We start from the raw sequence: 230,686 nt of genomic DNA, 5'->3' as shown, positions 1-230,686 counted from the left end.
CACATACGGCCGTACCTCATCCAGCAGCGCCTTGGCCTTTTTGTAGTCGTCCGGCACCTCGCTGTGCGGTGGCAGGCCGAGGTAGTTCAGAGCGATAGGGATCAGCGCCGGTGCGCTGTCCAGAAAAGCGACACCACACTGGGCGAGCTTTTTCATGTTTTCCGGCTTGAGCACCAGATCCCATGAGTCAAGCGGTGTGTCCTTGCCAAGAATGGCCTTGACCTTCGCCATGTCATAGCCGATTCCGGTGCTGCCCCACAGGTAGGGAAACCCATGCTGGTTGCCCGGATCACTGCCCTCCAGTGCCTTGAGCAGAACCGGGTTGAGGTTTTTCCAGTTGGGGAGCTGCCGTTTGTCGAGGGTCTTGAGCAAGCCGTTTTCAATCTGTCGACCCATGAAATGAATGGACGGAAAGACCAGGTCGTACCCGGAATGGCCAGCAATCAGCTTTGTGTTCAGCGTCTCGTTGGTTTCGAAAGTCTCGTAAGAGGTCTTGAAACCGGTGGCCGCTTCAAAATTTTTTAGAGTGTCCGGGGCGATATAATCCGTCCAGTTGTAGATATTGACCGTCTCCGCCGCATGGCTGGTCGAGGCCAGCAACATCAGTGCAGCAAGGGATTTTCTCAGCATTTTCAGCTCCTCGGGTCAATAACGATAGCTTGCCCCAGACCGGGCATGAAAACCACCTTCGTCAAGCAAATTCAGTTCACTACGGGGCCTTCTCCGGGGTGAATGACAAATGCATGGAACGTGCCCATTGATACCTTGCGATGATGACAGCCATATAATTGATTTTTTTGTGCTGCGTCATAAAAAATTTTTCCAGAACGGTGCTGGCGAATGCTATTTTCAGTACTCGTCAGACCGCTCAGCGATCCTGCTGGAAAGCAACCCGACCGACCGATAGTCCGCTGCGCTGATTATCTTCTCGTCATCATGCTTTACCGGACGAATTCTGGCTGTCTGCCTACCCATTGGAGCAAGGGAAATGCTCGATTGATTAAGGTGGGCCATTGTCATGAACAAAGTCACATTCCCCAATGCGTGCCAGCTGATGCGCTGGCACTTCCATCCGGTAGGCTTTGAAGCCTCGATGGATGCTCCCGGCAGCATGATTGCACGACTTTTCGACCGCGCCAGCGGTGAGACAGTCGTCGCCATCGCCGGCCTTCCGTGTTCCACGGTGATGAATGCCGCAGATGTAGAGCGCATCATCGAAGCCATCGAGGATGAGCTGGAATTGTTCGGCACTCATACGCAGCAACAGGTCGCCGGTTTTTCCTGAGATGACAGCCTCAGCCTGTTCGGACTTTACCGCGCAAGTCTTCGAAGAAAGGCTTGTCCTGGGCAATTCTGTCTGAAGCTTTAGGCATCTGGGCACTTTCCCCGCCGCCGGTGCCTTGATCGATATACCAATAGCAATGCCGCGCCGCACGAGTAATGGCGACATAAGCCAGGCGCAAGACTTCATCCTTCTGCGCTGTATCAAAGGGCTGAAGATCGCTCGCATCACCCAGCCCTGCCAAACGGTAAACCTGATTCTTGTAAGGCGAGACAGTCAGATGCTGGCAGTCGCCCAACAAAAACACGGCATCCGCCTGCAAGCCTTTGGAACTGTGGTACGTCAACGTCCTGATGCGACGACCTTGCGCGCCCATCGCCGCATCAGCATCGATCAATGCCTGCAAACGCTCCGAGAACCGGCTTTTCTCGCTGCCTTTGCGGTACAGCAGCAGAATCGAGTCACCGTCGTTGTAGTGCTCGGCTACACGCTCGGCCAGTTCGTCTTCGTCACGATCCAGCACCGTGACCGGCAGCAACTCTTGCGGCATGCCGCTGGCACGAGCCTTCTTGCCCGCAATCGCCGGAGCTGCCCGGACAATATGCTCTGCGGCATCGATAATGTGCTGATGGCTGCGGAAGTTGTCACTGAGCATGACTCTGGTGGTCGCCGGTGACGAAAACTCCCTGGCGAACTCCATGAAATACTTGGGTGAGCTGCCGCGCCAGCCGTAGATCGATTGCCAGTCATCGCCGACACACAGCAGTGATGAATGCTGAGCGATCCGGCCTGTATGCAGAGCAGGACCACGACGCCGGATTTCGCGCAGGCTGGCGCGTATCCATGAGACGATCTGCGGCGACACATCCTGGAACTCGTCGATCATCAAATGCGACAGCGGTCTGAGCATCTGGTCACTGACGTGTTTGAGGTTTTCCGGCGATGTTTCACCGAACAACGCAAACATCCGGTTATAGGTCATGATCGGAGGCGACTGAGCCAGCAGGTGCGTTTCGAAAGCTTTCCAGAACAGACTCAGCGCTTCGAAGAAGAAACGATCCGGGTCGTCGCTGGCAAAGCTCATCTCGGACACGGCATTGGGTACATCCAGTCCCAGGTTCTCGATGAAGCTGGCGGCGGTGACAAAACAGTCCAGTAGCGGCGCAGCACCGAGCTCACCCTTGACCCGATAGTCGAATCCGGGCCCGGCAACCGCGTCGCCCGCCAATGACTGCAATAGCTTGTTGGCAGACTGATAGTTATCCAGCCAGATCAAAGGCTTACTGCAGAAAGCTTGAAACAGAGTGCGCTTTATGACCCCCTCGGCCCACACTGGCAATTTGGCACCCGGCCGCTTGAGTTGCTGGTCTTCACTGGCGTCCAGGCCCAGCACAACCCAGGCATCAAGCTCAGCGATATAGCCGTGAAAACAAAAGGAAAATCCATTTATTTCAACAGCTTGGCGCATAGGCTCAATGCCCTTTATAGGCCATGCTCCTGCGCGAATCCACAAGTCCTCGACGGTGTCACACCACTCTTCATCCCGTTTCGAGGATAGCTCGGTCACCGCGACACGCTTCTGCACGTCAGGATGGTCGCGATCCAGTTCCTTGAGCTGCAAGGCATGGCGATACAGCGGCGCCATGACTTCGCGGAAACGCTCGTTGCCGGCGTACAGATCGCGGTAGCAGAGATTGAGTTGCTGACGCTGCGCATCGTTGATCCGCAGGTCGAAAGGATTGCTGTCCGCCTCTTCCAGGCCGGATGACTGGCTGCTCAGGTTCTCGAACGCCCTGAGCTGCTCAAAACCCGGCAGGCTGCGCACCAGCGGCAGAATACGCGAGTGAAAGGTGCGAACCAGGTCACGAGCCTGTTTCTGCCCCGTCACATGCCCCCACAAGGCCATCACCTCGATCAGCTTGCCGATGAAGTCCTTGCGCGACTCACGGGTGAAGGTCACGACTGTCATCGCATTCAGTTTAAAGCCCAGGTAGTGATGCAACAGCAGAATGCGCAGCACCAGCGATGTGGATTTGCCTGCGCCCGCCCCGGCAATGACGTAGGTAGATGGCGTATCGCTGAAAATCATCTTCCACTGCGCCGTGCTGGGCTGAGCATGCGCAGGGAGCTTTTCGGCGACATCGGCCTTGATACGCTTTTTCAGTTCAGGCGTGAGCGCCAGCCGCCAGTCGTCGAACAGATGGTCGTCAACTCTGGGGCCGCGATGTCGGACAGGCCGGGTATCGTTGATGACCAGCACCTGACGCGCTGCTTCCTCACCATCCAGGTAGCCGTCGGCATAACCCTCGCGCACGCCCTCTATGTGCCCATTCAGATAGCCGTCGGCATGGCCCTGGAACCACGACGGCGTGTGCTGCGAGCCCAACGCTGTAAGGCCGCGGCCCATCAGGCGCGATAACAGACGCCTGAAGAACGGCAGTTGCCGAGGCGGCATGAGATCGACATCCAGGTCATGAGGAAGCGCAGAAGGAAGGTCGTCAGGCACGCAGACTCCGGTGGATGGCTTGCAGGCAAAAAGGTCGCCTATGGTGGCCGGATTTGCGCGCAGGTTCCAGCGAAATGCTTGTCTGTCAGTGCGTTAGCCGATCAACTGCATGTTCCGTCGCAGGTGCCATCAGACTGGCATGACCGATTTTGGTACCAGCGCACCCGGGTGTTGAATCACCACACTGGCCAGACGATGACCTGCTTCGGCAGCCTGTCGCGGGTGTTCCCCCATGAGCCGGGCGGCCAGATAGGCAGCGCTGAACGAGTCCCCTGCTGCCGTGGTATCGACGACACGCTCGACCTTTTGCGACGCAATGTCGAAACGCTCGCCGCCGGCTTCCACAAGACAACTTTGCGCGCCGCGCTTGACGACGATCTCACCGATGCCGCGACCTCGATAGGCCGCCAGTAATTGCTCACTGTCGGCATAACCATAGAGCGCCTGCTCATCGTCTTCTGTGAGCAACGCCAGATCCACATGCTGCAGGCATGCCTGATAGGCCTCGCGAGCCTGCTCCACGCTGGCCCACAGCCGAGGCCGATAGTTATTGTCGAAGGCAACCCTGACCCCACGTTGACGAGCACGGTCCAGTGCTTCCAGCAATCGGGCGCGGCCTTGCTCGCCAAGTACCGCCAGGGTGATACCACTGAAATACAGCACGTCGTAGCTGGCCAGCGCCGCGAGGATCGGCTCGGCCGCAGGCGTCATGAAACAGTCCCGCACGGCGGCTTCGTTGCGCCAGTAGAGGAAACGACGCTCGCCATTGGCATCGGTCTGAATGCAGTAGAGCCCGGGCAAACGCCCCGGCAGGCGTTGCACCTTGCCCAGACCAATGCCCTCATCGGCCCAGATCCGGCACATTGCATCGCTGAAGCTGTCGTCACCCAGCGCCGTGACGTAATCCACCTTGGCCCGCTCACCCAACAATCGGGCAAGGTAAACCGCCGTATTGAGCGTGTCACCGCCGAAGCTCTGACGCAGGCTGCCGTCGGCATGCTGCTGTAACTCGATCATGCATTCGCCGATCAGGGCGACCCGTGGAAGGCTCATGAGACGATTACTCCCGCCAATACCGGAATTAGAAATACGTGCTGAAAGGCTCGATCACTCGCATGTCATTATCCACCAGACAACCTGAACGCCACTTGTCGAAGGTCAGACACGGGTGTGAGGTACCGAAGGAAATGATGTCGCCAACCTTCAACTCGCATCCGGGCGCGACTGTCATGAAAGCGTGCTGATCCATCACAGCGGTCACTTTGCAGGCACTGACGTCGTCGCCTGATGCAGGCTGCACACCCGCCTTGTAACGCAGCAGCGGGTTGGGCAAGCCGGCATCGTAGGCAACGTCGCGCTTGCCCATGGCGATCACCGCAAAACCCGGCTCCGGCATGGACTGCACATGCGCCCAAACCTCCAGCGCAGGGCGCAGCGCTTCGCTCAGCTCGGCACGTCGGTCCAGCACGCAGCACTGCGCGTCCTTGTAGATGCCGTGGTCATGCACCACATAACTGCCGGGGCGCAGCACGCTGAGGAACCGTTCGCGAACGGCCCGGGCATCGAATGCTTCAGCGATCAGGTCGTACCACGCCGAGCCGGATGCAGTGACAATCGGGCGATCCAAAGCGAATGCGCCCTTGTCCTGCAGGTCGACAGCCAGGCGCACCAGCGACGCCGCAAAAGCCTTGATGCCATCGATGGCATGGTCGCCGTGGATGACGCCTTCGTAACCCTCGATACCCGTCAACGCCAGCGCCGGTTGCGCCTGAACAGCATCCGCCAGGGCCAAGACCTGCTCTTCGCTACGACAGCCGCAGCGTCCACCGGGTACGCCATATTCGATCATCACGTTCAGGCGCAGGCCGCGTGCCGCGAAAAACTGGCCCAGTGCAGCGACATTGTCTGGGTGATCGACCATGCAGTGAAACTCGAACATCGGGTCAGCCAACAGATCGGCAATCACCGCCATGTTCGGCGCGCCGACCAGCTGATTGGCCATTAACACCCGCCGTACGCCATGCGCATAAGCGGCCTGGGTCTGGACCGCCGTGGCGAGGGTCATGCCCCATGCGCCCGCGTCCAGCTGTCGCCGAAACAGCGCTGGCACCATGCTGGTCTTGCCATGCGGTGCAAGCTCTGCACCGCTGTCAGTGACAAAACGTTGCATCCAGCGAATATTGTGATCCAGCGCCTGACGATGGATGACCAGTGCAGGCAGGCTGACATCAGTGACCAGGCTGTCGCCCGGCTGTGCAGTGCCCTTGTCCATGACGGCGGTGTCCATGACAGCGATGCTCATCAGTAATCTCCTGCAGTTATTCGTTGATTCGACGAGCCAGGCCGTTGGCGCTGTCGATCAGCACCCGCCGATAGTCGTCGTAATGGGTCTTGGCATCGGCACGCGGCGCGACAATGCACAGGGTTGCGATGCACTGACCGTGCTCGTTTTTCACCGGCGCGGCGAAACAGTGCGTGAAGGTGTCGGCCACGCTATCGAAGGAGAAGAAACCCTCTTCGCCTGCCTTACGGATCTCCCGCAAAAAGGTTTCCAGCGGCAGACGCTCGCCACCCGGGAGGATGAAATCGTCGGGATCAATCAGGTCGATGATCTGCTGATCGCTGAGGTGGCTGAGCAGCAGACGCCCGGAAGCGGTCCACGGGATGGGCGCGTTTTCACCGATGTCCGAGGAAATCCTGAAATGCCGCTCACCCTCTTTCATCAGCGCAACGGTGTATTTCCGGCCATTGAGCAGGCACATCTGCGCGGTTTCTCGCGTCTGGCTGACGATCTCGCCCAGGCAGACTTCCGCCTCGCGAGTGAAATCGAAGTGGCGCAAATGCGCCTGACCGAGAAAGTACAACTGACGGCCAAGGTAGACATGCCCGTCCTTGCTGACCGTCTCCAGAATACGCCGCTCCAGCAGCGACGCCACCAGCTCGTAAACCGTCGATTTGGGGCTGCCGATTCCGCTGGCAATTTCGTTGGGACGCATGGGTCTGGCCTTTTCCTTGAGGAAATCCAGAATATCGAACGCCCGGTCCAGTCCACGTGCCCGGCGCTTGATTGTGTCTTCAGTCATGGCTCATTCCTTAAGTAGAGCTGTAAGCCAGATAACCCGAGGCTTCTGGCTTGAAGCTGCTACTTGCGCCTATAAGCAATACAGTCGATTTCAACCTTGCAGTCGACCATCATGCTGGCCTGCACGCAAGCGCGCGCCGGTGCATGCTCGGGGCTGAAGTATTCACCGAACACCTTGTTGAAACTCCAGAAGTCCCGTGGGTCTTCCAGCCACACACCGACACGTACTACGTCTTCGAGCGCATAACCGGCTTCGTCGAGGATCGCGATCAGGTTACGCATGGTCTGGTGGGTCTGCTCGACGATACCGCCGACGATAATCTCGCCATCCTGCGCAGGCACCTGGCCAGAAACGTGCAACCAGCCGTCGGCCTCGACTGCTCGGGCGAATGGACGTGGCTGGCCGCCCCCTGCGGTGCTGCCTGCGCCATAACGGGTAATAGTCATGAGTTTTTCCTTGTCTTGAAGCATTGGACGTCGTGAAACGTTAAAAACGGATGTTCTTGAGAAACTCGCTCAAGCGCGTCGATTTCGGTTGTTCGAACAGTGTCTTGGGTGGCCCCTGCTCCTCGATGCGCCCCTGATTCATGAATACAATCTGGTCTGAAACCTCATAGGCGAAACGCATTTCGTGAGTCACCAGCAGCATGGTCATGCCGTCTTCGGCCAGGTCCTTGATAACGCTCAGCACTTCGCCGACCAACTCAGGGTCGAGCGCAGAAGTGACTTCATCGAACAACATCAGGCTGGGATTCATGGCAATGGCACGGGCAATTGCGACCCGCTGCTGCTGACCACCGGACAACTGGCCGGGGAAGTGATTGCGGCGCTCCAGCAGCCCGACCCGGTCCAGCCACTTTTCCGCCAGGGCAATGGCCTGATCCTTGGGCATCTTCTTGACCTTGAGCAGGCCCAGGGTCACGTTCTGCAGAGCGCTGAGGTGCGGAAACAGGTTGAATTGCTGAAATGCCATGCCAGTCATTGCCCGGTGCTGTGCAATAACCCGCTCCGGATGACGGGTGCGCTTGCCGTCTACGTCGCTGTAACCGATATCCTGCCCCTCGAGCCGGATATGACCGCCCTGAAACTCTTCCAGCAGATTGACGCAGCGCAGCAAGGTGGTCTTGCCCGAGCCACTGGAACCGATCAGGGTAACAACGTTGCCTTTCTGCATACGCAGATCGACCCCCTTGAGCACTTCCACTGCGCCATAGGACTTGTGCAGGCCTTCGATGCTGAGCAGCGCCGGGCCGGGGGTTGCGGTATGAGTCTGTGTCATGGCAATACCACCCGTTTTTCGATTTGCCGCCCAAGAAGCTCGATGGCGTAATTAATGAGAAAGAACAGAAAACCTGCAAACAGGTAGAACTCCAGGGTCATGAACGTGCGCGCAATCACCTGCTGAGTGCTCAACAACAGTTCAGCCACACCGATGACTGAAAGCAGTGTCGAAGCCTTGACGATCTCGGTCGAGGAATTGACCCACGTCGGCAGGATCTGGCGCATGGCCTGCGGCAACAACACATAGCGCAGCGACTGATTGAAACGCAGCCCGATCGCCTTGCCAGCCTCCAGCTGGCCAGCGGGAATGGCCTGCAGGGCACCGCGCACGATTTCCGATACGTGAGAGCCGCAGAACAACGTCAGGCCTATTGCGCCAGCTTGAAACGCGCTGATTTGCCAGCCCAGTGCTGGCACCATATAAAAGACTGCCAGTACCAGCACGAACACCGGCGTACCGCGTATCAGATCCACATAGAGTCGGATCGGCAACCGTGCGAAGAATCCGCCGTAGGTCAGCACCAGACCGGCCAGCATGCCGATCAACGTGCCCGCAGCAATCGCCAGCGCCGAGCACTGGATACTGGTCAAAAAGCCGGACCAGAGCACTTCTCTCGCGGTCCACAATTCCTGCAACCAGCCAGGGGGTTGATACATGACAGCCTCCTAGCGGCGAATCGCCAGACGTTGTTCGAGGGTGCGCAAGAGCATGGCGATCACATAGCAGGCCACTACGTAGAGTGCAGTGGTCACCAGCCAGGTTTCGATCACACGGTAGCTTTCGACATTGATCTTGCGCGCGTAATAGGTCAGCTCCGGCACCGCAATGGCGGCTGCCAGCGAGGTGTCCTTGAACAGCGAAATGAAATTGTTGGATAGCGCTGGCAACACGTTGCGCAACATCACCGGCACGATGATGTATGCCCTCACCTGCCACTCGCCCAGACCGATGGCCAACCCTGCTTCGCGCTGACCTTTGTGGATGCTCAGCAAACCGGCACGGAAAACTTCGGTCAGATAGGCGCCAGCGTACAGCGACAGCGTGACAATGAACGACGCCAGCTTGTCCAGACGAATGCCCAGCCCGGGCAAGGCGAAGTAGATCAGCAGGATCAACACCAGAATGGGCGTGTTGCGCACCACGGTGACGTAGATCGACGCGACAATGCGCAGTGCCTTGTAACGTGACAGCAGCGCAAATGCATTTGCCAACCCGATCACACAGCCGATGGCGATCGAGATCAGGGCCAGTTCCAGCCCCAGGCCCAAGCCCGCCAGCAAGCTGGGGAAGTCACGCCATACGGCATCAAAATTCAATTGATAATTCATGCTTGCCCGTACCTGGCAGGGAAAGCCCGAAGGCCTGCCCTGCCCTTGAAGGTCAGAGTGGACTTATTTGTATTCCATCGGGAAACCGATTGCAGGCACAGGCAGATCGACACCGAACCATTGCTTGAACGAGGCGGCGTAAGCCGGGAACTCGACACCGGTCATGGCTTCATGCAAGGCGGTGTTGACGAAGTTCAACCAGTCCTGATCGCCACGTTTGACGGCACAAGCGTAGGTTTGCGGGCTCCAGGCAAAAGCCGGCGAGCGGTAGCGGCCAGGGTTCTGAACCATCAGATACTTCACTGAAGACTGGTCGGTGGCGGCCGTGTCGGCGCGGCCCGAGTTGATCGCCTGGTACATCAGGTCGACGCTGTCGTACTGATCGACCTTGGCTTTGGGCAGCGCCTGATGCACCAGCTCTTCGGCATATACGTTCTGCAGCACGGCAACCGTCACTCCGTCGCCCGCGGCTTTAAGGTCATCTATTTCCTTGTATTTGCTGTTGGCAGGCAGCAACAACGCTACGCCTTCGCGGTAGTACGGCAAGGTGAACGCCACCTGCTGTGCACGACTGGCGGTAACGGTGATGAACTGGCAACTGATGTCGACCTTGTCGGTCAGCAGGTTGGGAATTCGCGCATCCGAGGACTGCACCACGAACTCGACCTTGCTCGGGTCATTGAACAGGCCCTTGGCGATGATCCTGCCGATGTCGATATCGAAACCCTGCAACTTGCCGTCCGCTCCCTGAAAATGCCACGGGGCATTGGTACTGCCTGTACCCACCACCAGATTGCCACGTTTCAATACTGCATCCAGCTTGCTGCCTTCGGCGGCCTGAGCCGCGTTGGCCAGCGTGAATGAGGCTGCAAGGACAAATGCACAAGCTTTCACAAAAGAAGGTCCGCGATGCATGACATAGACTCCGCCGAAGTATTTTTATTCCGCTATAGCGGACAATGGTATGTAACAACGGAATAGACAGCAGAAAGTGTGCCATACGAGGCCTGCGAAAAACACCGCATAAAAATGTCGAGGCAAATCAAAAGGCTGGAGATGAAGGAGTTGATGGCTGGGTGATATTACGGCTTGAGGGCATCGCTACCATTTGTCACGTTTGAGTGGTAAGGCCCCACTCTTGTGCGCGCGCGCTGTCGAGTACGCAGTACTGGTGCAGGCGCAATGGTCGCGCCGCAGTGATGATAGGGGGGCAAAGCGCCACGAACTACTTGCCAATGCGGGAGCATTGGCAAGAGATTCAGTCAGAGGCAGGTAGCAATCGCAGCAGATCGCAAGGCGGACTGGGTATCGCCCTGCGGGGCGTAGAACTCGACAGCAGTGGCAGGACCTTTGGCGTGTACGTCTGCGAAATACCTGGATTCGGTAGTGAACACGGTGAAGCCGCCACCGGAAAGATCATGCAGGAACACATCTGAAGATGTGCCAAACATCGCTTCGTTCTGCCAGGTCACCTGAATGCACTGGGCAACGGCGGCATCCTGTTTGGCACTCGACAGGACCTTGAATGGCCCTGCCGCACGTGCTGAGTTTGAAGGCGCTGCGCACCCGGCCAGAACCGTTGCCGCAATCACCGTTGCGCTCGTCAAAAACAGAAGCTTCATGTCGTGCCTTCGCTAATGAAAAAGCCGATTCTAGCACTGCACGGGCCTATTACCCCTCAGCCAATTGCTCTTCGTATTCCTTCACGTATTCGCCAGCCAGGCTCTGTTTCTGCTTTTCATCAAGTAACTTGCCCGCCATCTGAAAGAACTTCTGCTCTTCTTCCTTCAAGTGGTGATGCACTTTTTCCGACAGCTTTTTCGCAGTCGCCAGCCAGGCCGGGCTCGACATCTCGGTTTCATCGAGCTCTTCCATCATCTCGTCCATTTCATGATGCTCGGAAATGGCATGGCGACTGAGGTCCACGCCGTTGTCGTGGGCCATCAGGGGAATGTAGAAAAACCGCTCTTCGGCTGTCTCGTGAGCCTGAAGCTCATCCTTGAGCTGTTTGTAGGCTTTTTCCCGTTCGACACTGTCGCCGCTGGTCTGGATCAGTGCGTCAGCGTAACCGCGCTGACGATCATGGCTTTCACGCAATGCTTCAAAGATATTCAAGGTCTTGTCTCCAGGTCGGCTTCCGGGAGCTGGAAGCATTGTGGACTAGACCCCTGGCGAAGATCAGCAGTTCCGAGAAATGCTGGCAAATGACTACTGCGCAATAACCGCAGGCTCAGGCCAGCTCGAAAACCACATCCTGAGCGCCTTCCCAAAGCGTCTTGACGCCCAGTTTGCGCAGGTTTTCCTTGCCTTGAGTGATGGTCAGAAAGTGATTGCCGGCCAGTTGCCCCATCTTGCTGGCGAAACAGCACGAACCGTACGCCAGGATAATCTCGGTTTCGCTGTAACCACCCGGATAAAACAGAATGTCGCCCACAGAAGGATGACTCGTTGCGTTCTCGAAACCGATCAACGTGTCATTCAGCTTCAGTTGATAATCATCCAGCGGCACCCAGCAGCCTTCGCCACTCCAGCGCACATGGATGAATTTCTGCCGATAAGGCAGCAGCTTGAGAAACGCTTCCACCGTTTGCGGCGCATCCGGATTGGCTTCGGCCAGAAACTCGTATCCGCCCGCGGTAATTTTGATGGTGGTCACTGCAACGACTCCTTGAAGGCAACAATGCTCAGAATGATGCGCAAGGATAAACGCGAGTCTTGTGAGGCGTCACGGAGTTCCGCTGCGCTCACAGGGACACACATCTGCAATCGTTGATCAAACAGAATTCCGCGTCAGATTTGACCCGCCGAGCAGTTTGGCGAATAGCCTATTCTCATGCGTTTCGCCCTGAAACTCATAACGTGGCGAACCTTTCACTTCATAACCCTGCCGCGGGTAAAACCCCAACGCGCGCGGGTTGCCAACCCAGACAGTCGCCCACATCAACGCCGCCTTTCTGGCCGTAGCGCGCTGCTCGGCGGCTTCGAGTAGCAGTCGCCCTGCTCCACATCCAGTGAAACGTTCCTGCACATAGAGGCGTTGCAACTCGGCAGCCGTCGATATGCCAAGCATCGGGTGATCGACGCACAGCGTAACCTGAGCGAAGCCGATCAGATGCCCTAGAGATTCAGCCACGATAATGAGCGTTTCCGGTTTGCCAAGCAGATGCGCAAACGCCTGCGGGGAGAACGCGTCGAGGGCTTCGCGTGCGATGGACTCACGGATGCCCTGCGTTGCGTAGGTGTCGAGAAAGACCTGCATGCCCAGCGCGCTCAGGCATATAGCGTCAGCGGGCACTGCTTCACGCAGGGCAATCGTCGATAAGAGAGGTTTGATTATCAAACAGGCAGGCCCCGGGTCAGGCAAACAGACACGCGAATCATACCCGACACACGGCCTGGCCCGGCAACAAGGCCGGGGCAAGCCGCCAGATCAGTCTCAGCGACCGGTCATGAGCGATTGCAGGCGAGCCTGAGCCTGCTGAGCGTTTTTGCCCTGCTCGTTCAGCTCTTGCAGCAATTTGTTGAGTTCAGCCTGTACGACCGGGTCCTTGACGGTTATCGCCGAACCGGAGATATCGATTTGCGATTTGTGCGCGCCCACATAATCGGCAACCTTGAGGCCGCTCGAAAACGTGCCCTTTATTTGCGGCAAGACTTCACGGAACGTGTTGGCGGGCACGCTCACAGTCCGGTCATAAGCCTTGTCATAAACGACTTTCAAGTCATCGGGCTGCTTGAGTTTGGCATGTGCCGCATCGGCCTTGCCCTGCTCGATGGTCAACTTCTCGCCGACTTCATCCAGACCTGTCTGCACGGCAGCCAGGTCTGCGCGACGTTGAATGACATCGCTTACCGAGCGAAAGGATCCTTTCTGCATCAAGCCAGCGAGAGGCTACACTGCAGTGTCCATGCCCGCGCCGAAGTCGGAAATAACGGCATAGTGCGAGCTGTAGTCACCAAAGTCTTTCTTTTCATCGTCCGTCAGTTTGGGAACGTGCACACCTGGCTTGTCGATAATTCGGGTTTGCAGGAACTGAGTGAACGCAGTGCGTTGTTCGGGCTCCTTATCCCCGCAGCCAGTCAGCAACAGGGGTAAAGCAACAGCCAGCAGCAAGACTGGACGGAAAAGGGACTTCATGTCAGGAACCTCCGGGTGATGAGAATGCGCGCTCATAGACACGGCCCGATGAACGCGAGCGTGCTTATAGTCTCGTCATCACCTCATCTAGTTCCGCGACGGGTGAATTTTGAGAAGTCCCGTCCCCAGACCGGCTCACGGAAAATCCGCTCCTTCTCAGCTATTTGAGTCAACAAACGCGAGTACTTCATAGCTTCGCCGCGACAGCACTAGCCAGGCAAAAGCTCGCCTCGCGGCCCCCGCCAGGAAAGTTCATTAAAATTTCTTCATGAGGTGAAGCGTTTCAGCGGCTAGTCTTCAGCGGACCGACAAAGTGAACAACAGGAGTCAATCACTATGTTTGCACACGAGGGCCTGGGCCTGATCCTTGTCTCCATCGTCTTTCTGCTCGGAGCGATTGCGATGTTCATTCACCCTTTCCACGCGCTGGGGAGCTGGTGCAGGAGGAAGCGGCAGGAACGGAAATCCGATTAGCTATCAATAAATTCGCCACAACAAGGAGGCCCGGTAATAGCCGGGCCTTGCAGCCTCACCCTCTCCCGCCTTCCTTCCCCCGCACAGCGCCAAGACTGTGTGCATACACAGTATTGTTGCGTTAAGTGCATCTAGCGGCAGGAGCATTAACCACTAGTTTGATACTAGCCAATTAACATTAAACAATGCCGCGCGCCATGCCTTACATCCGAGAACATTGTAAAGGAATGGCAAATTCTCAAAAATTAGTCATCAATCTGTGGCGTGATGTTTCCAGTATGATACGCTTTTGAAACTCTTTTATGTTGAACTAATGGCCACCAGCCAGTAGTATTGCGCGCAAAATGTCCCAACTAATTTGCCACTAGTGCTTACAGGGTAGTCATGACTAGTCAATCCATCAATGCGACTGCTTATCTTCGCAAATCGGCTGAAGACCACACTCCGAAGCCTACCCGCGTACTTGATTTCGGCAAATGCAGAGGCACCAGAAAAGGCCCGGTTCTTCTGATTGGCTCAGGTCAATCTGCCCGAAACTTCCCGATTCAAGATTTTTCGGACGTCCCCATGATTACCATGAACGGGGCGTTCTCGATGTTTGCAGAAACGAACATCAAACCATTGTTCTACGTGTGTACTGACCGGGACTTTCCCAATCAGCAGCCCGAGCTGTTCGCTGCGGCAATGCGCGAGAGCGAGAATGTCGGCCTCTGGGAAGACCAGTTCAGCTCCGGCATTCCCAGGCCTTCCGGGCGCGCCTATGCGCTGAAGAAATCACCGAGGTTATCCACGGTTGCGGCGCTCTGCTCACGAGACGACGCACTGGTCAGAAAAGTGTCTTTATGGAGTCATAGAAGCAGGGATATCGGCTTCAGCAAAAACCTGGAATTGGGGTTTTTCGACGCTCGCACGGTCATGTATCTCGCCTTGCAATTGTCTTATCACCTTGGTTTTGATAGCGTCTTTCTCGTGGGCTTCGATATGAATCAGTCTGCAGGCCGGTTCTATGAATCGTCGACAGACGTGTGCTCGCCTTGTGGACTGGACCAGCACTACGAATCAAGAATTCTCCCGTCACTGGAACTTATGTCGAAGCATGTAGTCGGGGATGATTTTCAAGTGTTCAATTTATCCGACAGCTCGCGAGTTCCGGATGAAGTCATTCCCAAGTTGAGCATTGATGAGGCCCGACTTAAAGTGAGCGTTGCCCATTACAACGCCAGCCGAACGTAAACGACCTCCCGATCAGTCAACTTGACGACCCTGTCTATTTCTTCTGCGACTTCCTTTGAAATCGCACCTGCCTCTGCCCTGCGCAAACGCCTTGAGCAATGCTAACCGACAGGCACCTGAGCGAACCGCAACGCAGACAACTCGGCAATCCGGCACTGTCCACCATGTCACTGCCGCCTGACCTATGCGACAATGCGCGCCAATGTCTGGGATGAACCCCCACATTCATATCCCGGCAACGCGGCCATGGCAGGCTGCCGTTGCTGTAGACGTATGCCTGTTGGATCAGCTCATGCTCAGGCGGAGCAGGCTGAACAGCTCCGGTCGTGTCTCGAACACGACACCGCTGACACCAGCGCTCCCCAGTTATTGCCCAAGTTATTGATAGGTAAAGTAATTGATCTCCACAGCTAACATCACGATGCAGTTCGGCCCCAAACCCTTGTTCGAGAATGTCTCGGTCAAGTTTGGCGCCGGTAACCGTTATGGCCTGATTGGCGCGAACGGCTGCGGCAAGTCCACCTTCATGAAAATCCTCGGTGGCGACCTCGAGCCTTCGGGCGGTCAGGTGATGCTGGAGCCGAACGTACGACTGGGTAAGCTGCGCCAGGATCAGTTCGCCTACGAAGAATTCACGGTACTCGACACCGTGATCATGGGCCATGAAGAGCTGTGGAAGGTCAAGGCCGAGCGCGACCGCATCTACTCGCTGCCGGAAATGAGCGAAGACGACGGCATGGCCGTGGCCGAGCTGGAAACCGAGTTTGCGGAAATGGACGGCTACACCGCCGAGTCCCGTGCCGGCGAACTGCTGCTGGGCCTGGGTATCGGCATCGAGCAGCACAACGGCCCGATGAGCGAAGTGTCGCCCGGCTGGAAGCTGCGCGTTCTGCTCGCGCAGGCACTGTTCTCCGATCCGGAAGTGCTGCTGCTCGACGAACCAACCAACCACCTGGACATCAACACCATTCGCTGGCTGGAAAACATCCTCACCCAGCGCAACAGCCTGATGATCATCATCTCCCACGACCGTCACTTCCTGAACAGCGTGTGCACGCACATGGCCGACCTGGATTACGGCGAGTTGCGCCTGTTCCCGGGCAACTATGACGAGTACATGACCGTCGCGACCCAGTCCCGCGAGCAATTGCTGTCCGACAACGCCAAGAAGAAGGCACAGATCTCCGAGCTGCAATCGTTCGTCAGCCGCTTTTCGGCCAACGCATCGAAAGCCAAGCAGGCCACGTCCCGAGCCAAGGCGATCGACAAGATCCAGCTGGCCGAGGTCAAGCCGTCCAGCCGTGTCAGCCCGTTCATTCGTTTCGAACAAACCAAAAAGCTGCACCGTCAGGCGGTCATTGTCGATCGCATGGCCAAAGGCTTCGATGGCAAGACACTGTTCAAGGACTTCAGCTTCCAGGTCGAAGCCGGCGAACGTGTTGCAATCATCGGTCCGAACGGCATCGGCAAGACCACCCTGCTACGCACCCTGGTCAACGAGTTGCAACCCGATGCAGGCACGGTCAAGTGGACCGAAGCAGCGGAAATCGGTTACTACGCTCAGGACCACGCTCACGATTTTGAAGACGAATCTACCCTCTTCGACTGGATGGGCCAGTGGACGCAAGGCGGCGAGCAAATGGTACGTGGCACTCTGGGCCGCATGCTGTTCTCCAATGACGAGATCCTCAAGTCGGTCAAAGTGATTTCCGGTGGTGAACAGGGCCGCATGCTGTTCGGCAAGCTGATCCTGCAAAAACCGAACGTGCTGGTGATGGACGAACCGACCAACCACCTGGACATGGAATCCATCGAAGCGCTGAACCTTGCGCTGGAAAACTACCCGGGCACCCTGATTTTCGTCAGCCACGACCGCGAGTTCGTGTCCTCGCTGGCAACCCGCATCATCGAACTCAGCCCAAGCGGCGTGATCGACTTCAGCGGTACCTACGACGACTACCTGCGCAGCCAGGGCGTTTCGTTCTAAGCCTGTCAGGCTGCCTCAACAAAAAGCCCTGTCTTGTGACAGGGCTTTTTATTTTCAAAACCGCTATTGGCCCGGCTGGCTGAGCATTTCAATCCACAGCGCACCCTTGCCCGAGGGCGCTTCGCTGACCCGCTGCAAGGCACCGTTCGCCGCAATGGCGTAACTGCCGACCTTGTCGCTTTTCTCACCGCTCACCAGCAACCAGCGCCCATTGGGTGACACCGCAATATTGCGTGGCTGTTTTTCCTGCACCAGATAGTTTTCGACAAACGTCACCTTGCCACTGGCAGGCTCGACCTTGAACACCGACAAGCTGCTGGTGGTGCGCTCGCTGATAAACAGCAACCTGCCATTCGGCGCGAGGCGAATGTCTGCCGCCCAGATACGCGGGGTGGGGTCATCCTTGAGATCATTGTTGCGCGCATCGCGGGCCTGCCCCGGCGCCAGATTCAAGCGTTTCGGGATACCGTCCGCCGTGCTTGTCTGCTTCAACGCACCGGTTTTCTGGTTGATCGCGAAGGCAGTGACGGTGCCACTCATTTCGCCAACCACGTACAGAAATTTGCCATCGGAAGAGAATGCCAAGTGGCGCGGGCCGGTACTCTCGGCAACCGCAACGTAGCCCTCGCCAATGGGAACAAGCTTGCCGTCTTTTGGCTCCAGCCGGTATTGCAGAACACGATCAACGCCAAGATTACCGGCGTATACAAAACGGTTGCTCGGGTCGGTGCGCACCGAATGCGCATGCATGCCGGTCTTGTAGGTCTGGATACTGTCGCTGGGGCGGTGTTGCGCATCGATGGGCTGTACGCTGAGCAAATCGGCACCATAGGATGCGCCGAACAGGAAGCGCCCGCTGCGATCGGTAGACAAATAGGCCAGGCTCTCGGCCAATGGTGCCTGGCTCAGCGGCTTGAGATGCCCTGTTGCAGGCTCGATGCTGAAACTCAGCACTTGATAAGGCTTGGAACGCAGCGCTGCAAATAACGCTTTGCCGTCCGGTGAGATGGCCATCGGATTGACCTGGTCTCCGGCTTTGGTCTGCTCGACCAGGCTGAGCGCGCCGCTCTGCTCATCCAGACGGTATTGGGATATAAGGCCGTCAGTGGGACTGGAAATGTAAGCAAACGTGGCTGCCTGGGCAGGCAGGCCAAACGAACAACCGACTGCAGCGGCCAGCAACAGAATATTTCTCATGGTGAACCTTTTTATTATTGTGGTGTGATCAGTCATCCTATGACCATATCTACAGAACAGCAACTGCCTGATAATCAGCCCGCATAAAACCGTTAGCCTGCTTTCTTTTAGTCACAGCGCACGCCATGATGAGGCACTCCCACCGCCTGCCAGCGAAGAGCCCAATGCCTGCCGCACACTCCGGTTCCATGACGATTACCCTGCAGATCGTTTCCATCGTTTTCTACACGTTCATCGCCTTCCTGTGCATCGGCCTGCCTATTGCGGTGCTGCCCGGCTATGTTCACGACCAGCTGGGTTTCAGCCCGTTGATTGCAGGCCTGACCATTGCCTCGCAATACCTGGCAACGCTGCTGAGTCGACCTTTTGCCGGCCGGGCGACCGACACGCTGGGCAGCAAGCGCTCTATCGTGTTCGGACTGTGGGGCATCGTCATCAGTGGCAGCATGACGTTACTGGCAACGCTGCTTCAGGAGTTTGCCACGCTGAGCCTGTCGATTCTGATCGTTGCGCGACTGTTTCTCGGCATTTCCCAAGGGCTTATCGGAGTTGGCACTATCAGTTGGTGCATCGGCAAGCTCGGCGCGGAACATACGGCCCGATCAATCTCGTGGAACGGCATCGCGTCCTATGGTGCGATAGCCATTGGTGCACCGCTGGGAGTGATTGTCATCGACGCCGTGGGTTTCAACAGCCTGGGGGGCGCCTTGATCGTGATGGCAGGGCTGGCACTTTGGCTGATCCGCAACAAGCCATCGGTACCGGTCGTAGTCGGTGAGCGCCTGCCCTATTGGTCAGTGTTCGGCCGGATCGCGCCTTATGGTCTGGGACTGACGTTGTCCTCCATCGGCTACGGCACGCTGACCACCTTCATCACCCTGTTTTATCTAAGCCGCGGCTGGGAAGGTGCGGCCTATTGCCTGAGCATGTTTGGCGTGTGCTTTATCCTCGCCCGCCTGCTGTTCATCGGTGCCATAAACCGCCTCGGCGGCTACAACGCGGCCATCGTCTGCATGGCTGTGGAGATCTGCGGACTGCTGATGCTCTGGCTTTCACCGAGCAGCGGCATTGCTCTGGCTGGGGCAGGACTGACCGGTGTGGGGCTTTCACTGGTCTACCCGGCGCTGGGCGTGGAAGCGATCAAAAGCGTACCTACCCCCAGCCGAGGCGCAGGCCTGAGTGCCTACGCTGTGTTCTTCGATCTGGCCCTGGCAATTGCCGGCCCTGTAATGGGGGCTATTGCCTTGGGTCAGGGCTATGACTGGATATTTTTTTACGCGGCGTTGCTGTCGGCGTGCGCGCTGGCGCTGACAATCTGGTTATCACGCCGCACCGCCAACCAAACATATCCAGCATGAACACTACCTTTAGCGCATAAGTTTTTTACTTGTAATTCCAATAGTTGGTAGCAAAAGTTTAAATCTCGCCACCGGTCGGTCAACTTCTTGACGCATCGGCCAACGACCTCTTGACTTCGTACTGCGGGCCTTGAAAACAGGCCCGCAAAGCGACCGTCGCCAGCCTTGGGGCGACGTCACTGAGCGTGGCAGTCTGGCGCCTTGATCCGTTTCGATTGCCTCCCTGCTGCCTGCCTGGCCGGGAGAGCTGTCATGAAAATTCGTTGTATTCATCTGTACCACACCCGTAATGTTCTGCCATTCATTATGCTGGCCATTATCCCGTCCTGTGCGGAGGGAGCCTGCGCACTTGGGTCCTCGACGTCGTCCGGCGTTCAAGTCTGCGACAGTGACATCAGCGGCTCATTTATCGGTCTGAGCGGCGATCACATTCTGATATTTCCCAAAGGCGGAACAGGCACGGTCGCCGGCGATATCAGCTATGGGTCAGGAATCGACAGCGTTGATATGCAGTCAGGCCGTATTCTCGGCAACGTAACCCAGAGTGCCGGAATCGACTCATTCACGTTGTCGGCGGGCGAGATCAGCGGCGGCCTGAACCAGGGCGACGGGCGAGATACCTTTCTGATGACCGGAGGCACCATCACTCGTGCGTTCGAGGACGGCGACGTTGCGGTGATGACCGGCGGCAGCATTGGCCGAGTTGACATGAAGCTCGACAACAACGTGTTCGAGATGTCCGGTGGCACGATCATCAACAACCTGGTAACCGGCTTTGGCAGGGATACGATCACCCTCTTGGGCGGCTCTGTGGGCGGCAATGTCAGCGTCAGCGGCGGCGACGACCTGATCACCCTCAGCGGTGGCGATATTCGTGGTGAAGTTCGTGCCAGCGCCGGTAATGACAGCTTCAATTGGCTGAACGGTGGCTACGCCCGCAACAGTGTGTTGATGGCCGACGGCGATGATGCGGCGCGGCTGTACAACCTGAGCGAATATTACCTGAGCGCCAACCCGCTGCTTGACGGCGGCCCTGGCAATGACGTGCTGACGCTTGATAACACTGTGTCTTTGCAGCCGGGTCGCTATGGCAACTGGGAGACCGTCAACCTGAGCAACGGCTCGCAGCTGGATCTGGCCGGTAAGCTGGTCCTTGGTGACGGCGTGAGTAACACCGGCGTTCTGAACATTGATTCCAGCAGTACGCTGATCTCGACCTCGGGCAGCATTGCGCCCTTCCGCGCAGCATCCCTCGCTTCATTAGAGAATGCCGGAACGCTGGACGTGCGCGATGCAGGCAGTGCGCTCACTGGCACATTGACGGTGAACGGCAATTACACCGGCCAGAACGGGCGGCTGCTGTTGCTCTCGGCACTGGGCGATGATGCATCCGCCAGCGACCGACTGGTGGTGGCACAGGGTAGGATCAGTGGTTCTACGCGCATGATCGTCAGCAACGCGGGTGGGCTGGGCGCCCTGCCCCTTGGCAACGGCATTGAAGTGGTACAAGCCATCAACGGTGCAACCAGCGATAGCAGCGCCTTTTCGTTGCAAAGTCCGCTGTCTGCAGGCGCTTATCAGTATTACCTGTTCAAGGGCGGCGCCACTGCCGGCTCGGAGAACAGCTGGTTCCTGCGCTCTGCGGTGATTGCGCCGCCAACGCCAGCGCCGCCCCCTGTAGAGCCCCTCCCCGAACCTGCACAGCCAACTCCCCAGCCAACTCCCCAGCCGACACCTGAGCCGACTCCCGAACCTGCTCCCGAGCCGACACCAACACCGCAACCTGTGCCCGCCCCGCTCCCAAACCCTGAGCCTGCGCCGACCACCCCGGCCCCGGTCCTCCCGGCAGCCGCACTGCCAGTGCCCGCGATCGGAACACCGCCACTGCCGGAACCCGTTCGCGGAGCCTCGCCCATCGCGTTGTACCGCCCCGAGGTCGCCAACTATTCAGTGGCAGCGCCAAGCGCTGCGGTCCTGGCGCTGAGTTCGCTGGGCACCTTTCATGAGCGCCAGGGTGATCAGGCGCTACTGACTGAATACGACATGGCGCCTGCCGGATGGGCACGTGTGTTTGGCAGCGACTTCAGGCAACGCTGGTCTGGAGACGTGAGCCCAGGCCTGGACGCTTCATTCAAGGGCTACCAGATCGGCCATGATCTGTATGCCTGGCACTTGGACAACGGGCGGAGCCAGCGCGTCGGGCTGTTCGTCGCGCATAACCGTCTGGATGGCAAAGTGCAGGGTTTTGCTGAGGGTTTCAGAAACTACGAAACAGGGCACCTGAAACTGAGCGGGCAAAGCCTGGGGGCCTACTGGACGCTGACGACACCCGGTGGCGGGTACGTTGACGCAGTCGCGATGTGCACTCGCCTGGACGGCCGCAGCCGCTCCGTCAGGGGCACAGGTGTCGACATTGAAGGCCATGTGATGAGCCTGTCTGCAGAGGCCGGGTATCCGCTGCCACTCTCACAGCGCTGGGTTGCAGAGCCTCAGCTACAGATCATCTACCAACGCATAGACCTTCAGGATCAGCATGACGGCATTGCCCATCTCGGATTCGACAGTCAGTCTTACACCACAGGGCGCATCGGCATACGTTTCAAGGGGCGCTATCAATTCAGTAGCGTACCGATAGCGCCTTATCTGCGAGCCAACCTCTGGCACACCAAAGACGGCCATGACACGCTGACATTCGATCATGCAGAGCAGATAAGAACCGAGCATCGATCAACGACGGGCAGTATCGGCGCCGGGATGATAGCGACATTGAGCAGCAAGGCCAGTCTGCACTGGAGCGCTGATTACCTTGTTGATCTGGGCGAACAAGGAACGGAGGGAGTAAACACCAGCCTGGGTTTCAGGCTGGTGTGGTAATGCGACCGTCAGCGCGGGGATGCGCCCTGGTCAGTCTTTCTTCGGTTTGAGGATAAGCACGGCAAGCGGCGGCAGGTTCAGTTTCAGTGAAGCCTCCATCCCATGTGCTGGCTCGTCTTCGGTGTTCACTTCCCCACCATTGCCCATGTTAGAACCTGCGTAGGTTTCCGCGTCGCTGTTCAGCAACTCAGTCCATGCACCTGATACCGGCGCGCCGACACGATAATCCAGGCGCGGCACTGGCGTCATGTTGGCCACCACCAGCAGCGGCTCGCCATCATTGCTCCAGCGCAGGTAGGCAAACACGCTATTGGCCTGGTCGTCGCCGATCAGCCACTGGAAGCCCGCTGGATCAGCATCGCGCTGGTACAACGCCTTTTCCTGACGATAGATTCGGTTCAGGTCACTGACCAGCTTCTTCACGCCAATATGTTCAGCGTATTTCATCAAGTACCAGTCCAGTTCACGGTCGTGATTCCACTCACGCCACTGACCGAATTCACAGCCCATGAACAGCAGTTTCTTGCCCGGGTGCGTCCACATGAACGACAGATAAGCGCGCAGGTTGGCGAACTTCTGCCAGTGGTCACCCGGCATCTTGTCGATCAGCGAATGTTTGCCGTGTACCACTTCGTCATGGGAAATAGGCAGTACGAAGCGCTCTGACCACGCGTACACCAGGCTGAAGCTCAGCTTGCCGTGGTGGTGTCCGCGATTGATCGGGTCCTCCTCCATGTACTGCAGCGAATCATGCATCCAGCCCATGTTCCACTTGTAGTTGAAGCCCAGCCCACCCTGCTGGGTCGGCTCGCTGACACCCGGCCACGCGGTCGACTCTTCCGCAATCACCATGGTCCCTGGGGCTTCCAGCGCAACTACGTCGTTCAAATGACGCAGAAAGTCGATTGCCTCGAGGTTTTCGCGTCCGCCAAAGCGATTTGGCACCCATTCGCCTGCATTACGCGAATAGTCGCGGTACAGCATTGACGCCACCGCATCCACGCGCAGACCGTCAATGTGATAATGCTTGAGCCAGTGCAACGCCGAGGCCAGCATGAAGCCGTGAACTTCGGTGCGCCCCAGGTTGTAGATCAGCGTGTTCCAGTCCTGATGGAAGCCTTCCTTGGGGTCGGCGTACTCGTACAGAGCGGTGCCGTCGAACTGCGCCAGGCCGTGGGTATCGGTCGGGAAATGCGCAGGCACCCAGTCAAGAATCACGCCGATTTCAGCCCGATGACAGGCGTCGACGAACGCAGCGAAATCTTCTGGCGAACCGTAGCGAGCAGTCGGTGCAAACTGGGCCAGCAACTGATAGCCCCATGACCCCCCGAACGGGTGCTCCATGATCGGCATCAGCTCAATGTGGGTGAAGCCGAGTTCCTTCACATAGGGAATCAAGCGGTCAGCCAGCTCGCGCCAGTTGTACTGTCGCCATTGACCGTCTTCGTGCTGCTCCATCTGCCACGAGCCTGCGTGCAGTTCGTAGATCGACAGCGGCGCGGCAACATCGTGGCGGCCTGTCCGTGTTTGCAGCCATTCCTGGTCGTTCCACTCGAATTGCAGTGGCGCAGAGACCTTTGACGCGGTGTCGGGCGGCAGCGTAGTGGCCAGAGCCATAGGGTCGCTTTTCAGCGGCAGAATCCCGTGGGCACCGAGGATCTCGTATTTGTAGACTTCACCGGGCTGCAGACGCGGAACGAAAATCTCCCATACGCCGGTCGGGTGACGCAGGCGCATCGGGTGACGACGACCATCCCAGCTGTTGAAACTGCCGACCACCGACACATGGCGGGCATTCGGCGCCCAGACCGCAAAGCGCACACCGTCGACGCCATCGACGTTGGTCACTTGCGCGCCCAGGCAACTGCTCAGGTCGCGGTGGTTGCCTTCGGCAAACAGATAAAGGTCCATCTCGCCCAGCAGCGGACCGAAGCTGTAAGGGTCCTCGGTGATCTGCTCGCCGCCAGCCCATTGGATTTTCAGCAGGTAAGGCTGTGGCTGTTCGAGATGACCGACGAAAAACCCCGGCACCTCGCTCATTTCCATCTCGCCCAGCTCGCGACCATCATCTTTGGCCAGCAGACGCACGCTCAACGCAGCGGGCAGATAGGCACGAACGTATTGCCCGCTGCCGCCGTCACCGTGCGGACCCAGGATCGAGAAAGGATCACGGTGTTCCGCGCGGATCAGCGCGTCGAGGTCCGCAGCAGCGGGAATCGCGCGGCGGCCTGTGCCGGTTTTGTGAGGCGCATTCATATTGGCTCTCCATCAGACGGTTGCAGCAACCCACGCAAGCCTTGCAAGGGAACGGCCAACCAGGCTGGACGATTCTCGGCTTCGTAGATCACTTCATAAGCAGCTTTTTCAAGGGTGAACAATTCCAGTGCGGCGTCCTCCCCTTTTGCATCTTTCCAGGCATGAGCCATTCCGCTCGTTGCCGAGCGATAACCTTCGATAAAGGCTTCCCGCGCCTGCGCCAGGTAGGTCTCGGCGACACGTTTGCGAGCACCGGCAGCCTCAGGCGAGGTATCGACGCTTTGTGCGCTGCGTACTGCCATGGCGGCAGCGTAGTCAAACGAGCGCAAAACACCGCTGACATCCTTGAACGGGCTGTGCTTGGCACGGCGTTCTTCAAGTGCGCGGGCCGGTTCACCCTCGAAATCGATCAGGTAGGCATCGCCTTTGACCACCAGCACTTGCCCGAGGTGCAAGTCACCATGCACGCGAATCCGCAGGCCACCTGCCGAGCGCTTGGCCAGACCTTCGACGCGCTGACGAATCTGCTTGCGCTGTGCAAGCAAATCGCTGACCAGTTGCTGATCGTCCTGTTCCAGATCGCCCTTGCGCTGCTCAAGCAGTTGCAAGGCGCGCTCAAGCTGAGCATTGACGCTGGTTCCGGAGGCCTTGCTGTCCTGACTGCTGGTGACTTCAACAGCGAAGTCTGCATTGTCGGTAGGCGACGCCAGAATCTGGTGCATTTCACCGAGACGCTGACCAAGGCTACGCGAAAAGTCCGCCAGCTCCAGCAACGCATTGTAATGCTGTTCCTGGCCGGAAACGCCATGCGCCAACTCATCGCGTACTGCGCGTTCCAGATTGTTCTGTGTCCACTCCCAAGCGTCACCCTGATTGCTCAGGTAGCCTTGGGCAATCATCAGCAGATTCGGTTTTCCGTCGTTGCCGACACGCACCACAGAGCCAAGCAACGGCGAGATATTCTTGAAGCCAGCGTTGGTCAGGAAAGCACCCATTTCCAGCTCCGGGTGCGTCCCGGCACTGACTTTACGAATCAGTTTGAGCACCAGGCTGCCACCGACGACCACCGAGCTGTTCGACTGCTCGGCAGACAGGTAGCGCACTTCCGACTCTGCGGTGAGGGCGAGCGGTGCCAGCTGAGAACTTTGCTCGAAACGCAACTCGCCGTCAGCGCAGGGGATGACCGTATCCGACTGCATGCCCTGAATCACTGCACGAATGAAGGTTTCCAGAGTAAACGCATCGGTGATCAGCCCTACATCACGATTACGCCGCACTCTGGCAAGTGCCAGTTGCTGTGGCAACGCGCTGCTGATGTCGTCTTCGGCGAGCAAGCCGAATGGCAGCTGATAGCGATCGGTCTGGCCGTCTGCAGTCACTTCTATTTCGCTGAGCAACACAGGGTGCGCCTCATCGCCGAAACGCACCGCATACGCGATATTGACCTGCTCTATGTCCTTGCCCTTGCCTGCGAACCAGCGGCGTTTTGGCAAATAAACAGCCAGTGACGTTTTTTCCATGGTGCTGCGCAGCGGCTCTTCGAGCAACTCCTCAAGGCGCTTCTTGAGCACCAGGGTCGGGAAGTCCGGCATGCTCTGTGCGGGTTCAACGTGCCAACTGGGCATTTGATTCTCCGAAGCCAGTAAAAACCAGTAAAAACCATACGGCGGGAGCGTCAGCAAATAGCTTAACTGCCCGATAGGCGGAAATGCGCTGCCACCGAGCATTTCCACCGGCACTGTGCCTGCGTGAGCCGACAGCTCAAGCTCTGCAGCCTGAGCGGCGCTGGAAACGTTGGCAACACACAACACCACTTCGCTGTGACCATCGGGTGCCGTGTACTCGCGGGTATACGCAAGAATGCGGCGGTTCGACGGCGAGAGCATTTTCAGCGTGCCACGCCCGAATGCCTTCTGCTGTTTGCGCACCGCCAGCATGCGTCGATTCCAGTTCAGCAGCGAGTGCGGGTCACGCTCCTGAATTTCGACGTTGACCGACTGAAAGCCGTACATCGGGTCCATGATCGGCGGCAATACCAGGCTGGCCGGATCTGCACGCGAAAAGCCGCCGTTGCGGTCGATCGACCACTGCATCGGCGTACGCACACCATCCCGGTCGCCTAGATAGATGTTGTCGCCCATGCCGATCTCATCACCGTAATACAACGTCGGCGTGCCGGGCATCGACAACAGCATGCTGTTCAACAGTTCGACCCGGCGGCGGTCCCGATCAACCAGTGGTGCCAGGCGTCGACGAATACCCAGGTTGATCCGCGCGCGGCGGTCAGCGGCATAGTAATTCCAGAGGTAATCACGCTCACGATCCGTCACCATTTCCAAGGTCAGTTCGTCGTGGTTGCGGAGGAAAATCGCCCACTGGCAATTATCCGGAATTTCCGGTGTCTGGCGCAGAATATCGGTGATCGGAAAGCGGTCTTCCTGCGCCAGCGCCATGTACATGCGCGGCATCAGCGGGAAGTGAAACGCCATGTGACATTCGTCGCCATCCGGCCCCTTGCTGTCGCCGAAATACAGCTGGGTGTCTTCCGGCCATTGATTGGCCTCGGCCAGCAGCATGCGGTCCGGGTAGTTCGCATCGATCTCGGCGCGAATACGCTTGAGCACCTGATGGGTTTCCGGAAGGTTCTCGTTATTGGTGCCATCGCGTTCGATCAGGTATGGGATAGCGTCCAGACGCAAACCGTCAATGCCCAGGTCCAGCCAGAAGCGCATGACTTCAAGCACCGCATCAAGTACGTGCGGGTTATCGAAGTTCAGGTCTGGTTGGTGGGAGTAAAAACGGTGCCAGAAGTATTGCTCGGCGACCGGGTCCCAGGTCCAGTTGGACGTTTCTGTGTCGAGAAAAATGATCCGCGTGCCGTCGTACTTCTGGTCGGTGTCCGACCAGACATAGAAATCCCGTGCCTTTGAGCCGGGCTTGGCATGACGCGCTTTCTGAAACCACGGGTGCTGGTCGGACGTATGGTTGATAACCAGCTCACTGATCACCCGCAGGCCACGCTTGTGCGCCTGAGCAATGAAGCGCTTGGCATCGGCCATGGTGCCGTAATCGCTATGCACATCGCGGTATTCGGAAATATCGTAGCCATCGTCCCGGCGCGGCGACGGGTAGAACGGCAGCAACCAGATGGTGTTGACCCCCAGCGCGGCAATGTAGTCGAGCTTTTCGATCAAGCCCGCGAAATCGCCGATCCCGTCGTTATTGGAATCGAAGAACGATTTCACATGAACCTGGTAAATCACCGCATCCTTGTACCAGAGCGGGTCTTTGATGAATGTCGCGTCACCGGGCTTCTTGGCCATTACTGACTCCTTGGGAGTGTTATTGCGCAGCCTGGATGCGCCAGATTCCAAACGGTTGTGATGGATCAAGACGCGTGTGCTGATACTTGCCGTACCAGGTCCAGCGGTGTCCGGTCATCAGGTCTTCACCCGACGTCGCCGCGTCATCCGGCAGGCCCATTTCCCACAGCGGCAGCTCGAAATCTGCTTCCTGTGCGTTGAAGGGGTCAAGGTTGACGGCAATCAGAATGAAGTTGCTGCCATCCGCCGAACGCTTGCCGAAGTACAGAATGTTGTCATTCCACGCGTTATACAGTTTCAAGCCCAAGTGCGTTTGCAGCGCGGGGTTCTGCCTGCGAATGCGGTTGAGCTGGGCGATCTCGGCAATGATGTTGCCCGGTGCGGCATAGTCCCGAACGCGAATCTCGTACTTTTCCGAGTCCAGATACTCTTCCTTGCCGGGAATCGGTGCCGCTTCACACAACTCAAACCCCGAATACATGCCCCACAGCCCGGAGCCCATGGTGGCCAGCGCTGCACGGATCAGAAATCCAGGACGGCCAGACTCGTGCAGGAAGCGCGGGTTGATATCAGGTGTGTTGACGAAAAAGTTCGGGCGATAGCAGTCACGCCAAGGCACTTCGTTGAGCTGGGTGAAATACTCGGACAGCTCTGCCTTGGTGTTGCGCCAGGTGAAATACGTGTAACTCTGGCTGTAACCGACCTTGCCCAGTCGCGCCATCATGGCAGGCTTGGTGAACGCTTCGGCAAGGAACATGACCTCAGGATGCTGATTGCGCACCTCGCCGATAATCCACTGCCAGAAAGGCAGCGGCTTGGTGTGCGGATTATCGACGCGGAAAATCTTCACGCCTTCATTCACCCAGCCCAGAACGATGTCACGCAATTCCAGCCACAGACCAGGAATGGCATCAGGCGCGTAGAAATCGACGTTGACGATGTCCTGATACTTCTTCGGCGGGTTTTCCGCATAGCGGATCGTGCCGTCCGGACGCCATGAGAACCAGCCCGGATGCTGCTTGAGCCAAGGGTGGTCCTGCGAACATTGAATGGCGAAGTCCAGTGCGATTTCCAGCCCGTGATCGGCCGCAGCCTTCACCAGGTTACGGAAGTCTTCACGGCTGCCCAACTGCGGGTGAATGGCTTCATGACCGCCATCCTCGCTGCCAATTGCGTACGGGCTGCCCGGATCATCCGGCCCTGCGGTAAGAGAGTTGTTCGGTCCCTTGCGATGGGCACGGCCGATCGGGTGAATCGGCGGAAAGTACAATACGTCGAAACCCATGTCGCGGATGATCGGCAAACGCGAATGGACATCGTTGAAGGTGCCGTGGCGCGCAGGGTCATCAGTGATCGAGCGAGGAAACAGCTCGTACCAGCTGGCGAACTGCGCCAGCTCACGCTCGACATCCAGCGGAAATTCAACGCTACGACTCAGGAAGGCCTGATTATCAGCCAGCTTCATCAGGTTTGCGGTTTCGCTGTGCAACAGCAACGCGACTTTCTCGTCTTTATCGCCCTGCTCCAGCTGACCTAGCAGGCTTTCAATCTGCTGGCGCTGATCGTGCTGGCTGCGCTCAGCGGCATGCACCAGATGAATGCGCCCCTCTTCCAGTTCCAGGTCGACAGGCACACCAGCGCCGAACTTCTTGTCCAGTTCGTAACGATAGCTGCCGAACTGATCGATCCAGGCTTCAAGGCGAAACACATAGCGACTGACCAAAGTCGGGGTGAACTCACCGACCCAGCTGTCATTGCCCAGTTCGTGCATTGGCGCGCTATGCCAGGTGTCCTCATCGGCAGCACGCCAGCGAATATTGACCGCCATTTTGTCGTGCCCGTCGGCGTAGACCTTGCTGGTCACGGTGACCGGTTGCCCGATGATCGCCTTGGCCGCAAACAGGCCACCGTCGATCACTGGCAGCGTGTCTTCGATCACGATGCGGGGCAATTGCAGCGCCTGGGTCAGTGACAAGGGTTGGGTTGGGTGCGGTACATCGGTGGCCAGGGAATCCGGACCATATGGCTGTTCACTCATCGAGCATCACTCCTCACGCCCCAGGGACGCTCCTGTGCATTCCATGCAATGGAAAAATTGACGGTATGGCAGCGGACAATCGCGAAATGCAGAAGACTCGTCGAATTCAGCTGCCTAGGTTCCGAGCGGTCAACGAAGGTAAAGTTCAAAGGTTTTGAGGTTGTCAGGTGGGCGCATTGAACATGAGCCAAAGGCAGGGCAGAACAATCGGGCAAGGGTGATCCGGTTAAAATCAATTGAATCATCAATCAAGCCGGGGGGTCGTAAAAAGGGTCAACAAGGAGGCTGCAACCATGACTCTACCCAATCCAGTAGAAGTACCTGATCCAAACATCGACGACCCCGTTCTGCCCGAGCCAGTACCCGAGCAGGAGCCCCCCCCCCTCACCGCCTCTACCCGATCAAACACCGGTAGGCGACCCGCCCGCCAATGCGCCACCTGTAACGGTGTGACGAGTCAGTAAGCGGTATCTGAAGGCGCTTGCCAGACCATGCACGCCTTCAGCGCCCGCCCGCCAGATCGATGAACGTTCCTGTGGCATACGACGCATTGTCCGACAGCAGCCAGAGAATGGCCTCGGCCACTTCCTCCGCCGTCCCCCCACGGCCCATGGGCAGTGCGCCCTCGAGTTTGCTGACGCGGAACGGATCGCCGCTCAGGGCGTGAAAGTCGGTGAAGATGAACCCCGGCCGCACCGCGTTGACGCGAATGTTCTCCCCGGCCACTTCCCTGGAAAGTCCGATGGTGAACGTGTCCAGCGCGCCTTTCGAAGCGGCGTAATCCACATATTCGCCCGCCGAGCCCAGGCGGGCCGCGAGCGAGGATACGTTGACGATACTGCCACCGTGCCCGCCGTGACTCGGCAGCATGCGTAACAAGGCATGTTTGCTGCACAGCATCGGTCCGACCACGTTGGTCATCATCATTTTGAGCATTCGGAATTCGGACATGTCCTCGACTCTTGAAGCCTGAGCGAGCGTGCCTGCATTGTTGACCAGATGGGTAACGCGGCCGAGTTCCGAATCGACCCTGGAGAACAGGCGCATGATCTCGTCTTCGTTGCTGACGTCCGCCTGCAAGGTGATCGCCTGAGCACCCAGGGCCCTGACCTGCCCTGCCGTCTTTTCGGCTGCGGCATGGTCAGACAGATAATTGATACAGATCCGATAGCCCTGTACAGCGGCCAGACGCGCAGTGGCTGCGCCGATTCCGCGCGAGCCACCGGTAATAATGAGGACTTTTTCCATGATTTTTCTCAGAAGCCAGCATCAAGGCGCAGCTAACACCCGCAGGTTAGCCAGACGTTTCTGATCGTGCCAGCCTTTGCCGTCCAGCGCCATCCATGCGCTTCAGAAAGCCGGTTGCCCAACATCGGGCACGTCGACTGCCGCTTTCGCCTCGGCGGCGCGAATTTCGTCGAGAAATTGCTCAGCCGGCAAAGGATAACCGAGCAGGAAGCCTTGCAGGGAGTGACATCCCAAGTGCGTCAGGAAGCGCTTCTGAACCGCTGTTTCTACGCCTTCGGCGACGATCCGCAGGTTCAACGCCTGCCCTACCGCAACGATGGCCGACACGATGGCGGCATCGTCGGTGTCATGCTCAAGGTCACGCACAAAACCTCGATCAATCTTGATTTCATTGGCGGGCAGGCGCTTCAGGTACATCAGGCTGGAGTAACCGGTGCCAAAATCGTCAATCGATAGATCCACGCCCATTTCCGACAGCCTTTGCAACACCGCCAGGCTGGCATCGGCGTCATGCATGGCCGTAGTCTCGGTGATTTCCAGGGTCAGGCAGTTGGCCGGGAGCTGATGTCTGGCCAGGGTATCCGCCACCGCAGTGACCAGCCCGGCATGACAGAACTGCAACGCTGACAGGTTCACCGCAATGCGCCAGTGCGCGTAGCCCTGGGTGTACCACTCACGCATCTGTCGGCAAGCCTCATCCAGTACCCACTCGCCGATCTGAATGATCAGGCCGGTTTTCTCTGCCATGGCGATGAACTGATCGGGGCCCATAACGCCTTGTTCCGGATGGTTCCAGCGTAATAGCGCTTCTGCGCCCAGGGGCAGTCCGGTCAAAGCGTCGAACTTGGGCTGGTAATAGATACAGAACTGCCTGTGCTTGATCGCCTTACGCAAGTCCTGAGACATCTGCAGCTGATTGCGTGCGTTGCTGTTCATCGAGGCATCGAAAAAGCTGTAGCCGTTCTTGCCGGCCGCTTTGGTGTGATACATGGCGGCATCGGCGTTGATCAGAAGTTCGTGCTGGGTATTGCCATTGCCCGGGTACATGCAGATGCCGATGCTCAGCGAGATCTGCAATTGATGCTCGCCGATGGTAAACGGATTGCCTATTTCATTGACCTGACGCGTTGCGACAGCCAACGCATCCTGCGGGTCATGCAGTTCGACCAGCAGCACGAATTCATCACCACCGATCCTTGCCAGCGTGTCGTGCCGGTGCAGGTTGTTACGAAGACGCAAAGCGACCTGCCGCAACAGCAAGTCCCCGGTATGGTGGCCGAATGCGTCATTCACCGGTTTGAAACCATCCAGGTCCATGAACATCAACGCAAAGCAGCCGCCGCTTTCGCTGACTTTCTTCATCGCCTGCTCGATGCGATCCGTCAACAACACACGATTCGGCAGCCCGGTGAGGTTGTCATGCAGAGCCAGGTGGGTAAGCTCCTGATTGGCTTCAGTCAGGGAATTGGCCAGGACAGCGGTACGTGTCTCGAGGTGGGAGTCGAGAATACAACTGAACAGCGCGATACCCAGTATCGAAAGACTGGCGACCAGAACAATCCTGTCCAGTCCATTGCTGCTCAATCCATCGGGCAACGCACCACAAAAGCTGCCATCGGCAAAGGTGGCCGCCGCCATGCCGGTGTAATGCATACCGATGATGGCCGTTCCCAGCAGAATTGCCGCTACCGCACGCATCAGGTATATCCTGGGCCTTTGCTGGCGAAGACGAAACGCTATCCATAACGCCGCCGCAGAGGCGGCAATGCTGATCGCCAGGGAAAGCGCAAACAACCAGGGCGTGTATTCGATGCCGGGTTGCATGCGCATTGCCGCCATGCCGGTGTAATGCGTGGCGCTGATGCCAAGCCCCAGCAACAACCCACCCAGGCCAATCTGCGCGGCGGATAATAGCGGCCGGGCGGCCAGCCACAGCGCGAAACCGGAAGACAGTATTGCGATCAGCAAGGACAACAGTGCCAACGGCACATCATAGCCAACGTCGATAGGCAGGACGAATGCCAGCATACCGATGAAGTGCGTCGACCAACTGCCAACGCCCATTGCGAAAGCACCTCCCGCAATCCATACATAAACGGCGCGGCCCCTGGCCGAAATAATACGGCCAACCAGATCGAGAGCAGTGTACGCAGCAACAATTGCGACGAGAACGGAGACCACGACGAGCGACGGGGTGTAGCTGCCAATCAACATAAACGCACCTGGAGCCCAATGAGCGCGTCCATGCCGATACTGCGGGGGATGATTGTACGCAATAGCTGCCAAATGTCGCGGTATCTGGTCGAAAAGATGGCAACCAGCTATTGATTTTTCATTTATCACGAACAGTTCAAGAAAAACCGCCTTTGCTCCGTGAAGCACTCACTCCCTGAGGGTCAAACCTGTTTCGGCATTCCAGCCGCCACCCAATGCGGCAATCAACTGAACGCTGGCAATCAAGCGACTTTGCAGAACGTTCAGCACACTGCGTTCATTGCTCAAAGCAGTGGCCTGTACGTTGACGACGTCAAGATAACCGATCAGCCCGGCCTTGTACTGGTTGTTGGTCAGGCGCAACGAGTCGCGAGCCGATACCAGCGCTTCCTGGCGCACGGCGGCCTCCTGCTCGTAGACTTTGAGTTGAACGAGGTAATTTTCGACTTCCTGAAAACCATTCAGCACGGTCTGCCGGTACTGGGCGACAGTCTGGTCGTACACGGCCTCGGTACGATCAACTTCCGCCGTCCGCCTGCCACCGTCGAACAACGTCAACGCCAGTTGCGGCCCTACCGACCAGAAGCGGTTGGGCAGGCTGATCCAGTTGGCGAACGTACTGCTGCTGTAACCGCCGCTCATGCTCAGCGTGAAGTCTGGGTAGTAAGCGGCCTTGGCGACGCCGATGTTGGCATTGGCGGCCATGACCGAGCGTTCGGCCGCGGCAATGTCCGGTCGGCGTTCAAGCAACTGTGACGGCAGCCCTGGCGGGATCTGCGGCAATTGCGGAATCGAAGTGCTGGCCGGCAGATTGAAGTCAGCGGGCGCCATCCCCATCAGCACGGCAATGGCGTTCTCGAATTGTGCACGCTGCCAGGCCAGATCGATCAAGTCGGCCTGAGTACTTTTCAACTGTGTCAGCGCCTGGGCGACAGCGTCACTTCCTGAAATACCGGCGCGGTATTGATTCCGGGTGAGGGTCAGGGAGCGCTGATAGGTGTCCACAGTGGATTCCAGCAGGCGTTTCTGTTCGTCAATGACCCGCAATTGCAGATAATTCTGCACCAGCTCCGATTGCAGGCTGAGGCGCATCGCTGACAGGTCCGCAAGACTTGCCTGCGCACTGGCGGTGTCAGCCTCCAGCCCACGGCGCAACTTGCCCCACACATCGGCTTCCCAACTGACGCCCAGTTGAGCGTTGTAACTGTTGCGAATTCCCGAGGCGCCGGTATTCGTACCGGTATTGGATGTGCCTGTGCCCTGCCCCGAGCGGGTCTTGCCGGTGGTCAGATCCAGTGTCGGCAGAAATGCGCCTCTGGAGCTACGCACCAGTGCTTGTGCCTGCCGGTACTGCGCATCGTACTGGGCGACGGTCTGGTTGGAGGTGTTGAGCCGTTCGACCAGCGAGTTCAGTTGCGGATCCCTGTACACCTCCCACCATGCACCTTTGGCCATCGCGTCACCGGGTGTGGCTGCACGCCAGCCTTCGGCGGCCTTGAACTGCGCAGGCGCGGCCATCGACGGCGCCTGGTAATCAGGACCAACAGCACAAGCGCTGAGCAGCACAACGCAGAGCCCCAGCGCGAGTGGACGAATCAGCCCTGTCGGGCGGGATATAAAGGCCAGGCGTTCGGTCATAGCGGGGTTTCCAGAGCAGCATCGGTACGCACGCCACGCCATTTATTGTAACGGTGGCGCAGACGGTCGAGATAAAGGTAAACCACCGGGGTGGTGTAGAGAGTCAGGACCTGGCTGAAGATCAGTCCACCAATAATGGTCAGGCCCAGCGGTTTGCGCATTTCAGCGCCTTCCGCAGTACTCAGCAGCAACGGCAATGCACCCAGAATGGCGGCCATTGTGGTCATCAGAATGGGTCGTAGGCGTTGCAGACAAGCGCTGCGGATCGACTCTTGTGGCGTCATTCCCTGATCACGCTCAAGGTGCAGGGCCAGGTCGATCATCATGATTGCGTTTTTCTTCACCACGCCAATCAGCAGGAACAGCCCTAACAGGGAGATCAGGCTGAATTCGCTGCCCAACACGTAGATCGTCAGCAATGCGCCCACACCGGCCGATGGCAGCGTCGAGAGGATCGTCAATGGATGGATGTAGCTTTCATAAAGAATCCCCAGCACCAGATACACCGCCAGCAACGCACCGAGAATCATCCAGGGCTGGCTTTTCTGGGTCGAGGCGAAGGCGTTGGCGGTCCCGGCCATCTTGGAAATGATGTCGGACGGCAGTCCGATGGCGGCAATTGCGCGCTCGATAGCCACCGTCGCCTTGTCGAGGCTGGCACCTTCGGCCAGATCAAAGGAAATGTTTTCGGCAGCGAACTGACCGTCATGCGAAACCCGATCATTCGCCAGACTGCGCTCGTAATGAGCAATGCTCGACAGCGGCACGCGCTGCCCGTCGGCAGTAATCACCTGAACCTGCTCCAGCGTCGCCGGGTCCTGAGCGTATTTGGGATTGACCTCCATCACCACCTTGTACTGGTTGAGGCTGTCATAGATGGTCGAGACCTGACGCTGGCTGTAGGCATTGTTGAGCACCGCCGTGACCATGTTCATATCGATGCCCAGCCGTTTGGCCGTATCACGATTGACCACCAGGGTCACTTGCTGCGCCCCGCGCCCTTCCCTGGCGTCGATAGCCGTCAGCTCCGGAATCGATTTGAGCGCCGCAACGATCTTCGGATACCACAGCCGCAGGCTGCTCAGGTCTGCACTTTGCACAATGTACTGATACTGCGAACTGGTCTGCTCGCGACCACCCCCCAGTTGCAGGTCCTGATCAGGCGCCAGGAATAGTCTGCCACCGGGCACATGCGGCATGTTCTTGCGCAGGCGCTCGACCACTTTTTCGGCAGACAGCTCGCGCTCGGCAATCGGCTTGAGGCGTACGATCATGAAGGCGTTATTGGTGCCACCGCTACCGCCGATAAAACCGGCAACGCTCTCCACCGCAGGGTCTGCCAGAATCGAACGGCGAAAGATTTCCATTTTCGGCTGCATGACCGAGAACGAAAGACCGTCGTCACCGCGTACAAAACCCATCAGTTGCCCGGTGTCCTGCTGTGGCAGAAAGGTCTTGGGCACCACCACATACAGCGCGACATTCACCACAACGGTAATCAGCAGGCTGAGCAGTGTCAGCCTGCGATGCCGCATGACCCAGCCGAGCGAGCGGTCATAGCCGGCGACCATGCGGTCGTTGACCCGCTCGCTCCAGCGCTGAAAGGCATTGTCCTTGCCCGAATCGTGGGGTTTGAGCCAGCGCGCGCACAACATCGGCGTCAGGGTCAGGGATACGATCAGCGAGACGACGATCGACACCGACAAGGTAATGGAAAACTCGCGAAACAGACTTTCGACCAGCCCACCCATGAACAGAATGGAAATGAACACCGCCACCAGCGAGACGTTTATCGACAGCAAGGTGAAACCCACCTCTTTGGCCCCCAGAAAGGCCGCTTTCATGGGGTCGAGACCGTTGTGAATGTGCCGGGAAATGTTTTCCAGCACCACGATTGCATCGTCCACCACCAGTCCGGTGGCGAGGATCAAAGCCATCAACGACAGATTGTTCAGGGAAAAACCGAGCAGGTGCATGATCGCAAAGGTGCCTACCAGCGATACCGGAACCGCCAGAGTGGGGATCAGCGATGCGCGAAAACTGCCGAGAAACAGAAATACCACCATCACCACCAGAACCACGGCAATCAGCAGGGTCATCTCTGCCTCGTGAAGCGTCGCCTTGATCACCGGCGAGCGATCCATCGCGACGTTGAGGCTCACGCTGGCAGGCAGCACGGCCCGCAGGGCTGGCATTTGCGCCTTGATCTGCGCCACGGTTTCAATGATGTTGGCACCCGCCTGGCGGTTGACGACCAGTAACACCGCCCGGTCATTGTTATAAAACCCGCTGTTGTAGCGATCTTCCACGGCATCGCTGACTTTCGCGACGTCCTTGAGGCGCAAGGTCGCCCCATCCTTGTAGCGAATGATCAGCGGCGCATAGTCCTTTGCGGTTTCCAGCTGGTCGTTGGCCTGAACCTGCCAGTTATGCTGATCATCCTCCACAAAACCCTTTGGCCGCCGCACGTTCGCACCGGTAATCGCGGTGCGCACGTCGTCAAGCGATACGCCGTACTGGGAGAGCATCTGTGGCTCCAGCTCGATACGAACCGCTGGCAGCGAACTGCCGCCGATCTGCACTTCGCCGACCCCGGAAACCTGCGACAGGCTCTGTGACAGGATGGTGGATGCCAGGTCGTAAAGCTGACCTTTTTCCAGCACCGTCGACGTCATAGACAGGACCATGATCGGCGCCTGGGACGGGTTGACCTTCTTGTAGGTCGGCATGCTGCGCATACCGCTGGGCAGCAGGTTGCGCGAAGCATTGATTGCCGCCTGCACTTCCCGCGCCGCACCATTGATGTCGCGATTGAGATCGAACTGCAGGATGATCCGTGTCGTGCCCTGGCTTGAATTGCTGGTCATGGTATTGACCCCGGCAATACTGCCCAGCGAACGCTCCAGCGGAGTGGCCACAGTGGAGGCCATCACCTCGGGGCTGGCACCCGCCAGACTGGCGGACACCACAATTACCGGGAAGTCCATGTTCGGCAACGGCGCGACCGGCAACAAGCGGAAGCTGACCGCGCCCAGCAGCAGGATCGCCAGGCTCAGCAGTACGGTCGCAACCGGGCGACGGATAAACGGCGCTGACAGGTTCATGCGTCAGCCCGTTCCAGCCGGTCCGGGTCGGCAGGCCTGCGACTCCAGCGACGGCCAAGCCGGTCGAAATACAGATAGATGACCGGCGTGGTAAACAGCGTCAGTACCTGGCTGACGAGCAGACCGCCGACCATCACCAGCCCCAGTGGCTGGCGCAACTCTGCGCCGGAGCCGCTGGCAAGCATCAACGGAATGGCGCCGAACAATGCTGCCAGGGTGGTCATGAGAATCGGCCGGAAACGCAGCAGCGCCGCTTCGTAGATCGCCGTTTCCGGTGCAACACCCCGGTTGCGCTCTGCGTCGAGCGCGAAGTCGATCATCATGATCGCGTTCTTCTTGACGATGCCGATCAGCAAAATGATACCGATGATCGCGATCATCCCCAGGTCATTGCCGCTGATCAGCAAGGCCAGCAAGGCACCCACTGCTGCCGACGGCAGTGTCGAGAGGATGGTGATCGGGTGGATATAGCTCTCGTAGAGCACGCCCAGCACGATGTACATGGTCACTACAGCCGCCAGAATCAGCAGCAACGTGCTCGACAACGATGCCTGAAATGCCTCGGCAGCGCCCTGAAACTGGGTCTGCACACCAATCGGCATGCCGATGTCGTGCTCAACCTGTTCGATGACCTGCACGGCCTTGCCCAATGCAACGCCGGGCGCAAGGTTGAACGACATCATCACTGCGGGAAACTGCCCGAGGTGAGCGATGGCCAACTGTGCCTGACGCTGCTCGACGCGTGCCAGGCTCGACAGTTTTACCTGTGCGCCATCGGTGGTCTTGACGTGTATCTGCTCAAGTGCGGCTGGGCCGAGCTCACTGCCCGACGCGGCTTGCAGCACCACGCGGTACTGGCTGGCCTGGGTATAGATGGTGGAAATCTGTCGCTGACCGAATGCGTCGTACAGCGCATCGGTAATATTCGCAACGGTGACCCCTACCCGACTGGCCGCATCACGATCGATGCTCAGATATACCTGCAGGCCCTTGTCCTGCAGGTCGCTGGCCACATCCGTCAGTTCGGACCGTTTGCTGAGCGCCTCGACCAGCCTTTCGCTCCACAGCGTCAGCAGCTCGGCGTCGGGCGATGACATGCTGAACTGATACTGAGTACGACTGACCCGGTCTTCAATGGTCAGGTCCTGCACCGGCTGCATGAACAGACGAATGTCAGAAAGCTTGTCTACCTCTGGCTGCAGGCGCTGGATCACCTCGGATGCGGTGAGGTCACGCTCTGAGTGGGGCTTGAGGTTGATCAGCAGACGCCCGCTGTTGAGCGTTGCGTTATCACCGTCAACACCAATGTAGGAAGACAGACTGACCACCGCAGGGTCCTTGAGAATGATGTCAGCCAGCGCCTGCTGACGCTGGCTCATGGCAGCAAAGGAGACCGACTGTGGCGCTTCCGAAATACCCTGGATCACGCCGGTGTCCTGCACCGGAAAAAAGCCCTTGGGCACAACGATGTACAGCAGCACAGTCAGTGCCAGAGTGGCCAATGCCGCCAACAGGGTCAGTGGTTGATGCCTGAGCACCCAGCGCAATCCGCCCGCGTAGATATCGATCAGCCAGTCGATCCAGGCACCGCTGGCACGATAGAAACGGCTCTGCTCTTCTTCCTTTGGCTCGCGCTTGAGCAACCGCGCGCACATCATGGGCGTCAGGGTCAGCGATACCACCAGCGATATCAGGATGGCGACTGCCAGGGTTATCGCAAACTCGCGAAACAGCCGCCCGACCACATCAGCCATGAACAACAGCGGTATAAGCACTGCAATCAGCGACAGGGTCAACGAAATCAGGGTAAAACCGATCTGTTTCGCGCCCTTCAGGGCGGCCTGCAGAGGTGTTTCGCCCTCCTCGATATGCCGGGATATGTTTTCCAGCATTACGATGGCGTCATCAACAACGAAACCGGTCGCGATGGTCATGGCCATCAGCGTGAGGTTGTTGACCGAGAAGCCCGCCAGGTACATGACGCCGAAGGTGCCTACCAGTGACAGCGGGACGGCGATGGAGGGAATGATCGTCGCGCTGAAACGACGCAGGAACAGGAAGGTTACCAGCACCACCAGGATAATCGCGATCAACAGTTCGTGCTGAACATCGGTCACCGACGCGCGGATCGTCTGAGTGCGGTCCGTCAGGACCACGACGTCGAGGCCGGCCGGAAGGTTCTCGGTGATTGACGGCAGCAATGCCTTGATCCGGTCGACCACCTCGATCACGTTGGCGCCCGGCTGGCGCTGAATGTTCAGCAGCACCGCCTGACTCCGATTGGCCCAGGCCGCCAGGCGTTCGTTTTCGGCACCGTCGACGATTTCGGCCACATCCTTCAGACGCAGGGGAGCGCCATCCTTGTAGGCCAGAATAAGGTTGGCGTACTCCTCTGGAGACTTCAACTGATCGTTGGCATCCAGCATCGAAACCCGGGTTGGCCCGTCGAAGTTACCCTTGGGCTGGTTGACGTTGGACGCGCCGATCAGAGTCCGCACATCAGACAGGTTCAGGCTGTTGGCGGCCAGCGCTTCCGGATTGACCTTGATCCGCACAGCCTGACGCTGGCCGCCGGCAATGCTGACCATGCCGACACCGCTGATCTGCGAGATTTTCTGCGCCATGCGTGTATCGACCAGATCATTGAGCTTGGGCAGCAGCATGGTTTTCGAGGTAATCGCCAGGGTCAGAACCGGCGTGTCTGCCGGGTTGACCTTGTTATAGACCGGCGGTGCCGGAAGATCGGTAGGCAGAAGGTTGGTGGCCGCGTTGATCGCGGCCTGGACCTGCTGCTCAGCCACATCCATATTGATTTCGAGGCTGAAACGCAGGGTAATGACCGACGCGCCGCCCGAGCTCGTCGAGGCCATCTGGGTCAAACCGGGCATCTGCCCGAATTGACGCTCAAGAGGCGCAGTGACGGAGCTGGTCATGACCTGCGGACTGGCACCGGGATACAGCGTCATCACCCGAATGGTCGGATAGTCGACCTGAGGCAGCGCCGACACCGGCAGCAAGGTGTAGGCGATCAGACCCGCCAGGACGATTGCCAGCATACTCAGCGTGGTGGCAACCGGACGCAGGATGAACAGGCGCGACATGTTCATACGTTTGGTTTTTCCACCTTGCCGAGTGCTGCCGACTTGTCTGTCTTGCTGTCAGGCTTGCCCTGCAGCTTCTGAACCGGACCCGCCGGTACATCCTTGCTGTCGTTGACGACCTCGACTTCAGCGCCGTCGCGCAGACGGTCGGTGCCTTCTAGCACGACCCGTTCTCCGGCTGCCAGACCTTCGGTAATCACCGTCGATGTCTCGTCGCTCGGGCCGGTCTTCAACAGTTTGAGTTTGACCTTCTTGTCACCGTCCAGGACATAGACAAAGGTCCCGTCGGTGCCGAACTGCACGGCAGCCGTTGGCACCAGTGTCACCTGTTTCAACGTATCGGCGCGCAGACGCACATTGACGAACTGGTTGGGGAACAGGATCTCGTCACCGTTATCGAAACGGGCCTTGAACTTCAGTGTGCCGGTCGTCACATCGATCTGGTTATCGAGGCTGGCGAGTACACCGGAAGCCTGCATTTTCGTATCGCCCCGGTCCCAGGCTTCGACGGGCAGCTTGTCGCCGGTGCGGTAGCGGGAAATGACTTTCGACAGGTCTTTTTCCGGGAGCGTGAAGGCGACCGAAATGGGCTGGGTCTGGGTAATTACCACCAGCGCCGTGGTGTCGTTGGCGGCAACCAGGTTGCCGACGTCCAGCTGTTTGAGGCCGACACGACCTGCAATAGGCGCACGAATGCGTGTGAAGTCCAGGCTCAGCTTCGCATCAGCCACGGCCGCCTGATTGGTCTTGATCGTGCCCTTGTACTGATTGACCAGCGACTCGGCAGTGTCGAGGGTCTGTTTGGCGATGCTGTCCTCGGCAAAAAGCCCACGGTAACGCTGTACGTCGAGCTGAGCATTCTTGAGCAGCGCCTGATTGGTGGCCAGCGTACCTTCGGCCTGCTGCAACGCCACCTGATAACTGCGCGGATCGATTTCCGCCAGCAGGTCACCCGCCTTGACCATCTGCCCTTCCTGGAAATAAAGCTTGACCAGCTCTCCCGCCACCCGGCTGCGCACATTGATGGTGTTCATCGCCGTTACCGTGCCAAGCGCCTTGTAGTAGATCGGGAAATCGCCTTCGGTTGCCGGGGCTACCCGCACCGGGACAGCGACAGCCGATGCACCGAAGCCAGGACGCGCCACGCCACCTGCGCCATGCTTCTTGCTCTCGGCCCCTTTGCCGGGAGTGGAGGCAGGCCATAACCCCCAGCACAGGGCAACAATGGCCAACAGGATCAACAAACTGATCAACCAGCGACGGGATTTACGAGAGCCAGACGATTGCATGAATAAATCAACCATTACAGGTGGGGGCTTCTTCAGAAGGCTGAACAATAAGCACAGATGCGTTACAAGCAAAGCGCCTTTACCAAGCGCTTACTTTCGATAAACGTATGACGCACAAACAAAAAAACGGCCTGAGCGGATTCAGGCCGTCGAAGTGTTGCGGAAAGTTACTTAAGCACAGCCAATGCAGCGTCGTAGTCGGGTTCGTTAGCGATCTCTGTTACCAGTTCGCTGTGCAGCACTTTGTCGTTTTCGTCCAGAACAACCACCGCACGAGCGGTCAGACCTTTCAGCGGGCCGTCTGCAATTGCAACGCCGTAATGCTCGCTGAAATCGGCAGCGCGGAAAGAAGACAGGTTCTTGACGTTTTCCAGACCTTCGGAGCCGCAGAAGCGGGCCTGTGCAAACGGCAGGTCAGCAGAGATACACAGAACAACGGCATTGCCCAGCTCGTTTGCCTGGGCGTTGAATTTACGTACCGACGTTGCACAGGTCGGTGTATCGACGCTCGGAAAAATGTTCAGCACCTTGCGCTTGCCAGCGAAGTCAGCCAGGGTCTTGTCGGCAAGACCTTCACCCACCAGCGTGAAGGCAGGTGCCTTGCTGCCGACTTCAGGCAGCTTGCCATTGACTTGAACAGGGCCGCCTTTGAGGGTTACTTGAGCCATGAAACACATTCCTTTTTTGAGATGAATAAAAGAACCGGAAGTTAAACACGAAAGTGTGCCGTGTCCTATATAGGATAATTCCGAATTTTCTCAGGAAACCAGTCTGTCCCTGATATCTGGGTGGGCACATAATTCCACCAGCCAATCGACGAATACCCTGATCCGGCGTGACAACTGGCGATGAGGTGGGTAAAGCACCGTCAACGCCAGCGGCGGCGGACGATGCAACCGCAGCACCTCGACCAGTATGCCGCTGCGCAACTGTGCGGCGACATGGTAACGCGGCACTTGTATCAGGCCAAAACCCGCCTCGCAAGCCGCTACATAACCGTCGGCACTGTTGACCGAAATAGAACAGGCCAACGCTTGATCGACCTCCACGCCACCGGCCATGAACTCCAGACCATAGCGCTTGCCCGTGCTGGTCGAGAAATATTCGATTACCTGATGTTGCGCGAGGTCCGGCAGATTCAGCGGCGTACCGTATCGCTGCAGGTAATCGCGACTGGCGCAAGTGATCTGGGTCAGGCTGCCCAGCGGCCTGGCGACCAGCGTTTCGTCCAATGCTGCTCCGGCGCGCAAGACACAGTCCACGCCCTCGCGGATCAGGTCGACCGGTCTGTCGCTCATGCCGATTTCCAGCCGGATCTGCGGGTAGCGCCGGGCAAATTCAGGCAACGCGGGTATCACGATCATGCGCCCCAGGCTCACTGGCAGGTCAACACGCAGCAACCCCTTGGGCTCGGCACCTGCCGCAGAGAAGGAAGCTTCGGCGTCATCCAGATCGGCCAGCAGGCTTACGCAGCGCTGGTAGTAGGCCTTGCCGTCAGGCGTGGTGCTGACCTGACGCGTAGTGCGTTGCAAGAGCTGCACGCCCAGGTGAGCTTCCAGTTGTTTGATCAGAATCGTCACGGATGCACGGGGCATGTGCAGGCTCTCGGCCGCCCTGGCGAAACCGCCTAGCTCGACGATACGGGTGAATACGCGCATGGCGTTGAATCGATCCATGATTACCGGCAGCCTGAATAGAGAGAGCGTGTGATGGGTCACACTGTTTTAACAGGGTAAACCGGTTGAACGCAGGCCAGTGCCATTACAGCCGCTGGCCAGTATTCAGAAGTCTCTTTTATAGAAAATATCCAGCGAACTGGCAACACCGCTTGCAGCCTCAAGGTACACGCGCTTGCTGAGCAGATAGCGCAACGCAATGGTATTGGCCGGTTCAAACACGCCGACGCCATAACGCAGGCTGAGCTTCTCGGTGATCTTGCCGCTGGCAACCACATTGGTCTTGTCGCCGGTTCCCGAGGTATCCAGCTCGAAGTCCTTGATACCCAGATTGTCCGCGAGCTTGCCGGTGGTCGACGAGCTACCGGCAACGCCAAGCGCCAGTGCAGCCTGAGCGACCATGTTGTTGTCTTCGCCCGAGGTACTCAGCGGTCTGCCCATGACCAGATAGGAGAGCGCCTGCTCCTGGCTCATCGCGGGTTCGGAAAACACTTCGGTGGTGGGTTGCTCGGCACTGCCGGTCAGACGAATGCCTGCGATCACGTCATCTGTCTGGCGAATGGCCTCGATATCCAGATAGGGCTGGTCCACAGGGCCTGCAAACAGCAGGCGCGCCTTGCGGATGGTCAGCCGCTGCCCGTAGGCACGGTAACGGCCGTCGTTCAGGTTCAGCTCACCACGGGTGTCCAGGTTGTCGCCAATGTGCACCCTTCCGACCAGATTGGCAGTAAGCCCGAAACCGCTGAAGGCGAGCTTTTCCTGACCAACCTCCACATCGATATCCATGGCCACTGCCAGCGGTGGCGCGCCCTCCTCGGTCTGCTGCCCGACGATCACCGTATCGCCCGAGAGCTTGACCGTAGACGGCGGCAGCTCACGCACGGTGATCGCCCCCTTGGGCACCAGCACCTTGCCGGAAATGGCCAACCGCTCACCCTGCATGGAAATTTTCAGGTCAGGCGCTACCTCCACTTCCGCGTAGGGCTCGACATTGATCGGCAGACGCGCGCCCTTGAGGCTCACATCAACGTTCAGATTCTGCCCCCAGGCCACCTGACCGCCGATGCTCCCCTGCCCGGTGCTGCCACTTTTCCAGCCACCGGTGAGCTGTACGCTCTCCCCGGCGATCAACGCCTGCACCTTGAGGTCATGCAGTTCCATCGGCAACTCGGCACCCGCCACTTCACCGCCTTCAAGTGTCACGCTGCCGTTGACCAGAGGTGCCAGCAAGCTGCCTGACAATCGACCATTGCCGTTCAGGCGGCCATTGAGTTTCTGCACCATTGGCGCAAAGGGTCGTGCCACCGAGATGTCCAGCCCGGAGAGACCGAAATCGCCTGACAGAGGCTTGTCTTTGGCCAGCGGATCGATCTGCGCATTGACCAGCAACCGGCCCAGCTTTCCGCCTTCGAAATCCAGCCGCGTATCGATACGTCTGGGTGCCAGTGTGGTGTCGAGTTTGAGTGTCTGATACGGGAAGTCCAGCCACTGGTCATTGCTGCGCACCCGCAATGTGCCGCCTCCGGCATCAATCGTAACCTTGCCGGTGGGGCCTGCAGCCGGAAGATCAAGCTGAACGTCGGCATTCAGCGCGCCCTGCCAGGCAAAATCCTTTGGCATCCATTGCGCCAGACTGTCGAGTGGAAAATTCTTCAGCTGATAGCGCAAACGTGGCTCCGGCATCAGTCGTTGATCGCCACCGCACAGGCTGGAGGCACCGGACAGCCAGCAATGCGCACCGAAGTTCAGCCGACCGTCGGCCAGACGCTCGATCTTCGCCGGTTGCTGCAAACGCCAGTTCTGTCCGCCGCTCTGTACCGTGCCGCTGGCCAGCCGACCGCGCCAGTCGCCCTTGTCCAGGCCGCCGTCCAGTGCGATAGCAAGCTTGAGTAACGGCCCTTGCAGGTCCAGCTTCAATTGTTGCGCCTTGAGCGTACCCTGACCGTCCACCAGCAACGTCCCCAGCCCGGTGTCGCCGGCCTGAATGCCAACGCCCTTGAGGTTGATGGTCGCGCGCTGCGACTGATCCAGGCGGGCATTGAGAGTCAGGCTTTGCAGGCGATTGTCCTGCAGCGCGAGCTGACTGCCCTGCAACGCCAGTTGCCCTTGTGGTGCCTGAAGCGTTCCCGTCAGGTCGAGCCTGCCTTTGGCCTGCCCCTGCAAGCGCGGCCACAATTGAGCCAGACGCGGCAGGTCAAGGTCCAGCTGCCCTTTGAGACGTTCCTGCAAACTGCCATTACCCTGAACCCGGTTGTCACCCAATCGAATGTTCAGGTTGCTGACATTCCACTGCTGATCACGACCGTCAGCCTTGGCTTGCAGCAGCGCGGGCTGGCCACGCAGACGTCCCTTGAGGTCCAGGTCGGCAGTCAGTTCAAGCTCCTCGTTGACCCGTTGACCTTTGCTGCGCAAGGGCCCTGCCAGTGTGCCGGGCAATTCGGCAACCCAGAATGAAGGGTCCAGCGCGCTCAGATCAAGTGCAGTGTCCCAGCCGAAGCCATTGGCAAATTGCAGGTTCAGAAAACCGCTGGCCTTACCCTGCCCTGCGACCAGCTCCAGTTGCGGCAGATGGACTTCCTGCAAATTGCCGCTGAAGGGACTGATCAGCGTGAACGCACCAGCAGGTCCTTTGAGGCTGGCGTTGAAATTGCCAAGATAATTGCCGTCAGTGTAGGAAATTTCACCTTTGAAAGCGTGCAACGACACTTGCGGTTCGGACTCCAGCGGATACAGACGCTGCCAGGGGAAATCCAGCCAGTCGATGCTCGCATCAGCCGAGAAACCACTCTGCCAGTTCAACGTGCCGTTGATGGCCAGACGCTGTTGATCATTGGCGGCCAGATCAAGCGCTGCAATGGTTGCCCCGTTGGCATCCGTACGCCCCTGCAACGACAACGCCACAGGGCCTTTTTCTGCGGGCAGGCTGGCAGTGCCGTTGATCTGGTAACCCGAGTCGAGATCGCCTTCGGCAGTCAACAGCAGCTGGTCGAGTTGCAGGGTATCGGGCAATGCTGCGCTGGGTTTGAAATGTTCTGCAGTCAGTTTCAATCGTGCTGGCACATGCTCAGCCAAAGGTTGCAGCTCACCGGTCAGTTGCCCTGGTAGATAGCCGCTGCTGTCAGCCTTGAGTTGCAAGGTCTTGAGCACGTCACCTTGAATATCCAGCGCCAGCGTCCAGGGCTTACCGTCCTGTGGCGGCAGTTGCAGTTGACCTTTTACGCTCAATGGCCAGTCGCCCTCGGGCTTCAGCAGACCATTGAGGTCCAGCACCAGCGCATCGCGTTGCAAGTGCGCGCTGTCGATCTGCAAGCCTTCGGCGGTCCAGTGCGCCGCCAGTTTGAGGTCGCGCAACTGTTCGACGCCATCCAGTTGCAGGCTGCCCAGCTGTGTATCACCCAGTTGCAGGGCAAGCGGCAACTTGACGGCGGGCAGGCTCAAAGGATCTTCGTTGCTCGGCGCACCGCTCGGAGGAAAGCGCAGCATTACTTGCCCCGCGTGCAGGCGATCAATGCATAAGGTCATCTTCAGCAGGCAGGCGGGCGTCCAGGCGAAATCGACAGAATGCACCTCGACACGGTCTGCGCCTTGCTGCCAAACCAGGCGCTCGGCACTCCACTGCCCGCCCAGGCGGCCCTGAAAGTTTTCCAGTTGCACGCCGGGCACGCGAGCCAGCGCCCACCGGCTGCCTGCCTGGGTTCCAATCAACACCCCGACGCTGACGATCACCAGCAGTAGTAACGCGATCACGCTCAGTCCGGCAATCTTTGCGCCACGCTTGATGTTCATTCTGTTCAAAGTTCCGGCCCCATCGAGAAGTGCAGGCGGATGCCACCGTCGTCATCCAAAGCATGCGCCAGATCGAGACGCAGCGGACCCACCGGAGATACCCAGCGCACCCCAAAACCGACGCCGGTTTTCAGGTCTGGCTTGTCGAGACTGTTGAATGAGTTGCCCTGATCGATGAAAGTCGCGAGCCGCCATTTATCCGCAATGGAATACTGGTACTCGACGCTCCCGGCAAACATGTAACGCCCACCAATGCGGTCGCCGTCCGAGTTGGTCGGTGACAGTTTCTGGTAGTCATACCCTCGTACGCTTTGATCACCACCGGCAAAAAAACGCAGCGACGGCGGTATCGAGGTGTAACCGTCAGTCAGGTTGCCACCCAGTTGCACGCGCCCGAGAAAGCGATGGTTCTGAGCGACTGTCGTCAGCCCTTTGAGCAGCACATTGGCATGCACCAGATTGGCATCCGACAACATGCCCTCCTTGGCCACCTGGGTGTCGAACTGTAAACGGTAGCCCTGGTGGGGATCGATACTGTTATCGCTGCGCAGGTACGAATAACTGATGCCGGGCATTAGCAGCGTGCTCAGACCCGAATCGTCGCCCAGCCGGTATTCTTCACGCTGCCATTTCAGTGAGATAACCCGTTCCCAGCCGCTGGGCAGTTTGCTGTGCCATTCAGGCCCGGCAGTCAGCAGCTTGCTGAGGCTGTCGGTTCCAGCAATCTCTTCGTATTGATAGCCACCGGCATAACGCAGTTTATCGGTCAACGGCGGATCGAGCGGCACGTCGTACCACAGGCCGACATTCTGCCGAGGCGCGGATATTTCCGATTCGAACCCGTAGCTGTGCCCTTGTGGATTGGCCCAGTGCCGGGTCCAGTTGGCTTTGCCACGCGGACCGACATCGGTTGAGTACCCCAGGCCAAGGCCCATGGTTCGGGGTTTACGGGTTTCAAGCTGAACGGTTACCGGAATGACCTGATGGTCAGCTGCAGTAGGCGCGGCATCGACCCGCACGCCTTCAAAATAGCCACTGCCCTGCATGGCCTGGGTCAATTCGGCGATCAGTTGTGAATCGTAAGGAGTATTTTCCTTGAACGGCACCATGCGCTTGAGCAAATCTTCATCGAAGGGCGCATTGCCACTGAACATGACCTTGCCCAGCGAGTAGCGCGGACCACTGTCATAGACCAGCTCGATGTCGGCAAGCCCGGCTCGCGGGTCAATAGCCAGGCGCTGGCTGGTAAAGTGGCCGCTGAAAAAGCCGTAACGCGACGCCTGATTCTGGATCAGGCGTTTGGCATCCTCATAGTTGCCATGATTGAGCACCGCGCCGGTTTTCAGCGCGTCGCTTTTGGGTACCCGAAAGGCTTTCAGCGATGCTGCCGGACCCTCGACGCGGATTACCACATTGCGCAGGTGAATCGGCTCGCCCGGCTGGATATTGATCACCAGACGCGGCTGGTCAGCGTCCTTGATCTCGCTGTCGATCTGCGCCTGATAATAGCCAAGCGCCTGAGCCGCTTTCTCTGCCTGCTGTTCGGCACCCAGGCTGAAGTTACGCAACGCCTGAACGTCACGCTCGCCCAGGTCCCCCACATACCCTTCGACGTTGGCCTTGAGTTCCGGGTTGGCGGGCTTGATCCTGACGTCGAGGCGGGCCTGTGCAAGCGCCGCTGCACTCATGGTCATCAGAAACAGGCTGCTGAATAGTCTGAAAAGCTTCATGGGCGTAGATGCTAACACGATCGACGGGCCGCACTGGAAGCCCACGAATTGTCGGAGATTCAGACCGTTACGTCAGGCACCGGCAGTGAAACCTGAGGATTGGGGTGAAAAAACACGTGCTCTCGGACAGGTCCTACCGCAATCTCGCCGATTTCCTCATAGCCTTGACGCTTATAGAACTCGAGATAACGAGGATTTCCCGTGTCTACGACGATGCCCTGAGAGTGCTCATCCACCGCGCACCAATCGTGCAACGCCCCAAGCAGTTGTTCGCTCAAATCCTGCCCCAGCTTCTGACCCTGAAATTCCGGATCCAGGCCTATCAACGGCAGCACATGCACGGTTTCGGACGGAACACAGGCCAGCACCGCGTTGTAATAAGCCAGATAACGCTGGGTGCAACCAAGGCCGGTGTCCATCACCATGCGCAGACGCCAGGCCCAGCTTTCAGTGACGCCCAGACGACGTTGCGGTGGCGCGATCAGCGCTACGCCGACCAGCCGATCCTGCAAAAACAGACCGAGTGCAGGCTGGTCTTGCAGGAAGTGTTGTTTGACCAGTTGGCGAATGGTCGCCAATACGCGTTGCTCATATCCCTCGCGCTCGGCATTGAACAGATAGGCGAACGTCGGATCGTGCCGATAGGCCCTGAACAGCAAGGAGCGGGTTTCACGGGAATAACCACTGTCGAGTTGACGAACTTCACCCGTGATGGCAGCAGGTAGGGACATAAAGGGCCTCGTGTTAACGGAACTGCGTCTGGCGCAGCAGTTTTGGCAAGCAGGCTTTCGAGTGATGGCACTTGATAACAGTTCCAACGATTTGTCCGGGCCTGTGTTTGCGCGGTGCCTTACACGGTGCTGGTCCTGAAACCACAGGTCAGCTAGCATCGCTGTTTGTTTTTGCTCAGGACCGCCGTTTTATGAAAATCGTCTCGTTCAACATCAATGGTCTGCGCGCTCGACCTCATCAGTTGGCGGCGCTGATCGACAAACACCAGCCTGACGTAATCGGCCTTCAGGAAACCAAGGTTTCGGACGAGCAGTTCCCCCACGCGGAAGTCGAAGCGCTGGGCTATCATGTGCATTTCCACGGTCAGAAAGGCCATTACGGTGTTGCCCTGCTATCGCGCAATCCTCCGCTGGCCCTGCACAAGGGTTTTGAAGGCGACGACGAGGAATCGCAGAAGCGCTTCATCTGGGGCACTTGTGCCGACAGCAATGGGCAGCCGGTCACCATCATGAATGGCTACTTTCCGCAGGGCGAGAGCCGTGATCACCCGACCAAATTTCCAGCCAAACAGCGTTTTTACGAGAATCTGCAGACCTTGCTGGAGAGCCATTTCAGCAACGAGCAGCCGCTTATCGTGATGGGTGACGTAAACATTTCTCCGCAGGACTGCGACATCGGCATCGGTGCCGACAACGCCAAGCGCTGGCTGAAGACCGGCAAGTGCAGCTTTCTCCCCGAAGAGCGCGAGTGGATGGAACGCTTGAAAAACTGGGGCCTGGTGGACAGCTTCCGTCATCTGTACCCTGAAGTCGTCGACCGATTCAGCTGGTTTGACTATCGCAGCCGCGGCTTCGAAGACGAACCCAAGCGCGGCCTGCGCATTGACCTGATCATGACCTCCACCGGCCTGCAGCCACGCATCAAGGCGGCCGGGGTGGACTACGATTTGCGCGGCATGGAAAAGCCGTCGGACCATGCGCCGATCTGGCTGGAACTGAACTGAAAAAGCGCCCTATCGTGCGATCCGGCTTTATGCATAAACGGGTCGCGCGCGCAGTGGTCGAGCAATCGTCATACTCCGGAAATCTTTCTGTCTTATTCTCCCGGCACCCTCCCGTGACTCATGGTGACGCCGATGTTGCGCGCTTTGCTAACGGCGCTGACTCTGTCGAGCGCCACCCTGCCCGCCCTTGCGCTGGCGGCACTGCCGCTGCCCGCGGGTGAAATACCGGCCTTGCGCATTCAAGGCTCAAATACCATCAATGCCCAATTGGGCCCCGCACTGGCTGAAGGGTTGATGCGCCAGCAAGGCCTGCAATCAGTGCAGACTGTTGCCGGCAATGTCATGAATGAACAGCGCGTCGTCGGCACTACCGCCGCAGGGCAGACGGTCAGTATCGAAATCGCCGCACATGGTTCAGGCACCGGGTTTACTGCGCTCAAAGCAGGTAACGCCGATATTGCCACCTCTTCACGACCTATCAAGGATCAGGAAGCCAAGGACCTGGCGGGCCTGGGCGACCTGAAAAGCGCAGCAAGCGAACAAACCATTGCCATAGATGGCGTTGCTGTGATTCTGCATCCAGGCAATCCGGTCAGACAGCTGGATACGCTGCAGCTGGCGCGCATTTTCAGCGGGGAAGTCAGGGACTGGGCCGAAGTGGGTGGAAATCCGGGAGCCATTCATCTTTATGTTCGCGATGAGAAGTCCGGCACCTACGAAACATTCAAGGACCTGATACTTGTAAAGTACGGCAAGAACCTGTCCGGCACAGCCGCGCGCTTTGAATCCAGCGAGCAGCTCTCCGACGAGGTCAGCAAGGACATCAATAGCATCGGTTTTATCGGGCTACCGTCCATCAGGCGTGCCAAAGCGGTGGCCATTGCCGATGGTGATTCCAGACCCATGCTCCCGACTGTCAGTCTGATTGCCACCGAAGACTATCCTCTGTCGCGACGGCTCTACTTTTATGTGCCTACCTCAGCTCATCAACGCTGGGCGCAGGCGCTGGTCCGTTTCGCGCAAAGCGCCGAGGGTCAGGCCATCGTCGCGCAGAGCGGCTTTGTCGCGCAGACCGTGCAGGCACTCAAGGTGCAGCCTACCGCGCAGATGCCTGCGGATTATCAGGCGCTGGCGCGCAAGGCCGAACGGCTGTCGGTCAATTTTCGCTTTGCCCAGGGCAGTGCGAAGCTGGATAACAAGGCGCAGCAGGACCTCAAGCGGGTGGCGGAGTACCTGAAAACCAGCAACCAGCTCAATCAACATGTCACGCTGGTCGGCTTTGGTGATGCCAAAAGCGATCCGGCTCGCGCAGCCCTGCTCTCAAGGCTGCGCGCCATGGCGGTGCGCCGTGAGCTGCTGAAAAGCGGCGTGACATTTCGCGACATCGTCGGCCTGGGGGATGAGATGCCGGTAGCTACCAATGACATCGATGACGGCCGAATCAAGAACCGTCGGGTCGAAGTCTGGGTGCAGTAGCCTGGGCGCAGTTATCGGCTACCGGCTCAGGACTGGCTGCGCTCCCTGTCTGCCGGCAGGTATTTGCCCAGTTCATACTTGCCGATAGCGGCGCGGTGTACTTCATCCGGGCCGTCTGCCAGACGCAGTGTGCGCTGCATGGCGTACATATAGGCCAAGGGGAAATCATTGGAAACACCCGCCCCGCCGTGCATCTGGATCGCCCGATCGATGACCTTCAGCGCCACGTTCGGCGCTACCACCTTGATCTGCGCGATTTCGCTTCTGGCGACCTTGTTGCCTGCTGTATCCATCATGTAGGCAGCCTTCAGGGTCAGCAGACGGGCCATATCGATCTCCATGCGCGAATCGGCAATCCTGTCGATATTGCCCCCCAGCCTGGCCAGCGGTTTGCCGAAGGCAACCCGGTCTACGGAGCGCCTGCACATCAGCTCAAGTGCCCGTTCAGCCATACCGATGGAGCGCATGCAGTGGTGAATGCGGCCTGGTCCCAACCGGCCTTGAGCGATTTCAAAGCCGCGCCCCTCACCCAGCAAGACGTTTTCAAACGGCACCCGGACGTTATCGAACACCACTTCGGCATGCCCGTGGGGCGCGTCGTCGTAGCCGAACACAGGCAGCGGCCTGACAATCTTCACGCCCGGCGTGTCGACCGGGACCAGAATCATCGAGTGTTGCTGATGGCGCGGCCCGTCAGGATTGCTCAGGCCCATGAAAATCAGGATTTTGCAGCGCGGGTCGCAGGCACCGGAAGTCCACCACTTGCGGCCATTGATCACCCATTCATCACCATCGCGCTCGGCGCGCGCGGCCATATTGGTGGCGTCCGATGACGCCACGTCGGGCTCGGTCATGGCAAAAGCAGAACGAATTTCGCCGCGCAGCAACGGTTCCAGCCAGCGAGCTTTCTGTTCCTCGCTGGCATAGCGAACCAGCACCTCCATGTTGCCGGTGTCAGGCGCAGAGCAATTGAACGGCTCGGGTCCCAGCATCGAACGCCCCATGATTTCCGCCAGCGGCGCGTATTCCAGATTGCTCAGGCCGGCACCCAGCGCAGACTCCGGCAAAAACAGATTCCACAACCCCTCGGCTCTTGCACGGGCTTTCAGTTCTTCCATGATCGCGGTGGGCTGCCAGCGATGGCCTTCGGCCACTTGCTGTTCGAAAACCGGCTCGGCCGGATAAACGTATGCATCCATGAACGCGGTGACGCGCTCACGCAATGCCTGCACCTTCGGGGAATACGCGAAATCCATGGGCCACTACCTTCTCGATCAGGGTGTCGAATGCATGATCCTGATGCTAGAGAAACGCCGTACATTTATCTAATCTATTCTCGGCGTGTATAAACATTCATAACCGATATATGATCCATCACCGCTGCGGCGTCCCCAGCCTGCCGAACAGCGAATCAAAATAACAGCACGAGGCGCCCATCAATGAACCTGAGCAAGGTCGATCTCAATCTTTTCATTGTCTTCGACGCCATCTACACCGAAGCCAATCTGACCCGGGCCGGGCAGATCGTCGGCATTACCCAGCCTGCGGTGTCCAACGCCCTGGCGCGGCTGCGAGAGACCTTCAACGACCCGCTGTTTGTGCGAACGGCTCAAGGCATGGTGCCGACACCGATGGCACAGAACATCATCGGCCCGGTGCGCAATGCACTCTCATTGCTCAGGGTTTCGGTGCAGGAAAGCCGTATATTCAACCCGTTGCAGGCCAACAAGAACTACCGCATCAGCATGACCGACCTGACCGAGGCCGTGATCCTGCCGACGCTGTTCCAGCGCCTGCGACGCCTTGCGCCTGCCGTGACCATCGAGAGCTTTCTGTCCAAGCGGCGGGAAACCACCAAGGAGCTGGCTGCCGGGCGCCTCGACTTCGCCGTGGATGCACCGCTCAATACCGACCCGCAGGTTCGCCACGTCAAGCTGCTGGAAGACCGCTATGTGTGCGGCATGCGCAAGGCGCATCCGCTGGCGAACAAGGCCACGTTGACGCTGGATGATTACATGAGCCAGGCACACATCCATATTTCCAGTCGGCGTAGCGGACTGGGGCACGTGGACCTGGCGTTGGGCAAGATGGGCATTCAGCGCAGGATTGCGTTGCGCTCGCAGCATTACCTGATGGCGACACAGGTCCTGCAGCAGACTGATATGGTCATGACCATACCTGAACGCTTCGCCCGCCGTAACGATTTGCACTATGTCCACTTACCGGTCAACGATGTGCCTTCGGTCGAAACCCATCTGTACTGGCATGAAAGCACTGATCAGGACCCAGCCAACCGCTGGATGCGCGAACAGATCATCGAGCTTTCACAGCGGGTCGTGGCGCAGGAACAAAGCCTCGAGAAAGCATGAGATAAAAACACCAAGCCATTGTTTTTAAATTAAATATTTAAATTTGTTAAAGTCGTTTCTAATTTGGCAGGCGCGGCTTGGCGCGCCTTGACAACACGACTTCTGCTTGACGCTTACGTAAAGCACGCCGTAGGTTGAGTGCTGAATATCTCGTTGAGCGACACCATGAGCAGTCAGACCTACAGCATTTCCGAGCTCGCCCGTGAGCTGGATATCACCACCCGCGCGATCCGCTTTTACGAAGAGCAAGGCATGCTCAGCCCTGAACGCAAGGGACTGGAGCGCATCTACACCGCCCGTGACAAAGTCACCCTGAAACTGATCCTGCGCGGCAAACGCATTGGTTTTTCGCTGGCTGAATGCAAGGAACTAATCTCGCTGTACGACCCTTCCGGTGACAACCAGAAGCAGTTGCAGACCATGCTCGGCAAGATCGCCGAGCGCCGTGAACAGCTCGAACAACAATTGCTGGACATCCGGCAAATGCAACTGGAGCTGGACACCGCCGAAGAGCGTTGCCGGACTGCGCTCGATAAAACTGCTGCCACTTCACACTGACCACCAAAAGGCACTGCCATGTCTCTTCCACAAAAGGTAAATATCGTTGAAGTCGGCCCGCGTGACGGCCTGCAGAATGAAGCACAACCGATCAGTATCGACGACAAGGTGCGCTTGGTGGATGACCTGACGGCAGCCGGACTGAGCCACATTGAAGTCGGCAGCTTTGTCTCGGCCAAATGGGTGCCGCAGATGGCTGGCTCCGCCCAGGTGTTCGAAAATATCCAGCGGCGTGAAGGCGTTATCTACTCTGCCCTGGCACCCAACCTGCGCGGGTTCGAAGATGCGTTGGCGGCCGGCGTCAGAGAGGTCGCGGTGTTTGCAGCGGCAACCGAAGGGTTCTCCCGGCGTAACCTCAATTGCTCGATCAGCGAAAGCCTGGAGCGCTTTGCGACCATCATGGCGGCGGCGCAGATGCATGGTGTGCAGGTTCGGGGTTATGTGTCGTGCGTGTTGGGCTGCCCTTATGAGGGCAGTGTCTCGCCGCAGCAGGTCGCAGCCGTCGCCAACGAACTCTACGCGATGGGTTGCTATGAAGTTTCGCTGGGCGACACCATCGGCACCGGCACGCCGGGGGCCACGCGAGCGCTGTTCAACGCCGTCTCTGCGCAGATCCCGCGAGGCAAGCTTGCCGGGCACTTCCACGACACTTACGGTCAGGCGCTGGTGAATATCTACGCCAGCCTGGAGGAAGGTATCCAGGTCTTCGACAGTTCCGTGGCAGGCCTGGGCGGCTGCCCGTACGCCAAGGGTGCCAGCGGCAATGTTGCCACTGAGGACGTGCAGTACATGTTGCAGGGCATGGGTATTGAAACCGGGGTAGATCTGGACCAGGTCATCGCCGCAGGCCAGCGCATCTGCGGCGTACTGCAACGCAGCAATGGCTCGCGCGTGGCCAGGGCCCGGCTGTCTGCGTAACGACTGTCACCTGTCGGTAACAGGGTGCGACAACTTGTCACACAGTGTTACCCTGCCCCGCGTCCAGTCGAGACAAACCGGTAACACAGAAACACTCGGCAACTGAATCAGATGGCCCGATGCCCGAAAAAGACGTTCAGCTCCCGGTATTACGGGGCTTTTAAAAAACTGGCACGGGTCCTGCTATATCCTTTGTACAACAAAAATAAAAACACGCAGCAACCCAATAAAAACAACACGTACCGGCTCTGACACAACAAGAACAACACGGACAGAGACGTAGCTAACAGATTTTTTTGAAGTGGACAGCTTTTCTGAACTGCTTGCGTTGCAAGTCGTTCTGCAGCCAGACAGAGAATAACAAAACTGCCCCGAGGCAGCTCCCGAACTGGTGGATCACATGATGAAAGCTTGATCAGCGCTCAAAAAAATACGTTTGCTCTTGGTCCCGCATGCGGACCGCTCAAAAAAGCAGTAAAGGGCCAGGTCGCCAAAAACAACAACAGGCCACCCGAAAAACAAAAAAGAGCATAGAGACATACCTTGAAGGGGAGCCCAGGCTCCCCTTCGTGCTTTCCAGCGTTTGCTTTTGCCTCCCGACTCTCCCCCACCCTCTGCGCACAGCCTGATTGACAGCACACATCCGCAGGTTTACGTTAACGTAAAGGTCATAGCCAGTCCGCATAGAATCATCTCCAAGAATAAAACAGGAACGCTACCCATGAGTTACCCCAGCCTGAACTTCGCCTTGGGCGAAACCATCGACATGCTGCGCGACCAATTGCAATCCTTCGTCGCCGCAGAGCTTGCCCCGCGCGCCGCGCAGATCGACAAGGACAACCTGTTCCCAGTCGACATGTGGCGCAAATTCGGTGAGATGGGCGTGCTCGGCATCACGGTCAGCGAGGAATACGGTGGCGCAGGCCTGGGTTATCTGGCGCATGTCGTGGCGATGGAAGAAATCAGCCGTGGCTCGGCATCGGTGGCACTTTCCTACGGCGCACATTCCAACCTGTGCGTGAATCAGATCAACCGCAATGGCAGCCCGGCGCAGAAAGCCCGATACCTGCCCAAGCTGATCAGCGGCGAGCACATTGGCGCGCTGGCCATGAGCGAACCCAATGCAGGCTCGGACGTGGTATCGATGAAGCTGCGCGCCGACAAGCGTGGTGATCGCTATGTGTTAAATGGCAGCAAGACCTGGATCACCAACGGGCCTGACGCCAATACCTACGTGATCTACGCCAAGACCGATCTGCAAAAGGCTGCGCATGGCATTAGCGCATTCATCGTCGAGCGTGACTGGAAAGGCTTCTCGCGCGGCAGCAAGTTCGACAAGCTGGGCATGCGCGGTTCCAATACCTGCGAGCTGTTTTTCGACAACGTAGAGGTGCCTGAGGAAAACCTGCTGGGCGTACTGGACGGTGGTGTCAGAGTCCTGATGAGCGGCCTCGATTATGAACGCGTCGTGCTCTCTGGCGGGCCGACCGGAATCATGCAGGCCTGCATGGACGTGGTGGTGCCCTACATTCACGACCGCAAGCAGTTCGGCCAGAGCATCGGCGAGTTCCAGCTGATTCAGGGCAAGGTCGCAGACATGTACACCCAGCTCAACGCCAGCCGGGCCTACCTGTACGCCGTCGCCCAAGCCTGTGATCGTGGCGAGACCACGCGCAAGGACGCAGCGGGCGTGATCCTCTACAGCGCCGAACGCGCCACGCAGATGGCGCTGGATGCCATCCAGATTCTGGGCGGCAATGGCTACATCAACGAATTCCCGGCCGGTCGACTGTTGCGCGACGCCAAACTCTACGAGATCGGTGCAGGCACCAGCGAGATCCGGCGCATGCTCATCGGTCGCGAACTGTTCAACGAAACCCGTTGATTGCGGAGCTACCATGACCATTCTGCAGACTCGCATCAACGCCCGCTCGCCGGAATTTGCCCTTAATCGCACCACGCTGCTCAAGCAGGTCGAAGAGCTCCGTATGTTGCTGAGCATCGTTCGCCAAGGCGGCGGGCCCAAGGCACAGGAACGTCATACGTCACGCGGCAAGCTGCTGCCGCGCGAGCGTATCAACCGTTTACTGGACAGCGGATCACCGTTTCTGGAGATCGGCCAACTGGCCGCCCATGAGGTATATGGCGAAGAGGTTCCGGCCGCCGGGGTAATAGCCGGTATTGGCCGGGTCGAGGGCGTCGAGTGCATGATCATCGCCAACGACGCGACGGTCAAAGGTGGCTCCTATTACCCGCTGACCGTCAAAAAGCACCTGCGCGCGCAGACCATCGCCCAGCAAAACCGCCTGCCGTGCATTTACCTGGTGGACTCCGGTGGTGCCAACCTGCCGCGCCAGGACGAAGTGTTTCCGGACCGCGAACACTTCGGGCGAATCTTCTTCAATCAAGCCAACATGAGCGCACAAGGCATTCCCCAGATTGCCGTGGTCATGGGTTCCTGTACCGCAGGCGGGGCCTATGTTCCGGCCATGGCCGACGAAGCGATCATGGTGCGTCAGCAAGCCACCATCTTCCTCGCAGGCCCGCCACTGGTAAAAGCTGCCACCGGAGAAATAGTCAGCGCTGAAGACCTGGGCGGTGCCGATGTGCATTGCCGCACCTCCGGGGTGGCCGATCACTATGCCGACAGCGACGACCACGCGCTGGCATTGGCGCGACGCAGCATCGCCAATCTGAACTGGCGCAAGCAGGGTCAACTGAACACTGTCACACCGATTGCGCCGTTGTACGCAAGCGATGACCTGTACGGCATTATCCCGGCCGACACAAAGCAGCCGTTTGACGTACGCGAAGTCATCGCGCGGTTGGTGGATGGCTCGGTACTGGATGAATTCAAGGCGTTGTTTGGCACCACGCTGGTCTGCGGCTTCGCTCGCCTGCATGGCTACCCGATCGCGATTCTAGCCAACAATGGGATTCTGTTCGCAGAAGCTGCGCAAAAAGGCGCGCACTTTATCGAACTGGCCTGCCAAAGGGGAATTCCCCTGCTGTTTCTGCAGAACATCACCGGTTTCATGGTCGGTCAGAAGTATGAAGCCGGGGGCATCGCCAAGCATGGTGCCAAGCTGGTGACCGCCGTGGCCTGCGCGAAGGTGCCGAAATTCACGGTCATCATCGGCGGCAGTTTCGGCGCAGGAAATTACGGCATGTGCGGCCGCGCCTACGACCCGCGCTTCCTGTGGATGTGGCCCAACGCGAGAATCGGCGTGATGGGCGGCGAGCAGGCAGCGGGCGTGCTGGTGCAGGTCAAGTGCGAGCAGGCGGAACGTGCCGGCCAGGCCTTCAGCGCCGAGCAGCAGGCTGAACTGAAGCAGCCGATTCTCGATCAGTACGAGCATCAAGGGCATCCTTATTACTCCAGCGCCCGACTGTGGGACGACGGAGTCATCGACCCGGCACAAACCCGCGACATTCTTGCGCTGGCCCTGTCCGCCTCGCTCAATGCGCCCATCGAACCTACCACCTTCGGCCTGTTCCGGATGTGAGGCGGGAAATGACCATGACTTCGACCTCATTCGCGACCATAGAGTTGATCACCGACCCACGTGGTTTCGCCACGCTGTGGCTAAATAGACCGGACAAGAACAATGCCTTCAATGCGCAGATGATTCGCGAGTTGATCCTCGCGCTGGACCAGGTGCAAAGTGATGCCGGCCTGCGCTTTCTGCTGGTGCGCGGGCGTGGCAGGCATTTCAGCGCCGGTGCCGATCTGGCCTGGATGCAGCAGGCCGCAGAGCTGGACTACAACACCAATCTGGATGATGCCCGTGAACTGGCAGAGCTGATGTACAGCCTCGCCAAATTGAAAATCCCGACGCTTGCGGTGGTGCAAGGTGCAGCGTTCGGTGGCGCGCTGGGCCTGATCAGTTGCTGCGACATGGCCATTGCGACGGCAGATGCGCAGTTCTGCCTGTCAGAAGTACGCATAGGTCTGGCTCCAGCGGTTATCAGTCCGTTTGTGGTACAGGCCATCGGCGAACGCGCCGCGCGGCGCTACGCCCTGACCGCCGAGCGTTTCGATGGCCAGCGAGCGCAGCAGATGGGGCTGATAGCTGAGTGCTACCCGGCTGCCGACCTGCAAGCCCGCACGCAGGAGTGGATCGACAACCTGCTGCTCAACAGCCCGCAGGCCATGAGAGTCAGCAAGGAGTTGCTGCGCGAAGTCGGTAGCGGCGAACTCACACCCGCATTGCGTCGCTACTGTGAAAGCGCCATCGCGCGCATCCGCACCAGCGCCGAAGGCCAGGAAGGCCTGCGTGCCTACCTGCAAAAACGCACACCCGGCTGGCAGCCACACGGCGATCAAACGCCAGCAGCGCTTGCAGCCCGGCAAGAATCACAGAAGGACTCGCAATCATGAGCACTCCCGAGCTGACCACGCTGCTGATTGCCAACCGTGGTGAAATTGCCTGTCGTATCATGCGTACCGCAAAAACCATGGGGCTCACCACAGTCGCCGTGCACAGTGCCATTGACCGTGACACACGGCATAGCCGTGAGGCTGATATCCGTGTGGACCTTGGAGGCAGCAAGGCAGCAGAAAGCTACCTGGCGATCGACAAGCTTATCGATGCGGCCAGGGCAAGCGGCGCGCAAGCGATTCACCCCGGCTACGGTTTTTTGTCCGAAAATGCCGACTTTGCCCGTGCCATTGAAGAGGCAGGGCTGATTTTCCTCGGCCCACCCGCCTCGGCCATCGACGCCATGGGCAGCAAATCTGCCGCCAAGGCGCTGATGGAGCAGGCTGGAGTGCCGTTGGTACCTGGCTATCACGGCGACGCACAGGACATCGAGACGTTCCGCAGCGCCGCTGAACGCATCGGTTACCCCGTGCTGTTGAAAGCCACGGCAGGCGGTGGCGGCAAAGGCATGAAGGTGGTTGAGCACAGCGGCGAACTGGCCGAAGCGCTGGCCTCTGCGCAACGCGAGGCGCTCTCATCGTTCGGCGACGCGCGAATGCTGGTGGAGAAATACGTCCTCACCCCACGCCACGTCGAGATTCAGGTGTTTGCCGACCGCCATGGTCACTGTCTCTACCTCAATGAGCGCGACTGCTCCATTCAGCGCCGACACCAGAAGGTCGTCGAAGAAGCACCTGCGCCCGGCCTGACACCCGAACTGCGCAAAGCCATGGGTGAAGCGGCGGTCAAGGCCGCACAGGCAATCGGCTACGTGGGTGCAGGCACGGTGGAATTCCTGCTGGACGCGCGCGGCGAGTTTTTCTTCATGGAGATGAATACCCGCCTGCAAGTCGAGCACCCGGTGACCGAGTACATCACGGGCCTGGATCTGGTGGAATGGCAGATTCGGGTGGCCAGAGGCGAACCGCTGCCTATTACTCAGGAACAAGTGCCACTGATCGGTCACGCCATTGAGGTCCGGTTATACGCCGAAGACCCGGCCAACGATTTTCTGCCTGCGACCGGCACGCTGGAACTCTACAGAGAATCCGCGTCCGGCCCCGGCAAGCGTGTGGACAGTGGCGTTAGCGAGGGTGACAACATTTCACCCTTCTATGACCCCATGCTCGGCAAACTGATTGCCTGGGGCGAAAACCGTGAGCAGGCCCGTTTGCGCCTGCTCGCTATGCTGGATGAGTTTGCAGTGGGCGGTGTCAGAACCAACCTCGCATTTTTGCGCAGAATCATCGCCCATCCGGCGTTTGCCGCCGCGGAACTGGACACCGGCTTCATCCCCCTTTATCAGGATAAATTGCTGCCGCAAACGGGTGAACTGTGTGAGGAACTCTGGCAGGCCGCCGCCGAGGCCTTCAGCCAGAGCGAACCGGCACGTGTCGATCAAGACGACCTGCACTCGCCCTGGGCGGTCACGACAGGCTTTCGTGCAGGCCTGCCTGCGGAGACGGATCTGCGGCTGAGCTGCAATGGTCAAACCCGAACCGTCTACCTGCGCAACAGCAGCGACTCACCATTTAAACTCAGCAACGAGCATCTGACTGTCGAACACAACGGCGTGCGCCGCTCGAATCTGGCAATACGCCGTGGCGATACGCTTTACCTCAAATGGCAAGGCGACCTGCACACCATCAACCGACTGGACCCCATCGCGCAGGCCGACGTCAGCGATAGCAAGCATGGCGGCCTGACCGCCCCCATGAATGGCAGCATAGTGCGCGTGCTGGTTGAAGTGGGTCAGGCGGTCGAGTCCGGGGCGCAACTGGTGGTGCTGGAGGCCATGAAGATGGAACACAGCATCCGCGCTGCCAGTGCCGGCGTTGTCACAGCGCTTTACTGCCATGAGGGAGAGATGGTCAACGAAGGCGCAGTACTGGTGGAACTGACCTGACCACCAGCGACGGCCGCACACGAAAACGCCCTGAACAGTCAGGGCGTTTTTGCGCAGCAGAGAAAGGCTTAGTAGTAAGCGTTTTCTTTCTGCGTATGGTCGGTCACATCGCGAACACCCGACAGCTCGGGAATGCGCTCAAGCAACGTACGCTCGATACCTTCCTTCAACGTGACATCGGCCTGACCGCAACCCTGGCAACCGCCACCGAATTGCAGAACGGCAATGTTTTTCGCTTCTTCTTCAACCACATCAATCAGCGTGACCTGACCACCGTGACTGGCAAGGCCGGGATTGATCTCGGTTTGCAGATAATAATTGATGCGCTCGTTGATCGGGCTGTCGGCGTTGACCATCGGCACCTTGGCGTTTGGTGCCTTGATGGTCAACTGGCCGCCCATGCGATCAGTGGCGTAGTCAACCACGGCATCATCCAGAAACGCTTCGCTGAAACCATCGATCCAGGCGGTGAAGCTCTTCAGGCCGATAGCCTTGTCTTCCGGCTTTTCTTCACCCGGCTTGCAGTAGGCAATGCAGGTTTCAGCGTACTGAGTGCCGGGCTGGGTAATAAATACGCGGATGCCAATGCCCGGGGTGTTCTGCTTTTCCAGCAGATCGGCCAGATAATCGTGGGCGGCATCGGTAATAGTGATAGCGGTCATGAAAATTCCTCGCAGACGTGCCAGCAGTTTACGCCAATCGGCACCGTCACACAAAGTCCTAGTATTTTTGTCAGGTTAATGCCTGCGCCTGGCTGACCGCTCGGCGTCCATCCAGCCAGGCTTTCATCCGGCGGTAAAGACCCTTCTCGATCCACTCATAACTGACCCAGGCACCGATGGCGATGATCGGCACGCAGAACGCGAAAACCACATAGGGGCTGAGGCCAAAGCGCTGCGCCATCAGCAAGCCGCCGTACAGCACCAGAACGTGCAGCAGGTAGACCGAGTACGAGCAGTCGCCCAGTACCTTGAGCAGCCTGTTGCCCTGGAAATACGGTTCCAGCGAGATGCACGATAGTACGATCAAGGCACTCGGCAGGCCCCAGTTAAGCAGACGCTGCTCGTTGGTCAGGTGATTGATCGCATACAGCCCTACCGCAATGCCCGCCAGCGGCAGCCATAGCGCCTGTTTGATCCAGCCACGGCGATAGAGGATGCCGATGCCGATACCCAGCAGGAATTCGTAAATGATGTCATTGCCATAGAAGCGGCTGATCAGCCCGGCGCGAGCCAGAACCTCACTGACCGCAAACAGTGCTGCGGCAATGATCAGCGGCCGGTGACGCTGTTGAAAGAGGAATACCACCGAGAACAGCAGGTAGAAAAACATCTCATAGTTGAGCGTCCAGCCGACGTTAAGCGTCGGGTAAAGGCCATAACCACCGGGGTTTTCGGAAGGAATGAATACCAGTGACAAGAGGAAGTTCTGCCAGCCGATGACCTGATGCGGGAGCATCGGTGCTGCAATCAGCAACAACAGAGCCATGGCGGCGGTGTACAGCCAATAGGCCGGAACGATGCGAATCAGACGATGCAGAATGAAGCGCCGTGCAGGCATATCGCTGTTCTGCGTCGACAAAAAGATAACCAGACCACTGATGACAAAGAAGATATCAACGCCGACCGCGCCCTTCGACACAAAGAACTGTCCCACCGGGCCGCTGGCCTTGAAATCGAAAAAAATCTGCATGAAGTGATGACACACCACGACCCACGCTGCGAACGCCCGTAGCGCCTGAACTGAAATCAACATCACAAAAAACCTCTACTGCCTGACTTTCAATCATGGGTCGTTTGATAAACCGGCCTATGACGCGCACCATTTCGGACCACCTTTTTGGAAAAAAGATCGCGCGAGATACATTTTGTTCAGGAAGTAAAGATGGCCGCAGGCCATGTTGCACAAGGGCCTGCGGCGTGAAGCCCCGGTTTTTCAGAGGTTCTCGTAGCGATTCATGTCCAGCACACCCGCTTCGCGTGGTTCAGTTTCCTGAACGTAGCGATTCAGATCGTGGAAGTAACTCCAGAACAGTGGATGAGTACGACGGATGCCCCAACGCTGGACGATTTTTCCGAAACTCGCCTGATCCTTGCTCTGCTGCATGGCATCGACAAAGGCCGGCACCTGTGCGACCGGAATATTGAAGATGAAATTCGGATAACTGCTGAGCACGCCCGGGTAGACGGTCAGTGTGTCCAGCCCCGGTATATAGCGATAAGACTCGCCCAGCAGAAACGCGACGTTACTGTGCGCACGGTTGCGCAGCATGCTGTAGATCATGCGTTTGCCGTCGCTGCCCTCAATGCGCAGCATGCTTGCTTCCGGCAATTGATCGATGACTTTCAGGCCCGCCGCCGGGCGTGAGGTCAAACGGCTCAGTGCCTGTTCCGCCTGGGCAAAACTGCTGTCGAGGTTTGGCCGAGAACAATACGCCCCGCTACAGCGGTTGATTGGATCAGGCGCGGCATTCAGGTTGCCGGAACGCTCGATCAGCTTGAACGCAAAGTCACGCTGCGGGGCCTTTTCATCGAGTTTGATACCGGTTGGCGTATCGTCATCGATCTTCTGGTAATCCAGCCACATCTTGATCTTGCCGCCATCCTGATAAAGATTGCTGAGTATGTCTTCCCGACGATCGGCAGGCATCAGGCGCAGGAAGTTGATCTCGGCACCGTTGCGGATCAAATCGAAATACAGCCGGGTCTGTGCCTGATGTGAAACGTTGCCATAGACATCGAAGTTCACCGCCAACTGGTAATAGGTACGCTCCAGCAACGGGAAGTCGAACAACCACATGGAGTGCGGCACGTCGCCAATCAGGCCTTTATTGACCGAAGCGCTGTCGAAATGACGGAAAACGGTCAGCAAGGCATTGTCGTTGCCAGCCCACAGCGTGCTCCACCCCGGTGCCGGCATTTTTGCGTAACTGTCGCGGCGCATGTCTTCATATTGATTACGCCGGTCCCGGTACGACAGCCACAGGCTGAGCACGCTGCCGACGTCATCGTTCTGCCCCGGCATGGCCAGTAAAGGCGTGGCCTGCCCGCGATAAGCCGCATCGGTGATGTAGTGGTCGTGCGCCGGGTCCTGGAACAGTACCCAGAACTGATCGCGAATCACATCGGTCGCGATCTGCCCGCGACAGACCGGCCCGCGAATGAAGGTGCGGACGAAATACTCGGCGTTGTCGAGCATGAACTGATAACGCGCCGCTGCCGGGATCGCTTCAAAGGTCAGGAACGGATTGGCCCGATGGCCAGGGCCATAGCCAGGCAGTGCGTTGACCTTCCAGTCGTTACCATAGAACAACTGCCTGACCCGCATCAGTTTCTGTGGGCTCATGGCATAGGTAATGTGGGTCTTGTGAACGATCACGCCCTGCACAGGGATCAATCGATAATAGAAATCACTGCCCGGATCATCGTCGGGGCGACGAGTAGCGATCAGGTCCACAGGCTTGCCGCTTGGAGTTCGCGAGCGCACCCACTGGAAGAAGTGCCCCGCCTCACCGCCTTCGAAATAGATGTGCGCCAGGAACAGGTGCTCGAACAGCCAGCGACCGACCAGCGCCTGATTCGCGCCAGGCTCGTTGAGCTGCGCCTCCCAGGCATTGATCTGCGCGGCCTCGGTGACACTCGGGGTAATGGTCTGCTGCTCCACCGGCGCACCGGCAGCCAGCCAGCGCTGCAGCGTCTGGTATTCGGCATCGGTCAGGCCAGCCACCGCCAGTGGCATGCCTTGTTGCGCATGAGCTGCGGCATAGGCGTTGAATTCGCCGGGCAGCGGGCAGACATTTTCGCGATTGATGCCCAGCGCGATCTCGTCCGGAATTTTGCTGTTGGCCGGCAACGGCGCGCTGCGCCCCAGATCGAGCATGCGCGCCATCAGGGCAGCCTGACCGCCCTGGGCCTCCAGCACTGAGTAAAACCCCTTGCCGCGCCAAGCCTCGGTATCACGCGCATCATAAAACAGTCGGGTCGGCGCTACCGCCTCACTGCGCTCGCCCTGGTAAACCGGGATCTTGCTGGCACCACGGCTCACGCCTTCCCCGCTGCCCAGGTTCAGCTGGCAGGGAGCGTCGTTGCAGGCATGGCAGGCAACGCATTTCTCGGTAAGGATCGGCTGAATATCCTTTACGTAGGAAATAGCCGGGCTTGCGGGTATGGCTGAGGGTGTCTGGGCCTGTGCAGCACAGCAGATAAAAAGCAAGGCGATGCTTGCCAACAAACGGTGCGGCATATCCCGTAGGCTCTGTCATTAAAAATGGCACAATTCTACTAGGGTCTGTTCCCGTTTCGACGTAACCCATTGATCTCTATGAGAACAGGCCCGTATTGTTGGAGTTCTCACACAACACCAATACGAGCCTGCAATGCCCCGATTAATGCTCAGTGATGAGCACTGGCCGAAGCTTCGAGAAATTTTGCTGCACGAATCGATCTACAACAAGCGAGATTTGCGCACCACGGTTGAAGGCATGCTGTACCGCATGCGTGTGGGTTGCCCTTGGCGAGACCTGCCGAAAGCGTTTGGAAACTGGAGCAAGGTCTACAAGCGGTTCAATGCCTGGTCTGCTTCAGGCAAGTGGGTCAAGGTGCTTGAGGTGCTGATGACCGATCCTGACATGGAGTGGGTTTTCATTGATGGCAGCTATGTAAAGGCTCATCAGCACAGTGCAGGTGCTGCCAGCACGCAGGACCAGGCCATCGGAAAAAGCCGAGCCGGTAACACCAGCAAGATTCACCTGGCTGTAGACGCTTGTGGGCTGCCCATTGCATTTGACGTGACCGGAGGCCAGACCAATGATTGTTCGCAGGCGGCCTCGTTGATTGCCAAGATGCCCAATGCAGAAGTGATCATTGCGGACAAGGGCTACGACACTGAAGCGATACGCGCTCAGGTCGAGCAGCAAGGCAGCAAAGTGGTGATTCCACGAAAGCGCAATTCTCTGAAAGGGAACGCAGATCTGGACAAAGGGTTATATCGCAATCGACATCTCGTAGAAAACGCCTTTGCCCGGTTGAAGCATTTCCGGGCGGCGGCTTCTCGGTTCGACAAACTCAAGAGAAACTATGAAAGCGTCATAGCAATGGCCTGCGCTTTTCTGTGGCTGCCAATGTGAAACGGGAACAGACCCTAGGCCGTAATTGCCTCCAACATGAATGATTTTCATGCAAAAGCCGCAGCACCACCAAAACCGCTCCGGTTTGCTATCATCCCGTCCTTTAAAGTATCGACCTTCTCAAGGTAGCCCCCATGTCTGACCGCAGCGCCCGCCATCAAGCCTTTCTCACTGCTCTGAAACAGAGGATTCTAATCCTCGATGGCGGCATGGGCACCATGATTCAGAGCTACAGGCTTGAAGAGCACGATTATCGGGGCAAGCGCTTCGCCGATTGGCCAAGCGATGTCAAGGGCAACAACGACCTGTTGATCCTGACCCGGCCTGACGTGATCGGCGCCATTGAGAAGGCTTATCTGGATGCCGGTGCCGACATTCTCGAAACCAACACATTCAACGCCACCCAGGTGTCTCAGGCCGATTACGGCATGGAATCGATCGTCTACGAGCTGAACGTCGAAGGCGCGCGCCTGGCGCGCAAGGTCGCAGACGCCAAGACACTGGAAACCCCGGACAAGCCACGCTTCGTCGCCGGCGTGCTCGGCCCTACCAGCCGCACCTGCTCGCTGTCGCCGGACGTCAACAACCCCGGCTTTCGCAATGTGACCTTCGACGAGCTGGTCGAGAACTACAGCGAAGCCACCAAGGGGCTGATCGAGGGCGGCGCCGACCTGATCCTGATCGAAACCATTTTCGATACCCTCAACGCCAAGGCGGCGATCTTTGCCGTGCAGGGCGTGTTCGAAGAAGTGGGTTTTGAACTGCCGATCATGATTTCCGGGACCATCACCGACGCATCGGGACGCACCCTGTCGGGACAGACCACAGAAGCCTTCTGGAACTCGATCAGCCACGCCAAACCGATCTCGGTCGGCCTGAACTGCGCACTGGGTGCCAGCGAGCTGCGCCCTTACCTGCAAGAGCTGGCCAACAAGGCCAACACCCATGTATCTGCGCACCCCAACGCCGGTCTGCCCAACGCCTTTGGCGAATACGACGAGCTGCCGAGCCAGACGGCGAAGATCATCGAAGAGTTCGCGCAAAGCGGCTTCCTGAACATCGTCGGCGGTTGCTGCGGTACGACGCCGGCGCACATCAAGGCAATTGCCGAGGCTGTTTCGGGCTACGCGCCACGCGAAATTCCGGACATTCCAAAAGCCTGCCGCCTGTCGGGCCTGGAGCCGTTCACCATTGATCGTCAGTCGCTGTTCGTCAACGTCGGCGAGCGCACCAACATCACCGGCTCTGCCCGCTTTGCCCGTCTGATTCGTGAAGACAACTACACCGAAGCGCTGGAAGTCGCCCTGCAGCAGGTCGAAGCCGGTGCCCAGGTGATCGACATCAACATGGACGAAGGGATGCTCGATTCGAAGAAGGCCATGGTGACCTTCCTCAACCTGATAGCAGGCGAGCCGGACATTTCCCGCGTACCGATCATGATCGACTCCTCCAAGTGGGAAGTGATCGAGGCCGGCCTCAAGTGCATCCAGGGCAAGGGCATCGTCAACTCCATCAGCATGAAGGAAGGCGTCGAGCAGTTCATTCATCACGCGCGGCTGTGCAAGCGATACGGCGCGGCCGTGGTGGTCATGGCCTTCGACGAACAGGGTCAGGCCGATACCGAGGCGCGCAAGAAGGAAATCTGCAAGCGCTCCTACGACATTCTGGTCAACGAAGTGGGCTTCCCGCCGGAAGACATTATCTTCGACCCGAACATCTTCGCCATCGCTACCGGTATTGAAGAGCACAACAACTATGCCGTGGACTTCATCAACGCCTGCGCCTACATCCGTGACGAGCTGCCGTATGCGTTGACCTCGGGTGGCGTGTCCAACGTGTCGTTCTCGTTCCGCGGCAACAACCCGGTGCGCGAGGCGATTCACTCGGTGTTCCTGCTGCATGCGATCCGCAACGGCCTGAGCATGGGCATCGTCAACGCCGGCCAGCTGGAAATCTACGACCAGATCCCTGCTGAACTGCGTGACTGCGTCGAAGACGTGGTGCTCAACCGTAACGCCGAAGGCACCGACGCACTGCTGGCAATTGCCGACAAGTTCAAGGGTGATGGCAGCGTCAAGGAAGCGGAAACCGAGGAATGGCGCAGCTGGCCGGTCAATCAACGGCTGGAGCATGCGCTGGTCAAGGGCATCACCACTCATATCGTGCAGGACACCGAAGAGTCGCGTCTGGCATTCACCCGCCCCATCGAAGTGATTGAAGGCCCATTGATGGCGGGCATGAACGTGGTCGGTGACCTGTTTGGCGCAGGCAAGATGTTCCTGCCTCAGGTGGTGAAGTCCGCACGGGTCATGAAACAGGCAGTTGCGCACCTGATCCCGTTCATCGAGCTGGAAAAAGGCGACAAGCCCGAAGCCAAGGGCAAGATCCTCATGGCCACGGTCAAGGGCGACGTCCATGACATTGGCAAGAACATCGTTGGCGTGGTGCTGGGCTGTAACGGCTACGACATCGTCGATCTCGGGGTGATGGTGCCTGCCGAGAAAATTCTCCAGGTGGCGCGCGATGAAAAGTGCGACATCATTGGTCTGTCAGGCCTGATCACGCCGTCGCTGGACGAAATGGTCCATGTTGCCCGGGAAATGCAGCGCCAGGACTTCCATCTGCCCTTGATGATCGGTGGCGCGACCACCTCCAAAGCCCACACTGCGGTCAAGATCGAGCCTAAATACAGCAATGATGCAGTCATCTACGTCACCGACGCTTCACGTGCGGTGGGCGTGGCGACCCAGTTACTGTCGAAAGAACTGAAACCGGCCTTCATCGAAAAGACCCGCCTGGAATACGTCGAAGTACGTGAGCGTACCTCGGCACGCAGTGCGCGCACCGAGCGCTTGAGCTATGGCGCGGCGGTGGCGAAAAAGCCGCAATTCGACTGGGAAAACTATACCCCTGCCCAACCGACCTTCACCGGCACCCGGGTCCTGCAGGATATCGACCTTAACGTGCTGGCCGAATACATCGACTGGACACCGTTCTTCATCTCCTGGGATCTGGCCGGTAAATACCCGCGCATCCTGACCGACGAAGTGGTCGGTGAAGCGGCCACCGCGCTGTATGCGGACGCCACTCAGATGCTGCGCAAGCTGATCGACGAGAAACTGATCAGCGCCCGTGCAGTATTCGGCTTCTGGCCAGCCAATCAGGTCAACGATGATGATCTGGAAGTCTATGGCGACGACGGCAAGCCGCTGGCGAAGCTGCATCACCTGCGCCAACAGACCATAAAGCCTGACGGCAAGCCGAATTTCTCGCTGGCCGACTTCGTCGCGCCGAAAGACAGTGGCCTGACCGACTACATCGGTGGCTTCATCACCACAGCCGGCATTGGTGCCGAAGAAGTTGCCAAGGCGTATCAGGACAAGGGCGACGACTACAACTCGATCATGGTCAAGGCGCTCGCCGACCGTCTGGCCGAGGCCTGTGCCGAATGGCTGCACCAGCAGGTGCGCAAGGAATACTGGGGTTACGCGAAAGACGAGGCGCTGGACAACGAGGCGTTGATCAAGGAGCAATACATGGGCATTCGTCCGGCTCCCGGCTACCCGGCCTGCCCGGATCACACCGAAAAAGGCACCCTGTTCGCCCTGCTCGATCCACTGCCGGAAGGCACACCCGAACATACGCCCGGCAAAAGCGGCGTGTTCCTGACCGAGCACTACGCAATGTTCCCGGCTGCGGCCGTCAGCGGCTGGTATTTTGCCCATCCTCAGGCGCAGTACTTTGCGGTAGGCAAGGTGGATAAGGATCAGGTCGAAAGCTACACCGCCCGCAAAGGCCAGGACCTGAGCGTCACCGAGCGCTGGCTGGCACCCAACCTGGGTTATGACGAGTAAGCACGACTACTTGCCGCCTGGGCGATCAGGCGGCAACATGTTTTTCAGGGAAAACGGTGAGTCCTCGCCAAAAGCCCCCACGTTGAATGCCTGAATATCAAGCCGGTAGCGCTCCTCGCGGGTTGCGTTCAGAAAGCGTTGCGTGTCCTGTGGCTCGACCAGGTGCAACACATCGATAGTGCGTGCGCCGACCTGTTGCCGGGCTTGCCGCTGGGCAGTGTCATAGCGATGCAACAGGATGATTGCCCATCCGCCCAGGGTGAAATGCCCGGTAGCAACCACGCTCAGATTGCCATTGAGCTGGGCCTGCAATGAAAGCGAGGTGCCATTAATGGCACTGAACAACAAATCTTCACCCGGTTTACCGCCTTTTTCCCGCAATGCATCCATCGCACCGAACGCCATTTGCTCATTGGCAGCCCATACCAGGCGTGTCTGCGGGTAGCGTTTGAACAACACGCGCGCCTGCTCGAGTGCGCGATCCCGACGCCATCCTCCCAGCGCAACTTGCCGCAAATGCACCTCCGGGTGCTCTGACAAGGCGCGCAGCATGCCTTTTTCACGCAACAGGGACACAGGCGTGGTGTTGGTACCCGAGAACGCGAGCATTTCAACCTCCTGCCCGTCCATGACCGGGTGAGCAAGGCTGATAAGCCTTTTCGCCGTCAGGTAACCACCCTGCTCGTCGTTGCCGACCAGGCTGCCAATGAAATCCGGATAGCGCGACGGCAGATCACCCAGAATACGAATCTGATCCGCCGTCAGTGTATTGTTGACGGCGAACAGCTTGACCCCGCTGCCTGTAGACATACGCAGGATTTCAGGGGCGACATTCAGCTCATTGGAAAACATCAGGTAGTCCGGACGCACATACCCTTGCAGCGTATCGCGCGCCATGGCCAGCAACTTGCGGGTGTCGCGATCGGTATAGAGAATTTTGAGTGACATACCGGTGGTATCGGCGGCCGTCTGCATCACCCGGGCATGGCTCTGCCAATAGCCATCGGTCTCTGTACCGGGACTCAGAAATACCACCGAGGCGGCAAATGCGGATCCTGCCCACCAAAAGCCGAATAGCATTAGCCAGCCAACAAATAGCGCCTTCATATCAACGAACCTTGAGGTAGCAGGAATTTATCGCTACACGCGAGTTATCGGCTGCTACAGCAAGGTTCTGGAGACTCAGGCAAATTCTTTGTTCAGCCTGTCACTGGCTGCTGGCCCAGAACATCGCCGCGCCCACGGCCAGTATGACAATGAATAAAATGGCCCAGGTGTCCACGGATCTGCCCGGTTTGGTTACTTTCGGGTGCTTGCTCATCGCATCGCCTCTTGTCGGTCTTATGGGTGATTGCATATGAAAGGAAGGGTTACGACACTCATTCGGCATCGGTCAATGCACAGTTAAGTCGAGTCTTGCCCACACGGCAAGCAGGGATATGATCAAACCTTTTTTGCTTATCGCTTTTAGTGATTTGCATATATATAAACATCACTTTTATCGATATCTGCAAACTGCTATCGTCGCCTTCGCTCCCGACGGAGTGCGCGGCCGTGCGCGCAGAATTGACCAGATGAAGCAGGCTACCGCGAGTGACGGGCGTGTGCCCGGACTGACGCAACTGCCCTGCTTCATGACGAAGCCTGAGAACAGGACCTATATGTACGTATACGACGATTACGATCAGAAGATCATCGAGGACCGCGTCAAGCAGTTCCGGGATCAGACCCGACGCTATCTGGCCGGGGAACTGAGCGAAGAAGAATTTCGACCGTTGCGCCTGCAAAACGGCCTTTATGTGCAGCGCTTTGCGCCGATGTTGCGTGTGGCGGTTCCATACGGCCAGCTGACCTCGCGTCAGGCGCGCATGATGGCCAAAATTGCCCGTGACTACGACAAGGGCTACGCGCACATCAGTACTCGCCAGAACGTACAGTTCAACTGGCCTGCGCTTGAAGATGTACCGGATATTCTCGCTGAACTGGCGACCGTGCAGATGCACGCGATCCAGACCAGCGGCAACTGCCTGCGCAACGTGACCACCGACCAGTTTGCCGGTGTTGCTGCAGACGAGCTGGTGGACCCACGCCCATGGTGCGAAATCGTCCGCCAGTGGACCACGTTCCACCCGGAGTTCGCCTACCTGCCGCGCAAGTTCAAGATCGCAATCAACGGTTCGACCAGTGATCGCGCCGCCATCGAAGTACATGACATCGGTCTTGAACCGTTGCGCAACGAAGCCGGCGAGCTGGGTTTCCGCGTCCTGGTGGGTGGCGGCCTTGGCCGTACGCCGGTTGTAGGTGCCTTCATCAACGAGTTCCTGCCGTGGCAGGACCTGCTGAGTTACCTCGACGCCATCCTGCGGGTCTACAACCGTTATGGCCGTCGCGATAACAAGTACAAGGCGCGGATCAAGATTCTGGTCAAGGCACTGACGCCCGAGGTGTTCGCCGCCAAGGTCGACGCCGAAATGGCGCACTTGCGTGGTGGCCAGACCACCCTGACCGAAGCCGAAGTGCAGCGCGTTTCCCGGCACTTCGTCGACCCGCAATACAAGGCTCTCAGCGACCAGCACGCCGAACTGGCAGCACTGGACGCTCAACACCCAGGTTTCGCTCGCTGGCGTCAACGCAATGTGCTGGCCCACAAAAAGCCTGGCTACATTGCTGTGACCCTGTCGCTCAAGCCCACCGGCGTTGCGCCGGGCGACGTGACCGACAAGCAGCTTGACGCCATCGCCGATCTGGCCGATCGCTACAGCTTTGGTCAACTGCGCACTTCCCACGAGCAGAACATCATCCTGGCCGACGTCGAGCAGGCCGAGCTGTTCACCCTGTGGAACGAGCTGCGCGACAATGGTTTTGCCACACCGAACATTGGTCTTCTGACCGACATCATCTGCTGCCCTGGCGGTGATTTCTGCTCGTTGGCCAACGCCAAGTCGATTCCGATTGCAGAATCCATCCAGCGCCGCTTCGACGATCTGGACTACCTGTTCGATATCGGCGAGCTGGACCTGAATATTTCCGGCTGCATGAATGCTTGCGGCCACCACCACGTCGGCCATATCGGAGTGCTGGGCGTGGACAAGAAAGGTGAAGAGTTCTATCAGGTCTCACTCGGCGGCAGTGCCAGCCGTGATGCGAGCCTCGGCAAGATCCTCGGCCCTTCCTTTGCCCAGGAGGCGATGCCGGACGTGATCGAGAAGCTGATCGACGTCTACGTTGAAAAACGTACAGAAGACGAGCGCTTTATCGACACCTACCAACGTATTGGCATTGACCCTTTCAAGGAGCGCGTCTATGCAGCGAATCATTAAGAACAACGAAGTCATTGATGAAACCTGGCACTTGTTGCCGAAGGAAACCACCTTTGACAGCCTGTCGAACTGCGACGACCTGATCGTGCCGCTGGCACTGTGGCGCGAACACGCGCATGCATTGAAGGCACGCGATGGCGGTTTGGGCGTATGGCTGGACAGTGATGAAGAAGCCGAAGAGATTGGCGCAGATGTGGACCAGTTTCAGGTCATCGCCCTGAACTTTCCGGCTTTCACTGACGGTCGTAGCTTCTCGAACGCGCGCCTGTTGCGTGATCGCTTTGGCTACAAGGGCGAATTACGTGCCATCGGCGACGTGTTGCGCGATCAGTTGTTCTACATGCGCCGCTGTGGCTTCGACGCCTTTGCAGTGCGTGCCGACAAGGACCCGTACGAGGCGCTGGAAGGCCTCAAGGACTTTTCGGTGACCTATCAGGCTGCAACCGACGAGCCGCTACCGCTGTTCCGGCGCCGCTGATTCAGGCGACCTGCATTATCGTCTCTGTGCTCACTTGAGATGACTATCGTGCCTGCGCTCCGCGTAGGCATGCAGTTCGTGGTTCTGTGGTGTCAGGTGATTGGCGTTCGGCTCAGATTCTCGTTCCCACGCTCCGCGTGGTAATGCCTTTCGTGACGCTCTGCGTCACACGGTCGTCCTGCGAGATCAGGCGCCCTGTCACTAACGTCGCACTCTGCGTCGACAGTGCCATCGTGATAAAAAGCGCTTTGGTTTATGTGCCGTGATTACGGGCAAGGCATGACGTTACGCGGCAGCCCAATTGTGACGCAGAGCGTCACGAGACAGCGTGACGACGCGGAGCGTCGCACGATAGTTGGAGATTATCGTTCCGCACGCTCCAGCGTGGGAACGCGGCTCTGGACGCTCTGCGTCCGATCTTGATGTGCGACGCAGAGCGCCGCACGATAGTTGAGGTTATCGCTCGCACCGGAGCATTGGCACAAGTCGTTACCCCCCTAAACAATGCCTACCAGAACCGCTGCTGAGTCAAACGTCCCCACCACTTAGCAGCCAACTGATCCGCCGAGGTGGCTGCAGCCATACCCATGCGCTCTTGCAGGCTCTTGCGTTGCACGTAGTGCAGGTGGAACACGTCTGCATCCTTGGCGCGCTCGGCCAGGTACTCGTCGCTGGTCTTGAGTTCGTCGACCAGCAGTTTGTCGACCGCTGCCATGCCCAGCCATATCTCACCCGTCGCCACTTCGTCGATAGACAACTGCGGGCGGTAGCTGGCAACGAAGTTCTTGAACAGGTCGTGGGTGATGTCCAGGTCCTGCTGGAATTTCTCGCGACCCTTCTCGGTGTTTTCGCCAAACACCGTCAGGGTGCGTTTGTATTCGCCTGCGGTCAGCACTTCAAAATCGATGTCGTGCCGTGCTTCTTCAGCAAGCGATTGACGTTCGGCAACTGCGCCACGACGCCGATGGACCCGAGGATGGCGAAGGGTGCGCTGATGATCTTGTTGCCGATGCAGGCCATCATGTACCCGCCACTGGCCGCAACCTTGTCGATGCATACGGTCAGTGGAATACCGGCCTGCCGAATGCGTGCCAGTTGCGAGGACGCCAGACCATAGCTGTGCACCATGCCGCCACCGCTTTCCAGACGCAGGACCACTTCGTCCTTGTCGGTGGCCAGCGTCAGCAGAGCGGTAATTTCATGACGCATGCTTTCAGTAGCCGAGGCCTTGATGTCACCGTCGAAATCCAGCACATAGACACGGGATTTTGGCTCGACCTGCTTTTTTTCTTTTTTCAGGGCCTTGCCCTGCTCCTTGCGCAGCGTCTTGAGGCGCTCTTTGTCGAGCAAGGATTGCTCGAGCCGCTCACGCAGGCCTTTATAGAAATCATTGAGCCGGGTGACCTGCAGTTGCCCGGCCGTTTTGCGACGCCCCTTGCCACGCATGGACGCAATGGCAACCAGCACCACCACGATGGCGATCACCAGCGTCACGGTTTTGGCCAGAAAACTTGCGTAATCGACAACGAAATCCACGAATATCCCTCATTTGCGTCAGGCCCTTACCAATCAAGGGCCGCAATAAATGCAGCATACCGACGCCCCGTGCGACGCACCAGCTATCGAGCCGTTACAAACCATTAAAACGATGATTTCAAACGAGCGTATGTTTTTTCATTGACAGTCGCCCGGCATCCCTCATAACCTCGACCCACCTTCAACGTACCGAGACAACACGGACGTGGGCAGCATCTATCTGATACGACATGGCCAGGCCTCATTTGGTGCAGACAATTACGACGTCCTGTCGCCCATGGGCATTCGTCAGTCACAAGTGCTGGGTGCTCACCTCGCGCAGTCGGGCGTGACCTTTGACCGGTGTGTATCGGGTGAGCTCCTGCGCCAGAAAGACACGGCACAGCATGTGCTGGGCCAGTACACAGAAGCAGGTATTGAAACGCCTCCCGTACAGCTCGACAGCGCCTTCGATGAATTCGACGCTGAAGGCGTGATCAGGGCGTTGATACCGGCGATGCTTGTCGATGAACCGCAAGCACTGGATATTCTGCGCGACGTGGCTGGCAACCCCGCAGGGTTTCATCGGTTGTTCAACCTGATTACCAAACGCTGGCTGAGTGGCGAGCACGACACGCCGGGGCTGCAAAGCTGGCAAGGTTTCTTAGACCGCGTCAAGGCAGGCCTGGACAGAATTCTTCAGGACGCAGGTCCGCATGAGCGTATTGCCGTGTTCACCTCCGGCGGCACCATTACTGCCCTGCTCCACCTCGTTACCGGAATGCCTGCAGCAAAGGCACTGGAGCTGCACTGGCATATCGTCAACACTTCTCTGCATCAGCTCAAATTCAAAGGCAACGACGTTACCCTGGCTTCCTTCAACGGTTACACACACTTGCAACTGCTGAAGACGCCGGCGCTCATTACCTATCGCTGAGCCCGGCCAATCGCGTCCTTGCGGACGCAAGTACTCACCACAAAAGGATCAAGACATGACCTCAGTAGCAGACGCCGTACAAACCATGAAGAACAAGTTCAACCCGGCTGCTGCTGCCGGTCTGGACCTGGTCTTCGGTTTCCATATCACCGACGAAGACAAACACTACGCCCTGATCGTCAAGGACAGCACCTGCGAATTGCAGGAAGGCGAGAACCCGGACGCCAACGTGACCCTGGTCATGGACAGCGAAACCCTCAAGGGCATTGTCAGCGGCGAGACCGATGGCATGCAGGCATTCATGGGCGGCAAGCTGCGCGCCGAAGGCGACATGATGCTGGCCATGAAGCTCAGCGAACTGTTCCCGGTTTAAACACCTGACACTTTGCAAGCTGCACCAAAAAAACCGAAGCCCCGCCGGCTTCGGTTTTTTTGTCTGTGCCGTTCTGTACAAAGCAGCAATCAGAGCCGCTGATTGCCCGGCAACACGCTAGTCTATAACGCTGCCGCGAGCTTGCTCGTGGTTCAGACGGTCATTAGATTAGTCAATAGTTTGAGCTGACCATAATAAACACAAGGTATACGTATGGCACTGACTGACCAGTCCACCGGGATTCGCAGCGGCGAAGAACTGGACGCCTCCCTGATAGATCCGTACCTGAAGGCGCATCTGGCGGATCTGCATGGCACCCCGGCGATCAGTCAGTTCCCCGGTGGCGCATCGAACCTGACTTATCTGATTCAGTACCCCGAGCGCGAGTTAGTGCTGCGGCGCCCGCCGTTCGGACACAAGGCGCGATCGGCACATGACATGGGTCGTGAATACCGCATTCTCAATCAGCTCAAGAATGCCTTCCCCTATTGCCCGCAAGCGTACCTGCACTGTACGGATGAGTCGGTGATCGGCTCGGAGTTTTACGTGATGCAGCGCGTCAAGGGGATCATCCTGCGCTCTGACCTGCCGCCCGAATTGGCGCTGGATGCACGACAGACTGAAGACCTGTGCAAGAGCTTCATCAACAAACTGGTGGACTTGCACCGCGTTGATTACCAGGCGTGCGGCCTGGGTGATCTGGGCAAACCCCAGGGTTACGTGCAGCGGCAGATTTCGGGCTGGTCGGAGCGTTATGAAAAAGCGCGAACCCCGGACGCTCCGGCATGGGAGCAGGTCCAGGCGTGGCTGGCAGACAAAATGCCCGCCGACTCGCCCACCTCCAGCATCGTGCATAACGACTACCGCTTCGACAATGTGATCCTCGATCCGGATAACCCGATGAACATCATCGGCGTGCTGGACTGGGAACTGACCACGCTCGGTGATCCGCTGATGGACCTGGGCAATACCCTCGCCTACTGGGTCCAGGCTGACGACCCGCTGCCGGTTCAGTTGACGCGTCGCCAGCCGAGCAATGCCCCCGGCATGCTGACGCGCCAGGCGTTCGTCGACTATTACGCCGAACGTTCGGGCATCCGTATCGACAATTTCGACTTCTACTACACCTACGGCCTGTTTCGTCTGGCCGGTATCGTGCAACAGATTTACTACCGTTTTTTCCATGGACAGACTCAGGACAAGCGCTTTGCCCGGTTCATTGACATGAACAGGCTGCTGGAGCAGATGAGCCTGAATGTAATCACCAAATCCAGCCTTTGACCGCCAACGCCAAGACAAGGAAACGACATGTCCAGAACCCAGCTTTTCGACCTTGATGGCAAGGTTGCTTTTGTTTCAGGTGCGAGCCGGGGAATCGGTGAAGCCACTGCCAGGCTGCTCGCTCAACAGGGCGCGCACGTTGTTGTGTCGAGCCGCAAGCTCGACGGGTGTCAGGCGGTTGCCGACGCCATCATCAGCGAGGGCGGCAAGGCCACAGCCATTGCCTGCCATATTGGCGAGATGGAGCAGATAACCAGCGTTTTCGCCAAGATTCGCGAGCAATTCGGGCGCCTGGATATACTGGTCAACAACGCAGCCACCAACCCGCAGTTCTGCAATGTGCTGGACACCGACCTCAGCGCGTTTCAAAAGACTATCGACGTTAACATTCGCGGCTATTTCTTCATGTCGGTGGAAGCCGGCAAGCTGATGCGCGAAGGCGGCGGTGGCAGCATTATCAATGTTGCATCCATCAATGCGGTGTCGCCGGGTGCCTATCAAGGTGTCTATTCAATGACCAAAGCGGCGGTGGTCAACATGACCAAGGTGTTCGCCAAGGAATGCGCCGAGTTCGGAATTCGCTGCAACGCTTTGCTGCCCGGCCTCACAGATACCCGATTTGCATCGGCGCTGGTCAAGAACGATGCGATTCTCAATATGGCCCTGGCGCAGATTCCGCTGAAACGCGTCGCAGCGCCCAGCGAAATGGCTGGCGCGGTCTTGTATCTGGCGAGCGCAGCATCCAGCTACACCACCGGCGTTGCGCTTAATGTCGACGGCGGATTTTTATCCTGATGTCTGGAACTGACTGCCACGCTGAAAAATGAATTAATTTTCCATATTTTATATTTATGGAATATATTTTCCGCACAACAACAATCCTCTCTGGAGAATGTCATGCGGGAAAACCCTTCTACGTCGCAGGCGCAACTGGGCATCGGGCTGATCGGCACCGGTTTCATGGGCCGTGCCCACGCCCTGGCCTTCGGCAATGCCAATGCCGCCCTTGATCTGCCGGCACGCATTCGGCTGACCGCCCTGGCGGATGCGGACAGCGTCAGGGCCGAGCAGTGCGCTAGCTCCTGGGGCTTCGATCACAGCCACGCTGACTGGCAGCACCTGATCAGTGATCCGCAGGTGCAGATCGTGGCGATCACAACGCCCAATCATCTGCATTTCCCCATGGCCATGGCCGCCATCGCCGCAGGCAAGGCAGTGTATTGCGAAAAACCGCTGGCGGTGAGCCTCGCCCAGGCCGACGACATGCGCCGTAGCGCCAAGGCCGCCGGGGTTGTTACTCAGGTTGGCTACAACTACCAGCACAACCCTATGATCGGCCTTGCCAGGGAAATGATCGACGCGGGCGAACTGGGCGATATCGTCAGTTTTCAGGGTGAGTTCAGCGAGGACTTCATGGGCAACCCGTCGTCCCCTTGGTCGTGGCGTTGCGAAGCGGCGCATGCGGGCGGCGCGCTGGCCGATCTGGGCAGTCACTTGCTGGCGATGGCTCGCCATTTGCTGGGCGATGTCGAAGCGGTCTGCGCAGACTCCAGCACCGTACACCGCCAACGCCCTGCGAGGAACGGAAGCCAGGAAATGCGCAGCATCGCAGTGGATGACCAGACCCACGCACTGCTGCGTTTTGCCAATGGTGCGCGCGGAACGTTCAGTAGCAGTTGGCTGAAACACGGCTACAAAAACCACCTGAGTTTCGAAATCAGCGGCACCAAGGGCACATTGGCATTCGATCAGGAGCGCCTTAACGAACTGCGCATCTATCGCACTGGCGCAGCTGGGCGCGATGGTTTTCAGCGTCTTCTGGCAGGCCCTGCGCAACCCGGTTACGCGGCATTCTGCCCGGCACCGGGCCATCAGCTGGGTTACAACGAACTCAAGGCACTTGAGGTACAGGCACTCATTCTTGCGGTATGCGGCAAGGGCAGCCGTGGTCCGGACTTCGAAGAAGCCTGGCAGATCGAGCGTCTGGCGACTGCCATTCGCCTCGCCGCCGCCGAGCAACGCTGGGTCGCGCTCAGCGATATCTGACTTCCTGCAACGCTTGGCAAGGGGGTAGAATGCGCCACATTCAGGCAGCCATTCTGCCCCCTCCCGCCTCCCCTATAAGCACGCTTGCCACCATGCCTTTTGAACTCAGCGTCGACCTGACCACCCTCGCCATTCTTGCTGTCGTTGCGTTCATCGCGGGTTTTATAGACGCCATCGCCGGTGGTGGCGGACTGCTTACTACACCCGCCCTGATGACAGCCGGTCTGCCACCGCATCTGGTGCTGGGCACCAACAAGCTCAGTTCGACGTTCGGTTCGGCAACCGCCAGTTTTACGTTCTATCGCCGCAAACTGTTTCATCCCAGACAGTGGATACACGCAGTGGTCGGCACTGCGGTGGGTGCCGCAGCCGGCGCGGTCATTGCTCATTACCTGCCAGCCGAATGGCTGAACCAGATGTTGCCGGTCATTGTGTTCGGTTGCGGGCTGTACTTGCTGTTTGGCGGCACGCCCAAGGCACCACTGGATAGCAATGCTCCGATCAAAAAGAAATGGCAACTGCCACAAGGGCTGGGGCTGGGCTTCTATGACGGTGTTGCCGGGCCCGGTACCGGCGCCTTCTGGACGGTCAGCACGCTGCTGCTCTACCCGGTGGATCTGGTCAAGGCCAGCGGCGTGGCGCGCAGCATGAATTTCGTCAGCAATGCCGTGGCGCTTTCGGTATTCATATTTTCCGGCCAGGTGGACTATATCATCGGCCTGAGCATGGGCCTTGCGGTAATGCTGGGTGCCTACTTCGGCGCAGGCACTGCAATCAAGGGCGGTGCCAAATTCATCCGCCCAGTGTTCATCACCGTGGTATTGGGCCTGACCGTGCGCCTAGCCTGGCAGCACTGGTTCGGGGGCGCCTGAGCGCTCGGCCAGATACGCCTCGATAAGATAGCGGGCGATAGAACGGTTGGCCGGTAACGGCGGCAAGTCATCAACATGAAACCAGCGTGCGTCCTCGATTTCTTCCGCCTGGGGCACTATGTCACCGCTATCATATTCGGCATGGAAGCCAAGCATCATCGAGTGCGGAAACGGCCAGCACTGGCTGCCCATGTATTTCAGGTTCTTGATGCGCACCTGCACTTCTTCCATCACTTCGCGGTGCACGCAGTCTTCGGCAGACTCGCCCGGCTCTACAAACCCTGCCAGCGCGCTGTACATGCCGGTGACAAACCGTGGTGAGCGGGCCAGCAGTATTTCATCGCCCCGCGTGACCAGCACGATCATGCTCGGGGAGATACGCGGGTACAGACGCAGGTTGTCGTGCTCGCAGAACATCGCCCGCTCTCCACGGATCTGCACCGTCGCACGACCGCAGGCTCCGCAAAAGCGATGTTCTCTGGCCCACGTACTGACTTGCGCGGCGTAGCCGAGCATCTGGAAGACCGCAAAATCGCCTTCCAGCATGAACTGACGCAAGCCTTGCCACGAACAGCCCTCAACCGCAACCGAGCGCTCAAGCACCAGCAGGTAGACAGGCTCACCCTCAAAATAGCCGATGCGTGCTCGCTCTGCACTGGCAAATCCAGCCCCGCCAGCCAGCCTCTGGGGAACATTGCCCCATTGGTATCCAGCAAAAACCCCTGATCACTCTGGACCACAGCCAAACCACCATCGGCCTCGACATCCAGAACTGCAGTTGTCCAACGCTCCGGGTGCGCCATGGAAAAACTCCTTTGCTCAGATTCGAGCTCTATCATGAATCAATTATCGAAGACCGGCTTGTGCTTGTTCATCTGCGCAACCATCGCCAGCTTCAGGTCAGGTGATTGCAGCATGGCTGCGTTCCAGATGGCAACGTGTTCCAGGCCGTCCTGCACTCGGTGATCGCGCATGTAGCTGATCATTTGCTTGGTGCCTTCGATGGCAATGGGTGATTTGCCGGCTATCTCCCGGGCCACCGCGAAGACGCCCTGCAACAGACCTTCCAGGTCATCGAAGGTGCGATTGACCAGCCCGATCCTCTGCGCCTCTTCAGCTCCCACGGTACGTCCGGTATAAGCCAGCTCACGCAGCACGCCATCGCCGATGATTCGCGGCAGACGTTGCAGAGTCCCTACATCCGCTGCCATGCCCATGTCGATCTCGCGAATGGCAAACTGGGCGTCGGCGGCGGCGTAACGCATGTCACAGGCCGAAATCAGGTCTATGGCACCACCCAGGCAATAGCCCTGAATAGCAGCCAGAACCGGCTTTCGGCAATTTGCCACTGCAGTGAACGAAGCCTGCATGTCACGGATCTTGCGCCTCAACAGCCGGGCATTACGGCCTGGATCCTTGCCCATCTGGTTGGCAACAGAAGCCAGCAATGCCAGATCGATACCCGACGAAAAATGTTTACCCGCTCCGCTGAGTATTACTGCCCGCACTTCGTCATTGCGCTCAATCCAGTCGAATATGCCGATTATTTCAGTCCAGAACGCCTCGTTCATTGCGTTGAGCTTTTCAGGCCGGTTGATCTGTACGTGAGCAATGCTGTCAGCCAGCTCGACCCGGAAACTTTGATAATCGGTCACGACGTGATCCTCAGGGCATGTTGAGTATTCAGGCGCTGGACTATAACAACAGCGACGCAATCATCGTAACCGGGCTTAAGTGACATTTGCCGGACCGACCGCCAGCCGCGTTTATATATTCGCTGTACCCGCTACCGTTAAATAGTGTGAACGGTCAGAATGCCGGGAGGTCCAATAATCAGTGATAGCAAAACCTATATACCTATATGGGTTATTAGAGGGCGATACTTGAATACGTCAAAAGCGGCAACCGGGATTGAAGGTCTGGATGACATCCTTGCGGGTGGTCTTTCACGCAGTCATGTTTTTCTCCTTGAAGGAGAACCCGGAACCGGCAAGACAACCGTGGCACTGCAGTTCCTGAAGGCAGGCGCAGCAGCGGGTGAAATATCGCTGTACATCACCCTTTCCGAGACTGAAAGCGAGCTACGCTCGGGTGCTGCCTCACACGGCTGGGAGCTTGACGAGCAGATCAATATTTTCGAGCTGACGCCGCCTGAAAGCTTGCTTGATGCGGATCATCATCAAAGCCTGCTGTACTCCTCGGATCTGGAGCTGGGCGAAGCGACGCGGCAGATATTCGAGGTGGTGGAGCGGGTCAAACCCTCTCGCGTGGTGATCGACAGCCTCTCGGAAATTCGTCTTCTGGCGCAAAGTTCATTGCGCTACAGACGCCAGATTCTGGCCATCAAACATTACTTCACGCGTTATAACGCGACGGTATTGCTGCTCGATGACCTGACCACCGAAGCGCTGGATAAAACCGTACACAGTGTGGCCCACGGGGTTATCCGTCTTGAAGCGCTGACACCCACCTACGGTGCCGAGCGTAGACGGTTGAAGATCGTCAAATACCGCGGCCAGAAATACCGCGGCGGTTTCCACGACTTCACCATCGCCGAGAACGGCATCCATGTATTCCCACGCCTGGTAGCGGCCGAACACCGCTCCAATTACGCCCGTACTCAGGTCAGCAGCGGCATCACAGAACTGGACGACCTGCTGGGCGGCGGCATAGAAAGCGGCTCCAGCACGCTGATTCTGGGCCCTGCCGGGACCGGTAAATCGCTCATTTCACTGGTTTTCGCGGCACAGGCAGTGGCACGTGGCGAGCGCGTGGGGCTGTTCATATTCGATGAAGAAATGGGCCTGCTGTTCGAACGGATGCTCAAGCTCGGGATTGACCTGCGGGCGCTTCAGGAAACCGGCAATCTGGTGGTCGAGCAGATCGACGCGGCTGAGCTTTCTCCTGGCGAATTTGCGCACCGCGTAAGGCGCGCAGTGGACCGCAAGCAGATAAAGACCGTGATCATCGACAGCATCAATGGTTATCAGGCGGCAATGCCGGAAGAGAGCGCACTGGTTTTGCACATGCACGAGCTTCTGCTCTACCTCAATCGCCAGGGCGCATCGACCTTCATGACCGTTGCACAACACGGGCTGGTCGGTGACATGCGCTCACCGGTCGACATTACCTACCTTGCCGACAGCGTTATTCTGTTGCGTTATTTCGAAGCTTTGGGTCAGGTGCGTCGCGCGATATCCATCATCAAGAAGCGCACGGGCACTCACGAGTCCACTATTCGTGAATACCGCATCAGTGCCAACGGTCTGAAGATCGGTAAGCCGCTTGAAGCCTTCCAAGGCGTACTGCGCGGGGTGCCGTCATACTTTGGCGACAAGAAACCGCTGCTTGAGGATGACGACCTGTGAGTATTCCAGGACTGTTGTCGGAGCGCGCAATCATTCTGGCGCCCAGAGGTCGAGACAGTCAGATCGCTATGCGGATCCTCGATGAAGCCGGCTACCTGGCAACGGTGGCCCATGACTTGTTCGAACTGGTCAAAGAGTTGAGCTCGGGCGCTGGCCTGGCAATCATCGCCGATGAGGCGTTGCGCAATAGTGACATTAAACCGCTGCTGGACCTCATCAGTCGCCAGCCAGCGTGGTCGGATCTGCCGATCGTCCTGATGACTCATCATGGCGGTCCGGATCACAATCCGTCTGCACGGATGGGTAATCTACTGGGCAATGTGACCTTTCTCGAACGCCCCTTCCATCCTGCGACTCTGGTCAGCCTGGTCGTCACGGCCGTGCGCGGGCGCAGACGTCAGTATGAAGCACGAGCGCGCATGGAGGACCTGCACGAAAGTGAAGGCCGTCTGCAGAATGCGCTCAAGGCCGGCAGGCTGGGCTCCTGGTTGCTGGAAGCGGAATACTTGTTCGGATATTACTAAAAGTCACTATGGCCGCAACGAACAGGACACGTTCAATTACGACGACTGGCTCGCCGCTGTGTATTTCGAAGATCAGCCCAGAATGCAGTCGGCGCTTCAGCGCAGCCTGGACACCGGTGTCGATCTGATCATCGAATACCGCAACGTCTGGCCGGATGGCTCACTCAGTTGGGTGGATGTGCGCGCCCGCGCCATTTGCGGCAAGAACGGTCTGGTCAGTTCTCTGGCAGGCGTGACCTCTGACATCACCGAACGCAAGCAAGCCGAGTCGCAATTGCGGCGTCTCAATGAAACATTGGAACAACAGGTCGAAGAACGCACCTCGCAGTTGCGCCACAAGGAAGACATTCTTCGTCAGTCTCAGAAAATGGAAGCAGTCGGCCAATTGACCGGCGGTATTGCCCATGACTTCAACAACATGCTGACCGGGATCATCGGCAGCCTGGAATTGATAAGAAGACGCCTGGCGCGCGGAAGTATAGAGGACCTCAACAGCCTGATCGACCTGGGTGTGACCTCGGCAAATCGCGCCGCAGCACTTACCCATCGCTTGCTGGCATTCTCGCGGCGCCAGTCACTGGACTCAAAGCCGGTGGAGATGAACCATCTGGTCAATGCCATGGACGAACTGTTGCAGCGCAGTGTCAACGAGAGCATTCATTTGCAATTGCGCATGGCCAGCGATCTATGGACTGCAGAAGCGGACCCTAACCAGCTGGAGAGCGCCCTGCTCAACCTGGTGCTCAACGCACGCGATGCAATGCCCGACGGCGGCACGCTGGTGGTCGAAACCTTCAATCAGCAGCTGGACAGATCGTTTACCAATGCCCATGAGAACCTGCTGCCCGGTGATTACGTGGTGCTGAGCGTCAGTGACAATGGCTGCGGCATGCCGGAAACAGTGATCAGCCGTGCGTTTGACCCGTTCTTTACCACAAAGCCTATCGGTCAGGGCACCGGTTTGGGTCTTTCAATGATCTATGGTTTCAGCAAACAGTCGCATGGTCATGTTTCAATCAAGAGTGAAGTAGGCCGAGGCACTACCGTACAGCTGTTCCTGCCGCGCTTTAAGGGGCTTGCAGATGAAGCCGAGCAGAGTTTCCAGAGCAATGCCGTTTACGCCGAAAATGGCGAAACCGTGCTGATCGTCGAAGACGACCCGGCTGTTCGGACGCTGGTCAGTGAGGTACTCAGCGAATTGGGTTACACCTTCATCGAGGCCAGCGAAGCACTGGACGCCGTGCCGATACTGGAATCAGGCCAGCGTATTGATTTGCTGATCAGCGATGTAGGGCTGCCGGGCATGAATGGCCGGCAGCTTGCAGAAATCGCCAGGCAGCTGCGACCGGAACTCAAAGTGTTGTTTATCACCGGTTACGCAGAGCATGCCGCCGTCCGCGGAGGCTTTCTGGAGAACGGTATGCAACTGATTACCAAACCCTTTGCGTTCGACCACCTGACCTCGAAAGTGCGGGAAATGATAGAAGCCTGAGAAACGCTCAGGCTTTGCATGACTCCGGCCTGTAAGACGGCCTGCTCACTCGACGGTTAAAGCGCGTCTTCAGGCCAGCAGTTCCTGAATACGCGAATGCAGCGTTTCCATGGTGAACGGTTTGGCGAGAATGGGTGCCTTCAGCGCAATCGGGCTGCCTGAATCGAGTATTTCCGCCGGATAGCCGCTGATGAAGATCACTTTCAACTCCGGTCGAAGCATCACCGCAGGCTCGGCAATCTGTACACCCGAGACACCACCCGGCAATCGATAATCGGTGATCATCAGGTCAAGGTGGGGTTTGGTCGCCAGAATCTCGAAAGCCTGCTCACCATTCTCGGCTTTCAGGACTCGATAACCCTCACCAGACAGATAATCGGCCAGAAGCATCAGGATCAGGGGTTCGTCTTCGACGATTAATACGACGTTTTCTGCATCAGCGCTCATTGAACTGCCTTTGATCTTATAAATAGCTGCCATTACGACCACGGCATGCATGGGAGGTTGCGCCGATGTGTGATTAAACTTGATTGCCAGTGGCTATCATCTACATCGCCAACGGCTGTCACCTGTATCGACAGCAGCTGTCATCTATAAAGGCAGGCAGATACGAAAGACGGAACCCTTGCCTTCTTCGCTCTCCACCTCGATACGACCGCCGTGAGCCATGACGATCTGATCGGAAATGAACAACCCCAGGCCAAGCCCGGCAACAGCGTGATTGCTCGATACTCGCTCGAATTGCTGAAAGATGCGCTTCTGGTTTTCAGCAGTAATACCGATGCCTTGATCCCGAACCTCAATGAAGGCTTCGCCCTCCCTGCTGTACACATGCACTTCAATCGGTTTGCGCGCACCGTAGCGCAGCGCATTGGTCAACAGGTTGGCAACCACTTGCTCGATACGGAACTCATCCCAGACGCCGATCACGGGCTCTTCGGCAAACCGGGTGACCGTCGAATCGGCGGCGGCGGCAATCTGTGCGGCAAAGCTTTCCAGCAACTGACAGACCAGTTCGCTCAAGTCAAAGGGGCTCGGCCTGATAGACAGCTTGCCGGTACGAATTCTGGAGACATCAAGCATGTCTTCTATCAGGCGGATAAGGCTCTGAATCTGCCGCTCGTCACGGTCGACCATTGCCCGCAGCTTTTCCATGGTGAACGCTGAAGCGTTGTCTTTGGCCAGGTGAAGTTTGCGCAGCTGGGTCTCCAGAATCAGACCGTTGAGCGGCGTACGCACCTCGTGGGAAACGATGGACATGAAGTCATCACGCATACGGATCGCGTGTTCCAGTTCGCCCTGGGTCGACTGCAGACGCTTGAGCAAGGCTTCCTGCTCCTGGCGACTGCGCTCCAGCTCTTCGACCTGTAGTTTCATGGCCTTGCGCTGCCGATACAGATCAACGAAAACATTGACCTTGCTCTTTACCGCATGGATATCCAGCGGCTTGTGCAGGAAGTCCACGGCACCACTTTCATAGCCCTTGAAGGCATAATTGAGCTCGCGACCGGCAGCGCTGACGAAAACGATCGGTATGCTCTTGGTCTTCTCGGTGCTGCGCATCATCTCGGCCAGCTCGAACCCGTTCATTCCAGGCATCTGGACGTCGAGGATGGCCAGCGCGAACTCGTGCTGCAACAGCAGTGACAACGCTTCGTCCGCCGAGAGTGCCTTGTAGACGAGTCGATCACCGCGCTTGATCAGCGCCTCGAGGGCCAGCAGGTTTTCCGGCAAATCATCGACGATGAGCAGTTTTGCCTGAATTTCACTTAACATGCGGTTCGTTCCAACTCGACCAGCAAGCGGCCAATATCGTTCAGGGAAAGAAGGTAATCCGGCGAGTGCAACGCCAGGCCCGCCTCGGGCATGGTCGACGCCTGGGCCTGCGAGGGGTCTTGAATCACCGTGAAACCACCATACTTCTTGATCTGCAGCAAACCTTGTGCGCCGTCATTATTGGCACCAGTCAGCAATACGCCAGCCAGTCGCGGGCCTTAGGCATCCGCGGCCGAACCGAACAAAATGTCGATACTGGGCCTTGAGTAAAACACCCTGTCTTCCTGACTCAATGACAGTGAAAAGTCAGACTCCACCGAGACGTGGTAACCCGCTGGCGCAACGTACAAAGTCCCCGGCACGATATCTTCCTTGTCATCGGCTTCCTTGACCGGGATCGCCAAGCGATTCTGGAATACATGGGCCAACTGGCTGCGCCGGTCATCCGGCAAATGCAACACCATCAATATAGGCAGACTGAAACCCGGCCGCAGGTTTCTGAATATTTTCAGCAGGGCCTCTACACCACCCGCTGACGCGCCTACGACAATAGCATCGACCACGGGCAACGGGCCGCAGGACAGGTCATCGTCAAAGGTGGTTCTCATAATTTCCGGTAGATCCGCTCGGGTTTCACCAGCGTCTCGAACGCCCCGCCGTAGGCAGAGAAATCCAGGGTTTCCTTACTGCCTAGCGCCAGAAAGCCGCGATGACACAGCGAGTCATGAAACAACCCGAAAGCTCGATCCTGAAGTTTTTTGTTGAAGTAAATCAGTACGTTACGACAGGAAATAAATTGCGTTTCGGAGAATACACTATCTGTGGCCAGACTGTGATCGGCAAAAGTGACGTTCTCGCACAGTGTCTTGTCGAAGATCGCGTAATCGTAGGCAGACGTGTAGTAATCGGCGAAATTGCGCTGCCCTCCCGAGTTACGGTAGTTCTCCGTATAGGTGCGCAGGTTATCCATGGAAAAGATGCCCTGCTTGGCCTTCTCCAAAGAGCTGGGATTGATATCGGTCGCATAAATGATGGTCCGCTCCAGCAGCCCCTCTTCGCGCAATAGAATAGCCGTTGAATAAACCTCCTCACCCGTACTGCAACCGGCAATCCACACCTTGATCGACGGATAAGTGCGTAGCACCGGCACGACCTCGTTGCGGATCGCCAAAAAGTGCGAGGGGTCACGGAACATCTCACTCACCGGGATGGTGAGAATCTGCAGCAGCTGCATGAATGCTGCCGGGTCATGAAGCACACGCTCCTGCAGGGCCGAGATGGTCGCGCAATCGAACTGACGCAACGCATGGATCACGCGGCGCTTGATCGACGCACCGGAATAGTCGCGGAAATCGTAGCTGTACTGGAGGTAGATAGCCTCTATCAGCAGGCGCAGCTCGATCTCTATGCTTTGATCAAGGTGCATGATGCCATCCGTTTTTGCGCCCCGGAAAGCACGGCCAGTGACCCCTCATTCAAATGCGCTCCATCTTCGGCAGCCAGACGCGAATCAGTGAAAACAGTCGATCCAGGTCAATGGGCTTGGCCAGGTAATCGTTGGAACCTGCCTGCAGACAACGCTCCTGATCATCTTTCATGGCCTTGGCAGTAACGGCGATGATCGGCAGCTTGCGCCAGCGCGGGTCTTTGCGGATCTCGATGGTGGCTTCGTAACCGTCCATTTCAGGCATCATCACGTCCATCAGGACCAGATCGATGTCTTCGACCTCATTGAGCTTTGCAATCGCTTCAAGACCATTGCGGGCAATTTCCACCACTGCCCCCTTGTGCTCCAGGGCGCTGGTCAGGGCGAAGATGTTACGCACGTCGTCATCGACCACAAGGATTTTGCGCGCTTCAAAGACCTTGTCACGGCTGCGCGCGGTCTTGAGCATCTTTTGTCGCTCGTTGGACAGTTGCGACTCGACCTTGTGCAGGAACAGCGTGACCTCGTCCAGCAGGCGTTCAGGCGAGCGTGCGCCCTTGATGATGATAGAGCGCGAATATTTCATCAGCTCGGCTTCTTCATCACGGGTCATGTTGCGCCCGGTATAGACAATCACCGGCGGAAAGGCGCAGATGTCTTCAGTGGACATGCGCTTGAGCAGCTCATTGCCGAGCATGTCCGGCAGTTTCAAGTCGATGATCATGCAGTCGTAGACATTCTCGCGCAGCAGGTCCAATGCCTCCTGGGCAAAACCCACCGCAGTGATTTCAATATCATCGTCGCCGATAAGGCGAGCAATGCTGTCACGTTGCAGCGCATCGTCTTCGACCAGCAGGATGCGTTTGACCTTCTGGGTCAGTTTGGCCTCCAGCTTGGCAAATACATCCTTGAGCTCTTCGCGGGTGGTCGGCTTGACGGCGTAGCCAATGGCGCCCATGTGCAGCGCAGCTTCCTGGCGATCCTCGACCGAAATTACATGCACCGGAATGTGTCGGGTAGGTGCCAGCTCCTTGAGACGCTGAAGCACGGTCAGGCCCGAGTGATCCGGCAGGCGCATGTCCAGCAGGATCGCGTCCGGCGTGTAGCGTGACGCCAGGTTGAACCCTTCATCCGCAGCATGCGCGACCAGACAGTCATAGCCCAGCTCATGGGCCAGATCGAAGAGGATCTGAGCGAAGCGCACTTCATCTTCGATGACCAGAATGCAGCGCCGCTGAAACGGTGCCTTGTCACGATCATCGGCAAACACGGCTACAGGTGTTTCCACCGGCACCGGGGCCGGGGCCGACTGCTGGATGACCGGCGCGGCAGGAACCGGCAATGAAGGCGCGGGAGGCGCAAGCATGACCGCAGACTCATTGCCTGGCTCTTGAGGGCCTTGCTCGACATAGCTTTCCGGCAACACCAGGCTGAAAATACTGCCCTGCCCTGGCGCGCTGGTCACACTGATGGATCCGCCCAGCAATGCCGCCAGATCGCGGGAGATCGACAACCCCAGCCCGGTACCGCCATAACGCCGGTTGGTGGTGCCATCTGCCTGACGGAATGCCTCGAATATACCCTGCTGATGCTCCTCGGCGATGCCGATGCCCGAGTCGCGCACGATAAACACGATGCCTGCACCCGGCTGGCGCGAAACGACCATGCTGACGGCGCCCGCTTCGGTGAATTTGATCGCGTTGGACAGCAGGTTCTTGAGAATCTGTTCAAGACGCTGGCGGTCCGTGAACAGCATGGTCGGCGCGCCTGCCTGTATGTCGACCGTGAACGCCAGCTTTTTCTCGGCGGCAAGCGGCTGGAACATGCTGCGCAGGCCTTCGACAAGGCGAGATACGCTGCTGTTTTCCGGGCGCATTTCGAGCTTGCCGGCTTCAACCTTGGAAATATCCAGAATGTCGTTGATCAGGTTCAACAGGTCATTACCCGCCGAATAGATCGACTCGGCAAACTTGACCTGTTCGGCGGTCAGATTTTCGCCCGGATTTTCGGCCAGCAGCTTGGCCAGGATCAACGAACTGTTGAGCGGCGTGCGCAGCTCATGGGACATGTTGGCAAGGAACTCGGACTTGTACTTGCTGGCGCGCTGCAGCTCGTCCGCACGCGCCTGCAACTCGGCCTGAGCGATGCTCAGTTCCTCGTTGTTGCGGTCCAGCGCATCACGCTGATCGGCCAGTGCCTGACTCTGATCGGCCAGCTGCTCGTTGGTCTGTTCCAGCTCGGCCTGCTGAGTTTCCAGGTGTGCCTGAGACTCCTTGAGAATACGCGACTGCTCTTCCAGCTCTTCGTTGGCCGTGCGTAATTCTTCCTGCTGCACCTGCAATTCTTCGTTGAGTTGCTGGGTCTCGGCCAGCATCTCTTGCAGACGCTGGCGATAACGGGCCGCTTCAATCGAAGTGCCAATGTTGTCCGCGATCAGCTCAAGAAACTCTAGATCCTGCTCGGTAAGCGGGCGCAGAAAGCCCAACTCGATCACCCCGTTGACCTGATCGTCATTGCTGGTAGGCACTGCCACTATGCTGCGCGGCGAGCCTTCACCCAGACCGGAAGCCACTTTGAAGTAGTTTTCGGGCAGTTCATCCAGCGTGATGATCCGGTCCTGTTGTGCGGCCTGCCCCACAATGCCTTCATCGCTGTGAATGGTCTGATCCTGCTGCTCCTGTTCGCGAGAGAAACCGTAGGAAGCAGCACGCGTCAAGCCGCCGTGATCCTGGCGAATATAGACCGCCGCCACCGACGCGCCCAGATAATGAGTCAGAAACTGAAGGATGTTTCGACCCAGCATATTGAGTGTCAACTGACCCAGTACCTGTTCGGCCAGTTCGCTCTGACCGTTGCGCAACCAGGCGACTTTTTGCAGACGCTCGGCATTGATTTCCTGCTGCCTGAGGTTTTCGCTGTAGGTGGCCGAAAGCGACAGCAAATCACGTCGTCCGATATACGCCAGGATAGCGCTGACAATCACCACGAATATCAGATACAGGCAGACGGAAAGAATGGTACTGCGCGTGACCTCTGCGTTACGGGTCAACCGAAGTTGCTGTTCCATTTCGACAGCCTGATCGTACTCGGTGCGGATCTGATCAGTAATTCGCTTGCCACGTCCGGCCAGCACAGCAGTTTGATAGTCGCCGTTGTTGCGCCGCAGATTGATCATCTCCTGAGCAAACGCATTCCACTCCTGCTGCATCGTGGACAGACGCCTGAACCGGTCCTGTTGCGTCGGGTTGTCTTCGACCAGACTCTTGAGTCCGTCCAGCTCGGCAACCAGCAACGGTTTGGCGATTTCATAGGGGTCGAGAAAGTGTTGATCGCCGGTCAGCAGAAAACCGCGCATGCCGGTTTCCATGTCTATCGACAGTTTCATCGAACGGTTGGTGTTATTGATCACCCGGTCAGTATGCTCGACCCACTGTATGGCCGTGAGCAGATAACTGATCAGCAAAATGAAGAAAACGGCGCTCAGTACCCCCACACCCAATGGCAAGCCGACGTTACGCCCCAGCAGTTTTCGAAAGCGTTGCTCATCGACAACAGACGTCCGATTCATGAAATATCCCTGACGAGTGGATCAAAACCGTAGAGTTTGCCGTAAACCCACGAAAAACACTCTTATTTCTGACATAGAGGATTGAAATTTCACACATAAATCGGTGATAAGCTCACGCACATATCGCGTTCATGACGTAAAGCCATCAATCACCCTCACAATTCACCGTATTTGTGCGCCGATTGAACTTCCACCCGGTTTTTATTTACTGATACAGGGACAGTATCAACAGTGGACAGGACGGCGCTCGGTTACTCTGAGCTGCCGGAAAAGGAAGCATGGCATTCCATGCTGTCTGCGCTATCACCATTTTTCAGGTTTAAGGAGTCGACAATGCCGGACACAGCCCGCACCATTCTCGTGGTCGAAGACGACGCCATTGTGCGCATGCTGATTGTCGACGTGCTCGAAGAGCTGGAATACAAGGTACTGGAAGCCGAGGACGCCACTTCAGCCCTGACTTTCGTTGTTGACGATACCAGGCACATCGACCTGTTGATGACTGATCAGGGGTTGCCCGACATGAAGGGCACCGCGTTGGCTAAAAAGGTCATCGAACTGCGGCCTCAATTGCCTGTACTGTTCGCCAGCGGTTACTCCGAGAACATCGATGTGCCGCCAGGCATGCATTCGATCGGCAAGCCTTTTTCGATCGACCAGTTGCGTGACAAGGTAAAAAGCATCCTTGACTGACATCAAAGCTGCTTTCAGTCACACCGACACGCACGCCAGTACACGTGTATTGATCATCGGCTACGTATGGCCCGAGCCACGCTCTTCGGCTGCCAGCGGGCACATGATGCAACTGATCCAATGCTTCCTCGAGCAGAACTGGCAGATTACCTTTGCCAGCCCTGCCACTGAAGGTGAACATAGGGCCGACCTGGTCAGCCTGGGCATCGAGGAAGTACGAATCGCGCTCAATGACAGCAGTTTTGACCTGTTTGTCAGCAAATTGCAGCCCGATATCGTTGTTTTTGATCAGTTCATGATCGAAGAGCAGTTCGGCTGGCGCGTCGAGCAACAATGCCCCGACGCCCTGCGCATTCTGGAAACGTCGGATTTTCAAAGCCTGCGCCATGCACGCCATCAGATGTTGAAGGACTCGCTGAACAGCGATTCCGCGGGTGATCCGAGCGATATTTGCGACACTTCAACGCCGGGGCTTTTCAAGCAGATCGCCTCCAGTGAGCTGGCGCAGCGCGAGGTCGCATCGTTGTATCGCTGCGACCTGAACCTGATGACATCCGACGTTGAAATGGCATTACTGACCGGTTCGTTTGGGCTGCCCGCCTCGCTGCTGCACTGGTGTCCGCTAATGATTGACGGCGTTCCCGACAGCGTTCGGCCTTTTGCAGAACGCGCGCACTTCCTCAGCATCGGTAATTTCCGTCACGCCCCCAACTGGGATGCGGTGCTATGGATGAAAACCGCAATCTGGCCGCTGATCCGTCAGCAATTGCCTGAAGCGCAGCTGCATATTTACGGTGCCTACACGCCACCCAAGGCAACAGCGCTGCACAATGGCGCTCAAGGGTTTCATGTGAAGCACTGGGCTGAAGATGCGTTGCGGGTCATGTCATCAGCACGCATTTGTCTTGCGCCGTTGCGTTTCGGTGCCGGCATCAAGGGCAAATTGATGGATGCCATGCTCTGCGGCACTCCGTCAATCACCACTGTGATCGGCGCAGAAGCCATGAGCGGCGGGCTGCCGTGGCCTGGCGTCATCGCCGATAACCCGAAAGACATCGCTGATGCTGCGGTCAGACTCTATCAAGACCAGACCCGCTGGCTAGAGGCGCAGAACGCCGGGCTGGCGTTGCTGCAGGCGCGTTACCAGCATCGGCAACACTGTGCGAGCCTGATCCAGCGCATTCAGACCCTTCGTAACCAGTTGCCCGAGCATCGTCTGGCGAACTTCACCGGCGCCATGCTTCGCCATCATCACCACAAGAGCACCAAGTACATGGCGCAGTGGATCGAAGCCAAGAACCGTAACAAGGCTGAAGATACGGTCTAAGCTGGTTTGCGCAGCAGATAGGTATCCATGATCCACCCCCTGCGGTCGCGCGCTTCGGCGCGCAACAGCTTGATCTGCTCACACACGTCATCGAGCCTGCCAGACACCAGTATCTCGTCCGCGGTGCCCAGATAAGCGCCCCAATAGATATCCAGCCCGTGCCCGACGTAACGCTCGAATGTGCACTGTGCATCCAGCATCACCACGACATTGCTGTGTTGCTCAAGCGCTGCCGCCGCCAGGCGTCGCCCTGTGGTGATGTGAATCGACTCACCAATACGATTGAGCGGTATCCGGTGTTGCGCCACCAGGCTCTGGACACTGGTGATGCCGGGAATCACCTGATATTCGAATGTTTCCCTGCCGCGCGCCAATACGCGGTCAAGGATGCGCATGGTGCTGTCATACAGTGACGGATCGCCCCAGACCAGAAATGCACCAACCTGATCTGCGCCAAGCTCATCGGTCAACAGCCGTTCGAACAATGCAGCGCGCTGCTCGTGCCAACTCTCGATACCCCGCTCGTAGACGTCAGGGTCGCCTTCGCGCCGTGGGTCCTGAACCTGTACCAAACGGTAGCCCTGATGAGTGATATGGCGCTGGCAAAGCGCTTTGCGCAGACGCAGCAGCTCATCGTCGACATAGCCCTTGTCGAGGATGAAGATCACGTCGGCACGGTTCAGCGCGGCAATGGCCTGCAAGGTAATCTGCTTGGGATCACCGGCCCCCATGCCGATCAGCAGGATCTGTTTCATCGGATAACCACTCCACTGTGGCAAATCATGTGAGACGCGTGATCGTAGGTGATTTTTGTCAGCGACCGGGCATTGAAGCTGAAAATCAGGCACATTATCGTTCTGGCAACTGCTGAACACGACATAGCCATGAGTAAAACAACAAGAATCGCCGACCCTTCCTACGAATTGATGGACGACCACAACGGGCTGTCGATCATTTATCGCGAGCACGGATTCCCCTGTCCGCTGGTGCGCTGGCACTTTCACAAGGAATACGAGCTGCATTTGATTGTGGCCAGCTCAGGCAAGGTATTTGTCGGCGATTACATCGGCAATTTCAACCCTGCCAGCCTGTTTCTGACCGGCCCCAACCTGCCGCATAACTGGATCAGCCAGATCGATGAGGGTGAAGTTGTGGCCAAACGCGACATGCTGGTCAACTTCACCGATGAACTGCTGGAAAGTGGCAATCAGGTGTTTGCCGAACTAAAAACCCTGACGCCATTACTGGAACGCGCCCGCTACGGCATCGAATTTCGCTGCAAACGTACGATTCGTCAGGCCATGAAGCTGATGCAGAAGATTGCCGACTCACGGGGCATCACCCGCCTGGGTCATTTCTTCATTCTTCTCGAGTTGCTGGCGGCCAGCGACGACTATCAGTTGCTCTCTGGCACTGCGGTCGCCCATACGGCTGACGAGCACAGCGTCGATCGCACCAACCGGGCGGTGGATTACATCTTTGCCCACTATGGCCGTGAGCTGCCGCTGGAGGAAGTGGCCGAGTATCTGGGCATGAAGCCAACCTATTTTTCCAGAGTGTTCAAGCAGGCCACGGGGCGATGCTTTGTAGAGTTCGTCAATCGACTGCGCATCAGCAAGTCGTGCGAATTGCTGGCTGATGGCGACAAACCGGTCACTGATGTGTGCTTTGAATCCGGGTTCAACAATATCTCCAACTTCAATCGGCGCTTCCAGCAACTCAAGGGCATGACGCCCTCGCATTATCGCCGCCTGGCCGTGCAGCGCCTGACCGAACAAAACCTGTACTGATTCACCCTGCCCTTGCGCCTATCGTCTACGCTGCAGATGCGGCGAAGCCAGCCTATGGGCGATTCGGCTCTATCGGCCTTTCGTGCATCAGTGCAAAAAAGTATCAGTCAGAGTGCGGCGCAGGATTTGTCTTTCCGACCGAACGCCGGTGTAATCAATCCACATCTTCCTCACCTCCGGAAGAGAAAAAAACAATAACCATCCTTCTACTGCTCACTGGGCGTGGAAGAGGAGTGATCAATGAAGAACTCAGCAAAACTTCTGCTCGCCAGTTCCGTGCTCAGCACCTGTTTCGTCTTCAGTGGCAGCGCCACGGCAGGCACCGTGACCATTGCCACGGTCAACAACAGCGACATGATTCGCATGCAGCGCCTCTCCAAGACCTTCGAAGAAAAGCACCCCGACATCAAGCTCAACTGGGTCGTGCTGGAAGAGAACGTCCTGCGCCAACGACTGACCACCGACATCGCCACCAAGGGCGGCCAGTTCGATGTGCTGACCATCGGCATGTACGAAGCCTCACTCTGGGGCAAGAAAGGCTGGCTGCAGGAAATGAAAGACCTGCCTGCCAGTTATGAACTGGACGATGTCTTCCCCTCGGTGCGTGAAGGCCTGTCGGCGGATGGCAAACTGTTCGCCCTGCCGTTCTATGCTGAAGCTTCGATCACTTACTACCGCACCGACCTGTTCAATGCCGCCGGCCTGACCATGCCCGAGCGTCCTACCTGGACACAGATTGCCGAATTCGCTGGCAAACTGACCGACAAGTCCAAGGAACAGTACGGCATCTGCTTGCGTGGCAAGGCTGGCTGGGGCGAAAACATGGCGCTGATCACCACGCTGGCCAACGCTTATGGTGCAAGCTGGTTCGATGAGCAGTGGACGCCACAGTTCGATCAGCCAGAGTGGAAGAATGCGCTGAATTTCTACGTCAACACCATGAAGCAGTCCGGCCCTCCGGGTGCCTCCAGCAATGGCTTCAACGAAAACCTTGCGCTGTTCAATAGCGGCAAGTGCGCCATCTGGGTCGACGCCAGCGTTGCCGGTTCGTTCGTGACCGACAAGAAGCAGAGCAAAGTGGCCGACAGCGTCGGCTTCACCTACGCCCCGCATGAAGTAACCGACAAGGGCTCGTCGTGGCTGTATTCGTGGTCGCTGGCGATCCCGACCAGCGCCAAGAACACCAAGGATGCTGCCGAGTTCACCCAGTGGGCCACCTCGAAAGAGTACGCCAAACTGGTTGCCGATACCGACGGTGTGTCCAACGTGCCGCCAGGCACCCGTGCCTCGACCTACACCGATGAGTACAAGAAAGCCGCACCATTCGCCAATATCACGCTTGAGTCGCTGAAGAAGGCCGATCCCAAATCGCCATCGCTCAAAACAGTGCCTTACGTAGGTATTCAATTGGTCACCATTCCTGAGTTTCAGGCCATCGGTACCAGCGTCGGCCAGCAGTTCTCCGCAGCACTTATAGGCCAGTCCACTGTGGATCAAGCCTTGCAGAATGCGCAAACAGCGACTGCACGTGACATGAAACGAGCGGGTTACCCGAAAAAGTAACCGTCACGCACCAGGGCGAAAGCCGATGCTTTCGCCCTGCCGCTCAACTGCGCAACAACTCTGGTGCAATCCGGTTCGGAGCTCTCCATGAATACCTCAGCCTCCCCTGAACGCACGGACCTGTCCGGCGAACAGCAACCGCTCAAAAGCCGTCGATTCAAGCCGGGCTGGTTTCTGGTCAGTCCTTCAGTGGCGCTTCTGCTGGTGTGGATGATCGTGCCGCTGGGCATGACCATTTATTTCTCGCTGATCCGCTACAACCTGCTCTCCCCCGGCGAAAACGAGTTCGTCGGGCTGGAGAACTTCCAGTATTTCGTCACCGACAGCGGCTTTCTGCCCGGTGCCGGTAACACCTTGCTGCTGGTCGGCAGCGTGCTGGCGATCAGTGTAATCCTCGGCGTGCTGATCTCGGCGCTGCTCGAAGCCAGTGAGTTTTTCGGCCGCGGCATCGTCCGCGTTCTGCTGATCTCGCCCTTCTTCATCATGCCCACGGTCAGCGCGCTGATCTGGAAAAACCTGATTTTCCATCCGGTGTCCGGCGTACTCGCGGCGGTGTGGAAGTTCTTCGGTGCGCAGCCCATCGACTGGTTTGCCCATTACCCGATGCTGTCGATCATCATCATCGTGTCCTGGCAATGGCTGCCGTTCGCGATTCTGATCCTGATGACCGCCATGCAGTCGCTGGATCAGGAACAGAAAGAGGCGGCGCGTCTGGATGGAGCCGGCCCCATCGCGATCTTCTGGCACCTGACCCTGCCGCACCTGGCACGGCCGATTGCCGTGGTGGTCATGATCGAGACGATCTTCCTGCTCTCGGTGTTCGCTGAAATATTCACCACCACCAATGGCGGCCCCGGTTTTGCCTCGACCAACCTGGCATACCTGATCTACATCCAGGCGCTGCTGCAGTTCGACGTGGGTATGGCCTCGGCGGGCGGACTGATCGCCGTAGTAATCGCCAACATCGCGGCGATCATCCTGATCCGGATGATCGGCAAAAACCTCACCGACAAGTCATGAGGACCTTGCCATGATGACCCTCAAACAATCACGCCGCCTGCAAAGCCTGCTACTCGGGAGCCTGTCCTGGCTGATCGCTGCGCTGGTGTTCTTCCCGATCTTCTGGATGGTGCTGACCAGCTTCAAGACCGAGATCGACGCATTTGCGACGCCGCCGCAATTGTTCTTTACCCCAACGCTGGAAAACTACCTGCACATTCAGGAGCGCAGCGATTACTTCCACTTTGCCTGGAACTCGGTGCTGATTTCCTTCAGCGCCACCGCCCTGGCCATGCTGATCGCCATTCCTGCGGCGTATTCCATGGCGTTCTTCGAAACCAAACGCACCAAAAGCACCCTGCTGTGGATGCTCTCGACCAAGATGCTGCCGCCAGTGGGCGTGCTGATGCCGATCTACCTGCTGGCCAAGACCTTTGGCCTGCTGGATTCGCGGCTGGCGCTGATCATCATCTATACGCTGATCAACCTGCCGATCGTGGTCTGGATGATCTACACCTATTTCAAGGATATTCCCGGTGAGATCCTCGAGGCCTCACGGCTGGACGGAGCCAGCACCCGCCAGGAGATCTTTCGCGTGCTGATGCCGATCTGCAAGGGCGGGCTGGCCTCTACAGCACTGCTATCGCTGATCCTGTGCTGGAACGAAGCGTTCTGGTCACTGAACCTGACCTCGTCCGCAGCGGCACCGTTGACGGCACTGATCGCCTCCTACTCCAGCCCCGAAGGGCTGTTCTGGGCCAAGCTGTCGGCGGTCTCGACCCTGGCGTGTGCGCCCATCCTGATTTTCGGCTGGATCAGTCAGAAGCAGCTGGTTCGCGGCCTGTCGTTCGGCGCTGTCAAATAGCCCGCCTCAAAGAACAAGAAGGAATCCAACATGGCTAACCTGAGCATCCGCAACCTGCAAAAAGGCTTTGATGGTCATCAAATCATCAAGGGTATCGATCTGGACGTGAATGACCGCGAGTTCGTGGTCTTTGTCGGGCCTTCGGGCTGTGGCAAATCCACCCTGCTGCGGCTCATCGCCGGGCTTGAGGAGGTCACCTCGGGGACCATCGAACTCGATGGCCGCGACATTACCCAGGTCACGCCGGCCAAACGCGATCTGGCGATGGTGTTCCAGACCTACGCGCTTTACCCGCACATGACGGTAGGCAAGAACCTGTCATTCGCACTGGACCTGGCGGGTGGCGACAAGGCCGAGATCAAGAAGAAGGTCGATGAAGCCGCGCGTATTCTGGAGCTCGGCCCGTTGCTGGAACGCAAACCCAAGCAGTTGTCCGGTGGACAACGACAGCGTGTTGCGATTGGCCGGGCCATCGTGCGCAATCCGAAGATTTTTCTCTTCGATGAACCATTGTCCAACCTCGACGCCGCGTTGCGCGTGCAAACCCGCCTGGAGCTGTCGCGCCTGCACAAAGAGCTGCAGGCCACGATGATCTATGTGACCCACGACCAGGTTGAGGCAATGACCCTGGCCGACAAGGTGGTGGTGCTCAACGGCGGCAAGGTCGAGCAGGTCGGCTCGCCGCTGGAGCTTTATCACCACCCGGCCAATCTGTTTGTCGCAGGCTTTCTCGGCACGCCGAAAATGGGCTTCCTCAAGGGCAAGATCAGTCGAGTGGACAACGCCGGCTGTGAGGTCGAGCTGGATGCAGGAACGCGCATCAGTCTGCCGGTCAATGTCGCAGGACAGAGCGTTGGCGCGGCTGTAACGCTGGGCATCCGCCCGGAACACCTGAACCTTGCCCAGAGCGAAGATTGCCAGTTGCAGGTGATTGCCGATGTCAGCGAACGTCTTGGCAGCGACACGTACTGTCACGTGCGCACCCGTTCGGGCGAGGCGCTGACCATGCGTATTCGTGGCGACCTGGCCAGCCAGTACGGCGAGACGCTGAACCTGCACCTGGACAGTGCCCAATGCCACCTGTTCGACGATCAAGGTCTGGTGATTGCCAAAGCCTTGCAGACTGTCGCCGCCTGAGTTCCGGAGAGCCCTTCATGAAACTGACCAAAAACAATCTGTCCCGACTGGACACCGACATTGCCCTGCCCGCCTACACCGTCGACAGCACTCGCCAGGGCATTGCCCATATCGGCGTTGGCGGCTTCCATCGGGCGCATCAGGCGTTTTACACCGATGCACTGATGAACAGCGGCGAAGGCTTTGAATGGAGTATATGCGGCGTCGGTCTGCGCCCTGAAGACAAAGCCGTACGTGACGCACTGGCGCAGCAGGACTATCTGTACACGCTCTACGAACTGGGCGACACGCCAGATACCGAAACCCGCGTCATTGCCTCGATCAGCGGCATGCTGCTGGCCGAAGACAGCACTCAGGCGTTGATCGACAAGCTAGCCAGCCCGGACATTCGCATCGTCTCGCTGACCATCACCGAAGGCGGCTATTGCATCGACGACAGCAATGGCCAGTTCATGGCGCATCTGCCACAGATCCAGCATGACCTGGCAAACCCGGACCAGCCAAAGACGGTATTCGGCTTCCTCTGCGCTGCACTGGCGCGCCGCCGTGCCGAAGGTACGCCAGCCTTTACCCTGATGTCCTGCGATAACCTGCCGCACAATGGCGCAGTCACTCGCAAGGCGCTGCTGGCATTTGCCACCTTGCGCGATGCCGACCTGCATGACTGGATCAAAGACAACGTCAGCTTCCCCAACGCGATGGTCGACCGCATCACCCCCATGACCAGCGCTGCTCACCGGCTGAAGCTGGCGGACGAGAAGCACATCGACGACGCCTGGCCGGTGGTCTGCGAACCGTTCGTGCAATGGGTGCTGGAAGACAAGTTCGTCAACGGTCGCCCGGCCTGGGAAAAGGTCGGCGTGCAGTTCACCGATGATGTAACGCCCTATGAGGAAATGAAGATCAAGCTGCTCAACGGCAGCCATCTTGCCCTGACCTATCTGGGCTTCCTCAAGGGTTATCGTTTTGTCCACGAAACCATGAATGACCCGTTGTTCGTGCGCTACATCCGCGCTTACATGGACCTGGACGTCACGCCGCAGCTGGCGTCGGTGCCGGGCATCGACCTGGAAGGCTATAAAGACACGCTGATCGAGCGCTTTTCCAACCAGGCGATCGCCGATCAGCTGGAGCGGGTTTGTTCGGACGGTTCGTCCAAATTCCCCAAATTCACCATTCCGACGATCAATCGTCTGATCGTCGATCAGGGCAATTTCGAGCGCGCCTCGCTGGTCGTTGCCGCGTGGGCGCTGTATCTGAAGGGTGTCGACGAGAACGGCACGACCTACAAAATTCCCGACCCGCGCGCCGAGTTCTGTCAGGCACTGGTGGCCGACGACGCGCTGATTACCCAGCGGCTGTTGCAGGTTGAGGAAATATTTGGCGTTGCCATTCCGAAATCAGCCGAGTTTGTCGCAGCGTTCGAGCAGAACCTCAATGACCTGCGCACACTGGGCGTCAGTGGCACGCTGGAAAAACTTCTGGCCAACCGCCTTTGAGGTGCGCCCATGTTTCTTGGAATTGACTGCGGCACCCAGGGCACCAAGGTACTGGTGCTCGATACCGAAAGCGGTACTGTGCTGGGCGAGGGTTCGGCCTCGCATAGCCTGATCAGCGACCATAACGGCCGCCGCGAGCAGGACGTAGGGCAATGGCTGAATGCGCTGCAACAGGCCACCCGCGATGCCTTGGCACAATCTGGCGTGTCGGGGCAGCAGATTCTCGGCATCGGCGTATCGGGCCAGCAACATGGTCTGGTGCTACTCGATGCTCAAGGTGAGGTGCTGCGCCCGGCCAAACTGTGGTGCGACACCGAATCGGCTCCTGAAAACCAGCGCTTGCTGGATTACCTGGGCGGCGCGCAGGGTTCCCTGCAACGCCTTGGCCTGGTCATTGCGCCGGGCTATACCGTGTCCAAACTGCTGTGGACCAAGGAACAGTACCCGCAGCTGTTTGAGCGTATAGACAAGGTGCTGCTGCCCCACGACTACCTCAACTATTGGCTGACCGGCCGCTGCTGCACTGAATTCGGAGACGCATCGGGCACCGGTTATTTCAATGTGCGCACCCGTGAGTGGGACCTGCCGCTGCTCGCGCACATCGACCCGAGCGGCCGTCTGGGCAAGGCGCTGCCGCAATTGGTGCAAGCACACGAAGCGGTTGGCGTGCTGCGTCCTGAAATCGCCCGACTGCTGGACCTGAACCCCGCAGCACTGGTGTCCAGTGGTGGCGGCGACAACATGATGGGCGCCATTGGCACGGGCAATATCCAGCCCGGTCTGATCACCATGAGCCTGGGCTCGTCAGGCACTGTCTATGCCTACGCCGATGAGGCGCGGGTCAGCGAGCATGAGTCGGTCGCTACCTTCTGCTCATCCTCTGGTGGCTGGCTGCCATTGATCTGCACCATGAACCTGACCAATGCGACTACGGCAATTCGTGAGCTATTCGCTCTGGATATCGCTGGTTTCAACCAGACCGTCGCCGAGGCTCCGATAGGGGCCGAAGGCGTGCTGATATTGCCTTTTCTGAACGGTGAACGCGTGCCCGCGCTTCCTGATGCCACTGGCAGCATCGTCGGGCTGGACAGTACCAATCTGACCCAGGCCAACCTGTCCCGCGCCGTGGTCGAAGGCACCACCTTCGGCCTTCGCTACGGATTGGATCTGCTGCGCGACAGTGGTATCAAAAGCGAGAAAATCCGCCTGATTGGCGGCGGTTCCAAAAGTGCGGTATGGCGGCAGATCGTAGCTGACATCATGAATACTCCGGTGATCTGCACCGACCACGCAGAAGCCGCCGCGCTGGGCGCGGCCATTCAGGCCGCATGGTGCTGGTCGCATGCCGACGGCAAGGCTGAGGGCCTGCAGCAACTGTGCGAACGCTGTGTAAGTCTCGATCAAAGCAGTGAGACGCACCCCGTGGTGCATAATGTGGCCGCCTATCAGCAGGTCTATCAGCGTTATCAGGCGCAACTGCGCAAGGTTTGAACCGTTTTTTCATGGAGCACTTATGTTTCTGGTTTGTGGCGAAGCACTGTTCGATATTTTTACCCGCGCTGATGACAGCGGTTCCCTGAACAGATTGGGGTTTGATGCGATTGCCGGCGGCTCTCCATTCAACGTTGCGATCGGACTGCGCCGCCTGGGTGTGGAGGCAGGCTTCTTTGCCGGGCTGTCCACCGATTACCTGGGCCGCCGTCTGCGTGCCGTGCTGGAAAAGGAAACGGTCAATACCGATCACCTGGTTGAGTTCGACGCGCCCACGACACTGGCCATGGTCGCCGTGGGCAGCGACGGCTCGCCGACTTACAGCTTTCGCGGCGACGGCTGCGCGGACCGGCAGTTGCGCCTTGAACATCTGTCGGAACTCGATGCGCAGGTACGCGGCATTCACGTCGGCTCGTTTTCGCTGGTGGTGCAGCCGATTGCCGACACACTGCTGGCGCTGGTCGCCCGCGAAAGTGCGACGCGCCTGATTTCACTGGACCCCAACGTGCGCCTCAACCCGGCACCGGACATTCAGCGCTGGCGCAGCCAGATCGCAGCGTTCGCCGAACATGCGCACCTGATCAAGGTCAGTGACGAAGATTTGCACCTGTTGTACCCGGACAGCGATCCACAAAAAATCGCCGAAGGCTGGCTCGGCAAGCGTACGCAACTGGTCATCGTCACCCGCGGCACGCAAGGTGCCAGCGTCTTTACCCGGCAGCATGGTACTTGGTCAGTGCCGGCAAAAACGGTGGTCACCGCCGATACCGTCGGGGCCGGGGATACTTTTCAGGCGGCGCTGCTGACCTTCCTCAGCGAGCGTCAGCTCGATACGCCAGAAGGCTTGTCGACGCTGTCACGGGAAACCCTGGACGAGATGCTGAATTTTGCCGTCGGCGCAGCCGCGCTGACCTGCACAAAGGTCGGGCCGGATCTGCCGTATCGGCATCAGTTGGGGTGATTCAGTTTTCGACGAGAAACAAAAACAGCGGTACATCCGCAACATGTAACGCATGAAATAAAGTCTTCGTGAGCAAGCTCACTCCCACATTCCGAACCTGTTCCAAGCGGGAGAAGTTTCAGGATTCACTCCCATTTGGAAAGCATTCCATCTGTGGGAGTGAGCTTGCTCACGAAAGAGCCATTACAGTCGCCGAACAAGCAACCGAACCCACTGCCTGGTCAAGCCACCATCCCGGCCTTGATACCTCTGATGCGGGTGTTGATGTCATCCGCAACGTTGTTCTGCTTGTCCTTGAGCGCGTCCTGGACTTTCTGGTCAATGGCCAGTTGGTCCTGAGGTGCCATGGCGTCGTAGTCTTTCTGGGTGATGCCCGTCAGCTTCTCGCGCACTTTCTCTTCGGCCGTCTGCTTCAGAGAGTCCATGAACTTCTGTTCTACCGAACCCGTCGATGCAGTGTCAGTGGTGCTGGTGGCGCTGGCCACTGAACCGATGACACCGTTGTCGCGATCAGCCGTCTTTTCCGACAGTGACGAATCACCGGCAGACTTGAGATTGATCATCATCCGCGCGAAGGATTCGTTGTAACCGCTGTTGTCCTGCTTGCTGTCTTGCGATGTTGAATTGCTGACCGGCGTGGTAACCGGTGCCGAACCTGATGTCAGGCCAGCGGCGGCAACCGAGCTGAATGCGTCCTGAGACACCTCATCTACGGTTTTGCGCCCAACCACAGCCCGGGAAACAAGCTGCTCAAGCGCACTCGTGCCAATAATCATCTTTCACCTCCTGATGAACCTGTTGCGCAGGTTCAACAGCAAGTCCAGTGCCAAGTGCACAGTAAATCCATAAGTTACTGATTTTTATAATTTAAATTCAGATACTCATGATCGGCACTGTCAAAAAAACCCATACATTCTGCCGTTTGCGGCAAACATTCACCGACACAGGCTGCTTTCAGCCTGCCGCACGACCGGTATTGACGTTCAACAGCTCGATCGGCAAAGGTTCAGAGAAGTAGTAACCCTGCGCCTGGGTCGCGCCGATCTCGCGCAGCAACTCGAGTGTTTCCAGATCTTCGACACCTTCGGCGACGACGTTCAGATCAAGGGATTCGGCCATGCGTACGATGGCCCGCACGATGGCCCGGCTGCGTATGCTGGAGGCCAGTCCGAAGATAAACGATTTGTCGATTTTCAAGCCGCTGAAATGGTACTGATGCACATAGCTGAGCGAAGAAAACCCCGCGCCAAAATCGTCCAGCATGACCGACATGCCCTGCTCGGCCAGTTGCTTCATTGACAGGCGTGCCTGCTCGGAGTCGGCCACCAGTGCCCCCTCCGTAAGTTCCAGGCACAGACGCCAGGGCGCAACATTCTGTTCAGCAAGCATCGCCAGCACTTCTGCAGCGAATGCCGGGCGGGTGATGCTGTAGCTGGAGCAGTTCACATGCACTGGCGGCCAGTGGCCGTTCTCGGGTTGCGCCAGGATGTTCACCACGCATTTGAGCATGTAGATATCCAGACGACCAATCAGGCGCAAACCCTCCAGCGCGGGCAAAAAGCTTTCCGGCCCGACGATCCGTCCATCCGGCATGCGCCAGCGGATCAACGCTTCGAACGCCAGTAACTCTCCGGTCCTGACACAGATGACCGGCTGAAAATAGGGGATCAGTTGATCAGTACGCTTCAGGGCCGTGCGCAACGCTCCCTCTTGCTCGACCTGATCCGACACCTCCCGACGCAGAGCCTGATTGAACACGGCGAAGCTGTCACGCCCACCATTCTTGACCCGGTACATGGCGGTGTCGGCATCACGCAAGAGGTCTGCCGGCTCCTCATGAAAGCGGCTGTCAGCACCCACCACGCCGATGCTGCAAGAAGAAAAGACACTGTGATCGTCAATCACGAACGGTTGCTCGAAGGCGGTCAGGATCCGCTGGGCTATATCCGTACCGGCCTGTAACGGTGCATCGATGCTTAGCACCGCAAATTCGTCACCTCCAAGCCTGGCCAGCAGATCCCCTTCACGCATGCAACTGCGCAGCCGCTCGGCGGCCTGCACCAGAAGGATATCGCCGCAGTGGTGGCCAAGGCTGTCATTGATCATCTTGAAGCGATCCAGATCGATGAACATGACAATCAGCTGCTGGCCGTTCAGGCAAAAGTCTTGCCATGCCTGTTTCAGGCGATGTTGCAAGTGACTGCGGTTGGGCAACCCGGTCAACGAGTCGTGGGAGTTTTCATGCTGCAACCTGGCGTTGGCCTGGTCCAGCTCCCGGGTCCGGTCGCGAACCCGGGCTTCCAGGAGCACATTGGCGGTATGGATCGCTTCTGCCGCACTGCGCCGGGACAGTGCCGTGTCGATGTGGCGAGAGACAAAGGTCAGCAGTTCCTGATCACGCAAGGTATAGCTGACATCCTTCGAATAGCTTTGCACCACCAGGACGCCGCGCACTTGCTCGCCATCGAACAACGGAATGCCCAGCCAGGAAGAAGAACGACCAGTGTTTTTTTGCACCTCGATTTCGCCGAGGCTTTCCAGCCTGCGGGCATCGTCGTAATCGATCAGACAGGGTCGCCGCTGACCTATCACATACTCGGTAAAGCCACGCTGCCCACGCCGTGAACGTGGCGGCGTGTGTTGGTATTCGTCGATGTAGTAAGGAAAGGTCACTTCGCCTGTGGCGCTGTCGTAAAGGGCGATGTAGAAATTGAGCGCTACCAGCAGCTCGCCGACAATCATGTGCAGGCTGCGAAACAGCTCATTCATGTCGCCGGGCTGGCTGGACAGCTCGGCAATCTGGAACAGGGCACTCTGCAAATGCTCGGCGCGTTCACGGTCGCGCACTTCCTGGCGCAGGGCGTCGTTGGCTGCCGAAAGCTGTTGCGTGCGCAGTGCCACAATCTGCTCCAGGTCGGTACGCCGCAACAGCCGGTCCAAGGCCATCGCCACATGTCGCGACACCACGGAAAACAACGCGCGATCCTGAGCACTGTAGACGCGGGACACGTCATAGACCTGCATCGCGACCATGCCGAATACTTCGTCCGAGGCGTTTTTCAAGGGCGCGCCCATCCAGAACTCCGGCAGACGCCCCACCCAGAAAAAACGACCTTCGGCTTTTGCCCGCTCGATACAGGCTGCTTCCAGAAACAAGGGTTGCCCGGTGCTCAAGACATACCCGGTGAGCGACATTCGATCGGCGTCGATGAATTCGAACGTCTCGTGGCCCATCGCTTCGTCATCGAAACGGTCGATGTAATACGGATAAGTGATCTTGCGGCTTTGCTGGTCATACAGCGCGACGTAGAAGTTCTCGGCATCGATCAGCGCACTCAACTGCTCATGAATACCCTGCAGAAAAGCCCCGCGATCCAGCGTGGAGCTGGCCAGCAGGCTGATTTCATAGAGAACCCGCTGGGTGTTCTGCGCCCGGATCAACGCAGCGGTCTGCAACAGTGAACCCAGTCTGGCAGCGAGATCCACCAGCGCGGGATGGTCTTTTTCAGCCATTGGCGCCAGCACCCAGCCCAACACGCCCTCGCCCTGCCCGGCGACTCGGCAATGAAGCTGCAATTGAGCACAGTATGTGTCGAAGTCTTCAGCAGCGATGTGCGCAGGCCAGACGACTGCAGGGTCGCCCTGCCCGAGCAGACATTTCAGCTCGCCTGCAGCGTAGGCCGCCCAGGCGATATCCGGTATCTGTTCCCGTGCAGCGCTCAAAAGTGCGTCGATGGGCGCGTGACTGGCGAATCTGTCATGGTTGGCAGCCAACGTGGTGTCTGGACTGAACGCTACGCTTGGGCATATACCCGTGGCCAGATGTGAGACTGTCATGGAAACACCAGATGCATGAGCCGACGACGGTCATCCGTAAAAACCATGACCAAAGGTAACAAGTGTGCTGCTGCATTGTTGCAAAGTTCATACCTTTTTGGCAGACCCTTTGCCTGTCAGATGACATCCATGTGACGTGGGGCACTACACGGCTGCCATACGGGTCAGATTCAGGTGTGTCGCGAGACCGCCAAGGTGAATGAGCAGGGCTCGGCTATGCTTGCTCGCGGCGTTACATATTCTTCCCCCACTGAACAGGTGACAGTCATGGTCAAGACTTACAGTTACGCAGCGCAGTCTGCTCAGGAAGTGCTAAAACCATATCAGTTCGAACGCCGCTCACCCGGTGCCGAAGACGTTCAGATCGACATTCTCTACTGCGGCGTTTGTCACTCGGACCTGCATACCGCACGCAATGAGTGGCACAACACACTCTATCCTTCGGTTCCGGGCCACGAAATCGTTGGCCGGGTAACGGCAGTCGGTGCAGACGTCAAACATTTCAAGGTCGGCGACCTCGCGGGTGTCGGCTGCATGGTAGACAGTTGCCAGCAATGTACACCCTGCGCAGAGGGTGACGAGCAATATTGCGAGAGCGGCTTCACAGGAACCTACACCGGCCCGGTATTTGGCGGCGAGAACACCTTCGGCGGCTACTCCGACAAGATCGTGGTCAAGGAGAAGTTCGTCCTGCGCATCTCTCACGACGCCAATCTGGCCGCCGTCGCGCCGCTGTTGTGCGCAGGTATCACCACGTACTCGCCATTGCGCCACTGGAAGGTCGGCCCGGGCAAAAAAGTGGGCATTGTCGGGCTCGGAGGGCTCGGCCACATGGGCGTCAAGATCGCGCACGCCATGGGCGCTCATGTGGTGCTGTTCACGACATCGCCCGACAAGCGTGAAGATGGCTTGCGGCTGGGTGCCGACGAAGTTGTTGTATCCAAAGATGCTGCACAGATGGCAGCCCAGGCCAATAGCCTGGATTTCATCCTCAATACAGTCGCAGCACCGCATGATCTGGATGCATTTCTGTCCCTTCTCAAGCGTGACGGCACCATGACGCTGGTCGGCGCACCGGCAGAGCCGCACCCGTCTCCGGCAGTCTTCAATTTGATCTTCAAACGCCGCAGTCTGGCAGGCTCGTTGATCGGCGGCATTCAGGAAACCCAGGAAATGCTGGATTTCTGCGCCGAACACGGCATCGTTTCAGACATTGAAATGATCGCCATGCAGGACATCAACGAGGCTTATGAGCGGATGCTCAAAGGCGACGTGAAATATCGTTTCGTCATCGACATGGCCAGCCTCAAGCAGGAAATTCCTGCTGACTCAAACGCCGCATGATGCGGGCTGAATGCACCTGAAGAGCCTGGCGCTGCCATGGATGGCGGCGCGCACTAGACATGCCGTACGTCGCAAGGCATGAACTGACTACAGACAATAACCCACTGATACTCATACTCACTGTAAGTGTCGGCAACGGCTTGAAGCCCGCACTTGCGCCTGGCCCACCCTGCTTCATGCTGGCATGAGCTTGTCCTGGCCAGAAAAATGAACTATTTATTACATTTTAGTGACTATCATTGACTGCCTTTGGGTCTCAAGTTCACGAAGTCCTTGCAGATACTCATGTCAACGGACGTTTTAACAGGTGAACAAATCATGAAACAACGAGCGACAGTCATCTGCAAACGCGACGGCCAGGTCCTCTACGTGCGCAAACCAAAATCGCGCTGGGCATTGCCTGGTGGCAAGATCGAGGCTGGTGAAACGCCTGCTCAGGCCGCCATGCGTGAATTGTGCGAGGAAACAGGCCTGAAAAATCTTGATCTGCTCTATCTCGAGGTTTATGAGAAAGATCAGGTTACTCACTACGTGTTCACTACGCAGGTCCCGACCTCAAGCGAGCCTTCGCCACAGAATGAGATTGCCGCTTGCAAATGGCTGGCTCCGAAGAAACTCGCAGACTTGAAGGCCAGCAGTGCGACCAAGACCATCGTCAAGTCATATGCCCAGCGGGCCTGAGAGCATTTCGAGCATCTGGCGCAACGCCAAAGGGTGATCAGCCAGATCGGGTTGAACGGTCAGGCCTGAAGCTGTTCTGAGAGAGCAGACGGTTTATTACCTTCATCCCCGTCTCAGGAGATCCCCTATGACTCAGACCGCCCTGGTTGTTGGCGCAAGTGGCATTGTCGGCAGTGCAATCACACAGTTGTTACTGGAAAACGATTGGCAGGTTGCCGCCCTCTCCCGTAGTCCGTCAGCGCGGCCCGGCTTAATTCCGGTGGCTGCAGACCTGCAGAACCCGGAGTCCGTCAGTGCGGCCCTGGCTGATTTGAAGCCCACCCACGTTTTCATCACCACATGGTCGCGTCAGGCCACTGAAGCAGAGAACATCCGCGTCAATGCTGCGATGGTGCGCAATGTGCTGGATGCTGTACGGCCCGCTGGCAGTGTGAAACACGTTGCGCTGGTCACCGGGCTCAAGCATTACCTTGGCCCGTTCGAAGCCTACGGTAAGGGCACGCTGCCACAAACGCCGTTCAGGGAGACGCAAGCGCGCCTGGATATCGAGAACTTCTACTACGCGCAGGAAGATGAAGTCTTCGCTGCCGCCGAGAAAGACGGTTTTACCTGGAGCGTCCATCGCCCGCACACCGTGACAGGTGTCGCGGTCGGCAATGCGATGAACATGGCGACCACCCTCGCCGTCTATGCCTCGATCTGCAAGGCAACCGGCCGACCTTTCGTGTTTCCGGGCTCACGCGTGCAGTGGGACAGTCTGACCGACATGACCGATGCACGTCAGCTCGCCCATCAGCAACTGTGGGCCGCCACGACGCCTGCTGCGGCAAATCAGGCGTTCAACATCACCAATGGCGACGTATTCCGCTGGAGCTGGATGTGGGGGCAGATCGCCGAGTACTTCGACCTGCAGCCAGCCGATTTTCCGAGCGAGCCAGCCCCGCTGGAAACGCAGATGGCCGATGATCAGGCTGCCTGGACCGATATTGTCCGCGAGCATCAACTCAAGGAAGGTGATATCAGCCGCCTGATTTCGCCATGGCACACCGACGCCGACCTGGGTCGCCCGATCGAAGTGGTTACGGATATGTCGAAAAGTCGCAAACTGGGCTTCACGGCTTTTCAGGCGAGTCACGACGCGTTTTTCGAAGTATTTGAAAAGCTGCGCCGTGACCGACTGATTCCCTGAAGCTGCTTGTCCTCTTATGTCAACGCTTTGCGTTGGCACAAGAGCGGGCACTTGCTTCGGGTGAAACAGACGCAACAAAAAAGGGTCAACCTCTCGGTTGACCCTTTTTTTACCGCCCAGCAGAGCGGATTTTATCTGGTAGGCGCGATTGGACTCGAACCAACGACCCCCACCATGTCAAGGAGAGGAGCAATACCCACTAGCCCATACAGGCTATGGCCTTGAGAGAACGCCCATTCACATCATGAGGCGTCAACATGGCTAACATCCGCTCCCTACCATCAGGCAACTGGAACGCTCAGGTCAGATTGAAAGGGAACCCCCCACAATCGAAGACATTTTCTACACAGGCTGAGGCTCAGGCATGTTGCCGCTGACCGAAAACTGACCCAGTAGAGGCTGTTCTGCCGACTGAAAACTGACCCAGGTGCTCAACTGCTTCTGCTCACTTTTTGAGCAGGAGAACACAGGGTGATCAGCATGGAAATGTTGGGAAAAATCCGGCGGATGTACTTCCGCGACAAGCTCTCGCTGCATCAGATAGCCAAGCGTACCGGGCTGTCGAGAAACACCATCCGAAAATGGGTCAGAGCGCCCGAAGCCAATCAACCAGCGTACCAACGGTGCGCATCCTTCAATAAGCTCAACCCTTTTCACGAGACCTTAGAGCAGGCGCTCAAGGCTGATTCGTTCCGGCCAAAACACAACCGTAGGAGCGCCAAGGCACTTTTTGAGCAGATCAAGGCCGAGGGTTATGACGGCGGTTACAGCCAGCTCACGGCGTTTGTCCGCTCTTGGCGGTGCGAGCAAGGCAAGTCTGTACGCGCTTTTGTACCGCTGACTTTTGCCCTCGGTGAGGCCTTTCAGTTTGACTGGAGCGAAGAAGGCCTGCTGATCGGTGGCCTGTTTCGACGTATCCAGGTCTCCCATATGAAGCTGTGCGCAAGTCGCGCGTTCTGGTTGGTTGCGTACCCCAGTCAAGGCCACGAGATGCTGTTTGATGCCCATACACGTTCGTTTGGAGCGTTGGGTGGCGTGCCACGTCGCGGCATCTACGACAACATGAAAACGGCTGTCGACAAGGTTAACAAAGGCAAAGGCCGCACGGTCAATGCCCGGTTTTCCGTGATGTGCGCGCACTATCTGTTCGATCCGGACTTCTGCAACGTGGCCTCTGGCTGGGAGAAAGGCATCGTCGAAAAGAACGTGCAAGACAGCCGGAGGCGAATCTGGCTCGATGCTCAAAATTGCATGTTCCATACCTTCGAGGAGCTGAACGTCTGGCTCGGCCAACGCTGTCGTACGCTCTGGGCTGAACTTGTACATCCGCAGTACAACGGTTTGACGGTGGCAGAAGTCCTGGAGCTGGAGCAGGCTGAAATGATGCCAATGCCGACGGCCTTTGATGGCTACGTGGAACGCACCGTCCGTGTCTCTAGCACCTGCCTGATCAGCGTGGCGCGCAATCGTTATTCGGTGCCTTGCGAGCGTGTGGGTCAATGGGTCAGCAGCCGTTTGTACCCTTCGCGAATCGTGGTCATTGCCGACGAAACGGTGATCGCCAGTCACGAGCGCCTCTTTGATCGAGATCAGATCGGTTTTGACTGGCAGCACTACATCCCACTCATCGAACGCAAGCCTGGTGCACTGCGCAATGGCGCTCCATTTGCTGATCTGCCAAAACCGTTACAGCTTCTTAAACGCGGACTGAGGCGTCACACCAACGGTGATCGAATCATGATGCAGGTACTGGCTGCTGTGCCCATCGCCGGTCTCGAACCAGTGCTGGTGGCGGTGGAGCTGGTACTTGAATCGGGAAGTCTGAGCGCCGATCACATCCTCAATGTCGTTGCCCGCCTGACCTCCACCGCACCACCTCCCTGTGTAGAAACCAGCCTGCAACTCAAAGTGGCGCCGGTTGCCAATACAGCACGCTACGACCGGCTCCGTACGACCGATGAGGAGAATCGCAATGCGTGACCTAATGACTGAACTCAAAGAACTGCGCCTGCACGGCATGGCCAGTGCTTGGGAAGAACTGGTCTCTCAAGGAACAGCGTCGACGGCTTCATCGAAATGGCTGCTGGAACATCTGCTTCAGCAGGAACATGCGGATCGCGCGGTGCGCTCGGTGAATCATCAGATGAACATGGCAAAACTCCCCATGCACCGTGACTTAGCTGGCTTTGACTTCAGCGCTTCCAGCGCTGATGCCCGGCTGGTCAGCGATCTATCCAGCTTGGCGTTCACTGAAACCGCGCAGAATGTCGTGTTCATCGGCGGCCCTGGCACCGGGAAAACACACCTGGCCAGTGCCTTGGCTGTATCCGGAATCACGGCCTACAACAAACGCGTGCGCTTCTTTTCCACGGTGGATCTGGTGAATCTGCTGGAGCGTGAGAAGTACGATGGCAAGGCAGGGCGAATCGCCCAGGCACTGCTGCGCACAGACCTGGTGATACTGGATGAACTCGGATATTTGCCCTTCAGCCAAAGCGGTGGCGCCCTGTTATTTCACCTGCTGTCCAAACTGTACGAACACACCAGCGTGGTCATCACCACCAACCTGAGCTTCTCGGAATGGTCGAGTGTGTTTGGCGACGCCAAGATGACCACCGCGTTGCTGGATCGGCTGACACACCACTGCCACATCGTCGAAACGGGCAACGAGTCCTACCGCCTACAACACAGCACATTGGCTGCCCAGACAAAGATCAAAACACGCGAACGAAAGCGAAAGGACGGAAATGATATCGAGGACGATGAGCCATTTTGATCCGCACCATAAATGCCCTGCTGCATGCGGTGGGGCTTGATGCGTCTTCAATCGGAACACTGCTGCTAAGCTTATCCACAATTGCTGGGGCAAAAATCAGCAATCCGTCCTGGGTCAATTTTCAATCGGCAGGGTGGGTCAGTTTTCAATCAGCGCCAACATGTATAGCCTTGCGGGCCAAATATGTGCTGATCACGAATCCAAAACCCTGTGTACATAGCGTCCTACCTGCTGAGACCTTTGCCCCTAAATATCAGACTGCCAGCATTTCTACCAGAAATTCCTGACCAGCAATGCATAAGAAAGGACAACCCCTAACCCCCCCCTGCCCACCCCTCGCCTTGATGACCCCACGCACACAGAAATAGCCCTGCCCCTTGAGCGTTAAGAAAACTCTACAGAGGGATTGGATAGCGTCCAGCCCACAGCAGGCACGTAGCTCAGTTGGTTAGGAGCCTGCCATTGTGAGGCCACGAACAATGAGCACCACCTTAACAAGAAGGTGTTCAAGTCATACAGATCAGTAGCTTAGGTATGGTCGTTCACATTTACTCGTGTGAATGCCACTGTGAATGAGGTGTGAACGTTCGTGTGAACGACGATTTGAACGAGAACGGACGTTCCCATTGCAGTGTGTGAACGATGCCTATAGATTGTGAACGTTTTCTCAAGGAACAAAAAAGGGGAACCCTTTCGGATTCCCCCTCTCGACCGCCCAGCAGAGCGGATTTTATCTGGTAGGCGCGATTGGACTCGAACCAACGACCCCCACCATGTCAAGGTGGTGCTCTAACCAACTGAGCTACGTGCCTACTGTGGGTCGGCATTCTACGGATATTCGAATGCCTGTCAAATTCTTTTTTGCAGTAACTCTCTGAATACGCGAAATTTTTACCCTGGGGTTCAGCACCCAGAGACAAAAAAGGGCCAGCCTTTCGGCTGACCCTTTTCTTACCGCCCAGCAGAGCGGATTTTATCTGGTAGGCGCGATTGGACTCGAACCAACGACCCCCACCATGTCAAGGTGGTGCTCTAACCAACTGAGCTACGTGCCTACTGTGGATCGGCATTCTACGGATATTCAGATACCTGTCAATCTGTTTTTTCTCTAAGCCTATGAATTACAGCGTTTTTTGCCCGTTGGCAGGGAATGACACTTTTCGCCTGTTGCTGGCAGAGCTTTTGGTTCTCGGGTACGATCCCCCCATCGTCAAGAATATTAAACGGAGTCTCAGGATGGCAAATACGCCCTATCCGCAGTCCTACTATGCCGCTTCAGCCAATGCCGCCCCGGAACGTCCAGCGTTGCAGGGTGAAGTCGAAACCGACGTGTGCGTCATCGGCGCTGGCTATACAGGCCTGTCGAGTGCGCTGTTCCTGCTGGAGAATGGATTCCGGGTCACGGTGCTGGAAGCGGCAAAAGTCGGCTTTGGCGCGTCGGGGCGTAATGGCGGGCAGATCGTCAACAGTTACAGCCGTGACATTGATGTGATCGAGCGAACCGTCGGGCCACGCCAGGCGCAGTTGCTGGGGCAGATGGCCTTTGAGGGCGCATCCATCATTCGTGATCGGGTTTCCCGCTACGGTATCCAGTGCGACCTGAAGGATGGCGGTGTATTTGCAGCGCTGACCGGCAAGCAACTGGCGCATCTGGAAGCCCAGCAGCGACTGTGGGAGCGTTACGGCCACACCGGCCTTGAGCTGATGGACAAGCGCCGGATCAACGAAGTCGTTGCCTGTGATCAATATATCGGCGGGCTGCTGGACATGACCGGCGGCCATATTCACCCGCTCAATCTGGCGCTGGGTGAAGCGGCCGCAGTCGAAACCCTGGGCGGCACGATTTACGAGCAGTCGGCGGCCATTCGCATCGAGCGCGGTGCCAGCCCTGTGGTCCATACGGCGCAAGGCAAGGTCCGCGCGAAATTCATCATCGTGGCCGGCAACGCCTATCTGGGCAATCTGGTTCCGGAGCTGGCTGCCAAGTCGATGCCTTGTGGCACTCAAGTGATCACCACAGAGCCGCTGAGCGATGAACTGGCCAAAACACTTCTGCCGCAGGATTACTGCGTCGAGGATTGCAATTACCTGCTGGATTACTACCGCCTCAGCGCCGACAAGCGCCTGATCTTCGGCGGCGGCGTGGTCTACGGTGCCAGAGATCCCGCCAACATCGAAGCCATTATCCGGCCGAAGATGCTCAAGGCGTTTCCACAGCTCAAGGATGTGAAGGTCGACTACGCATGGACCGGCAACTTTCTGCTGACCCTGTCTCGCCTGCCTCAGGTTGGCAGGCTTGGCGACAACATCTATTACTCGCAGGGTTGCAGCGGACACGGCGTGACTTACACGCATCTGGCGGGCAAGGTACTGGCCGAGGCGTTGCGCGGTCAGGCAGAGCGCTTTGATGCGTTCGCCGACCTGCCCCACTATCCTTTCCCCGGCGGACAGATGCTGCGCACCCCGCTTACTGCGTTGGGCGCCTGGTATTACAGCCTGCGTGACCGGCTGGGTTTTTAACTTCGCTGACAGTAAAACGGCACCTTATCGGTGCCGTTTTTATTTGTGCCGCGTTTATTTCATTTAACGCCGCGTGCCAATGTTCGTTTCGCCTCGCCCGCCGCCTGCTCCTGTCCGGACTTCGATAAAGCTTCAGCGGCCTGCAACCAGCGCTGCTGATCGACATTGGCGGGCAGCTGCCGGGGCGACTGAACCAGCACCGCCCAACTGCCGGCCTCTTTCCACGCCGATGTGAAGCGGCTGAAACTCATTGAATAGCGACGATCCATGCCTGCATTCAACAACACCGTCTCCTTTACCCGGTTGTAACCAATCAACACGGCATAACGTGGGCTCTTCCACAGTGCAGAGCCCTGGGCAAAGCGCAGCATGACCGGATAGCCCGCCGACACCTGAGTCAGCAGGTCCTGTAATTGACCATCAAGCGGATAGACCATGAAGCCGTATTCCCGCGCAACCTTCTGCATATTCTGTTCGAGCCGGTCTTCGGCACCTGGCAGTTGCAGCGGCTTGTCGAGCAAGCCGGGCGTGGTCTGTACCTGTTGGTTGGCCAGCATGCTTGCCAGCACCATTGGCCCACTCTGGTAGGCGTTACCCCGGAAGAACGGGACCGACGTCAGTTCGACCCGGTCCGGAAGGCGTTTCATCTCGGGCGTGACCATTGAAGAACAGCCGACAAGACCCATGAGAAAGGCTAAAACCAGCCATGAACGTAATGCACCGGCAGTACCGGAATAGAAAGAGACCGACAAGATGTTCACTCGCTTCAACTGATGCCGGGCAACCCACGACCCGGCCTGGACACCGATCATAGAGCTCTGGGGGTTCAGGGTATAGTCAGGCACTGCGGCTCATCGGGCCGAATGGAGAAAATAGTTCATAGCCCTGCGCCACTGGTCAATTAACCGAAACATGCCCCGTACTAGACTGTCAGTTATCAAGACCGCAACAAAAGCAGGAATGTGGAGGCACTTATGAGCCTGGAACTGACAATCGTGATGCTGCTCGCTTCGTGGCTTGCTGTAGCCAGTGCCATGCTGTGGGGCGTAATGCGCATATCCCGTCGCCATCACCAGCCGCGCAGTGCATCGCCACCTGCGGCAAAACGGCCGAACCTGGTTAAGGCTGTCAAAGTAGCCGCTGCTGTGGCCAGCTGATAGTTCGTTGTGCCGCTCGAATAAAGTTGTCGGCAGTGGAAATGCAAAAAGGTCGACCCGGTTACCCGGGTCGACCTTTTTTCAGCCTGGCCTGCTATCAGTGCGCGGACACCTGAGCAGCAGCCTTTTTACGTCTTGCTCTGCGTACCAGCATGTTCAGGCCTTCAATGGCTGCCGAGAAGGTCATGGCAGCGTAGATGTAGCCCTTGGGCACATGAGCGCCAAAGCCTTCGGCGATCAGCGTCATACCGATCATGATCAGGAAGCCCAGGGCCAGCATGACCACCGTCGGGTTATCGTTGATGAACTTCGCCAGCGGGTTGGCGGCAACAAGCATCACGACGACGGCAGTGATTACAGCAATGACCATAATAGGCAAGTGTTCGGTCATGCCCACGGCAGTGATGATACTGTCGATGGAGAACACCAGATCCAGCATCAGGATCTGCACGATGGCCGCGCTCATGCTCAATGCCACAACCGAACCCAGGGCTTTCTCTTCTTCGGTCTTGACGTCCATGCTGTGGTGAATTTCCGTCGTCGCTTTCCAGACCAGGAACAGGCCACCAGCGATCAGGATCATGTCCTTCCACGAGAACGCCTGGCCGAACACCTCGAATACCGGCTCTGTCAGTTGCACGATGTACGCCACGGTGCTGAGCAAGCCAAGGCGCATCACCAGCGCCATACCGATACCCAGTTTGCGGGCCTTTTCTCGTTGGTGCTCAGGGAGCTTGTTGGTGATGATCGAGATGAAGATCAGGTTATCGATACCCAATACGACTTCCATGACCACCAGTGTTGCCAGCGCGATCCAGGCTGCCGGACTTGTTGCGAGTTCCAATAGGTATTCCATAGATCACTGCCCTGCCTGAGCCAATATTAGTTGTAAGTCAGATTTATTTATCGGTCGTATTTTCGGTTTCAGCCGAGCTTTGTGGTGGCTGCTGCACTGAAAATTCCTGTTTTGCCTCATCAATCGCCTTGGTTGCGGCTTGATGTGTTTCGTCAATCGCCTGTTTTGCAGTGTCGGCTGCTGCATTCACCACATGCTTGGTGGATGACTCTATCTGATCGCATCCTGCCATTACCAGCAGCGAGCAGCCCAGCAGTGCAGCGTAAAGGGTTTTATTCATGGCTTCCTCGTTAAGCAAGGCTGGGCGGCGTGTTCAGCCCGGCGTTGGAAGCAGATTCTAGACATTTTGAAACATACGGAAAATTCGATTTTATAAGGCTTATACTTCGGTTTTACCGAACCGGCAGAGATCATGCTTAATTACCGTCAGCTTCACTATTTCTGGGTGGTAGCCAAAACCGGGAGCATCGTGCGCGCCTGCGAGCAGTTGAATCTCACCGCGCAGACTGTCAGCGGACAGATAAGCCTGCTGGAGGCGTCACTGGGTGTCGATCTGTTCCAGCGCGTAGGCCGGCAACTGGAAATGACTGAAGCGGGTCGCCTGGCCCTGCCTTACGCCGAACAGATGTTTCAGTTGGGCAATGATCTGGAAAACCTGCTGCGCTCGCAGCCCGATGAACAGCAACTGCTGTTGCGCATCGGAGTAGCTGATGTGGTGCCCAAGTCCATCGTGTACCGGTTGATTGCCCCGACCATGAACCTCAGCGAGTCCATTCGCATCACCTGCCGGGAAGACAAACTGGAAAGGCTGCTGGCAGACCTGGCAATCCAGCGTCTGGACCTGGTGATCTCGGACAGCCCCATGCCGCAGCACCTGGATATCAAGGGCTACAGCCAGAAACTGGGAGAATGCGGGGTCAGCTTTTTTGCGACCCGTGAAGTGGCAGAACGTATCGGAAGTGGCTTTCCGCAGTGCATGCACGGTGCGCCGCTATTGATTCCAGGCCAGGAAACCGTCGTTCGCGGCAGGCTGATGCGCTGGTTTGCCGAACAGAGCATCCAGCCGCGCATCATCGGCGAGTTCGATGACAGTGCGCTGATGAAGGCGTTTGGCAAATCCGGCAGCGGTGTCTTTGTTGCACCCAGCGTCATCGCCGATGAGGTGCAGAGCCAGTATGGCGTACAACTGATAGGCCACACTGATGCGGTGACCGAATCATTCTACGCCATCACCGTGTAGCGCAAGGTCAAACACCCCGGCGTTGTCGCCATCGCCGAAAGCGCACGAAACCAGCTGTTTACCGACGCAGGTTAGGCGGCAAGCGGGCCGGGATCACGTCTGATCAGCAGCACTGCCAGCACAATCGCAAGAACGATAATGCCCGCAGCGGCAAAACCGACGTTACCCAGACCGAGATGATCGATGACCCTGCCGCCGATCATCGCACCGATGCCGATGCCAAGATTCGCTCCGGCGATGTTAAGCGACGCCGCGAACGCAGGTGCTTGCGGCGCGGCCTTGATCAACCGGACATGACTGACCAGAAACAAGGCGGCCTGGGTGATACCCCATATTGCCAGCGCGACTGGTAAGGCGAACACCGAATGAATGCTGGGCACCACAGCGACCATGCCGACTACCATGAAGGCGCAGAATACCAGGCTGGCAATCAGCGGATGCCGGTCAACCATGCGCCCGCCCAGCGAGTTTCCGAGCAAGCCGACCGCGCCAAACCCCATCAGGCACCAGCCCACCAGGCTGCCGTCGAACCCGGCGAGACGCTCCAGCATGTCCGCCAGATAGGTGTAGGCGGTGAACATGCCGCTGAATACCAGTACCGACAGCAGCACATGCCCCTGCATCATCCGGCTGCGCAAAATGCCGAACTGGCTGAGGATCGACACCGGGTTTTTCTTCGCCGCCGTCCGTGGCAGATAGACCGCCAGCAACAGTGCCTTGGCAAATGCCAGGCCGGCGAGCACCAGAAACGCACTGCGCCAGCCGAAAGCATCGGAAATCAGGGTGCCGATGGGAATGCCGAACACAGTGGCGCAAACGATGCCGAAACCGATTCTGGCAATCGCCCGACCAGCGAACTGCGGCCCGACGATGTCCACGGCGGTTTCACTGGCCAGTGCCCAGAACACCGACAGCCCCAACGCAGGAATCAGCCGCGCCAGCCCCATCACGGCAATATTGGGTGCCAGCGCTGCCAGTAGATTTGAAAAGCCGAATAGCACAAGAATGCTGATGAACAGACGCTTGCGCTCGAAACGCGAGAAATAAGCGGTCAGAAAAGGACCGAACGCTGCAACCGTGAATGCGAACAGGGTGACCAGCAGCCCCGCTTGCGAAACCGTGACATCCAGATCGCGGGCAACCGCAGGCAAAAGACCGACAATGACGAACTCTGTGGTCAGCACGGTAAAACCGGCGGCCGACAACAGAAGTATGGGCAACAACATGAATACTCCAGAACAACACTACAGCCCGAAAAACAGGGCTGACACCCCAACAACTCTCGTTGCCACGCTCCGCGTGGTAATGCATTTCGTGACGCTCTGCGTCAGCCAATGCGTGCCAATGCGGAGCATTGGCACGATAGTCAGTTGGATTTGCGCATAACGCCGAGGGACAAGAAGATCAGCGAGGCTTCAGCCCCGCACTTTTCAGAATCAGAACTTGCCCATGAAGTCACGCTTGCCGATTTCAACGCCGTTATGGCGCAGCAGGTCGTAAGCGGTGGTGACATGGAAGAAGAACTGCGGCAAGGCGTAGCTGAGCAGATAAGCCTGACCGTTCAGACGCTTTTCCTTTTCGGTGCCGGTACGCAGGACGATTTCGATACCTTCCTTGCCGTCGACCTGCTCGGGCGTGATGCTGCCGATGAACGCAAGCGTCTTGGCAAGCAGTGCCTGCAGTTCGGCAAAGGTGGTTTCGGTGTCATCGTATTGCGGGATCTCGACGCCTGCCAGGCGGGCCGAAGCACCCTTGGCAAAATCGACGGCAATCTGCACCTGACGGGTAAAAGGCAACATGTCCGGGAACAGACGCGCCTGCAGCAGCGCTGGCGGCTGGATTTTCTTCTCGGTCGCGTAGGCTTCGGCCTTGGTCAGAACATCGCTCAGCGCATTGAGCATTTGCTGAAAGACAGGAATGGAAGCGGCGTACAGGGAAATAGACATGACATATCCTGATTGAGAAAGGCGCAATTATAGACCCACCTGATGGCAAACACCGTGACACTTTTTAGCGACCCTGCAGATCAGTGCAACAGACACTGGCAATAATGTGCGCCACGCCCTACGCTGATCCACCGCCATCACTCAGGGAAGCGTCATGTCCATTGAATCGTCCTCCTCCGAATCCTCCCCGAATGCCGACGCCCTGCACCTCAACAGCTCTGAAGTGCGTGTTCTGGGCTGCCTGATCGAGAAACAGGCGACCAACCCGGAAACCTACCCGCTGACCCTTAATGCACTGGTACTTGCCTGCAACCAGAAGACCAGTCGCGATCCGGTCATGAGTCTGACTCCGGGCCAGGTCGGGCAGAGCCTGCGCGCTCTTGAGGGTCGAGGCCTGACGCGTCTGGTGATGGGCAGTCGCGCTGATCGCTGGGAGCACCGGGTCGACAAGGCCGTTGAGCTGGTCCCCGCGCAGGTGATACTGACCGGCCTGTTGCTGCTGCGCGGCCCGCAAACCGTCAGCGAACTGCTCACGCGCAGTCACCGTATGCACGATTTCGAGGACAGCGAGCAACTCATCCATCAACTGGAACGGCTCATCGCCAGAAGCCTGGCGATGCTCGTACCCCGCCAGCCCGGTCAACGGGAAGATCGTTACATGCACCTGCTGGGCGACCCGGATGATCTGCAAGAGCTGCTTGCAGCCCGACAACACGCGCCTGAGCGTAATGCGGCAAACCCGGCTGCCAGCCAGCGTCTTGATGAGCTGGAAGCGCGCGTCGCTGCCCTTGAAGAGCGCCTTGCCAGACTGGAGTGATGCCCGGCGTTCCCCGTCCGGCCCGGCGCGCAGGCTAAGGCTATACAGCCCTGGCGAACGCCGCAGCCTGTTGATACTGCTCATCGGTCGGGCGGACGCCGGTATACAGCACAAACTGTTCCAGTGCCTGGATAGCCGCGACTTCATCGCCGCTCACGACGCGCTTGCCCAGGCGACGTGCAGCCTGGATCAGCGGCGTTTCGGCCGGGGTGGCCACCACATCGAAAATCGTCTCGGCCGCATCGATGGCCTGCAAGTCAAACGACAACTCGTCAGCCTGGGCACCTTGCATGCCCAGCGGCGTGACGTTGACCAGCAAAGGTGGTCGCGCGCTTCCCAGCTCCGCCTGCCAGCGAAAGCCACACGCCTCGGCCAGGCGTCGACCGGCCTGCTCGTTGCGGGCCACGATCAGGCCATCGGTGAAACCCGCATCGCGCAACGCGAACGCAACCGCCTTGGCCATGCCCCCGCTGCCGCGCAGGGCAAATGCGCTACGAGGGACGACGTGGCTCTCCATGAGTTGCGCAACCGCGATGTAATCCGTGTTGAACGCCTTCAAATGCCCGTCGGTGTTGACGATGGTATTGATCGACTGGATGGCGGCGGCGGAAGCATCAAGTTCGTCGACCAGTTCAATGCAGGCTTCCTTGAACGGCATCGAAACCGCACTGCCACGTATCCCCAGCGACCGAATACCCGCCACGGCAGCGGCAAGGTCATTGGGTGAGAAGGTCTTGTAATAGAAGTTAAGGCCCAACTGCTGATAAAGATGATTGTGGAAACGCACGCCAAAGTTGCCGGGACGGGCGGCCATGGACATGCACAACAATGTGTCTCTGTTTGCAGTAATGGGCATACGGGTTTCCTCCAGACGGTAATGGCTTGAATATTCGATAAAAGCGTATGCTACGCACCAGTGAACGCGAGGACACGCGCCGCACACCTTACATAAAATTTACTCAGCACTTTCGCAGATTCTTACAATTTCGATGTCATAGTGTTATCCCGTGGCAGTGCTTGAGAGTGATGCAGGCGCGCGACAACGGGTTGAGAGCGAGGAACAATCATGATTCGTCAAATCCCCAAGATCGCCTTGTTTGTAGGTGCCCTGGCCCTTGCTGGCCAGGCGAATGCTGACCGTGGCTGGGGTGGCCCTGCCGTGGTAGGTGCTATCGTAGGCGCTGCCGTTGTCGGGGCGGCGGTATCTTCAAGTCGCGATAGAACCGTGTACGTAGAGCGCGAGCCGGTTTATGTGCAACAACAGCCGGTCTACTACGCACCACCACCGGTCTATTATCAGCCGGCCCCGGTCTACCAGGTTGTCGAGCGCTACCCACCGCCTCCACCGCCAGGCTACTACCATCGCTACGGGCCACCCCCAGGCCCGGGCTATTACTACGGCCCGCCACGCGGCCGCTGGTAACCGAACAAAAAACCCGCCTCTTCAGGCGGGTTTTTCATTGGTGTGCTCACACTATCGCCTGCCGATGCAATGTGCCCGACCCTCGTTGCTATCAATGACCACTATTGAGACTGTCGATTTCTACCTTTCCCGATCGGCCACTACAGTAGCGGCATGGATTGAGGAGGCAGTTATGACCAAGGTACACATCATGTCCGTCGTCGGCAGTGCAGTTCCAGCGCCGCTCAGAGAGCGAGGTCTGCTGGCCTGCTGGTACCTGATTCAGGATGGCGAGCCGGTCAGCGGCCCTCTGGCGTCTTTGCCTGTCGCCGAAGAGCTGTCCCGACGAATGCAGTGCCAGCCCCTCAACAGCTGATTTTTTCTGCGAACCTCGTGCGTTGCTCCGCACATCCCCTTGCCCGCCTCTTTGAAGGCGGGCTTTTTTTGAGCCAGGGAAAGCAGACGATCCGCCTCAGCCGCGCTCGGCCATAGCGGCATTGACCTGACAACGATGCGCCAGCTTCTGCAGGCGCTTTTCCAGTGCCATGAACACCACACGATCGGTCCGACCACTGTCGAGTTCATCGATCAGGTCATTGGCAACCTGACGCAACTCGTGAGCCAGCACCACGCGATCATCGTTCAGGTCCTGTTTGTGAGACTCGAACAAACGATGCAGGTAATCCTGCAATGTGTATTTCAAGCTGTGCCGGTCAGTGGCGCGTAGGTGCGTCAGGTTGAGACTGATACGGCCCTGCAATTCGCTTAGCTCGCCACACAGATACTGCATGCGCCGTGCGTAGCCAACTTCGCGGTCACGTACCTGCTTGCGCGCCTGCTCCGCTTCCTGCTTGCGCTGAATGGCGGGTACAGCCACGGCAACCATCAAACCGACGATCAGGCCAATGGCCTGCATCCAGCCTGCCCAGTCACTGGGGCGTGATGTAAAGCCGACACCCAGCAGCAGGATGACAACCAGCGAAGCGATGATCACCAATACTGCGTAATCCTTGCTGACAAACCCCTTGAGCATTGCATGACTCCTTGAATCGGTGACCTGAATGGCATGGAATGCTAATCGGTGCAGGCCTTTCACACCACGACTATTCAATTGTGGTTCGGTTTTAAACAGGTTTGAGAGCAAAAAGCCACTTAACCGCAACTTAACGAAATCCCGTTTCCTGCATTTATTAATGAAACGCCCTACGACACCCATCGACATACCGCAAAGTCTGCTCATAAAATGCAGCGTTTTGACGCGATCCCTTCCATTACCACCTTTATCGAGTGAGCCTTGCTCTTGAAAATTCGTCTGTCTCTTCTGGGCCTATTATTTGTACTTACCGGCCCGGCGCTTTCCACTACCACGCTGGCAAACGAATCCGCTGTTCTGAATCGTGATCCTTCCAATCTGCACCTCGCCTCAGGCAGCGCAATGGTCATCGACCTGCAAACCGACAAGGTCCTGTACTCCAGCAACCCGGACGTGATTGTGCCAATTGCCTCGGTCACCAAACTGATGACCGCGATGGTAGTCCTTGATGCCAAACAATCGATGGACGAAGTCATACCGGTCAATATCTCCCAGACCCCGGAAATGAAAGGTGTCTTCTCCCGGGTTAAACTCGGCAGCGAAATGAACCGCCGCGACATGTTGCTGATCACCCTGATGTCGTCGGAAAACCGCGCTGCGGCGAGCCTGGCGCACAGCTATCCCGGTGGTTATCCCGCGTTCATTCTGGCGATGAATGCCAAGGCCAAGGCACTGGGCATGAAACATACCGCGTATGTCGAACCTACCGGCCTGTCGGTTTACAACGTATCCACCGCACGCGACCTCACCAAGCTGGTGATGGCGGCACGCAAATACCCGATGCTCAGTGAACTGAGCACCACCGAGCAAAAGACGGTGACGTTCCGCAAACCGACCTACACCCTGGGTTTCAGCAACACCGACCACCTGGTGCGCAAGGACAACTGGGATATCAAACTGACCAAAACCGGCTTTACCAATCAGGCCGGCCACTGCCTTGTGCTGCTGACCAGCATGGCCAATCGTCCGGTTTCCGTGGTTATTCTCGATGCTTTCGGCAAGTACACCCACTTCGCTGACGCCAGCCGTATACGCAAGTGGATGGAAACCGGCCAGAGCGGCCCGGCACCTGAAGTTGCCCTGCAGTACAAGAAAGAAAAGAATCTGGTCATGAGACAGACCGGTATTCAGGCCAAAGACTGACGGGTACGTGCGCCAAAAAAACGGTCGCGATGCTTGCACATCGCGACCGTTTTTATTTACCCGTTGCGCACTCAGTTGTACTGAGTGACCAGCTTGGTGTTCAGGTAAGCCTCAATGGCCTCGGTGCCGCCTTCGGAACCGTAACCGGAATCCTTGATCCCGCCGAACGGGACTTCCGGCAAGCCGATACCCTGATGGTTGATCGACAGCATGCCCGCCTCAATGTAAGTACTCAGCGCCTGAGCGGTCTTCATCGAGGTCGTGAACGCGTAGGACGCCAACCCGAACGGCACCCGGTTGGATTCGGCAATAGCCTCTTCAACCGTGTCGAACGGCACCAGCAGCGCAACCGGCCCGAAAGGTTCTTCGTTCATGATGCGCATTTGCGGTGTCAGGCCACTCAATACGGTTGGCTCGAAGAAATAGCCCGGCCCCTCGACAGCCTTGCCTCCGGCAGACAGGGTTGCACCGCCACGCACAGCGTCTTCGATCAGATCGACCAGCGCAGGAATACGTCGCTCGTTGGCTACCGGCCCCATCGTGGTGCCCGCCTCCAGACCGTTGCCGACCTTGATCTCGCGGGTCAGGCCCACAAATCTCTCGGTGAACGCATCCAGCACCTTGCGTTGCACCAGAATCCGCGTCGGCGATACGCAGACCTGTCCGGCATTGCGGAACTTCGCGGTGGCCAGCACGCGCGCAGCGAGGTCGATATCAGCGTCATCGAACACCAGTGCCGGCGCATGACCACCCAGCTCCATGGTTGCCCGCTTCATATGTTTCCCGGCGAGCGCAGCCAGTTGCTTGCCGACCGGTGTCGAACCGGTAAACGTGACCTTGCGAATCACCGGATGCGGGATCAGGTAGCCAGAGATTTCAGCCGGATCACCGTAGACCAGACCAATCACGCCTGCCGGAACACCGGCATCGGCAAACGCCCGAATCAGCTCGGCAGGCGACGCCGGAGTTTCTTCCGGAGCCTTGACGATGATCGAGCACCCGGCTGCCAGTGCAGACGACAACTTGCGCACCACCTGATTGATCGGAAAATTCCACGGTGTGAACGCCGCAACAGGACCGACCGGCTCCTTGACGACCTTCTGCTCAATGGCCACGCCACGCGAAGGCACGATACGGCCATAGCTGCGACGCCCTTCCTCGGCCAGCCAGTCGATGACATCAGCGGCAGAAAGGGTTTCCATCCGCGCCTCGGTCAAGGGCTTGCCCTGCTCCTGGGTCATGATCCGGGCAATGTTGTCGGCACGCTCGCGAATCAGGTTCGCGGCTTTCTGCATCAGCTTGTAGCGATCATAGGCCGAGGTGGCGCGCCAGGTGGCAAAGCCACGCTCGGCCGCCGCCAGGGCTTCGTCAAGGTCGGTGATACCGGCATGTGCCACACTGCCCAGCGACTGGCCGGTTGCAGGGTCTATGACCGGAATGGAACGGCCATCGCGGCTCGCGCGCCATTGGCCATCGATATAAAGCTGTACGTCTGGATACATGAAAATCTCCATAGGTAATTGAAAAAACGGCGTTACTGAGCGATCAGACTCGCTGCTCGGCACCAGCCATTGGCAAAGGGGCCTCGATGTCGTGCTCGCCGCCCATGGCTTCGTATTTCTTGCGCAGGGCCCTGAGGTCCTTCTGCGTGAGGCCGTCGAGGTTCAGCAACGAGTTCTGCGCATCCTTGATCACGCGCAACAGCTCGTCGACTTTCAGGTGCAAGACGTCGTTGTCACGGTTCTGCGTATTCTGGATCAAGAACACCATAAGGAAGGTAATGATGGTAGTCGACGTATTGATGATCAACTGCCAGGTATCGTTGTAGTGAAACCACGGACCGGTGAATGCCCAGAGACAAATAAGCACGACGGCTGAAGCAAAAGTGGCCGGGCTGCCGGCCCATTTCGAAAGGGATTGGGAAAATCTGGAGAACTTCATTAACAACTGCCTGAACACGGAATGTCTTACATGGACACCGCTAACGCATTGAAATTTCTTGCAACAGTTGGATCCGTTCAGCTTACTGACAGGCTTCAATGCCTATTCAAACCCGGAAAGGTGTGTATCCACAGTGACACCGGACCATTCATCGCGCCTGAAATATCACGCCTGATGCGGGAGAAACGGCACCCGCCGGGCACCGCTTCAACCGCACAAACGTTCTATGAATTCACAGGATCGGCTTGCCGCCCGTCACTGCATAGCGCGAGCCGGAAATGTAACTGGCTTCGTCCGAGGCCAGCAAAACGTAGATGGGCGAAACTTCCACCGGCTGACCTGGACGGCCCAGCGGGGTCTCGCTGCCGAAGCTTTTGACGTCTTCGTCGGTCATGGTCGCCGGGATGAGTGGCGTCCAGATCGGGCCAGGGGCCACGCTGTTCACGCGGATACCCTTGTCGCCCAGCAACTGCGCCAGGCCACCGGTGAAATTGGCAATCGCGCCTTTGGTGGTCGCATACGCCAGCAGCGTCGGTTTGGGCATGTCCGAATTGACCGAACTGGTGTTGATGATCGAACCACCCCTCGGCATATGCGGGACCGCGGCTTTGCAGATACGAAACATCGCAGTGATGTTGATATCGAAGGTCTTGACCCACTCTTCGTCGGAGATTTCTTCCAGCGTCTCGTGATTCATCTGGAACGCGGCGTTGTTGACCAGCACATCGATACGGCCAAATTCAGCCACCGTCTTGCTCACGATGTCTTCGCACTGTTGCTTCTGGGCCAGATCACCCGGCAACAGCAGACACTTCCTGCCGGCCTCTTCGACCCAGCGCTTGGTTTCTTCCGCGTCTTCATGCTCGTTCAGGTACGAGATTGCAACCTGCGCGCCTTCTCGTGCAAAGGCTATGGCGACAGCGCGACCGATGCCGCTATCGGCACCGGTGATCAATGCAATCTTGCCCTGCAGGCGCCCGGAGCCCTTGTAGCTTTTTTCGCCGCAATCCGGATAAGGGTCCATCTTACCCTGCAACCCTGGAACCTCTTGCGGCTGACTGGCAAACGGTGGCTTTGGGTATTCTTCGTTCATCTGAATAAATCTCCCTGGCTCAATAAAAACTGACTGAAAAAATAGCGCTGCCCCTTGTCGCCGGGCACGGCCAAAGACGACAAGGGGGTTGATCAGTTGCAGCGATCAGGCACTCGGCTTGAGAACCACTTTGGTCCAACCTTCATCGCGCGCGTCGAAATGCTGATAGGCCGCAGGACCTTCCTCAAGTTTCAGACGATGGGAAATGATCTGCGAAGGCTTGGCCCGATCATGGTGGATCAACTCGGCCAGGCGACGGTTGTAGGCTTTGACGTTGGCCTGTCCGGTGCGAATCTGCTGGCCTTTGAACCAGAACGAGCCGAAATCGAAGGCCATTTTGCCTTCCTTCGCCAGATCGTTATGCGCGCCCGGGTCCTGTGGCACGAAAACACCCACGACACCGATACCGCCAGTGGCCTTGGTCGAGGCCACGAGGTTGTTCATGGTGACGTGATTGGCCTCATGCCCATGACGGTCGCAACACTGATAACCCACGCACTCGCAACCACGATCGGTGCCTTTGCCATTGGTCAGATTGAGAATCTGATCCACCGCACCCTGCTCCAGCGAATTGATCGGCGTCGCGCCCATTTTCGCTGCAAGTGCCAGGCGATCCGGGTGGTTGTCGACCACGAATACTTGCGAAGCACCCTTGATCATTGCCGAGTGCGCAGCCATCAGACCAACCGGACCGGCGCCATAGATAGCAACGCTTTCGCCAGGCAGCAGCCCGGCTAGCTCGGTGGCATGCCAACCGGTAGGAAAGATGTCCGAGAGCATGACGTAGTCTTCTTCACGCTCGGCAGCATCTTCAGGCAACAGCAGGCAGTTGAAGTCGGCGTACGGCACGCGCAACAGCTCGGCCTGGCCACCTTCATGATCGCCCATGTCGGCAAAGCCGTAAGCCGCACCCGCGCTGCCCGGGTTGGCGGTCAGGCAATAACCGGTCAGGCCCTTCTCACAGTTTTCGCAAAAGCCGCAGCCAATATTGAACGGCAGGCACACCCAGTCGCCCACTTTGATGCGGTCGACCCCGGCGCCGACTTCGATCACCTGGCCGAGGTTCTCATGGCCGAAAATGCGCCCGGTCTCGAAAGACGTGCGGCCTTCGTACATGTGCAGGTCCGAGCCACAGATGTTGGTGGAGGTCACTCGGACAAGAGCATCTGTTGGCTTCTGGATCTTCGCATCCGGTACGTTTTTGACACTGACGTCACGCGGACCGCCATAGACGATGGCTTTCATGTTCTGAGTTTCCTTAGGTGAAAAATTCGGTAGAGCTTTTTAAGGCTCACCGAATATCTGTCACGACCAGAAGACGCCTGTTCAAAGTGATTGCCTTCATACCTGACGAGTGGTCATTGATGAGCGCGAGCCAGAGCGGTTCGTGCGTATTGATCCGGGAATATGAGATGAGTCACGGCCCCTGTATTCACCGCAAAGAAAGCATTTGCACGCCTAATCTTATGGTATACCATCATACGAAATACAAAAGCACTCACTCCGGGAGTCGTTCATGGGTTTTGAAATTCGCAAGATCGTCACGTACACCGAAGAAACCTTTATCGAGGGCGGCAAGGCCGCCGACAAGCCGGTCACCATGATCGGGCTGGCGGCCGTGATCAAGAACCCTTGGCTGGGCCGTGGTTTCGTCGAAGACCTGAAACCGGAGATTCGCGCCAACTGCTCCGCACTGGGCGAGTTGATGGTCAAGCGCCTCACCGATGCGATTGGCGGCGCGCAGAACATCGAGGCCTACGGCAAGGCTGCAGTGGTCGGGGCGGAAGGCGAAATCGAACACGCTTCGGCGGTGATCCATACCTTGCGCTTTGGCAACCACTACCGCGAAGCGGTCAAGGCCAAGAGCTACCTGAGCTTTACCAATAAGCGCGGTGGCCCAGGCACGTCCATCCAGATTCCGATGATGCACAAGGATGATGAAGGCCTGCGCTCGCACTACATCACGCTGGAGATGCACATCGAAGATTCGCCCCGTGCCGACGAAATCATCGTAGTCCTCGGTGCCGCCAACGGCGGACGCCTGCACCCGCGGATCGGCAATCGTTATATCGACCTGGAAGAACTGGCTGCCGAAAAGGCTCAGTAATCGCAAAAAGCTGCGATCAATCTTCTTAACCTCTGCGCAGGAGCGGTCCATGATTCAGCTCACCGCTGAACACACCCCGGCGGGTACCAGCTATCTGGCTACCGGCCAAGGTCACCCCGTGGTGTTGATTCACGGGGTGGGCCTGAACAAGGAAATGTGGGGCGGCCAGATCGTTGGCCTGGCCACGAATTATCAGGTAATCGCTTATGACATGCTCGGCCATGGTGCCAGCCCGCGTCCGGACCCGGACACTGGCCTTCCGGGCTATGCCGAGCAACTTCGTGAGTTGCTGGAGCATTTGCAACTGCCCCAGGCGACGGTTGTCGGCTTCTCGATGGGCGGGCTGGTGGCCAGGGCATTCGCGCTGGAGTTTCCGAAGCTTCTCGCCGGGTTGGTGATTCTCAACAGCGTGTTCAACCGCAGCCCTGAACAGCGTGCAGGCGTCATTGCGCGCACCAGCCAGGCCGCCGAGCACGGGCCGGACGCTAACGCAGGCGAAGCTTTGTCACGCTGGTTCAGCCGTGAGTATCAGGCGGCCAACCCGGCGCAGATTGCGGCCATTCGGCAGAATCTGGCCAGTAACGATCCGCAAGGCTACCTGACTACCTACAAGCTGTTTGCTACCCAGGATATGTACCGCGCCGAAGATCTGGGCGATATTCGCGCACCGACTCTGATTGCCACTGGCGAACTTGACCCTGGATCAACGCCGGAAATGGCCCGTGAGCTGGCCATGCGCATCAGCGGTGCCGAAGTCGCGATACTGCCCGATCAACGCCATATGATGCCGGTTGAGTCGCCGCGCCTGGTCAACCAGGTGTTACTCGACTTCTTTGAAAAAACCGGTCTCGACAAATTGGCGACTGCCCACAACTCGATCAAGGGGATAGTTGCATGAGCCTTACCCGCTTTCAGATGTGCATCGACGGCCAATGGGTCGATGCGTTGTCCGGCAAGACTTTCGACAGCCTCAACCCGGCGCTGGCTGAACCGTGGGCGCAACTGCCCGACGCCGACGAAGCCGATGTCGAACGTGCTGTGCAGGCTGCTCAGAAAGCCTTCGAGGGCCCAGCGTGGCGAGGCCTTACCGCCACGGCACGCGGCAAGCTGCTGCGCAAACTGGGCGACCTGATTGCAGATAACAAAGAGCAACTGGCGCAGCTGGAAAGCCGCGACAATGGCAAGCTGATTCGCGAAACCCGTGGTCAGGTCAGTTACCTGCCGGAGTTCTTTCATTACACCGCCGGGCTGGCTGACAAGCTCGAGGGCGGCACCCTGCCCCTCGACAAGCCGGACCTGTTCGCCTACACCGTGCATGAGCCGATGGGCGTGGTCGCCGGAATCATTCCGTGGAACAGCCCGTTGTACCTGACCGCCATCAAGCTGGCCCCGGCGCTGGCGGCGGGCAATACCATCGTCCTAAAGCCATCGGAACACGCCTCGGCCACCGTGCTTGAGCTGGCGCGGCTGGCGCTTGAAGCGGGTATCCCGCCCGGCGTGGTCAACGTCATCACCGGTTACGGCCCGACAACAGGCGCTGCACTGACCCGCCACCCGCTGGTGCGCAAGATTGCCTTTACCGGTGGCGCGGCCACGGCTCGCCACGTGGTACGCAGCAGCGCCGAGAATTTCGCCAAACTGTCATTGGAACTCGGCGGAAAATCACCGAATATCATTTTCGCCGACGCCGATCTGGACAGTGCTATCAATGGTGCGGTCGCAGGCATCTATGCAGCGTCCGGGCAAAGCTGTGTTTCCGGCTCGCGACTGCTGGTGCAGGACGAAATCTACGATGAGTTCATTGAACGCCTGGCCGAGCGCGCCAGTCGTATCCGGATCGGCAATCCGCAGGATGAAACTACCGAAATGGGTCCGATGGCCACAGCCCAGCAACTGGCCGTGGTAGAAGGCCTGGTGGCGGACGCGCTGGCCGAAGGTGCACGCCTGCGTCTGGGCGGCAAGCGCCCGAGGCTGGACAGCAAAGGCTGGTTCTATGAACCTACGCTGTTCGAATGCGACCGCAACTCGATGAAAATCATGCAGGAAGAAGTGTTCGGCCCGGTGGCATCGGTGATTCGTTTCAAGGACGAAGCGGAGGCGCTGGCCATTGCCAACGACTCACAGTTCGGCCTGGCTGCCGGAATCTGGACCCGTGACCTGGGCCGTGCGCATCGCCTGGCGCGGGATATTCGCTCGGGTATCATCTGGGTCAACACCTATCGTGCCGTGTCGGCCATGGCGCCTATCGGCGGTTTCAAAAACAGCGGCTACGGCCGCGAGAGCGGGATAGACTCCGTACTGGCCTACACCGAACTGAAAACGGTGTGGATCAACCTTTCGCAGGCGCCCATGCCTGATCCATTTGTCATGCGTTAACGAGGCCGCTGCGATGATCGAACCGAGTATCTACAAAGAAGTCATGGCGTCATTCCCTTCAGGCGTCACGATTGTCACCACGCTGGACCCCGAGGGCAATCTGGTCGGTATCACCGCCAGTGCGTTCAGTGCGCTGTCCATCGACCCGGCGCTGGTGCTGTTCTGCCCCAACTACGCATCGGACACTTACCCGGTGCTGCGCGACAGCAAAAAATTCGCCATTCACTTGCTGTCTGCCGACCAGCAGGTCGAAGCCTATGCGTTCGCCAGCAAGGGCAAGGACAAGACCAAAGGCATCGAGTGGCACTTGAGCGAGCTGGGCAACCCGCTGCTGGGCAAGGCAACCGCCATCATTGAATGCGAGCTGTGGCGCGAATACGACGGTGGCGATCATGCAATCATTGTCGGCGCAGTGAAAAACCTGATCCTGCCCGCTGTACCAGTCACACCAATGGTTTATCACCGCGGCAAGATGGGCGCACTGCCAGCCATCGTCTGAGGCTGCGCCGGGCGGTTTTGGTGGTTGCAGGCATCGGCGTGATAAACTCGGCCGCGACCCGGGTTCATCCGTCCGGGCCATGCAGCAGCCCGCGTGGTTCGTGGGCTGCCGACATGAGCGAGACTTTGTTTCCAGCCACGGTTTCCAGTCACGTTTTTACTTTGACAGCCCCATTCCGAGCACACCCGATGAAACGCCTGCCACTCGATGACACCTTCAAGGTCAACCGCAACCCCGTCACCCTGCGGGAGATTGTGCTGGACAAGCTGCGCAGCGCGATCATGAATTTTCAGCTGCTGCCGGGCGATCGTCTGGTCGAGCGTGATCTGTGTGACCGTCTGGGCGTCAGCCGCACCTCGGTGCGCGAGGCGCTGCGCCATCTGGAATCCGAAGGCCTGGTCGAGTTCGCCGATGCCAAGGGCCCGCGCGTTGCCATTATCACCCTGGCAGACGCGTGCGATATCTACGAGCTGCGGTGCGTACTGGAGGGCCTGATTGTTCAGCTGTTCACCCTGCGCGCCAAGCCCAAGGACATTCGCGCCCTGGAAAAAGCCCTGGAGGAAAATCGCCAGGCGCTCAAGGAAGGCGAGCTGCAGCAAGTGATCGATTCGGTTCAGGGTTTCTATGATGTGCTGCTGGAAGGCTCCGGTAATCACGTCGCCGCAACGCAGCTGCGTCAGTTGCAGGCGCGCATCAGCTATTTGCGCGCCACCTCGGTCTCCCAGGAAAACCGCCGCGGTGCGAGCAACAAGGAAATGGAACTGATGGTCGAGGCCATCAAGAGCGGCGACCCCATGGCCGCGCATCAGGCCTCGGTCGATCACGTGCGCAACGCCGCACGCGTGGCACTGGAATATTTGAAATCCAAGCAGGACGAAGACACCAAAGTCCGCGAAATCATCGCGCCCGTGGCACTCAAAGAACCCCGCATAGGGCGCTGACATGGTCACACCGCGCTTCTGCCCTCAATGCGGATGCGCTGACCTGGCTCAGCGCGTCCCCGAGGGCGATACCCACGCGCGGTTGATATGCGGCGGCTGCCAGTACATTCATTACGTCAACCCGAAGATCATTGCCGGCTGCATCATCGAGCAGGAAGGCAAATATCTGCTGTGCCAACGCGCCATACCGCCGCGCCCCGGCACCTGGACACTGCCTGCCGGGTTCATGGAAAGCGGCGAAACCACCGAGCAGGCGGCGCTGCGTGAGGTCTGGGAAGAAACCGGAGTGCTTGCCGAAATCGTCTCGCCCTACTCCATCTTCAGCGTGCCGCGGATCAGCGAAGTCTACATCGTGTTCCGTGCCATCGCCCTGGAAGTCACCGGCCAGTTCGGCCCGGAAACCCTGGACTACCAATTCTTCGCCCCTGAAGACATCCCGTGGGACAGCATCTATTACCCCGCCATCCGCCAGATACTGGAACGCTATATCGAAGAGCGTCAGGCGGGGGTGTATGGCATCTACATCGGCAACGACGACACCGGCAAGGTGCATTTTATTCGTTAAGTGCAGCTCCAGGCGAAGCAGTCCGGGCCGCACCTGGATTTTGCCTGCTGCTCAAGGCTGCCCCTCGACTATCACGATTTCGGCCTTGGCTGCGCCCTGTCGATGGCTCATGGCGTTCTGGTATTGCGGCGAGTGATAGCACGCAACTGCCTGCTCGTACGACTCGAATTCGATAATCACCGTGCGTTGTGGCGTCGCACGCCCTTCCAGCGCTTCGGAACGCCCGCCCCTCGCCAGAAATTTGCCACCAAACAACACGAACGCTGCCGGGGCACGCTGGGTGTATTCAGTGTACTGCTGAGAGTCAGTTACATCGACGTGTGCAATCCAATAAGCCTTCATCGTGATCTCACTGTTTCAATGATGGGGAATCTGTGAAATATTCTGTCTTATGGTATACCACGACTCGTTTACCCATAAAACCGGGATACTGAACATGGCATTCGACCGCATCGAAGACATTATTGAAGACTACCGCCTGGGCAAGATGGTTTTGCTGGTTGATGACGAAGACCGGGAAAACGAAGGCGATCTGCTGCTTGCCGCTGATTGCTGTTCAGCACAGGCAATCAGCTTTATGGCCCGGGAAGCACGCGGGCTGATTTGCCTGACGCTGACCGATGAGCACTGTCAGCGTCTGGGCCTGGAGCAAATGGTGCCGAGCAAAGGCAGTGTCTTCGCCACCGCGTTCACGGTGTCCATCGAAGCGACAACGGGCGTGACCACTGGCATCAGCGCGGCAGATCGTGCGCGTACCGTTCAGGCCGCCGTCAACCCGCACGCAGTACCGGAAGACCTGGTGCAGCCGGGTCATATTTTCCCGTTACGCGCGCGTGACGGCGGTGTTCTGACCCGCGCCGGGCACACTGAAGCGGGCTGCGATCTGGCACGTATGGCTGGTTTTACCCCCGCCTCGGTGATTGTCGAGGTCATGAATGACGACGGCACAATGGCGCGTCGCCCTGATCTGGAGCTGTTCGCCGAAAAACACGGAATCCGTATCGGTACCATCGCCGACCTGATCCATTACCGGCTTAGCACCGAGCACACCATCGTCAGGATTGGGGAGCGCGACCTGCCCACGGTACACGGCACCTTCCGCCTGTTCAGCTACGAAGACCGCATCGAAGGTGGCGTACACATGGCCATGGTGATGGGTGATATCCGCCGCGACGACCCTACTCTGGTGCGCGTGCATGTGGTCGACCCGTTGCGCGACCTGGTCGGCGCCGAATACACCGGCCCGTCGAACTGGACGCTCTGGGCCGCGCTGCAACGGGTGGCGCAAGAAGGTCGCGGCGTGGTCGTGGTGCTGGCCAATCACGAGTCCTCACAGGCGTTGCTGGAGCGAATTCCGCAACTTACCCAGCCGCCGCGCCAATACACTCGCTCGCAATCGCGTATCTATTCCGAGGTCGGTACTGGCGCTCAGATCTTGCAGGATCTGGGTGTCGGCAAACTGCGCCACCTCGGCCCGCCACTGAAATACGCAGGTTTGACCGGCTACGATCTGGAAGTGATTGAAAATATTCCGTTTCCCGGCTGACCGGCAAAAGTACCACGGGCACGCCCCACGGCCTCCGCTCGGCAACCGCATGGGTTTACCGCAAAAACACTCGATGAAGGCATTTTGACAGGGCAAAACGCTTGCAGAAAGTTTGGAATACCATAATATGACATTCCATAAAAACACGATTTAGTCAGGCGCGCCCGCCAAGGGACAGCACTAATAACAGCTCCTGACCTGTACCAGGTTTCAAGGCCCATTGGACCTACTGCTCCCGATTACGCGGGCAAGAAAAGCCCGCTCAAAACACAACAAATGAGGGCGTGAAAATGGTGTTGAACAAACGTGCAGCAGCAGTTCTGGCGGTCGGCGTGCTGGCTCTCTCGAGTGTCGCCGCGAGCGCCGCCGAGAGCGTCAACTTCGTGAGCTGGGGCGGTTCCACCCAGGACTTCCAGAAAGAAGCCTGGGCAGCTCCGTTCAGCAAGGCCAGCGGGATCACGGTCGTACAGGACGGTCCCACTGACTACGGCAAACTCAAGGCCATGGTCGAAAGCGGTAACGTGCAGTGGGACGTTGTCGATGTCGAAGCCGACTTTGCCCTGCGTGCCGCCAGCGAAGGCCTGCTGGAGCCTCTGGACTTCAACACCATCAAACGCGACGAGATCGACAAGCGCTTTGTCACCGACCACGGTGCCGGTTCGTTTTTCTTCTCCTTCGTGCTTGGCTACAACGAAAGCAAAGTGGGTGCCAAACCACCCGTCGACTGGGCCGCCATGTTCGACACCAAAACCTACCCCGGCAAACGCTCGCTGTATAAATGGCCAAGCCCAGGCGTGCTTGAACTGGCCCTGCTGGCCGACGGCGTAGCCCCCGACAAGCTCTACCCGCTGGACCTCGACCGCGCCTTCAAGAAACTCGACACCATCAAGAAGGACATCGTCTGGTGGGGCGGCGGCGCACAGTCTCAACAACTGCTGGCCTCTGGCGAAGTGGCGATGGGCCAAATGTGGAACGGCCGGGTCTATGCGCTGCAACAGGACGGCGCACCGGTGGGTGTGAGCTGGAAACAAAACCTGGTCATGGCTGATTTTCTGGTCGTGCCAAAAGGCGCAAAAAACAAGGATGCCGCGATGAAATTCATCGCCAACGCAACCAGCGCCAAAGGCCAGGCAGACTTCTCCAACCTCAGTGCCTATGCCCCGGTAAACACTCAGAGCGTTGCGCGCCTGGACTCAACACTGGCACCTAACCTGCCGACCGCCCATGCTGCCGATCAAATCACTCTCGACTTCGCATACTGGGCCAAGAATGGCGCGGACATTGCGACACGGTGGAACGAATGGCTGGTCAAGTAAAAATGACAGCGGTCGCGCCTCGTCAACCCATCCCGGCCGGTGGTGCTCCGCGCACCGCCGGCGCGGCACACGACAAGGCGACGAGCATGCAGCGATCTCCTTCCCTCACTCAGCGCTGGCGTGGCAGCCGCAATCTGCTTCCGGCGCTGATCTTTCTCGGACTGTTTTTCTTCGCCCCGCTGATCGGCCTGCTGCTGCGCGGCGTGCTTGAGCCGGTGCCGGGCCTTGGCAACTACGAACAACTGTTCGCCAACTCGGCCTACTCGCGGGTGCTGCTCAATACCTTTTCCGTCGCCGGTCTGGTGACCTTGTTCAGCCTGCTGCTGGGCTTCCCGCTGGCCTGGGTCATCACCCTAATGCCGCGTGGCTGGGGACGCTGGATTCTGAACATTGTGCTGTTGTCGATGTGGACCAGCCTGCTGGCGCGCACCTACTCGTGGCTGGTGCTGTTGCAGGCGTCCGGGGTGGTCAACAAGGCGCTGATGGCGATGGGCATTATCGATCAGCCGCTGGAGATGGTGCACAACCTGACCGGTGTGGTGATCGGCATGAGCTACATCATGATTCCGTTCATCGTCCTGCCGCTGCAGGCGACCATGCAAGCCATCGATCCCATGGTGTTGCAGGCCGGCTCGATCTGCGGTGCCAGCCCATGGACCAACTTCTTCAGGGTATTCCTGCCGCTGTGCCGTCCGGGACTGTTTTCCGGGGGGCTGATGGTGTTTGTCATGTCGCTCGGTTACTACGTTACCCCGGCGCTGCTGGGTGGCGCGCAGAACATGATGCTGCCCGAATTCATCGTCCAGCAGGTGCAGTCGTTCCTCAACTGGGGGCTGGCCAGTGCCGCCGCTGCGTTGCTGGTGCTGATTACGCTGGTGCTGTTCTACTTCTACCTGAAGCTCCAGCCGGAATCGCCGGTCGGTGCCAGTAACGTGAGGTAAACCGCCATGCTCCTGACACCCAATGCCATGAGCCCCGGCCTGCGTACGGGTCTGTACCTGACCACTGGCCTGATCGCGCTGTTTCTGTTGCTGCCGATCCTGTTCATCGTCCTGCTGTCATTCGGTTCATCACAGTGGCTGGTATTTCCGCCACCCGGCTGGACACTGAAGTGGTATCAGCAGTTTTTCTCCAACCCGGACTGGATGGCCGCCGCCATGTCCAGCCTCAAGGTCGCGATTCTGACCACCATTGCCTCGGTGGCGCTGGGCCTGCCCACCGCTTTCGCGCTGGTGCGCGGCCGTTTCCCCGGGCGCGATTTTCTGTACGGCGTCTTCACCTTGCCGATGATTGTGCCGCTGGTGATTATCGCTGTTGCCGTGTACGCCCTGTTTCTCAAACTCGGTTACACCGGCACATTGTTTTCCTTCGTCGTCAGCCATGTGATCGTCGCCTTGCCGTTCACCATCATCTCGATCATCAACTCGCTGAAACTGTTCGATCAGTCCATTGAAGATGCCGCGGTAATCTGTGGCGCGTCACGCCTGCAGGCGATCTACAAAGTGACCTTTCCCGGCATCCGTCCGGGCATGATGGCTGGCGCGCTGTTCGCGTTTCTGGTCTCGTGGGACGAAGTGGTGCTGAGCGTGATGATGGCCAGCCCGACCCTGCAAACCCTTCCCGTAAAAATGTGGACCACCCTGCGTCAGGACCTGACGCCGGTCATCGCTGTTACCTCAACGCTGCTGATCGCCCTGTCGGTGCTGATCATGTTCATCGCCGCAACCCTGCGTCGCCGCAACGAAGCCAGGAGTACTTCATGAGTGCCGTGATCAAAGACCCCGCCCATCAGGATCAGAAAACGCTGGTCAGCCTGTGCAACCTGAACAAGCACTACGGTGACTTTGCCGCGGTCGACAACATTTCCCTGGATATTCAGGACGGCGAATTCCTGACCTTTCTCGGCTCCAGTGGCTCGGGCAAAAGCACCACGCTGTCAATGCTCGCCGGTTTCGAGACGCCCAGTTCGGGCGAGATTCTGGTCAGTGGCAAATCGCTGGTCAATGTGCCGCCGCACAAGCGCGACATCGGCATGGTGTTTCAGCGCTACTCGCTATTCCCGCACCTGTCGGTACGCGACAACATTGCTTTCCCGCTGGCGATCCGCAAGTTGCCTGCGGCTGAGCGCGAAAAGAAAGTCGATGCGATGCTCAAGCTCGTCCAGCTGGAAGAGTTTGCTCACCGCCGCCCTTCGCAACTGTCCGGTGGCCAGCAGCAACGAGTCGCCATTGCCAGGGCGCTGGTCTACGAGCCACGCATCCTGCTGATGGACGAGCCGCTGGGCGCACTGGACAAGAAGCTGCGTGAAGACCTGCAGGACGAACTGCGTCAGTTGCATCGCCGGCTGGGCATCACCATCGTTTACGTGACCCATGACCAGGAAGAAGCCATGCGCCTGTCACAGCGCATCGCCATTTTCAGCCATGGCAAGATCGTCGGTCTGGGCTCGGGCTATGACCTGTACCAGGATCCACCGAATGCCTTCGTCGCCTCGTTTCTCGGCAACTCGAACTTCCTCAGGCTCAAGGCTCAGGGCAATGCCGTGGCGACGTTCGAGGGCAGCACACTGGCGATTCGCCTGACCGCAGGGCTGAAGACCGATCAGGACGTGCTGTTGATGGTGCGCCCGGAGAAAGCCCAGGCGCTGAGCGTGTCCCAGGCTGCGGCCATGCCACTCGAAGCAGGCTGGAACGAGGTGAGCGCCACGGTCCATGAAGTGCTGTTCCTTGGCGAGAGCCAGACGTGCTCGGTAGTCACTGCCGGAGGTACGGCCATGACGGTCAAGGCGCTTTCCGCGAACGGCATTTCGCTCAAGGCCGGCGACCCGGTGCGCGTGCGCTGGGCCGCTGCAGACGCATGCATCTACACCGAATGGACAGACAGCGACCTGAACAAGGCAGCCGGCACCCACTGACAGTGTGTGCTGTGCCTCAGTGGTTGACCGGCGAAGGCTGCAGGGCAAGGTAGTCGCGCAGAAACTCCACCGTGACGCGGACCTTGGCCGAACTCATCAGCGGCGAGGTATGCACCGCCCAGATGTCTGCATCCTGACGGTATTCCGGCAGCATCTGAACCAGCCGACCCTCGGCCAGGTCAGTGCGCACATCCCAGAGCGAACGCAGCAACACACCGCGCCCGTCCAGGCACCACTGGCGGGCGATTTCGCCGTGGTTGGTGGACAGGCTGCCGGTTACCTTGACGGTTTCAGCGCCTTGCGGCCCATTGAGATGCCATATGCCGAACGGACGGTCGCGCTCCTTGATCACCAGGCAATCGTGGTTGGCCAGCTCACCGATACTCAATGGCACCCCATGATCTTTCAGGTAAGCGGGGCTCGCGCACAACACGCGCCAGTTGCTGGCCAGGTGTCTTGCACGCAGGTGCGGGGCAATTTCGTTGCCGACGCGGATGTCCAGGTCGACGCCCTCCTCGATCAGGTCGACCAGCCGGTCCTGAATATCCAGACGTATATCCAGCTTCGGATAAAGCGCCGCCAGCTCCGACAAGGCAGGCGCTACGAAACGGCGACCGAAGCCCTGGCTGCTGACCACTCGCAGCAAGCCACTGGGCTCGCCGTGCAGCGCGGCAACTTCGTCGCCCATCTGCTGCACCGACTCCAGAATGCCTTTAGCCCACTCATAGACTCGCTCGCCGTCTTCGGTAATCGATACTTGCCGCGTTGAGCGGTGCAACAGCACCACGCCCATATTCTGCTCCAGCAGTTTGACCCGCTTGCTGACATAAGCAGCGGACATGCCCAGCTCATTGGCAGCACCCACGAAGCTTGAGCGTCGAGCAACGTGGATGAACACGTTCAGGTCATCAAGGTTTGGATAATTCACGATTCGTGTTTTCTCAATCCATTAATCGACTAATTATCTTTATATCGTGTGCTTATAGCATGGATGGCCTGTGTGACTCATCCCTGACAAACCGCCCGACAAGAGTGCCCGACATGAACAACAAGAAGCTGCGTATTGCTGCCATCGCCGGTGACGGCATCGGCCTTGAAGTACTGCCCGAAGGCGTACGCGTGGTTCAGGCTGCCGCCGCGAAGCACGGTCTGGAGCTGGAGTTCGAATACTTCGAATGGGCCAGCTGCGATTACTACCTGAAGCACGGCAAGATGATGCCGGACGACTGGTTTGAACAGCTCAAAGGCTTCGACTCGATCTTTTTCGGTGCCGTGGGCTGGCCGGAAAAAGTGCCAGACCACATCTCTCTCTGGGGCTCATTGCTCAAGTTTCGCCGCGAGTTCGATCAGTACGCCAACATCCGTCCGGTGCGCCTGTTTCCCGGCGTGCCCTGCCCGCTGGCCAATCGCGAACCGGGCGACATTGATTTCATCGTGGTGCGGGAAAACACCGAAGGTGAATACTCGTCGCTGGGCGGGATCATGTTTGAAAACACCGAAAACGAGTTCGTGTTGCAGGAATCTGTGTTCACCCGTCGCGGTGTCGACCGTATTCTCAGGTTCGCTTTCGAGATGGCCAGCAAACGCGAGCGCAAGCACGTGACGTCCGCGACCAAATCCAACGGCATGGCGATCAGCATGCCCTATTGGGACAAGCGCACCGAGGCGATGGCCAGTCAGTACCCGGACATCAGCTGGGACAAGCAACACATCGATATTCTGTGCGCGCGCTTCGTGCTGCAACCCGAGCGCTTCGACGTCGTGGTGGCGTCCACCTGTTCGGCGATATCCTCAGCGACCTCGGCCCGGCGTGCGCTGGCACCATTGGCATTGCGCCGTCGGCCAACCTCAACCCGGAGCGTAACTTCCCGTCGCTGTTCGAACCGGTGCACGGCTCGGCGCCCGACATCTTCGGCAAGAACATCGCCAACCCGATTGCGATGATCTGGTCCGGCGCGCTGATGCTGGAATTCCTCGGCCAGGGCGATGAACGCTTCACGGCGGCTCATGACGAGATCATCACTGCTATCGAGCAAGTGATTGCCAGTGGCGACGTCACACCGGACCTGGGCGGCAAGCGTTCGACCCAGGAAGTGGGTGCAGCGATTGCCGGACGGGTATCTGCCGCGCAGTAACTGCCGGCGTTACCTCATCCGGCTTGCGGCGGTCTGGCCTGTTCTTCCAGCAACTCCACGAAGCGGGTCAGGCTGCGCGATACGGTGCCTCGACGCCAGATCAGCCAGGTGTGCAGGTAACGAAACTTTTCGGACAAGGGCCAGACACTGACTGTGGCACAACCGGGCATGCTTTCCAGCATGCTGCATGGCATCAGCGCCAACCCGGCACCGGCGCTGACGCAGGCCAGCATGCCGTGGTAAGACTCCATTTCGTGGATCTTGCCCGGCACTGCAGCGTCCTCGGTAAACCAGCGTTCGAAGTGGTGCCGGTACGAGCAGTTGGCACGAAACGCGTAGATGCTTTCACCGCTCACATCCCGCCCGCGCTTGACCGGCGTGTGGTTGAGTGGCGCGATGATGACCATTTCCTCTTCGAATACCGGCACACCCTCAAGTGATGGATGCAGCACCGGCCCGTCGACAAACGCAGCAACCAGGCGCCCGGCAAGCACACCGTCGATCATGGTGCCGGACGGCCCGGTGGACAGGTCCAGTTCGACCTTGGCGTTTTGCTGGTTGTAGACCGCCAACAGCGCAGGAATCCTCACGGCCGCCGTGCTTTCCAGCGAGCCCAGTGAAAAAGGCCCTTGCGGTTCTTCGCCAGAAACCGCCAGCCGCGCCTCCTGTATCAGGTCCAATATGCGCCGCGTGTAATCGAGAAAATTCCAGCCGGCAGGCGACAGCCGCAAACGGTGTTTTTCGCGAATGAACAGGTCTACGCCCAGATCCTGCTCCAGTTGCTTGATACGCGTCGTCAGATTCGAGGGCACGCGATGAATATGCTGAGCAGCGGCGCTGATGCTGCCGTGTTCAGCCACCGCTTTAAACATCTCCAGCTGGACCAAATCCATTTCATTCTCCAAACATGAACGATGCGATCATTATTATTCAGTTTTAGAAAGCATTGCACGCCTATATTCTGGTCCCACTTCCCACCTCAACAGGATGGCGCAATGACTACTGTCACCAGCAACACCCACGCAATTTCGATCAACCCCGCCTCAGGCGAACAGATCGGCCACTACGCCTTCGAATCCGACGCCATGCTGGATCGCAGCCTGTCGCGTGCGACGGCCGGCTTTGCAGGCTGGAAGCGCACGCCTGTCCAGCAACGTGCGCAACTGATCATCGCCATGGGCCAGGCCCTGCGCGATGACGCCGAAAACATTGCCCAGATGATCAGCCGGGAAATGGGCAAGCCCGTGACGCAGGCCAGAGGCGAAGTCGAGAAATGCGCGCAGTTATGCGATTGGTATGCAGCGCAAGGCCCGGCAATGCTGATGGCCGAGGCGACTCAGGTAGAGCATGACAAGGCACGCATCGAGTACCGTCCGCTGGGCCCTGTTCTTGCGGTGATGCCGTGGAATTTCCCGATCTGGCAAGTATTGCGCGGCGCAATTCCGACATTGCTGGCAGGCAATACCTACGTGCTCAAGCATGCACCCAACGTTATGGGTTGCGCTTACCTGATGCTCGACGCGTTCAAGCGCGCCGGTTTCCCGGAGGGCGTGTTTGAAGTCATCAACGTGGCTGCCGTGGGCGTCTCGAAGGCCATTGCCGACCCACGCATTGCGGCCGTCACGCTGACCGGTAGTGTTCGCGCTGGCCAGGCCATTGGTGCTCAGGCCGGTGCGGCGCTCAAGAAGTGCGTGCTGGAGCTGGGCGGTTCCGACCCGTTCATCGTGCTCAATGACGCAGACCTGGATCAGGCTGTGAAAGCGGCTGTCATCGGTCGTTTCCAGAACACCGGGCAGGTCTGTGCCGCGGCCAAGCGTTTGATCATCGAGCAAGGTGTGGTCGAGGAGTTCACGCGCAGGTTCGTTGAACAGACTCGCCAGTTGGTGATCGGCGATCCGTTGTCCAGCGAGACCTACATTGGTCCGATGGCACGCTTCGATCTGCGCGATGAACTGGATGCTCAGGTTCAGGACACCCTTGCCGAAGGCGCGAAACTGTTGCTGGGCGGCAAGAAGGCTGATGGCCAAGGCAACTACTACGAGCCGACCGTACTGGGCGACGTGACCGACCAGATGACTTCCTTCAGGCAGGAGCTGTTCGGTCCGGTAGCATCGATCATTACCGCCCGCGACGCGCAGCACGCTCTGGAGCTGGCCAATGACAGCGAATTCGGCCTGACCGCGACGGTCTACACACGTGATCTACAACTGGCAGAGCGCATGACCGAAGAACTGGAAACCGGTGGTGTGTTCATCAACGGCTACAGCGCTTCAGACCCGCGCGTGACGTTTGGCGGCGTGAAGAAAAGCGGCTTTGGCCGTGAACTCTCGCACTTCGGTGTACGCGAGTTCTGCAATGCACAGACCGTATGGCGCGATCGGCACTGAGGGTTGGGAAACACCAGTACACATGTCCCAGTGGGAGCGAGCTTGCTCGCGAAGGCGGACTCACATCAGCATAAATCTTTGGCGGTCATGCGGGTCTCTTCGCGAGCAAGCTCGCTCCCACAAGACCCTCTGGGTGCGTGAACTTCAACTATTGTGCGATGAATGTGCTTGTGTGGGAGTGAGCTTGCTCACGAAGAGGCCTTTACGGACAGTGGAGATCGTCAGGGCCAGACATCGCGATCATTCGTCGCCCGTTTCCACAATCGCAGGCTCACCAATCGTATAGAAATGCCCGCCCGCCACGTAATGAAGGCTGCGCCATTTCGGGTCGGCCTTTTCGAATTCCCAGTGCCCGTCGTTGAACACACGGGTGTCAGCCCAGGCGCCGATGACTTCGCCAATGAACAGGTCGTAGGTCTGTTGATTGTGCGGCTCCGGAATGACCTTGCAGATCAGCCAGGCAGAGCAACCGACAACCAGTGGCGTGACATGATCTTCAATCAGAAACAGGTCGACATTGGCTTTATCAAGCTTGTCCGGGGTGAAGACCTTGCTCTGGGTGCCGACGTCGAAGGTCATCTGCAATTGATCCAGATTGGGCACCTGCAACGCAAAATAACCGCTCTTCTCCACCAGCCCGCGGGTTTTGGTCATCTTGTCGATCACCAGTGTCACCTTGGGCGGCGAGAAATCCAGTGCACAGGCCCATGCGGCAGACATGACGTTGTGAGTGCCTTCATGACTGGAGGACACCAGCACCGTCGGGCCGTGATTGAGCAGACGGTAGGCTTTTTCCAGCTCGACAGGACGAATGTGATTGTCCACTTGAAACCCTCGAAAACATGATTCGTACCGCTACCGGCAGAGCAGCGAAATAAGGCATTCTGCGTACGCCAGCCGTACCGCATGGTGTGGCTGCACGCGACCCCTCTCACGACTCATAAGGCATCGGATTGAGCAGCATAGACAGCCAGAACCCCAAAGTGTTCGCCCTGGTACTGGCGGCAGGCCGAAGCAGGCGTTTTGGTGGCGATAAAAGACAGGCAGCATTGCCCTGTGGACGTACCTTGCTGACCGCAAGCCTTGAAAACACCGGAAACGAATTCGACTACGTGGGGCTGGTACTGCGTACGGACGATGACGCTGAGGCACTGGGTATTCCCGCACACGTAACAATCATCCGCAGCGAACATGCCGACCTGGGCATGGGCCACAGTCTCGCCAGCGGCATTGCCGCCTTAATGGACTCCGCTGCCGAGGCCGTCGCCATTCTGCTTGCAGATATGCCCTGGATAAAGCCGCAGACCCTGCGTGACCTGGCCGCAATGGCCAATCCTCAGCGCATTGCCGTGCCAATGCATGGCGGCCAGCGCGGCCATCCGGTGATCATTGGTCGGCAGTTCTGGCCGGCACTGCTGACGCTGGAAGGCGATCAGGGCGCTAAAGCCCTGATCATGAACAACTCGGAGGTGTGTGACGTACTGAATTGCGATGACCCAGGCATTCTGCGCGACGCCGACACTCCGTCAGCGCTGGCGCAAGCCTGTGCGCAATACCTTAAACCTCGGCACGACTGACACCGTTGGCCACGCGCAGGATGTCAGCCATCACCGCAATGGCGATTTCGGAAGGCGTCTTGCTGCCCAGGTTCAGGCCGATGGGGGCATGGATTCTCTCCAGCACCCTGGCATCCAGCCCGCCGATACGGCCCAGACGCTCCAGACGTTTGCTGCTGGTGCGCATCGAACCCATCGCGCCTATGTAGAAGGCCTCGGTGCGTACGGCTTCGAGCATGCTCAGATCGTCCAGTTTCGGATCATGGGTCAACGCCAGTACCGCCGTCGAACTGTGACAGCCACCTTCGGCAATGAACACCGCAGGCAATACACCGCGCACCTCGACACCCGGCATCGAAAACCCTGAGGTGACCTCGACACGCGGGTCACAGACGATGACTTCATAGCCCATCGCGACGGCAAAACTGGCGCAGAACTCCGCCACCGGCGATAGCCCGGCAAGCAGCACGCGATACACCGCCCCCATACGAATGCTGATGCGTTCGCCGTCCACCTGCACCCGCGCCTCGCCCATCGTTGCAGGCCCGATTTCTCTCTGCCCACCGCCCAACTGCACGTGCCTGCTGACCAGCTCGCGTCCGGCAAGCGCCTGCTCGATAGCCCCCAGATGTGCATCCGCTTGCGGACTCGGTGCAATGAACTCGATCAATACATCCAGCACACCACCGCACGGCAGGGCCCGCGTTGGTGCGAAGCCGCCGTCGCCGTAGCGAACGACCTGATTGACCGGCTGAAACTGCCCTGCAGCGACCCGTTCGAGAAAGTCCTCCTCCACACAGCCGCCAGACAGGGAACCGCGATGCTCACCGCTGCTCAGCCCCACCAGCATTGCCCCGGGCCCGCGTGGGGCCGAGCCGAACGTAGAGAGAACCGTGCATAGCCAGACGGCTTTGCCGCCAGCCAGCCAGTCACGAGCCTGTTGCACCACCTGCAAATCGAGCTGTTTCATTGCTACAACCCCGCCATCAGTTTTTCCTTGCTGATCGGCAGGCTGCGCACCCGTTTGCCGGTCGCGTGATACACCGCATTGGCCACGGCAGCTGCAAGCCCGGTCACACCGATTTCGCCGATGCCCCGCGCACCGAACTCACCCAGGTTGTAGTCCGGATAATCGAGCAGCAAGACGTCGATATCCGGCTGATCCGCATGCACCGGCACTACGTACTCGGCATAGTTGTTATTGACCGGCATGCCACTGCGCGGGTCATATTCACCGGCTTCGAACAACGCCATGCCGATACCCATCACGATTGCGCCTTCCACCTGATTGCGTGCTGCCAGCGGATTGACCACTTTGCCCACGTCAATGGCACTGACCACCCGCGAGACGCGCAGGCTGGAAATGCCCGGATCCCAGCGCACTTCGACGAAATGCACACCGAACGAGCGGAAGGAATACTTGCCCGCCTCCGGCATGCCGCTTTGAAAATTACCCTCAGCGCGCGACAGGCGCTGCCCCTTCAGCACGTCGACAAAGCTGGCGCGCTGTTCGCCGATCACCAGTTGCCCGTTTTCGACCTTGATCGACTCGGCGTCCTGCCCGGCGAACACCGCATCCTTGCTGACAGCGTACTGACGCAGCTTCTGCAACGCTTCACGCGTGGCCCCGGCAATCGCCGGCATTACGCTGGCCGTCACCCATGAACCACCGGAAACAGGGCCGGCCGGGAATGACGAACTGCCCAGCTCTACTTCAACACGCTCAACGGGAATGCCGGTCAACTGGCTGACGGTCTGCGCCACGATGGTGTACGTGCCGGTGCCGATATCCTGCAAGCCACACTGGGCCAGCGCCGTACCGTCAGAACGCAGAATGACCCGCGCATCGGTGGGCACCTGATAGGCTTCCCAGTTGCAGGCGCCCATGCCGTAACCAATGATTTCATCACCTTCACGCATCGAGCCGATATCGGCCTTGCGCGCGTGCCAGCCGAATCGCTCGGCGGCTTTGTCGATAGCTTCCGGCAGGTGATTGCTGGACCACGGCAAGCCGACGCTCTGATCCTTGTCGGCCAGGTTCAGCTTGCGAAATACCAGCGGGTCCATGCCACTGGCCAGGGCCATCTCATCGATGGCCGACTCCAGCGCAAACAGGCCCGGTGCTGCACCCGGCGCGCGCATGGAGGTTGGCGTACCGCGGTTGATAGAGCTGATCTTGTGGCTGACCAGCACGTTGTCGCAGGCATACAGGCTTTTGGTCACGCCACCGCAGTTTTCGGTGTAATCATCCAGCATCGACGTGTTGTTGAACGACTCGTGACGGATCGACACTAGCTTGCCGCTGGCATCGGTGGCCAGACGCAAGCGCTGGCGGGTCTCAGGACGATGGCCCACGGTGGTAAACATCTGCGCGCGTGGCAACACCAGTTGCACCGGGCGACCGGTAACCCTGGCCGCGGCGCAGGCTGCCACGGAGTGCGGCCATGGCCAAAGCTTGCCGCCAAAGCCCGAGCCTATGAACGGTGCGCGCACTTCAACGCGGTCGGGCGAAAGGTCGAAAACGTTGGCCAGCAGGTTGCGGTGGTTGACCACGCCCTGAGTGCTTTCGTAAACAAACAGCTTGCCGTCCTGCCACCACGCTGTGCTGGCGTGCATCTCCATCGGGTTATGCACTTCAACCGGCGTGGTGTAAGTCTGATCGACTTTGACTTTTGCACTGTCAAACGCGCTGTCCGGCTTACCCCGGTTGTGCCCGGCACCGCCATCACGGGCACCATTGACCCGCATGCCTTGGTCAAGGTCCTTGACCGCCGGGCGCTCGTCATACTCGACCGTCACGTGGTGGGCAGCCGCCCTCGCCTGCTCGAAGCTTTCGGCCACCACCAGAGCGACAAACTGGCCAGGGTAATAGACCCGGTCATCCTCGAACGGCAGGCGATGCTCGTCCGCCTTGCTGGCCGAAAGCATCTTGGCGAAGCTCAGCTTGGTGTTCGGAGTACGGTGCAAAGCAGGAAAATTGCCATGATGGAAGATATCGACAACGCCAGGCATCGCCTTGGCCTGCTGATCCTTTACGGCAACCACGCGCCCGTTGGCGATGGTGCTGTAGACGCCATAGGCATACAGCATCTTGCCCATCGGATGGTCTGCGGCATAGCGCGCCTGACCACTGACTTTCTTGCCGCCGTCGATACGACGCTGCGGCACACCAATGATGTTTTCGCTCATGAGAGATTCCTAGGCCGTGAGGTCACGAAGATTGCGGACAATGACCTGCTGACCCAGCGGGATCTTGAAGGCGTTATGTTCATAGGCCCGGGAGCCCTTCATCGCCAGCGCTGCGACCCGCGCAAAGGTGTCCATGTCAGCACGCTGACCGATCAGTGCACGTTCAGCCTCCACGGCCCGCCACGGCTTGGTACCCACGCCACCCAGCGCGATACGCGCATCGGTGATTCGCCTGCCGTCCATCACCAGAATCACTGCACTGGACGCCAGGGCAAACTGGTAAGAGGTACGGTCGCGCAGCTTGAGATAAGAAAAACGACCACCTGCCAGCGGTGCATCCAGCGTCACGTGGGTGATCAGCTCGTGGGCCGCCAGCGCAGTTTCACGCTGCGGCGTATCACCGGGCAGCAGATGAAAGTCGGCAAAAGGAATATCTCGCGAACCATTGGCCCCCTGAACGGTTACCTGCCCGCCGATGGCCGCCATGCCGACACACATGTCCGAAGGATGCGTTGCAATGCAGTGATCGCTGGTGCCCAGCACCGCATGCACACTGCGGTTCATGCCGCCGATAGCCGCACAACCGGAGCCCGGCTGGCGCTTGTTGCAGGCTGAAATACCATCGCGGAAATACGGGCAGCGCACCCGCTGCATGACATTGCCAGCGGTGGTGGCCTTATTGCGCAACTGGGTCGAAGCACCTGCCAGAATCGCTTCGGACAACACCGGATAGCGCTGCTGCACCAGTGGATGCCTGGCCAGATCAGTGTTGCTCACCAGCGCGCCGATGCGCAGACGCCCATCGGGCAGCGACTCGACCTGTTTCAACGCCAGATGATTGATGTCCACCAGTTGCTGCGGTTGCATCACATCCAGCTTGACCAGATCAAGCAACGTGGTGCCACCTGCCAGATAGAAGCGCTGCCCCTCACCCGACGCAGTGCTGAATGCCTGCGCGGGCGATGCAGCCCGAGCGTAATCGAACGTTCGCATCAGGCAGCTCCTCCCATCTTCGAACGCGCAGACTGCACGGCCGAGAGAATGTTCTTGTAGGCACCGCAGCGGCAGATATTGCCGCCCATGGCTTCTCTGACGCTGGCGTCATCGGAAGGGATGTTCGGGTCCTGGAGAATCGCGACCGCGCTCATTATCTGTCCAGACGTGCAATAACCGCATTGATAGGCATCGTGCTCCCAGAAGGCTTCCTGTACCGGGTGCAGCTTGCCGTTCTCGGCCAGGCCTTCGATGGTGATGATGCTGTCGCCCTGATGCTGGACGGCAATGGAAAGGCAGGAATTGATCGCTACGCCATTGACCAGCAGCGTGCAAGCACCGCACTGGCCATGGTCGCAGCCTTTTTTGGTGCCCGTCAGTTGCAGGCGGTCACGCAGCACGTCGAGCAGAACGGCGTTGGCCGGCACGTTCAGGGTATGAACCTGGCCATTGACCTTCAACTGGATGCGCTGCTCGCCCGCTGCAGGCGCGTCACTGTCTTCGATTACAGGAGCCGCCGGGGCTGCCTGCAGCATGCCGTCGGAGGGTATCCAGGTAGACAGCGTGGCCGCAGCAATGCCGGAAGCACCGAACTTCAAAAAGTTTCGGCGCGAAGGCTGCACGGCACTGCTGTCCACAGCAGAATCCTTGTGCTTTTTGGGTTCACTCATCAGGGTCACTCGGTAATAGCCGACGCTGCTGTAAAGCGCCGGGCGTTATTGTCTGGTCAGCGGCCTGGGCGTACTCCTGCTCAACGGCGTGCTGCCTTGATCTTTCATCGGGCTTTCATGGGTGATCAGAGCCAAAACGCTATCACCGATTAAGTGTTTAACTGGCCAGCGCTGGTAAAGTTCCAACTGTTTGACGGGCGTCTGCATCCGGAGATTGCAGCCACCACACATCAGAGTCGTGTATTGACACTAGCAGGTGGTCGGGATGCTGATTAGCCAGGCAAATCCACACACCCTTGTGAAACTGGCTCATGAATGCCGTGCGGCAGTTAAAAATGTGCGCGGGCGACGGGGTCTGGCGGATTGCCACATTCTGGCAAGCGGCTAAAGACCCGCGCATAAACGACGATATAGATGGGGGGCAGGCTGTGAAGCGTCTAAATCAAAGCATTCGCGCCCGATTTGATGATGGCATCTCGCAACCGAGGTGCACATTATGCGAAAATGCCGCGTCTTTGCCGGTATGCCACCGTGGGAATGTCGCAGCACGCGTGCATTAAATTGCACATCAGGCGTGCCTCCATGCCCCGATGCGGCGTCTCAGACTCCGTGAACAGGCTGACCAGGTGTGTTTTCTGGAGGATGCCGAGGGGTGATATTCCCGGGCGTCACCGCACACCAACAGAGCAAATGTCACTCATGACGCTGAATCCAATGATGATAAGAAGTCAGCGCAGCAGGACATAAATTGAGGTCTCGAGCGGTATTATATTGGCCTTGTATGTCCACCTCTAGTCCCTGTGGGTGCGAGCGTTTGTCGCAGGCTTCGATGCATGTGACAGGCCGTTTCTTCAGGAGTAGTCGGCGGATGGCGTTTATCAGATGGATGACAGAATGTTTAAAAAAGTGAACACGGCCCTGCTGGGTCTGGCCATTTCCATGGGCCTGATGCCCGTGCAGGCGGCTGAAACCAAGAAAGTCGACGTATTGCTCGTCGGCGGCGGCATCATGAGTGCAACGCTTGCGGTCTGGCTCAACGAGCTGGAGCCGAGCTGGTCGATGGAAATGGTCGAGCGCCTCGATGGCGTGGCCGAAGAAAGCTCCAACGGCTGGAACAACGCCGGTACCGGCCACTCGGCCCTGGCCGAGCTGAACTACACCCCGGAAGACAAGAACGGCAACGTTGATATCTCCAAGGCCATCGAGATCAACGAAGCGTTCCAGATTTCCCGTCAGTTCTGGTCGTGGCAGGTCAAGACCGGCGTTCTGAAGAACCCGCGTTCGTTCATCAACTCCACGCCGCACATGAGCTTCGTGTGGGGCGACAACAACATCCAGTTCCTGCGCAAGCGTTACGCAGCATTGCAGGCCAGTCCGCTGTTCAGCGGCATGCAGTACTCCGAAGACCACGAGCAGATCAAGAAGTGGGTTCCATTGATGATGGAAGGTCGTGACCCGGCGCAGAAGCTGGCCGTGACCTGGAGCCCGATTGGCACCGACGTCAACTTCGGCGAGATCACCCGCCAGTTCGTCGCCAATCTGAAAGCCAAGCAGAATTTCAATCTGCAGTTGTCGAGCGAAGTCGAAGACATCAATCACAACGACGACGGCACCTGGCGCGTCAAGTACAAGAACCTGAAAGACGGTACTGTCACCGAGACCGACACCAAGTTCCTGTTCATCGGCGCTGGCGGTGCTGCCCTGCACCTTCTGCAGGAATCCGGTATTCCTGAAGCCAAGGAATACGGCGGCTTCCCGGTCGGCGGTTCGTGGCTTGTCACCGACAACCAGACTCTGGCCATGCAGCATATGGGCAAAGCCTACGGTATCGCGTCGACTGGCGCGCCACCCATGTCGGTTCCGCACCTTGACACCCGTGTTCTGGATGGCAAGCGCGTGATCCTGTTTGGCCCGTTCGCGACCTTCTCGACCAAGTTCCTGAAAAACGGCTCCTACTTCGACCTGCTGACCAGCACCACCACGCATAACGTGTGGCCGATGACTCGCGTTGGTATCGAACAGTACCCGCTGATCGAATACCTGGCAGGTCAGGTAATGATGTCTGACGACGATCGCTTCGCTGCTCTGCAGCAGTACTTCCCGAACGCCAAGAAAGAAGACTGGCGCCTGATGCAAGCCGGTCAGCGCGTACAGATCATCAAGCGTGACGAAGAAAAAGGCGGCGTTCTGAAGCTGGGTACCGAAATCGTTGCTTCCAAGGACGGCTCCATCGCCGGTCTGCTGGGCGCATCGCCAGGTGCTTCGACTGCAGCGCCGATCATGCTGGGCGTGCTTGAGAAAGTCTTCAAGGACAAGGTAGCGACTCCGGAATGGCAGGCAAAGCTGCGCCAGATCGTGCCTAGCTACGGCACCAAGCTGAACAACAACCCGGATCGCGTTGCCGAGGAATGGGCTTACACAGCCGAAGTCCTGCAACTGACTCCACCGCCGCCGGTGAACAAGACAGGTAATGCTCCAACACCTGCACCTGCTGCACAGCCAGCGAAAAGCAATCCAGCCAGTGACATGGCGCTCTAAGGCTTTCACAGCTTGAAGCAAAGCCCCGCCAGACAATGTCTGGCGGGGCTTTTTTGTAATTGGCGCCTTCTGGCCGAAAAAACAGTTAAAGCCACGCATCCTCTTGGCACCTGTTATGGTGGCACACCTCCTTCACTCTCTGGCTTGCATCAGCAGAGCTGTATTATCCAGGTCTCCACGCCGCACCTTCGCGGCAACCTCGCATTTTCTTGCGCTGTCCATCCGGGCTGTTGATCGCTCAAAGTTTTGTCACGGCTGACAAAAACTATCCGAATCGCTCTTTGTGCTTAACGACTGCATGTCGTACCAAGGCAGCGGCAGGCTGTTTCCGGTTGAAATACCCTATGGAGTTCACGCAAATGATCGAGCCCATGCTGGCTGCAGGCCCAGATGCAGCGCTTGAAGCCGCGCTTGCCGAGTGTGCCCGTGAACCGATTCGGGTGCCCGGCGCAATCCAGCCTCATGGCGTGTTGCTCAGCGTTGCAGGCAACCCGCTGTGTATCGAACAAGTCAGCGCCAATTGCGCAAATGAGCTTGGGCTGGACAGCGACGCGTTGCTGGGCAGGCCCCTGTCATTGTTGTTATCGCCCGAGCAGGCGACGATTATCGAAAATGCGTACCACCACCCTGCTGCTCCACACATTGATCCGATACGACTGACGCTGGGAAGCGCTCACTACAGTGCTTCGCTGCACCGTACCGATGACGTGCTGATTATCGAACTGGAACCCTTCGTCGAAGCCGGCCACGAACAGTCCAGAATCATTACCCGTGTATTGCGCAACCTGCAGGCAGCGACCACGCTGGAAACGCTGTTCGATATCAGTGTTCACGAGATTCAGGCACTTACCGGCTACGACCGGGTGATGATTTACCGGTTCGAGCCCGAGGGGCATGGCAAAGTCGTTGCCCAGGCGTTGACCGGGCTATTACCCAGTTACAGTGGTTTGAACTTCCCAGGCTCGGATATTCCTGCCCAGGCGCGAGAGCTGTATCGTTTGAACTGGATTCGGGTGATTCCGGACGCAACCTACGTTCCCGTCCCCCTGATACCGACACTGCGACCTGCAACAGGCCAGCCACTCGATCTGGGCTTCTCGACGCTGCGTAGCGTGTCCCCTGTTCACTGCGAATACCTCAAGAACATGGGCGTGCGCTCATCGATGAGCATCTCGCTGCTGGACGGCGGCGAACTTTGGGGTCTTATCGCCTGTGGGCATCCTGAACCGCTGCTGGTGTCCAGAGAGCTGCGCGATGCCTGTGCAATGATCGGGCAACTGTTGTCGGTGAAAATTTCCGCAATTGTTGCAACTGATATCCAGCGCGAACGGGAAGAGAAAGTTGTCCTGCTCGGGCAACTGGCAGACGCAATGAGTCGTGCCGACCATGAAATCCTCGACGGCCTGGTGAGCCGACCCGAACTGCTTCAGTCCTTGACACTGGCGGACGGCGTCGCGGTTTTGATTGACGACCGGGTTCACCTGTTCGGCGTATGCCCTACGACCGAGCAGGTGCAAGCGCTGTATCTCTGGATTCGGGACACAGGGCTGGCACGCCAGCGGTCGACGCAGCGAACTACAGGCTTGCAGGGTCTGGGTGTTTTTCATACCCACTCCATGTACAAGGAGTATCCCGAAAGCGCGGCCTACAGAGATGTCGCGAGCGGCGTGATTGCCTTTACATTGCCCAAGCCGATTGATAACGCGGTCATGTGGTTTCGTGCTCAGCTCACCTCGACAATGAACTGGAGCGGAAACCCGGCCCACCATGTGAGTACCAGCCCGGAAGGCTCCGCACGCCACCGCTTGCGCCCGAGACAGTCTTTCGACGCGTGGGAACAGCAGGTCACAGGCATCGCCAGCCCCTGGTCGCGGGGCGATCTTTATGGTGCTGAAGACATACGCCGCTCAGCGCTGGAGAACGACCTGGAGCGCCAGGTTCAGCGCGAGCAGGAGGCGGTGCGTTTGCGCGATGAGCTGGTCGCGGTGGTGTCCCATGACCTGCGCAACCCGATGTCGATCATCATCATGCAGTGCGGCATGATGCAGCGATGGGCAATCGGCGATACACACTCTGAAAACCGCAACATCCGGCGCGCACTGGGCACCATCGAGAAAGCGACAACCCGCATGAACAGTCTTCTTGAAGACTTGCTCGATACCGCACAGATTGAAGCAGGCCGTTATCAGCTCTCACGCTTGCCGCTGGGTGTCACCAGTCTGCTTGAAGAGGCATGCAGCCTTCTGGTCATGCTGACTACTGAAAAGAATATCGAACTCAATTGCACCGCCGCGCAGGGTCTGGTCATCAATGCGGATCCGGAGCGAATCTTTCAGGTGCTTTCCAACCTGGTGGGTAACGCCATCAAGTTCACCCCCAAAGGTGGCCGAATCAACATCGATGCGGTCGCCAGTGAAAATGAAGTCCTGTTCAAGGTCAGTGATGACGGGATAGGTATCCCGGCGGAACACTTGCCCTATATTTTCCAGCGTTATTGGTCTGTCAAGGAAGGCAACCCACGAGGCAACGGCCTGGGTCTTTATATATGCCAGGGTATTATCACCGCCCACGGTGGACGCTTGTGGGCCGAAAGCTCAGTCGATTCGGGAAGTGTATTTTCCTTCACGCTGCCTATGCATGAGGGGCAGGATGTCATTGGCGAGGCGACGTTTTTAAAACGGAGCGGCACGACTCATCGACTGGCGCAATCGATCTCCAGCAAACTGGAGCGCCAGCAACTGGAAGATCGCCTGACCCGAGCGGGGCTGCTGAACGAACTGAACCATCGGGTCAAAAACACCCTGGCAACCGTTCAGGCCATCGCCTCTCTCACGGTCAACAGCTCTGCCTCACTGGAGTCCTTTCGCAAAAGCTTCGATGCACGTCTGTTTGCACTGAGCCAGGTGCATGATGCCCTGGCCCGGGCAGAGTGGATATCCACTGAACTGGTCGACCTGATCGAGCAGCTTCAAGCGGTAAACGCGGGGGCGCACAAGATCAGCTTCACAGGCAATCCGGTAACTCTGGAGCCGCGCGTGTCATTGACGCTCTCAATGGTTCTGCACGAACTGATGGCTAACGCGGTGCAGCATGGTGCACTTTCATCAGCAGCAGGCCAGGTGACGGTGAGCTCCACCCTGGACGCCGGGCACAATCCTCCCACGCTGAAGATCGAATGGAGTGAAACAGGCGGCCCGCCGATTGGCGCAAGCACGGTAAAAGGCTTTGGCTTTCGCTTGATACGCCGCAGTATCGAACGGGAACTCAAAGGCAAGGCTGACATTCAGTTCGCCAGCACAGGCATTATCTGGTCGATGCTGATCCCTTGGCCAGACAAACCGGAAGGCAGCTTATGAGTTCAGAATCAGACGACCATACCTCGCTCCCCAAAGTGCTGCTGGTCGAGGACGAGACAATGCTCGCAATGCTGATGGAGATGATGCTTGAGGACCTGGGGTTCGCTACCGCTTACCACGCCAGTTCGCTTGGCGAAGGCATTGAATACGCGCGCAACGGCGACTACGACCTGGCCATTCTGGATATCAATATCATCGGCGGTAACTCATTCCCGATCGCAGCGGCCATTGCCCATCGCGGCATACCCTTCATGTTTTGCTCCGGGTATGGGCGACTGGGCATCCCCGAGGTATGGGTTGACCGGCGCTGCGTCGCCAAACCGTTCAGTGCAGAGCAGTTGAATGAAGCCTTGAGCGAACTGCTTCAGGCCTGACCGGGTCAGCTCTCAATCAGCCTGTTATCGGCTGGCGAAGGTTTACGCTCACGGTAAGTCGCCACCACCACCAGCACCAGCAACACCGCGAGCAGCACTGCGGACGACCCTATCGTGCCGAAATCCAGCCCGCCCTTCTCGTAGGGCTTGGTCAGCACATCACCCAGCGTTGCCCCGAATGGCCTCGTCAACACAAAGGCTATCCAGAAAAGCATGATCGAGGACAGTCTGGTAGTGAAATGCAGGACGACGACCAACGCTATCGCAGAACCGATCAGCACTGCCCCCCCGGCAAAACCGAGCCCCGAGTCGTCGGCCAGATAATCGCCGAGCGCTGTGCCCAGCGTGTTGGAGATGAGAATCGCGAACCAGTAAAAAAGCTCACCTTTCAGCGTCGATACTCTGTCTACCGACAACGATTTCTCGCTGACATACCACGCGCAAAAAATGGCCATCAGCAGGGTAATCAGGATTGCAGAACCCGTTGCGTATCCAAGCCCGAGTGTTCGGTCCATGAAGTCCGACATCGTGGTGCCTGCGGTACTGGTGGAAAGAATGACCAACCAGTAAAGCATCGGGTGATAACGTTTTGCGGCAAGCTGTGTCACGAGCGTGGCTACAAACAGGCTTATCAGTATCAGAGAGCTGATCGCATACCCGACATCAAGCGTCATCGACAATAAGTCGCCCGCTGTTTCGCCAAGTGTGGTCGCGCAGATCTTCATGATCCAGAACGCCAGGGTTATCTGGGGCAGTTTGTTCATTGTGTCTACCTGGATGATCAATGGAGGCGTGTTTCGCAGAGCGCGAATGTCGCCATGATCAGGCTCCAGATGTTTGAAATGTGTGAGGCCGAAATGAAAAACTGATTGAAGCAGGCAGGGACTCGCATAAAAAACAGGCCGGGTTGCCCCAGCCTGTTCACATCACGAAGCGATCGTGGTTTCCTCTGGGCCCGGCCACTCGCTGTCCGGCACATCATAGATGTCGCCGTTCTCGACGCCGTCAATCTCGTACTGGGTCAGGTAGTCCCTGAGGTGATCGGAGAAGCGGTCAACGCGCGTTTCCTGCTTGCCTTCCTCGATCAGACCGGGAATCAGCAACGCCAGAGCGCCCACGCCGGCTGCGGCAATACCAAGGCTGCCAGCGAGCAGCGGCAAGGCACGGACCACGCTGCCCGTCAGTTGCAGAACGCCCGCAGCGCCTTCAGCTGCAGATGCCAGACCTGCCATAGCGCCAAGAGATCCGGCAGTGATGCTCATGCCACCGGCAACCAGCTCGCCTCTTCTGATCGACTTCACTCCATCAAAGATGCCGTAAGCACCCGCAGCCACACCGGCAAGTCCACCGAGCCCCTTCGCGGCGTTTTCCAATTTCGACAGATTAGTCGTGATGTCCTTGTAAACGTCCGGCTCCAGTACGTCCTTGATGTCCTTGAACATGGTCGTGACGTTCTTGATGCCGCCCTCGACCAGCAACGTTGCGCTTTGTACCGAACCGGCAGTGATGTCGACGATTTGCCGATCAGTCAGGGCCCCCGCGCCATTTGCACCTTTAGCAATGGTGATACCGGCCATGAACAGGCCGCTGACGCCATGCAGGACTCCGGCACCGGAAGCGGCCTTTATCGACGAGTTATCGCTGAACAGGCCCAGCTCGGAAATGGACTTGGTGCCCTGACGCAGCAAATCCCAATTGCCCCTGAAAACGCCAAGAATCTGGTCAGACGTAGCGGGTTTGCCATCGGCATTCATCAGCAGTTCGGGGTTGCTCTTGCTGATCTCGTCGATCAGTGCCTTGACCTTCTCCTCATCCAGCGCTTCACTGCCTTCCTTGCCGAACGCTTTTTTCAGGTCCTCGAAGCTGGCATCGTTGAAGACGTTCTCCTGAGCAATCGCGGTGTAGTTCTCTGTCAGCTTGTCGTCGTATTTACCCGTGAACTCTGGGTTCAGCGCGGCGTTGTACATCGCAACTTCCATGCTGAACTGGCTGGTCGCCACTTCAAAGCTTTCAGTTTTCAACAGCTCTTTGAGGCGCTCACCGGACACCAGCGATTTTTCATAGAAGGCCTCGAAATCCTTGTTATGCGAGGATTTCTGCACTGCTTCCTGAATTTCGCCCGGTTTGCTGAAACCCAGCGCGCCCTGAACGCTTTGCGCCGAGCTGTAGAACTGAGCAAGCGCTGTCTGCTGGTCGGTCTTGCCATCCTTGGTATTGGCGTCCCACAGCTTGTCCAGCGCAGCACCGGTCTTGATATCGTTGTCGTAAGTACTTTGCAGCGCGCGCTTGAGCCCGTCGCTGCCCTCCAGCACCTTGCTTGCCTCGCTGGTGGCATTCTCGTTATAGAACTTGACTACTGCGGCATCCTTTTCAAGCATCGCTACATGTTTGTTGACATCATCGAGCAGCTTCTGCGCATCGGGATGACTGCGTACATTGTTGGCGATCTGGACCTTGGATTTGTCGTCCTTCCACATCCCGGCACCGCTGCCCTGCACGATCAGACTCTGTGCAGCCTTGAGTTCCTGAAGTACCGCAGCCTTCTGCTCTGCGCTGTAATTTTGCGGGTTATCGAACACATCCTTGTTGAGCGGGTCGGTGTTGACCTTAGCCAGCAGATTGCCCTCGGCAACGGCTTCCAGCAATGTACCTACCGCCCCGACGTCCTTCGGCGAAGCCGTCTTGATGAAGGCCTGAATGTCACCGCGGCTGGCCTTGCCATCTGTGCCCTGCTCCAGGGGACTCTTCGCATTGTCGAGCAACGCAAAGGCACCGGGTTGCGACCAGAAGTCCAACGCTTCCTTGACCTCATCACTCAACTGAGGGTTTTTCTCTTTGTAGGCTGTCAGTGCTTCAGCGTTAAAATCCGAAGAGCCGGTCTTGCCTTTGATCGCGTCGTAATTTTCGTCGATGATCGCCGCATATCTGGCGATCTGCCTTGAAGCCTCATCGGCGTCAGGGTTGGCCTTGAGAAAATCCTTGTAACTACCGATCTCCTCGCTCTTTTTCAGCTCGGGTAGCGCGGCGAAGCCCAGCTTGCCAAAATCCTGTAACCGTCCGGCCTCGGTGCCATGCTTTGCCTCGGCGCCCTTGGTGAAGCCATCAATGCTGCTGTTGAACACCTGGCCACCTGACTGAGCCTCGCCCTTCTCGTTGTACAGGGTCACCCGGTCAAGCACCTGGGCCGCACGAAACGCGGCATTGGCATCTTTTTCGAAATCGCCGACCCGCTCCTTGAGCATGTCCTTGACGCCGCTCTGGTTGCCCAGATTCTTCAACAACGGATTAGCGTCGATGATCTCTTCGGCCGAACGCTTGTCATCCTTGGGCAACTCCCACAAAAAACCGAGTTTCTCGGCCTGTTCACGTGCTTCCTTGTTGTCACCCACTGACGACACATTGGTCATCTCGCCCTTGAGGCTTGCAAACCCGTCCTTGCCAAAGTCCTGCAGGCGACCGGCTTCAGTACCGTTCTTCGCCTCGCCACTCTTGGTGAAACCGTTAATGCTACCGTTCGCTACATCGCTACCGACAATCCGCACGCCGTTGCCATCGAACTGTTCGATGTGAGCCAGCACCTGGGTCGCGCGATAGGCTGCGTCGGCATCGCGCTCGAAATCGCCGACCTGCTCCTTGAGCATGTCCTTGACGTCACTCTGGTTACCCAGATTTTTCAACAACGGGTCACTGTCGATTATGGCCTGCGCGTCGCGCTCGTCACCTTTCGGTCGCTCCCACTGAATGCCCAGTTTCTCGGCCTGCTCACGGATGGCAGGGTCGTCAGCCGGGGATCGCACCTCATGCAGTTTGCCTTTCAGACTGGAAAAACCGAACTTGCCGAAATCCTTCAAACGACCCGCTTCGCTGCCATGCTTCGCGTCGCTGCTGCTGGTATCCCGTCGATGCGATTATTGCCGATGTCGTTACTGGCCAGACGGTTACCATTGGCGTCAAAGGTCTCAATGTGTTCAAGCAATTGCACAGCCCGGAATGCGGCGCTCGAATCCTTGGTGTAATCGCCCACCTGAGCGATCAGGTTCTGTTTGGCTTCGCCACGGTCGCCTCGTCCGCCCAGACTTTTGAGCAACGGGTTGTCATCAATGATTTCCTGTGCAGAGCGCTTGTCATCTGAAGGTAACTCCCACTGGATACCGGCATCCCTGGACTGCTGCACGGCCTGCTCCCAGGCCTTGGCGTCTACCGGGTCTTTTGGTTTTTCAGTGGTGATTTTGCTGACGGAGGTCATTGTCTTTATCCTTCCATTGGTCACCAGAAAAATCACAGCGACAACTGCTGCCCGCGCAAAAGAACGAGCTGCGCCATGAGTCAGACTGGTGCGAGCTGGGCCTGACTAAAAGGCAGAGGCACGGGACCTGATCAAAGACCAGGCATCCGCTATCACACGCGATTAAATCGGACTTGCGTTAAGAAGGGATGACACAGACCGGAAAGTTCCTCGAACAGTTATCTCAGCGCCCTCATTACGCAACGCGTTACGGGTAACAAGACGATTTACTTCTGATGACACCCTGACAAGTCATACAGCCTTGAAGGCACGGTCAATACAGCACATTTCCGGTTTTTCACATGAATATCTCAACGGTCCAGGGCCCGAAGTCGTCGAACTCACCGAGACGCTTTATGAGGGTTGTAGAAAATTATCGCTCACTCGACAGACGGTACTCGGGTTGACCGGCAAATGGTGTCCATTACTACGGGCGTGGTTTATGCATGGCTAACTAAACGGTCACATCAGCTAATTAAGATTCAGCGTCCCACCCGAGCAGACGCGTCAAGCTCATCGAGCTGACGTTACGGGATGTAAGCAGATCAAAAAAACCGTTTACAGATCAATACCTCATGCTCCTGCAAGGTGCGGTAGCACAGCTGTTACTTCTGATACAGGTCTAAGCATGGATTTTGAAACAGGCGGCCCGGGTAAAACGGTCGATATCAGAACACGTGACGCTCTCCAGGGGCAGGAAGCTATCCGCTTCGGCTCTTTTGTGCTGCACCCGCAGCAGCAGCTGTTGTTCAGGCACTCGCAGCCGGTACCGCTGGGCAGTCGCGCCATGTCTCTGCTGGTGGCATTCGCAACACGCCCCGGCGAACTGCTGGAAAAGGCCGAATTGCTGACACTGGCCTGGCCAAAGGCAGTGGTGGAAGAATGCAACCTGCGCGCGCAGATCGTGACGTTACGCAGAACGCTGGAAGAGCAGGACGATTTCACCTATATCGTCACCGTGCCAGGCAGGGGTTATCGATTCAGCGCCCCGGTGAGCGTTCAACCAGCAACCGCTCCTGCGCTACCTGCACCTGCACCTGCACCTGCAAAAGACACATTTGCTGCGGCACCGGCGATAAAGCGCCAGGTGCTGGGCCGTGATGCGCTGATCCGTCAGTTGCATGAACTGACGCTGGAGCGTCGCTTGCTGACCTTGACCGGACCTGGCGGCGTGGGCAAGACCACCGTGGCGCTGGCGCTGGCAGATAGCCTGGCTGCACATGCCTCGTTGAGCACCGCATTCGTCGACCTGACGCCGGTCAGCTGCGCTCAGCCTGTCGTGGGCAGGATTGCCTTCGCCCTGGGTTTAAGCACTGAAAACGAACAGCCGCTGCGTGACATCCCGCCCTCACTGGCAAAGCGGCCGCAATTGCTGGTACTGGACAACTGCGAGCATGTACTTGATGAAACCGCCTCTGCCGTAGAAGCATTATTGGCCAATGCCCCACTGTGCTGCGTAGTGGTCACCAGCCGTGAGCCCTTACGCGTACAAGGCGAATGGGTGCATGAACTCAGCCCCCTGCAAGTACCGGACGAAAACCAGACTATCAGCGCCGAGACTGCCATTGCCTACTCGGGTGTGGAACTGTTTGTCACACGTGCCCGAGAGCAGGACCCCGCATTTGTGTTGACTGACAGCGATACCGAAGCGGTCGCAGCCATCTGCCGCAAACTGGACGGCAATCCGTTGGCAATCGAGCTGGCCGCTGCACGCGTCAGGACATTCGGCATTGCCGATCTGGTCGGGCTGCTGGACGGCAGTTTTCGCTTGCAGATGACCGGACTGCGCACCGCGTTACCGCGTCAGCGTTCGCTAAGCGCTACGCTGGACTGGACCTACGGCATGCTCACCGAACACGAGCAGGCACTCCTGCGCCAACTGTCCATTTTCAATGGCTCATTCACGCTTGATGGCGTCATGGCAATCGTCAATATCGGTTTGCCGGATGTACGCATGACGCTACCGATGCTGGAAAGCCTGCTCGAAAAATCCCTGCTCGGAACCTTTGACCACAGCCAGGGCAAGCGCTTTCGACTGTTGGAAACCACGCGCCTATATGCTCATGACAAGCTCGTTCAGCTCGATGATGTGCCGCGTTTGTGCCGCGCCCACGCCCAGTGGGCACTGCGCCTGCTCAACCAGGCCAGACTCGATCTCGATCAGCTGACACAAGACGTCTGGACTCAGCGCTACGCCGCAGAGATCGACACCATTCGCGCAGCACTGACCTGGGCCTTTTCAGCCGCGGGTGATCGACAACTTGGTGTAGAACTGACCCTGAGCAGCTCACCCCTGTGGCTCAGGCTGTCGCTGGTGCGCGAGTACCAGGACTGGGTCAGCCTCGGTACACCGCGTCACGTCGAAGAAAAGGCGCAGATGGATCGTCGTCAGCGTATGCGCTTGTTGACCATGTCTGGCAGTATTTTGATGCTTACCTACGGTGCCGGGCAGAAAATGCGCGAGGTCTGGCAACAGGTCAGTGAGGATGCCGAAGTGCTCAACGACTCCGAGTATCGCCTGCGCGCTTTGTGGGGCCAATGGAACGACCACACCTGTAGCAACAGGCACCGCGAGGCTCAAGAGGTAGCCTTGCGATTCCTCGCGCTGGGCAAGGATTACAGAATCGCCGACTGCCAGTTGCTGGGCAGGCGAATGCGCGCCACCAGCGCGTTTTACATGGGCGATATGAAAACCGCCGGGCAGGCGATCGAAGAAGCTCTGGGCGCTTCAAGGTCTGCTTCGTCACATATCATCGACATGCATTTCGACCAGCGAATTGCCGCACAATCATTGCGTGCCCAGGTACAGTTGCTGGTTGGCAATACCGGCCAGGCGATGGTTGCCCTGGACACCAACGTGAAGCAGGCCATTGCCCTGAGTCACCCCGCGACGCTCTGGTATACCCTGGCCATCAGTGCGATCCCCGCAACGCTGATTGCAGGTACGTTGCACAAGACACGTCACTTTCTGGATGTGCTTAAAAAAAGCAGCGAACGGCAACCGCTGCATATCTGGCGTCAGTTGACCAGTTGCTACGAGAGTATCCTGCTGATCCGTGAGGGCAACCCGGCAGCAGGCGTGCCATTGCTGGGAGAAGCCTTTCAACAGCTGCGCAACCATGTGGAAACGCCGCTGTGTTCGATGCTGCACACCGAGTACGTGTCAGGTCTGGCCGCGCTGCGGCTTGAACCCCTTGCGCTGGAAACGCTGGATGAAATTCACATCAACGCTGTTGAACACCATGATCGTTGGTATTTGCCGGAGATCATGAGAGTCAAGGCACAGCTGATGCTCAGTCAGCCACACACTCATGCGCTGGAAGAGGTACGCAAGATGCTGACCCAGGCACTGGACATCGCTCGGCAGGACGGTACACATTTCTGGGCCTGGCGCATCAACGCCGACCTCAACCGCCTGAAAATCGCGCCCGGTACACCAGCCCCTCGTCATTGCCCGGCGGTACATTGAAACACGGCGTCAGGCGTAAGGCGTCAGATCAGCCGCCGCGCCACCAGCGCATCGGCCACTGCCTGAAACGTATTTTCCGGCACCGGATCACCAGCTACGCTGCGCCGGGCGATCATTTCGGCGAGACTTGCGTCGGGCCAGCGGGCAATGCCCAGCGACAAGGCCTCTGCCAGCAAGGTGCTCGAATCCTGTGAGGAGGCACGACAGACCACTATCGGCACCGGTGTCTCACCGCGCACATAGCGTACGCCCACCACCCAACCTCCGCTGTCGCCAATCACCAAGGAGGCGCGCCCCAACCCAAGCTTTGTGGCCAGTGCCTGCATTTCGCGACGCTGACGCTGGCGTTCGCGCTTGACCATGGGGTCGCCATCAATGTCCTTGCGTTCGCGTTTCTGCTCGCTATGGCTCATTTTCATTTCACGGCCGAACAGCCAGCGTTGCATCAGCACGTCTACCGCGCCGACCAGCAGAAACGCTGCAAGCACGGTGAATACCAGTGGTTTGAGGACCAGATAGAACGTCGACTCGATGCAGCCTTCGCCGCATCGCGATGACTCCATCAGGGCCTGCAGCGCCTGGCGGCCGACGACATAGAATGCCAGCGCCAGTAACACAACCTTGACCAGCCCCTTCAGAAATTCGATCAGGTTGCGCATCGCGAAAATGCGCTTGAATCCCTCGGTAGGGTTGATACGTTTGATATCCGGCTGAATCGGCTCGATCGAAAACACCACGCCGCGCATGGTCACGATGTTGGTCAGGATCACCGCGCTGACAGTCACGGCTACCACTGGCACTGTAATGCCGATGACAATCTGCTCGGCGTGATCGAGCAGCCGTGGCCAGACCTCTGCAAACGGCTCGATATAGATCAGTGCGGTCAGATCTATCAGTGCCTCGACCTGCGCACGTGCCTTGGGCAGCAGCACCGATATGCACAAGGTACACAGCAGGATGACCATGCCCGACACGAGGTCCTGGCTCTTGGCAACCTGCCCCTTCTTGCGTGCATCGCGCAGCTTCTTGTCCGAGGCCGGCTGGCTTTTTTCCTCGCTCGACTCACTCATCCCGGGCCCTCGCTGGCCAGCGTTTTCAGAACCTCGACCGTTCCTCGAAATTGCGCCAGTTGGTCAATCATGACCGGAATCAGAAACCCGATATAAACAACCATCAACACCGCAAAAAACAGGTTCTTGACCGGCAGTGAAAGGTCAAAAATATGCAGGCTGGGTGCCATGCGCGACAGGTACGCGAGCATCAGATCAGTGATCAGCATCGCAATCAGCAAGGGCGCGACCATCAGCACACCAATGCGCATCACCTGGTCGAGAATGGCCAGAATGGAGGTCAGGGCAGCGCTGCTGAACAACGGCGTGAACTCGGTGACTGGCCAGAGCTGATAGCTATGGTAGTAACCGTCGACCATCAGAATAAAGCCGCCCGACATGAAAAACAGTGTAATGAGCATGACGGTCAGCAGCGTGGCCATCACGCTCGCTTCCCCCTGCCCCAAAGGGTCGACCAGCTGCTCCATGGTCGAACCCCGTTGCAGGTCGATCAGTTCGCCAGCCACCTCGGCAGCCCAGAACGGTATGCCGAACAACAGGCCGATCAGCAGCCCGATCAGCAACTCCTTGATCATCAGCCCCGCGAGGAAAAAACCGCTGTGCTCGGGCATAGAAGTGAACGCCGAGAACACCGGCAAGATCATCGGCACCGAGATCGCCACTGCCACGCAGCCACGGATCATACCGGTCAGGCCCAGACGATTGAATGCCGGGGTAATGATCACCACACCCATCGCCCGCGAAGCTGCCAGCGATGCGGAACTGATCACCGGATAAGCGATGTCGATGAACGCATTGGTCAGATCAGCGCCCATGACGACTCATCGGGTCCACAAGGGAAAGTTGTCCAGCACCTGATTGCCCAGCTCTGCCACCTGCCCGGCCAGCAACGGCCCGACAAACACGATCACCAGCAATACCGCTACCAGCTTGACCACTTGCGGCAGTGTCTGGTCCTGGATCTGGGTCAGTGCCTGTAACAGGCCCACACTGAGGCCGACGACAATGGCCACGATCAACGCCGGAGCGGAGAGCAGCAAGACAGTCATCAGCGCCTTGTTCATCAGCGAGAGAAAAACATCCTGGCCCACAGCGTCAGCCTCCGTAGCTCAGGATCAGACCGTGCATCAGTCTTGACCAGCCACTGAGCGCCACAAACAGAAAAATCTTCAACGGGATTGAAATCAAGGTGGGCGAGACCATCGACATGCCCATCGCCATGAGCACATTGGAGACCAACAGATCGACGACCAGAAACGGGATATAGAGCAGAAAACCGATCTCGAAGGCACGGGTCAGTTCAGAGCTGACGAACGCCGGAATCAGCACGACAAGATCGTCATCGCACAGATCGGCTCGCGCTTCGGGCGACCATATGGTTTCAGTGGCCTGGACGAAAAAACCGCGTTCGCTTTCATTGGCGAACTTCGAAAGGTGCGCCTGTAATGGCGGGCGCAAGGCGCTGCCGAGTTCCTCCAGTTGCTGGACATTCTGCAGGCTCAGATCGCGGCCTTGCACCTCCCGGTACATGTCACCGATCAGCGGCGTAGTCACGTATACCGACAGAATCAGCGCAATGCCGTAAAGCACCAGATTGGGCGGCGTCTGCTGCACGCCCAGCGCATTGCGGATCAGAAACAGCACCACGGATATCTTCATGAATCCCGTCAGCGTCACGACGGCCAGTGGAATCAAACCGATAGTAGCGACGACCAGAATGATTTCGATCAGGTTCGGCTGGTAACCGTTCATGAGGCAGTGAAACCCAGCAGTCGCACACCCAGACCGTCGCCGATACTCACCAACTCGCCACGGCCTATACGGCGGCCATTGACCATCAGGTCCACCTCATCGTGCCTCGAACCGGCCAGCGGCAACAGGCTGCCCGGCGCCATCTCGCGAAGTTGCGCCAGCGTCAGTTCAACGCTGCCCAGTTGGCAGACCAGCGTAAGCGGCAGCTCATCCAGCGAAGTATCCAGATCGGAACCGTCGGTCATTTCACTCATCGAATCGTTCCTGTTGAAAGTGTGGGAGACATAATGGGGACTGACGGTGCGCAGAGGCCCCAGCCATTCGAGGGTTTCACCCTGGTGCCTGGCAACCGTCCGGTAGCGCTTGCCCAGTCGCAGCAGCACCTGCGTGTCGGCCAGGGTGTCGAGCATGACCACATCACCCGGCACCAGACTGTGCAGCTCTGCGGTGGTTAATGGTGCCTGCCCGGCCTCGACACTCAACGTGAGCACCAATGCATCAAGCGGCTGCGGTCTTGTAACGGCGTTACGGTCGAGCAGCGCGATGACGTGCCGCGCGCTGTCAGCATTCAAATGTATTTCCAGCGCCTGTGCCTGCCCCTCATCCGGCCGCACTTCCAACGCGAGCCTGAGTGGATTTTCAAGTGGATGTGCAGGCCACGGGAGCACCTGAACAGGCTCGCCCGATAATGTTTCCAGAGGCTCGATCCAGCTCAGCCAGGCCTGCTCCAGTAACAAGGTGTCGGTCTGGGTATCGACTGACGCACCTGGTAGCCAGCCCAGCCCTGACAGCTCGAAAAGACGCGACGGAACGACAAGTTCGAGGTAGGCCTGCCCGAACCTGATGGCCACCCTCACCGGTCGGCGACACTCGCCACCTGCGCTGGCCAAGCTCACGTGCATGGGGCGCTGCCCAAGAACGATCCGCCACGGTGCTGTCTGGCGATGCAACAGGTTATGCAAACTCAACAGATCAGCATCGAACCGGGCAAGCCGGCTTCGGACTGAACCAATGCCTGGAGGCGAAGGCATTGGCTGTACGCACACCGTCATCGCTCGTCTCCAGGTGGGGATCCTTTGACGGGCAGGTCTGCCTGATCGGCCTCATCGCGCTGCTCACTGGCCCGCGCATCGTTGCGCATGCGCTGTTCGACGAGGTCCTGCCAGGCTCGGGACTTTTTCAGCTGTTCAAGGTGCGCCTGCCTGAGCCGCTTGCGTGCCTGCTCTTCAGTCTCAAGGTTCAACACCGCATTATCGGCATCGGCCTGCAATGCCTTGCGTTCGTCATGCAGTTGCTTCAAGCGCTCCTGAACGACCTTCCACTCGCTGACCGACAGGCCCTCGCTGAGCTGGCCGACCGCCTGCTCGGCCTCCTGAGCCAGTTGTTCCCGATGCAGGCGTAACTTTTCCCGTGCCTGATCCAGCTCGGTGTGGCTATCACGGCAGCGCTCCCGTTGAGCGCCAAGATGAGCGGCAGCGCGCTGCTCACGCAACAGACGCAAGGCTTGCAGGCTGTACAGGTCGGCCTTCTTCATCGTTTTTTTCCATAGCAAAGACCAATCGGCGTCGAGTCGTAGAGTGAATCAGGAGCCGAATCGAAAAACGGGCTCATGCCAGCACCTTGCGCAGGCGGGCCAGAGTTTGCGCAAGGCTGTCATGTTCGGAGGGCGGCTGACGCAGAAATGCCTCGATCGGCGAATGGCGGGCAATTGCCTCGTCGGCTATCGGGTCACTGCCAACCGCGTACTCACCCACCTGAATCAACAGTTCGATTTCCTGACGGCGGGCAATCAACTCACGCAGCCGTGATGCCAGTTGCCTGTGTTCGGCAGTCGCAATGTGGTCCATCAAGCGGCTGCGACTGCGCAAAACATCGATTGCCGGAAAGTGATCGCGCTGCGCCATTTCGGCGCTCAGCACGATATGGCCATCAAGGATTGAGCGAGTCTCCTCGGCCACCGGGTCCATGGCCGCATCACCTTCGGTCAATACGGTGTAAAGCGCCGTGATGCTGCCCTGCGGGCCAGGGCCGGCGCGCTCCAGCAGGCGCGGCAATGCCGAGAAAAAAGAAGGCGGATAACCACGCCGGGTCGGCGGCTCCCCCACTGCCAGACCAATTTCGCGCTGGGCACGGGCAAAACGGGTCAGGCTGTCCATCAACAAGAGCACATTGCGCCCCTGATCACGATGATACTCAGCCAGAGTGGTCGCTACGTAAGCCGCCCTGACCCGCTCGGCGGCGGGGCGGTCAGAGGTGGCAACCACCGCCACGGTACGTGCCCGGGCCGTGGCGTCGAGTTGCCCTTCAAGCAGTTCGCGTACTTCACGGCCACGCTCGCCGATAAGCCCGATGACGATCACGTCGGCATCGCTATTGCGAACGATACTCGCCAACAAGGAAGACTTACCCACACCCGGCTCGCCGAAAATACCCATGCGTTGCCCCTGGCCGAGGGTCAACAGGCTGTCGATAGCTCGTATGCCCAATGACAGTGGCTTGACGATTCGCTGGCGGCTGAAGGGCGCCGGAGGTTCTGCATGCAATGGATAATGCTGCATCCCGAGCGTGGCAGTCGGCGCAGGTCCGTCGAGAAACTCGCCCATAGGGCTGATCACACGACCCAGCAAGGCATCGCCAACCTGCACGCCGAGCGCCTGGCCTGTGGCGATGATCTGGGTACGCGTCGAAAGGCCCTCCATCGAGCCGATAGGCGACAGGATCGCGTCATCTTCATCGAAGCCGATAACTTCCGCCGACAGCTCTCGGCCGTTACCCGGATCGCGCAGCACACATAACTCTCCGATGCCTACGCCGGCGACGCTGGCGCGCAGCAACACGCCACGAATACTGCGCAGCGTCCCACGCATGGGCCTGGGCTGGGCGAATTGCAAGCGCAAACCGAGGTTGGGCAGCAGCGTCGTCAGGGCCTCAGTCATCGCGAATCACCTTCTGCCAGCGGTAACAACGCACGGCGCAGATTATCCAGCTGGGCCTCCAGCCCGAGTTCCACGGACCCCGCCGGGCCACCCAACCGCGCCTGCCCTGCTTCGAGCTGGTCATCGCCTTCGATACTCAGCGAATGCAAGGGCAGCGGCGCGTGGGCCAGGTGCTGGCGCAGACCTTCAACTTCAGTGCCGGGTACATGCAGAGTCAACGCCTGATCCTGACGAAACGCTACCAACGCCTGCGCAGTACAGCGCAACAACCGCTCGCGCTCGTCAATCTCTCCCAGTACCTGTCGGGCGATGCCCAGTGCCAGTTCAGCCAGCGAAGTTTCCAGCCCGGCCAGGTAGCGGTCGACCTCGGCGCTGGTCTGTGCCAGCAATGCAGCGGCCCGTTCGGCGCCCTCCTGTCTGGCATGCTCGAAGCCTTCGGCGCGAGCCTGTTCAAGCCATTGCGCGCTGTTTTCCCGCACGCAACGTGCCTCTTCATGCGCGGCTTCGATGAAGGCAAATCCGTCGATCCAGCGAGCGGCGTCGGCAGCACGCAACACCCGGGAGCCTGGTCGTGTTGGCAGATCACTCATGGCTGCTGATCTCCGTCAGGTGTCGAGCAACGGTTTGCACCACCGTCATCTGTTTCGCATCATCCGGTGCAGCGTGCACAGGTTCAGCCAGACGCAGCCGCAGCCAGGCCTGCAGCTGTGCAGGACAGGACTGTAGCCAGGCGGCCACACAGGCAGCACCATCGCGATCGATGGCCTGGAGCAACTCGGCAGGTGTACGCAATAGATCGGCCGCACCGGCCAGATGCCGATGAGTGAGGGCCAGCGAGAATGTGTCGTTACCCAGCAGGCGACGGTACTCACTGACCACTTCGCCACGAATTTCCCGACTCAGCGTTGCCGCGTGCCAGACCGCACCACACAGGCGTGTCAAATGCGAAAAATCGCTTTCGCTCAGCAGCAGTACAGCCAGATCCTGTTCCGCAGGCAGGTCCAGCTGCGCCAGCGGCTGTAGCTTGAAATGTCCGGTCAGCAGTTGTTCAAGGCGTGCGGTAAAGCGCGGTGAATCGCGTAACGCTGCAAGTCGGGCCGCATCAATGTCACGTTCAAGGCATTCGGCCAGACAGCGCTCGCGGACAAAGGCCAAGGGACGTTCGGCCAGTGCATGCCACTGGCTGGTCAGCGCCGTATTCATGACGCTTCACTCAACACGTATGAGCCCTCGCCCCGGCGTCGCTTCCAGAACTGTCGGCCCAGCAGTCCGGCAAGCACCAGCGCAACCAGCAGCAGAGTGCCAAACAGCCAGCGTGCCGCTGGCAGGTCATCTTCAAGCATCCACAGGCCCAGGAAACTGCCCAATTGCGGCTGGGCACTGGCCTTGTCGGGAATGACTGCCTTGATCGCCGTGACTGAAACACCGTCGTAGCCCAGCCCGGAGATGCCGTTGGCAACCAGCGTCTTGATCTGCGGGATCAGCACATTGATGTCGGTTCGCGGGTCAAAACGGACCAGCACCGATGCCGAGGACGGCGAAATCACCCGTTTGAGTAAATCATTGTCAGGCAGCACCACATGCACCCGCGCGGACAGAATGCCATCTATCTGCGAAACGGTATGGGACAGCTCCTCACTCAGCGCATACACCATCTGCGCGCGCTCCTGCACTGGCGAGGACACCAGGCCATTGCCTTTGAAAATCTCTCCCATATTGGAAAAGCTCTGCCCTGGCAGGCCTGCGTCATCCAGCGCCGCCATCGCCTGGGCAAAGCGCTTTTCGTCGACCATCACCTTGAGCTGACCGTTGTCCTGAACCTTGCGTGACGCCGGGATGCCATCACGCAACAGCACCGCCAGCATGGCGTTGGCCTCACGCTCGCCGAGGTTGGTGTAAAGATCGATATCGCAGGCCTGCAACAGGCTTGCAAGCGTCGCCACTATCAACAGGCGCAAGACACGGCGGCGTTTGGGCATGGTTCATTGACCTTTTAGAAGGGTATTGGCAGAGCCGGATATCTGGGTTGCCCCGCGTACCACCATCTGGGTTTCGATGGAGTAATCGAACATCCGTCCAAGCGACTGGACGATGCGATCGACCTGCGGCTCACCTACCTTGCCCGGCGCCTGGACAGCGCTGGTGGCTGGGCTCGGAGCATGATTGGCGGACTGCAATGCATTACCCTGAGTCAGCGCATCGGCCCGCTCTGAGAACTGCCGCGAGCGGTCAATAAAACCATCCAGTCGCTCCATCAGGTTGCTACCGATCTGATGCGGGCTGGCACCCTGCGGCATGCCTTTGGAAGTCTCGGCCATGTGTTCGAAGAGGTTCTGGGAAGCCTGCGGAACCCCGCCTCCTCCCGGCGAAGGCAAGGCAGCCGCCGCCGGTGATGCAGCTGGATTGACGGTCATGGTCGGAACCTATTCAGAGTCGTCGTCAGATTGGGCTTCGTTGAGCATTTCCTGAGCGCGCGGCATGATAATGAACTGCCCGCCAATGGTGACCGCCTGGGTAATCAGGGCATCGTTGAACTCACTGTCGCTGGCAGCCTGCTCGGCGTTTTCGACGGCGGCGTTGAAGCGCGATTCCTGACTGGAAACATTGATGTCTACATTGCTGTCTACGGCGTTGATGGACATGGGTAGTGCTCCTTCTTCGGTTTACTGACGGTCGGTAGCGACTTGAGTGACGACACCGCCACGAAACACCCGCACGCCGCGCTCACGCACTACAGGCGCGACCTCGGCGGCAGGTTGACGATCCACATGGTGCTGAATCTGCGCCAGCCAGGCTGGCGGCCCTGAAACAAAAAGGCTGTCGCTGTCGGGGCTGACGCGGCTGGACATCGGCTGGCCGGACACTTCCAGCCGCGCCATATAACGCTGCAACTCTTCAAGCTGCGGCCCTTGCAGGTCGAACACACGGGTGGCGACCTCATCGGCACCGGCGATGTGCAGTACGTTGCCGTCGAAGTACCAGCTCAGTTGATTCGCATCGCACAAGCGGGTGAGAAACTCACCGGCATCCTCGCCACGTACCGTGCCTCGTGCGTTGCCCCGGACCTTCTCGGAAAACACCACGATCAGGCCAAGGTGTTGACCGAACTCAGTCAGCGCACCGCGAATATCCTGATCAACCAACACGTAGGCGTAAGGCTCTGAGAACCAGTCGGGCTGGCGCTCCGAGGCGGCCTTAAGCACGCCGGATAACAGGCACAGCAGGATCAGCATCAGCAATTTTGAAACTGGCGGGTCAGCCCTGAAGTGCTTCATGGCGCCCTCCGTGACAATGCGACGGCCGCTGGCAGACAGGCTTCAGAAAACGGTCGCTATTCAGCGCAGGGGCTATAAAATGGCGCTCGCCCTCAAAGGCTGTCGACGGCTGATACGCCTCGCCCCGCCCCCTTTCACAAGAGCCTTGCCCATGCCACCTCGTTCCGTCCCCACGTTGTTGTTGCTCGGCTGCCTGAGTCTGGCGGCGTGTTCGACTCAGCCCAAATCCGACGCCAGCTACGAGCGCTTCATGCAACTGGCCGCCGACCTGGAGAAACGCGGCGACTCGACGACGGCAGCGTCGTTCTACCAGCGCGCCACGCAGCAGCCCGAAGCGGGTGTCGAGGCGTGGCGCAAACTCGGTGCAGCCCTGCTCGTCAGCAACGACACGCGTGGCGCAGAGCGCGCTTATCAGCGGGCGCTTGAGCTGAAAGCCGACGACCCGGATGCGCTGCTGGGCCTGGGTACTGCGCAGTTGCGTCAGGGTAAGCTGGAACGCGCCATCACTGCGCTGACCCAGGCCGCCGAAACGTTGCAGCAGCCACAGGCCTGGAACCGTCTGGGCATCGCGCACATTCTGATTGGCCAGGCCGACGCTGCCCAAAGCGCCTTCGGCACCAGCCTGCGACTGGCCCCGAACGACCTCGACACCCGATGCAATCTGGCCTTGGCATACGCCCTGGGCGATGACGACCAGAAGGCCCTGGAGACCATCCGCAGCGTCAGCCAGTCGCCCCTTGCGCAACCGCGGCATCAACGCAACCAGCTGCTGGTCATGGTCCTGGCCGGAAAAGAGAAAGATCTCAAAAACATGACCTTCGACGATATCACCAAGGCCGAACGCGGCAAGCTGATCGCCGAAGCCCGGCGTGTCAAGGCCATACCGGACCGCGCCGAGCAGGCTCGTGAACTGGGGCTGATTGACGCTAACTGAGGTCATCGGGCCTCCTGCGTGTCAGTACTGGCCTGTTGATCTGCCTGACGCCGACGCAGCTCTTCGCGGTCATAGCCGTCGATGTAAACCTGCGCGGCGCGCCCGACCGGTGCAGCCATAACAGGCCCGGTGTCACGGCCGTGCATGACATCTACGCGCTGCTCGACCATTTGCAGCAGAATCAGGTTGCTGGCACAGCCCGGCGGCAACAATGGCTGAAAATCCTCACCTACACCGATCTCGTCCTGTGCAGCTGGTTGCACACAGGCCTGGGGCACCAGCTCCACACGGCCATCGGCACGGGTGATCGCCGCATAATCCGGTGAATAGCTCACTGGGTCGAGGTGGGTCTTGCAGCCTGCCAGTAGACATAAAAGCATCAGAACCGGCGGGCGTGACATAGCGCAGATGAGGTTCATGGCCATTCCCTTTCAGTTCATGTAAAAGCCGAAGGCACCGCCACTGCGCGGACCTGCCGACGCGGTACTGGCGGCGCGCTGTTTGTCCAGCGGCGTCGCCACCACGCGATCCTTGACCGGCTCGACCAGATACGGAGTGATCAGAATCACCAGTTCGGTTTCGTTGCGCTGAAAGCGCTTGGAGCGGAACAGATTGCCCAGAATCGGCATGTCGCCCAGCATCGGCACCTTGTCCATGTCCTGGCTGCTTTCACGCTGGAACAGCCCGGCAATGGCAAACGTCTGACCACTGCCGACTTCCACACGAGTGTCGGCACGTCGCACCCTGAACGACGGCACCTGATAGCCGTTAACGTCCAGTGTGATGGTACTCATCAGGCTGCTGACCTCGGGACGCACCTGCAACGCAATGCGCCCGTTGGGCAGCAGCGTCGGGCTGAACAGCAACGACACGCCGTAAGGCTTGTATTCGATACCGACGACTTCGCGGTTGACCGGCACCGGCACCGCCACTTCACCGCCAGCCAGAAAGCTCGCAGTCTGCCCGGTCATGGCGGTAATGTTCGGCTCGGCCAGAACTTCGAGCACACCGTTGCTTTGCAGCGCCTCCAGCATCGCGTCGATGTTGACATTGCCCGACGCAAGCCCGGCGCTGATTACGTTCGATGCGCCGCCCGCTGCATCGGCGGCCAAAGCGCCCCCCGTCAGCAAGCCGAATGAAAAAGTGCCGTTATTGAACAAGGCATTCCAGTTCACGCCATAGCGCAACAGCTCGGAGCGCGAGACTTCGGCGAAACGCACGCGGATATTCACCTGCGCCGACCCTGCGTAAGTGGCACTGTTTACCGTCGACTGAAAGTTCTGCCCCTCGGTGCTCAGCAAGGCATTAAGATCGGTTGCTTCACCGACATCCTGCACGGAGCCACTGGCAATCACCCGGCTGCCGGAGGCATTGATCCGCGCCTGACTCTGCGGGTGCAACGCCTTGAGCGGGCGTGTCACAGCAGCAGTGCCGCTGCTTACCGCCAGACTCAACGCAGCGGTCTCACGGCCCTCGCTGTCCAGGGCAATCAGACTGGTCTGCCCTGCGGCCTTGCCGAACACGTAGATCACGCCGGGTGACACCACCTGCAAGTCGGCAATACCCGGCTCGGCCACCATCACCGAGTCCACGGGGGCTGAAAAATGCAGAACGCGGCCTTCACCGATGGCCAGATCGACTGTGCCTTTGGCCCCTTTGGCAATGTTTTCGGCAAATGAAACTGTGCCAATGAGCAACGCGCCCACACCCACGAGAAACATCCGTATTACGCTTACTGAGGTCATGAGGCAGTCGCCAGAGGAGTGACAGCACCGGCCCTGGATGCCGGGCGTGCAAGGACATCGGTCAGGCTGACAGTGCCGACCGCTTGAAGGTTGTATTCACTGGCCAGTTCACGAAAGGACAGAACCGCCAGTTGCAGCTCGCCGCGCACGATGAGACGGCGCATACACCGACGCAGCTCCGAATGCACAAGCAACACCGTCAAATCATGTTCCGGCAGCATGTCGCACAGGCGACGCAGCTGTACCAGTACGGTCCGGCCGATGTCATCGGGCAGCGAATCACGGCTCTTTTCCTGGCGAGCCAGCGTGGCGCGCAGTTGTTCTTCGAGCGCAGGTGCCAGTACAAAGGCGCTGATCACCCGGTTGCGATCGGCATACTGATGACTGATCTGCCGCGCAAGTCCTGCGCGCAGATGCTCGGTCAGTCTGCCCGCGTCAGATTCAATACTGCCCCACTCCACCATCGACTCCAGCAGGCCGCGACGATTGCGTATCGATACCCCTTCAGAGACCAGCAAACGCAAGGCCTCTGCGATACGCTGCAGCGGCAGAATGCGCAGCACTTCCTTGATCAGCTCACCGTACTTACCCTCAAGCTGTTCCAGCATCAGGCGGGTTTCCTGAATACCCAGAAAGTCGGCGGCATAACGGCGCAACGTACGGTCCAGTACTTCGCGCAACACTTCATCGGCGAACAGAAAACCAATACCGGCATCCTGCAAACGTTCCGCATGCTCGCGCCCTGCCCAGCGGCCGGGACGGGAACCGATCGGCGAAGGCGCTTCAAAGGTTTCGACAGAAACCAGTTGTGCATGCACCGGATCGTCCTGCAGCAAAAGCGCCATGCCGCTGAATTCGCCCTCACTGACGGGTACACCTTCAAGCTCGACCTGGAAACGATCGGCTGGCAGGCTGCGGTCCAGATAAACCTCGGGCAGCGGCACCTCGACACCCAGATCGATGCGAATGTCGTGACACAACGCTTCGATACGCTGACGCAGGGGCTGCAATGGGGCGGCCTCGGCCAATCCGGTTCCGATACTCAGCAGCACCTGGCTGTCGCGTGGCCGCTCGGCGCTTTCCAAGGCATCTTCCGCGGCATCGTTCGAAGCCCCGGAAGCGCCAGAGGAAGCCCCGGGCTCGGCCATCGTTTCATGCTCTGGCAGCTCGTCCTTGACCAGTGACCGGGCAGCACGACGATCCCGGCGCCAGAGCACAAGCGCACTGCCGCCCAGCACGGCGGCCAGACCGACAAACACCAGCAACGGAAACCCCGGCAGCATGCCTACGCCCAGCAGGATCAGCGCAGTCAGACCCAGCGCACGATGGCTGGCGCTCAGTTGCCTGACAATCTCGGTGCCCAGGTCACGCTCTTCGCCGTCGCTGTTGACGCGGGTCACCACGGTCCCTGCGGCTACGGAAATCAACAGTGCCGGGATCTGCGCAATGAGGCCGTCACCGACGGTCAGTAACGAATAGACATGCGCGGCTTCGGCGAACGGCATACCGCGCTGGACCATGCCGATCATCATGCCGCCCAGCAAGTTGACGAACAGAATCACCAACCCGGCAATGGCATCACCCTTGACGAACTTCATGGCGCCGTCCATGGCTCCGAACATCTGGCTTTCACGCTCCAGGCGTGAACGACGACGTCTGGCCTCGAACTGGTCGATGTCACCGTTGCGCAAGTCGTTATCAATGCTCATCTGCTTGCCGGGCATCGCATCCAGGGTGAAACGCGCAGCGACTTCGGCGACCCGCTCAGCGCCCTTGGTAATGACCACGAACTGGGCAACCGTAATTATCAGAAATACGACCAGCCCCACAACGACCTGACCGGCAATCACGAAATCACCGAACGCCTTGACGATATGACCGGCATTGCCGTCCAGCAGAATCAGGCGAGTGGTGGTGATCGAGAGCGACAAACGAAACAGCGTGCTGAGCAGGATCAGCGGCGGCAGCGCGGAAAACTCCACCGAGTGGTTGATGTAGAACGCGACGATGAGAATCAGCAGGCTCAGGGCGATGTTGACTCCGATCAGCGCGTCCACCAGATAGGTCGGCATCGGAATGATCATCATCGCGATAGCCATCAGCATGAACGCAACGATGATCACATCTGTGCGTTTAGACGCAGTTACCGCCAGGCGATTCAGAGCATTCATGAGGGTCATTGCGCAGCCCTCCGGGCTTCCAGGTAGCGTCTGAAGCATTGCCGCGCGTCGTCCTTGCGGCCTGCCTTCCACAACGCGCGGCTACGCAACAGAAGCAGCGCGGCGCTCTCGCCTTGCTGCTCGACCAACCTGTCGAGTGCCGCAATGGCCCGGTCGGTGTCTCCGCTGTCGGTGAACGCCAGCACCAGGCTGTGCAGCAGCGCGCTGTTCGTCGGTGCCAGCTGTATCGCAATCAGCAACATCACAAGTGCACGTTGTGGCTGGCCACTGCGCCGGTACAGATCACCCATACCGTGGAGCAACTCTATGCATTCGCGATCCTGACTGATGCTCATGACTGCACCTCGGCGCGTTGCTGTTCCAATAGCAGCCGCATGTCGATCTCTTCACGAATCACGTCTTCGGCGAGCTCGCGGATCTCCGGTTCGGCATCCAGCACCGGTAACACTTCGTCCAGCACATAGCGAAGTACTTGTAGCGAACGCGCCGTACCAAAAAGCTGCGCATTGACACCAGAAGCCTGCCCGGTCTGCTCCAGCTCGCCACGCAACGAACGACGAACCTTGCGCTCGCGCTGATCAAGCAGCGCTTCGAAACGGGTTCCCTGACGCGGCTGCGCCGGAGCAACGCGCTCGACTGCGGGCAAAGAATCGGCTGAAGGCGGCGCTACGGGCCGCAGATCGACTTTCATAAAGTGAAGGCAAACCTTTCATCACCGCGTACAAGGCGGACCTGATTGCCCTCAATGCTCTCCAGCCTCCAGTTGTCGGGTAACAGTGCGCCGGGGTAGACACGCTTGCCATGCTCATCGATCACGTAGGGATTGCGACCGAACCACACCGCCTGAAAACGCACGCGAGGTGCCGCAAGCGCCGTGCTTGCCTGCACGTTGGGCGTCAAGACAATATGCTGGCCAAACCGAGTATCAAAGGCCTGTTGAATCTGCAGCCAACTGCTTTTTTGGGCAGCGGGAAAAGCGCCCTCAACACTGAGCTGCCCGCCCTGTTCCTCAACCCGCAATTGCGTGAGCCTGACGTCCTGCAGCGCACCCTCAAGCCAGCTTCGGGCCTGGGTCAGTGTGGGGGCGCTCTTGACGGGCGTTGACGAACCAGGGACGGAATCTGCAATGGAGTGCCGGGCCGACTCGGCAGGTGCACGAAAGGCAAATGCAGTGGCACATGTCACCAGCAACAAAAGTGCAGCCAGTGCTGGCCATTTAAGCAGCACCAGGCGGCGGGACACAGCAGGGATGGCTCGGGCACTTCGTGTGCTGCGCAAGCACAGCCTGCTCTGTCCGACCAGCAACTCGACAGGCAAGGAGATTCGTTGACCGTGGCCGACGTTGACAACCCGACGTTGGCCAAGGCTATCGAAAACCGTCACATCGCCTCCCAAGGCTTCTATTGCGACGTGTTCAACGGAGAATCGCAGACGAACATGTTGCTCGGCCACATCAGCATCGCCCAGCACAAGGTCAGCCGGAGCGGCACTGCCAATCACATAGACAGGATTGTCCAGGAGCAGCGAAACGCCCTGATGCAAACCATGAAGAATTTCGAGCCGGGCTACGCCGCTTTCTTGCACAGAAGCGTCGGGCGTTCCGCTCAATGAGATCAAGGCTGTCATGATCGAGTCACCACCGTGTGATCTACCGGAAACGGCATGTCAAAGCCGGGCAAAACTGTCGATCGGAAGAATTTCGATGCGCTGTGAATGCAGGCAGCTGTAGCGCTGCCTGCATGACAACGTCAGTTCTGTGGACGTTGCTTGGTAGCATCCAGCTCTGCTTTCTTGGCAGTGGAGATTTCAGTGATCTTGGCCGATTTCTCGATAGCCATATCAAAGGTCGCCGACATTTTTTCGATTGCTGCGTCTGAATTGCCGGAGCTTACGGGTGGAGTCGAACTCATGTTGTTTCTCCTTGCTTCGAGTAGGGATCTATCTGCGGATTAACAACCGGCTCAAGAACAGGTCAATGTGCCATTACACAACAGCGATGCAGAGACACTACGCTATTTGCCGCGTTGCCAATTAATAGTAATCAGCGAAACTTGTTCGATGCTGTGAAACGTTGTGAAATCAGATTTCACAACGAATTAATACCGCAAACCAACAGTGATATCAAAGTGATATTTATTTCTGGTTTATTTCTGGTGATATTAATTTTTTATGTACCACGAGTCGGGGCTCCAACGTTTACGGGGTGTTCGCCAGGGCCTTTATTATTTATCGACTCGTGTGAATTGTTGTGAAAAGAGATTAGCGATCCGCCACTTCACTTGTCGGAATGATAGTGTCGGCCCATAAGCCCTGTTCTTTTGATTTGAAAACGAGACGCCGTTCAAACTATTCACGCGAATAAAGAGTTCGTCATTGACACAGGGTTTCGTTCGCCTCGCGGCACTCAATTATTGAGTCGCCTGCTCCACGTCCAGCGGTTAACAACAGGAGTTATATGCTATGTCGACGTCCACGATCAGCCCGGCGCCTGGCCCTCTTCCGCCCCCCGCACCGGGCGCGAATGCCCGAACGCGATTCAACCAGGTGCTGCAGACCAGCAACCGCAATGGCGGCCAATACCGGCCAGCGGGCGCAGACGAAAAGGCACCTGCGCTGGGCAGTTACGCATCGATAGAAAAGCCCGGCACTGTGGCGGCTGACACCGTGCGCTACGTCACCCAGGAAGGCGATCAGGTACTGGTAAGCAAATCCACCAGCCCGGAGCTCTATCGTCAGGTCGTCGAAGACCAACCCCGAGTGGCAGGCTTCAGGGCCAGTGTGGCTGCTGGCTACTCCCCAGCCAGGGCTGATGCTGCCGCGCCAGCGACGCTGAGCGGCTATGCCCGTATCGGAGCACCGGACGAAATGGGGCCGGGGCTGATTCGCTATGAAGCCGCCGATGGCAGCAAGGTCATCGTTTCGCAGCAACAGAACCCGGAACTCTTCAAACAGGTGGCGTCGGATTTCAAATCGCTATCCGGCGTAGGCAGCAGTCAGCGGGAAGGCTACAGGGTGGCAGGCGCGGACGAAAAGCCGCCGGAAAACATTGCAGGCTTTGCAGTGGTCGGCCCGGTGGATGAAGTCGGGCCGGGCGTGATGCGTTATGTCGACCGTGACGGCAATAAAATCGTCGTGGCCAAGAGCGACAATCCTGAGCTGTACAGTGCGGCCAAAGACGCTTTCAATACCCTGACCGGGCTTAACACGAGCGAAGCGCAAGGTTATCGCAGGGCGGGTGACAACGAAGTATGGCCACCCGTATTCGGCACCACCGTCGGCCCGTTGAATGAGGTCGGCCCGGACACTATCCGTTACGAGCACAACGGAGAGAAGGTCGTGGTCACCCGTGACGACAATCCGAAGTTGTTCGATTATCTGGCAGCGCTGCAAACCATAGTGTCGGACCCGCAAAAAAGAACTGCGATGGAAACAGCAGTCAACGAAGGGCAGATTCTCGCTGACCGCAACACCCCCATTCCCAGCTTGAACGACATTACACAGTTCACTTGGGTGTCTGGCCAGGAAGGAAGCCAGATCAGCTATCAGAATCAGAGCGGTGAGCGGATTGTCGTCACTGAAGCATTGACCCCTGAACTATTTGACAAAGTAACCACCCTCCATGACGCCTGGAACAAGATCAACAGTAGCCGGGAAGAAGGTTACACGTTGGCAGAGCCTCATGACTTTTTGAAGAATCAGGACATAACCATCGGTTCACCGGACGAATTGGGCGCGGGTCTGATTCGTTTCGAGAACGGCGATGGCAAGTTCATCGTCTCCAAGGATTACAGCCCGCAGTTGTACGATGACGTGGTGGAAAAATGGAATGAGCTGGGCACCGGCAATATCGGTGAAACCCGCAGTCGGCATAACTTGCCGCCCGTGGCCGAGCTGGATCTGATGGGGCAGAAAACCGGCGTGAAAGCCGACAAGGATGACGAGAACTCCGAAGAGCTGAACGTCGGCGAACTGGCGACCAAGGAACTGCTCGACCAATACCGCGACGGTGTGAACAAAGGGGATATTGCCAAGGATGACCCTCGCGCAAAACTGGTCAGGGCAATCGAGGCGCAGGCCGCTTATGACAACGGTCGCGGCCTGACCGGTTATGAAGAGGCCAAAGGCGCTTTCGGCGGCACCTGGCGCGAATTCGACAGCAAACAGACCCAACTCAGTTCGGCCGACATGCACGACATCATCGATGGCGGCAAGCTGCAAGAACAACTGACCACACTGTTCTCTGATCCTACCGTGCAGCAGGACTACCAGAGCAAGATGACCGATGCACTGGGCAAAGTGCCCAACAAGGACGAAATCAAGCAGAAGCTGCTCGACCTCACCGCCAATCCCGATTACGTACTTTACCTCAAGGATCTGAAAAAGCAGGGCCTTGGCCAAGAGACGCAGAAAGACCTGAGCGACACCTTGTCCTCACTTGCACTGGTCGATCCAGAAGGCGCCAGCAAGGCGGCACAGTCTATTCAGGCCGACGGTTTGACCAGCGATCTCAACGATCTGGTCGCCGACCCGTCGAAGATCAGCGACGAGAATAACGCCCTCGCCACCAAGGACCTGTTCGGCCTGCTCAAGGCAGAGCTCAAGGGCTTTCTGGTCGATATGCCGCGCTTCCTGCAGCCCACCTTCGAAAAATTCCTTCAGGAAGGTGTCGTGGGCAACGCCAAGCCCGCAGACATCGCCAAAGCGCTCAAGGAGGTCGGTGATGCCTATCGGAAAAACGGCAAGGTCAGCGAAGCAGACATCAAGACAGCCCTTTCCAAACCCTACATACCGGTAGCTGATCGCGGCAAACTGGGCGAAATCTTCAATACGCTCAATAGCAAAGGCGTCATGGGCTCCGTTGCAGCAGGCGTGTCGCTGTTCTCGGCGATTTATCAACTGGTCGGCAACGGCGGCAAGCTAGGCGAGACACCGATTCAGCGCCTGGGCATTGCCAAGGACTTCCTGAGCTTTGCCGGCGGTGCCAGCCATTTCGTACGCCTGGCTGATCAGGTTGGCGACCTGATGGGCAAAGGCGGCCTGGTGGACATGCTGGGGCTGGACAAGACGTTACCGGAGATCTGGGGCAAGGAAAGCTTTGGCAAGGCCAAGGAAGTCAGGGTCAGTGGCATTTCCGCAAGCAACCTGAGCGAGATCCGCACCGCACTGGATGCGACTGATGAATATCGGCTCAATTCGACGCTGGGCGACATGGCTGGCGGTGCAGAAGCGGAACGCCAGGCCATGGGCGGCATCACCCAGCGGCTGGATAACGCCGTGCAGGCTTCAGGGGCCAAGCTGCCCTCTGGAACTGCCAATAAAATCGCAGGCTCGGTCGTCAAAGTGCTGGGGCCTGCAACGGATCTGGCTGGTGGTTTTGCCGATATCGTACTGGGTGCATTCACCATCAAGGACGGCGTGAAGTCAGGTGACAAGCTGGCTCAGGCCGCAGGCGGCCTGCAAATTGCCGGCGGTGCCTTCGGCGCGTCAGCCGGCGTACTGGGAACCGCGGCACTGGTGGGTGCAGGCGGCGCGGCGGCCACCGCGCTGGCCGGGCCATTCTTCCTCGTCGGCGTTGTGATTGCTGTCGTCGGCGGGATCATTGGCTATTTCGTCGACCATAACAAAAAGCAGAAAGCATCCGAAAAGGAAAACGACTGGTATCGCGATCTGGCGGCAGACGGTTTGCTGCAGTCCGACTGGGGCGACAAGGTCGAATATGCACACTACTCGATCCACCACTATCGCGAACGCGAAGCGCCTGAAGACGACAGCCTGTTCCGCTTCCAGAGTGCCGAGTGGAAGCATTTCGACGAAACGCCGCAGGAAGGCGGCTCTTCCACCAACCGCCTTGATGACACGTTACACGTGGAATACGGCGAGCCACACAAATCGCCGGATCAACAGAAGCGTGACGAATTGAGAGAAGCACCGCGCTGGAGCGGCTCGAAGGTCTGAGCCATTCATGCATGTTCGACAAGCCGCCGTTCAGGCGGCTTTTCGGTTGATCAGGGAGCGCCGAACAGCATGGTCCAGTACACACCGTAATCGGCGTTGGTAGCCGTCGCGTAGGCCGCGCCGACCTCGGTAAACATAGGGTTCATCAGGTTGGCGCAATGTCCCGGGCTGGCCAGCCAGCTGGTCATTGCCTTGCTGACAGTGCTCTGCCCTGCTGCGATGTTTTCACCGATCTGCCGTCCGCCGTAACCCGCTGCACGGGCGCGATCTGCCGGTGAATCGTTATCAAAGCCTCGATGCGTGAAGTAATTCTCGCTGGCCATCGACTGGCTGTGCCCCTGTGCAGCCATTTCCAGGGTCCTGTTCCAGCTCAGCGGTCTGGCCGAAGGAAACGGCTGCTTGCCACACATGCGCGGCTTGGCTCGTGCGGCATTGACCTGCGCCAGAAGTATGCGGCCAGCCGAGCGTGCATCTTCCAGGCTTTCGTCGATCAACGGTTTCGCCAATACCACACGCCAGTCGCCACGCTCGCGAGTAATACCGATGTCAGCGTATTGCGGGTCAAGCAAAGCGCCGCAATAGCGTTTTTCGAGCATGCCGAACGCTTCACCGGCGCTCTGCGCGCCAGCAAGTCGTATGGTCCGGACGGTGACCGCCTGATAACCGGATGCCTTGAGCGCATCACGTGAACTGCCAGCGAAACTGATCGGCAACGCTACGCTGGCGTTGAGCGTCAGCGCTCTGGAGATTTTTGTCGTTCGCGCTTCGCAGCGCTGAGGTTGCCCACGAAAATCGTTGATGGCCTGGACCAGCTGTCGCTCGTCACTGGCATGGCTGGCGTACATGGGCAGCAGAGGCACGAAGTACAGGCACATGCGCCAGAAATAACGGTGCGATTCAGGCATGAAGACAGACTCGAAAAGTAAAAGGCATGCCATGAATTTCAAGGCCCGAATAAGACCCTGAAAAAACCTCTTGGTTCATGCTGCATTTTCAAATGCAGGGGTTATTCAAATACCTGTTCCGGCAAAAAACACCGCTGATCCGGGCCTCTCGCGATCACGTTGAATTTACCCGAGCCATGGCGATCTTCCCTTACACACCTCTTGTACCTGCCGAGAAAGGATTCTTTCACCATGGCCACTCCTCCCGAAACTCCATCGCTGCGCCGGGCAATCACGGCGCCGATGCTGACACTGTTCATCCTCGGTGACGTGCTGGGGGCTGGCGTCTATGCGTTGGCAGGCACTATCGCCGGACGTGTCGGCGGAGCCATCTGGGCCCCCCTGCTGATTGCCCTGTGCTTCGCCTTGCTTACCGCTGCGTCCTATGCGGAACTGGTGACCAAATACCCTCGTGCGGGCGGTGCAGCGGTGTATGCCGAAAAAGCCTTCGGCAAACCGCTGTTGTCGTTTCTGGTCGGCTTTTCCATGGTTGCGGCAGGCGTCACCAGTGCTGCAGGGCTGGCAGTCGCGTTTGCCGGCGACTATTTCCAGGCATTGGTGAGCTGGCCCGCGCAGTGGGTATGTGTGGGCTTTCTGGTGATTGTCGCGCTGTTGAATGCGCGTGGCATCAAGGAGTCGTTGTCGGCCAATCTGGTAATGACCCTGATTGAGCTGAGCGGGCTGGCAATGGTGATTGCGGCCGCAGTCTGGTTCGTCAGTCAGGGTAATGGTGTGCCGCAACGTGTGTTTGAACTGGAGACGAACTCACCGGCCACCGCGATTCTTGCCGCATCGCTACTGGCATTTTATTCATTTGTGGGCTTTGAAACGTCTGCCAACCTGGCCGAAGAGATCAAGGATGTGCGCAGGGTGTATCCACGAGCGCTGTTCGGTGCGCTGCTCATTGCAGGCGCGGTTTATATGCTGGTCGGCGTGGGCGCGGCCATGGTGCTGCCCGTCGAACAGTTGAAAGCTTCGCAGGCCCCGCTGATGGATGTCGTCAGTGCTTCAGGGTTGGGGATACCTGCCCCATGGTTCGCGGTGATCGCGCTGATTGCGGTTGCCAATGGCGCACTGCTGACCATGATCATGGCCAGCAGACTGACCTTCGGGATGGCTCGTGAAGGGCTGTTGCCCGCGGTGATGGGCTCGGTTCTGCCTCAACGGCGCACACCCGGCGTGGCCATTTTCGCAACCACAGTGGTTGCCATCGCGCTGTCCTTTACCAGCACCCTCACCACGCTCGCTGAAACCGTGGTGTTATTGCTGCTGTTCGTGTTTCTCAGCGTCAATATCGCGGTTCTGGTGCTCAAGCGCGACAAGGTCGAAGCCGGCCATTTTCAGGTTCACTGGGTCATTCCGGTATTGGCGATTCTTTCCTGCCTGCTTTTGCTGACCCAGCAAGGCCCTGAAACCTGGTTGCGTGCCGGCATGATGCTCGCTGTCGGAGCCGCGCTTTATGGACTGACCCGATTAGGCAGTTCAGTGCTGGTTTCACACCCGCGCTGAACGGCATTTGTGATGCATGCCACGCGCGTGAGTCAGGCTTTACTTCAGTGTGTAACGACGATGTCTGAAATCGGATTGCGCCACCGCTCTTCGATTCTTGCATCGTCTGCTCGATAGCCAAGAGCGATAACCAGCGGTATGACGGCACCACGTGGCAGCTGGAGAAGTTTGGCAACTTTCGCGCCTGAAAATCCTTCCATCGGGCACGTATCGATGCCCTTCGCGGCTGCGCCAGGCATGATGGTTTGAGCTGCGAAGATGGCATTGCATGCCGCCCATTGCCGACCGCCGATATGGCCGATGGGGAGTAGCGAGAGGGTCGTCGGATCAGCGCTGCAAGCGCAACAATCGGCGACCACAAGACAGAAGATCCCACTCCGAGAACCTTCTGAAACATACCTATTTGTTTGCGGTAGTAGGCCTTCGAATCTGTTCCCAACACAGACGAACCTTCAACGTGGTCGAGTTGTGCGTTGGCTGTACGCAACCCCAGCGCAGGACTCGCCACGATCACGATGAGCTCGGCCGCTGATGCTGCAGCTTTCTGGCCGTTGCAAGCGACCGCCAAATTCGCTTTGAGCCCAGGATCGCGAACCCAGTGCAGTTGATAAGGCTGCATGTTCCCGCTGGAGGGGCATAGGCTGTGCGCCTGCACCGCCCGGTTCAGGCGCTTGCGCTAGGCATGAAGCAACTCGATCCGGAAAACCTTTCGCAACGCCTGCCAGTGCAATACGACCAGGAAGAACTCAAAGACATTGCCTGCGGTATAAACGCACATCTGGAACGGGTCGAGCAATTCATGGCCCGGGAACGCGCCCTTCTCGATCAGGCCAGTCATGAGTTTCGTACGCCGATCGCGGTGATCAGCGGCGCGCTGGATGTGCTGGCCAGGCAAGCGCTACCCGCGTGTGCAGCGCCACCGATTCAACGCATGCGGGCAACCGTGGATAACCTGACCGAGATCATGGTCGCGCTGCTGTATTTGTCGCGCGAGCCCATGTCCTCAGCGCCGGACGACCCCGTCGAGCTGGACCGCCTGTTGCCCGACCTGGTCAAGGACCACCAACACCTTCTGGACGGCAAACCCGTGCAGTTTTCGGTGCACATCCACCAGACGCTTTGCCTGCAAGTGCCCGAGGCGATGTTACGCATTGCCATCGGCAACCTGTTGCGTAACGCTGCCGAAAACACCTATGACGGAACAATCACCGTACGCCTCAAGGACGGTGTATTGAGCGTGACCGACTCGGGCGAAGGCTTCGACACTGCGCAGGCGTCCCTCCACTACCTGTCTCTGCTGAGAAACTCGACCAGAGCGGGCACCGGGAAAGGCCTGGGGCTTTTTCTGGTGCGGCGCATCTGCGAACGATTTCGGTGGACGCTGACCCTGGAGTCGATGCCGACGCCAGGCACTAGAGCGGAGCTGGATTTCCGGACTCGGCTAGTGCAGTACCGGTAAATTCGACAGCAAGCCTCTATAACTTCAGCGTCATGAATGGCATGAGAAACATCATGAGATTAACGGTGCGACACTATTAATAAGCACGCTAAGTTAAATTTTTTTCACAGGCCAAAAAAACAGCCTTACCGTCATAAAAAAAATATACATTATTCACGTGGCCAATAACCTGCTATTCAGAAACTTCAATGCAGTTATTTGTAGCCACCCCATCATTAAGCCACGCAGAGAAAACATCATGAATCGAGTAACAGCAAAGTCCGCATTGAAAGCTCTCGTTGTGACAACCATTGCAATCATCGGCCTGCAGGGCACGGCATTTGCCGCCACCGGTATACAAACCGCACCAGCTGTCGATGGCAAACACGCGCTCGTGCAAGAGGCCGGCAAGACTGAAGCCACCCGCACCACATCTGCACCACTGCAAGTAGCGACGAGGCTGAAAAACGGCTTACGTATCAACACCGCCTGCGACGATACCGGCCTCCCTTGCCCGCCTCGCGGCTAAAAGCACCGGTTAAAAAACAGCCGCAAAGTAGTCACTTTGCGGCTGCACTGCTATAGAACAATACCGTTGTTACCTGTCCACTCTGCAAGTGATCAGCCCCCTGAACTCAACCGCTACTTGCATCTCCATCCCTGTCGCTCATGCCCTCGCGACTAAACAGCAATGCCATAACAGCGGCCAACAGGTTCAGCGACGTTTCAGTCGGTCGATGATCACCGCCAGCAACAGAATCGTACCGCGAATCACGTATTGGTAGAACGTATCGATATTCTTCAGGTTCATCGCATTCTCGATGATCGCCAGAATCAGCACACCAGCGATTACATGGCGAATCATGCCGATGCCGCCGCTCAGCGAAACACCGCCCAGTACGCACGCCGAGATGATGGTCAGCTCGAAGCCCTGACCGATCATTGGCTGCCCCGAGGTCATACGCGAAGCCAGCACCACGCCAGCCAGTGCCCCGACAAGCCCGTGAACCGCGAAGATGATGATCTTGGTGCGATCGACATGCACACCCGCCAGCAATGCAGCTTCCTGGTTGCCACCGATGGCCATGGTGTTGCGCCCGTAGGTGGTGTAGTTGAGCAACCAGCCGAAGAATATGAAGCAGGCGATGGTGATCAGGATCGGCACCGGCACGCCATATATCTGGCCATTGCCGAAGATGAAGAAATCCTCGTTGGAGACGCCGACGGCCTTGCCGTTGGAGAAGATATACGCAAGGCCGCGCACGATCTGCATGGTCGCAAGGGTCGTGATCAGGGCATTGATGCGCAGCTTGGCAATCACGATGCCATTGATCAGACCAACCACCAGCCCCAGCGCCAGCGCGGCGGAAACACCGAGAAACACGCTGTCGGTGTCGCGGATAACAATCCCCGCGATGACCCCGGAACAGGCCAGCACCGAACCGACCGAAAGGTCGAAGTGCCCGGACGCCAGACAAAAGAGCATGGTGCAGGCAGCAATGCCCACGGTGGAAATCGCAAGGCCTAGCCCCCGCATGTTCAGCGGTGACATGAAGTTGTCGATGAACACGGCGCACAGCAGGAAGATTCCCACGGCAGCCAGGAGCATCACCCAGTCATCGGCAAAACGACGCAGGTTCATGCCCTGACGGGGAGCCTGCAGGCTGGATTCGGTAGACATATGCACCTCTTTATTATTGTTCATGGTCAGGGGACCGGTTATCAGCTGCGCGTGCGAGGCAGAGCCAATTGCAGGAGTCGCGATTCATCAGCCTCATCGCGGTTGAGTTCACCAGTGATCGCGCCTTCGCTCATCACCAGAATGCGGTCGGAAATACCCATGACTTCCATCAGGTCACTGGACACCACAATGACCGCAATCCCGTCGGCGGCCAGGTTGTGAATGATCTCGTAGATCTCGGACTTGGCACCGACGTCAATCCCGCGGGTGGGCTCGTCCAGCAACAGGACCTTCATCGGCATCGACAGCCAGCGACCGAGAATCGCCTTCTGCTGATTGCCGCCGGAGAGGAACATGATCTGTTGCTCGGGCGATGGTGTCTTGACGTTCATCGACTTGATCTGGCTGCGTGCGTTGTCGCGCTCCCAGCGGCCCTGAATCAGGCAGCCGAGATTCACATGCCGGGGCCGTGCACCGATGTTGATGTTCTCCGCGACGCTGGACAGCGGCACGATACCTTCCTTCTTGCGGTCCTCCGGGCAGAGCAGAATGCCTGCTTCGATCGAATCGCGTGGGGACTTGAGCGTCAATGGCTTGCCGTCCAGCTGCAACGTGCCTGCCGTGCTGCGCGTCAACCCCGACAGCAGACGGAACAGCTCGGTACGCCCGGCGCCCACCAGCCCGAAGAAACCCAGCACTTCACCTTTCTCTACGGCAAAACTCACGGGTTCGTGCAGCCCCGGCCCCAGTAACCCGGTCACTCGCAGGCTAGGCCCTTGATGCTGGCGCGGACGATAATTGTAGATGTCCTGAATATCCCGGCCCACCATGCAGGTCACCAGCCGGTCATGATCCAGATCAGCCATCTGCTCAAAGGTTTTTACAAAACGACCGTCCTTGAACACTGTTACGGCATCACAGACACGGAAGATTTCTTCCATGCGATGAGACACGTAGAGAATCACCCGCCCCTCGTCGCGCAGCCGCACGATAATCGCCATCAACCGGTCAATTTCACGTGCCGACAGGCTGCTGGTGGGTTCGTCAAAGGCGATGACGTGCGCATTGCGTGACATGGCCTTGGCGATCTCCACCAATTGCCGCTGGCCCAGTGAAAGATCACCCAGGCGAGTGCGCGGGTCGATTTCGTCAGCCAGGCCTTTGAGCAGCTCACCTGCCCGACGGTACATCGCACCGCGATTGATCAAACCAAAACGATTGGGCATGTGCCCAAGCAGCAGGTTCTCGGCGACGGTCATTTCCGGCACCAGATGCAATTCCTGGTGAATCACCGCCACACCCGCCGCAATACTCTCGGCGGTGGATTTGAACTGGTAGCTCTGCTCACCGATCTGCAAGGTGCCGCTATTGGGCTGATAAGAGCCGCCGAGGATTTTCAGCAGCGTGGATTTACCGGCACCGTTCTCGCCCATCAAGGCGTGAACACTGCCGGGGCGCGCTTCGAAGCTGATGTCCGAAAGCGCCTTTACGCCGGGGAAGACCTTGCCGATGCCATTGAAGCGCAAGGCACCGTTTATGGATGTTTGCTCGATAGCCTGTTGCATGAAACCAACCTCCTCGCACGTGTGAGGGACCTGAAAATCAGGCCCCTCAGTCAACTCACTTCCACAGACCGATCTTGGTCAATACTTCCTGGAAGTTGGCGCGGGTGATCAGTGTCACATCGTCCATAGCGGTATATTTAGGCGGTTCAACGCCCTCGGTGACCCACTTATACATATACAGCGCGGTGTTGTAGCCTTCCTTGTCCGGGCTTGGCAGCATGGAGCCAAAGAAGCCACTCTCTTTTTTCTTCAGCTCATCAATGGCATCGGTGCCGTTGATGCCGATCCCGATAACGTTTTTCGCGCTGAAACCATTGCTCGCCGTTGCGCGTACGCCCCCCAGAACAGTGTTGTCGTTCATGCCGCCGATGATCAGGTTTTTCGCATCGCCAGGCAGTTTTGGCAGCGCCGAGTTGGTGGCGTCCATGCTGCCTGGTACATCAAGAGTTTTCTGCGCGGTGAACAGGATGTGGTCTTTCGGCAAACCGGCCTCTTCTAGCGCCTTCACCGAACCGTCAGTGCGTTTCTTACCGGTGTCCAGCTCGTTGTAAGTGTTGATGATCGCGTAGGTGCCTTTCCACCCGCCCTCATCCCACTTGCGGTTCTTCGCTTCGGTGGCCATCGCGGCACCTTGCTTCTGGCCCACTTCAAAGGCTGCCATGCCCAGATATGGCACGTCCTCCATGAAGTTGCCTTTGGCGTCGACAAAACGATCGTCCACGGCCATGACTTTCAAACCGAGCGCCTTGGCCTTGGCCACGATTGCAGGGCCCAGAGAGACATCAGGCGGGCAGATCACAAAGCCCTTGGCACCGTTGGCGGCCAGGCTGTCGATAGCGGAAAGGGTCTTTTCACCATCTGGCACGGCAATCTTGAGCACGGTAAAACCATGCTCCTTGCCTGCCTTTTCAGCAAACGCCCATTCGGTCTGGAACCATGGCTCTTCAGCCTGTTTGACCAGAAAGCCGATTTTGACTTCATCAGCAGCGGAGGTGATGCCACTCATGCCCAGAATGGCGGTGGTGACGGCGGCACAGCACAGGGAACGAATCCCGTGACGACTCAACATAGCTAACTCCTTATTTTTATTGAATAGCTACAGCGTTCAGCGAGGTGGCGGTTGCAAACGCGGAGGCGTCCGAGAACCGATTAAATAGTCATACCATATAATGAATGACCGCTATGTAACCGAATGTCACTCCTGCATTTCCCACCGCGACGCCGCCGCAGAAAAGGCGACGGCGCGGCATTTTTTCAACCGCTGAAGCGCTGACACAGCGTTCCTTTGACGCCGACATGCGCCATCAGCACCGCGCCATCGAACCGTCCATGAGCATCGGCAGGCGCTGCACTGGTGACATACAGTGTCTCAAGGTCAGGACCACCGAACACACAACTGGTGGGATGGCTGACGGGCAGCTCGATGACCCGGTCGACACTGCCGTCTTGGGCAAAGCGGATCAGGCAACTGCCTCCCCAGCGCGCGTTCCATACATAACCTTCGGCATCCATTGCCGAGCCGTCGGGCGAACCCTGGCCCTGCTCGGCCGCCCATACCTGACGTGGTCCCAGCGAGCCATCTTCCTGCACAGGGTATTGGTAGATCACTTCGTCCAGGGTATCGGCGCTGTACAGCACGCTGCCGTCGATATTCCACAGCAGGGTATTGACGATGCCCTGCCCGTCCAGCAAACGCGTCACGCGGGCGTCGGATTCAACCCGGAACAGCCCGCCCGAACGACGGACCAAAGGTACGTCTTCGCCTTCGGCATCGATATTGTTTTGCATGCTGCCCAGCCACAGGCGGCCACGCGCGTCACAACGGGCCTCATTGGCGCGATTGCCAGGGGTCGGGTCTGCGACGCAAAACAACGCCAGTGAAGTTTTTTCGGATGTGAGGTCCAGGCGATACACGCCGCTGGCCAGAGTCACCAGTGCGTCGCCCTGCTCGGTCGGTATAAACGCAGACACCGGCTCGGGCATGCGCCATTGGCGATACTCCCCGGCAACCAGCCGACAAGCCAGAAAACCGGCAATGTCGACCCAGTACAAGGCCTGCTCTGCGGCATCCCAGAAGGAGCCCTCGGCAAGCTTGAAACGGTGCTCGGAAACGGGCAGCCAGTTCATGAAAAATGTCCTTTGTTATTGTTGTAAAGGCACTTTTTGGATGTTTGCGTCGCAGTCTTGTCCAACCTGCGTGCCCAGTCGACCTGTTTCGCAGGCATCCAGCGGATCGACCGGCTTCAGTGAAGCTGGCACTACTAAATAGTATTACAATTTATTTTTCAAGTGGCATTTTATAGGCTATAAATCCATGCATCGGCTTTAATCCGATCAAATAGTCTTACCAATAACAATAAAAGCAGGCAGATCAGATGAAAACACATGCTCTCCTCAGCACCCTTGGACTGTCCTTGATGATCAGCACCTTGACTACACAGGCCGCGGCACTCTCCAGCGAGCACAGCACTTTCGGCCAACTGCCCGACGGCACTGCCGTCGAGAAATTCACCCTGCGCAACAGTCACGGCGTGCAGGCCAGCATCATCACCTACGGCGCGACGCTGCAATCGCTGCTGGTGCCTGACAAGGCCGGAAAGGTCGAGGATATCGTCCTGGGCTTCGACGATGTTCAGGGCTACCAAGACAACGGCACGGTTTATTTCGGCGCGACCATCGGCCGATTCGGCAACCGCCTGGCAGGCGGAAAGTTCAGCCTGGATGGCAAGACCTACCAGGTCCCGCTCAACGACAAGACCAATGCCCTGCACGGCGGCACTCAGGGTTTTGACAAACGACTCTGGAAGGCAGAAGAAACCAAGACCGGTGATTCGGTCGGCGTGAAGCTGACCTACGTGTCGCCGGATGGCGAGATGGGCTTTCCGGGCACATTGAAAACTGAAGTCACTTACAGCCTGAATGAGAAAAACGAGCTGAAGATTGACTACCGCGCCACCACTGACAAGCCGACAGTGCTGAACCTGACCAACCACAGCTATTTCAACCTGGCGGGTGCAGGCAGTGGTGATGTACTCAAACAGGTCGCCACCCTGCACGCTTCGCACTACACACCGGTCAACGACAAGCTGATCCCGACCGGCGAACTGCCTGCCGTCGCTGGCACGCCGATGGACTTCCTCAAGCCCACCGCGTTCGGCAAGCACATAAAGGATGATCACCAGCAGTTGAAATATACCGAATCCAAACAAGGCGGTTTTGATTTCAACTGGGTACTCGACACTAAGGGTGATGTGAAGAAACTGGCCGCCGAGGTCAGCGACCCGCAATCAGGCCGCAGGCTGCAGTTGTTCACCACAGAGCCAGGCGTACAGCTGTATACCGGCAACTTCCTGGATGGCAGCATTCATGGCAAGGCGGGCAAGGTCTACCCGCACTGGGGTGCCTTTACCCTGGAGACCCAGCACTATCCTGATGCGCCCAATCAGCCGAAATTCCCCAGCACACGACTGGACCCAGGCAAAGCCTACACCCAGACCACCGTGTTCAAGTTTCTCAATAACTAGGGACGTTGAAGTCGCCCAGCCCCTGAAACCCAGGGGCTGGCGACTCTCGAGGTTACTGATTGCGCTTCATTGCCGCAGTCAGGGTATCGACGTTGTAACGGAACATCTTCGCGTAGGTTGACGCAGGGCCGTCGGCTGGCGACAAGGCTTCGACATACAGCTCACCGCCTGGCTGGGCACCACTGGCTTCGGCAATCTGCTTGACCAGACGCGGGTCGCTGGAGTTTTCGAAGAAGTAGGCACTGACATGCTCGGCCTTGATCTGACGAATCAGTTTCGAGACATCAGATGCCGACGCTTCCGATTCGGTAGACAAGCCCAACGGTGACAGGAAAGTCACGCCATAGGCATCGCCAAAGTAGCCGAACGCATCATGAGAAGTGAGGATCTTGCGCTTGGCGGCCGGAATCGAATGAATCTGATCGCGGGCGTAAATGTCCAGTTGTTGCAGCTCGACGATGTAGCGATCGCCATTGGCTTGATACTCGCTTGCTCCTTCCGGGTCGGCTTTCTTCAGCGCGGCGATAATGTTACGCACATAAATCACCCCGTTGGCGGCGCTGTTCCAGGCGTGCGGGTCGACAATACGCTTGCCATCTTCGTCCATGCTGCGGGTCTTGATCCCTTCAGAGAGCACTACCGGCTTGCCCTTGTAGCCCGACGCTTTGATGAGACGATCCATCCAGCCTTCCAGATGCAGGCCACTGACAAACGCCAGGTCGGCATTTTTCAATGCCTGAGCATCACTTGGCGTTGGCTCGTAGACATGCGGGTCGCCGTTCGGGCCAATCAGGGACTTTACGTGAACACGGTCGCCGCCGACCGTACTGACCATGTCCGCGATGACCGTGAACGACGCAACGGCTTCCAGCGGTTTGGCCTGGGCCAGGCTGGCGAACGCAGACAGCGCCAGTGCAGCTATGGAACTCAACACCATCAATCGTTTCATGACGTACCTTTTCAGTTAGCCAGGTGAGGTTTGGGAAACAGTCGGCGCACGATTCCCGTGCGCCCGAACAACAGGGAAAGACCGTAGAACGCACTGGCGGTAAGCACGATGGCCGGGCCCGAGGCGACGCCAAGGTGGTAGGAAACGATCAGGCCGATCAGGCCTGACAAGGTCGCCAGCAGTGTCGAAATCACCATCAGGCCACTCAGCGAGTTGGTCCAGAAACGTGCCGCGGTTGCCGGCAGCATCATCATGCCCACGGCCATCAAGGTGCCCAGCGCCTGAAAACCTGCCACCAGGTTCAGCACCACCAGCAACAGAAACAACACGTGGTACAGCGAGCCGCGCCCGCCGACCGCACGCAGGAAGCCCGGATCGAAGCATTCCAACACCAGTGGGCGATAGATCACCGCCAACAGGATCAGCGTGAAGGAAGCAATGCTGCCGACCATATAGATAGCCGTGTCATCAATGGCCAGAATGGTGCCGAACAGCACATGCAGCAGGTCGACACTGGAGCCATGCAGCGAAACGATCAGCACCCCGGCCGCCAGAGAGGTCAGGTAAAAGCTGGCAAAACTGGCGTCTTCACGCAGCGAGGTCAGTCGGCTCACCAGCCCTGACAGCAAAGCCACTGCCAGCCCGGCGATCAGCCCGCCGAAGCCCATCGCGGGCAACGACAGACCGGCGACCATGAAGCCCACCGCCGCGCCGGGAAGCACCGCATGGCTCATGGCATCGCCCACCAGACTCATACGGCGCAGCATCAACAGCACGCCCACCGGCCCGGAACCAATCCCCAGTGCCAGACATGCCACCAGCGCGCGGCGCATGAAGCCGAATTCGATAAAGGGCTCGACGACCAGGCTATAGAGCATCATGAGCGCTCGTCCTCGCTATCGCACAGCAAGGCGTCCGGGCTCCAGTACTCGGCCATGTTGCGCGCCTTGCGCAGGTTGGCGGCGCTGAGCACTTGCGAGGTTTCGCCCCAGGCAATGGCTTCACGGGCCATCAGCAGGGTTTGCGGAAAGTGCTGACGAACCTGTTCGATATCGTGCAGGACCGCGATCACTGTGCGCCCCTGCCCATGCCAGGCGCGCACCAGCTCCAGCAGATCACGGGTGGTGCGTGCGTCGATGGCGGTAAATGGCTCGTCGAGCAGAATCACAGAAGCATCCTGCAGCAGCAATCGGGCAAACAGCACCCGCTGGAACTGGCCGGACGACAACGAACCGACGCTGCGCCCTTCAAAACCCTCCAGGCCGACCGTGCTCAGCGCTTCCCCGGTTAATCGCGCATGATTGCGTGTCAGGCTGCGAAACGGCCCGATGCTGTGCCAGGCCCCCATCGAAACGGTATCGGCGACGCTCAGCGGAAAACTGCGATCGATTTCTGCGGCCTGGGGCAGGTAGCCGATCGTGCGGGTCGCCAGGCGGCCACGGTCAACGCGCCCCTGCGCAGGCTTCATGGTGCCGGCGATGGCCTTGATCAAGGTCGATTTACCCGCCCCGTTCGGCCCGACGATGGCCGTCAGGCTGCCCGCCTCGAACCGCCCGCTGATGTGGTGCACCGCCGGGCGGCGCTCATAGGCCACAGTAAGGTTTTCCAGAGCAATGGCTGCACTCATGGAATGGCCACCGACCAGCCGATGGCCAGCCAGAGCAATATCAGCACCGCAAGAGAAAACAGGACCCGCTTCCAGGCCGATTGGGCCAGCACGGAGCCTGCTATCGAGGCAAAAGGAGTTTTCACGCGAAAGTAACCTGCAACTATTTGTTACAGTATTACATACCGATCGCGCAAATGTTATTAAATAACATTCATCCTTGAGTGCGCCCGTCCGGACAAGACTTCACTCTCGCTGAAAATCGTTAACCCATAGCGATACGTACAGGCCCGCTGTACGGTACTTGTCGAGCTGCACCCGACCCTATACTGTACATGCAAACAGTAAAGGGGTACTTCATGCAGCTTATCGACAAGCTCAGCATTCTGGCGGACGCCGCCAAGTACGATGCGTCGTGCGCCAGCAGTGGAGCACCCAAGCGCAGCTCGCAGGACAAATCCGGTCTGGGTTCCACCAACGGCATGGGCATCTGCCATAGCTATACGCCGGATGGCCGTTGCGTGTCGCTGCTGAAAATCCTGTTGACCAATTTCTGCTTTTACGACTGCCAGTACTGCGTCAACCGCCGCTCCAGCGACGTGCCCCGTGCGCGCTTCACGCCCGAAGAAGTGGTCACCCTGACGCTGGACTTCTATCGTCGCAATTGCGTCAGCGGGCTGTTTTTGAGTTCCGGGATCATTCGCTCTGCGGACTACACCATGGAGCAACTGGTCGAGGTCGCCCGGTTGTTGCGCGAGGTGCACGAGTTTCGCGGTTATATCCACCTCAAGACCATCCCCGACGCCGATCCGGCGCTGATCGAAAAAGCCGGTCGCTATGCCGACCGCCTCAGCGTCAATATCGAGCTGCCGACCGACCTGAGCCTGCAAACCCTTGCACCGGAAAAAGACGTCGCGTCGATCAAACAGGCCATGCAAACCATTTACACCGGCGAGCAAACCGTGCGCAACGAGCCGCGATCGCCGCGCTTTGCCCCGGCCGGGCAAAGCACGCAAATGATCGTCGGTGCCGACGCTACCGACGACAGCACCATCCTGCACAGCGCGCAGTCGCTGTACAGCAACTTCAAACTGCGCCGGGTCTACTATTCAGCGTTCAGCCCGATCCCCAACAGCCCCAACAGTGTGCCACTGGCTGCACCGCCGCTGATGCGCGAGCACCGGCTGTATCAGGCCGACTTCCTTTTGCGCGGCTACGGTTTTACTGCAGGTGAATTGCTCAGCGGCCCCGGTGACCTGGCGCTGGACATTGACCCCAAGCTGGCCTGGGCGCTGGGCAACCGGCAGGTGTTTCCGCTGGACCTGAACAAGGCCGACGCGGCGCTGATTGCCCGGGTGCCAGGCATCGGCATTCGTACCACCCAGCGGCTGGTCGAGCTGCGCAGGCAGCGGCGTATCCGCTACGAAGACCTCACCCGCATGCGCTGCATACTGGCCAAGGCCAAGCCGTTTATCATTACCAGCGATTACCACCCGCCGCATGCGGAAACCACCAGCGAATTTCTGCATCACCAGTTGCGTGACCGGCCGCAGCCTGAGCAAATGGGGCTGTGGGGATGATCTGTCTGGACTGCGACGACCTGTTCGGCACCTGGCGGCAACAGGCACGCTGGCTGCTGAGCCATGAAATCGACCCCAGCCAGGTCAGCTGGAAGTCGCCGGATGCCGCCGACCTGTTCGGCAGCGAAGAAGAGTATCCCAGGGAGGCCGGGCCTTTTCAGGCAAGGGTTCCGCTGGAGCTGGTGCAGTTGCTGGAAAGCGCTTCGCGTTACCGGGGCGATCAGCGCTGGAGCCTGCTGTACGAAGTGCTGTGGCGCGTGACTCACGGCGACCGCACAGCGATGATGGCCGGCGACAAGCTTGGCAGTGAGCTGCACCGTCGTCTCAAGTCGGTCAGACGTGAGGCGCATCATCTGCACGCATTTCTACGCTTTGTCGCCTTGCCGCCTGTCGCTGATGACGCGGCCATCATGCGCCCGCAGTACGTGGCCTGGCATGAGCCAGCGCACGATATTCTGCTCAGTGCCAGTGAGCATTTCATCGGCCGCATGGGCCAGCACCGCTGGATGATCGCTACCCCTCAGGACGGCGTGTATTACGACGGCAAACAGTTGATCCACGAGCGCCGCTGCCCTGAAACGTGGCAGACCATGGCTCGGCAGGTCGAAGACCCGCATGGCGAGTTGTGGCTCACCTATTACAGCCACATCTTCAACCCTGCACGCCTGAACCCCAAAGTCATGGAGGGCCACTTCCCTTCGCGCTTCTGGAAGAATCTGCCCGAAGGCCCTTTGATTCCAGCGCTCATCACCCAGGCCCGGACTGGCAAACAACGCGACGGCCAGGCCAGCGATATCGCCGCCAGACGTGGCAAAAAGATTGCGCACAGGGATTGAGTCTTTCGCTCTCGGGCTCTTGTTACCCGGTATTCCGTGCTCTAGGTGTTGTCTATGACGACAAGCGCCTAAAGCGAAACGCGCCCTTCAATGCAGGTAACCGTCGAGCCGCCCACCCAGATATCCTCACCTACACGCTGAATGGAGACTCGCCCCTTGCGGCCGAGCACGGTGCCTTGGCTGACGATGTAATTGTCCGGTGCCAGCCCCTCTTCCAGAAACCAGCGAGCGATTCCGGCATTGAGGCTGCCGGTCACCGGGTCTTCCGCCATACCGTCGCCCGGGATAAAGGCACGCACTTCAAATTGCGCCTCATCCCCATCGACTGCCGGGTCCCATGGCGCAACGACGCCGAGTATCAGGCCGCTCAATAATAGTGTGTAATCCGGCTGCAAGCTCAGAACACTGGCGCGATCTGCCAGCCTGAAGGCGACCCAACCCGGGCCGTTATCCACCCAGCGCGCATCCAGAATCTCACCCGCACCCAGCTTCATACCGATGCGGATCTGCTCGATCAATTCAGGGTCTACCTCGCCCGAACGCAACAAAGGCGGCGCAGTGAATGCCAGCCCGCTGCCCTCGCGACGAATGCGCACCAGACCGATTCCGCACTCCTGGATAATTTCCTCACCCTGCGCCGCGCCACCGCTTTCGAGCCAGGCGTGACAGCTGCCCAAGGTGGGATGCCCAGCGAAGGGCAGCTCTTCAAGTGTGGTGAAGATACGCACACGATAGTCGGCACGCGGGTCTGTCGGTTTGAGCAGAAACGTGGTTTCACTCAGGTTGGTCCAGCGTGCAAAGGCGGCCATCTGTTCATCACTCAGCCCGTCCGCGCCCAGCACCACCGCCAGCGGATTACCGAGCAAAGGCTGATCGCTGAACACATCCAGTTGTTTGAAATGAAACGAGCGCATCTGAGCTTCCTTGGCAAGGTGTTAAAGAACCAAGGTTGCCACGCACGCCACCGGGTAGACAACGGTCTATTGAACCAACGCTCGCCTTGGCCGCTCACAGCTCGCACTCGCCTGCTAATCTGGCAGACACAGGTCCGGATAACATGAGTCATTCGAGGTTTGAAGATGCTGGACACTACAACCTACAGTCAGCTCGAAACACTTTGCGAGACAATGACCGGCAAGTCCTTTCTGGTCGTCACCGGCGCAGGTATCAGCACCGCGTCCGGCATTCCGGACTACCGCGACAAGGACGGCGTCCGGCGTGGCAAACAGCCGATGATGTATCAGGAGTTTGTCGGCAACCCCGCTGCGCGCCAACGTTACTGGGCGCGGGCGATGCTGGGCTGGCCGCGTATTCGCGCGGCGCAGGCCAATGCCGCGCATCGGGCACTGGCTGCATTGCAGGTTGAAAATGCCATCAGCGGACTGATCACCCAGAACGTTGATGCACTGCACAGTCAGGCCGTAAGCCAGGACGTCATCGAGCTGCACGGCAGCCTGCACCGTGTACTGTGCCTGGATTGTCAGCAACGCAGCGAGCGGGCGGATATTCAAGAGCAGATGCTGGAGCAAAACCCCTATCTGCTAGGCGTCGATGCCAAACAGGCACCCGATGGCGATACCCTGCTGGATCCGGCTTTCGAGACCGGTTTCAAGGTGCCCCGCTGCCCGCATTGCGAGGGCGACAGACTCAAGCCGGACGTTGTGTTCTTTGGTGAGAACGTCGCGCCGCAGACCGCTGCCAAGGCAACGTCGAGCGTCGAACAGGCGGAAGGCTTGCTGGTGGTCGGCACGTCATTGATGGCCTGGTCGGCGTTCCGTCTGTGCAAGGCAATGGTCGAACAGGGCAAACCGGTTATCGCCATCAACCATGGCAAGACCCGCGCGGAAGAATTGCTTGAAATGAAGATCGAAGCATCATGCGAGCAGGTACTGCCGTGGATCGCCGAGCAGCTCGGCGCGCGTTAGAACAACCCTAATTGCCCGCCGATCAGCGTGCTGAAATCATCGTCGACAAACGGCAGGATCGCATCAGCCAGTGGTTGTAACTGGCGAGTCACGTAATGGTCGTAGTCAATCGGCGCGTGACGAATCTCCAGAGGTTCCGGTCCGGCAGTGGTCATCACGTAGCTGATCCAGCCGCCGCTCTGGTATTGACGCGGACGACCCTGCTGATCGTTGTATTCATCGGCGAGCCTCGCGGCGCGCACGTGGGGCGGCACGTTGCGCTGATAATCATCGAGCTTGCGGCGCAGGCGCTTGCGGTAGATCAACAGGTCATCCAGCTCGCCTGACAGGGTGCACTGCACGTAGTCACGAACATAATCCTGATACGGCTGGCGCTTGAAGATGCGCAGGTATAGCTCCTGCTGAAACTGCTGAGCCAGCGGCGACCAGTCGGTGCGCACGGTTTCCAGGCCCTTGTAGACCATCTCCTCGGAACCGTCAGCGCGAGTGACCAGTCCGGCGTAGCGTTTCTTGCTGCCCTCCTCCGCGCCGCGCACGGTTGGCATCAGGAAGCGGCGAAAATGCGTTTCGTATTGCAGCTCCAGCGCGCTGTGCAAGCCATATTCATTGTGCAGGTGCTCGCGCCACCACTGGTTGACCTGTTGCACCAGCGTCTTGCCGATGCTTGCCGCTTCTTCCTGCCCGTGAGGACGGCCCAGCCAGACAAACGTCGAGTCGGTATCGCCGTAGATTACGGTAGCCCTGTGCCTGGATGAGGTCGCGGGTCTTGAGCATGATTTCATGCCCGCGCAAGGTGATCGATGAGGCCAGCCGCGGATCGAAGAACCGGCAGCCACTTGACCCCAGCACGCCGTAGAAGGCATTCATTATGATTTTCAGGGCCTGGGACAACGGCGCATTGTGCTCGCGCTTGGCGGTCTCCCGACCTTGCCACACACGTTCCACGATCGCTGGCAGGCTATGGCGGGTGCGAGAAAAGCGCGCGCCGCGAAAGCCTGGCACCGACGCGCTGTCCTCGGGATGACGCATGCCTTCGATCAATCCCACCGGGTCGATGAGAAAGGTTCGAATGATCGACGGATAAAGGCTCTTGTAGTCCAGCACCAGCACCGACTCATAGAGCCCCGGCTGGGAATCCATCACAAAACCACCGGGGCTTGCCTCCGGCATGCGTTCGCCCAGATTAGGCGCGACGAAGCCCTGGCGGTGCATCAGCGGAATGTACAGATGGCAGAACGCGGCCACCGAACCACCGCTGCGGTCAGCGGGCAGGCCCGTTACGGTGGCTCGTTCAAGCAGAAAGGTCAGCAACTGGGTCTTGGCGAAAATGCGCGTCACCAGCTCGCAATCCTTGATGTTGTAACGCGCCAGCGCAGGCTTGTCCTCGGCGAACATGCGGTTGATTTCGTCCATGCGCTGGTAAGGCGTATCAATGGCCTTGCCCTCGCCCAGCAGGGTCTGCGCGACATTCTCGAGACTGAACGACGGAAAGCTCCAGGTCGCGGAACGCAAGGCCTCGATCCCGTCGATGATCAGCCGCCCGCTGACCTCGGCAAAAAAATGATTGTTACGGCTGCCATGCTCCCGCCAGCCCATTGCTTCACCGCCACGCCCGAGCCGCAATGGCACTTGCAGGCGCTGGGCATGTTCATGCAGAACCCGCAGGTCGAACTGCACGACGTTCCAGCCGATGATTGCGTCAGGATCGTGCAACGCCAGCCAGCCATTCAGGCACTCCAGCAACTGCGCGCGGGTATCGCAATAATCGAGCTGAAAATTCAGCTCCTCGTCGCCGCCATTGGGTGGCCCCAACATGTACACCTGGCGCTGACCACAGCCCTCCAGCGCGATCGAATACAGCTCGCCACGTGCCGTGGTTTCGATATCGAGCGACGCCAGCTTCAGGCTGGGACGGTAATCGGGTGCCGGCCTGATTTGCGCGTCGCAAAGCACGCCCTCGGCATCCGGCGTACCGCTGAATTGCACTGGCGCGGTGATGAAGCGCTCCATCAGATAGCGCTCAGGCGGGCGAATGTCTGCCTCGTAAACATCGACATTGCCTCTACGCAGCAGTTTTTCGATGTTCATCAACTGGCGGTGCTGCTGGCAATACACACCGAGCACAGGTCGATGACGAAAATCGCAAAGTTCCAGCGGACGCAATTCCACCCCGCGCTCGGTACGCAACAGCGACCGCGCACGCTCGCCCTGCTCGGCAGGAATAAAGGCGACAGAGGGCTGGCAAGGCAGGCGAATATGGCGAGGACCCTGATCGGTAGCCAACCAGAAGTCGACCTCGGTCCCGGCGGGCGTATCTTGCCAGTGCCGACTCAGGATGAAGCCCTGCTGTAAATCCAACGCTGCTACCTCGACCGCATGGCGAAACCGTTGATTCTACTTGGCTGTGAGGTCAAGCGCGCGGTCGACAGTCGAATTCAGGCCATTTTCAGGCGCTGTCAATTAATTGCGTCTATGCCCTTTATCCCTATTTATTTGTTGCTCGATTCTGCGCGCTGCACGATTCTGTAGTGCGCCTGAAAATGCACTACAGTCTTACAGGTCCCGATCACGGAGAGCACCATGAAAACCGTCGCCCAACTACTGAAATTGAAAGACCTGCAAAACCAGCAAGTACATACCATCGGCCCGGACCAGATGGTGCTCGATGCGCTCAGGCTGATGGCGGAAAAGAACATCGGTGCGCTGCCGGTGGTCGAGGGCAACGTGGTGGTCGGCGTCGTCAGTGAGCGCGACTATGCACGCAAGGTGATCCTCAAGGGGCGCTCCTCGGTGGGTACGCCGGTCAGAGAAATCATGAGCAACAAAGTCATTACCGTCGACTCGCAACAGAGCGTCGAAGCGTGCATGGGGATCATGACCGACAGCCATCTGCGCCATCTGCCGGTCGTGGAAGACGGCCAGCTGCTGGGCCTGCTGTCGATCGGCGACCTGGTGAAGGAAGCCATTGCCGAACAGGCCAGTCTCATTCAGCAGCTTGAGCAGTACATTCGCGGCGAGTGAGCCGAACGGCACGCCAGGCGCAGCGCGCGATTACCGCACGCTGCGCCGGTCACTCAGTCATCCAGCGTCTTGCCAGGTGCCCCGCCCTTGACTGGTTTGGCCGGTTTTTCGGCCGGTGCAGGCTTGGCCTCTGGTTCTGGTAGCGGCGCGGATGCCTCTTTCTCGCGCATTGGCATCTGGTCGATGGTGGCGAAGATCTCCTTAAGGTCTACCGATTCTGACTTGCCGATAGTCTTGTCGATCTTTTTCTCGCCGTCCTTGCCCACCAGAATGACCTTGGTACCGACACCCGCGCCCAGCTTCAATTCGCGAATCAAGGCCATGGTCGACTGGGGGTCCATGCTCTTGCCGTCACGCTCGCCGATAGTGTTCACCACCGTGAACAGCACCATATTGCGCTCTGTGAAGTCTTTATGATTGGCAGACTCCTTCAGCGCATCCTTCAGGTGGCTCAGCGCCGGATCAGCCGGGCTGGGTGCGATGATGATCAGCGGGCGCGACTTGCCGCGCTCCTGGGCCAAAGGGCCATCGCTGTCAGCGGCAAGCGCTGTACCTGCAGCGACAAGCAGGGTGGCGAGGGTCAGGGACCGGATGAACATGGTGGGCTCCTTTCAAATCCATTGGGTAGCCATCGCGCGCAGACATACGCGATGCTGGACTGTTCTACCGCATATGGGTCATCCCGGTACAGCCCGATGTAGTCCTTTTCCTTAATCCCTTGCTTCAGGCAGAGCGCTCAAGCGATTTGTAAAGGGCGCTGTCGAGGCTCGCCAGCAGGCCTTGAACGATCTGTTCCACCTCGGCAGCGTTCAGCACCAATGGCGGCAGAAGACGGATGACCTTACCGCGCGTGACGTTGATCAACAGGCCGTAGTCCTCGGCCGCGATCCGGCAACTCGGGTATGGCCTGCCGCAATTCGATACCGATCATCAGCCCGAGGCCACGAATCTCCAGCACCTGCGGGTGAGCGCCAAGCACGTTGCGCAGCCGCTCCAGCAAGCGGCTGCCTTGCAGGGCGGCGTTTTCCACCAAGGCCTGCTGTTCGATGATGTCGATTACCGTGCAGCCGACCCGACAGGCCAGCGGATTACCACCGAAGGTGCTGCCGTGGCTGCCGGGGGTGAACAATTGCGCCGCCCTGCCCCTTGCCAGACAGGCACCTATCGGCACACCGTTGCCCAAACCCTTGGCCAGGGTCATGACGTCCGGCACGATGCCCTCGTGCTGAAAGGCAAACCACTTGCCGGTCCGCCCCATGCCGGTCTGGATTTCGTCGAGCATCAACAGCCAGTCACGCCGGGTGCAGCGCTCCCTCAGCGCCTTGAGATACCCGGTTGGCGCGACCTGCGCGCCGCCTTCGCCTTGAATCGGCTCCACCAGTACTGCGGCAATGCGGTGCCCGTGAGTCACGCAGACCTTGTCGAACGCCGCCAGATCGCCAAAGGGTACTTTGACGTAATCCCCCGGCAAGGTGCTGAAGCCCAGGCGCACAGCCGGTCCGTCACTGGCCGACAGTGTGCCCAGCGTGCGGCCGTGAAAGGCGTTTTCCATGACCACCACCAAAGGCCGTTCGATGTACTTGTGCCAGCCGTGCAGGCGCGCCAGCTTCAGCGCAGTCTCGTTGGCCTCGGCACCGGAGTTATTGAAAAACACCCGATCCAGCCCCGACAAACCGGTCAGTTTCTGCGCCAGACGCTGCTGCCAGTCAATGCTGTAAAGATTGGAAGTGTGCAACAGCAACCCCGCCTGATCCCGAATGGCCTCTACCAGCAGCGGATGCGAATGGCCGACATTGGTCACCGCCACGCCCGCCACAGCATCCAGGTATTGGCGCCCGCTCTGGTCCCACAGACGCGTGCCCAGGCCACGGGTGAAGCTCAGGGCCAGAGGTTGGTAAGTGCTCATCAGGCAGGCAGTGGTCATGACGTGAAGCTCCTTGGGTATGTTTCGATTTTTGCAGTATCGTTAACCACTCCTTATGGATAAACAGCCAAACACTTCAATCATTTTAAAGCAGGGCTTGATAATGGATTTGTTTCAGGCGATGCGTGTGTACGTAAAGGTGGTCGAAGCAGGCAGCCTGACGGCGGCAGCTCAGGCGTGTTCGATTTCTACCACTATGGTTGGCAACCACCTGCGCGCACTGGAACAGCGCCTGGGCGTCAGCCTGTTGCAGCGCACCACTCGCCGTCAGCGCTTGACGGAATTCGGCACTGCGTATTACGAGCGTTGCCTTGAAGTGCTGGGGCTGGTGGCCGAGTCCGAGCAATTGGCCGAGCAGGCCCAGGGCGATCCCAGCGGCACGTTGCGCATCACCGCGCCGCTGACGTTCGGTTCGGAAGTGCTGGCCCCGGCCCTTGCCGGGTTCTCGCTACGCTTTCCCGAGGTCAAACTTGATCTGGTGCTGACCAACCAGCGTCTGGACATGATCGACAATGGTTTCGATATCGCCATACGCTTGGGAAACATCCCGCAATCCTCGCCACTGATTGCGCGCCCCATGCAGGACTACACCCTGACCATCTGCGCTGCGCCGAGTTATCTGGCTCGCCATGGAGCGCCTGCGCACCCCGGAGACCTTGGTGCGCACAATTGCCTGGCGTTCTCCTACCCGGCAGGAGACGAGTGGCGCACGGCTGGCACCCAATGGCGTATGACCGGCCCCGAAGGTGAAGTGCTGGTGGATGTCGACGGCTCGATGGTTGCCAACACCTCTGCCGGTCTTTATCAGGCTGCGTGTGCTGGAATGGGTGTAGTGATGCTACCGGATGCGCTGGTTCAGCGAGACTTGCAGGAAGGCCGGCTGGTTGCGCTGCTGCCGGGCTATCACTTGCCCAGACGACCGATGAACCTGCTGTATGTGCAGGATCGTTATCGGCTGCCTAAAGTGAGAAGTTTTGTGGAGTACGCGATGGGGCTCTGGGGGCGGTAAGCACTTACCGCCCAAATGTCATCGAACCGACGCCGGTGCGCGCGTTGCTGCCCGCACCGGAGTTTGCCGGTCAGACCTTGAATCGGCTGACCATGCTCTGCAGATGCACACCCAGGCGCGCCAGCTCGACGCTGGACGCCGCGGTCTCTTCACTGGCGGACGCCGTTTGCTCGGAAATGTCGCGCACGTTCAGAACGCTGCGGTTGATCTCTTCGGCAACCGCACTCTGCTCTTCGGCAGCAGCGGCAATCTGGTGGTTCATCGTCTCGATGGTCGAGATCGCCTGGGTCATGTTATTGATGGAAACGCCAGCATTGCGCGTCAGCTCGACACTGTTTTCAGTCAGAGCCTGGCTGTTGTCGAGAATCGTAGCCACTTGCGATGTACGGCTGTGCAGGCCACTGATCAACGCAGCAATTTCTTCCGTCGATGTCTGCGTGCGCTGGGCCAGGCTTCTTACTTCGTCAGCCACCACCGCGAAGCCTCGTCCGGCTTCGCCTGCACGCGCCGCTTCGATGGCAGCATTGAGCGCCAACAGATTGGTTTGCTCGGCAACGGCCTTGATCACGTCCAGCACGCCGCCAATCTTGTTGCTTTCGCTCTTGAGCTCGTCCATTGCAGATTTGGAGTGTTTGACTTCAGTCGCGAGCTTCTCGATCTGGGCAACCGCCTTGGAAACCACACCTTCGCCATCGCGGGCTTCCTTCGAAGCATTAACCGCCGCATGGGAAGCCTGCTCTGCGTTGCGTGCGACCTCCTGAACAGTCGCAGACATTTCGTGCATTGCAGTGGCAACCTGATCCGTTTCGCTCTTCTGACTGTTCACCCCGGCACTGGTCTGCTCAGTGACAGCCGACAACTGTTCGGCTGCGCTGGCGATTTGTGTCACACCATCGCGCAGGCCGCCAATCAGCTCGCGCAGGTTGCTGGTCATGCGCAGCATGCTGCCTTGCAACAAGCCCAGTTCATCCTTGCGCGTGACCGGCTGGTTGTACGTCAAATCGCCATCCGCTACACGCTCGGCCAGCTTCAGTGTGTCAAGCAACGGGCCGACGATAAGACGAGTGATAACCCAGGCCGCCAAAGCGCTCATGATCAACGCTGCAATCAGCCAGACAGACAGAAGGGTCTTGGCCTCGCCCACGTCTTCTATTCTCAGACTGACCTGATTGGCTGACAGCTTGTCGGCAGAATCAAACAGAATGGCGATAGTTTTATTGATCCCTGCCTGTGCCTGATCGATCTTGTCCTGCGCCGCAGTGAACTGATTCAACGTGTTCTGATAGCCGAGCAGAGCGTCCACAAGGTACTTGATCGTCGCTGACTGGCTATCGAAGCCTTTCAGATTTTTAACAAAATTAATAACCGTGTTCATCGACGTTTCAGCCGGTGCCCGGTTCTCGGTTTTCAGGGAATAGGTGTAACCACGCAAGTCGAAGCGCATTTTCTGAAACAACGTCATCGCCTGAATAATGTCGTCACGCTGCGAGGCGCTGCCGTCATCTGATCGGGCAATGGCGTTCAGTTTCTGCAAATCGTCAGCGGCTGCGTCAGCGTACTGGCCAAACACTGACCGGGTCGCCTCGCGGGCGGCAGTGGCCTGCATCAGATTATCGTAGTGGACACGATAATCCTTCATCGCTTCAGCAGAAGCATTTACCAGCGGGGTGTTCAGCGGAGAGTCGAAAACTTTCTGCGCATACTTCACATGATTTTCGAGACTATCGATAGCTTTCAGCCAGTTGCTGGCGCGCTCGGCATCGTAGTTGAGCGCATAAGCCAGGCGGGCTATACGGACATCACGGGTCAGCGTGCTCAGCTTGCCGATATCGGCAATCCTCTCGCTTCGTTCGCTCAGCGAACTGATCCCCGTCCAGCCTGTGAGTGCAATCAACACGGTCAGCACAATGACCAAGGCAAACCCGAGCACAAGCTTGGACCTTACAGAAATATTGTTCAGCATAGCGTTCACCGTAAATTGCTCTTGTCTGGTCATTGTGGGGGTTATAAGCGGCTTGTCCTTGCCATTTATACAACCCACAGTTGTCGGCGGGGCAGCTTCAAACTTTAAAAGTTGACGTCAAAATTCATGCTCGAAAATAAACATCGACTCGTCGAATAACCCGTATGGCCTTTCACGCCAGTCGGTTAGCATGGGCCGCTGTACCTACACATCGAGTATTTCGGAGAATTGCATGAGTCTGGAGTTGACAGCTTCTCGAGACGGCCTGACCACAGAGGAACGTTCTGCGATTGCCGAAATAGAGGCAACGACCAACATTTTAAGGCTGGTCACCCGACTGACAGGCATGCGCTTTGCCGGTATCGCAAAGTTCACCGACGCGGATTGGATCGCCTGTTCTGTATACGACCCGACTGACCTGGGCATCGACGATGGGGACGTGTTCAAACTGGAGACCACGCTGTGCAGTGAGTTTTGCGTCACCCCCGAAGCGTTGTTCGTACCGCAGATCAGCAAAAACGGCCGCTACGCGAACCGGCCGGTGGTAAAGCGCTAAGCCATCGAGAGTTATGCAGGCGTGCCGGTCCATCTTCCGAACGGACAGTTGTACGGCGCGCTATGTGCGCTCGACTCCGACGTGACGTTGTTTGACGACCCCGATCTGGCGGAAACACTGACTCTGTTTGCCAGATTGATCGGCTGTATTTTCTTCGCCAACATCAGCGAAACAGACTGATGTAGCTGCCGCTTGATGCGAGTGAAAAACACGTTTCATGCGGACGAAGCGTTGGTTTTGCAGGAAAGGATGAAGTCGCTCGACTGAAAAATCTCTTCGCCCTGTGTGAAGTTTCCGAGAAGACTTCAGTTGCTTGCGCGGGCTGTATCGAGGATTTAAGGTGCGCCGTCGCTGCAAAATCAGCGGCCGGATTTAGCGATCCGAATCTCTATTCTCGACATCGCGTTTCATGCTCAACATGAACATCGCGTTATGGCGGCTGTGCGTCGGAGACCTTCGGGTCTGCCGGTGTGCGAAAGATTAGAGACCGGTTCGCTAACCTTCGCACAGCTGCCACCTTCTCGTTTAGCGACGTGATTGGGGCTCTATGTTCGCTATGGAGCGTTTAATCAATGGATCTCCCATTCCCCCTTCTTCCCTGCACCGAAAACCACGAGCCCACCCTATTCCTGCGCCACCGTCGCATGTTGCGTGCTGTTGTCATGCACGCAGAAGCCTGGTTCCCGCTGGAGGACATCGCCCGCCTGATGGGCAAGCGTCTGGACGAGCGCAACACCCGCAAGCTCGACGCCGATCAGCGCCGCACCGCATGGTTGTTGACCCACGGCGAATGGCAAAAATGCCTGCTGATCAGCGAGTCTGCGGTATTCGCCCTGTTGATTCACCATTACATCCCGGAAAACCGCGCCCTGCGACGCTGGCTAACGCAAGACGTGCTGCCCGCACTGAGCGCCCGCCCCGTTGATATCAACAACGACGGCCCCACTCACTGCCAAATGCAGTGGCAGGGCACAACCCTGAGTACGCTGCAATGGCGCGGGGATATCTGGGTGAAGTTGCGCGACATGCCGGAAATCGTTCAGGTCCAGACGACCGGCAAGAAAGATGGCTGGCTGAAACGCCTGAAGTTGCTGGGCAAACGGGCTGCTTGAGCGCTTCAAACAGGCTCTGTACAAAAAGTGGCCACGCTGGCCGACTTTTCGTACACAGCCTACGGTTTACTCTACGGTCGCGTACATGGGCACGAGTTCAAGCATGGCGCTACTGAACTGGCTTTCATCAAATTGCGTTCGGTGTCGAGGCGACACAGGTTTGACCGGGCGCTCGCCGTCCAATAACGCCTCGGCAGGCAGATCAATCCCGAAATGAGGAAATGGCTCCTGAGCCACCCAGCCTCCGGCCGCCAGAACCAACAGTAGAAATACGCCCGCGATGGGCTCTTTAGGTCTGCACATTCTCGTTTCTCCAATCCGGCAAAACGATTCAGCTCACAATGAGCAACTCGATATAACAGCCACGGCGTCACCCGTGTGTCGCGCCCGGCAGATCACTCGAAAGGCTCTTCGCCCTGCAACTTGGTGCGGTGCATCATTCGCCCGCACGCGGGGTCGTAAGCTTCCGCACGGTGCATGGTGCCGGCGTTGTCCCATATCACCAGATCACCTGCCTGCCACGCATGGCTATAACTGAACGCCTCGGCTGTAGCCCACTCGCGAAGGCCGACCAGAATCTGCGCGCTTTGCGCCAGGCTGCTGCCAACGACCTGCTGCGCAGTGCATCCCAGAATCAGCGACTTACGACCGGACCGGTGCCTCCAGACCAGCGGCAACTCCTTCTCGCCGATAGCCTGCATGGCCTTGAGCATCGCAAGGCCAGGCTCGGGATTGTAATAGAGTAACGATGCCCATGGCGCGTGAATTACTCGTAAGCGTTCGTAATGTTGTTTATCAGCGCTCGATAACGCCTCGTAAGCCGCATAGGTATTACAGAAACCGGTATTGCCTCCCCAACTGGCGGGCACCTTGCAAGACAGCAACGACGCCAGAATGGGCACATCGCTGCTCGTACCGTCGATATGCCAGTAGAGCGAGCCCTTGAGAAACTCAGCGCCTGCCGGGTTCTCTTTGACATCAAGGCTGATCTTGGTGATGTTCTGGCCATCACTGGCTTCCGGACAGAAAGTGCCCAGCGTACGGGTGAAAGCGATCTGCTCTGCATCGGAAAAATTAATCTGCGGAAACACCAGCACACCTCGCTGCTCCAACAGTTCCCGGATTTCCCCGGCGAATTGACCCGACAGCAGCTCCTGCTTGCTGTTGAAAATACGCGTACCAATACCTGGCTTGATGGGCTCCTGGGACAGCTGAACGAGCGAAGTGGCTAACATGATGCGACCCTCTTCATAAGTGAACACAACGGTACACTTATGGAAAAATCTGCGCAACCTCTTATTGAGCCGACTGGCCGCACACCTTGCCTGCGCCTTACACTGGCCAGCCACTGACCGTTCAAGGAATGAATCAACGTGCACGCCCCTGCCCCGCAAATCCTCATTCAGCGCATGGCCGAAATCCACCTTGAAGGCGTTACTGCGCTCTACAACGAGCCTGCAGTCTGTCGTCAGGTGCTGCAAATGCCTTATCAATCCATCGAAGTGTGGCGCAAACGCCTGGCAGCCAGCACAGAGCGACATGTGAAGCTGGTCGCGCTGAGTGGCGGCGAAGTGATCGGCAGCCTCGGCCTGGAACAATATTCGCGCAGCCGACAAAGCCATGTCGGCGCTATAGGCATGGGCGTCGCGTCGGCCTGGCACGGCAAAGGCATCGGCTCGAAACTGCTGGCGGCAGCGCTGGACATCGCAGACAACTGGATGAACCTGCACCGGGTAGAACTGACCGTGTTTGCCGACAATGAGGCAGCAAAAGGCCTTTATCGCAAGTACGGTTTTGAACTGGAAGGACGCCTGCGCAACTACGCCGTGCGCGATGGCGTATTCGTCGATGCCTTGAGCATGGCGCGGCTGAGGTGAGCGGTGCTCCTGAAGCTACCGCTTGAGCGATAGCCGAAAGCATGCAAGGATCAGCCATGAATCAAGTCCTTAAAAGTAACCGACATCACCCTCACGGCCCCACCTCAGGTGCCGCGGTTGCTTGCGCTCATCGATTGGCCAGACATAGATCCACGTTCTGACCCATCAGTGAAACAAACCAAGGCGCCCACGGCGCCTTTTTTATTGCCTATTACTTTGAAAACAACCACCTGAAAACAACGGAGATCACCACCATGACCATGCTACGCGGAACCCGCATCGTGACCGGAACAGAAGCCGCAACCCTGCGTGAGACAGAAAGCCGTTTCCGGAGCTATCTTCATCGAAGCGGGTGCTGAAGAAGCGATAGTCCCCGCGTTATGGGGTGAGGACACTTTTATCGAAAAAGCCGGCGGCAGCGAGATCATCAGCCAGATGTGGGCATTCAACGACAAGGCCGGACGCGCCTGTTGCCTGATCCCGGAAGCAACGGCCCTGTTCCAGGAGCGCAGTGAAGCCCTGCTCAACGGGCGACGCGAAGCAGTGTTTTTCTATGTCGCACGTTGTTATCGCTACGAGCGACCGCAAGCCGGACGCTACCGTGAGTTCACCCAGTTGGGGCTGGAAATTCTCGGCCCGTCACCGCAGCAAGCCTTGCAACGCAGCCAGACCATCTGCACAGGCTTTCTGGACTCGCTGGGGCTGGACTATGAACTCAATACCGCCGTCAAACGCGGCCTGAGTTACTACCTGAACGGCAACGGCTTCGAGGTACGCTGCTCACGCCTGGGCGCACAGCAACAGGTGGTCGGCGGCGGAGCCTACAGGGAAGGTGCCGGGTTTGGCATCGGGCTGGAGCGGCTGGTGTTGGCGCTTGAGCGTAATTAATCCCGCTTGGCCAGGAGCGCCTTTGCAAGGAGGCGCTTCTCTACTCTGCTACACGTATTTAGCGTACTTCAAACCAACGAGGATGAAGTTTCGGAAAATGCTCTTTCAGCCAAGCGACGAATGCCTGCACCTGCGGCGCAAGGTGTGTACGGCTCGGGTACAGTACAGAAACCGGGCGCGGCAACGGGCGAAACGCTTCAAGCACTTCGACCAACTCTCCGCTGGCCAGAAACGACTCAACGGTAATGCCCGGAGCCTGAAGAATACCGAACCCGGCAAGGCCGCACTGCACATAGGCGTTGGACTCGTTGACAGTAATGCCACCACGCGGCGGAACAGGAAAGTCGTCGCCATTCAACGAGAAATGCCAGGGTAACGGCCGATTGCTCTGACCAGACAGAAAGCTGACCCCGCAATGACCTGCCAGCTCGTCCAGCGTTTCCGGCGTGCCGAAGGCTTGCAGGTAGGACGGCGCAGCGCAGGTGACCATCGTGGCCCTGCCTATTTCCCTGACCACCAGACTTGAATCGGGCAGCTCCCCGATGCGCAGCGCGCAGTCGATGCCTTCTGCGACCAGGTCCACCGTGCGGTCCGTTACTCCCAGCGCCAGCTCGATTTCGGGGAATGCCTGGGTAAACCCTTTCAGGCTCTCCATGAAACTACGCTGGCTGAACGCTGCCGGGATATCAATCCGAAGCCGCCCCCGCAGGGTCGAGCCGTTTCGGTCGAACATGGAGGTGGTTTCGGCAAGATCAGCCAGATTGTTCTTCACGCGCTCGTAAAAACGCTGACCTTCCGCAGTGAGTTTTACGCTGCGGGTCGTACGTTGAAACAGCCGGACATCCAGCGACGCTTCAAGGTCCTGAATGATCCGGGTCACATGGGGACGCCCTATCTGCGTGGCCTCCGCCACTTTAGTAAAACTGCCCAGCTCGGCAAGTTTCGCGAACACCTGCATTGACTGTAAAAGGTCCACCGACGAATCCCTCTGAACAAATACCGAGCCATTGTTGCCTGGCAGGATAACAATCCTGTCGATTTGCGCCCATTTATCTGCACCAGCGTTTTACCAACAATGACTTCAGCGCCCACAAGGCAACCGCCTCTGTGAGCCCAAACATGATTGCTGGAGACATTGAATGAAAGCGTGGCTGTTAAAAGATTTCGGGCTCGACAATCTGGTGCTCGGAGAAGCTGAAACGCCGGTTCCCAAAGCAGGTGAACTGCTGGTGAAAGTCGGTGCGGTATCCCTCAACTTTCGCGACAAGGCCATCGTCGACGGTATCTACGAACCGCATCGCGTACCCAAGCCATTGATTCCGGTCAGCGATGCAGCCGGTACTGTCGTGGCGGTAGGCGAAGGCGTCAGTCGCTTTTCAGTAGGCGATCGCGTGAACTCGCACCTCTACTCGCGCTGGATCGACGGCCCACCAGGCCCGGACGAACCGGATTATTGCTTCGGTTCGCCGTTGCCGGGTGGCCTTTCTGAATACATGATCATCCATGAAGACAGTGCCGTACGTGCACCGGATGCCATGTCGGATGAAGAAGCCGCCACATTGCCGATTGCCGCACTCACGGCCTGGTACGCACTGGTTGACTTCGGTCAGATAGAAGCCGGGCAAACTGTCCTTGTACAGGGCTCAGGCGGCGTATCGATCTTCGCTGTGCAGATCGCGACAGCCCTGGGTGCCAAGGTCATCGCGACTTCCAGCAAGGACGATAATCTGCAAGCGGTGAAGAAGCTGGGCGCTGTCGCCGGAGTGAACTATCGAACCCATCCCGAGTGGGCAGACGAAGTACTGAGACTCACTGACGGCAAGGGTGTGGACCTGTTACTGGACGTAGCCGGTGGCGACGGCATCAATCAGTCGGTTGCGGCCACCAAAGCGGGCGGGCGCATCGCGCAGATCGGTTTTCTGACCGGCCAGACTTCGGCGCTGAACCTGATGCCGATGATCTTCCGCCAGACTACCTTTCGCGGTATCGCCGTAGCACCTCGCTCGTCGTTTGACCGGATGAACGCCTTCCTCAACGAGCACAAGATTCGTCCGGTAATCGATCACGTCTACCCGTTCGAGCAGGCTCTCGAGGCATACGAGCACTTGGCCAGAGGCGCGTTTGGCAAGGTGGTAATCAAGGTTGATCAGGCCTGACACGGTATTGAGGTTGCGACGCGCGGATACTTCCTGAGCGTCGCACGCCACAGTCCCCCATCAACCATTCGAACTCAAAGGGTTACACTGCCTCCCTACCCCGCTCCTGACCCGAGGCCCCTGATGAAAGTTGGCGTGATTTCCGACACCCACGGACTGCTTCGTCCTGAAGCCATTACGGCGCTTGAGGGCTGCGAAGCCATCCTCCATGCCGGTGACATCGGCAGCCAGGACATCGTCGAGCAACTCGGCGCCATCGCCCCGCTACATATCGTGCGCGGCAACAACGACCAGGACGCCGAGTGGGCAAAAAACATCGCCGATCACCTGCGCTTCGACATCGAAGGCTGGCAAACCCTGCTGGTTCACGACATCGCCGATGTTCCGGCGCTACTGGATGACAGCGTGAAAATGGTCGTTACCGGCCATTCACATAAACCCCTCATCGATTGGCGCGGCGACACGCTGTATCTGAACCCGGGCAGCGCCGGGCGGCGGCGTTTCAAGTTGCCGGTGACGCTGGCGTTGCTTGAGGTGGGCGCGGATTCGATGGAGCCGACGCTGGTGCAGTTGGTTGACTGACAATTCAGATAGGCATCAAGTGTGAGAGCCCATCTGAATATCATCACAACTGAGCAGGCATACGAAAATCGCGTAATGCACTCATATCAAAAGGATTCGGCGCACGCTGGCTCGACAACAGGTAGTTGGCCCGCATGCCTCCGACATCGGCCTTGAGCACAAGTACATCACGGCCCTTCAGGGGCTCGGTCTGCATCAGGTCAAAGAGGCGGAACAGCGACCATGGGCCGCTATTCTTTTCGATGCCCAGCGGTCGGCCGACCATGCCTTCCATCACCAGACTTGTACGTCCATCCTCAGTATCAGCGGGCCACCTGAATAACATCGGTACGATGGGGCCGTGACGATACTCAAGTGACTGATCACCCAAACGGAACTGAGCGCGGCGTACAGCAGGGTCGAGGGTGTGAGGTTCTAGAGTGAATTGCACCTGCGGTTCCTGCGTGCGGTGAGCAAAGAAGCTACTGCGGATTTTATAAACACCCGCCATCTGATCCAGATAAGCGCGACTCATCGGCAGACTATAGCCGTCAATCGTGCGCAGTCGATAACGACCAGGATCGCCACTGACGAAGGGCTTCAGGTAGCTATCGAAGAAGCGCTCGGCTATGCCCTGCGCGCCGAAGAACTCGCGAAAATCATTAAGCGCTACATCACTGCTGCTGTGCGCATGGAATGGATAGCGTTTGGCGAGAGACTGTTCATAGAAACTGTAAAGCTCTGCCTTGTAGCGTTGGTTGAGGTAATGGTGAGACTGATACAGCACAAAGCTCCAGGTATCTTCAGCCAACGCGCTCAACCAGCCGCCCAGAGGCTGGGGTAACACAGTCGCGGCATTACGCAGATTGCTCAAGGCGTCTCGCTGTCCAGACATTCGTCCCTTTGCCATCTCGTAGGCCGCCAGTCCAGGCTGACCGGAGCGACCCAATGCGGCCATTTGCATCTGCAATTCATTAATGGCGTTCAATGCTGTAATCAGATCGGCGGCAGGACCATTCTCGTCATCCAGCAAGCGGTGCAAAGGATCGAAGCGACGCTGCAATGATTGCTTCGCCATTGTGGGCAGGCTATCGGTAACGGTCTGCTGCAACGTATCGCCAATCGCAGCAACCTGGGTGAGCGCCACAGGGCCCGGTGCAATCTTTTCAGCCTCGGCTTTCATAGCTCCGAGACTGTCTGCAAGGACGGGGAAAAGTGTGTTGTCACGCACCTCGACCAGCAACTGCAGCAAAGGCGAATGCGCTGCCGTCAGCCCGGCCAGTTGCACGGCAGCCTGGCTGGCTCCTTCAAAGGGCTGCAGTGAAACCCGACCGATCGCTTCGGCCCAATGATCGGCGTAATCACGAAAGTACAATTTTTCCAGTTCGACCATCAATGCTCGCAACTGATGTGCGTTGTACTGTTCACTTTCACCCAGGACCCAGTTGTCACGCATGATTTCAGTTACCACGGCTGTACCACGGGTAACGAAATACTGCTCGTAGCCCTGGCGTGTATAGAACCCGGGAATCCGATAGTCAGTACCAGCCAAATGCTTTGCCTGAGGGCCGGTGTTGTGGCCAAGGCTGTAGTCCGGAAGTACACGCGCTTTTTCACGCAATACCCGATAAACCACGTTGGCGAAGGATTCGTTACGCAGCACCTGCCGAGCCTGCGCCACTAATGCGTCGTTTAGCGGATAGGCAAAAGACTGTTCGAGCAAACGCCCAAAATGCTGATTCAACTCGTGCTGAGCCTGTGCATGCCCGACATAACGAATTGACCAGTCGGTCGCCACTCGCTCCTTCAGCGCAGAAGGTATCCGGTGTTCACGCTGAACCAGCATCAGATAGGCGCGCAAGTTGTCCAGTAACTGCTCGCGATCCTGCAGGCTGGCCATTATGCGGGCTTCAAACATCCGCACCACTCGTGGCAGCAACTGGCCCTGCAACTGGGCATGATAAGCGCGCAAAAGCACATCATTTGCAGGCTCGCCCTGATAAAGACCGTTGCGCTCATACAGAGTGACATCGCTGTTGTCCGGAAATACCTGAGCGGCCTGATAAAGGGTGTTCAGGCTATCAAGGACTGTCAGTAGATCATCCTCGGCGGTGAGCGATGAACGTTGTTGCGCCCACTGCTCACCCAGAATACGAAGCCGTTCCAGCCGGTCGTGGTTAGCACTGAAACCGGTCGCCCATAGCACACCAAACCCAGACAAAAACAATAGCGCAGCGCAATACACTGCCCTCTGACGCCAAAGAATCTTTCCGCGTGCTTCCTTGTTGAGCACAGCGAGATCGGACTCAGGGAAAATCACATGTCGCAACAGATCATGAATGAACCGTGCTTTTCCAGGTTGTGGAACCTGTAATCCGGTACCAACCTCCCCATCAGCTCTTTGGGAGCTCTGAGCAAGTTGCGGCGCACGGGTCAGATAGAACCCACGAAGGTGACTGGCGCGCTGATAGCGATTTCCGGAGAACGCGAGTTCGACAAAAACACCCAGTCTGTGTGCGATACCTCCAAGCAAGTTGGGGAATTCAAGCATTTTGCCGCGGCGCTGGCTGTCTCGTTCCTGATGAATGCGGGTGATGACCTGGCTGCCAAGCCGTTGCAGCAACGTTTCAAACTCCTGAATGAGAACACCGCTATCAGTGCCACTCTGACCGTTTTGAAATGTGCCCCCAAGGACCTGCTCACTCTCCTCGCGAGACAGTTGATCAAAAAAATCATCGAAACCTGCTATCGAATCGGCCTTGGTCAGTATCAGATAAACCGGTACATCAACATGCAGCTGCTGAAAAACTTCGTCCAGGCGCGCGCGCACATCTTCAGCCAGTTTCTCCAGACGCTTGTCACGCTCGTCAACCAAAATGTCCACTGGCAATGTCACCAGCACACCGCTGAGCGGCTGTACGCGGTGACGGCCCCGTAACAACCCCAGAAGGGTCATCCAGGCGCTGCCGTCGACCTCGGGTACAGGCTGGTCAAGATAGCGGCCCGATGTATCCAGCAAAATAGCCTGCTCGGTAAAATACCAGCCACAACTGCTGGTGCTGCTCGTGTCGTGCGTCAGTTTGCGCCCGACCCTGTCGAGGGGAAAGTCGAGTCCGGAAAAATCCAGCAGGCTGGTCTTGCCGCTGCCCTGCGGGCCGATCAGTGCATACCACGGCAGCTCGACTCGACCCCGGGCACCCAATTCGCCATACAGCGCAGAATCCTTGAGCACGCGCAGGGCATCCTTGAAACGACTGACAAGCTCCAGGTGCTCTTTTTCCACGGCGACAGACTTACGCAGAAGTTCGTGACCTGCATGGCTGTCTTGCGCCTGTTTTTTCTGCAAACCAATGCGCCAGTTGTTGAAGACAATCCCGAGGCCCCAGACCAGAAACAACACACTGATCGATACGAGACGCGCAATGGGGCTATCCCAAAACCTGTTATCCGCCACCGCCAGCAGTGGCCCGAACATCCAGATACATGCAGCCAGCACAAGCACCAACAGCAGCGACCAGGCCCAGGTACTGCACAGCAGCGCGATGAATTTTTTGAGCAGGGTTTTCATTGCATTTCTCATTTCAAGATCGGAGCTCAAGCGCTGCCAGATACGCTGGCTGATAGGATTTGAGTACGACCTCACGCTGCTCGCCGAGTACCCAGGTAAATCCGCAATACAGCACAGCCAGGCTGATAACGGTGAACAGCACGACCAGCCATACCGGTACGACACGCAGCCGTTCAGAAGCCCTGGACTGTGCGCCCTGCCAGCGAGGTGAAAGAGTTCGGGACACGTCGCCTCTCACATGCCTTATCTGCCGATAAAGGCTGTCGCGGATGTCTTCCAGTTCATGGCCATTAAGGCGGTGCGAGCGGTATTTCCCCTCGAACCCGAGCGCCAGACACAGGTACATCAGCTCGAGCATGGGCAGATGCTTGAACGGACTGGCAGAAAGCTTTTCGAGGAGTTGAAAGAATTTTTCGCCGCCAAATGTCTCCTTGTGAAAACGGCTCAGCAGACTGATCTTCGACCAGTCACTCTTGCTGCCCCAGGGCGTGTTCAACACAGCTTCATCCACGACCGTACACAGCACATAGCGCGCAGCCAACAGCTGATCATTTTCTATAGCGTTTCGCCGACCCTCGGCCTCGAACAGCTTGATCTGGTCCGACAGCTGTACGTTCAGCAGCGCAATATCGCCAAAGTCTTCGGCTGCAGACAGCCTGGACACCTGAGCCAGCAATTCGCTCGCAGCAGCGACCAGCGGATTGACATGGATACTGACCCGCTTTTCGGCTACCTGCCGGGTGTTGTTGATCAACCGTTCCTGCAGACCTTCGAAAAGATTCGCATCGTGGGGACTCGTGAACATGTCATCACCCGGCCAGACATTGTCCCGACCATAGGTAACGGCATGGTCTTCGCGACTGCTTTGCATATCCATCACTCTGCTCAATTTCTGATCGCCCAGAACTGCAACTCAAGCCCCGGAAATTCACCTGATACATGGAAAGCAAATCCCCCTGACTTATCGATTCCGCTTTGGTCCCGGTCATCGATATCGAGAATGAAATAGGCTTTTGCAGCGTGAAACGGTATTTGCCGCGGAGCCACAGGCAGCGGCCTGAGCCGCATACCCGGCAGGTGCAGACTCACCAGTTCGCGAATACTTTCCACAGAGCCCACTTTGAGGTGCGAAGGCAGTCGCCCACGCAGCTCTTCGGTATCGCAATCAGCACGAGCGGCAATGACAAATGAGGCATCCCCCAGCAACTCACGATCCACCCGAGGCGAGACCAGAACGCCGTACTGCCTGGGCTGCAACTCAAGCTCCTGCGCGTGCTGCTCGAGAACCATCGACAGCATTTGTCGTATGGCAAACATTAAACGTTTGAACGTTGCGCCCTGATCACTGTGCTGATAGCTGCCCTCCAGTCGAGGACGTCTGCTTTCATCGCCGAACGTCGACAACTCGCCAAAAAGAGATAACAGCGCCCGATACAGTTCTTCGGGGTGCACCTGCCGGGTAGTGAGATAGTGTTGAAGTACCAACGCGTTGCGATTAATCAGTTGCAACATCATGAAATCGCCCGTCTCTGCACCACGCGCCTGGCCGTATGTACCGATGCGCTCGGCGATGATGTCGCCTCGATGCTGCAGCAGACCTACAACTTCCTTGAGGCACGACATCAAGTAGCGTGAACCACTGGCGTTGATGAAGGCCGGTGAAAAACCGGTGTCCAGCGTTATTGCCTTGTCAGGGCTGCAGATAAGAATATGCCCCAACTTGAGCAAGGTGTAGGCGTGCTCTCCGCGAGGTTCTCCCACTAACAGACGAAATTCCGGGCGCGCGCATAACACCGAAGTGGAACAGTCTGCTCCGGCGTTCGAATCCAAAACATCCGTTGCGTAGGCTGTAAAGCGTGCGATCACCTCCGGCTGTTCGTGGCTGCGTGTCTCAATGCAATTACCCGCCATTGTCGGCAGCGCTATGTACACTGGCATGTTTGAAGTGTTTGCAGGAATATCCAGCGCCAATGGACTGTTACGGTCGCGTATGTCGAACACGCTACCGTCCGGCAGGATACCCGAGGCCTGAGCAAGTACGATCTGTCCCGAGCCCAAAAAATGCGGATCAATTTCAAGGGCTGTGAACCCCCAGTTGTAGGCGCCCGCCAACTGAGTGCGAACCCGCAATTGATGGTCGTAGTAACGATCGTTATGTTGAAAGTGCTGCGGCCGCAGCAACATGCCTTCCTGCCAGATAACCTTGTGCGCGTTCATGTCGGATTTCCTGTGCCTGTCTGGCTATCTGCCCGTTGAAGGCCGGATTCACCCAGTACGAAAACGGCTCGATTCTGCTGTTTGGGGTGAACCTTGATCACGTGACGCCATTGGGTTTCCGGCAAATTTCGATAGGCAGCCAGTACACCGATGTAACGACTGCCTTGATCCAGTTTCAGCTTCAGTTCAATACTCTCGCCTGGACGAAGTTCAAACTCTTCGCTTGCAATCAGGTCTTGCCCGAGTGCCTGAACAGTCCGTTGGTAAAGCGAAAAGAAATCCATATTCTCGAAGGTCACCGGACGCCTGAGTTCCAGGACCTTGAGAACAATCGGCGAGGGCCTGCCATTGACATCAGGGTTAAGCTGATTGTCTGCATTCAGTCGAATATCCATACGGGTTTGCGTTGAGTACGGAGAGAGAGCTGAACAACCGTTGAGCATGAGTAGCAGCAGTAACAACAGTGACCGTTTGACTCGGCTAACGTGAAGATTCATTGAATTCAGCCCTGTAAATCCTGATGGAGGCAGCGATACAACCGAACGGCGGCTCATGACAGCTCACGCCCATAGAATGCGCTGACACGGGGGTGGGCAATGTCCAGGAGCCCCACACTCGATTCGTCTACTACTTCGTTTCGGCTGGTGGGTTCAGGGCTGCCCAAAGCCCGGTATTGATCATCGCTGAACTTGAAATGGCCAGTGCACCCTCCAAGGCAAATCATCGCAGCGAGCACAAAAGGCGCAGAGCGCCGACAATGAACGTTCATTGGAAAAAGGTCCCAGATAATGAGTTAGGCAATCGTGGTGATTCAGCAGTTAATCAGGCCGTCCGTGAGCAGCACCGATCTTCAAATGCGCCAGGCGATAAAGCAGCGTGCGTCGTGACACCCCGAGAGTGCGTGCTGCACGACTCCGGTTGCCGTTACAATCGCGCAAACACTCAAGCAGTACGTCGCGTTCGAACTGTTCGATGCGCTCACGTAGCGAAAGGCAAGTCGGATTGCTTATCGGGTTGGCGGGGATGGGAAAGTGTTCCGGTTTCAACTCACCGTCTTCGCATAACAACACTGCCCGCTCGACGAACCCCTTCAACTGTCGAACGTTGCCCGGAAAGGCGTATCCCGATAAAGCAGTCACGGCAGCCCGCGACCATTGCACCGGATCTCGTTGTGAGTGCTGACATGCCTTATCGGAAAAATGCCGGGCCAATATTTCTATATCACCCACGCGTTGACGTAACGGAGGAAGCTCAATGGGAAACTGTGCCAGACGGTAGTAAAGGTCTTCACGAAAACGCCCTTCTGCAATGAGCGTTGGCAAATCGCGATGAGTAGCGGCAATGATTCGCACATCGACCTTGCGAACCTTGTTGGCGCCCAGCGGCCGAATCTCTCCTTCCTGTAACACTCGCAGTAGCTTTGCTTGCAGCAGCATCGGCATATCGCCAATTTCGTCGAGTAGAAGCGTGCCGCCATGAGCAACATCGAACAGACCAGGTCGATCACGATCAGCGCCGGTAAACGCCCCTTTGCAATAGCCAAACAGCTCGCTTTCCAAAAGAGCTTCGGGAAACGCAGCGCAATTCTGTACAACAAATGCGTTGGAACGGCGAGGTCCGTACTCGTGGATAGCACGAGACACGACCTCCTTACCCGTTCCGGTCTCGCCAGTAAGCAATACAGTGCAGGTGCTGTCGAGAATCTTGCCCAGAAGATGGGTTGTTCGGCCCAGGGCAGCGCTACGTCCTGTAAGCCCATAGTTATTCGAATTCACAGACAACTCCGCCTGAGCTGTCCAGCGTCGCATGAACCCTGCATAAGGCTTTACCGCTGCTCATGGCGCTGAGCAAACGGTCCGCTATCAACGGGGTCAGGGAGGACTCGAGTAACTGATCGATCAGTCGGGCGCCGCTGTGGCTTTGTGTGCAATGCTCCAGCAGATGACAAACCAGACTCTGCGAGTAGCTGAAGGTGAGGCCACGGGATTCAAGTCTCTCTCCAAGGCGACTCAGCTTTAGTTCGACCAGTTCACGAAGCGCTACACCCGTGATGGGGTAGTAAGGCACAACGCGCATTCTGGCCAGCAATGCCGGTTTGAAATGTGCGCTGAGTACTGGCTCTAGCCGCATCGCCAGCTGTTTGGCATCCGGGAGCGTGCTCTCGTGGCAGTTGGCATGGATCACCTCGGCGCCGAGGTTGGAGGTCATCAGAATGAGTGTGTTGCGAAAATTGATTTCCCGGCCCTCTCCGTCGTTGGCTACGCCTTTATCGAAGATCTGATAGAACAGATTCAGTACATCCGGGTCCGCCTTCTCCACCTCATCAAGTAGAATCACCGAGTAAGGCTTCTGTCGAACAGCGTCAGTCAAC

180 protein-coding genes, 2 tRNA genes and 16 pseudogenes (2 of these 198 cut by a window edge) are annotated in these 230,686 nt (G+C 58.2%); 83 read left to right on the top strand and 115 right to left on the bottom strand.

The features are described from left to right. Positions 1-630: the 5' portion of a polyamine ABC transporter substrate-binding protein gene (locus tag AC4ANK_RS14145; RefSeq protein WP_002553709.1), read on the bottom strand. Its footprint begins 450 nt before the window's first position; only the first 630 of its 1,080 coding nucleotides appear in the window; the start codon lies at positions 628-630; its stop codon lies beyond the left edge, outside the window. A gap of 388 nt (positions 631-1,018) precedes the next feature. Between AC4ANK_RS14145 and AC4ANK_RS14140 the strand changes: the two genes are divergently transcribed. Continuing rightward, positions 1,019-1,285 carry a DUF1652 domain-containing protein gene (locus AC4ANK_RS14140; RefSeq protein WP_002553708.1) on the top strand — a complete coding sequence of 89 codons (267 nt, stop codon included), beginning with the start codon at positions 1,019-1,021 and terminating at the stop codon, positions 1,283-1,285. Between the two features lie 10 nt (positions 1,286-1,295). Here the strand turns inward: AC4ANK_RS14140 and AC4ANK_RS14135 are convergent, their stop codons facing one another. From AC4ANK_RS14135 to AC4ANK_RS14070, 14 genes and pseudogenes are all read right to left on the bottom strand, one after another. Then, positions 1,296-3,788: a UvrD-helicase domain-containing protein gene (locus AC4ANK_RS14135; RefSeq protein ID WP_002553707.1), complete on the bottom strand. Its 2,493-nt coding sequence runs from the start codon at positions 3,786-3,788 to the stop codon at positions 1,296-1,298. Between the two features lie 129 nt (positions 3,789-3,917). Beyond that, positions 3,918-4,841 carry a 2-dehydro-3-deoxygluconokinase gene (gene kdgK, locus AC4ANK_RS14130; protein WP_002553706.1) on the bottom strand — a complete coding sequence of 308 codons (924 nt, stop codon included), beginning with the start codon at positions 4,839-4,841 and terminating at the stop codon, positions 3,918-3,920. 28 nt (positions 4,842-4,869) lie between these two features. Next, positions 4,870-6,075, bottom strand: coding sequence for an amino acid deaminase (locus AC4ANK_RS14125; RefSeq protein ID WP_002553705.1), 1,206 nt, complete (start codon positions 6,073-6,075; stop codon positions 4,870-4,872). Positions 6,076-6,106: 31 nt separating this feature from the next. Continuing rightward, on the bottom strand, positions 6,107-6,871 hold the full coding sequence (locus AC4ANK_RS14120; RefSeq protein WP_002553704.1) for an IclR family transcriptional regulator: 765 nt from the start codon (positions 6,869-6,871) through the stop codon (positions 6,107-6,109). 59 nt (positions 6,872-6,930) lie between these two features. Beyond that, positions 6,931-7,317 (bottom strand): RidA family protein, encoded by a 387-nt coding sequence (locus AC4ANK_RS14115; RefSeq protein ID WP_002553703.1) that lies wholly within the window; start codon positions 7,315-7,317, stop codon positions 6,931-6,933. A gap of 40 nt (positions 7,318-7,357) precedes the next feature. Next, on the bottom strand, positions 7,358-8,149 hold the full coding sequence (locus AC4ANK_RS14110; RefSeq protein ID WP_002553702.1) for an amino acid ABC transporter ATP-binding protein: 792 nt from the start codon (positions 8,147-8,149) through the stop codon (positions 7,358-7,360). Then, positions 8,146-8,808 (bottom strand): amino acid ABC transporter permease, encoded by a 663-nt coding sequence (locus AC4ANK_RS14105; RefSeq protein ID WP_002553701.1) that lies wholly within the window; start codon positions 8,806-8,808, stop codon positions 8,146-8,148. The genes AC4ANK_RS14110 and AC4ANK_RS14105 overlap by 4 nt, the downstream gene beginning before the upstream one ends. Before the next feature lie 9 nt (positions 8,809-8,817). Beyond that, the gene (locus AC4ANK_RS14100) at positions 8,818-9,480 is read right to left on the bottom strand and encodes an amino acid ABC transporter permease (protein ID WP_002553700.1); all 663 of its coding nucleotides are present in this window, start codon (positions 9,478-9,480) and stop codon (positions 8,818-8,820) included. 63 nt (positions 9,481-9,543) lie between these two features. Then, a complete protein-coding gene (locus AC4ANK_RS14095; RefSeq protein WP_002553699.1) occupies positions 9,544-10,395 on the bottom strand; it encodes a transporter substrate-binding protein in 852 nt (283 codons plus the stop codon). 347 nt (positions 10,396-10,742) lie between these two features. Continuing rightward, positions 10,743-11,102 (bottom strand): hypothetical protein, encoded by a 360-nt coding sequence (locus AC4ANK_RS14090; protein ID WP_002553698.1) that lies wholly within the window; start codon positions 11,100-11,102, stop codon positions 10,743-10,745. Between the two features lie 49 nt (positions 11,103-11,151). Then, positions 11,152-11,595 (bottom strand): hemerythrin domain-containing protein, encoded by a 444-nt coding sequence (locus AC4ANK_RS14085; protein WP_002553697.1) that lies wholly within the window; start codon positions 11,593-11,595, stop codon positions 11,152-11,154. Positions 11,596-11,710: 115 nt separating this feature from the next. Next, the gene (locus tag AC4ANK_RS14080; protein ID WP_002553696.1) at positions 11,711-12,136 is read right to left on the bottom strand and encodes a DUF3830 family protein; all 426 of its coding nucleotides are present in this window, start codon (positions 12,134-12,136) and stop codon (positions 11,711-11,713) included. A 117-nt stretch (positions 12,137-12,253) separates the two neighbouring features. Continuing rightward, positions 12,254-12,820 carry a GNAT family N-acetyltransferase gene (locus tag AC4ANK_RS14075; RefSeq protein ID WP_002553695.1) on the bottom strand — a complete coding sequence of 189 codons (567 nt, stop codon included), beginning with the start codon at positions 12,818-12,820 and terminating at the stop codon, positions 12,254-12,256. Between the two features lie 96 nt (positions 12,821-12,916). Further along, positions 12,917-13,618 (bottom strand): annotated as a pseudogene (locus tag AC4ANK_RS14070) (DUF3053 domain-containing protein). Between the two features lie 858 nt (positions 13,619-14,476). Between AC4ANK_RS14070 and AC4ANK_RS14065 the strand changes: the two are divergent. Both AC4ANK_RS14065 and AC4ANK_RS14060 read left to right on the top strand, forming a co-directional pair. Beyond that, on the top strand, positions 14,477-15,325 hold the full coding sequence (locus AC4ANK_RS14065; RefSeq protein WP_002553693.1) for an LPS biosynthesis protein: 849 nt from the start codon (positions 14,477-14,479) through the stop codon (positions 15,323-15,325). Between the two features lie 397 nt (positions 15,326-15,722). Continuing rightward, positions 15,723-17,312 (top strand): ABC-F family ATPase, encoded by a 1,590-nt coding sequence (locus AC4ANK_RS14060; RefSeq protein WP_002553692.1) that lies wholly within the window; start codon positions 15,723-15,725, stop codon positions 17,310-17,312. A gap of 63 nt (positions 17,313-17,375) precedes the next feature. Here AC4ANK_RS14060 and AC4ANK_RS14055 read toward each other — a convergent pair whose 3' ends face one another. Then, a complete protein-coding gene (locus AC4ANK_RS14055; protein WP_031594787.1) occupies positions 17,376-18,509 on the bottom strand; it encodes a lactonase family protein in 1,134 nt (377 codons plus the stop codon). Positions 18,510-18,673: 164 nt separating this feature from the next. Between AC4ANK_RS14055 and AC4ANK_RS14050 the strand changes: the two genes are divergently transcribed. Together AC4ANK_RS14050 and AC4ANK_RS14045 are read left to right on the top strand one after the other, a co-directional pair. Next, the gene (locus AC4ANK_RS14050) at positions 18,674-19,867 is read left to right on the top strand and encodes an MFS transporter (protein WP_057442612.1); all 1,194 of its coding nucleotides are present in this window, start codon (positions 18,674-18,676) and stop codon (positions 19,865-19,867) included. Between the two features lie 252 nt (positions 19,868-20,119). Further along, the gene (locus AC4ANK_RS14045) at positions 20,120-22,741 is read left to right on the top strand and encodes an autotransporter family protein (RefSeq protein ID WP_095178867.1); all 2,622 of its coding nucleotides are present in this window, start codon (positions 20,120-20,122) and stop codon (positions 22,739-22,741) included. 30 nt (positions 22,742-22,771) lie between these two features. On the opposite strand, the gene glgB is transcribed toward AC4ANK_RS14045, so the two are convergent. The 14 genes from glgB to AC4ANK_RS13975 all read right to left on the bottom strand — a co-directional run bounded on the left by glgB (position 22,772) and on the right by AC4ANK_RS13975 (position 50,875). Continuing rightward, positions 22,772-24,997: a 1,4-alpha-glucan branching protein GlgB gene (gene glgB / locus AC4ANK_RS14040; protein WP_031594785.1), complete on the bottom strand. Its 2,226-nt coding sequence runs from the start codon at positions 24,995-24,997 to the stop codon at positions 22,772-22,774. After that, positions 24,994-28,320, bottom strand: coding sequence for a maltose alpha-D-glucosyltransferase (gene treS / locus AC4ANK_RS14035; protein ID WP_002553688.1), 3,327 nt, complete (start codon positions 28,318-28,320; stop codon positions 24,994-24,996). The genes glgB and treS overlap by 4 nt, the downstream gene beginning before the upstream one ends. Positions 28,321-28,339: 19 nt before the next feature. After that, positions 28,340-30,358, bottom strand: a complete 2,019-nt coding sequence (locus AC4ANK_RS14030; RefSeq protein WP_002553687.1) for an alpha-1,4-glucan--maltose-1-phosphate maltosyltransferase — start codon at positions 30,356-30,358, stop codon at positions 28,340-28,342. Positions 30,359-30,859: 501 nt separating this feature from the next. Then, the gene (locus AC4ANK_RS14025; protein ID WP_002553686.1) at positions 30,860-31,606 is read right to left on the bottom strand and encodes an SDR family oxidoreductase; all 747 of its coding nucleotides are present in this window, start codon (positions 31,604-31,606) and stop codon (positions 30,860-30,862) included. Positions 31,607-31,708: 102 nt separating this feature from the next. Beyond that, positions 31,709-33,820: a putative bifunctional diguanylate cyclase/phosphodiesterase gene (locus AC4ANK_RS14020; protein ID WP_044423764.1), complete on the bottom strand. Its 2,112-nt coding sequence runs from the start codon at positions 33,818-33,820 to the stop codon at positions 31,709-31,711. Positions 33,821-33,988: 168 nt separating this feature from the next. Then, on the bottom strand, positions 33,989-35,458 hold the full coding sequence (locus AC4ANK_RS14015) for an efflux transporter outer membrane subunit (protein ID WP_002553684.1): 1,470 nt from the start codon (positions 35,456-35,458) through the stop codon (positions 33,989-33,991). Continuing rightward, on the bottom strand, positions 35,455-38,562 hold the full coding sequence (locus AC4ANK_RS14010; protein ID WP_002553683.1) for an efflux RND transporter permease subunit: 3,108 nt from the start codon (positions 38,560-38,562) through the stop codon (positions 35,455-35,457). The genes AC4ANK_RS14015 and AC4ANK_RS14010 overlap by 4 nt, the downstream gene beginning before the upstream one ends. Beyond that, positions 38,559-41,669, bottom strand: a complete 3,111-nt coding sequence (locus AC4ANK_RS14005; protein ID WP_002553682.1) for an MdtB/MuxB family multidrug efflux RND transporter permease subunit — start codon at positions 41,667-41,669, stop codon at positions 38,559-38,561. The genes AC4ANK_RS14010 and AC4ANK_RS14005 overlap by 4 nt, the downstream gene beginning before the upstream one ends. Next, positions 41,666-42,967, bottom strand: a complete 1,302-nt coding sequence (locus AC4ANK_RS14000; protein ID WP_031594783.1) for an MdtA/MuxA family multidrug efflux RND transporter periplasmic adaptor subunit — start codon at positions 42,965-42,967, stop codon at positions 41,666-41,668. Before AC4ANK_RS14000 ends, AC4ANK_RS14005 begins: the two co-directional genes overlap by 4 nt. 152 nt (positions 42,968-43,119) lie before the next feature. Then, positions 43,120-43,620 (bottom strand): thiol peroxidase, encoded by a 501-nt coding sequence (gene tpx / locus AC4ANK_RS13995; protein ID WP_002553680.1) that lies wholly within the window; start codon positions 43,618-43,620, stop codon positions 43,120-43,122. 90 nt (positions 43,621-43,710) lie between these two features. Continuing rightward, on the bottom strand, positions 43,711-44,628 hold the full coding sequence (locus tag AC4ANK_RS13990; RefSeq protein ID WP_002553679.1) for a LysR family transcriptional regulator: 918 nt from the start codon (positions 44,626-44,628) through the stop codon (positions 43,711-43,713). Positions 44,629-44,733: 105 nt separating this feature from the next. Continuing rightward, entirely contained in the window at positions 44,734-48,414 is a 3,681-nt protein-coding gene (locus tag AC4ANK_RS13985) for a translocation/assembly module TamB domain-containing protein (protein WP_002553678.1), read from the bottom strand. 5 nt (positions 48,415-48,419) lie between these two features. After that, positions 48,420-50,144 carry an autotransporter assembly complex protein TamA gene (locus AC4ANK_RS13980; protein ID WP_002553677.1) on the bottom strand — a complete coding sequence of 575 codons (1,725 nt, stop codon included), beginning with the start codon at positions 50,142-50,144 and terminating at the stop codon, positions 48,420-48,422. 59 nt (positions 50,145-50,203) lie between these two features. After that, positions 50,204-50,875 (bottom strand): GNAT family N-acetyltransferase, encoded by a 672-nt coding sequence (locus AC4ANK_RS13975; RefSeq protein ID WP_002553676.1) that lies wholly within the window; start codon positions 50,873-50,875, stop codon positions 50,204-50,206. A gap of 191 nt (positions 50,876-51,066) precedes the next feature. Between AC4ANK_RS13975 and xthA the strand changes: the two genes are divergently transcribed. Both xthA and AC4ANK_RS13965 read left to right on the top strand, forming a co-directional pair. Continuing rightward, positions 51,067-51,879, top strand: a complete 813-nt coding sequence (gene xthA / locus AC4ANK_RS13970; protein WP_002553675.1) for an exodeoxyribonuclease III — start codon at positions 51,067-51,069, stop codon at positions 51,877-51,879. Between the two features lie 132 nt (positions 51,880-52,011). Next, positions 52,012-53,355, top strand: coding sequence for a substrate-binding domain-containing protein (locus tag AC4ANK_RS13965; RefSeq protein WP_031594781.1), 1,344 nt, complete (start codon positions 52,012-52,014; stop codon positions 53,353-53,355). Between the two features lie 26 nt (positions 53,356-53,381). Here AC4ANK_RS13965 and AC4ANK_RS13960 read toward each other — a convergent pair whose 3' ends face one another. Then, positions 53,382-54,611 carry an acyl-CoA dehydrogenase gene (locus AC4ANK_RS13960; protein WP_002553673.1) on the bottom strand — a complete coding sequence of 410 codons (1,230 nt, stop codon included), beginning with the start codon at positions 54,609-54,611 and terminating at the stop codon, positions 53,382-53,384. A gap of 183 nt (positions 54,612-54,794) precedes the next feature. On the opposite strand from AC4ANK_RS13960, the gene AC4ANK_RS13955 reads away from it, so the two are divergent. The 3 genes from AC4ANK_RS13955 to AC4ANK_RS13945 all read left to right on the top strand — a co-directional run bounded on the left by AC4ANK_RS13955 (position 54,795) and on the right by AC4ANK_RS13945 (position 57,200). Beyond that, positions 54,795-55,724, top strand: a complete 930-nt coding sequence (locus tag AC4ANK_RS13955) for a LysR family transcriptional regulator (protein WP_002553672.1) — start codon at positions 54,795-54,797, stop codon at positions 55,722-55,724. A 165-nt stretch (positions 55,725-55,889) separates the two neighbouring features. After that, positions 55,890-56,282: a MerR family transcriptional regulator gene (locus AC4ANK_RS13950; RefSeq protein WP_002553671.1), complete on the top strand. Its 393-nt coding sequence runs from the start codon at positions 55,890-55,892 to the stop codon at positions 56,280-56,282. Positions 56,283-56,300: 18 nt separating this feature from the next. Continuing rightward, a complete protein-coding gene (locus AC4ANK_RS13945; protein WP_002553670.1) occupies positions 56,301-57,200 on the top strand; it encodes a hydroxymethylglutaryl-CoA lyase in 900 nt (299 codons plus the stop codon). Between the two features lie 283 nt (positions 57,201-57,483). Here the strand turns inward: AC4ANK_RS13945 and AC4ANK_RS13940 are convergent. Continuing rightward, positions 57,484-57,740 (bottom strand): annotated as a pseudogene (locus tag AC4ANK_RS13940) (hypothetical protein). Between the two features lie 181 nt (positions 57,741-57,921). On the opposite strand from AC4ANK_RS13940, the gene AC4ANK_RS13935 reads away from it, so the two are divergent. Genes AC4ANK_RS13935 through AC4ANK_RS13920 form a run of 4 tightly spaced genes read left to right on the top strand, consistent with a single transcriptional unit; the run spans position 57,922 to position 63,527 of the window. Continuing rightward, the gene (locus AC4ANK_RS13935) at positions 57,922-59,085 is read left to right on the top strand and encodes an isovaleryl-CoA dehydrogenase (RefSeq protein ID WP_002553669.1); all 1,164 of its coding nucleotides are present in this window, start codon (positions 57,922-57,924) and stop codon (positions 59,083-59,085) included. A gap of 13 nt (positions 59,086-59,098) precedes the next feature. Further along, a complete protein-coding gene (locus AC4ANK_RS13930; protein WP_460382721.1) occupies positions 59,099-60,706 on the top strand; it encodes a carboxyl transferase domain-containing protein in 1,608 nt (535 codons plus the stop codon). Positions 60,707-60,720: 14 nt separating this feature from the next. After that, a complete protein-coding gene (locus tag AC4ANK_RS13925; RefSeq protein WP_002553667.1) occupies positions 60,721-61,581 on the top strand; it encodes a gamma-carboxygeranoyl-CoA hydratase in 861 nt (286 codons plus the stop codon). Then, on the top strand, positions 61,578-63,527 hold the full coding sequence (locus AC4ANK_RS13920; protein ID WP_002553666.1) for an acetyl/propionyl/methylcrotonyl-CoA carboxylase subunit alpha: 1,950 nt from the start codon (positions 61,578-61,580) through the stop codon (positions 63,525-63,527). Before AC4ANK_RS13925 ends, AC4ANK_RS13920 begins: the two co-directional genes overlap by 4 nt. Before the next feature lie 68 nt (positions 63,528-63,595). On the opposite strand, the gene nfuA is transcribed toward AC4ANK_RS13920, so the two are convergent. The 3 genes from nfuA to AC4ANK_RS13905 all read right to left on the bottom strand — a co-directional run bounded on the left by nfuA (position 63,596) and on the right by AC4ANK_RS13905 (position 67,595). After that, complete coding sequence (nfuA, locus tag AC4ANK_RS13915; protein ID WP_002553665.1) at positions 63,596-64,189, bottom strand: Fe-S biogenesis protein NfuA; 594 nt, start codon at positions 64,187-64,189, stop codon at positions 63,596-63,598. Positions 64,190-64,259: 70 nt separating this feature from the next. Continuing rightward, positions 64,260-65,282 carry an acyltransferase family protein gene (locus tag AC4ANK_RS13910; RefSeq protein WP_002553664.1) on the bottom strand — a complete coding sequence of 341 codons (1,023 nt, stop codon included), beginning with the start codon at positions 65,280-65,282 and terminating at the stop codon, positions 64,260-64,262. A 180-nt stretch (positions 65,283-65,462) separates the two neighbouring features. Continuing rightward, positions 65,463-67,595: a fatty acid cis/trans isomerase gene (locus tag AC4ANK_RS13905; RefSeq protein ID WP_031594779.1), complete on the bottom strand. Its 2,133-nt coding sequence runs from the start codon at positions 67,593-67,595 to the stop codon at positions 65,463-65,465. A 307-nt stretch (positions 67,596-67,902) separates the two neighbouring features. On the opposite strand from AC4ANK_RS13905, the gene AC4ANK_RS13900 reads away from it, so the two are divergent. Continuing rightward, a complete protein-coding gene (locus tag AC4ANK_RS13900) occupies positions 67,903-68,652 on the top strand; it encodes an IS5 family transposase (RefSeq protein ID WP_460382697.1) in 750 nt (249 codons plus the stop codon). Positions 68,653-68,786: 134 nt separating this feature from the next. Then, the gene (gene metH / locus AC4ANK_RS13895; RefSeq protein WP_031594778.1) at positions 68,787-72,506 is read left to right on the top strand and encodes a methionine synthase; all 3,720 of its coding nucleotides are present in this window, start codon (positions 68,787-68,789) and stop codon (positions 72,504-72,506) included. Between the two features lie 6 nt (positions 72,507-72,512). On the opposite strand, the gene AC4ANK_RS13890 is transcribed toward metH, so the two are convergent. Next, entirely contained in the window at positions 72,513-73,613 is a 1,101-nt protein-coding gene (locus AC4ANK_RS13890) for an ABC transporter substrate-binding protein (protein WP_002553659.1), read from the bottom strand. 554 nt (positions 73,614-74,167) lie between these two features. Between AC4ANK_RS13890 and AC4ANK_RS13885 the strand changes: the two genes are divergently transcribed. After that, complete coding sequence (locus AC4ANK_RS13885) at positions 74,168-75,826, top strand: nitrite/sulfite reductase (RefSeq protein WP_002553658.1); 1,659 nt, start codon at positions 74,168-74,170, stop codon at positions 75,824-75,826. After that, positions 75,810-76,304 carry a DUF934 domain-containing protein gene (locus tag AC4ANK_RS13880; RefSeq protein WP_002553657.1) on the top strand — a complete coding sequence of 165 codons (495 nt, stop codon included), beginning with the start codon at positions 75,810-75,812 and terminating at the stop codon, positions 76,302-76,304. The genes AC4ANK_RS13885 and AC4ANK_RS13880 overlap by 17 nt, the downstream gene beginning before the upstream one ends. 508 nt (positions 76,305-76,812) lie before the next feature. Here the strand turns inward: AC4ANK_RS13880 and sohB are convergent. Continuing rightward, a pseudogene (sohB, locus tag AC4ANK_RS13875) lies at positions 76,813-77,840 on the bottom strand (protease SohB). Positions 77,841-78,045: 205 nt separating this feature from the next. On the opposite strand from sohB, the gene AC4ANK_RS13870 reads away from it, so the two are divergent. The 6 genes from AC4ANK_RS13870 to AC4ANK_RS13845 all read left to right on the top strand — a co-directional run bounded on the left by AC4ANK_RS13870 (position 78,046) and on the right by AC4ANK_RS13845 (position 83,328). Beyond that, positions 78,046-78,756 (top strand): histidine phosphatase family protein, encoded by a 711-nt coding sequence (locus tag AC4ANK_RS13870; RefSeq protein WP_002553653.1) that lies wholly within the window; start codon positions 78,046-78,048, stop codon positions 78,754-78,756. Between the two features lie 55 nt (positions 78,757-78,811). Beyond that, positions 78,812-79,129, top strand: coding sequence for an SCP2 sterol-binding domain-containing protein (locus AC4ANK_RS13865; RefSeq protein ID WP_002553652.1), 318 nt, complete (start codon positions 78,812-78,814; stop codon positions 79,127-79,129). Between the two features lie 213 nt (positions 79,130-79,342). After that, complete coding sequence (locus AC4ANK_RS13860; protein WP_002553651.1) at positions 79,343-80,410, top strand: phosphotransferase family protein; 1,068 nt, start codon at positions 79,343-79,345, stop codon at positions 80,408-80,410. A gap of 27 nt (positions 80,411-80,437) precedes the next feature. Continuing rightward, the gene (locus AC4ANK_RS13855) at positions 80,438-81,205 is read left to right on the top strand and encodes an SDR family oxidoreductase (protein ID WP_460382726.1); all 768 of its coding nucleotides are present in this window, start codon (positions 80,438-80,440) and stop codon (positions 81,203-81,205) included. A 102-nt stretch (positions 81,206-81,307) separates the two neighbouring features. Beyond that, a complete protein-coding gene (locus AC4ANK_RS13850) occupies positions 81,308-82,456 on the top strand; it encodes a Gfo/Idh/MocA family protein (protein WP_031594776.1) in 1,149 nt (382 codons plus the stop codon). Between the two features lie 92 nt (positions 82,457-82,548). After that, positions 82,549-83,328, top strand: coding sequence for a TSUP family transporter (locus AC4ANK_RS13845; protein ID WP_005732809.1), 780 nt, complete (start codon positions 82,549-82,551; stop codon positions 83,326-83,328). Here the strand turns inward: AC4ANK_RS13845 and nudC are convergent. Continuing rightward, a pseudogene (gene nudC / locus AC4ANK_RS13840) lies at positions 83,296-84,131 on the bottom strand (NAD(+) diphosphatase). The gene AC4ANK_RS13845 and the pseudogene nudC sit on opposite strands and share 33 nt — an antisense overlap. Before the next feature lie 39 nt (positions 84,132-84,170). After that, on the bottom strand, positions 84,171-84,983 hold the full coding sequence (locus AC4ANK_RS13835; RefSeq protein ID WP_460382729.1) for a crotonase/enoyl-CoA hydratase family protein: 813 nt from the start codon (positions 84,981-84,983) through the stop codon (positions 84,171-84,173). Between the two features lie 228 nt (positions 84,984-85,211). Between AC4ANK_RS13835 and AC4ANK_RS13830 the strand changes: the two genes are divergently transcribed. Further along, positions 85,212-86,696, top strand: coding sequence for an ATPase domain-containing protein (locus tag AC4ANK_RS13830; RefSeq protein ID WP_002553646.1), 1,485 nt, complete (start codon positions 85,212-85,214; stop codon positions 86,694-86,696). Then, positions 86,693-88,712: pseudogene (locus AC4ANK_RS13825) on the top strand (hybrid sensor histidine kinase/response regulator). The gene AC4ANK_RS13830 and the pseudogene AC4ANK_RS13825 overlap by 4 nt, the downstream one beginning before the upstream one ends. 69 nt (positions 88,713-88,781) lie before the next feature. Here AC4ANK_RS13825 and AC4ANK_RS13820 read toward each other — a convergent pair. From AC4ANK_RS13820 to AC4ANK_RS13800, 5 genes and pseudogenes are all read right to left on the bottom strand, one after another. Then, the gene (locus AC4ANK_RS13820; RefSeq protein WP_002553644.1) at positions 88,782-89,159 is read right to left on the bottom strand and encodes a response regulator; all 378 of its coding nucleotides are present in this window, start codon (positions 89,157-89,159) and stop codon (positions 88,782-88,784) included. Between the two features lie 144 nt (positions 89,160-89,303). Continuing rightward, a complete protein-coding gene (locus AC4ANK_RS13815) occupies positions 89,304-90,488 on the bottom strand; it encodes a hybrid sensor histidine kinase/response regulator (protein ID WP_460382732.1) in 1,185 nt (394 codons plus the stop codon). Further along, positions 90,482-91,096 (bottom strand): annotated as a pseudogene (locus AC4ANK_RS13810) (chemotaxis protein CheB). Before AC4ANK_RS13810 ends, AC4ANK_RS13815 begins: the two are co-directional and overlap by 7 nt. Beyond that, complete coding sequence (locus tag AC4ANK_RS13805) at positions 91,093-91,914, bottom strand: CheR family methyltransferase (protein ID WP_002553641.1); 822 nt, start codon at positions 91,912-91,914, stop codon at positions 91,093-91,095. Before AC4ANK_RS13805 ends, AC4ANK_RS13810 begins: the two are co-directional and overlap by 4 nt. A 49-nt stretch (positions 91,915-91,963) precedes the next feature. Further along, complete coding sequence (locus AC4ANK_RS13800; protein WP_460382734.1) at positions 91,964-95,482, bottom strand: response regulator; 3,519 nt, start codon at positions 95,480-95,482, stop codon at positions 91,964-91,966. Between the two features lie 333 nt (positions 95,483-95,815). On the opposite strand from AC4ANK_RS13800, the gene AC4ANK_RS13795 reads away from it, so the two are divergent. Then, the gene (locus tag AC4ANK_RS13795) at positions 95,816-96,175 is read left to right on the top strand and encodes a response regulator (RefSeq protein WP_002553639.1); all 360 of its coding nucleotides are present in this window, start codon (positions 95,816-95,818) and stop codon (positions 96,173-96,175) included. Continuing rightward, a complete protein-coding gene (locus AC4ANK_RS13790; RefSeq protein ID WP_002553638.1) occupies positions 96,168-97,502 on the top strand; it encodes a glycosyltransferase in 1,335 nt (444 codons plus the stop codon). The genes AC4ANK_RS13795 and AC4ANK_RS13790 overlap by 8 nt, the downstream gene beginning before the upstream one ends. On the opposite strand, the gene cobF is transcribed toward AC4ANK_RS13790, so the two are convergent. Next, positions 97,499-98,257: a precorrin-6A synthase (deacetylating) gene (gene cobF / locus AC4ANK_RS13785; protein WP_460382737.1), complete on the bottom strand. Its 759-nt coding sequence runs from the start codon at positions 98,255-98,257 to the stop codon at positions 97,499-97,501. The genes AC4ANK_RS13790 and cobF overlap by 4 nt on opposite strands. Positions 98,258-98,386: 129 nt before the next feature. Between cobF and AC4ANK_RS13780 the strand changes: the two genes are divergently transcribed. The 8 genes from AC4ANK_RS13780 (at position 98,387) to AC4ANK_RS13745 (ending at position 107,807) form a co-directional block, all read left to right on the top strand. Then, positions 98,387-99,292, top strand: a complete 906-nt coding sequence (locus tag AC4ANK_RS13780; protein ID WP_002553636.1) for an AraC family transcriptional regulator — start codon at positions 98,387-98,389, stop codon at positions 99,290-99,292. A gap of 240 nt (positions 99,293-99,532) precedes the next feature. Further along, entirely contained in the window at positions 99,533-100,855 is a 1,323-nt protein-coding gene (locus AC4ANK_RS13775; protein ID WP_002553635.1) for an ABC transporter substrate-binding protein, read from the top strand. Positions 100,856-100,942: 87 nt separating this feature from the next. After that, on the top strand, positions 100,943-101,875 hold the full coding sequence (locus AC4ANK_RS13770; RefSeq protein WP_002553634.1) for a carbohydrate ABC transporter permease: 933 nt from the start codon (positions 100,943-100,945) through the stop codon (positions 101,873-101,875). A 10-nt stretch (positions 101,876-101,885) separates the two neighbouring features. Further along, positions 101,886-102,719 (top strand): carbohydrate ABC transporter permease, encoded by an 834-nt coding sequence (locus tag AC4ANK_RS13765; protein ID WP_002553633.1) that lies wholly within the window; start codon positions 101,886-101,888, stop codon positions 102,717-102,719. Between the two features lie 30 nt (positions 102,720-102,749). After that, positions 102,750-103,856, top strand: a complete 1,107-nt coding sequence (locus AC4ANK_RS13760; RefSeq protein ID WP_002553632.1) for an ABC transporter ATP-binding protein — start codon at positions 102,750-102,752, stop codon at positions 103,854-103,856. Between the two features lie 17 nt (positions 103,857-103,873). Next, a complete protein-coding gene (locus AC4ANK_RS13755; protein ID WP_044320720.1) occupies positions 103,874-105,355 on the top strand; it encodes a mannitol dehydrogenase family protein in 1,482 nt (493 codons plus the stop codon). Positions 105,356-105,364: 9 nt separating this feature from the next. Next, positions 105,365-106,846, top strand: coding sequence for a xylulokinase (gene xylB / locus AC4ANK_RS13750; RefSeq protein WP_002553630.1), 1,482 nt, complete (start codon positions 105,365-105,367; stop codon positions 106,844-106,846). A gap of 22 nt (positions 106,847-106,868) precedes the next feature. Next, positions 106,869-107,807 (top strand): carbohydrate kinase family protein, encoded by a 939-nt coding sequence (locus AC4ANK_RS13745; RefSeq protein ID WP_002553629.1) that lies wholly within the window; start codon positions 106,869-106,871, stop codon positions 107,805-107,807. Positions 107,808-108,028: 221 nt separating this feature from the next. On the opposite strand, the gene AC4ANK_RS13740 is transcribed toward AC4ANK_RS13745, so the two are convergent. Both AC4ANK_RS13740 and AC4ANK_RS13735 read right to left on the bottom strand, forming a co-directional pair. Continuing rightward, positions 108,029-108,583: a hypothetical protein gene (locus AC4ANK_RS13740; protein ID WP_002553628.1), complete on the bottom strand. Its 555-nt coding sequence runs from the start codon at positions 108,581-108,583 to the stop codon at positions 108,029-108,031. Between the two features lie 178 nt (positions 108,584-108,761). Beyond that, on the bottom strand, positions 108,762-111,644 hold the full coding sequence (locus AC4ANK_RS13735; protein WP_002553627.1) for a bifunctional diguanylate cyclase/phosphodiesterase: 2,883 nt from the start codon (positions 111,642-111,644) through the stop codon (positions 108,762-108,764). A 267-nt stretch (positions 111,645-111,911) separates the two neighbouring features. On the opposite strand from AC4ANK_RS13735, the gene AC4ANK_RS13730 reads away from it, so the two are divergent. The 5 genes from AC4ANK_RS13730 to istB all read left to right on the top strand — a co-directional run bounded on the left by AC4ANK_RS13730 (position 111,912) and on the right by istB (position 117,634). Further along, on the top strand, positions 111,912-112,988 hold the full coding sequence (locus AC4ANK_RS13730) for an NAD(P)-dependent alcohol dehydrogenase (protein WP_031597427.1): 1,077 nt from the start codon (positions 111,912-111,914) through the stop codon (positions 112,986-112,988). 318 nt (positions 112,989-113,306) lie between these two features. Further along, on the top strand, positions 113,307-113,669 hold the full coding sequence (locus AC4ANK_RS13725) for an NUDIX hydrolase (protein ID WP_005730063.1): 363 nt from the start codon (positions 113,307-113,309) through the stop codon (positions 113,667-113,669). A gap of 127 nt (positions 113,670-113,796) precedes the next feature. Then, a complete protein-coding gene (locus AC4ANK_RS13720; protein WP_031597429.1) occupies positions 113,797-114,858 on the top strand; it encodes an SDR family oxidoreductase in 1,062 nt (353 codons plus the stop codon). Between the two features lie 480 nt (positions 114,859-115,338). Next, positions 115,339-116,838 (top strand): IS21-like element ISPsy20 family transposase, encoded by a 1,500-nt coding sequence (istA, locus tag AC4ANK_RS13715; RefSeq protein WP_122302115.1) that lies wholly within the window; start codon positions 115,339-115,341, stop codon positions 116,836-116,838. Further along, positions 116,831-117,634, top strand: coding sequence for an IS21-like element ISPsy20 family helper ATPase IstB (gene istB, locus AC4ANK_RS13710; protein ID WP_031598096.1), 804 nt, complete (start codon positions 116,831-116,833; stop codon positions 117,632-117,634). The genes istA and istB overlap by 8 nt, the downstream gene beginning before the upstream one ends. Positions 117,635-118,369: 735 nt before the next feature. Here the strand turns inward: istB and AC4ANK_RS13705 are convergent. After that, positions 118,370-118,446, bottom strand: a tRNA-Val gene (locus AC4ANK_RS13705). A gap of 166 nt (positions 118,447-118,612) precedes the next feature. After that, positions 118,613-118,689: transfer RNA gene (locus AC4ANK_RS13700), tRNA-Val, on the bottom strand. A gap of 181 nt (positions 118,690-118,870) precedes the next feature. Here AC4ANK_RS13700 and AC4ANK_RS13695 point away from each other — a divergent pair. After that, positions 118,871-120,154, top strand: coding sequence for an NAD(P)/FAD-dependent oxidoreductase (locus tag AC4ANK_RS13695; protein WP_002553626.1), 1,284 nt, complete (start codon positions 118,871-118,873; stop codon positions 120,152-120,154). A gap of 59 nt (positions 120,155-120,213) precedes the next feature. Here the strand turns inward: AC4ANK_RS13695 and AC4ANK_RS13690 are convergent, their stop codons facing one another. Beyond that, positions 120,214-120,909, bottom strand: a complete 696-nt coding sequence (locus tag AC4ANK_RS13690; protein ID WP_031597430.1) for a peptidase C39 family protein — start codon at positions 120,907-120,909, stop codon at positions 120,214-120,216. A 219-nt stretch (positions 120,910-121,128) separates the two neighbouring features. Here AC4ANK_RS13690 and AC4ANK_RS13685 point away from each other — a divergent pair, with 219 nt between their 5' ends. After that, positions 121,129-121,311 carry a hypothetical protein gene (locus tag AC4ANK_RS13685; RefSeq protein ID WP_002553624.1) on the top strand — a complete coding sequence of 61 codons (183 nt, stop codon included), beginning with the start codon at positions 121,129-121,131 and terminating at the stop codon, positions 121,309-121,311. Positions 121,312-121,408: 97 nt separating this feature from the next. On the opposite strand, the gene AC4ANK_RS13680 is transcribed toward AC4ANK_RS13685, so the two are convergent. Continuing rightward, positions 121,409-122,167, bottom strand: coding sequence for a TerC family protein (locus tag AC4ANK_RS13680; protein WP_002553623.1), 759 nt, complete (start codon positions 122,165-122,167; stop codon positions 121,409-121,411). 43 nt (positions 122,168-122,210) lie between these two features. Then, positions 122,211-122,447 (bottom strand): hypothetical protein, encoded by a 237-nt coding sequence (locus AC4ANK_RS13675; protein ID WP_002553622.1) that lies wholly within the window; start codon positions 122,445-122,447, stop codon positions 122,211-122,213. Positions 122,448-122,579: 132 nt separating this feature from the next. Here AC4ANK_RS13675 and nhaR point away from each other — a divergent pair. Further along, a pseudogene (nhaR, locus tag AC4ANK_RS13670) lies at positions 122,580-123,482 on the top strand (transcriptional activator NhaR). Here the strand turns inward: nhaR and AC4ANK_RS13665 are convergent. Together AC4ANK_RS13665 and AC4ANK_RS13660 are read right to left on the bottom strand one after the other, a co-directional pair. Beyond that, complete coding sequence (locus tag AC4ANK_RS13665; RefSeq protein ID WP_460382744.1) at positions 123,479-124,633, bottom strand: MFS transporter; 1,155 nt, start codon at positions 124,631-124,633, stop codon at positions 123,479-123,481. The pseudogene nhaR and the gene AC4ANK_RS13665 sit on opposite strands and share 4 nt — an antisense overlap. Positions 124,634-124,843: 210 nt before the next feature. Beyond that, positions 124,844-125,353: a DUF1993 domain-containing protein gene (locus AC4ANK_RS13660; protein ID WP_460382746.1), complete on the bottom strand. Its 510-nt coding sequence runs from the start codon at positions 125,351-125,353 to the stop codon at positions 124,844-124,846. Between the two features lie 154 nt (positions 125,354-125,507). Here AC4ANK_RS13660 and AC4ANK_RS13655 point away from each other — a divergent pair, with 154 nt between their 5' ends. Further along, a complete protein-coding gene (locus AC4ANK_RS13655; RefSeq protein ID WP_002553618.1) occupies positions 125,508-126,170 on the top strand; it encodes a YceH family protein in 663 nt (220 codons plus the stop codon). A gap of 40 nt (positions 126,171-126,210) precedes the next feature. Here the strand turns inward: AC4ANK_RS13655 and AC4ANK_RS13650 are convergent, their stop codons facing one another. Next, a complete protein-coding gene (locus AC4ANK_RS13650) occupies positions 126,211-127,026 on the bottom strand; it encodes a shikimate 5-dehydrogenase (RefSeq protein WP_002553617.1) in 816 nt (271 codons plus the stop codon). Between the two features lie 210 nt (positions 127,027-127,236). Between AC4ANK_RS13650 and AC4ANK_RS13645 the strand changes: the two genes are divergently transcribed. Together AC4ANK_RS13645 and AC4ANK_RS13640 are read left to right on the top strand one after the other, a co-directional pair. Beyond that, positions 127,237-127,593 (top strand): hypothetical protein, encoded by a 357-nt coding sequence (locus AC4ANK_RS13645; protein WP_002553616.1) that lies wholly within the window; start codon positions 127,237-127,239, stop codon positions 127,591-127,593. Between the two features lie 172 nt (positions 127,594-127,765). Then, on the top strand, positions 127,766-127,948 hold the full coding sequence (locus tag AC4ANK_RS13640; protein WP_005733406.1) for a hypothetical protein: 183 nt from the start codon (positions 127,766-127,768) through the stop codon (positions 127,946-127,948). 96 nt (positions 127,949-128,044) lie between these two features. On the opposite strand, the gene AC4ANK_RS13635 is transcribed toward AC4ANK_RS13640, so the two are convergent. Beyond that, positions 128,045-128,605, bottom strand: coding sequence for a hypothetical protein (locus tag AC4ANK_RS13635; protein WP_005757910.1), 561 nt, complete (start codon positions 128,603-128,605; stop codon positions 128,045-128,047). 267 nt (positions 128,606-128,872) lie between these two features. Here AC4ANK_RS13635 and pbpG point away from each other — a divergent pair, with 267 nt between their 5' ends. Then, positions 128,873-129,808: a D-alanyl-D-alanine endopeptidase gene (gene pbpG / locus AC4ANK_RS13630; RefSeq protein ID WP_002553614.1), complete on the top strand. Its 936-nt coding sequence runs from the start codon at positions 128,873-128,875 to the stop codon at positions 129,806-129,808. A gap of 71 nt (positions 129,809-129,879) precedes the next feature. Here pbpG and AC4ANK_RS13625 read toward each other — a convergent pair whose 3' ends face one another. From AC4ANK_RS13625 to AC4ANK_RS13610, 4 genes are all read right to left on the bottom strand, one after another. After that, a complete protein-coding gene (locus AC4ANK_RS13625; RefSeq protein ID WP_002553613.1) occupies positions 129,880-131,310 on the bottom strand; it encodes an NAD-dependent succinate-semialdehyde dehydrogenase in 1,431 nt (476 codons plus the stop codon). A 43-nt stretch (positions 131,311-131,353) separates the two neighbouring features. Beyond that, positions 131,354-131,749 (bottom strand): low affinity iron permease family protein, encoded by a 396-nt coding sequence (locus AC4ANK_RS13620; protein ID WP_460382750.1) that lies wholly within the window; start codon positions 131,747-131,749, stop codon positions 131,354-131,356. 232 nt (positions 131,750-131,981) lie between these two features. Beyond that, positions 131,982-132,842 (bottom strand): SDR family oxidoreductase, encoded by an 861-nt coding sequence (locus AC4ANK_RS13615; RefSeq protein WP_002553611.1) that lies wholly within the window; start codon positions 132,840-132,842, stop codon positions 131,982-131,984. A gap of 105 nt (positions 132,843-132,947) precedes the next feature. Continuing rightward, positions 132,948-134,087: a glutathione-independent formaldehyde dehydrogenase gene (locus tag AC4ANK_RS13610; protein WP_002553610.1), complete on the bottom strand. Its 1,140-nt coding sequence runs from the start codon at positions 134,085-134,087 to the stop codon at positions 132,948-132,950. Between the two features lie 271 nt (positions 134,088-134,358). On the opposite strand from AC4ANK_RS13610, the gene AC4ANK_RS13605 reads away from it, so the two are divergent. The 6 genes from AC4ANK_RS13605 (at position 134,359) to AC4ANK_RS13580 (ending at position 139,330) form a co-directional block, all read left to right on the top strand. Continuing rightward, positions 134,359-134,949, top strand: coding sequence for an amino acid synthesis family protein (locus AC4ANK_RS13605; RefSeq protein WP_002553609.1), 591 nt, complete (start codon positions 134,359-134,361; stop codon positions 134,947-134,949). A 49-nt stretch (positions 134,950-134,998) separates the two neighbouring features. Continuing rightward, positions 134,999-135,847 carry an alpha/beta fold hydrolase gene (locus AC4ANK_RS13600; protein ID WP_002553608.1) on the top strand — a complete coding sequence of 283 codons (849 nt, stop codon included), beginning with the start codon at positions 134,999-135,001 and terminating at the stop codon, positions 135,845-135,847. Continuing rightward, the gene (locus AC4ANK_RS13595; protein ID WP_002553607.1) at positions 135,844-137,325 is read left to right on the top strand and encodes an aldehyde dehydrogenase; all 1,482 of its coding nucleotides are present in this window, start codon (positions 135,844-135,846) and stop codon (positions 137,323-137,325) included. The genes AC4ANK_RS13600 and AC4ANK_RS13595 overlap by 4 nt, the downstream gene beginning before the upstream one ends. Positions 137,326-137,338: 13 nt before the next feature. Next, positions 137,339-137,824, top strand: a complete 486-nt coding sequence (locus AC4ANK_RS13590; protein WP_002553606.1) for a flavin reductase family protein — start codon at positions 137,339-137,341, stop codon at positions 137,822-137,824. Positions 137,825-138,012: 188 nt separating this feature from the next. Continuing rightward, a complete protein-coding gene (locus tag AC4ANK_RS13585; protein WP_002553605.1) occupies positions 138,013-138,765 on the top strand; it encodes a GntR family transcriptional regulator in 753 nt (250 codons plus the stop codon). A 1-nt stretch (position 138,766) separates the two neighbouring features. Further along, complete coding sequence (locus tag AC4ANK_RS13580; RefSeq protein ID WP_002553604.1) at positions 138,767-139,330, top strand: NUDIX hydrolase; 564 nt, start codon at positions 138,767-138,769, stop codon at positions 139,328-139,330. Between the two features lie 51 nt (positions 139,331-139,381). Here AC4ANK_RS13580 and AC4ANK_RS13575 read toward each other — a convergent pair whose 3' ends face one another. Next, positions 139,382-139,672, bottom strand: coding sequence for a DUF1330 domain-containing protein (locus AC4ANK_RS13575; protein ID WP_031595592.1), 291 nt, complete (start codon positions 139,670-139,672; stop codon positions 139,382-139,384). Positions 139,673-139,766: 94 nt separating this feature from the next. Between AC4ANK_RS13575 and ribBA the strand changes: the two genes are divergently transcribed. The 5 genes from ribBA (at position 139,767) to AC4ANK_RS13550 (ending at position 145,106) form a co-directional block, all read left to right on the top strand. Continuing rightward, positions 139,767-140,876: a bifunctional 3,4-dihydroxy-2-butanone-4-phosphate synthase/GTP cyclohydrolase II gene (gene ribBA / locus AC4ANK_RS13570; protein ID WP_002553603.1), complete on the top strand. Its 1,110-nt coding sequence runs from the start codon at positions 139,767-139,769 to the stop codon at positions 140,874-140,876. Between the two features lie 290 nt (positions 140,877-141,166). Beyond that, positions 141,167-142,192 carry an ABC transporter substrate-binding protein gene (locus AC4ANK_RS13565; RefSeq protein ID WP_460385211.1) on the top strand — a complete coding sequence of 342 codons (1,026 nt, stop codon included), beginning with the start codon at positions 141,167-141,169 and terminating at the stop codon, positions 142,190-142,192. Beyond that, on the top strand, positions 142,177-143,133 hold the full coding sequence (locus AC4ANK_RS13560; protein WP_031595590.1) for an ABC transporter permease: 957 nt from the start codon (positions 142,177-142,179) through the stop codon (positions 143,131-143,133). Before AC4ANK_RS13565 ends, AC4ANK_RS13560 begins: the two co-directional genes overlap by 16 nt. 6 nt (positions 143,134-143,139) lie before the next feature. Continuing rightward, a complete protein-coding gene (locus AC4ANK_RS13555; RefSeq protein ID WP_031595588.1) occupies positions 143,140-143,955 on the top strand; it encodes an ABC transporter permease in 816 nt (271 codons plus the stop codon). Beyond that, complete coding sequence (locus AC4ANK_RS13550) at positions 143,952-145,106, top strand: ABC transporter ATP-binding protein (protein ID WP_002553599.1); 1,155 nt, start codon at positions 143,952-143,954, stop codon at positions 145,104-145,106. Before AC4ANK_RS13555 ends, AC4ANK_RS13550 begins: the two co-directional genes overlap by 4 nt. Positions 145,107-145,122: 16 nt before the next feature. Here AC4ANK_RS13550 and AC4ANK_RS13545 read toward each other — a convergent pair whose 3' ends face one another. After that, positions 145,123-146,034, bottom strand: coding sequence for a LysR substrate-binding domain-containing protein (locus AC4ANK_RS13545; protein WP_002553598.1), 912 nt, complete (start codon positions 146,032-146,034; stop codon positions 145,123-145,125). Positions 146,035-146,147: 113 nt separating this feature from the next. Between AC4ANK_RS13545 and AC4ANK_RS13540 the strand changes: the two are divergent. Next, positions 146,148-147,241 (top strand): annotated as a pseudogene (locus AC4ANK_RS13540) (tartrate dehydrogenase). A gap of 14 nt (positions 147,242-147,255) precedes the next feature. Here AC4ANK_RS13540 and ptrR read toward each other — a convergent pair. Continuing rightward, on the bottom strand, positions 147,256-148,134 hold the full coding sequence (gene ptrR / locus AC4ANK_RS13535; RefSeq protein WP_002553597.1) for a putrescine utilization regulator PtrR: 879 nt from the start codon (positions 148,132-148,134) through the stop codon (positions 147,256-147,258). A gap of 102 nt (positions 148,135-148,236) precedes the next feature. Between ptrR and AC4ANK_RS13530 the strand changes: the two genes are divergently transcribed. Continuing rightward, positions 148,237-149,628, top strand: coding sequence for an aldehyde dehydrogenase family protein (locus AC4ANK_RS13530; protein ID WP_002553596.1), 1,392 nt, complete (start codon positions 148,237-148,239; stop codon positions 149,626-149,628). Between the two features lie 240 nt (positions 149,629-149,868). On the opposite strand, the gene AC4ANK_RS13525 is transcribed toward AC4ANK_RS13530, so the two are convergent. Further along, positions 149,869-150,453 (bottom strand): flavin reductase family protein, encoded by a 585-nt coding sequence (locus tag AC4ANK_RS13525; RefSeq protein WP_002553595.1) that lies wholly within the window; start codon positions 150,451-150,453, stop codon positions 149,869-149,871. A 128-nt stretch (positions 150,454-150,581) separates the two neighbouring features. Between AC4ANK_RS13525 and AC4ANK_RS13520 the strand changes: the two genes are divergently transcribed. Next, entirely contained in the window at positions 150,582-151,205 is a 624-nt protein-coding gene (locus AC4ANK_RS13520) for a nucleotidyltransferase family protein (protein ID WP_002553594.1), read from the top strand. Here AC4ANK_RS13520 and AC4ANK_RS13515 read toward each other — a convergent pair. Genes AC4ANK_RS13515 through AC4ANK_RS13500 form a run of 4 tightly spaced genes read right to left on the bottom strand, consistent with a single transcriptional unit; the run spans position 151,186 to position 156,037 of the window. Further along, positions 151,186-152,154, bottom strand: a complete 969-nt coding sequence (locus AC4ANK_RS13515) for an XdhC family protein (protein ID WP_002553593.1) — start codon at positions 152,152-152,154, stop codon at positions 151,186-151,188. The genes AC4ANK_RS13520 and AC4ANK_RS13515 overlap by 20 nt on opposite strands. 2 nt (positions 152,155-152,156) lie before the next feature. Next, positions 152,157-154,373 (bottom strand): xanthine dehydrogenase family protein molybdopterin-binding subunit, encoded by a 2,217-nt coding sequence (locus AC4ANK_RS13510; protein ID WP_002553592.1) that lies wholly within the window; start codon positions 154,371-154,373, stop codon positions 152,157-152,159. Between the two features lie 9 nt (positions 154,374-154,382). After that, positions 154,383-155,366: an FAD binding domain-containing protein gene (locus tag AC4ANK_RS13505; protein ID WP_460382757.1), complete on the bottom strand. Its 984-nt coding sequence runs from the start codon at positions 155,364-155,366 to the stop codon at positions 154,383-154,385. Next, on the bottom strand, positions 155,366-156,037 hold the full coding sequence (locus tag AC4ANK_RS13500; protein ID WP_002553590.1) for a (2Fe-2S)-binding protein: 672 nt from the start codon (positions 156,035-156,037) through the stop codon (positions 155,366-155,368). The genes AC4ANK_RS13505 and AC4ANK_RS13500 overlap by 1 nt, the downstream gene beginning before the upstream one ends. Before the next feature lie 894 nt (positions 156,038-156,931). Here AC4ANK_RS13500 and mqo point away from each other — a divergent pair. The 3 genes from mqo (at position 156,932) to AC4ANK_RS13485 (ending at position 162,305) form a co-directional block, all read left to right on the top strand. Further along, complete coding sequence (gene mqo / locus AC4ANK_RS13495) at positions 156,932-158,575, top strand: malate dehydrogenase (quinone) (RefSeq protein ID WP_002553589.1); 1,644 nt, start codon at positions 156,932-156,934, stop codon at positions 158,573-158,575. Positions 158,576-158,934: 359 nt separating this feature from the next. Beyond that, positions 158,935-161,931 carry an ATP-binding protein gene (locus tag AC4ANK_RS13490; RefSeq protein ID WP_002553588.1) on the top strand — a complete coding sequence of 999 codons (2,997 nt, stop codon included), beginning with the start codon at positions 158,935-158,937 and terminating at the stop codon, positions 161,929-161,931. Then, positions 161,928-162,305 (top strand): response regulator, encoded by a 378-nt coding sequence (locus tag AC4ANK_RS13485; protein WP_002553587.1) that lies wholly within the window; start codon positions 161,928-161,930, stop codon positions 162,303-162,305. The genes AC4ANK_RS13490 and AC4ANK_RS13485 overlap by 4 nt, the downstream gene beginning before the upstream one ends. 5 nt (positions 162,306-162,310) lie before the next feature. Here AC4ANK_RS13485 and AC4ANK_RS13480 read toward each other — a convergent pair whose 3' ends face one another. After that, positions 162,311-163,069: a COG4705 family protein gene (locus AC4ANK_RS13480; protein ID WP_031595582.1), complete on the bottom strand. Its 759-nt coding sequence runs from the start codon at positions 163,067-163,069 to the stop codon at positions 162,311-162,313. A 162-nt stretch (positions 163,070-163,231) separates the two neighbouring features. Beyond that, positions 163,232-166,551, bottom strand: a pseudogene (locus tag AC4ANK_RS13475) (type III effector HrpK domain-containing protein). 667 nt (positions 166,552-167,218) lie between these two features. Between AC4ANK_RS13475 and AC4ANK_RS13470 the strand changes: the two are divergent. Then, positions 167,219-170,059 (top strand): ATP-binding protein, encoded by a 2,841-nt coding sequence (locus tag AC4ANK_RS13470; protein ID WP_031595578.1) that lies wholly within the window; start codon positions 167,219-167,221, stop codon positions 170,057-170,059. 23 nt (positions 170,060-170,082) lie between these two features. Here AC4ANK_RS13470 and AC4ANK_RS13465 read toward each other — a convergent pair whose 3' ends face one another. The 13 genes from AC4ANK_RS13465 to AC4ANK_RS13405 form a co-directional block, all read right to left on the bottom strand. Further along, positions 170,083-171,129: an EscU/YscU/HrcU family type III secretion system export apparatus switch protein gene (locus tag AC4ANK_RS13465; protein WP_002553583.1), complete on the bottom strand. Its 1,047-nt coding sequence runs from the start codon at positions 171,127-171,129 to the stop codon at positions 170,083-170,085. Beyond that, complete coding sequence (sctT, locus tag AC4ANK_RS13460; RefSeq protein WP_002553582.1) at positions 171,126-171,944, bottom strand: type III secretion system export apparatus subunit SctT; 819 nt, start codon at positions 171,942-171,944, stop codon at positions 171,126-171,128. The genes AC4ANK_RS13465 and sctT overlap by 4 nt, the downstream gene beginning before the upstream one ends. Before the next feature lie 6 nt (positions 171,945-171,950). Further along, positions 171,951-172,220: a type III secretion system export apparatus subunit SctS gene (gene sctS / locus AC4ANK_RS13455; RefSeq protein WP_002553581.1), complete on the bottom strand. Its 270-nt coding sequence runs from the start codon at positions 172,218-172,220 to the stop codon at positions 171,951-171,953. Positions 172,221-172,224: 4 nt separating this feature from the next. Then, positions 172,225-172,881: a type III secretion system export apparatus subunit SctR gene (gene sctR / locus AC4ANK_RS13450; protein WP_002553580.1), complete on the bottom strand. Its 657-nt coding sequence runs from the start codon at positions 172,879-172,881 to the stop codon at positions 172,225-172,227. Beyond that, entirely contained in the window at positions 172,878-173,933 is a 1,056-nt protein-coding gene (sctQ, locus tag AC4ANK_RS13445) for a type III secretion system cytoplasmic ring protein SctQ (RefSeq protein WP_031595575.1), read from the bottom strand. The genes sctR and sctQ overlap by 4 nt, the downstream gene beginning before the upstream one ends. Beyond that, complete coding sequence (locus AC4ANK_RS13440; protein ID WP_005733364.1) at positions 173,930-174,415, bottom strand: hypothetical protein; 486 nt, start codon at positions 174,413-174,415, stop codon at positions 173,930-173,932. Before AC4ANK_RS13440 ends, sctQ begins: the two co-directional genes overlap by 4 nt. A gap of 73 nt (positions 174,416-174,488) precedes the next feature. Continuing rightward, positions 174,489-175,817: a FliI/YscN family ATPase gene (locus AC4ANK_RS13435; protein ID WP_002553577.1), complete on the bottom strand. Its 1,329-nt coding sequence runs from the start codon at positions 175,815-175,817 to the stop codon at positions 174,489-174,491. Beyond that, positions 175,814-176,407 carry a FliH/SctL family protein gene (locus tag AC4ANK_RS13430; RefSeq protein WP_460382762.1) on the bottom strand — a complete coding sequence of 198 codons (594 nt, stop codon included), beginning with the start codon at positions 176,405-176,407 and terminating at the stop codon, positions 175,814-175,816. Before AC4ANK_RS13430 ends, AC4ANK_RS13435 begins: the two co-directional genes overlap by 4 nt. Continuing rightward, positions 176,400-177,020 carry a hypothetical protein gene (locus tag AC4ANK_RS13425; RefSeq protein ID WP_002553575.1) on the bottom strand — a complete coding sequence of 207 codons (621 nt, stop codon included), beginning with the start codon at positions 177,018-177,020 and terminating at the stop codon, positions 176,400-176,402. The genes AC4ANK_RS13430 and AC4ANK_RS13425 overlap by 8 nt, the downstream gene beginning before the upstream one ends. Further along, the gene (sctJ, locus tag AC4ANK_RS13420) at positions 177,017-177,796 is read right to left on the bottom strand and encodes a type III secretion system inner membrane ring lipoprotein SctJ (protein WP_002553574.1); all 780 of its coding nucleotides are present in this window, start codon (positions 177,794-177,796) and stop codon (positions 177,017-177,019) included. Before sctJ ends, AC4ANK_RS13425 begins: the two co-directional genes overlap by 4 nt. Positions 177,797-177,799: 3 nt before the next feature. Further along, the gene (locus AC4ANK_RS13415) at positions 177,800-178,231 is read right to left on the bottom strand and encodes a hypothetical protein (RefSeq protein WP_002553573.1); all 432 of its coding nucleotides are present in this window, start codon (positions 178,229-178,231) and stop codon (positions 177,800-177,802) included. 9 nt (positions 178,232-178,240) lie between these two features. After that, the gene (locus AC4ANK_RS13410) at positions 178,241-178,459 is read right to left on the bottom strand and encodes a hypothetical protein (protein ID WP_002553572.1); all 219 of its coding nucleotides are present in this window, start codon (positions 178,457-178,459) and stop codon (positions 178,241-178,243) included. A gap of 21 nt (positions 178,460-178,480) precedes the next feature. Continuing rightward, positions 178,481-179,092 carry a hypothetical protein gene (locus AC4ANK_RS13405; protein WP_002553571.1) on the bottom strand — a complete coding sequence of 204 codons (612 nt, stop codon included), beginning with the start codon at positions 179,090-179,092 and terminating at the stop codon, positions 178,481-178,483. 151 nt (positions 179,093-179,243) lie between these two features. Here AC4ANK_RS13405 and AC4ANK_RS13400 point away from each other — a divergent pair, with 151 nt between their 5' ends. After that, complete coding sequence (locus tag AC4ANK_RS13400) at positions 179,244-180,026, top strand: tetratricopeptide repeat protein (protein ID WP_031595571.1); 783 nt, start codon at positions 179,244-179,246, stop codon at positions 180,024-180,026. Between the two features lie 2 nt (positions 180,027-180,028). Here AC4ANK_RS13400 and AC4ANK_RS13395 read toward each other — a convergent pair whose 3' ends face one another. The 7 genes from AC4ANK_RS13395 to AC4ANK_RS13365 form a co-directional block, all read right to left on the bottom strand. Then, positions 180,029-180,445 carry a hypothetical protein gene (locus AC4ANK_RS13395; protein WP_002553570.1) on the bottom strand — a complete coding sequence of 139 codons (417 nt, stop codon included), beginning with the start codon at positions 180,443-180,445 and terminating at the stop codon, positions 180,029-180,031. Positions 180,446-180,457: 12 nt separating this feature from the next. After that, positions 180,458-181,771: a type II and III secretion system protein family protein gene (locus tag AC4ANK_RS13390; RefSeq protein ID WP_031595569.1), complete on the bottom strand. Its 1,314-nt coding sequence runs from the start codon at positions 181,769-181,771 to the stop codon at positions 180,458-180,460. Next, positions 181,768-183,951, bottom strand: a complete 2,184-nt coding sequence (gene sctV, locus AC4ANK_RS13385; protein ID WP_044317900.1) for a type III secretion system export apparatus subunit SctV — start codon at positions 183,949-183,951, stop codon at positions 181,768-181,770. Before sctV ends, AC4ANK_RS13390 begins: the two co-directional genes overlap by 4 nt. After that, positions 183,948-184,286, bottom strand: a complete 339-nt coding sequence (gene sctY, locus AC4ANK_RS13380) for a type III secretion apparatus assembly chaperone SctY (RefSeq protein WP_002553567.1) — start codon at positions 184,284-184,286, stop codon at positions 183,948-183,950. Before sctY ends, sctV begins: the two co-directional genes overlap by 4 nt. Beyond that, a complete protein-coding gene (locus tag AC4ANK_RS13375; RefSeq protein WP_002553566.1) occupies positions 184,283-184,642 on the bottom strand; it encodes a hypothetical protein in 360 nt (119 codons plus the stop codon). Before AC4ANK_RS13375 ends, sctY begins: the two co-directional genes overlap by 4 nt. Then, complete coding sequence (locus AC4ANK_RS13370; protein WP_002553565.1) at positions 184,639-185,577, bottom strand: SctD/MshK family protein; 939 nt, start codon at positions 185,575-185,577, stop codon at positions 184,639-184,641. The genes AC4ANK_RS13375 and AC4ANK_RS13370 overlap by 4 nt, the downstream gene beginning before the upstream one ends. A 122-nt stretch (positions 185,578-185,699) precedes the next feature. Next, positions 185,700-185,861, bottom strand: a complete 162-nt coding sequence (locus AC4ANK_RS13365; protein WP_003377029.1) for a hypothetical protein — start codon at positions 185,859-185,861, stop codon at positions 185,700-185,702. Positions 185,862-186,411: 550 nt separating this feature from the next. On the opposite strand from AC4ANK_RS13365, the gene AC4ANK_RS13360 reads away from it, so the two are divergent. Next, on the top strand, positions 186,412-189,906 hold the full coding sequence (locus AC4ANK_RS13360) for a hypothetical protein (protein WP_002553564.1): 3,495 nt from the start codon (positions 186,412-186,414) through the stop codon (positions 189,904-189,906). A gap of 50 nt (positions 189,907-189,956) precedes the next feature. On the opposite strand, the gene AC4ANK_RS13355 is transcribed toward AC4ANK_RS13360, so the two are convergent. After that, complete coding sequence (locus AC4ANK_RS13355; RefSeq protein ID WP_002553563.1) at positions 189,957-190,844, bottom strand: CAP domain-containing protein; 888 nt, start codon at positions 190,842-190,844, stop codon at positions 189,957-189,959. A 198-nt stretch (positions 190,845-191,042) separates the two neighbouring features. On the opposite strand from AC4ANK_RS13355, the gene AC4ANK_RS13350 reads away from it, so the two are divergent. Further along, positions 191,043-192,359 carry an APC family permease gene (locus AC4ANK_RS13350; RefSeq protein ID WP_031595561.1) on the top strand — a complete coding sequence of 439 codons (1,317 nt, stop codon included), beginning with the start codon at positions 191,043-191,045 and terminating at the stop codon, positions 192,357-192,359. Between the two features lie 44 nt (positions 192,360-192,403). Here AC4ANK_RS13350 and AC4ANK_RS13345 read toward each other — a convergent pair whose 3' ends face one another. After that, positions 192,404-192,598 carry a nitroreductase family protein gene (locus AC4ANK_RS13345; RefSeq protein WP_230851579.1) on the bottom strand — a complete coding sequence of 65 codons (195 nt, stop codon included), beginning with the start codon at positions 192,596-192,598 and terminating at the stop codon, positions 192,404-192,406. 404 nt (positions 192,599-193,002) lie between these two features. Between AC4ANK_RS13345 and AC4ANK_RS13340 the strand changes: the two are divergent. Together AC4ANK_RS13340 and AC4ANK_RS13335 are read left to right on the top strand one after the other, a co-directional pair. Continuing rightward, positions 193,003-193,818: pseudogene (locus AC4ANK_RS13340) on the top strand (sensor histidine kinase); the annotation flags it as partial. A 265-nt stretch (positions 193,819-194,083) separates the two neighbouring features. After that, entirely contained in the window at positions 194,084-194,326 is a 243-nt protein-coding gene (locus AC4ANK_RS13335; protein WP_005733063.1) for a hypothetical protein, read from the top strand. A 186-nt stretch (positions 194,327-194,512) separates the two neighbouring features. Here AC4ANK_RS13335 and araH read toward each other — a convergent pair whose 3' ends face one another. The 4 genes from araH to AC4ANK_RS13315 all read right to left on the bottom strand — a co-directional run bounded on the left by araH (position 194,513) and on the right by AC4ANK_RS13315 (position 199,170). Continuing rightward, entirely contained in the window at positions 194,513-195,478 is a 966-nt protein-coding gene (gene araH, locus AC4ANK_RS13330) for an L-arabinose ABC transporter permease AraH (RefSeq protein WP_004664988.1), read from the bottom strand. A gap of 41 nt (positions 195,479-195,519) precedes the next feature. Further along, positions 195,520-197,043 (bottom strand): L-arabinose ABC transporter ATP-binding protein AraG, encoded by a 1,524-nt coding sequence (gene araG, locus AC4ANK_RS13325; RefSeq protein ID WP_002553558.1) that lies wholly within the window; start codon positions 197,041-197,043, stop codon positions 195,520-195,522. Between the two features lie 55 nt (positions 197,044-197,098). Continuing rightward, the gene (locus tag AC4ANK_RS13320) at positions 197,099-198,112 is read right to left on the bottom strand and encodes a substrate-binding domain-containing protein (protein WP_003410036.1); all 1,014 of its coding nucleotides are present in this window, start codon (positions 198,110-198,112) and stop codon (positions 197,099-197,101) included. Between the two features lie 185 nt (positions 198,113-198,297). After that, positions 198,298-199,170 (bottom strand): SMP-30/gluconolactonase/LRE family protein, encoded by an 873-nt coding sequence (locus AC4ANK_RS13315; RefSeq protein ID WP_002553557.1) that lies wholly within the window; start codon positions 199,168-199,170, stop codon positions 198,298-198,300. A gap of 248 nt (positions 199,171-199,418) precedes the next feature. Here AC4ANK_RS13315 and AC4ANK_RS13310 point away from each other — a divergent pair, with 248 nt between their 5' ends. Next, a complete protein-coding gene (locus tag AC4ANK_RS13310; RefSeq protein WP_460382770.1) occupies positions 199,419-200,567 on the top strand; it encodes an aldose epimerase family protein in 1,149 nt (382 codons plus the stop codon). Positions 200,568-200,619: 52 nt separating this feature from the next. On the opposite strand, the gene AC4ANK_RS13305 is transcribed toward AC4ANK_RS13310, so the two are convergent. The 4 genes from AC4ANK_RS13305 to AC4ANK_RS13290 are packed head-to-tail and all read right to left on the bottom strand — an operon-like array spanning position 200,620 to position 203,268. Continuing rightward, complete coding sequence (locus tag AC4ANK_RS13305; RefSeq protein ID WP_002553555.1) at positions 200,620-201,516, bottom strand: metal ABC transporter substrate-binding protein; 897 nt, start codon at positions 201,514-201,516, stop codon at positions 200,620-200,622. 11 nt (positions 201,517-201,527) lie between these two features. After that, positions 201,528-202,397 carry a metal ABC transporter permease gene (locus AC4ANK_RS13300; protein WP_002553554.1) on the bottom strand — a complete coding sequence of 290 codons (870 nt, stop codon included), beginning with the start codon at positions 202,395-202,397 and terminating at the stop codon, positions 201,528-201,530. Beyond that, a complete protein-coding gene (aztA, locus tag AC4ANK_RS13295; protein ID WP_005733071.1) occupies positions 202,394-203,143 on the bottom strand; it encodes a zinc ABC transporter ATP-binding protein AztA in 750 nt (249 codons plus the stop codon). The genes AC4ANK_RS13300 and aztA overlap by 4 nt, the downstream gene beginning before the upstream one ends. Beyond that, a complete protein-coding gene (locus AC4ANK_RS13290; protein ID WP_002553552.1) occupies positions 203,140-203,268 on the bottom strand; it encodes a hypothetical protein in 129 nt (42 codons plus the stop codon). Before AC4ANK_RS13290 ends, aztA begins: the two co-directional genes overlap by 4 nt. Positions 203,269-203,481: 213 nt before the next feature. Between AC4ANK_RS13290 and AC4ANK_RS13285 the strand changes: the two genes are divergently transcribed. Then, complete coding sequence (locus AC4ANK_RS13285; protein WP_002553551.1) at positions 203,482-204,702, top strand: putative DNA modification/repair radical SAM protein; 1,221 nt, start codon at positions 203,482-203,484, stop codon at positions 204,700-204,702. Beyond that, positions 204,699-205,538: a TIGR03915 family putative DNA repair protein gene (locus AC4ANK_RS13280; protein WP_031595991.1), complete on the top strand. Its 840-nt coding sequence runs from the start codon at positions 204,699-204,701 to the stop codon at positions 205,536-205,538. The genes AC4ANK_RS13285 and AC4ANK_RS13280 overlap by 4 nt, the downstream gene beginning before the upstream one ends. Before the next feature lie 68 nt (positions 205,539-205,606). On the opposite strand, the gene AC4ANK_RS13275 is transcribed toward AC4ANK_RS13280, so the two are convergent. Further along, complete coding sequence (locus AC4ANK_RS13275) at positions 205,607-206,452, bottom strand: PhzF family phenazine biosynthesis protein (RefSeq protein WP_002553549.1); 846 nt, start codon at positions 206,450-206,452, stop codon at positions 205,607-205,609. Positions 206,453-206,617: 165 nt separating this feature from the next. On the opposite strand from AC4ANK_RS13275, the gene AC4ANK_RS13270 reads away from it, so the two are divergent. Then, positions 206,618-207,463, top strand: coding sequence for an NAD-dependent protein deacetylase (locus AC4ANK_RS13270; protein ID WP_002553548.1), 846 nt, complete (start codon positions 206,618-206,620; stop codon positions 207,461-207,463). On the opposite strand, the pseudogene AC4ANK_RS13265 reads toward AC4ANK_RS13270, so the two are convergent. Beyond that, positions 207,460-209,821 (bottom strand): annotated as a pseudogene (locus AC4ANK_RS13265) (DNA polymerase II). The gene AC4ANK_RS13270 and the pseudogene AC4ANK_RS13265 sit on opposite strands and share 4 nt — an antisense overlap. Positions 209,822-210,043: 222 nt before the next feature. Between AC4ANK_RS13265 and AC4ANK_RS13260 the strand changes: the two are divergent. Then, on the top strand, positions 210,044-210,484 hold the full coding sequence (locus tag AC4ANK_RS13260) for a CBS domain-containing protein (RefSeq protein WP_002553546.1): 441 nt from the start codon (positions 210,044-210,046) through the stop codon (positions 210,482-210,484). 53 nt (positions 210,485-210,537) lie between these two features. Here AC4ANK_RS13260 and AC4ANK_RS13255 read toward each other — a convergent pair whose 3' ends face one another. Both AC4ANK_RS13255 and AC4ANK_RS13250 read right to left on the bottom strand, forming a co-directional pair. Beyond that, positions 210,538-211,083, bottom strand: coding sequence for a DUF4174 domain-containing protein (locus AC4ANK_RS13255; protein ID WP_002553545.1), 546 nt, complete (start codon positions 211,081-211,083; stop codon positions 210,538-210,540). A 124-nt stretch (positions 211,084-211,207) separates the two neighbouring features. Further along, positions 211,208-212,408, bottom strand: a pseudogene (locus tag AC4ANK_RS13250) (aspartate aminotransferase family protein). A gap of 103 nt (positions 212,409-212,511) precedes the next feature. Between AC4ANK_RS13250 and AC4ANK_RS13245 the strand changes: the two are divergent. Further along, entirely contained in the window at positions 212,512-213,417 is a 906-nt protein-coding gene (locus AC4ANK_RS13245; RefSeq protein WP_002553543.1) for a LysR substrate-binding domain-containing protein, read from the top strand. A 70-nt stretch (positions 213,418-213,487) separates the two neighbouring features. On the opposite strand, the pseudogene AC4ANK_RS13240 reads toward AC4ANK_RS13245, so the two are convergent. Together AC4ANK_RS13240 and AC4ANK_RS13235 are read right to left on the bottom strand one after the other, a co-directional pair. Continuing rightward, positions 213,488-214,087, bottom strand: a pseudogene (locus AC4ANK_RS13240) (methyl-accepting chemotaxis protein); the annotation flags it as partial. Between the two features lie 255 nt (positions 214,088-214,342). Further along, positions 214,343-215,380, bottom strand: a pseudogene (locus AC4ANK_RS13235) (methyl-accepting chemotaxis protein); the annotation flags it as partial. A 232-nt stretch (positions 215,381-215,612) separates the two neighbouring features. On the opposite strand from AC4ANK_RS13235, the pseudogene AC4ANK_RS13230 reads away from it, so the two are divergent. Together AC4ANK_RS13230 and AC4ANK_RS13225 are read left to right on the top strand one after the other, a co-directional pair. Next, a pseudogene (locus tag AC4ANK_RS13230) lies at positions 215,613-216,116 on the top strand (GAF domain-containing protein). Positions 216,117-216,580: 464 nt separating this feature from the next. Beyond that, entirely contained in the window at positions 216,581-217,048 is a 468-nt protein-coding gene (locus AC4ANK_RS13225) for a BRO-N domain-containing protein (RefSeq protein ID WP_460414688.1), read from the top strand. 66 nt (positions 217,049-217,114) lie between these two features. Here AC4ANK_RS13225 and AC4ANK_RS13220 read toward each other — a convergent pair whose 3' ends face one another. Continuing rightward, positions 217,115-217,351, bottom strand: a complete 237-nt coding sequence (locus AC4ANK_RS13220) for a hypothetical protein (protein WP_004661480.1) — start codon at positions 217,349-217,351, stop codon at positions 217,115-217,117. Positions 217,352-217,443: 92 nt separating this feature from the next. Continuing rightward, positions 217,444-218,283: a TauD/TfdA dioxygenase family protein gene (locus AC4ANK_RS13215; protein WP_002553538.1), complete on the bottom strand. Its 840-nt coding sequence runs from the start codon at positions 218,281-218,283 to the stop codon at positions 217,444-217,446. A 138-nt stretch (positions 218,284-218,421) separates the two neighbouring features. On the opposite strand from AC4ANK_RS13215, the gene AC4ANK_RS13210 reads away from it, so the two are divergent. Beyond that, positions 218,422-218,925 (top strand): GNAT family N-acetyltransferase, encoded by a 504-nt coding sequence (locus AC4ANK_RS13210; RefSeq protein WP_002553537.1) that lies wholly within the window; start codon positions 218,422-218,424, stop codon positions 218,923-218,925. 309 nt (positions 218,926-219,234) lie between these two features. Further along, on the top strand, positions 219,235-219,813 hold the full coding sequence (locus AC4ANK_RS13205; RefSeq protein ID WP_002553536.1) for an ATP phosphoribosyltransferase regulatory subunit: 579 nt from the start codon (positions 219,235-219,237) through the stop codon (positions 219,811-219,813). Positions 219,814-219,871: 58 nt separating this feature from the next. Here the strand turns inward: AC4ANK_RS13205 and AC4ANK_RS13200 are convergent, their stop codons facing one another. Then, positions 219,872-220,771 (bottom strand): LysR family transcriptional regulator, encoded by a 900-nt coding sequence (locus AC4ANK_RS13200; protein WP_031595995.1) that lies wholly within the window; start codon positions 220,769-220,771, stop codon positions 219,872-219,874. A gap of 181 nt (positions 220,772-220,952) precedes the next feature. On the opposite strand from AC4ANK_RS13200, the gene AC4ANK_RS13195 reads away from it, so the two are divergent. Together AC4ANK_RS13195 and AC4ANK_RS13190 are read left to right on the top strand one after the other, a co-directional pair. Continuing rightward, positions 220,953-221,969, top strand: a complete 1,017-nt coding sequence (locus AC4ANK_RS13195; protein WP_002553534.1) for a zinc-dependent alcohol dehydrogenase family protein — start codon at positions 220,953-220,955, stop codon at positions 221,967-221,969. A 123-nt stretch (positions 221,970-222,092) separates the two neighbouring features. Next, positions 222,093-222,551: a metallophosphoesterase family protein gene (locus tag AC4ANK_RS13190; RefSeq protein WP_002553533.1), complete on the top strand. Its 459-nt coding sequence runs from the start codon at positions 222,093-222,095 to the stop codon at positions 222,549-222,551. A gap of 43 nt (positions 222,552-222,594) precedes the next feature. Here AC4ANK_RS13190 and tssM read toward each other — a convergent pair whose 3' ends face one another. The 6 genes and pseudogenes from tssM to tssH form a co-directional block, all read right to left on the bottom strand. Next, positions 222,595-226,098 carry a type VI secretion system membrane subunit TssM gene (tssM, locus tag AC4ANK_RS13185; RefSeq protein ID WP_460382777.1) on the bottom strand — a complete coding sequence of 1,168 codons (3,504 nt, stop codon included), beginning with the start codon at positions 226,096-226,098 and terminating at the stop codon, positions 222,595-222,597. Between the two features lie 13 nt (positions 226,099-226,111). Then, positions 226,112-226,975 carry a type IVB secretion system protein IcmH/DotU gene (icmH, locus tag AC4ANK_RS13180; RefSeq protein WP_005734665.1) on the bottom strand — a complete coding sequence of 288 codons (864 nt, stop codon included), beginning with the start codon at positions 226,973-226,975 and terminating at the stop codon, positions 226,112-226,114. Between the two features lie 8 nt (positions 226,976-226,983). Beyond that, on the bottom strand, positions 226,984-228,315 hold the full coding sequence (gene tssK / locus AC4ANK_RS13175; protein ID WP_031595998.1) for a type VI secretion system baseplate subunit TssK: 1,332 nt from the start codon (positions 228,313-228,315) through the stop codon (positions 226,984-226,986). After that, positions 228,312-228,812 carry a type VI secretion system lipoprotein TssJ gene (gene tssJ, locus AC4ANK_RS13170; RefSeq protein WP_031595999.1) on the bottom strand — a complete coding sequence of 167 codons (501 nt, stop codon included), beginning with the start codon at positions 228,810-228,812 and terminating at the stop codon, positions 228,312-228,314. The genes tssK and tssJ overlap by 4 nt, the downstream gene beginning before the upstream one ends. 321 nt (positions 228,813-229,133) lie before the next feature. Beyond that, positions 229,134-230,075, bottom strand: a pseudogene (locus AC4ANK_RS13165) (sigma-54 interaction domain-containing protein); the annotation flags it as partial. A gap of 1 nt (position 230,076) precedes the next feature. Next, positions 230,077-230,686: the 3' end of a type VI secretion system ATPase TssH gene (tssH, locus tag AC4ANK_RS13160; protein ID WP_031596000.1), read on the bottom strand. The gene runs 1,985 nt beyond the window's last position; only the last 610 of its 2,595 coding nucleotides appear in the window; the start codon falls outside the window, past its right edge — the gene reads right to left on this strand; it ends in the stop codon at positions 230,077-230,079.

This window comes from Pseudomonas sp. Pmew2, from assembly GCF_058129885.1.
The sequence above is the reverse complement of the archived record's forward strand: the minus strand, read 5'-3'. Positions and strand labels throughout refer to the sequence as shown.

What these genes read in the sequence shown, in the direction of transcription:
- AC4ANK_RS13255 (WP_002553545.1), bottom strand. Translation starts at nt 211,083, where the DNA reads ATGTTCATCCGGTCCCTGACCCTCGCCACCCTGCTTGTCGCTGCAGGT.
- AC4ANK_RS13355 (WP_002553563.1), bottom strand. Translation starts at nt 190,844, where the DNA reads ATGGCATGCCTTTTACTTTTCGAGTCTGTCTTCATGCCTGAATCGCAC.
- AC4ANK_RS13655 (WP_002553618.1), top strand. Translation starts at nt 125,508, where the DNA reads ATGTCCATTGAATCGTCCTCCTCCGAATCCTCCCCGAATGCCGACGCC.
- AC4ANK_RS13620 (WP_460382750.1), bottom strand. Translation starts at nt 131,749, where the DNA reads ATGAAGTTCTCCAGATTTTCCCAATCCCTTTCGAAATGGGCCGGCAGC.
- glgB (WP_031594785.1), bottom strand. Translation starts at nt 24,997, where the DNA reads ATGAATGCGCCTCACAAAACCGGCACAGGCCGCCGCGCGATTCCCGCT.
- AC4ANK_RS13405 (WP_002553571.1), bottom strand. Translation starts at nt 179,092, where the DNA reads ATGAAGCACTTCAGGGCTGACCCGCCAGTTTCAAAATTGCTGATGCTG.
- icmH (WP_005734665.1), bottom strand. Translation starts at nt 226,975, where the DNA reads ATGGATATGCAAAGCAGTCGCGAAGACCATGCCGTTACCTATGGTCGG.
- AC4ANK_RS14125 (WP_002553705.1), bottom strand. Translation starts at nt 6,075, where the DNA reads ATGGACACCGCCGTCATGGACAAGGGCACTGCACAGCCGGGCGACAGC.
- AC4ANK_RS13430 (WP_460382762.1), bottom strand. Translation starts at nt 176,407, where the DNA reads ATGAGTGATCTGCCAACACGACCAGGCTCCCGGGTGTTGCGTGCTGCC.
- AC4ANK_RS13500 (WP_002553590.1), bottom strand. Translation starts at nt 156,037, where the DNA reads ATGAGTGAACCCAAAAAGCACAAGGATTCTGCTGTGGACAGCAGTGCC.
- kdgK (WP_002553706.1), bottom strand. Translation starts at nt 4,841, where the DNA reads ATGAGCCTTCCACGGGTCGCCCTGATCGGCGAATGCATGATCGAGTTA.
- AC4ANK_RS13935 (WP_002553669.1), top strand. Translation starts at nt 57,922, where the DNA reads ATGAGTTACCCCAGCCTGAACTTCGCCTTGGGCGAAACCATCGACATG.
- AC4ANK_RS13370 (WP_002553565.1), bottom strand. Translation starts at nt 185,577, where the DNA reads ATGACAGCCTTGATCTCATTGAGCGGAACGCCCGACGCTTCTGTGCAA.
- AC4ANK_RS13215 (WP_002553538.1), bottom strand. Translation starts at nt 218,283, where the DNA reads ATGTTAGCCACTTCGCTCGTTCAGCTGTCCCAGGAGCCCATCAAGCCA.
- AC4ANK_RS13865 (WP_002553652.1), top strand. Translation starts at nt 78,812, where the DNA reads ATGACCTCAGTAGCAGACGCCGTACAAACCATGAAGAACAAGTTCAAC.
- istA (WP_122302115.1), top strand. Translation starts at nt 115,339, where the DNA reads ATGGAAATGTTGGGAAAAATCCGGCGGATGTACTTCCGCGACAAGCTC.
- AC4ANK_RS13220 (WP_004661480.1), bottom strand. Translation starts at nt 217,351, where the DNA reads ATGTGCAGACCTAAAGAGCCCATCGCGGGCGTATTTCTACTGTTGGTT.
- AC4ANK_RS13635 (WP_005757910.1), bottom strand. Translation starts at nt 128,605, where the DNA reads ATGCTCAAGGGGTTTGTCAGCAAGGATTACGCAGTATTGGTGATCATC.
- AC4ANK_RS13780 (WP_002553636.1), top strand. Translation starts at nt 98,387, where the DNA reads ATGAGTAAAACAACAAGAATCGCCGACCCTTCCTACGAATTGATGGAC.
- AC4ANK_RS13200 (WP_031595995.1), bottom strand. Translation starts at nt 220,771, where the DNA reads ATGCAGGTGTTCGCGAAACTTGCCGAGCTGGGCAGTTTTACTAAAGTG.
- sctJ (WP_002553574.1), bottom strand. Translation starts at nt 177,796, where the DNA reads ATGCCCAAACGCCGCCGTGTCTTGCGCCTGTTGATAGTGGCGACGCTT.
- AC4ANK_RS14100 (WP_002553700.1), bottom strand. Translation starts at nt 9,480, where the DNA reads ATGAATTATCAATTGAATTTTGATGCCGTATGGCGTGACTTCCCCAGC.
- AC4ANK_RS13755 (WP_044320720.1), top strand. Translation starts at nt 103,874, where the DNA reads ATGAAACTGACCAAAAACAATCTGTCCCGACTGGACACCGACATTGCC.
- AC4ANK_RS13855 (WP_460382726.1), top strand. Translation starts at nt 80,438, where the DNA reads ATGTCCAGAACCCAGCTTTTCGACCTTGATGGCAAGGTTGCTTTTGTT.
- ptrR (WP_002553597.1), bottom strand. Translation starts at nt 148,134, where the DNA reads ATGGATTTGGTCCAGCTGGAGATGTTTAAAGCGGTGGCTGAACACGGC.
- AC4ANK_RS13395 (WP_002553570.1), bottom strand. Translation starts at nt 180,445, where the DNA reads ATGAACCTCATCTGCGCTATGTCACGCCCGCCGGTTCTGATGCTTTTA.
- AC4ANK_RS13375 (WP_002553566.1), bottom strand. Translation starts at nt 184,642, where the DNA reads ATGAAAGTCGATCTGCGGCCCGTAGCGCCGCCTTCAGCCGATTCTTTG.
- AC4ANK_RS14110 (WP_002553702.1), bottom strand. Translation starts at nt 8,149, where the DNA reads ATGACACAGACTCATACCGCAACCCCCGGCCCGGCGCTGCTCAGCATC.
- AC4ANK_RS13300 (WP_002553554.1), bottom strand. Translation starts at nt 202,397, where the DNA reads ATGATGCTCTATAGCCTGGTCGTCGAGCCCTTTATCGAATTCGGCTTC.
- AC4ANK_RS13775 (WP_002553635.1), top strand. Translation starts at nt 99,533, where the DNA reads ATGAAGAACTCAGCAAAACTTCTGCTCGCCAGTTCCGTGCTCAGCACC.
- AC4ANK_RS13415 (WP_002553573.1), bottom strand. Translation starts at nt 178,231, where the DNA reads ATGACCGTCAATCCAGCTGCATCACCGGCGGCGGCTGCCTTGCCTTCG.
- AC4ANK_RS13805 (WP_002553641.1), bottom strand. Translation starts at nt 91,914, where the DNA reads ATGCACCTTGATCAAAGCATAGAGATCGAGCTGCGCCTGCTGATAGAG.
- ribBA (WP_002553603.1), top strand. Translation starts at nt 139,767, where the DNA reads ATGGCATTCGACCGCATCGAAGACATTATTGAAGACTACCGCCTGGGC.
- AC4ANK_RS13890 (WP_002553659.1), bottom strand. Translation starts at nt 73,613, where the DNA reads ATGAAGGCGCTATTTGTTGGCTGGCTAATGCTATTCGGCTTTTGGTGG.
- AC4ANK_RS13625 (WP_002553613.1), bottom strand. Translation starts at nt 131,310, where the DNA reads ATGTATCCAGACGTACAGCTTTATATCGATGGCCAATGGCGCGCGAGC.
- aztA (WP_005733071.1), bottom strand. Translation starts at nt 203,143, where the DNA reads ATGAGTGCAGCCATTGCTCTGGAAAACCTTACTGTGGCCTATGAGCGC.
- AC4ANK_RS14050 (WP_057442612.1), top strand. Translation starts at nt 18,674, where the DNA reads ATGCCTGCCGCACACTCCGGTTCCATGACGATTACCCTGCAGATCGTT.
- AC4ANK_RS13225 (WP_460414688.1), top strand. Translation starts at nt 216,581, where the DNA reads ATGTTGCGTGCTGTTGTCATGCACGCAGAAGCCTGGTTCCCGCTGGAG.
- AC4ANK_RS13820 (WP_002553644.1), bottom strand. Translation starts at nt 89,159, where the DNA reads ATGAGCGCTGATGCAGAAAACGTCGTATTAATCGTCGAAGACGAACCC.
- AC4ANK_RS13480 (WP_031595582.1), bottom strand. Translation starts at nt 163,069, where the DNA reads ATGAACAAACTGCCCCAGATAACCCTGGCGTTCTGGATCATGAAGATC.
- AC4ANK_RS13585 (WP_002553605.1), top strand. Translation starts at nt 138,013, where the DNA reads ATGAAACGCCTGCCACTCGATGACACCTTCAAGGTCAACCGCAACCCC.
- AC4ANK_RS13860 (WP_002553651.1), top strand. Translation starts at nt 79,343, where the DNA reads ATGGCACTGACTGACCAGTCCACCGGGATTCGCAGCGGCGAAGAACTG.
- AC4ANK_RS13400 (WP_031595571.1), top strand. Translation starts at nt 179,244, where the DNA reads ATGCCACCTCGTTCCGTCCCCACGTTGTTGTTGCTCGGCTGCCTGAGT.
- AC4ANK_RS13910 (WP_002553664.1), bottom strand. Translation starts at nt 65,282, where the DNA reads ATGTTGATTTCAGTTCAGGCGCTACGGGCGTTCGCAGCGTGGGTCGTG.
- AC4ANK_RS13345 (WP_230851579.1), bottom strand. Translation starts at nt 192,598, where the DNA reads ATGCCTGGCGCAGCCGCGAAGGGCATCGATACGTGCCCGATGGAAGGA.
- AC4ANK_RS13320 (WP_003410036.1), bottom strand. Translation starts at nt 198,112, where the DNA reads ATGTTGAGTCGTCACGGGATTCGTTCCCTGTGCTGTGCCGCCGTCACC.
- AC4ANK_RS13960 (WP_002553673.1), bottom strand. Translation starts at nt 54,611, where the DNA reads ATGGATTTCGCGTATTCCCCGAAGGTGCAGGCATTGCGTGAGCGCGTC.
- xylB (WP_002553630.1), top strand. Translation starts at nt 105,365, where the DNA reads ATGTTTCTTGGAATTGACTGCGGCACCCAGGGCACCAAGGTACTGGTG.
- AC4ANK_RS13470 (WP_031595578.1), top strand. Translation starts at nt 167,219, where the DNA reads ATGGATTTTGAAACAGGCGGCCCGGGTAAAACGGTCGATATCAGAACA.
- AC4ANK_RS13515 (WP_002553593.1), bottom strand. Translation starts at nt 152,154, where the DNA reads ATGAAACAGCTCGATTTGCAGGTGGTGCAACAGGCTCGTGACTGGCTG.
- AC4ANK_RS13975 (WP_002553676.1), bottom strand. Translation starts at nt 50,875, where the DNA reads ATGTCCCTACCTGCTGCCATCACGGGTGAAGTTCGTCAACTCGACAGT.
- cobF (WP_460382737.1), bottom strand. Translation starts at nt 98,257, where the DNA reads ATGAAACAGATCCTGCTGATCGGCATGGGGGCCGGTGATCCCAAGCAG.
- AC4ANK_RS13260 (WP_002553546.1), top strand. Translation starts at nt 210,044, where the DNA reads ATGAAAACCGTCGCCCAACTACTGAAATTGAAAGACCTGCAAAACCAG.
- AC4ANK_RS13350 (WP_031595561.1), top strand. Translation starts at nt 191,043, where the DNA reads ATGGCCACTCCTCCCGAAACTCCATCGCTGCGCCGGGCAATCACGGCG.
- araH (WP_004664988.1), bottom strand. Translation starts at nt 195,478, where the DNA reads ATGTCTACCGAATCCAGCCTGCAGGCTCCCCGTCAGGGCATGAACCTG.
- AC4ANK_RS13605 (WP_002553609.1), top strand. Translation starts at nt 134,359, where the DNA reads ATGGGTTTTGAAATTCGCAAGATCGTCACGTACACCGAAGAAACCTTT.
- AC4ANK_RS13985 (WP_002553678.1), bottom strand. Translation starts at nt 48,414, where the DNA reads ATGAACATCAAGCGTGGCGCAAAGATTGCCGGACTGAGCGTGATCGCG.
- AC4ANK_RS14030 (WP_002553687.1), bottom strand. Translation starts at nt 30,358, where the DNA reads ATGAGTGAACAGCCATATGGTCCGGATTCCCTGGCCACCGATGTACCG.
- AC4ANK_RS13465 (WP_002553583.1), bottom strand. Translation starts at nt 171,129, where the DNA reads ATGAGTGAGTCGAGCGAGGAAAAAAGCCAGCCGGCCTCGGACAAGAAG.
- AC4ANK_RS13360 (WP_002553564.1), top strand. Translation starts at nt 186,412, where the DNA reads ATGTCGACGTCCACGATCAGCCCGGCGCCTGGCCCTCTTCCGCCCCCC.
- sctT (WP_002553582.1), bottom strand. Translation starts at nt 171,944, where the DNA reads ATGGGCGCTGATCTGACCAATGCGTTCATCGACATCGCTTATCCGGTG.
- AC4ANK_RS13925 (WP_002553667.1), top strand. Translation starts at nt 60,721, where the DNA reads ATGACTTCGACCTCATTCGCGACCATAGAGTTGATCACCGACCCACGT.
- AC4ANK_RS13280 (WP_031595991.1), top strand. Translation starts at nt 204,699, where the DNA reads ATGATCTGTCTGGACTGCGACGACCTGTTCGGCACCTGGCGGCAACAG.
- sctR (WP_002553580.1), bottom strand. Translation starts at nt 172,881, where the DNA reads ATGAACGGTTACCAGCCGAACCTGATCGAAATCATTCTGGTCGTCGCT.
- AC4ANK_RS13880 (WP_002553657.1), top strand. Translation starts at nt 75,810, where the DNA reads ATGCAGCGAATCATTAAGAACAACGAAGTCATTGATGAAACCTGGCAC.
- AC4ANK_RS13980 (WP_002553677.1), bottom strand. Translation starts at nt 50,144, where the DNA reads ATGAAGCTTTTCAGACTATTCAGCAGCCTGTTTCTGATGACCATGAGT.
- sctY (WP_002553567.1), bottom strand. Translation starts at nt 184,286, where the DNA reads ATGAGCATCAGTCAGGATCGCGAATGCATAGAGTTGCTCCACGGTATG.
- sctQ (WP_031595575.1), bottom strand. Translation starts at nt 173,933, where the DNA reads ATGACGGTGTGCGTACAGCCAATGCCTTCGCCTCCAGGCATTGGTTCA.
- AC4ANK_RS13945 (WP_002553670.1), top strand. Translation starts at nt 56,301, where the DNA reads ATGTCTCTTCCACAAAAGGTAAATATCGTTGAAGTCGGCCCGCGTGAC.
- AC4ANK_RS13195 (WP_002553534.1), top strand. Translation starts at nt 220,953, where the DNA reads ATGAAAGCGTGGCTGTTAAAAGATTTCGGGCTCGACAATCTGGTGCTC.
- AC4ANK_RS13675 (WP_002553622.1), bottom strand. Translation starts at nt 122,447, where the DNA reads ATGAATAAAACCCTTTACGCTGCACTGCTGGGCTGCTCGCTGCTGGTA.
- AC4ANK_RS13510 (WP_002553592.1), bottom strand. Translation starts at nt 154,373, where the DNA reads ATGAGCGAAAACATCATTGGTGTGCCGCAGCGTCGTATCGACGGCGGC.
- AC4ANK_RS13565 (WP_460385211.1), top strand. Translation starts at nt 141,167, where the DNA reads ATGGTGTTGAACAAACGTGCAGCAGCAGTTCTGGCGGTCGGCGTGCTG.
- AC4ANK_RS13815 (WP_460382732.1), bottom strand. Translation starts at nt 90,488, where the DNA reads ATGTTAAGTGAAATTCAGGCAAAACTGCTCATCGTCGATGATTTGCCG.
- AC4ANK_RS13730 (WP_031597427.1), top strand. Translation starts at nt 111,912, where the DNA reads ATGGTCAAGACTTACAGTTACGCAGCGCAGTCTGCTCAGGAAGTGCTA.
- AC4ANK_RS13435 (WP_002553577.1), bottom strand. Translation starts at nt 175,817, where the DNA reads ATGACTGAGGCCCTGACGACGCTGCTGCCCAACCTCGGTTTGCGCTTG.
- metH (WP_031594778.1), top strand. Translation starts at nt 68,787, where the DNA reads ATGTCTGACCGCAGCGCCCGCCATCAAGCCTTTCTCACTGCTCTGAAA.
- AC4ANK_RS13560 (WP_031595590.1), top strand. Translation starts at nt 142,177, where the DNA reads ATGGCTGGTCAAGTAAAAATGACAGCGGTCGCGCCTCGTCAACCCATC.
- AC4ANK_RS14065 (WP_002553693.1), top strand. Translation starts at nt 14,477, where the DNA reads ATGACTAGTCAATCCATCAATGCGACTGCTTATCTTCGCAAATCGGCT.
- tssJ (WP_031595999.1), bottom strand. Translation starts at nt 228,812, where the DNA reads ATGAATCTTCACGTTAGCCGAGTCAAACGGTCACTGTTGTTACTGCTG.
- AC4ANK_RS13745 (WP_002553629.1), top strand. Translation starts at nt 106,869, where the DNA reads ATGTTTCTGGTTTGTGGCGAAGCACTGTTCGATATTTTTACCCGCGCT.
- AC4ANK_RS13660 (WP_460382746.1), bottom strand. Translation starts at nt 125,353, where the DNA reads ATGTCTATTTCCCTGTACGCCGCTTCCATTCCTGTCTTTCAGCAAATG.
- AC4ANK_RS14090 (WP_002553698.1), bottom strand. Translation starts at nt 11,102, where the DNA reads ATGAAGCTTCTGTTTTTGACGAGCGCAACGGTGATTGCGGCAACGGTT.
- AC4ANK_RS13590 (WP_002553606.1), top strand. Translation starts at nt 137,339, where the DNA reads ATGATCGAACCGAGTATCTACAAAGAAGTCATGGCGTCATTCCCTTCA.
- AC4ANK_RS13425 (WP_002553575.1), bottom strand. Translation starts at nt 177,020, where the DNA reads ATGAATACGGCGCTGACCAGCCAGTGGCATGCACTGGCCGAACGTCCC.
- AC4ANK_RS13720 (WP_031597429.1), top strand. Translation starts at nt 113,797, where the DNA reads ATGACTCAGACCGCCCTGGTTGTTGGCGCAAGTGGCATTGTCGGCAGT.
- araG (WP_002553558.1), bottom strand. Translation starts at nt 197,043, where the DNA reads ATGCAACAGGCTATCGAGCAAACATCCATAAACGGTGCCTTGCGCTTC.
- AC4ANK_RS13645 (WP_002553616.1), top strand. Translation starts at nt 127,237, where the DNA reads ATGATTCGTCAAATCCCCAAGATCGCCTTGTTTGTAGGTGCCCTGGCC.
- AC4ANK_RS14010 (WP_002553683.1), bottom strand. Translation starts at nt 38,562, where the DNA reads ATGAACCTGTCAGCGCCGTTTATCCGTCGCCCGGTTGCGACCGTACTG.
- AC4ANK_RS13275 (WP_002553549.1), bottom strand. Translation starts at nt 206,452, where the DNA reads ATGCGCTCGTTTCATTTCAAACAACTGGATGTGTTCAGCGATCAGCCT.
- AC4ANK_RS13285 (WP_002553551.1), top strand. Translation starts at nt 203,482, where the DNA reads ATGCAGCTTATCGACAAGCTCAGCATTCTGGCGGACGCCGCCAAGTAC.
- AC4ANK_RS13310 (WP_460382770.1), top strand. Translation starts at nt 199,419, where the DNA reads ATGAAAACACATGCTCTCCTCAGCACCCTTGGACTGTCCTTGATGATC.
- AC4ANK_RS13305 (WP_002553555.1), bottom strand. Translation starts at nt 201,516, where the DNA reads ATGAAACGATTGATGGTGTTGAGTTCCATAGCTGCACTGGCGCTGTCT.
- AC4ANK_RS13885 (WP_002553658.1), top strand. Translation starts at nt 74,168, where the DNA reads ATGTACGTATACGACGATTACGATCAGAAGATCATCGAGGACCGCGTC.
- AC4ANK_RS13615 (WP_002553611.1), bottom strand. Translation starts at nt 132,842, where the DNA reads ATGAACGAAGAATACCCAAAGCCACCGTTTGCCAGTCAGCCGCAAGAG.
- AC4ANK_RS14000 (WP_031594783.1), bottom strand. Translation starts at nt 42,967, where the DNA reads ATGGTTGATTTATTCATGCAATCGTCTGGCTCTCGTAAATCCCGTCGC.
- tpx (WP_002553680.1), bottom strand. Translation starts at nt 43,620, where the DNA reads ATGGCTCAAGTAACCCTCAAAGGCGGCCCTGTTCAAGTCAATGGCAAG.
- AC4ANK_RS14025 (WP_002553686.1), bottom strand. Translation starts at nt 31,606, where the DNA reads ATGGAAAAAGTCCTCATTATTACCGGTGGCTCGCGCGGAATCGGCGCA.
- AC4ANK_RS13800 (WP_460382734.1), bottom strand. Translation starts at nt 95,482, where the DNA reads ATGAATCGGACGTCTGTTGTCGATGAGCAACGCTTTCGAAAACTGCTG.
- AC4ANK_RS13555 (WP_031595588.1), top strand. Translation starts at nt 143,140, where the DNA reads ATGCTCCTGACACCCAATGCCATGAGCCCCGGCCTGCGTACGGGTCTG.
- AC4ANK_RS13965 (WP_031594781.1), top strand. Translation starts at nt 52,012, where the DNA reads ATGTTGCGCGCTTTGCTAACGGCGCTGACTCTGTCGAGCGCCACCCTG.
- AC4ANK_RS13900 (WP_460382697.1), top strand. Translation starts at nt 67,903, where the DNA reads ATGCCCCGATTAATGCTCAGTGATGAGCACTGGCCGAAGCTTCGAGAA.
- AC4ANK_RS13725 (WP_005730063.1), top strand. Translation starts at nt 113,307, where the DNA reads ATGAAACAACGAGCGACAGTCATCTGCAAACGCGACGGCCAGGTCCTC.
- AC4ANK_RS14045 (WP_095178867.1), top strand. Translation starts at nt 20,120, where the DNA reads ATGAAAATTCGTTGTATTCATCTGTACCACACCCGTAATGTTCTGCCA.
- AC4ANK_RS13770 (WP_002553634.1), top strand. Translation starts at nt 100,943, where the DNA reads ATGAATACCTCAGCCTCCCCTGAACGCACGGACCTGTCCGGCGAACAG.
- AC4ANK_RS13575 (WP_031595592.1), bottom strand. Translation starts at nt 139,672, where the DNA reads ATGAAGGCTTATTGGATTGCACACGTCGATGTAACTGACTCTCAGCAG.
- istB (WP_031598096.1), top strand. Translation starts at nt 116,831, where the DNA reads ATGCGTGACCTAATGACTGAACTCAAAGAACTGCGCCTGCACGGCATG.
- AC4ANK_RS14055 (WP_031594787.1), bottom strand. Translation starts at nt 18,509, where the DNA reads ATGAGAAATATTCTGTTGCTGGCCGCTGCAGTCGGTTGTTCGTTTGGC.
- AC4ANK_RS13955 (WP_002553672.1), top strand. Translation starts at nt 54,795, where the DNA reads ATGAACCTGAGCAAGGTCGATCTCAATCTTTTCATTGTCTTCGACGCC.
- AC4ANK_RS14120 (WP_002553704.1), bottom strand. Translation starts at nt 6,871, where the DNA reads ATGACTGAAGACACAATCAAGCGCCGGGCACGTGGACTGGACCGGGCG.
- AC4ANK_RS13680 (WP_002553623.1), bottom strand. Translation starts at nt 122,167, where the DNA reads ATGGAATACCTATTGGAACTCGCAACAAGTCCGGCAGCCTGGATCGCG.
- AC4ANK_RS13850 (WP_031594776.1), top strand. Translation starts at nt 81,308, where the DNA reads ATGCGGGAAAACCCTTCTACGTCGCAGGCGCAACTGGGCATCGGGCTG.
- AC4ANK_RS13735 (WP_002553627.1), bottom strand. Translation starts at nt 111,644, where the DNA reads ATGACAGTCTCACATCTGGCCACGGGTATATGCCCAAGCGTAGCGTTC.
- tssK (WP_031595998.1), bottom strand. Translation starts at nt 228,315, where the DNA reads ATGAACGCGCACAAGGTTATCTGGCAGGAAGGCATGTTGCTGCGGCCG.
- AC4ANK_RS13315 (WP_002553557.1), bottom strand. Translation starts at nt 199,170, where the DNA reads ATGAACTGGCTGCCCGTTTCCGAGCACCGTTTCAAGCTTGCCGAGGGC.
- AC4ANK_RS13695 (WP_002553626.1), top strand. Translation starts at nt 118,871, where the DNA reads ATGGCAAATACGCCCTATCCGCAGTCCTACTATGCCGCTTCAGCCAAT.
- AC4ANK_RS13640 (WP_005733406.1), top strand. Translation starts at nt 127,766, where the DNA reads ATGACCAAGGTACACATCATGTCCGTCGTCGGCAGTGCAGTTCCAGCG.
- AC4ANK_RS13390 (WP_031595569.1), bottom strand. Translation starts at nt 181,771, where the DNA reads ATGACCTCAGTAAGCGTAATACGGATGTTTCTCGTGGGTGTGGGCGCG.
- AC4ANK_RS13765 (WP_002553633.1), top strand. Translation starts at nt 101,886, where the DNA reads ATGATGACCCTCAAACAATCACGCCGCCTGCAAAGCCTGCTACTCGGG.
- AC4ANK_RS13740 (WP_002553628.1), bottom strand. Translation starts at nt 108,583, where the DNA reads ATGATTATTGGCACGAGTGCGCTTGAGCAGCTTGTTTCCCGGGCTGTG.
- AC4ANK_RS13580 (WP_002553604.1), top strand. Translation starts at nt 138,767, where the DNA reads ATGGTCACACCGCGCTTCTGCCCTCAATGCGGATGCGCTGACCTGGCT.
- AC4ANK_RS13795 (WP_002553639.1), top strand. Translation starts at nt 95,816, where the DNA reads ATGCCGGACACAGCCCGCACCATTCTCGTGGTCGAAGACGACGCCATT.
- AC4ANK_RS13650 (WP_002553617.1), bottom strand. Translation starts at nt 127,026, where the DNA reads ATGCCCATTACTGCAAACAGAGACACATTGTTGTGCATGTCCATGGCC.
- AC4ANK_RS13485 (WP_002553587.1), top strand. Translation starts at nt 161,928, where the DNA reads ATGAGTTCAGAATCAGACGACCATACCTCGCTCCCCAAAGTGCTGCTG.
- AC4ANK_RS14095 (WP_002553699.1), bottom strand. Translation starts at nt 10,395, where the DNA reads ATGCATCGCGGACCTTCTTTTGTGAAAGCTTGTGCATTTGTCCTTGCA.
- mqo (WP_002553589.1), top strand. Translation starts at nt 156,932, where the DNA reads ATGTTTAAAAAAGTGAACACGGCCCTGCTGGGTCTGGCCATTTCCATG.
- AC4ANK_RS13920 (WP_002553666.1), top strand. Translation starts at nt 61,578, where the DNA reads ATGAGCACTCCCGAGCTGACCACGCTGCTGATTGCCAACCGTGGTGAA.
- AC4ANK_RS14105 (WP_002553701.1), bottom strand. Translation starts at nt 8,808, where the DNA reads ATGTATCAACCCCCTGGCTGGTTGCAGGAATTGTGGACCGCGAGAGAA.
- AC4ANK_RS13190 (WP_002553533.1), top strand. Translation starts at nt 222,093, where the DNA reads ATGAAAGTTGGCGTGATTTCCGACACCCACGGACTGCTTCGTCCTGAA.
- tssM (WP_460382777.1), bottom strand. Translation starts at nt 226,098, where the DNA reads ATGAAAACCCTGCTCAAAAAATTCATCGCGCTGCTGTGCAGTACCTGG.
- AC4ANK_RS14115 (WP_002553703.1), bottom strand. Translation starts at nt 7,317, where the DNA reads ATGACTATTACCCGTTATGGCGCAGGCAGCACCGCAGGGGGCGGCCAG.
- AC4ANK_RS13505 (WP_460382757.1), bottom strand. Translation starts at nt 155,366, where the DNA reads ATGCGAACGTTCGATTACGCTCGGGCTGCATCGCCCGCGCAGGCATTC.
- AC4ANK_RS13760 (WP_002553632.1), top strand. Translation starts at nt 102,750, where the DNA reads ATGGCTAACCTGAGCATCCGCAACCTGCAAAAAGGCTTTGATGGTCAT.
- AC4ANK_RS13845 (WP_005732809.1), top strand. Translation starts at nt 82,549, where the DNA reads ATGCCTTTTGAACTCAGCGTCGACCTGACCACCCTCGCCATTCTTGCT.
- AC4ANK_RS13530 (WP_002553596.1), top strand. Translation starts at nt 148,237, where the DNA reads ATGACTACTGTCACCAGCAACACCCACGCAATTTCGATCAACCCCGCC.
- AC4ANK_RS13930 (WP_460382721.1), top strand. Translation starts at nt 59,099, where the DNA reads ATGACCATTCTGCAGACTCGCATCAACGCCCGCTCGCCGGAATTTGCC.
- AC4ANK_RS14005 (WP_002553682.1), bottom strand. Translation starts at nt 41,669, where the DNA reads ATGAACATGTCGCGCCTGTTCATCCTGCGTCCGGTTGCCACCACGCTG.
- AC4ANK_RS13270 (WP_002553548.1), top strand. Translation starts at nt 206,618, where the DNA reads ATGCTGGACACTACAACCTACAGTCAGCTCGAAACACTTTGCGAGACA.
- sctV (WP_044317900.1), bottom strand. Translation starts at nt 183,951, where the DNA reads ATGACCCTCATGAATGCTCTGAATCGCCTGGCGGTAACTGCGTCTAAA.
- AC4ANK_RS13410 (WP_002553572.1), bottom strand. Translation starts at nt 178,459, where the DNA reads ATGTCCATCAACGCCGTAGACAGCAATGTAGACATCAATGTTTCCAGT.
- AC4ANK_RS14015 (WP_002553684.1), bottom strand. Translation starts at nt 35,458, where the DNA reads ATGACCGAACGCCTGGCCTTTATATCCCGCCCGACAGGGCTGATTCGT.
- AC4ANK_RS13665 (WP_460382744.1), bottom strand. Translation starts at nt 124,633, where the DNA reads ATGTTGTTGCCCATACTTCTGTTGTCGGCCGCCGGTTTTACCGTGCTG.
- AC4ANK_RS13950 (WP_002553671.1), top strand. Translation starts at nt 55,890, where the DNA reads ATGAGCAGTCAGACCTACAGCATTTCCGAGCTCGCCCGTGAGCTGGAT.
- AC4ANK_RS13600 (WP_002553608.1), top strand. Translation starts at nt 134,999, where the DNA reads ATGATTCAGCTCACCGCTGAACACACCCCGGCGGGTACCAGCTATCTG.
- AC4ANK_RS13685 (WP_002553624.1), top strand. Translation starts at nt 121,129, where the DNA reads ATGAGCCTGGAACTGACAATCGTGATGCTGCTCGCTTCGTGGCTTGCT.
- AC4ANK_RS13990 (WP_002553679.1), bottom strand. Translation starts at nt 44,628, where the DNA reads ATGGATCGATTCAACGCCATGCGCGTATTCACCCGTATCGTCGAGCTA.
- treS (WP_002553688.1), bottom strand. Translation starts at nt 28,320, where the DNA reads ATGGCCAAGAAGCCCGGTGACGCGACATTCATCAAAGACCCGCTCTGG.
- AC4ANK_RS13490 (WP_002553588.1), top strand. Translation starts at nt 158,935, where the DNA reads ATGATCGAGCCCATGCTGGCTGCAGGCCCAGATGCAGCGCTTGAAGCC.
- AC4ANK_RS13595 (WP_002553607.1), top strand. Translation starts at nt 135,844, where the DNA reads ATGAGCCTTACCCGCTTTCAGATGTGCATCGACGGCCAATGGGTCGAT.
- AC4ANK_RS14140 (WP_002553708.1), top strand. Translation starts at nt 1,019, where the DNA reads ATGAACAAAGTCACATTCCCCAATGCGTGCCAGCTGATGCGCTGGCAC.
- xthA (WP_002553675.1), top strand. Translation starts at nt 51,067, where the DNA reads ATGAAAATCGTCTCGTTCAACATCAATGGTCTGCGCGCTCGACCTCAT.
- AC4ANK_RS13440 (WP_005733364.1), bottom strand. Translation starts at nt 174,415, where the DNA reads ATGAAGAAGGCCGACCTGTACAGCCTGCAAGCCTTGCGTCTGTTGCGT.
- AC4ANK_RS14020 (WP_044423764.1), bottom strand. Translation starts at nt 33,820, where the DNA reads ATGTTGATTGGCAGCTACACCCCGTCGCTCGTCGTGGTCTCCGTTCTC.
- AC4ANK_RS13610 (WP_002553610.1), bottom strand. Translation starts at nt 134,087, where the DNA reads ATGAAAGCCATCGTCTATGGCGGTCCGCGTGACGTCAGTGTCAAAAAC.
- AC4ANK_RS13365 (WP_003377029.1), bottom strand. Translation starts at nt 185,861, where the DNA reads ATGAGTTCGACTCCACCCGTAAGCTCCGGCAATTCAGACGCAGCAATC.
- nfuA (WP_002553665.1), bottom strand. Translation starts at nt 64,189, where the DNA reads ATGACCGCTATCACTATTACCGATGCCGCCCACGATTATCTGGCCGAT.
- AC4ANK_RS13245 (WP_002553543.1), top strand. Translation starts at nt 212,512, where the DNA reads ATGGATTTGTTTCAGGCGATGCGTGTGTACGTAAAGGTGGTCGAAGCA.
- AC4ANK_RS13550 (WP_002553599.1), top strand. Translation starts at nt 143,952, where the DNA reads ATGAGTGCCGTGATCAAAGACCCCGCCCATCAGGATCAGAAAACGCTG.